Annotated in this window: 208 protein-coding genes, 4 tRNA genes and 2 pseudogenes (2 of these 214 cut by a window edge); 123 read left to right on the top strand and 91 right to left on the bottom strand. The window is 54.6% G+C overall.

Translation table 11 applies throughout. The annotated features are described in order from the left end of the window. The 5 genes from rpsO to J2X14_RS09670 form a co-directional block, all read left to right on the top strand. On the top strand, nt 1-202 hold the 3' portion of the coding sequence (gene rpsO / locus J2X14_RS09685) for a 30S ribosomal protein S15 (RefSeq protein WP_085068276.1). It extends 68 nt beyond the left edge of the window; only the last 202 of its 270 coding nucleotides appear in the window; the start codon falls outside the window, past its left edge; the stop codon is at nt 200-202. Between the two features lie 286 nt (nt 203-488). Continuing rightward, nucleotides 489-2618, top strand: coding sequence for a polyribonucleotide nucleotidyltransferase (pnp, locus tag J2X14_RS09680; protein ID WP_352411001.1), 2130 nt, complete (start codon nt 489-491; stop codon nt 2616-2618). Nucleotides 2619-2744: 126 nt separating this feature from the next. Beyond that, complete coding sequence (gene nlpI, locus J2X14_RS09675; RefSeq protein WP_352411000.1) at nt 2745-3629, top strand: lipoprotein NlpI; 885 nt, start codon at nt 2745-2747, stop codon at nt 3627-3629. Nucleotides 3630-3733: 104 nt separating this feature from the next. Then, complete coding sequence (locus tag J2X14_RS21005) at nt 3734-3790, top strand: hypothetical protein (RefSeq protein WP_498043408.1); 57 nt, start codon at nt 3734-3736, stop codon at nt 3788-3790. 16 nt (nt 3791-3806) lie between these two features. Further along, on the top strand, nt 3807-5714 hold the full coding sequence (locus J2X14_RS09670; protein WP_352410999.1) for a DEAD/DEAH family ATP-dependent RNA helicase: 1908 nt from the start codon (nt 3807-3809) through the stop codon (nt 5712-5714). 66 nt (nt 5715-5780) lie between these two features. On the opposite strand, the gene J2X14_RS09665 is transcribed toward J2X14_RS09670, so the two are convergent. The 3 genes from J2X14_RS09665 to ubiU form a co-directional block, all read right to left on the bottom strand. Next, on the bottom strand, nt 5781-6791 hold the full coding sequence (locus tag J2X14_RS09665; protein WP_352410998.1) for a luciferase-like monooxygenase: 1011 nt from the start codon (nt 6789-6791) through the stop codon (nt 5781-5783). Between the two features lie 156 nt (nt 6792-6947). After that, nucleotides 6948-7826, bottom strand: coding sequence for a U32 family peptidase (locus tag J2X14_RS09660; RefSeq protein ID WP_352410997.1), 879 nt, complete (start codon nt 7824-7826; stop codon nt 6948-6950). 9 nt (nt 7827-7835) lie between these two features. Further along, nucleotides 7836-8831, bottom strand: a complete 996-nt coding sequence (gene ubiU / locus J2X14_RS09655) for a ubiquinone anaerobic biosynthesis protein UbiU (protein ID WP_352410996.1) — start codon at nt 8829-8831, stop codon at nt 7836-7838. 204 nt (nt 8832-9035) lie between these two features. On the opposite strand from ubiU, the gene ubiT reads away from it, so the two are divergent. Both ubiT and J2X14_RS09645 read left to right on the top strand, forming a co-directional pair. Then, the gene (ubiT, locus tag J2X14_RS09650) at nt 9036-9560 is read left to right on the top strand and encodes a ubiquinone anaerobic biosynthesis accessory factor UbiT (RefSeq protein WP_502889987.1); all 525 of its coding nucleotides are present in this window, start codon (nt 9036-9038) and stop codon (nt 9558-9560) included. Then, the gene (locus J2X14_RS09645; protein ID WP_352410995.1) at nt 9554-10063 is read left to right on the top strand and encodes a GNAT family N-acetyltransferase; all 510 of its coding nucleotides are present in this window, start codon (nt 9554-9556) and stop codon (nt 10061-10063) included. The genes ubiT and J2X14_RS09645 overlap by 7 nt, the downstream gene beginning before the upstream one ends. Here J2X14_RS09645 and J2X14_RS09640 read toward each other — a convergent pair. After that, on the bottom strand, nt 10044-10346 hold the full coding sequence (locus J2X14_RS09640) for a GIY-YIG nuclease family protein (protein ID WP_352410994.1): 303 nt from the start codon (nt 10344-10346) through the stop codon (nt 10044-10046). The two genes, J2X14_RS09645 and J2X14_RS09640, sit on opposite strands and share 20 nt — an antisense overlap. Before the next feature lie 87 nt (nt 10347-10433). Here J2X14_RS09640 and J2X14_RS09635 point away from each other — a divergent pair, with 87 nt between their 5' ends. Further along, complete coding sequence (locus J2X14_RS09635) at nt 10434-10871, top strand: YhbP family protein (protein ID WP_352410993.1); 438 nt, start codon at nt 10434-10436, stop codon at nt 10869-10871. A gap of 81 nt (nt 10872-10952) precedes the next feature. Here J2X14_RS09635 and J2X14_RS09630 read toward each other — a convergent pair whose 3' ends face one another. The 8 genes from J2X14_RS09630 to argF form a co-directional block, all read right to left on the bottom strand. Beyond that, nucleotides 10953-11474: a type 1 glutamine amidotransferase domain-containing protein gene (locus J2X14_RS09630; protein ID WP_352410992.1), complete on the bottom strand. Its 522-nt coding sequence runs from the start codon at nt 11472-11474 to the stop codon at nt 10953-10955. Nucleotides 11475-11659: 185 nt separating this feature from the next. Further along, entirely contained in the window at nt 11660-12124 is a 465-nt protein-coding gene (nrdG, locus tag J2X14_RS09625) for an anaerobic ribonucleoside-triphosphate reductase-activating protein (RefSeq protein WP_352410991.1), read from the bottom strand. Beyond that, nucleotides 12121-14241 carry an anaerobic ribonucleoside-triphosphate reductase gene (nrdD, locus tag J2X14_RS09620; RefSeq protein WP_352411090.1) on the bottom strand — a complete coding sequence of 707 codons (2121 nt, stop codon included), beginning with the start codon at nt 14239-14241 and terminating at the stop codon, nt 12121-12123. The genes nrdG and nrdD overlap by 4 nt, the downstream gene beginning before the upstream one ends. Nucleotides 14242-14455: 214 nt before the next feature. After that, complete coding sequence (treC, locus tag J2X14_RS09615) at nt 14456-16123, bottom strand: alpha,alpha-phosphotrehalase (protein ID WP_352410990.1); 1668 nt, start codon at nt 16121-16123, stop codon at nt 14456-14458. 535 nt (nt 16124-16658) lie between these two features. Then, nucleotides 16659-17045 (bottom strand): 2-iminobutanoate/2-iminopropanoate deaminase, encoded by a 387-nt coding sequence (ridA, locus tag J2X14_RS09610; RefSeq protein WP_352410989.1) that lies wholly within the window; start codon nt 17043-17045, stop codon nt 16659-16661. A gap of 78 nt (nt 17046-17123) precedes the next feature. Beyond that, a complete protein-coding gene (pyrI, locus tag J2X14_RS09605) occupies nt 17124-17585 on the bottom strand; it encodes an aspartate carbamoyltransferase regulatory subunit (RefSeq protein ID WP_352410988.1) in 462 nt (153 codons plus the stop codon). 12 nt (nt 17586-17597) lie between these two features. Then, the gene (gene pyrB / locus J2X14_RS09600; protein WP_352410987.1) at nt 17598-18530 is read right to left on the bottom strand and encodes an aspartate carbamoyltransferase; all 933 of its coding nucleotides are present in this window, start codon (nt 18528-18530) and stop codon (nt 17598-17600) included. 237 nt (nt 18531-18767) lie between these two features. Beyond that, a complete protein-coding gene (gene argF, locus J2X14_RS09595; protein ID WP_352410986.1) occupies nt 18768-19787 on the bottom strand; it encodes an ornithine carbamoyltransferase in 1020 nt (339 codons plus the stop codon). Nucleotides 19788-19947: 160 nt separating this feature from the next. On the opposite strand from argF, the gene rraB reads away from it, so the two are divergent. Together rraB and miaE are read left to right on the top strand one after the other, a co-directional pair. After that, nucleotides 19948-20367: a ribonuclease E inhibitor RraB gene (rraB, locus tag J2X14_RS09590; RefSeq protein WP_352410985.1), complete on the top strand. Its 420-nt coding sequence runs from the start codon at nt 19948-19950 to the stop codon at nt 20365-20367. Nucleotides 20368-20433: 66 nt separating this feature from the next. Next, the gene (miaE, locus tag J2X14_RS09585) at nt 20434-21198 is read left to right on the top strand and encodes a tRNA isopentenyl-2-thiomethyl-A-37 hydroxylase MiaE (RefSeq protein ID WP_352410984.1); all 765 of its coding nucleotides are present in this window, start codon (nt 20434-20436) and stop codon (nt 21196-21198) included. A 37-nt stretch (nt 21199-21235) separates the two neighbouring features. On the opposite strand, the gene J2X14_RS09580 is transcribed toward miaE, so the two are convergent. From J2X14_RS09580 to J2X14_RS09565, 4 genes are all read right to left on the bottom strand, one after another. Continuing rightward, nucleotides 21236-21562 carry a DUF1493 family protein gene (locus tag J2X14_RS09580; RefSeq protein WP_352410983.1) on the bottom strand — a complete coding sequence of 109 codons (327 nt, stop codon included), beginning with the start codon at nt 21560-21562 and terminating at the stop codon, nt 21236-21238. A gap of 135 nt (nt 21563-21697) precedes the next feature. Next, nucleotides 21698-22201 (bottom strand): GNAT family N-acetyltransferase, encoded by a 504-nt coding sequence (locus J2X14_RS09575; protein ID WP_352410982.1) that lies wholly within the window; start codon nt 22199-22201, stop codon nt 21698-21700. Nucleotides 22202-22333: 132 nt separating this feature from the next. After that, nucleotides 22334-25189 (bottom strand): valine--tRNA ligase, encoded by a 2856-nt coding sequence (locus J2X14_RS09570; RefSeq protein WP_352410981.1) that lies wholly within the window; start codon nt 25187-25189, stop codon nt 22334-22336. 5 nt (nt 25190-25194) lie between these two features. Continuing rightward, entirely contained in the window at nt 25195-25665 is a 471-nt protein-coding gene (locus tag J2X14_RS09565) for a DNA polymerase III subunit chi (RefSeq protein ID WP_352410980.1), read from the bottom strand. Between the two features lie 392 nt (nt 25666-26057). On the opposite strand from J2X14_RS09565, the gene J2X14_RS09560 reads away from it, so the two are divergent. Then, complete coding sequence (locus J2X14_RS09560) at nt 26058-26720, top strand: hypothetical protein (protein ID WP_352410979.1); 663 nt, start codon at nt 26058-26060, stop codon at nt 26718-26720. 83 nt (nt 26721-26803) lie between these two features. Here J2X14_RS09560 and pepA read toward each other — a convergent pair whose 3' ends face one another. Further along, nucleotides 26804-28315 (bottom strand): leucyl aminopeptidase, encoded by a 1512-nt coding sequence (gene pepA, locus J2X14_RS09555; protein ID WP_352410978.1) that lies wholly within the window; start codon nt 28313-28315, stop codon nt 26804-26806. Nucleotides 28316-28577: 262 nt separating this feature from the next. On the opposite strand from pepA, the gene lptF reads away from it, so the two are divergent. The 4 genes from lptF to J2X14_RS09535 all read left to right on the top strand — a co-directional run bounded on the left by lptF (nt 28578) and on the right by J2X14_RS09535 (nt 32943). Then, nucleotides 28578-29678 (top strand): LPS export ABC transporter permease LptF, encoded by a 1101-nt coding sequence (lptF, locus tag J2X14_RS09550; RefSeq protein WP_352410977.1) that lies wholly within the window; start codon nt 28578-28580, stop codon nt 29676-29678. Beyond that, nucleotides 29678-30754: an LPS export ABC transporter permease LptG gene (gene lptG / locus J2X14_RS09545; RefSeq protein ID WP_502889986.1), complete on the top strand. Its 1077-nt coding sequence runs from the start codon at nt 29678-29680 to the stop codon at nt 30752-30754. Before lptF ends, lptG begins: the two co-directional genes overlap by 1 nt. Nucleotides 30755-31377: 623 nt before the next feature. Continuing rightward, entirely contained in the window at nt 31378-31785 is a 408-nt protein-coding gene (locus tag J2X14_RS09540) for a DUF2382 domain-containing protein (protein WP_352410976.1), read from the top strand. Nucleotides 31786-31815: 30 nt separating this feature from the next. Continuing rightward, nucleotides 31816-32943, top strand: coding sequence for a YsnF/AvaK domain-containing protein (locus J2X14_RS09535; protein WP_352410975.1), 1128 nt, complete (start codon nt 31816-31818; stop codon nt 32941-32943). Here the strand turns inward: J2X14_RS09535 and J2X14_RS09530 are convergent, their stop codons facing one another. The 3 genes from J2X14_RS09530 to J2X14_RS09520 form a co-directional block, all read right to left on the bottom strand. Continuing rightward, a complete protein-coding gene (locus tag J2X14_RS09530) occupies nt 32944-34236 on the bottom strand; it encodes a DUF445 domain-containing protein (RefSeq protein ID WP_352410974.1) in 1293 nt (430 codons plus the stop codon). A 38-nt stretch (nt 34237-34274) separates the two neighbouring features. Further along, on the bottom strand, nt 34275-34760 hold the full coding sequence (locus tag J2X14_RS09525) for a winged helix-turn-helix domain-containing protein (RefSeq protein ID WP_352410973.1): 486 nt from the start codon (nt 34758-34760) through the stop codon (nt 34275-34277). 94 nt (nt 34761-34854) lie between these two features. Next, on the bottom strand, nt 34855-35028 hold the full coding sequence (locus tag J2X14_RS09520; RefSeq protein ID WP_352410972.1) for a hypothetical protein: 174 nt from the start codon (nt 35026-35028) through the stop codon (nt 34855-34857). Nucleotides 35029-35356: 328 nt separating this feature from the next. On the opposite strand from J2X14_RS09520, the gene J2X14_RS09515 reads away from it, so the two are divergent. Genes J2X14_RS09515 through J2X14_RS09500 form a run of 4 tightly spaced genes read left to right on the top strand, consistent with a single transcriptional unit; the run spans nt 35357 to nt 40119 of the window. Continuing rightward, nucleotides 35357-35884, top strand: a complete 528-nt coding sequence (locus tag J2X14_RS09515; RefSeq protein ID WP_352410971.1) for a fimbrial protein — start codon at nt 35357-35359, stop codon at nt 35882-35884. A gap of 55 nt (nt 35885-35939) precedes the next feature. Further along, nucleotides 35940-36623, top strand: coding sequence for a fimbrial biogenesis chaperone (locus J2X14_RS09510; protein WP_352410970.1), 684 nt, complete (start codon nt 35940-35942; stop codon nt 36621-36623). Between the two features lie 27 nt (nt 36624-36650). After that, a complete protein-coding gene (locus J2X14_RS09505) occupies nt 36651-39152 on the top strand; it encodes a fimbria/pilus outer membrane usher protein (protein WP_352410969.1) in 2502 nt (833 codons plus the stop codon). A 22-nt stretch (nt 39153-39174) separates the two neighbouring features. Further along, the gene (locus J2X14_RS09500) at nt 39175-40119 is read left to right on the top strand and encodes a fimbrial protein (RefSeq protein WP_352410968.1); all 945 of its coding nucleotides are present in this window, start codon (nt 39175-39177) and stop codon (nt 40117-40119) included. A 60-nt stretch (nt 40120-40179) separates the two neighbouring features. Here the strand turns inward: J2X14_RS09500 and J2X14_RS09495 are convergent, their stop codons facing one another. Beyond that, nucleotides 40180-40701 (bottom strand): YjjA family protein, encoded by a 522-nt coding sequence (locus J2X14_RS09495; protein ID WP_352410967.1) that lies wholly within the window; start codon nt 40699-40701, stop codon nt 40180-40182. A gap of 238 nt (nt 40702-40939) precedes the next feature. On the opposite strand from J2X14_RS09495, the gene J2X14_RS09490 reads away from it, so the two are divergent. Next, nucleotides 40940-41024, top strand: a tRNA-Leu gene (locus tag J2X14_RS09490). 347 nt (nt 41025-41371) lie between these two features. Here J2X14_RS09490 and J2X14_RS09485 read toward each other — a convergent pair. The 4 genes from J2X14_RS09485 to hsdR form a co-directional block, all read right to left on the bottom strand. Beyond that, complete coding sequence (locus tag J2X14_RS09485; RefSeq protein WP_352410966.1) at nt 41372-42475, bottom strand: DUF8606 domain-containing protein; 1104 nt, start codon at nt 42473-42475, stop codon at nt 41372-41374. A gap of 10 nt (nt 42476-42485) precedes the next feature. Further along, on the bottom strand, nt 42486-44234 hold the full coding sequence (locus tag J2X14_RS09480) for a restriction endonuclease subunit S (protein ID WP_352410965.1): 1749 nt from the start codon (nt 44232-44234) through the stop codon (nt 42486-42488). Next, the gene (locus J2X14_RS09475) at nt 44234-45706 is read right to left on the bottom strand and encodes an N-6 DNA methylase (RefSeq protein ID WP_352410964.1); all 1473 of its coding nucleotides are present in this window, start codon (nt 45704-45706) and stop codon (nt 44234-44236) included. Before J2X14_RS09475 ends, J2X14_RS09480 begins: the two co-directional genes overlap by 1 nt. A 74-nt stretch (nt 45707-45780) precedes the next feature. Beyond that, a complete protein-coding gene (hsdR, locus tag J2X14_RS09470) occupies nt 45781-48216 on the bottom strand; it encodes an EcoAI/FtnUII family type I restriction enzme subunit R (RefSeq protein WP_352410963.1) in 2436 nt (811 codons plus the stop codon). A 172-nt stretch (nt 48217-48388) separates the two neighbouring features. Between hsdR and J2X14_RS09465 the strand changes: the two genes are divergently transcribed. The 8 genes from J2X14_RS09465 to J2X14_RS09430 all read left to right on the top strand — a co-directional run bounded on the left by J2X14_RS09465 (nt 48389) and on the right by J2X14_RS09430 (nt 55072). Continuing rightward, nucleotides 48389-48721 (top strand): DUF1493 family protein, encoded by a 333-nt coding sequence (locus J2X14_RS09465; RefSeq protein ID WP_352410962.1) that lies wholly within the window; start codon nt 48389-48391, stop codon nt 48719-48721. Nucleotides 48722-48739: 18 nt separating this feature from the next. Further along, nucleotides 48740-49225: an Hcp family type VI secretion system effector gene (locus J2X14_RS09460; RefSeq protein ID WP_352410961.1), complete on the top strand. Its 486-nt coding sequence runs from the start codon at nt 48740-48742 to the stop codon at nt 49223-49225. A 262-nt stretch (nt 49226-49487) separates the two neighbouring features. Then, on the top strand, nt 49488-50006 hold the full coding sequence (locus J2X14_RS09455; protein WP_352410960.1) for a hypothetical protein: 519 nt from the start codon (nt 49488-49490) through the stop codon (nt 50004-50006). Nucleotide 50007: 1 nt separating this feature from the next. Next, on the top strand, nt 50008-50295 hold the full coding sequence (locus tag J2X14_RS09450; RefSeq protein ID WP_352410959.1) for a type VI secretion system tube protein Hcp: 288 nt from the start codon (nt 50008-50010) through the stop codon (nt 50293-50295). A gap of 457 nt (nt 50296-50752) precedes the next feature. Further along, nucleotides 50753-51976, top strand: coding sequence for a sensor histidine kinase (locus tag J2X14_RS09445; protein WP_352410958.1), 1224 nt, complete (start codon nt 50753-50755; stop codon nt 51974-51976). Nucleotides 51977-51991: 15 nt separating this feature from the next. Further along, nucleotides 51992-53044 carry a response regulator gene (locus tag J2X14_RS09440; RefSeq protein ID WP_352410957.1) on the top strand — a complete coding sequence of 351 codons (1053 nt, stop codon included), beginning with the start codon at nt 51992-51994 and terminating at the stop codon, nt 53042-53044. Between the two features lie 130 nt (nt 53045-53174). Continuing rightward, the gene (gene metK, locus J2X14_RS09435; protein ID WP_352410956.1) at nt 53175-54353 is read left to right on the top strand and encodes a methionine adenosyltransferase; all 1179 of its coding nucleotides are present in this window, start codon (nt 53175-53177) and stop codon (nt 54351-54353) included. Nucleotides 54354-54376: 23 nt separating this feature from the next. Continuing rightward, on the top strand, nt 54377-55072 hold the full coding sequence (locus J2X14_RS09430; protein WP_352410955.1) for a BMC domain-containing protein: 696 nt from the start codon (nt 54377-54379) through the stop codon (nt 55070-55072). A gap of 190 nt (nt 55073-55262) precedes the next feature. Here the strand turns inward: J2X14_RS09430 and J2X14_RS09425 are convergent, their stop codons facing one another. The 13 genes and pseudogenes from J2X14_RS09425 to J2X14_RS09365 all read right to left on the bottom strand — a co-directional run bounded on the left by J2X14_RS09425 (nt 55263) and on the right by J2X14_RS09365 (nt 67873). After that, nucleotides 55263-56087, bottom strand: a complete 825-nt coding sequence (locus tag J2X14_RS09425) for an MIP/aquaporin family protein (protein WP_352410954.1) — start codon at nt 56085-56087, stop codon at nt 55263-55265. 83 nt (nt 56088-56170) lie between these two features. Next, nucleotides 56171-57088 carry a glycyl-radical enzyme activating protein gene (locus tag J2X14_RS09420; RefSeq protein ID WP_352410953.1) on the bottom strand — a complete coding sequence of 306 codons (918 nt, stop codon included), beginning with the start codon at nt 57086-57088 and terminating at the stop codon, nt 56171-56173. Nucleotides 57089-57193: 105 nt separating this feature from the next. Further along, nucleotides 57194-59737: pseudogene (gene grpM, locus J2X14_RS09415) on the bottom strand (glycyl radical diol dehydratase GrpM). 257 nt (nt 59738-59994) lie between these two features. Continuing rightward, the gene (locus J2X14_RS09410; protein WP_352410952.1) at nt 59995-60294 is read right to left on the bottom strand and encodes a BMC domain-containing protein; all 300 of its coding nucleotides are present in this window, start codon (nt 60292-60294) and stop codon (nt 59995-59997) included. 21 nt (nt 60295-60315) lie between these two features. Then, on the bottom strand, nt 60316-61812 hold the full coding sequence (locus tag J2X14_RS09405) for an aldehyde dehydrogenase family protein (protein WP_352410951.1): 1497 nt from the start codon (nt 61810-61812) through the stop codon (nt 60316-60318). A 29-nt stretch (nt 61813-61841) separates the two neighbouring features. Continuing rightward, nucleotides 61842-62627, bottom strand: coding sequence for a propanediol utilization microcompartment protein PduB (gene pduB, locus J2X14_RS09400; RefSeq protein WP_352410950.1), 786 nt, complete (start codon nt 62625-62627; stop codon nt 61842-61844). A 21-nt stretch (nt 62628-62648) separates the two neighbouring features. Beyond that, on the bottom strand, nt 62649-62930 hold the full coding sequence (gene grpH / locus J2X14_RS09395) for a propanediol utilization system shell hexameric protein GrpH (protein ID WP_352410949.1): 282 nt from the start codon (nt 62928-62930) through the stop codon (nt 62649-62651). 193 nt (nt 62931-63123) lie between these two features. After that, complete coding sequence (gene tdcD / locus J2X14_RS09390) at nt 63124-64335, bottom strand: propionate kinase (RefSeq protein WP_352410948.1); 1212 nt, start codon at nt 64333-64335, stop codon at nt 63124-63126. A 130-nt stretch (nt 64336-64465) separates the two neighbouring features. Beyond that, complete coding sequence (locus J2X14_RS09385; RefSeq protein ID WP_352410947.1) at nt 64466-64960, bottom strand: GlcG/HbpS family heme-binding protein; 495 nt, start codon at nt 64958-64960, stop codon at nt 64466-64468. A gap of 20 nt (nt 64961-64980) precedes the next feature. Beyond that, nucleotides 64981-65253, bottom strand: coding sequence for a EutN/CcmL family microcompartment protein (locus J2X14_RS09380; protein WP_352410946.1), 273 nt, complete (start codon nt 65251-65253; stop codon nt 64981-64983). Beyond that, the gene (locus tag J2X14_RS09375; RefSeq protein ID WP_352410945.1) at nt 65235-65984 is read right to left on the bottom strand and encodes a flavoprotein; all 750 of its coding nucleotides are present in this window, start codon (nt 65982-65984) and stop codon (nt 65235-65237) included. Before J2X14_RS09375 ends, J2X14_RS09380 begins: the two co-directional genes overlap by 19 nt. Before the next feature lie 35 nt (nt 65985-66019). Continuing rightward, on the bottom strand, nt 66020-66703 hold the full coding sequence (gene pduL / locus J2X14_RS09370; protein ID WP_352410944.1) for a phosphate propanoyltransferase: 684 nt from the start codon (nt 66701-66703) through the stop codon (nt 66020-66022). Between the two features lie 36 nt (nt 66704-66739). Beyond that, nucleotides 66740-67873, bottom strand: coding sequence for a 1-propanol dehydrogenase PduQ (locus J2X14_RS09365; RefSeq protein WP_352410943.1), 1134 nt, complete (start codon nt 67871-67873; stop codon nt 66740-66742). A 61-nt stretch (nt 67874-67934) separates the two neighbouring features. On the opposite strand from J2X14_RS09365, the gene J2X14_RS09360 reads away from it, so the two are divergent. After that, nucleotides 67935-68102, top strand: a complete 168-nt coding sequence (locus J2X14_RS09360) for a hypothetical protein (RefSeq protein ID WP_352410942.1) — start codon at nt 67935-67937, stop codon at nt 68100-68102. 393 nt (nt 68103-68495) lie between these two features. Here J2X14_RS09360 and J2X14_RS09355 read toward each other — a convergent pair whose 3' ends face one another. Next, nucleotides 68496-69797, bottom strand: coding sequence for a type II toxin-antitoxin system HipA family toxin (locus tag J2X14_RS09355; protein ID WP_352410941.1), 1302 nt, complete (start codon nt 69795-69797; stop codon nt 68496-68498). A gap of 3 nt (nt 69798-69800) precedes the next feature. Further along, a complete protein-coding gene (locus J2X14_RS09350) occupies nt 69801-70052 on the bottom strand; it encodes a helix-turn-helix domain-containing protein (protein WP_352410940.1) in 252 nt (83 codons plus the stop codon). Between the two features lie 260 nt (nt 70053-70312). Between J2X14_RS09350 and J2X14_RS09345 the strand changes: the two genes are divergently transcribed. Continuing rightward, complete coding sequence (locus J2X14_RS09345; protein WP_352411088.1) at nt 70313-71353, top strand: hypothetical protein; 1041 nt, start codon at nt 70313-70315, stop codon at nt 71351-71353. Between the two features lie 102 nt (nt 71354-71455). Here the strand turns inward: J2X14_RS09345 and J2X14_RS09340 are convergent, their stop codons facing one another. Both J2X14_RS09340 and J2X14_RS09335 read right to left on the bottom strand, forming a co-directional pair. Then, nucleotides 71456-72073 carry a class I SAM-dependent methyltransferase gene (locus J2X14_RS09340; protein WP_502889985.1) on the bottom strand — a complete coding sequence of 206 codons (618 nt, stop codon included), beginning with the start codon at nt 72071-72073 and terminating at the stop codon, nt 71456-71458. Then, on the bottom strand, nt 72037-73050 hold the full coding sequence (locus J2X14_RS09335; protein WP_352410939.1) for an HNH endonuclease: 1014 nt from the start codon (nt 73048-73050) through the stop codon (nt 72037-72039). The genes J2X14_RS09340 and J2X14_RS09335 overlap by 37 nt, the downstream gene beginning before the upstream one ends. 179 nt (nt 73051-73229) lie before the next feature. Here J2X14_RS09335 and J2X14_RS09330 point away from each other — a divergent pair, with 179 nt between their 5' ends. The 7 genes from J2X14_RS09330 to crtB all read left to right on the top strand — a co-directional run bounded on the left by J2X14_RS09330 (nt 73230) and on the right by crtB (nt 80816). Beyond that, nucleotides 73230-73781: a YtfJ family protein gene (locus tag J2X14_RS09330; RefSeq protein WP_352410938.1), complete on the top strand. Its 552-nt coding sequence runs from the start codon at nt 73230-73232 to the stop codon at nt 73779-73781. A 231-nt stretch (nt 73782-74012) separates the two neighbouring features. Further along, nucleotides 74013-74930 carry a polyprenyl synthetase family protein gene (locus J2X14_RS09325; protein ID WP_352410937.1) on the top strand — a complete coding sequence of 306 codons (918 nt, stop codon included), beginning with the start codon at nt 74013-74015 and terminating at the stop codon, nt 74928-74930. Continuing rightward, nucleotides 74930-75958 carry a type 2 isopentenyl-diphosphate Delta-isomerase gene (gene fni, locus J2X14_RS09320; protein ID WP_352410936.1) on the top strand — a complete coding sequence of 343 codons (1029 nt, stop codon included), beginning with the start codon at nt 74930-74932 and terminating at the stop codon, nt 75956-75958. The genes J2X14_RS09325 and fni overlap by 1 nt, the downstream gene beginning before the upstream one ends. Continuing rightward, nucleotides 75955-77220, top strand: coding sequence for a glycosyltransferase (locus J2X14_RS09315; protein ID WP_352410935.1), 1266 nt, complete (start codon nt 75955-75957; stop codon nt 77218-77220). The genes fni and J2X14_RS09315 overlap by 4 nt, the downstream gene beginning before the upstream one ends. Then, nucleotides 77217-78395 (top strand): lycopene beta-cyclase CrtY, encoded by a 1179-nt coding sequence (gene crtY / locus J2X14_RS09310; protein WP_352410934.1) that lies wholly within the window; start codon nt 77217-77219, stop codon nt 78393-78395. The genes J2X14_RS09315 and crtY overlap by 4 nt, the downstream gene beginning before the upstream one ends. Continuing rightward, nucleotides 78388-79866 carry a phytoene desaturase gene (locus J2X14_RS09305; protein WP_352410933.1) on the top strand — a complete coding sequence of 493 codons (1479 nt, stop codon included), beginning with the start codon at nt 78388-78390 and terminating at the stop codon, nt 79864-79866. The genes crtY and J2X14_RS09305 overlap by 8 nt, the downstream gene beginning before the upstream one ends. After that, entirely contained in the window at nt 79866-80816 is a 951-nt protein-coding gene (crtB, locus tag J2X14_RS09300) for a 15-cis-phytoene synthase CrtB (protein ID WP_352410932.1), read from the top strand. Before J2X14_RS09305 ends, crtB begins: the two co-directional genes overlap by 1 nt. Here crtB and J2X14_RS09295 read toward each other — a convergent pair. Together J2X14_RS09295 and J2X14_RS09290 are read right to left on the bottom strand one after the other, a co-directional pair. After that, nucleotides 80731-81303, bottom strand: a complete 573-nt coding sequence (locus J2X14_RS09295) for a sterol desaturase family protein (protein ID WP_352410931.1) — start codon at nt 81301-81303, stop codon at nt 80731-80733. The genes crtB and J2X14_RS09295 overlap by 86 nt on opposite strands. Before the next feature lie 61 nt (nt 81304-81364). After that, a complete protein-coding gene (locus tag J2X14_RS09290) occupies nt 81365-82417 on the bottom strand; it encodes a LacI family DNA-binding transcriptional regulator (RefSeq protein ID WP_352410930.1) in 1053 nt (350 codons plus the stop codon). A 973-nt stretch (nt 82418-83390) separates the two neighbouring features. Here J2X14_RS09290 and ascF point away from each other — a divergent pair. From ascF to J2X14_RS09275, 3 genes are all read left to right on the top strand, one after another. Continuing rightward, a complete protein-coding gene (gene ascF / locus J2X14_RS09285; RefSeq protein ID WP_352410929.1) occupies nt 83391-84851 on the top strand; it encodes a PTS cellobiose/arbutin/salicin transporter subunit IIBC in 1461 nt (486 codons plus the stop codon). 12 nt (nt 84852-84863) lie between these two features. Further along, nucleotides 84864-86291, top strand: coding sequence for a 6-phospho-beta-glucosidase (locus tag J2X14_RS09280; RefSeq protein WP_502889984.1), 1428 nt, complete (start codon nt 84864-84866; stop codon nt 86289-86291). A gap of 1241 nt (nt 86292-87532) precedes the next feature. After that, nucleotides 87533-90658 carry an autotransporter outer membrane beta-barrel domain-containing protein gene (locus J2X14_RS09275; RefSeq protein WP_502889983.1) on the top strand — a complete coding sequence of 1042 codons (3126 nt, stop codon included), beginning with the start codon at nt 87533-87535 and terminating at the stop codon, nt 90656-90658. 122 nt (nt 90659-90780) lie between these two features. On the opposite strand, the gene J2X14_RS09270 is transcribed toward J2X14_RS09275, so the two are convergent. Continuing rightward, the gene (locus J2X14_RS09270) at nt 90781-92808 is read right to left on the bottom strand and encodes a hypothetical protein (RefSeq protein ID WP_352410927.1); all 2028 of its coding nucleotides are present in this window, start codon (nt 92806-92808) and stop codon (nt 90781-90783) included. A gap of 459 nt (nt 92809-93267) precedes the next feature. Between J2X14_RS09270 and J2X14_RS09265 the strand changes: the two genes are divergently transcribed. From J2X14_RS09265 to J2X14_RS09255, 3 genes are read left to right on the top strand one after another with little or no spacing between them, the layout of a single operon-like run. Beyond that, on the top strand, nt 93268-94725 hold the full coding sequence (locus tag J2X14_RS09265; RefSeq protein ID WP_352410926.1) for an OmpA family protein: 1458 nt from the start codon (nt 93268-93270) through the stop codon (nt 94723-94725). A gap of 15 nt (nt 94726-94740) precedes the next feature. Continuing rightward, complete coding sequence (locus J2X14_RS09260) at nt 94741-96360, top strand: hypothetical protein (RefSeq protein ID WP_352410925.1); 1620 nt, start codon at nt 94741-94743, stop codon at nt 96358-96360. Continuing rightward, nucleotides 96357-97187 carry a hypothetical protein gene (locus J2X14_RS09255; protein ID WP_352410924.1) on the top strand — a complete coding sequence of 277 codons (831 nt, stop codon included), beginning with the start codon at nt 96357-96359 and terminating at the stop codon, nt 97185-97187. Before J2X14_RS09260 ends, J2X14_RS09255 begins: the two co-directional genes overlap by 4 nt. A gap of 93 nt (nt 97188-97280) precedes the next feature. Here the strand turns inward: J2X14_RS09255 and J2X14_RS09250 are convergent, their stop codons facing one another. From J2X14_RS09250 to J2X14_RS09240, 3 genes are all read right to left on the bottom strand, one after another. Further along, nucleotides 97281-97922, bottom strand: coding sequence for a response regulator (locus J2X14_RS09250; RefSeq protein ID WP_352410923.1), 642 nt, complete (start codon nt 97920-97922; stop codon nt 97281-97283). 7 nt (nt 97923-97929) lie between these two features. Continuing rightward, nucleotides 97930-99414 carry a PAS domain-containing sensor histidine kinase gene (locus tag J2X14_RS09245; protein ID WP_352410922.1) on the bottom strand — a complete coding sequence of 495 codons (1485 nt, stop codon included), beginning with the start codon at nt 99412-99414 and terminating at the stop codon, nt 97930-97932. A 116-nt stretch (nt 99415-99530) separates the two neighbouring features. After that, nucleotides 99531-100070, bottom strand: coding sequence for an RNA polymerase sigma factor (locus J2X14_RS09240; RefSeq protein ID WP_352410921.1), 540 nt, complete (start codon nt 100068-100070; stop codon nt 99531-99533). 287 nt (nt 100071-100357) lie between these two features. Between J2X14_RS09240 and sctW the strand changes: the two genes are divergently transcribed. The 13 genes and pseudogenes from sctW (at nt 100358) to J2X14_RS09175 (ending at nt 111920) form a co-directional block, all read left to right on the top strand. After that, nucleotides 100358-101479 carry a type III secretion system gatekeeper subunit SctW gene (gene sctW / locus J2X14_RS09235; RefSeq protein WP_352410920.1) on the top strand — a complete coding sequence of 374 codons (1122 nt, stop codon included), beginning with the start codon at nt 100358-100360 and terminating at the stop codon, nt 101477-101479. A 23-nt stretch (nt 101480-101502) separates the two neighbouring features. Continuing rightward, on the top strand, nt 101503-103710 hold the full coding sequence (locus tag J2X14_RS09230; protein ID WP_352410919.1) for an FHIPEP family type III secretion protein: 2208 nt from the start codon (nt 101503-101505) through the stop codon (nt 103708-103710). Then, complete coding sequence (locus J2X14_RS09225) at nt 103710-104570, top strand: FHA domain-containing protein (protein ID WP_352410918.1); 861 nt, start codon at nt 103710-103712, stop codon at nt 104568-104570. Before J2X14_RS09230 ends, J2X14_RS09225 begins: the two co-directional genes overlap by 1 nt. Continuing rightward, the gene (gene sctN / locus J2X14_RS09220) at nt 104564-105922 is read left to right on the top strand and encodes a type III secretion system ATPase SctN (RefSeq protein ID WP_352410917.1); all 1359 of its coding nucleotides are present in this window, start codon (nt 104564-104566) and stop codon (nt 105920-105922) included. Before J2X14_RS09225 ends, sctN begins: the two co-directional genes overlap by 7 nt. After that, nucleotides 105906-106367, top strand: a complete 462-nt coding sequence (locus tag J2X14_RS09215; RefSeq protein WP_352410916.1) for a type III secretion system protein — start codon at nt 105906-105908, stop codon at nt 106365-106367. The genes sctN and J2X14_RS09215 overlap by 17 nt, the downstream gene beginning before the upstream one ends. Next, nucleotides 106364-107029: a type III secretion system HrpP C-terminal domain-containing protein gene (locus J2X14_RS09210; protein ID WP_352410915.1), complete on the top strand. Its 666-nt coding sequence runs from the start codon at nt 106364-106366 to the stop codon at nt 107027-107029. Before J2X14_RS09215 ends, J2X14_RS09210 begins: the two co-directional genes overlap by 4 nt. Continuing rightward, nucleotides 107026-108051, top strand: coding sequence for a FliM/FliN family flagellar motor switch protein (locus tag J2X14_RS09205; protein ID WP_352410914.1), 1026 nt, complete (start codon nt 107026-107028; stop codon nt 108049-108051). The genes J2X14_RS09210 and J2X14_RS09205 overlap by 4 nt, the downstream gene beginning before the upstream one ends. Nucleotides 108052-108058: 7 nt before the next feature. Then, the gene (gene sctR / locus J2X14_RS09200; RefSeq protein ID WP_352411085.1) at nt 108059-108712 is read left to right on the top strand and encodes a type III secretion system export apparatus subunit SctR; all 654 of its coding nucleotides are present in this window, start codon (nt 108059-108061) and stop codon (nt 108710-108712) included. A gap of 7 nt (nt 108713-108719) precedes the next feature. Next, on the top strand, nt 108720-108980 hold the full coding sequence (gene sctS / locus J2X14_RS09195) for a type III secretion system export apparatus subunit SctS (RefSeq protein ID WP_085068171.1): 261 nt from the start codon (nt 108720-108722) through the stop codon (nt 108978-108980). Then, nucleotides 108980-109795: a type III secretion system export apparatus subunit SctT gene (gene sctT / locus J2X14_RS09190; protein WP_352410913.1), complete on the top strand. Its 816-nt coding sequence runs from the start codon at nt 108980-108982 to the stop codon at nt 109793-109795. Before sctS ends, sctT begins: the two co-directional genes overlap by 1 nt. Continuing rightward, the gene (sctU, locus tag J2X14_RS09185) at nt 109788-110873 is read left to right on the top strand and encodes a type III secretion system export apparatus subunit SctU (protein ID WP_352410912.1); all 1086 of its coding nucleotides are present in this window, start codon (nt 109788-109790) and stop codon (nt 110871-110873) included. Before sctT ends, sctU begins: the two co-directional genes overlap by 8 nt. A gap of 239 nt (nt 110874-111112) precedes the next feature. Beyond that, the gene (locus J2X14_RS09180) at nt 111113-111277 is read left to right on the top strand and encodes a hypothetical protein (protein ID WP_352410911.1); all 165 of its coding nucleotides are present in this window, start codon (nt 111113-111115) and stop codon (nt 111275-111277) included. Nucleotides 111278-111692: 415 nt separating this feature from the next. Then, nucleotides 111693-111920, top strand: a pseudogene (locus tag J2X14_RS09175) (ADP-ribosylglycohydrolase family protein). A gap of 31 nt (nt 111921-111951) precedes the next feature. On the opposite strand, the gene J2X14_RS09170 reads toward J2X14_RS09175, so the two are convergent. From J2X14_RS09170 to J2X14_RS09120, 11 genes are all read right to left on the bottom strand, one after another. Next, complete coding sequence (locus J2X14_RS09170; protein ID WP_352410910.1) at nt 111952-112383, bottom strand: type III secretion system chaperone; 432 nt, start codon at nt 112381-112383, stop codon at nt 111952-111954. An 11-nt stretch (nt 112384-112394) separates the two neighbouring features. Next, on the bottom strand, nt 112395-117845 hold the full coding sequence (locus J2X14_RS09165) for an AvrE-family type 3 secretion system effector (protein WP_352410909.1): 5451 nt from the start codon (nt 117843-117845) through the stop codon (nt 112395-112397). A 21-nt stretch (nt 117846-117866) separates the two neighbouring features. Beyond that, nucleotides 117867-118055, bottom strand: a complete 189-nt coding sequence (gene hrpT / locus J2X14_RS09160) for an HrpT family type III secretion system protein (RefSeq protein ID WP_352410908.1) — start codon at nt 118053-118055, stop codon at nt 117867-117869. A gap of 8 nt (nt 118056-118063) precedes the next feature. Then, a complete protein-coding gene (gene sctC, locus J2X14_RS09155) occupies nt 118064-120121 on the bottom strand; it encodes a type III secretion system outer membrane ring subunit SctC (protein ID WP_502889982.1) in 2058 nt (685 codons plus the stop codon). Nucleotides 120122-120202: 81 nt separating this feature from the next. Next, nucleotides 120203-120430 (bottom strand): HrpF protein, encoded by a 228-nt coding sequence (locus J2X14_RS09150; RefSeq protein ID WP_352410907.1) that lies wholly within the window; start codon nt 120428-120430, stop codon nt 120203-120205. A 74-nt stretch (nt 120431-120504) separates the two neighbouring features. Continuing rightward, nucleotides 120505-121104 (bottom strand): type III secretion system stator protein SctL, encoded by a 600-nt coding sequence (gene sctL, locus J2X14_RS09145; protein ID WP_352410906.1) that lies wholly within the window; start codon nt 121102-121104, stop codon nt 120505-120507. After that, the gene (locus J2X14_RS09140; RefSeq protein ID WP_352410905.1) at nt 121091-121639 is read right to left on the bottom strand and encodes a serine kinase; all 549 of its coding nucleotides are present in this window, start codon (nt 121637-121639) and stop codon (nt 121091-121093) included. The genes sctL and J2X14_RS09140 overlap by 14 nt, the downstream gene beginning before the upstream one ends. Further along, a complete protein-coding gene (gene sctJ / locus J2X14_RS09135) occupies nt 121636-122412 on the bottom strand; it encodes a type III secretion system inner membrane ring lipoprotein SctJ (protein ID WP_352410904.1) in 777 nt (258 codons plus the stop codon). The genes J2X14_RS09140 and sctJ overlap by 4 nt, the downstream gene beginning before the upstream one ends. A 5-nt stretch (nt 122413-122417) precedes the next feature. Beyond that, complete coding sequence (locus J2X14_RS09130) at nt 122418-122783, bottom strand: EscF/YscF/HrpA family type III secretion system needle major subunit (RefSeq protein WP_352410903.1); 366 nt, start codon at nt 122781-122783, stop codon at nt 122418-122420. 66 nt (nt 122784-122849) lie between these two features. Continuing rightward, the gene (locus tag J2X14_RS09125) at nt 122850-123089 is read right to left on the bottom strand and encodes a hypothetical protein (RefSeq protein WP_352410902.1); all 240 of its coding nucleotides are present in this window, start codon (nt 123087-123089) and stop codon (nt 122850-122852) included. Between the two features lie 140 nt (nt 123090-123229). Then, nucleotides 123230-124222, bottom strand: a complete 993-nt coding sequence (locus J2X14_RS09120; RefSeq protein ID WP_352410901.1) for a sigma 54-interacting transcriptional regulator — start codon at nt 124220-124222, stop codon at nt 123230-123232. Nucleotides 124223-124687: 465 nt separating this feature from the next. Between J2X14_RS09120 and J2X14_RS09115 the strand changes: the two genes are divergently transcribed. Next, nucleotides 124688-125476, top strand: a complete 789-nt coding sequence (locus J2X14_RS09115; protein ID WP_352410900.1) for a hypothetical protein — start codon at nt 124688-124690, stop codon at nt 125474-125476. Next, nucleotides 125476-126549 carry a hypothetical protein gene (locus tag J2X14_RS09110; RefSeq protein ID WP_352410899.1) on the top strand — a complete coding sequence of 358 codons (1074 nt, stop codon included), beginning with the start codon at nt 125476-125478 and terminating at the stop codon, nt 126547-126549. Before J2X14_RS09115 ends, J2X14_RS09110 begins: the two co-directional genes overlap by 1 nt. Before the next feature lie 53 nt (nt 126550-126602). Here J2X14_RS09110 and J2X14_RS09105 read toward each other — a convergent pair whose 3' ends face one another. Together J2X14_RS09105 and J2X14_RS09100 are read right to left on the bottom strand one after the other, a co-directional pair. Continuing rightward, entirely contained in the window at nt 126603-127625 is a 1023-nt protein-coding gene (locus tag J2X14_RS09105) for a lytic transglycosylase domain-containing protein (protein WP_352410898.1), read from the bottom strand. A 133-nt stretch (nt 127626-127758) separates the two neighbouring features. Further along, a complete protein-coding gene (locus J2X14_RS09100; RefSeq protein WP_352410897.1) occupies nt 127759-128649 on the bottom strand; it encodes a LysR family transcriptional regulator in 891 nt (296 codons plus the stop codon). Between the two features lie 146 nt (nt 128650-128795). Between J2X14_RS09100 and J2X14_RS09095 the strand changes: the two genes are divergently transcribed. The 15 genes from J2X14_RS09095 to J2X14_RS09025 all read left to right on the top strand — a co-directional run bounded on the left by J2X14_RS09095 (nt 128796) and on the right by J2X14_RS09025 (nt 141889). After that, entirely contained in the window at nt 128796-129011 is a 216-nt protein-coding gene (locus tag J2X14_RS09095) for a hypothetical protein (protein WP_352410896.1), read from the top strand. Next, nucleotides 129005-130708 carry a carbamoyltransferase C-terminal domain-containing protein gene (locus J2X14_RS09090; protein ID WP_352410895.1) on the top strand — a complete coding sequence of 568 codons (1704 nt, stop codon included), beginning with the start codon at nt 129005-129007 and terminating at the stop codon, nt 130706-130708. Before J2X14_RS09095 ends, J2X14_RS09090 begins: the two co-directional genes overlap by 7 nt. After that, on the top strand, nt 130686-131378 hold the full coding sequence (locus J2X14_RS09085; protein WP_352410894.1) for an HAD family hydrolase: 693 nt from the start codon (nt 130686-130688) through the stop codon (nt 131376-131378). Before J2X14_RS09090 ends, J2X14_RS09085 begins: the two co-directional genes overlap by 23 nt. A gap of 139 nt (nt 131379-131517) precedes the next feature. Next, nucleotides 131518-134274: a sigma-54-dependent transcriptional regulator gene (locus tag J2X14_RS09080; RefSeq protein WP_352411083.1), complete on the top strand. Its 2757-nt coding sequence runs from the start codon at nt 131518-131520 to the stop codon at nt 134272-134274. Between the two features lie 90 nt (nt 134275-134364). Next, nucleotides 134365-134787 (top strand): PTS sugar transporter subunit IIA, encoded by a 423-nt coding sequence (locus tag J2X14_RS09075; RefSeq protein WP_352410893.1) that lies wholly within the window; start codon nt 134365-134367, stop codon nt 134785-134787. A gap of 15 nt (nt 134788-134802) precedes the next feature. Then, complete coding sequence (locus tag J2X14_RS09070; RefSeq protein ID WP_352410892.1) at nt 134803-135273, top strand: PTS sugar transporter subunit IIB; 471 nt, start codon at nt 134803-134805, stop codon at nt 135271-135273. Nucleotides 135274-135287: 14 nt separating this feature from the next. Further along, nucleotides 135288-136064 carry a PTS mannose/fructose/sorbose/N-acetylgalactosamine transporter subunit IIC gene (locus J2X14_RS09065; protein ID WP_352410891.1) on the top strand — a complete coding sequence of 259 codons (777 nt, stop codon included), beginning with the start codon at nt 135288-135290 and terminating at the stop codon, nt 136062-136064. Then, a complete protein-coding gene (locus J2X14_RS09060) occupies nt 136054-136881 on the top strand; it encodes a PTS system mannose/fructose/sorbose family transporter subunit IID (protein WP_352411082.1) in 828 nt (275 codons plus the stop codon). Before J2X14_RS09065 ends, J2X14_RS09060 begins: the two co-directional genes overlap by 11 nt. A gap of 10 nt (nt 136882-136891) precedes the next feature. Beyond that, complete coding sequence (locus J2X14_RS09055) at nt 136892-137953, top strand: SIS domain-containing protein (protein ID WP_352410890.1); 1062 nt, start codon at nt 136892-136894, stop codon at nt 137951-137953. 18 nt (nt 137954-137971) lie between these two features. Next, nucleotides 137972-138982, top strand: coding sequence for an SIS domain-containing protein (locus J2X14_RS09050; protein ID WP_352410889.1), 1011 nt, complete (start codon nt 137972-137974; stop codon nt 138980-138982). A 101-nt stretch (nt 138983-139083) separates the two neighbouring features. Continuing rightward, on the top strand, nt 139084-139851 hold the full coding sequence (locus J2X14_RS09045) for a class I SAM-dependent methyltransferase (protein WP_352410888.1): 768 nt from the start codon (nt 139084-139086) through the stop codon (nt 139849-139851). 159 nt (nt 139852-140010) lie between these two features. Then, entirely contained in the window at nt 140011-140343 is a 333-nt protein-coding gene (locus J2X14_RS09040; RefSeq protein ID WP_502889989.1) for an STM2901 family protein, read from the top strand. Then, complete coding sequence (locus J2X14_RS09035) at nt 140337-140675, top strand: DUF1493 family protein (protein ID WP_352410887.1); 339 nt, start codon at nt 140337-140339, stop codon at nt 140673-140675. The genes J2X14_RS09040 and J2X14_RS09035 overlap by 7 nt, the downstream gene beginning before the upstream one ends. Before the next feature lie 67 nt (nt 140676-140742). Further along, the gene (locus J2X14_RS09030) at nt 140743-141063 is read left to right on the top strand and encodes a DUF1493 family protein (RefSeq protein ID WP_352410886.1); all 321 of its coding nucleotides are present in this window, start codon (nt 140743-140745) and stop codon (nt 141061-141063) included. A gap of 310 nt (nt 141064-141373) precedes the next feature. Further along, nucleotides 141374-141889, top strand: coding sequence for an RcnB family protein (locus J2X14_RS09025; RefSeq protein ID WP_352410885.1), 516 nt, complete (start codon nt 141374-141376; stop codon nt 141887-141889). Nucleotides 141890-142046: 157 nt separating this feature from the next. On the opposite strand, the gene J2X14_RS09020 is transcribed toward J2X14_RS09025, so the two are convergent. The 5 genes from J2X14_RS09020 to J2X14_RS09000 form a co-directional block, all read right to left on the bottom strand. Continuing rightward, nucleotides 142047-143174 (bottom strand): NAD(P)/FAD-dependent oxidoreductase, encoded by a 1128-nt coding sequence (locus J2X14_RS09020; RefSeq protein ID WP_352410884.1) that lies wholly within the window; start codon nt 143172-143174, stop codon nt 142047-142049. Between the two features lie 41 nt (nt 143175-143215). Beyond that, nucleotides 143216-144286, bottom strand: coding sequence for a Gfo/Idh/MocA family protein (locus tag J2X14_RS09015; protein WP_352410883.1), 1071 nt, complete (start codon nt 144284-144286; stop codon nt 143216-143218). Next, nucleotides 144286-145059, bottom strand: a complete 774-nt coding sequence (locus J2X14_RS09010; protein WP_352410882.1) for an amino acid ABC transporter ATP-binding protein — start codon at nt 145057-145059, stop codon at nt 144286-144288. The genes J2X14_RS09015 and J2X14_RS09010 overlap by 1 nt, the downstream gene beginning before the upstream one ends. Beyond that, complete coding sequence (locus tag J2X14_RS09005) at nt 145049-145879, bottom strand: amino acid ABC transporter permease (protein WP_352410881.1); 831 nt, start codon at nt 145877-145879, stop codon at nt 145049-145051. Before J2X14_RS09005 ends, J2X14_RS09010 begins: the two co-directional genes overlap by 11 nt. A gap of 80 nt (nt 145880-145959) precedes the next feature. Further along, nucleotides 145960-146778 carry an ABC transporter substrate-binding protein gene (locus J2X14_RS09000; protein ID WP_502889981.1) on the bottom strand — a complete coding sequence of 273 codons (819 nt, stop codon included), beginning with the start codon at nt 146776-146778 and terminating at the stop codon, nt 145960-145962. A 200-nt stretch (nt 146779-146978) separates the two neighbouring features. Between J2X14_RS09000 and J2X14_RS08995 the strand changes: the two genes are divergently transcribed. After that, nucleotides 146979-148061 carry a LacI family DNA-binding transcriptional regulator gene (locus J2X14_RS08995; RefSeq protein WP_352410880.1) on the top strand — a complete coding sequence of 361 codons (1083 nt, stop codon included), beginning with the start codon at nt 146979-146981 and terminating at the stop codon, nt 148059-148061. Between the two features lie 120 nt (nt 148062-148181). Here J2X14_RS08995 and opgB read toward each other — a convergent pair whose 3' ends face one another. The 4 genes from opgB to J2X14_RS08975 all read right to left on the bottom strand — a co-directional run bounded on the left by opgB (nt 148182) and on the right by J2X14_RS08975 (nt 153743). Next, complete coding sequence (opgB, locus tag J2X14_RS08990) at nt 148182-150473, bottom strand: phosphatidylglycerol--membrane-oligosaccharide glycerophosphotransferase (RefSeq protein ID WP_352410879.1); 2292 nt, start codon at nt 150471-150473, stop codon at nt 148182-148184. A 389-nt stretch (nt 150474-150862) separates the two neighbouring features. Beyond that, nucleotides 150863-151576, bottom strand: a complete 714-nt coding sequence (locus tag J2X14_RS08985; RefSeq protein WP_352410878.1) for an MgtC/SapB family protein — start codon at nt 151574-151576, stop codon at nt 150863-150865. Nucleotides 151577-151682: 106 nt separating this feature from the next. Then, entirely contained in the window at nt 151683-152912 is a 1230-nt protein-coding gene (locus tag J2X14_RS08980; RefSeq protein WP_352410877.1) for an MFS transporter, read from the bottom strand. A gap of 12 nt (nt 152913-152924) precedes the next feature. Further along, nucleotides 152925-153743 (bottom strand): MBL fold metallo-hydrolase, encoded by an 819-nt coding sequence (locus J2X14_RS08975; protein WP_352410876.1) that lies wholly within the window; start codon nt 153741-153743, stop codon nt 152925-152927. A 159-nt stretch (nt 153744-153902) separates the two neighbouring features. On the opposite strand from J2X14_RS08975, the gene J2X14_RS08970 reads away from it, so the two are divergent. Continuing rightward, nucleotides 153903-156056 carry an extracellular solute-binding protein gene (locus J2X14_RS08970; RefSeq protein ID WP_352410875.1) on the top strand — a complete coding sequence of 718 codons (2154 nt, stop codon included), beginning with the start codon at nt 153903-153905 and terminating at the stop codon, nt 156054-156056. A gap of 134 nt (nt 156057-156190) precedes the next feature. Here the strand turns inward: J2X14_RS08970 and J2X14_RS08965 are convergent, their stop codons facing one another. The 4 genes from J2X14_RS08965 to J2X14_RS08950 all read right to left on the bottom strand — a co-directional run bounded on the left by J2X14_RS08965 (nt 156191) and on the right by J2X14_RS08950 (nt 162961). Then, nucleotides 156191-156565, bottom strand: coding sequence for a hypothetical protein (locus tag J2X14_RS08965; RefSeq protein WP_352410874.1), 375 nt, complete (start codon nt 156563-156565; stop codon nt 156191-156193). Further along, nucleotides 156541-160224 carry a glycerophosphodiester phosphodiesterase family protein gene (locus tag J2X14_RS08960; RefSeq protein WP_352410873.1) on the bottom strand — a complete coding sequence of 1228 codons (3684 nt, stop codon included), beginning with the start codon at nt 160222-160224 and terminating at the stop codon, nt 156541-156543. The genes J2X14_RS08965 and J2X14_RS08960 overlap by 25 nt, the downstream gene beginning before the upstream one ends. A gap of 425 nt (nt 160225-160649) precedes the next feature. Next, nucleotides 160650-162416, bottom strand: a complete 1767-nt coding sequence (locus J2X14_RS08955) for a glycerol-3-phosphate dehydrogenase/oxidase (RefSeq protein ID WP_352410872.1) — start codon at nt 162414-162416, stop codon at nt 160650-160652. Nucleotides 162417-162571: 155 nt separating this feature from the next. After that, on the bottom strand, nt 162572-162961 hold the full coding sequence (locus tag J2X14_RS08950; RefSeq protein ID WP_352410871.1) for a tautomerase family protein: 390 nt from the start codon (nt 162959-162961) through the stop codon (nt 162572-162574). 104 nt (nt 162962-163065) lie between these two features. On the opposite strand from J2X14_RS08950, the gene J2X14_RS08945 reads away from it, so the two are divergent. Beyond that, nucleotides 163066-163995 carry a LysR family transcriptional regulator gene (locus J2X14_RS08945; RefSeq protein WP_352410870.1) on the top strand — a complete coding sequence of 310 codons (930 nt, stop codon included), beginning with the start codon at nt 163066-163068 and terminating at the stop codon, nt 163993-163995. A 127-nt stretch (nt 163996-164122) separates the two neighbouring features. Further along, entirely contained in the window at nt 164123-165667 is a 1545-nt protein-coding gene (locus J2X14_RS08940; RefSeq protein WP_352410869.1) for a methyl-accepting chemotaxis protein, read from the top strand. A gap of 52 nt (nt 165668-165719) precedes the next feature. On the opposite strand, the gene J2X14_RS08935 is transcribed toward J2X14_RS08940, so the two are convergent. The 6 genes from J2X14_RS08935 to J2X14_RS08910 all read right to left on the bottom strand — a co-directional run bounded on the left by J2X14_RS08935 (nt 165720) and on the right by J2X14_RS08910 (nt 171474). Continuing rightward, a complete protein-coding gene (locus J2X14_RS08935) occupies nt 165720-166274 on the bottom strand; it encodes a histidine phosphatase family protein (RefSeq protein WP_352410868.1) in 555 nt (184 codons plus the stop codon). Nucleotides 166275-166564: 290 nt separating this feature from the next. Further along, nucleotides 166565-167968 (bottom strand): PepSY-associated TM helix domain-containing protein, encoded by a 1404-nt coding sequence (locus J2X14_RS08930; protein ID WP_352410867.1) that lies wholly within the window; start codon nt 167966-167968, stop codon nt 166565-166567. A 44-nt stretch (nt 167969-168012) separates the two neighbouring features. Then, on the bottom strand, nt 168013-168549 hold the full coding sequence (locus J2X14_RS08925) for a DUF2946 family protein (protein WP_352410866.1): 537 nt from the start codon (nt 168547-168549) through the stop codon (nt 168013-168015). Between the two features lie 63 nt (nt 168550-168612). Then, nucleotides 168613-169089 carry a YbaK/EbsC family protein gene (locus J2X14_RS08920; RefSeq protein WP_352410865.1) on the bottom strand — a complete coding sequence of 159 codons (477 nt, stop codon included), beginning with the start codon at nt 169087-169089 and terminating at the stop codon, nt 168613-168615. Nucleotides 169090-169220: 131 nt separating this feature from the next. Beyond that, nucleotides 169221-170015 carry a siderophore-iron reductase FhuF gene (fhuF, locus tag J2X14_RS08915; protein ID WP_352410864.1) on the bottom strand — a complete coding sequence of 265 codons (795 nt, stop codon included), beginning with the start codon at nt 170013-170015 and terminating at the stop codon, nt 169221-169223. Nucleotides 170016-170367: 352 nt separating this feature from the next. Continuing rightward, nucleotides 170368-171474, bottom strand: coding sequence for a GGDEF domain-containing protein (locus tag J2X14_RS08910; protein WP_352410863.1), 1107 nt, complete (start codon nt 171472-171474; stop codon nt 170368-170370). A 238-nt stretch (nt 171475-171712) separates the two neighbouring features. Between J2X14_RS08910 and J2X14_RS08905 the strand changes: the two genes are divergently transcribed. After that, nucleotides 171713-171997, top strand: a complete 285-nt coding sequence (locus J2X14_RS08905; protein ID WP_352410862.1) for a DUF1435 family protein — start codon at nt 171713-171715, stop codon at nt 171995-171997. A 198-nt stretch (nt 171998-172195) separates the two neighbouring features. Here the strand turns inward: J2X14_RS08905 and J2X14_RS08900 are convergent. From J2X14_RS08900 to rsmC, 4 genes are all read right to left on the bottom strand, one after another. Then, nucleotides 172196-172282: transfer RNA gene (locus J2X14_RS08900), tRNA-Leu, on the bottom strand. Between the two features lie 27 nt (nt 172283-172309). Next, a tRNA-Leu gene (locus tag J2X14_RS08895) sits at nt 172310-172396 on the bottom strand. Between the two features lie 34 nt (nt 172397-172430). Then, nucleotides 172431-172517: transfer RNA gene (locus J2X14_RS08890), tRNA-Leu, on the bottom strand. A 131-nt stretch (nt 172518-172648) separates the two neighbouring features. Continuing rightward, entirely contained in the window at nt 172649-173701 is a 1053-nt protein-coding gene (rsmC, locus tag J2X14_RS08885) for a 16S rRNA (guanine(1207)-N(2))-methyltransferase RsmC (protein WP_352410861.1), read from the bottom strand. Between the two features lie 107 nt (nt 173702-173808). Here rsmC and J2X14_RS08880 point away from each other — a divergent pair, with 107 nt between their 5' ends. From J2X14_RS08880 to J2X14_RS08710, 35 genes are all read left to right on the top strand, one after another. Further along, nucleotides 173809-174222 carry a DNA polymerase III subunit psi gene (locus tag J2X14_RS08880; protein WP_352410860.1) on the top strand — a complete coding sequence of 138 codons (414 nt, stop codon included), beginning with the start codon at nt 173809-173811 and terminating at the stop codon, nt 174220-174222. After that, a complete protein-coding gene (rimI, locus tag J2X14_RS08875) occupies nt 174191-174631 on the top strand; it encodes a ribosomal protein S18-alanine N-acetyltransferase (RefSeq protein ID WP_352410859.1) in 441 nt (146 codons plus the stop codon). The genes J2X14_RS08880 and rimI overlap by 32 nt, the downstream gene beginning before the upstream one ends. A 41-nt stretch (nt 174632-174672) precedes the next feature. Continuing rightward, on the top strand, nt 174673-175353 hold the full coding sequence (gene yjjG, locus J2X14_RS08870; protein ID WP_352410858.1) for a pyrimidine 5'-nucleotidase: 681 nt from the start codon (nt 174673-174675) through the stop codon (nt 175351-175353). 923 nt (nt 175354-176276) lie between these two features. Then, entirely contained in the window at nt 176277-176780 is a 504-nt protein-coding gene (locus J2X14_RS08865; RefSeq protein ID WP_352410857.1) for an SH3 domain-containing protein, read from the top strand. A 23-nt stretch (nt 176781-176803) separates the two neighbouring features. Beyond that, nucleotides 176804-177328, top strand: coding sequence for a type VI secretion system lipoprotein TssJ (tssJ, locus tag J2X14_RS08860; RefSeq protein ID WP_352410856.1), 525 nt, complete (start codon nt 176804-176806; stop codon nt 177326-177328). Nucleotides 177329-177340: 12 nt separating this feature from the next. After that, nucleotides 177341-178684 (top strand): type VI secretion system baseplate subunit TssK, encoded by a 1344-nt coding sequence (gene tssK, locus J2X14_RS08855; protein ID WP_352410855.1) that lies wholly within the window; start codon nt 177341-177343, stop codon nt 178682-178684. 21 nt (nt 178685-178705) lie between these two features. Next, on the top strand, nt 178706-179944 hold the full coding sequence (locus J2X14_RS08850) for a DotU family type VI secretion system protein (protein WP_352410854.1): 1239 nt from the start codon (nt 178706-178708) through the stop codon (nt 179942-179944). Nucleotides 179945-179947: 3 nt separating this feature from the next. Next, a complete protein-coding gene (gene tssM, locus J2X14_RS08845; protein WP_352410853.1) occupies nt 179948-183571 on the top strand; it encodes a type VI secretion system membrane subunit TssM in 3624 nt (1207 codons plus the stop codon). Between the two features lie 16 nt (nt 183572-183587). Continuing rightward, nucleotides 183588-184298 (top strand): type VI secretion system-associated protein TagF, encoded by a 711-nt coding sequence (gene tagF / locus J2X14_RS08840; protein ID WP_352410852.1) that lies wholly within the window; start codon nt 183588-183590, stop codon nt 184296-184298. Nucleotides 184299-184319: 21 nt separating this feature from the next. After that, a complete protein-coding gene (gene tssA / locus J2X14_RS08835; RefSeq protein ID WP_352410851.1) occupies nt 184320-185327 on the top strand; it encodes a type VI secretion system protein TssA in 1008 nt (335 codons plus the stop codon). 68 nt (nt 185328-185395) lie between these two features. Continuing rightward, on the top strand, nt 185396-185920 hold the full coding sequence (gene tssB, locus J2X14_RS08830; protein ID WP_352410850.1) for a type VI secretion system contractile sheath small subunit: 525 nt from the start codon (nt 185396-185398) through the stop codon (nt 185918-185920). Between the two features lie 2 nt (nt 185921-185922). Next, nucleotides 185923-187422, top strand: a complete 1500-nt coding sequence (gene tssC / locus J2X14_RS08825) for a type VI secretion system contractile sheath large subunit (protein WP_352410849.1) — start codon at nt 185923-185925, stop codon at nt 187420-187422. A 114-nt stretch (nt 187423-187536) separates the two neighbouring features. Beyond that, nucleotides 187537-188202, top strand: coding sequence for an Ssp6 family T6SS pore-forming effector (locus J2X14_RS08820; protein WP_352410848.1), 666 nt, complete (start codon nt 187537-187539; stop codon nt 188200-188202). Nucleotides 188203-188848: 646 nt separating this feature from the next. Next, nucleotides 188849-189247, top strand: coding sequence for a lysozyme inhibitor LprI family protein (locus tag J2X14_RS08815; RefSeq protein ID WP_352410847.1), 399 nt, complete (start codon nt 188849-188851; stop codon nt 189245-189247). Between the two features lie 233 nt (nt 189248-189480). Continuing rightward, nucleotides 189481-189963, top strand: coding sequence for an Hcp family type VI secretion system effector (locus tag J2X14_RS08810; RefSeq protein WP_352410846.1), 483 nt, complete (start codon nt 189481-189483; stop codon nt 189961-189963). 64 nt (nt 189964-190027) lie between these two features. Then, nucleotides 190028-190504: a type VI secretion system amidase effector protein Tae4 gene (locus tag J2X14_RS08805; protein ID WP_352410845.1), complete on the top strand. Its 477-nt coding sequence runs from the start codon at nt 190028-190030 to the stop codon at nt 190502-190504. Next, nucleotides 190489-190854: a T6SS amidase immunity protein Tai4 family protein gene (locus tag J2X14_RS08800; RefSeq protein WP_352410844.1), complete on the top strand. Its 366-nt coding sequence runs from the start codon at nt 190489-190491 to the stop codon at nt 190852-190854. Before J2X14_RS08805 ends, J2X14_RS08800 begins: the two co-directional genes overlap by 16 nt. A gap of 129 nt (nt 190855-190983) precedes the next feature. Beyond that, complete coding sequence (locus tag J2X14_RS08795; protein WP_352410843.1) at nt 190984-191376, top strand: putative T6SS immunity periplasmic lipoprotein; 393 nt, start codon at nt 190984-190986, stop codon at nt 191374-191376. A gap of 253 nt (nt 191377-191629) precedes the next feature. Further along, entirely contained in the window at nt 191630-193630 is a 2001-nt protein-coding gene (gene tagH / locus J2X14_RS08790; RefSeq protein WP_352410842.1) for a type VI secretion system-associated FHA domain protein TagH, read from the top strand. After that, nucleotides 193630-194424, top strand: a complete 795-nt coding sequence (locus J2X14_RS08785) for a PP2C family protein-serine/threonine phosphatase (protein ID WP_352410841.1) — start codon at nt 193630-193632, stop codon at nt 194422-194424. The genes tagH and J2X14_RS08785 overlap by 1 nt, the downstream gene beginning before the upstream one ends. Before the next feature lie 20 nt (nt 194425-194444). Next, on the top strand, nt 194445-195401 hold the full coding sequence (locus J2X14_RS08780) for a hypothetical protein (protein WP_352410840.1): 957 nt from the start codon (nt 194445-194447) through the stop codon (nt 195399-195401). Nucleotides 195402-195419: 18 nt separating this feature from the next. After that, entirely contained in the window at nt 195420-196250 is an 831-nt protein-coding gene (locus J2X14_RS08775) for a type VI secretion system accessory protein TagJ (RefSeq protein WP_352410839.1), read from the top strand. Beyond that, nucleotides 196243-196812, top strand: coding sequence for a type VI secretion system baseplate subunit TssE (tssE, locus tag J2X14_RS08770; RefSeq protein WP_352410838.1), 570 nt, complete (start codon nt 196243-196245; stop codon nt 196810-196812). The genes J2X14_RS08775 and tssE overlap by 8 nt, the downstream gene beginning before the upstream one ends. A 2-nt stretch (nt 196813-196814) precedes the next feature. Then, nucleotides 196815-198686, top strand: a complete 1872-nt coding sequence (gene tssF, locus J2X14_RS08765) for a type VI secretion system baseplate subunit TssF (protein ID WP_352410837.1) — start codon at nt 196815-196817, stop codon at nt 198684-198686. Next, nucleotides 198683-199708: a type VI secretion system baseplate subunit TssG gene (tssG, locus tag J2X14_RS08760; protein WP_352410836.1), complete on the top strand. Its 1026-nt coding sequence runs from the start codon at nt 198683-198685 to the stop codon at nt 199706-199708. Before tssF ends, tssG begins: the two co-directional genes overlap by 4 nt. 576 nt (nt 199709-200284) lie before the next feature. Continuing rightward, a complete protein-coding gene (gene tssH / locus J2X14_RS08755; protein ID WP_352410835.1) occupies nt 200285-202897 on the top strand; it encodes a type VI secretion system ATPase TssH in 2613 nt (870 codons plus the stop codon). A 27-nt stretch (nt 202898-202924) separates the two neighbouring features. After that, complete coding sequence (locus J2X14_RS08750; protein WP_352410834.1) at nt 202925-204349, top strand: serine/threonine protein kinase; 1425 nt, start codon at nt 202925-202927, stop codon at nt 204347-204349. A 69-nt stretch (nt 204350-204418) separates the two neighbouring features. After that, a complete protein-coding gene (locus tag J2X14_RS08745; RefSeq protein WP_352410833.1) occupies nt 204419-205327 on the top strand; it encodes a DUF3829 domain-containing protein in 909 nt (302 codons plus the stop codon). Between the two features lie 104 nt (nt 205328-205431). Continuing rightward, on the top strand, nt 205432-207357 hold the full coding sequence (locus J2X14_RS08740; protein WP_352410832.1) for a type VI secretion system Vgr family protein: 1926 nt from the start codon (nt 205432-205434) through the stop codon (nt 207355-207357). Continuing rightward, a complete protein-coding gene (locus tag J2X14_RS08735; RefSeq protein ID WP_352410831.1) occupies nt 207357-207791 on the top strand; it encodes a DcrB-related protein in 435 nt (144 codons plus the stop codon). The genes J2X14_RS08740 and J2X14_RS08735 overlap by 1 nt, the downstream gene beginning before the upstream one ends. Before the next feature lie 2 nt (nt 207792-207793). Continuing rightward, nucleotides 207794-212365 carry an RHS repeat-associated core domain-containing protein gene (locus tag J2X14_RS08730; RefSeq protein ID WP_352410830.1) on the top strand — a complete coding sequence of 1524 codons (4572 nt, stop codon included), beginning with the start codon at nt 207794-207796 and terminating at the stop codon, nt 212363-212365. Continuing rightward, on the top strand, nt 212362-212988 hold the full coding sequence (locus J2X14_RS08725) for a hypothetical protein (protein ID WP_352410829.1): 627 nt from the start codon (nt 212362-212364) through the stop codon (nt 212986-212988). The genes J2X14_RS08730 and J2X14_RS08725 overlap by 4 nt, the downstream gene beginning before the upstream one ends. Before the next feature lie 306 nt (nt 212989-213294). Continuing rightward, nucleotides 213295-213771 carry an AHH domain-containing protein gene (locus tag J2X14_RS08720; RefSeq protein ID WP_352410828.1) on the top strand — a complete coding sequence of 159 codons (477 nt, stop codon included), beginning with the start codon at nt 213295-213297 and terminating at the stop codon, nt 213769-213771. 8 nt (nt 213772-213779) lie between these two features. Next, the gene (locus J2X14_RS08715; protein ID WP_352410827.1) at nt 213780-214406 is read left to right on the top strand and encodes a hypothetical protein; all 627 of its coding nucleotides are present in this window, start codon (nt 213780-213782) and stop codon (nt 214404-214406) included. A gap of 428 nt (nt 214407-214834) precedes the next feature. Beyond that, nucleotides 214835-215191 (top strand): RHS domain-containing protein, encoded by a 357-nt coding sequence (locus tag J2X14_RS08710; RefSeq protein WP_352410826.1) that lies wholly within the window; start codon nt 214835-214837, stop codon nt 215189-215191. Between the two features lie 83 nt (nt 215192-215274). On the opposite strand, the gene treC (J2X14_RS08705) is transcribed toward J2X14_RS08710, so the two are convergent. The 5 genes from treC (J2X14_RS08705) to J2X14_RS08685 form a co-directional block, all read right to left on the bottom strand. After that, complete coding sequence (gene treC, locus J2X14_RS08705; RefSeq protein WP_352410825.1) at nt 215275-216963, bottom strand: alpha,alpha-phosphotrehalase; 1689 nt, start codon at nt 216961-216963, stop codon at nt 215275-215277. 50 nt (nt 216964-217013) lie between these two features. After that, on the bottom strand, nt 217014-218432 hold the full coding sequence (gene treB, locus J2X14_RS08700) for a PTS trehalose transporter subunit IIBC (RefSeq protein ID WP_352411080.1): 1419 nt from the start codon (nt 218430-218432) through the stop codon (nt 217014-217016). A gap of 123 nt (nt 218433-218555) precedes the next feature. Then, entirely contained in the window at nt 218556-219503 is a 948-nt protein-coding gene (gene treR / locus J2X14_RS08695; RefSeq protein WP_352410824.1) for a trehalose operon repressor TreR, read from the bottom strand. 49 nt (nt 219504-219552) lie between these two features. Further along, entirely contained in the window at nt 219553-219858 is a 306-nt protein-coding gene (locus J2X14_RS08690) for a hypothetical protein (RefSeq protein WP_352410823.1), read from the bottom strand. Between the two features lie 86 nt (nt 219859-219944). Then, on the bottom strand, nt 219945-220085 hold the full coding sequence (locus J2X14_RS08685) for a hypothetical protein (RefSeq protein WP_352410822.1): 141 nt from the start codon (nt 220083-220085) through the stop codon (nt 219945-219947). Nucleotides 220086-220089: 4 nt separating this feature from the next. Between J2X14_RS08685 and J2X14_RS08680 the strand changes: the two genes are divergently transcribed. The 5 genes from J2X14_RS08680 (at nt 220090) to J2X14_RS08660 (ending at nt 224561) form a co-directional block, all read left to right on the top strand. After that, nucleotides 220090-221241 (top strand): hypothetical protein, encoded by a 1152-nt coding sequence (locus tag J2X14_RS08680; RefSeq protein ID WP_352410821.1) that lies wholly within the window; start codon nt 220090-220092, stop codon nt 221239-221241. A 291-nt stretch (nt 221242-221532) separates the two neighbouring features. After that, nucleotides 221533-223122 carry a peptide chain release factor 3 gene (gene prfC, locus J2X14_RS08675; RefSeq protein WP_352410820.1) on the top strand — a complete coding sequence of 530 codons (1590 nt, stop codon included), beginning with the start codon at nt 221533-221535 and terminating at the stop codon, nt 223120-223122. Nucleotides 223123-223418: 296 nt separating this feature from the next. After that, on the top strand, nt 223419-224033 hold the full coding sequence (gene osmY, locus J2X14_RS08670; RefSeq protein ID WP_352410819.1) for a molecular chaperone OsmY: 615 nt from the start codon (nt 223419-223421) through the stop codon (nt 224031-224033). Between the two features lie 133 nt (nt 224034-224166). After that, complete coding sequence (locus J2X14_RS08665; protein WP_003856556.1) at nt 224167-224328, top strand: DUF1328 domain-containing protein; 162 nt, start codon at nt 224167-224169, stop codon at nt 224326-224328. Between the two features lie 47 nt (nt 224329-224375). Beyond that, the gene (locus J2X14_RS08660; protein ID WP_352410818.1) at nt 224376-224561 is read left to right on the top strand and encodes a CsbD family protein; all 186 of its coding nucleotides are present in this window, start codon (nt 224376-224378) and stop codon (nt 224559-224561) included. On the opposite strand, the gene J2X14_RS08655 is transcribed toward J2X14_RS08660, so the two are convergent. Then, entirely contained in the window at nt 224558-224695 is a 138-nt protein-coding gene (locus tag J2X14_RS08655) for a hypothetical protein (RefSeq protein WP_352410817.1), read from the bottom strand. The genes J2X14_RS08660 and J2X14_RS08655 overlap by 4 nt on opposite strands. Before the next feature lie 97 nt (nt 224696-224792). Here J2X14_RS08655 and J2X14_RS08650 point away from each other — a divergent pair, with 97 nt between their 5' ends. From J2X14_RS08650 to deoD, 5 genes are all read left to right on the top strand, one after another. Further along, nucleotides 224793-225566 (top strand): TatD family hydrolase, encoded by a 774-nt coding sequence (locus J2X14_RS08650; RefSeq protein WP_352410816.1) that lies wholly within the window; start codon nt 224793-224795, stop codon nt 225564-225566. A gap of 406 nt (nt 225567-225972) precedes the next feature. Continuing rightward, on the top strand, nt 225973-226752 hold the full coding sequence (gene deoC / locus J2X14_RS08645; RefSeq protein WP_352410815.1) for a deoxyribose-phosphate aldolase: 780 nt from the start codon (nt 225973-225975) through the stop codon (nt 226750-226752). A 109-nt stretch (nt 226753-226861) separates the two neighbouring features. Continuing rightward, on the top strand, nt 226862-228184 hold the full coding sequence (deoA, locus tag J2X14_RS08640; protein ID WP_352410814.1) for a thymidine phosphorylase: 1323 nt from the start codon (nt 226862-226864) through the stop codon (nt 228182-228184). 172 nt (nt 228185-228356) lie between these two features. Continuing rightward, nucleotides 228357-229580 (top strand): phosphopentomutase, encoded by a 1224-nt coding sequence (gene deoB / locus J2X14_RS08635; protein WP_352410813.1) that lies wholly within the window; start codon nt 228357-228359, stop codon nt 229578-229580. A gap of 65 nt (nt 229581-229645) precedes the next feature. Then, nucleotides 229646-230365: a purine-nucleoside phosphorylase gene (deoD, locus tag J2X14_RS08630; protein ID WP_352410812.1), complete on the top strand. Its 720-nt coding sequence runs from the start codon at nt 229646-229648 to the stop codon at nt 230363-230365. Between the two features lie 75 nt (nt 230366-230440). Here the strand turns inward: deoD and J2X14_RS08625 are convergent, their stop codons facing one another. After that, nucleotides 230441-230686 carry the 3' end of a YtjB family periplasmic protein gene (locus J2X14_RS08625; RefSeq protein ID WP_352410811.1) on the bottom strand. Its footprint extends 420 nt past the window's final position, so only the last 246 of its 666 coding nucleotides appear in the window; the start codon falls outside the window, past its right edge — the gene reads right to left on this strand; the stop codon is at nt 230441-230443.

Raw genomic sequence — 230686 nt, 5'->3', positions numbered from 1 at the left:
CTCAACCGAAGTTCAGGTTGCACTGCTGACTGCTCAGATCAACCACCTGCAGGGTCACTTTTCTGAGCACAAGAAAGATCACCACAGCCGTCGCGGTCTGCTGCGTATGGTTTCTCAGCGTCGTAAGCTGCTGGATTACCTGAAGCGTAAAGATGTTGCTCGCTACACCAGCCTGATCGAAAGCCTGGGCCTGCGTCGCTAAGTCTTAACATGCTGTTTTATGGCGGCTACGCTATCAGAACGGTATGGTGCAAGTTTCGTAAAAAAAGGGGCCTCCGGGCCCCTTTTTTCAAGCAATCCGCAGCAATCCAGCGCAATCTATTGTATTGTTGCAGTATGTGATCTTTATTTGCAGAGGTTCGCGCGGCTAATGAGAGACTTTATGCCCGACAGGTATAAGGATTGTCATTAGTCGCGAGGATGCAATAAAGGTTGAAAACCCACAGCAGGCGCGCTGTTCGTGCCTGTTTGACGTAAAGGACGTAATTTTGCTAAATCCGATTATACGTAAATTCCAGTATGGTCAGCATACCGTGACGCTTGAGACCGGTATGATGGCGCGTCAGGCCACCGCTGCCGTTATGGTCAGCATGGATGATACCGCGGTATTTGTTACCGTTGTTGGTCAGAAAAAAGCGAAAGCCGGTCAGGATTTCTTTCCGCTGACCGTAAACTATCAGGAGCGTACCTACGCTGCTGGTCGTATCCCAGGCAGCTTCTTCCGTCGTGAAGGCCGTCCTAGCGAAGGCGAAACCCTGATTGCGCGTCTGATTGACCGCCCGGTTCGTCCGCTGTTCCCGGAAGGCTTCGTTAACGAAGTTCAGGTTATCGCCACCGTGGTATCGGTAAACCCGCAGGTTAACCCTGATATCGTAGCGATGATTGGTGCTTCTGCCGCACTGAGCCTGTCTGGTATTCCGTTCAACGGCCCAATCGGCTCTGCTCGCGTAGGTTACATCAACGATCAGTACGTGCTGAACCCAACCTCCGATGAGATCAAACAGTCTCGTCTGGATCTGGTGGTTGCCGGTACGCAGAACGCGGTACTGATGGTGGAATCCGAAGCGGATATCCTGACCGAAGAGCAAATGCTGGGCGCGGTGGTCTTCGGCCACGAGCAGCAGCAGGTGGTGATTGAAAACATCAACGCGCTGGTTGCTGAAGCGGGCAAACCGCGTTGGGACTGGCAGCCTGAGACCGTTAACGCTGCACTGAACGCACGTATCGCGGCGCTGGCGGAATCCCGTCTGAGCGATGCCTATCGCATCACGGAAAAACAACAGCGTTATGCGCAGGTTGATCTGATCAAATCAGAAACCACCGCCGCGCTGCTGGCGGAAGATGAGAGCCTGGACGAAGGCGAAATCAGCGATCTGCTGCACGCTATCGAGAAGAACGTGGTGCGTAGCCGCGTCCTGAACGGCGAGCCGCGTATCGATGGTCGTGAAAAAGATATGATCCGTGGTCTCGACGTACGCACCGGCGTACTGCCGCGTACGCACGGTTCCGCGCTGTTTACCCGTGGCGAAACGCAGGCGCTGGTTGCCGCAACGCTGGGTACCGCACGTGATGCGCAGAACCTTGACGAGCTGATGGGCGAGCGTACCGACAACTTCCTGTTCCACTACAACTTCCCTCCGTACTCCGTAGGCGAAACCGGAATGGTAGGTTCACCGAAGCGTCGTGAAATCGGCCACGGTCGTCTGGCTAAACGCGGCGTGCTGGCAGTGATGCCGAAACTGGAAGAATTTCCTTACACCGTTCGCGTAGTATCTGAAATCACCGAATCAAACGGTTCCTCTTCTATGGCTTCCGTCTGTGGCGCATCTCTGGCGCTGATGGATGCGGGTGTGCCGATCAAAGCGGCCGTAGCCGGTATCGCGATGGGCCTGGTAAAAGAAGACGACCGTTTTGTCGTGCTGTCCGATATCCTTGGCGATGAAGATCACTTGGGCGATATGGACTTTAAAGTGGCCGGTAGCCGTGAAGGTATCACCGCGCTGCAGATGGATATCAAAATCGAAGGCATTACCCGCGAAATCATGCAGGTTGCGCTGAATCAGGCCAAAGGTGCGCGTCTGCACATTCTGGGCGTGATGGAGCAGGCAATCAGCACGCCGCGTGGTGATATCTCTGAATTCGCACCGCGTATTCACACCATCAAGATCAATCCGGACAAAATCAAGGATGTGATCGGTAAAGGTGGTTCTGTGATTCGTGCGCTGACTGAAGAGACCGGCACCACTATCGAAATCGAAGATGACGGTACGGTGAAAATCGCCGCGACCGACGGTGATAAAGCGCAGCATGCTATCCGTCGTATCGAAGAGATCACCGCTGAAATTGAAGTGGGTCGCATTTACAACGGTAAAGTGACGCGCATCGTTGATTTCGGTGCCTTTGTCGCGATTGGCGGCGGTAAAGAAGGTCTGGTTCATATTTCTCAGATCGCTGACAAGCGCGTTGAGAAAGTGACCGACTACCTGCAGATGGGCCAGGAAGTACCGGTTAAGGTACTGGAAGTGGACCGTCAGGGCCGTGTGCGTCTGAGCATCAAAGAAGCCTCAGAGCAGCAGCCGCAGGCAGAAACGGCAGCCGTTAACCCTGAAGCAGAGTAAAAGCGCGTTCGACATTGAGCTCTCCTCCCCGTGGGGAGAGCTGTTTCGTTGCGAGGGCGGGAATCCTTGTGCATGGCAGGCGGATGACAGGACGTGCATCCCAATGTTGGTATTCGGGAGTGGGAAATGAAGCCTTTTTTGCGCTGGTGTTTCGTTGCGACAGCTATCACGCTGGCAGGATGCAGCAACTCAGATTGGCGTAAGAGCGATGTGCTGGCGGTTCCGCTACAGCCAACTCTGCAACAGGAAGTCATCCTGGCGCGCATGGAACAAATTCTTGCCAGTCGGGCATTGACCGATGATGAGCGTGCACAGCTATTATATGAGCGCGGAGTGTTGTATGATAGCTTAGGTCTGAGGGCATTAGCGCGGAACGATTTTTCGCAAGCGCTGTCTATTAGACCAGATATGCCTGAAGTTTTTAATTATTTAGGTATATACTTAACGCAGGCGGGCAACTTTGATGCCGCCTATGAAGCGTTTGATTCTGTACTTGAGCTTGATCCAACTTACAATTATGCGCATTTAAACCGTGGTATCGCCCTCTATTACGGCGGACGATACAAGTTAGCGCAAGATGATCTGCTGGCGTTTTATCAAGACGATCCTAACGATCCTTTCCGCAGCCTGTGGCTTTATCTCGATGAACAAGGGATAGATGCCGATAAGGCAAAAGTGGCGCTCAAGCAGCGTTACGACAGAGCGGACCGCGATCAATGGGGATGGAATATTGTCGAGTTCTACCTTGGCGACATCAGTGAAAAAACGCTGATGGAACGTCTCAAGGCGGACGCAACGGATAACACCTCGCTCGCTGAACATCTCAGTGAAACCAACTTCTATTTAGGTAAGTACTACCTAAGTCTGGGGGAGAAGGACAGCGCGGAAGCGTTGTTCAAACTGGCGGTCGCCAACAATGTACATAACTTTGTTGAGCACCGATACGCATTGTTGGAACTGGCGCTGTTAGGCCAGACACAAGACGATTTAACAGAATCTGACCAGCAATAGCTGACGAACACCTGAGTCCATTTTTTAACAAATGTCATCACCTTCCGGGGTGACGGCTTTTTTGTTCGTCAAAACATCTAATTTGAGCCGGTTCACATTTTTCAATGAAAATGATTGCATATTTTCAGGACGAGTTATGTAGACTGGCCGCCGTAATCTAAGAGGCACTTGTACTACATGACTGATATCCAAACCACTTTTTCCGACCTGGGTCTTAACGAATTCATCCTTAAAGCACTGAACGGCTTGGGCTATGAGAAGCCGTCACCGATTCAGGCTGAATGTATCCCACATCTGCTGGCAGGCCGCGATGTACTGGGTATGGCACAAACCGGTAGTGGTAAAACCGCAGCGTTCTCTTTGCCGCTGCTGCACAACCTCGACCCTGAACTGAAAGCACCACAGATTCTGGTGCTGGCACCGACGCGTGAGCTGGCGGTGCAGGTTGCAGAAGCCTGCAACGAGTTTTCTAAACATATGCACGGCGTTAACGTACTGGCACTGTACGGTGGCCAGCGTTATGACGTGCAGCTGCGTGCGCTGCGTCAGGGCCCGCAGATCGTCGTCGGTACGCCGGGTCGTCTGCTGGATCACCTGAAGCGCGGTACGCTGGATCTCTCTAACCTGCGTGGCCTGGTGCTGGACGAAGCAGATGAAATGCTGCGCATGGGCTTTATCGAAGACGTAGAAACCATCATGGCGCAGATCCCGGAAGGTCATCAGACCGCTCTGTTCTCTGCCACCATGCCGGAAGCGATTCGCCGTATTACGCGTCGCTTTATGAAGGATCCGCAGGAAGTGCGTATCCAGAGCAGCCTGACTACGCGTCCTGACATCAGCCAGAGCTACTGGACTGTCTGGGGCCGTAAAACTGACGCGCTGGTTCGCTTCCTGGAAGCAGAAGATTTCGATGCGGCGATTATTTTCGTACGTACTAAAAACGCCACGCTGGAAGTTGCTGAAGCGCTGGAGCGTAGCGGCTACAGCAGCGCTGCGTTAAACGGCGACATGAACCAGGCGCTGCGTGAGCAGACGCTGGAACGTCTGAAAGATGGTCGTCTGGATATCCTGATCGCCACCGACGTTGCTGCCCGTGGTCTTGATGTTGAACGCATCAGCCTGGTCGTAAACTATGATATCCCGATGGATTCAGAGTCTTACGTTCACCGTATCGGCCGTACCGGTCGTGCAGGTCGTGCTGGCCGTGCGCTGCTGTTCGTCGAAAACCGCGAACGTCGCCTGCTGCGCAACATCGAGCGCACCATGAAGCTGACTATTCCGGAAGTTGAACTGCCGAACGGTGAGCTGCTGAGCGCGCGTCGTCTGGAAAAATTCGCCGCGAAAGTACAGCAGCAGCTGGAAAGCAGCGATCTGGATCAGTACCGTGCGCTGCTGAGCAAACTGTCGCCGGAAAACGATCTGGAGATGGATACGCTGGCTGCCGCGCTGCTGAAAATGGCGCAGGGCGAACGTCCGCTGATTGTGCCGCCGGAAGCACCGCGTCCGCAGCGTCGTGAATTCCGCGAGCGTGATGAGCGCCGCAGCCCGCGTGATGCACGCGATGGCCGTGGCGAAAGCCGTGATGGCGATCGTCCGCGTCGTGAGCGTCGTGACGTTGGCGATATGGAACTGTATCGTATCGAAGTGGGCCGTGATGATGGCGTTGAAGTACGTCACATCGTTGGTGCTATCGCTAACGAAGGCGATATCAGCAGCCGTTACATCGGTAACATCAAGCTGTTTGGTACTCACTCAACTATCGAGCTGCCGAAAGGCATGCCGGGTGAAATCCTGCAGCACTTCACCCGCACGCGTATTCTGAACAAACCGATGAATATGCAGCTGATGGGTGATGCGCAGCCGCGTGAGCGTTCTGAGCGTGGTGGTGAGCGTCGTCCTGGCGGTCGCGGTGGCTTCGGCGGCGAACGTCGTGAAGGCGGCGCAGGTCGTGAAGGCGGTCGTCGTTTCAGCGAGCGTCGTGAAGGCGGAGCCCGTGGTAACGGTAACCGTGATGGCGCAAGCCGTGGTCCGCGTCGTGAAGACAGCGCCAGTGGTACAGGTGCCGTTCGCCGTCGCGACTACTAATCGCTAAGCGTGAAATAAAAAACCAGCCGTAAGGCTGGTTTTTTTATGCGTGCAATTCAGGCTGGCTTACAGCGACTGTGCGGCCTGCATCGCCAGTTCAAACGAGCGCAAACGCGCCTGACGATCGAAAATCTGACCGTTAACCATGATCTCATCCGCCTGGGTTTCGCGGATCAAGGCCGCCAGCCCATGCTGCACCTTGGTAACATCCCCCACCAGCGACATGCTTAACGCCTGCTGCACGCCATATTGCTCAGACGGCGTCCAAAGGCTATCCATATTCTCTACCGGTGCCGGTAGCGGGCCAGGTTTGCCGCGGCGCAGGTTAATAAACTGCTGCTGCATGGAAGTGAACAGGAAGCGGGCTTCCCGCTCGGTATCCGCCGCGACGATATTGATACATACCATGGCGTAAGGCTTATCGAGACGCGCCGACGGCTGGAAGTTCTCACGATACATATGTAACGCCTGGAATAGCAGGTCGGGCGCGAAATGGGAGGCAAAGGCAAACGGCAACCCAAGCTTCGCCGCCAGCTGCGCGCTGTACAGGCTGGAGCCCAACAGCCAGACCGGGATTTCCGATCCCAGGCCCGGCACCGGCTGCACCGGCAGCTGCGCCTCTTTATCCGCATCAAACCAGCCGATCAGCGTTTCTACATCTTCCGGGAAGCTATCGATCAGGTGAGAGCTTTGATGGCGGCGCAACGCCATCATGGTGCGCTGATCGGAGCCCGGCGCGCGGCCCAGGCCCAGATCGATGCGACCTGGATAGAGCGCTTCCAGCGTGCCGAACTGCTCTGCGATCACCAGCGGAGCATGGTTGGGCAGCATAATACCGCCGGAGCCGAGGCGTAGCGTTTGGGTATTCGCCGCCAGATAGCCAATCAGCACGGAGGTGGCGGCGCTGGCGATACCGGTCATATTATGATGCTCAGCCAGCCAGTAACGATGAAAGCCTAATCCTTCTGCCTGCTGAGCCAGCGCCAGCGAGGCGTGAAACGCATCACGCGCTGAGGCGCCCTGCGGAATCGGCGCCAAATCGAGTACTGACAGAGGAACGTTTTTTTTCTCAGACATATCTGCTCACTTTGTTGGCTACAGGCCGAAAGCGTCAACCTTGTAGGAAAACATGCATTCACTTTACCGTATTGCACTTTTAGCAGAGTAGTCAGAATATGCCCTGAGAGCAAAGCGGCAGCAGGCAGGGCGTTAAAATCAGCGCTGCTCCACGCTTTACGATTCCAGCGCCATACCGGCCAGCTTGCGCCAGTAGCCGTTACAGTCATTTCGCTGCGCCATCATCAGCGGGGCGGCGCCCTCTTCATTTGCGCGGAAGCGATCGATAAGCGCCAGCGTCTGTTTATCTTCTGGCGACAGACGAACCACATCGACCAGACCATGCATGCTGGTAAGATCGTTACCCAGGTTATAACAGTAGCCGCTCATGGTCTGAATGCCGTTGAGCACAAAAACCTGCTGATCTTCCTGCGACAGCACGCGTCGCCCCTGCGGATAGTTAGTGCAGCAGGTTTCGCATTCATCTTTGGGTTTATCTTCTGACCGGGCGGTAAAACAGCGCGCCGACAACGCCAGCGGCAGATGGCCGTAAGCCAGCACCTCGGTCTCAAACTTGCCATGAATGCCCAGTCCATGACACTGCTGCTGAATGTTGAGCAGCCAGTCGCGCGACAGCTCAACCGGCATACACCAGCGCGTCATGCCGAGCCGCAGCAGCATCTGCAATGTCACGGCGTTATAGCAATTAAGCGCATGACCCACGACAAAAGGCAGTTTCTGCTCCGCCGCCATATTCACGGTGCCGAAATCGTTGGCTTCAATCAGAAACTCGCCGTTATCGACGTAACGTTTAATTTCCTGTAATTCCGAGGCGGACTGCACCAGCGCCAGCGTACTGAATACCACCTGCTTGCCGCTTTGCGCCAGCAGACGGGCAAATTCCATCCATTGATTAAAGCGGGTCGCGCGGCGTTTGCTGCATACCGACTCGCCTAAATAAACGATATCCGCGCTGCTGTGTGCGGCGGCCTGATAAAAATCGGCCAGCGTATCCGTTGGCCAGTACCAAAGGACCGGCCCTAAAGAGTATTTCATTATCTTTCCTTACTGCCACTTACGGTGATAGGCGCCAAGGGTGGTTTGCGTGCCTTCCGCCAGCGCGCCTAATTCCGTCATCCAGTTTTCCTGTACGGCGAAAGCGCCCGGCTCGGCTTTACAGCGATCGATCGCCTGACGCCAAATACGGGCGACCTGCGCAACATAGGCCGGGCTGCGCTGGCGGCCTTCGATTTTCACCGAGGCGATATTGGCGGCTAACAAATCGGGCAACAGCTCAAGCGTATTCAGGCTGGTGGGCTCTTCCAGCACGTGATAGCGCTGCCCGTCAACCTGATAGCGCCCCTTACACAAGGTGGGGTAGCCCGCGTTTTCGTTGGCTTCATAACGGTCAATCAGCACTTCATTAAGGCGTGACTCCAGCCCGGCAGGGGTTTGCTGCCAGCGCACAAAGCGCGCGGGCGAACAGGCGCCCACGGTATTCGGTGATTCGCCGGTCATCCACGAAGAGAGGTAGCAGCGGCCTTCCGCCATGATGCACAGGCTGCCGAAAGCGAATACTTCCAGCGGAACCGGCGTATTACGCGCCAGCTGACGCACCTGATGTATCGAGAGCACGCGCGGCAGCACCACGCGGGCCACCGCAAAGTGCTGATGATAAAAGCGAATCGCTTCCAGATTGGTCGCGGATGCCTGAACAGAGACATGACGCTCGACGTGCGGGTAGCGATTGGCGGCATACTCCAGCATCGCCAAATCAGCGATAATCAAGGCGTCAGCACCGTTATCCACCGCCATATCGATCGCATTTTGCCAGCGTTGAAAGCCGTCGGGCTGAGCAAAAGTATTAATGGCGACGTGCAGCTTACGCCGATGCTGATGCACAACGCGTGCTGCTTCTTTCAGGCGTTTATCAGTAAAGTTCAGGCCAGCAAAATGACGCGCATTAGTGTCATCTTTCAGTCCGATGTAAACTGCATCTGCGCCGTTTTCAATCGCTGCCTTTAGCGCGGGCAAGTTTCCTGCCGGACAAAGGAGTTCCATGGCAAATCCTGTAGGCAATAAATAATTGCGCCGAGTGTAGACAAGCTCAGCGTGAGAAATTTTGATTTAAGGCAGCGAATGGCGTATTGATCGGATTAGTGTTGCTAAATTGTTCATCTGACAACGTGATTTATTGATCCAGCTAGCCTGGTAAAACCAGGGCTGTGGCAAAATAGCGCCTGGCTATTTAAAGGAGTAAAAACTGTGTTAAATATGCTTCGCGCTCAGTGCGTTAATCATGGGCCGCGCCTGCTGCGTCTGCCGGTGCAGTTCACGCCCTTTACCCTGAAAAAAGTTTTACTGCAGCAGCTGCTAAATACACAGTTTCGCCATGCTTTGGCGGAAGGTGAGTTAGACTTTCTGCAGGGACGTTGGTTGGGGATTGATATTCACGATATCGCGCTGCGCTGGGCCGTGACGCTGCAAAACGATCGTTTACAGATTAACGATCGTGATGAGGCCGATGTCTGGTTCCGTGGCAGCGCCAACGATCTGCTGTTGATCGCCGCACGTAAAGTGGATCCGGATACGCTTTTTTTCCAGCGCCGCCTGGTGATTGAAGGCGACACCGAGCTGGGGCTGGAAGTCAAAAATCTAATGGATGCGATCGAACTGGAAAATATGCCAGCGCCGCTGCGCATTGGATTAATGCAACTGGCTGACTTTGTCGAGGCTGGCCTGAACGAGGACGCGAAATCTCCGGGAGATCGCGCAGGTGTTTCATGTTGATTCGTACAGAAATAGGGGTGGATGCAGCGGGTATTGACAGCCTGCTGCGCCGCTGTTTCCCCACCGGTGCCGAGGCGGATCTGGTACAACGGCTGCGGGAAGATGGTCAGCTTACGCTGGGCGTGGTTGCGACTGACGACGAAGGGCAGGTGCTTGGCTATGCCGCTTTTAGTCCGGTCACCTTGCAGGGTGAAGATCGCAACTGGGTAGGGCTGGCACCGCTGGCGGTAGAGGAGTCCGTACGTCGCCAGGGCATCGGCAAACAGCTGCTTTTTGAAGGGCTGGATACGTTAAATGAATTCGGCTATGCCGCCGTGGTGGTGCTGGGCGATCCCGCCTGGTATGGCCGCTACGGCTTTGAACCGGCGGCGCGCCATCAGCTGCATTGCCCATGGCCGGGCACGGAAGCCGCTTTTCAGGTATACAAACTGGCGGATGACGCGTTTGTCGACGTCAGCGGCGAGGTGGCGTATTCCACGCACTTTAACCTGAACGATCGCTAAGCCAGCAGGCCAGCGAAACCGGCTGGCCGAGCACCAGCCTGAGTTTTTCCTGCCGTGACAGCTGTTTTACCTGATACTCCAGCCGGGAAGCCATCGCGCGATCGCCCGCTTCGCAGGTAAACAGCAGTTCCAGCGGGCCTTTGCCGCGCAACGCTTTAGCGCCAGTGCCTTTCTGGTGTTGCTGAAAGCGACGCGGCACATTATTGCTGATGCCGGTGTAAAGCGCACCGGCAGCGGTACGCACGATATAAAGCTGCCAGGACGCGGAAGCGATTTCACTCATTTTGCTGACCTCCATTGCGAGAGGGCATTGTAACGGCAACGCTTCCCGCAGGTCATGGCTGGCGATAATTTTTATCACGGAGTAAGCGTGTCTGACGTTAGCGCGATGGTTCGCTATTTGAAAAAGCAGCATGTGCTGTCGGTGTGCTGTCATAACAATGATGATTTTTGGTGCGCCAACTGCTTTTATCTGTTCGATGAGGCGCGTATGGCCTTTTGGATTATGACGGAAAGCCATACGCGTCACGGCGCGCTGATGGCGCAGCAGCCGCGGGTGGCCGGTACGGTAAGCGCACAAACGAAAACCGTGATGTTGATTAAAGGTATTCAGTACCGGGGCGAGGCGCGTTTGCTGAGTGGCGAGCAGGAGCGGCAGGCGCGCGCAGCCTACGGGCGACGTTTCCCTGTAGCGCGGGCATCAACGGCGCCGCTGTGGGAGCTCAGGCTGGATGAGATAAAAATGACCGATAACACCTTAGGCTTCGGTAAGAAAAACCACTGGCGGCGTACTACCGAAGATTGTTGATCGCTGTAGGGATAACGCGTTTCGGGATGTCCGTTACGCTGTCAGAGGAAGCTGTGCAGCACATCGCCGCACAGCGCACGATTACAGGTTGTTGAGAATACGCAGCGATTCCTGATTAAAGGCAGGCAGATCCTCTGGCGTACGGCTGGTAACCAGCTTATCGTTATCTACCACGACCTCTTTATCATAAAAGTCAGCGCCCGCATTCTTCAGATCGATGGCGATGGCTTTTACGCAGGTCATTTTACGTCCGCGTACGCCGTTGGCGCTGATTAACAGCTGCGGGCCGTGGCAGATGGCAAAGATCGGCTTCCCGCTGGCGACAAATTCTTTGGTAAAGCTGACGAAGCGGTCATCGCCACGCAGCGAATCGGGCGAATGCCCGCCGGGCAGCAACAGCGCATCAAACTCCGCCGGGCTGACATTATCAATACTCTTATCTATTTTTACCTGTGCCTTTCCCTGCTTACCCGTAACCGTTTTACCGGCTTCCATCTCGATGGTCACAACATCATGGCCCGCTTTGGTATAGGCTTCTGCAGGGGAGGTAAATTCAGAGTCTTCAAATTCATCGGTAATCAACACCGCTATTTTCTTGCTCATCTTTATCCTCCTGTTTATGTGGTGCTACCGGTTAAGTCTGGTTGAGGATGCTGAAAAATCAAATAATTTGCGCCGCTTGCGCTAATAATCTTTCAGATAACAGCGGGTTAAACGGCAAATCAGATCGTGCCAGTTGGTAAGTATTTTTTACCGAGCAACGGATTCGGGTTCAGGCGTGGCGCGGTTTAGCGCAGATAATGGATAACCTGATTACTGCTGCCGCGCCACACCAGCTTGGGGTCTTTTAATTCCCGGATAAATTTGCCATCCACCAGCACATTTAGCTCAGCCACCACCTGCTGCTGCGCTGCGCTTAATTCTGCCAGCCTATAGCCGGTCCACAACCAGATATCCTTGCCGGGGCAGGCGCGGCGCACGCGGCGCACCAGGCGCAGCACATCGGGCACATTAGCCGGATGCAGCGGATCGCCGCCGGAAAGGGATAAGCCCTGGCGCGGAATCCGCGTATCACTCAGATCCGCAATCAGCTGTTCTTCCATATCAATGGTAAAAGGAACGCCGGAGTTCAGCCGCCAGGTGCGCTGGTTATAGCAGCCGGGACACTCATGCTCACAACCAGCAACAAACAGCGTACAGCGGGTGCCTGGCCCATTTACCACATCAATCGGGTAATACTGATGGATGTTCACAGATGTTTTACTCGCCGCTTCACCTCTTCCTGTTTACCGGCGTTAAACGGTCGGGCATCGGGGCTGCCCAGATAGCCGCATACGCGTCGCGTAACGGAGACGCGAGCCGGATCGTGGTTGCCGCAGGCCGGGCAGGTAAAGCCTTTGCTGGTGCAGTCAAACTCGCCGGTAAAGCCGCACTCGTAACATTCATCAATTGGCGTGTTGGTGCCGTAATAGGGCACATGGTTATAGCTGTAGTCCCAGACATCTTCCAGCGCTTTCAGGTTGTGCTGTAGGTTGGGATATTCGCCGTAACAGATAAAACCGCCGTTGGCGATAGTGGGGTAAACGGCTTCAAAATCGAGCTTATCGTACGGGTTCACTTTCTTTTCCACATCCAGGTGGAAACTGTTGGTGTAGTAGCCTTTATCGGTGACGCCTTTTACCTGACCAAACTCGGCGGCATCAAGGCGGCAGAAGCGATCGCACAGGTTTTCGCTCGGCGTGCTGTAGAGACTAAAGCCGTAGCCGGTTTCCTCTTTCCAGGCATCAACCGCCGCCCGCAGGCGCGTGACAATCGCCAGCGCTTTCGCGCGCAGCAGCTCGCTGTCGTAGAGGTGCGTCTCGCCGCCGCTCAGGGCGTTAATGGTCTCATGCAGGCCGATATAGCCGAGAGAAATAGAGGCGCGGCCATGTTTAAAAATTTCCGCCACGTTATCGTCAGCGTTCAGCCGCACGCCGCAGGCGCCTTCCATATACAGGATCGGCGCCACGCGCGCTTTGGTCTGTTCCAGCCGGGCGATACGCGTCATTAGCGCTTTCTTCGCAATGGCTAACCGCTCATCAAGCAGCTGCCAGAAGCGCGTTTCATCGCCGCGCGCTTCCAGACCAATACGCGGCAGGTTAAGGCTGATCACGCCGAGGTTATTACGCCCATCGTGAACCTGCTCGCCGTTCTCTTCCCAGACGCCAAGAAAGCTACGGCAGCCCATCGGCGTTTTAAACGAGCCGGTGACCTCAACCACACGATCGTAGTTAAGAATATCGGGATACATGCGCTTACTGGCACACTCCAGCGCCAGCTGTTTAATATCGTAATTGGCATCGCCCGGACGGCGATTAAGCCCTTCACGAATCGCAAACACAAGTTTAGGGAACACGGCGGTTTTACGATTTTTACCGAGACCCGCGATACGGTTGCGCAAAATAGATTGCTGAATCAGGCGCGCCGCCCAGCTGGTGCCGAGGCCAAAGCCAAAGGTAACAAACGGCGTCTGGCCGTTGGCGGTATGCAGCGTGTTGACCTCATACTCCAGCGACTGGAAGGCGTCGTAGCACTCTTTTTCGGTACGCTCGCGGGCGTAGCGTTCGCTTTCGTTAATTTGCCAGTCACGCGCGACCGCCAGATGTTTTTCATAGCTCACTTCCACAAAGGGCGCGAGGATCTCATCGATGCGGTTGATGGTGGTGCCGCCATAAATATGGCTGGCGACCTGAGCGATAATCTGCGCCGTCACCGCCGTGGCGGTCGCAATGGATTTGGGCGGTTCGATCTCGGCGTTGCCCATTTTGAAGCCGTTGGTGAGCATGCCTTTTAAATCGATCAGCATGCAGTTAAACATCGGGAAGAAGGGGGCGTAATCGAGGTCGTGGTAGTGGATTTCGCCGCGCTGGTGGGCGCGAACCACATCACGCGGCAGCATATGCTGTTGGGCATAATGTTTGGCGACGATGCCCGCCAGCAAGTCGCGCTGGGTAGGGATAACCTTGCTGTCTTTGTTGGCATTTTCATGCAGCAGCGCGGGATCGCTCTGCTCAACCAGCCCGCGGATCGCCTTGCTCAGCTTGCCGCGCTGCTCACGTGCCTGATCGCGGTCGTGACGATATTCAATATATTGACGCGCCAGCTGTGGATAACGGCCCGCCATCAATAAATCTTCTACCGCCTGCTGAATTTCATGAATATCGACGCGCTCGCAGCTGCTGATTTGTTCACTGACCTGCTGGGCTACCGCTAAACAGTAAGGCTCATCTTCAATCTGCGCGGCGCGAGCCGCGGCACGAATTGCTTCAGCAATACGCTGTTGATCAAAGGCTACCTGGCAGCCGTCTCGTTTTACCACCGTCGTTGTCACCACCCTTCTCCTGTGAAGACATTACTATATGTAGGACTGGTGATGAATAATAGACCCTATATATGGTGCTTTCACTTATTTAAGCGTGCTTTTTTTGATGCAGAACATGGATCGCCAGAGGCGGTCGAAAACTTAAGCAACGGTAATAAAAAGGAGGTATGGCAGGGGAGGCAGGGAGAGAAGGCTGCGCGCCAGGCGCGCGCAGCGGTTTAACTTAATGATTTTTCTTCTGATACCACCAGACCGCTTCCCACGGTCGCAGCATGATTTCACCCGGCTCGTTTTTGGGGTCGGGATAGTTGCTCATCAGCACTTCCCAGCTACTGCCAAACGACGCTTCCGGATGCCAGGTTTGCGCTTCACGACTAAAGTTCGCCATCACCACCAGCGTTTCACCTTCATACTGGCGTTGATAACACCACAGATAAGGGTGATTCGGCAGCAGGTCGAGATAGTCGCCCCAGGTCAGGATCAGATAGTGCTTACGCAGCTGAATAAGCCGCTGATAAGTGTAAAAAATGGAGTTGGGATCGGCGATTGCCGCTTCGGCATTGATGGTTTCATAATTCCGACTCATGCCAATCCACGGCGTGCCGGTGGTGAAACCGGCATTCTCGCTGGCATCCCACTGCATCGGCGTACGGCCATTATCGCGCGATTTACTGGCCAAAATCTCCAACAGGTTCTCGCTGTCGCGGCCCTGGGTACGCAGCTCGGCGTACATGTTATGACTTTCCACATCGCGATAATCGATAATGCGCGTAAAGCCGGGATTGATGATACCGAGTTCTTCGCCCTGGAAAATATAAGGCGTGCCCTGCATGCCGTGCAGCACCATAGCCAGCATCTTCGCCGACTGGACGCGATATTCGCCGTCGTCGCCCCAGCGCGATACCACACGCGGCTGATCGTGGTTACACCAGAACAGGGCGTTCCAGGCGCGATTGTGCATACCTTGCTGCCAGTGGGTGAAAATTTTCTTCTGCGCCACCAGATCCAGCGGCGTCAGAGTCCACTTCTGCCCGTTCCAGAAATCGACTTCGACATGGTCAAAGCTAAACACCATCGACAGCTCATCGCCCTCCAGCGAGCCATACTGCTGGCAGTGCTCCAGCGTGGCGGAAGACATCTCGCCGACCGTCACCAGCTCACGTGGCCGGAACACGTCCTGGCTTATCTCACGCATATACTCGTGGATACGCGGGCCGTCGGTATAGAGACGCAGGCCATCGCCGTCGGGATCGTCAGGGAAATCCTGATGCTTGGATACCAGGTTAATGACGTCGAGACGCAGCCCATCGATACCGCGATCGGCCCAAAAGTTAACAATCTGCTTGAGCTCGGCGCGTACGCTCTCGTTTTCCCAGTTCAGGTCAGCCTGTTCCGGCGCCCACAGGTGCATATAGTATTGATTACTTTCCGGATGCCAGCGCCAGGCGGAGCCGCCAAACTTCGACTTCCAGTTATTGGGCGGTTCGTTTGGCGTACCGTCGCGCCAGATATAGTAGTCGCGATAGGGACTTTCCGGGTTCAGCGATTCATGGAACCAATGGTGCTGTGTGGAAGAGTGGTTAAACACCATATCGAGGATAACGCGCAGCCCGCGTTTGTGCGCCTGCTCGATCAGATGGTCGAAATCGCTCATGGTGCCGTAAGCGGGATCGATGGCGGTGTAGTTCGCCACATCGTAGCCGTTATCAACCTGCGGTGAAATATAAAAAGGCGTCAGCCAGAGCGCATCCACACCCAGCAATTTCAGATAGTCCAGACGCTGAATTACACCGGCCAGGTCGCCTGTGCCACTACCGGTCGTATCCTGAAAGCTCTTGGGATAGATTTCATAAATGACACCGTTCTGCCACCATGGTGGAGTTTTCTTCATTGCTCAATCCTGATTGCTTATCGGGGCGGGAACCTCCGCCCGTTTTATCGAAAAGTCTACTTTTTCACACTCAGTAAGGTTAGCTACTCATTACGATTACGACACGCCGGACGCTGAGGAATCCGCTGAAAAAGCGTTTTTTTGCTCTCTCAGGAGTGGAAAAAGGCTGTGGCTTCATAAACTAGCGGCCGATCCGCGCACGTTATGCAGCCAGGTAAAACTCTTTACAGGGATGTTGCAAAAATTTTCCGCCGTCGCTGATTTGACCGCGCAATGAATGTTGCCATGTTACAGCCAGACGCGTAACAGGCGGCTGCGGCTATTCATAGATAAAAAAGGCTTTGCGCTACGTGAATAAGATAGCTTAGCCGTACTGGCGCAGCGGCGCATACGCGCAAAAGGGAAAGGCCATTGCTATCGGCATGCGCGGATGAGCAAATCAGAAAAGGCCTGTTTTACGCCAGCTAAAAAGGCCAGTCGGGATACTGCGTTAAAAAGCCGCGTTCAGCTGACGCGGCTTTTATTATCACGCCGATTAGCGGCGGACGGCAATTGCTTCAATTTCAATTTTGACATCTTTTGGCAGACGCGCCACTTCCACGCAGGAACGAGCAGGGAAAGGCGCATTATGCTCGCTGAAGAACGCCTCATAGGCGGCATTAACAGTCGCGAAGTCGTTGAGGTCTTTTACAAATACTGTGGTTTTTACAATGTCGCTCACCTTCAGACCAGCGGCTTCGACAATGGCCTGCACGTTTTCCAGCGACTGACGCGCCTGGGCCGTAATATCATCGGCCACGGCGCCGGTTTTAGGATCGACCGGGATCTGGCCGGAGGTGATGATCATGCTGCCCAAATCGACGCCCTGAACATAAGGGCCGATAGCGGCAGGGGCATTTTCCGTGTTGATTTCGCGTGACATACATTCTCCTGATCTGTGGGATGCCAGGCGGACAGCCTGCCCGCCTTGTCGCTTCCATTATAGGGAGGCGCGAAATGATTACCAGTTCGCCAACACCACCTGATGGGCAAATTCTTTTTCGCAATATTTGCATTTCAGCTGCACGTTTTCCGCGCGCTTTCTGACGGCAAAACTGGAGTAAACCGGCTCCGTGCGGCTGATGCAGTTGCCGTTGGGGCAGGTGAGGACGCGCTCGATGCGATCCGGCAGCGCCGGGGCGATTTTAGCCACCACTTCATAATCATCGATGCGGTTAACGGTGGCATGCGGCGCATAGACTGCCAGCTGGTTGATCTGATCGTCAGTCAGGAAGGTGTTTTCGATCTTGATCAGATCTTTGCGGCCCAGCGCGCCGGAAGGCAAATTAAGCCCGATGGTAATGCGTTGATCGGTTTCCGTCAGGCGGAACAGCGTGAGAAGCTTAAAGCCTACCTGCGCCGGAATATGATCGATCACCGTGCCGCGTTTGATCGCTTCAACCTGTAATTTATCTTGCGTCATACTGTTTCCTCCTTACAGAACCGGATCGCTGTTAAGCACTAATGCCAGAAGCGCCTGACGCGCATAGATGCCGTTACCGGCCTGCTGGAAATACCAGGCGTAAGGTGTTTTATCCACGTCGGTGGCGATCTCATCAACGCGCGGCAGCGGGTGCAGCACCTTCATGTTGTCGCGCGCGCCCTGTAAATCGGCGGCGCGCAAAACAAACTGCGCCTTCACGTTGGCATATTCCGACGGATCGAGGCGCTCTTTCTGCACGCGCGTCATATAAAGAATATCAACCTGCGGCACCACCTCTTCGATACTGGCGTGGCGGCTCCAGGCGATGCCTTTTTCATCCAGCGTATCGGTAATATAGGCGGGCATCGCCAGCGCGTCGGGCGCAATAAAGAAGAAGCGGTTACCCTCGAACTTCGCCAGCGCCTGCGTCAGGGAGTGAACGGTGCGGCCATATTTCAGGTCGCCGACCATCGCCACGTTCAGATTGCTCAGGCGGCTTTGCGTTTCCTGGATGGTGAAGAGGTCAAGCAGCGTCTGCGTAGGGTGCTGATTCGCGCCATCGCCCGCGTTCAAGACCGGCGTCGCGCCGGAAAATTCGGTAGCCAGGCGCGCCGCGCCCTCCTGCGGATGCCGCATCACAATCGCATCGACATAGGTGCTGATAACCGAAATGGTATCGGCCAGCGTTTCGCCCTTTTTACCCAGCGAAGTATTGCTGCTGTCGGAGAAACCCACCACCGCCGCGCCCAGACGCTGAATCGCCGTCTCAAAAGAGAGGCGCGTGCGCGTTGAGGCCTCGAAAAAGCAGCTGGCGATCACTTTATGTTTCAACAGCTCCGGCTGCGGATTGGCCTTCAGGCTGGCTGCCGCATGCAGCACCAGCTCCAGCTCCTCGCGGCTGAGATCGTTAATCGAGATAATATGCTTGTGATACAGCGGATTCATGCGTCACTCTCCTTTAGGCGTGCCGGATTAAGGACGAAAAAAAGCCCCTGCAATGAGGGGCTTTCTTACGATCGGTCGCTGACGGAAGGAAACAGGCGCGCCGCCTGCATTCAGGCGTGATTGAGCGATGGCTATTTTATGGCTCAGCAGCATGCGTCCTCCCGACAAATTGTGGCGCATTATACCCATTCAGCGTGCGGCTTCAAGTAAAAAACGCACACCGGGTAACCGTTTGCGTTACGCTAATTTAGCGGGTTTTGCCAGCGTGGCGACCATTACCGCTTTAATGGTATGCAGCCGATTTTCCGCCTGATCAAAGACAATACTGTGCTCTGATTCAAACACTTCATTGGTAACTTCCATGCCGCCATTGAGCTGATATTGTTCGGCCATCTGTTTCCCCAGCGTGGTTTGATCGTCATGCAGCGCGGGCAGGCAGTGGAGAAATTTCACCCTGGCATTGCCGGTCAGCTGCAGCATCGCCATATTCACCTGGTAATCACGCAGCAGCGCGATACGCTCCTGCCAGCGTTCCTTGGCTTCGCCCATCGAGACCCACACATCGGTATAAATAAAGTCCGCCTGCTTAACGCCTTCAGCAATATCTTCCGTCAGGGTAATCTTGCCGCCGTTTTGCTGCGCGACTGCGCGGCATTCGTCAACCAGATGCGCTTCCGGCCAGCAGCTTTTCGGCGCGACTAATCGCAGGTCGATACCCATCAGCGCGGCGGCTTCCATCAGGCTGTTGCCCATGTTATTGCGCGCATCGCCCGCATAGGCCAGCACCATGGAGCGTAACGATTTTTCCGGCAGGTGCTCCTGCATGGTGAGCAGATCGGCCAGCAGCTGGGTGGGATGAAACTCATCGGTCAGGCCGTTCCATACCGGCACGCCAGCATCGTTCGCTAAGGTTTCCACAATCTGCTGGCCGTGACCGCGATACTGGATGCCGTCATACATGCGGCCCAGCACGCGTGCGGTATCCTTAATCGATTCTTTATGACCGATCTGGCTGCCGCTGGGGCCGAGGTAAGTGACGCGCGCGCCCTGATCAAACGCGGCAACTTCGAAAGAGCATCGGGTGCGGGTCGACTCTTTTTCGAAGATGAGCGCGATGTTTTTTCCCTGCAGGTGCGGCACTTCTTCACCATTTTTTTTGGCGATTTTTAATTCAGCGGCGAGGGCCAGCAGAGCATTAATTTCAGCGGGGGTAAAATCGAGCAGCCTGAGGAAATGGCGTTGATAAAACTGACTCATACAGCGCTCCTTGTCTCTTTGAGAATGAATTAAAATTCAATTTAACGGTATGAATATGCATTTTCAACCCTGCGCGCAATAAACTTTTGCTTTTGTGTAGTGGCGCGGAGTGCAGTGTGGGAAAATAATCACATTGTCTGCCAAAACAGAGGAACCCATCATGGCATATGAAGAATTGCTGGAAGAGCAGCGCGAAGAGACGCGAGCGATTATCGAAGAGCTGCTGGAAGATGGCAGCGATCCCGATGCGCTCTACACCATTGAGCACCATTTTTCCTGCGACAGCTTCGAGGCGCTGGAAAAAGCGGCGGTAGATGCCTTTAAGCTGGGCTATGAAGTGACCGAGCCGGAAGAGCTGGAGCTGGAAGATGGTTCAACCGTTATGTGCGTTGATATCCTGAGCGAGCTGGCGCTGAAGCCTGAGCTGATCGATGTGCAGGTTGAGCAGCTGGTGAATTTGGCCGGTAAACATAATGTCGATTATGACGGCTGGGGCACCTACTTCGAAGATCCGGACGCGGAAGATGAAGAAGAAGAGGGTGATTACGTTGATGAAGACGATGACGGTATCCGTCATTAATCGCCTGCCGCTGTAAATATTGATCCGGCGTGCCGCTAAGGCGCGCCTTTTAACCGTAGCGATAGTATGAATTACGCCGATCTTCTTGCTCCCATTCACCACTTTTTGCATTGCCGCACGCCGCAGGCGTGGATCGATGAGGCGCGCAAACCCGAAAACCTTGCCTTGCTGCTGACGGACCATCTGGTTTGTGAACTAAAAGCGGCGCAGACGGCCACCTGGCTGATTCGTAAATATGTTGCTGATAAGCCCAGCGGCGACGCGATTCTCGCCTGGCTAAAGCCTTATGAAGCCTTTGTGCATCGTGAAGATCACGACAGCGAATTTATTAAAGCGCATAAAAATTTATCAAAGCGCATTATTGCCCGTAACGATATTCCCTGGGGCGACGAGCTGCTGGATAAGATGATGCTGCTGATTAAAGAAGAGCTGCACCACTTTTATCAGGTATGGGAGATCATGCAGGCGCGCGGTATCGCCTATCAAAAGATTACCGCCAGCCGGTATGCCAAAGGCTTGCTGCGTGAAGTGATTACGCATGAGCCGGAAACGCTGGTGGATAAGCTGATCTGCGGCGCCTATATTGAGGCGCGCTCCTGCGAGCGATTTGCCAGCCTGGCGCCGTGGCTGGACGAGGAACTGGCCGCATTTTACGTTTCGCTGCTGCGCTCCGAGGCGCGTCACTATCAGGATTATCTGGCGCTGGCGGCACGCATTGCGCCTTTTGATATTACCAGCAGGGTGCGCCAAATCGGCGAGGCGGAAGCGCGCTTGATTCAGGAACCGGATAACGAACTACGCTTTCACAGCGGCGTTCCGGCATGGGCATAGCGTGTAGGCTGCTGTGGCAAAACTTCTGGAGGTATCATTATTCGTATAGCCATCGCCCTGCTTTTGCTGATTCAGAGAACATCCTGACCGTGAGGGGATGGCTGGTTTGTTTTATCGGTTTTTTCGTAAACCATTTGCGGAAAAACCAGCTGACTTTCCAGGGATAGTAGTTGTCAATATTCATTGATGAGATATCCACGCCGAAGACGTGTTCATATTTGCTTATTACCGGTAGTAAATCTTCTGGTTCGGTATATTCCTGAAGGATATCATCGATGCTCAGCAAATTATTTTGCGTGGGCAATAATCCCAGTACAGGAAGCTGTTCTCTAAAGAACGACAAAACCGCTTCATCCGTTACCATATTTATGGTCAATGTGCACTGCTACCATGTTCATATTATTTGTTTAATGTGATGTACTTTCCTTTTATGTGTTTACCTGACAGATCTATAACCGTCAATAACGAAGCTACTAACCCAGCCGCAGTAAAAAGGCGCTTACAGCGCCTTTAACATTCTTACTTCGCAGTCATCGTGGCCGGTGCAGCCGAGCGGGCCGTCAATATGCTGAAAGCCCAGCTTTTCATATAAGCGAATCGCCTGCGTCAGGCTGGCGGTGGTTTCCAGATAGCAGCGCTTAAAACCCTGCTCGCGCGCGAAATCCAGCGCCTGCAACGCCAGACGGTGCGCCATGCCGCGACCACGTAGCTGCGGCAGAAAATACATCTTTTGCAGCTCGCAAATATCCGGCGCGCTGCACTGCAACGGCGCAACACCGCCACCGCCAACGATCTCGCCATCCAGCTCAATCACCCAGTAGGCGCTATTGGCTTCGCTATAAAGCTCAAACAGCCGATCCAGATTCGGGTCGGAAACGGTATAGCCTTTATCGGCGGTCAGGCCGAACTCAGCCGATACGGTACGAATAACCTGGGCGATATGCGGGTTATCGGCCGCACAAATAGGGCGAACGCGTAGCGAAGTCTCTGGGGCGATAGTCATACGTCTGGCTCAGATTAAGAAAAGGAAAAAGAGTGTAATAACACCGCAGGCGGGTTGATGCAATGTCGGTGAGCGATAGCATAAAAAAACCGTGGTCAGGTTGCCCTGCCACGGTTGTGTTACCTCTGCCAATTACAGCGCGGCAATCACGCTCTGCTGCTCGATCAGTTTGGCTTTACCCTGTTCCAGCTCGTCCATACGAGCACGCTCTTTCGCCACTACCGCTTCCGGCGCACGGGCCACGAAAGATTCATTGGAGAGGCGCGCGTTGATTTTCTCCATCTCGGCTTCCAGCTTCGCCAGCTCTTTCGCCAGACGATCCAGCTCCGCTTCCTTATCCACCAGACCGGCCATCGGGATCAGCAGCTCAGCGCCATCCACCAGTTTGGTAACGGAAAGCGGGCCTTTTTCGCCCTGCGCCAGCACGGTGATGTCGCTTAAACGCGCCATCGCCTGCAGGAAGTTGCGGTTTTCGCTGACGCGACGTTGAGCATCCGCGCTCGCGCCACGCAGCAGCAGCTCCAGCGGTTTGCCCGGAGAGATGTTCATCTCAGCGCGAATATTACGCACCGCGACAATCGCCTGCTTCAGCCATTCCGTATCGGCCAGCGCCGCATTGTCCACCTGTTGCGCGTCGTAAACCGGGAAAGGCTGCAACATAATGGTATCGTCGCTGATGCCTTTCAGCACTTTGACGCGCTGCCAGATGGTTTCCGTGATAAACGGAATAATCGGATGCGCCAGACGCAGCAGCGCCTCTAACACGGTAACCAGCGTATGACGCGTACCGCGCAGTTCCGCTTCCGTACCGTTATGCATCACCGGCTTGGTCAGCTCCAGATACCAGTCGCAGAACTGGTTCCAGGTGAACTCATACAGGATATTGGCGGCGATATCGAAGCGATAGCTATCCAGCGCTTCACGATAGGCTTTCACCGTGTTGTTGAACTCTGCCAGAATCCAGCGATCGGCCAGCGACAGCGTCATCTCGCCGCCGTTCTGCCCGCAATCTTTCTCTTCGGTGTTCATCAGCACAAAGCGGCTGGCGTTCCACAGCTTATTACAGAAGTTGCGGTAGCCTTCCAGGCGCTTCATATCCCAGTTGATATCGCGACCGGTAGAGGCCAGCGCCGCCAGCGTAAAGCGCAGCGCATCGGTGCCCGCGGGTTCAATGCCGTTCGGGAACTGTTTCTCGGTGCGCTTACGGATTTTTTCCGCCAGCTGCGGCTGCATCATGTTGCCGGTGCGTTTTTCCAGCAGCGATTCCAGAGAAATACCATCCACCATATCCAACGGATCGATGACGTTACCTTTCGATTTCGACATCTTCTGGCCTTCTTCATCGCGGATCAAACCGGTCATATAGACGGTTTTGAACGGCACCTGCGGCTTACCGTTTTCATCCTTCATGAAATGCATGGTCAGCATGATCATGCGCGCAATCCAGAAGAAAATGATATCGAAGCCGCTGACCAGCACGCTGGTCGGATGGAAAGTACGCAGCGCTTCGGTGTTCTCCGGCCAGCCAAGGGTAGAGAAGGTCCACAGGCCGGAAGAGAACCAGGTATCCAGCACATCGTTGTCCTGATGCAGCTCAACGGCTTCATCAAGCTGGTTTTCCGCACGCACTTCTTCTTCGTTGCGGCCTACGTAAACGTTGCCCTGCGCGTCGTACCAGGCCGGAATACGATGGCCCCACCACAGCTGGCGTGAAATACACCAGTCCTGAATATCGCGCATCCAGGAGAAGTACATGTTTTCATACTGCTTCGGCACGAACTGGATATCGCCGTTCTCAACCGCTTCCACCGCCACTTTTGCCAGCGGCGCGGTACGCACGTACCACTGATCGGTCAGCATCGGTTCGATAACCACGCCGCCGCGATCGCCGTAAGGCACGGTCAGATCGTGGGCTTTCACCTCTTCCAGCAGGCCCAGCGCGTCAACGGCAGCGACGATCGCTTTACGGGCGGCAAAACGCTCCAGCTTCTGGAACGGCTCCGGCAGGGTGGTGGCGTAAAGGTCAGTTTCTTCGCCGTTGGTATCGTAAACCTGCGCGCTTTCGCGGATATCGCCATCAAAGGTCAGGATGTTGATCATCGGCAGCTGGTGACGACGACCCACTTCATAGTCGTTGAAATCGTGCGCCGGGGTGATCTTCACGCAGCCGGTGCCTTTTTCCATATCGGCATGCTCATCGCCGACGATCGGAATGCGACGATCCACCAGCGGCAGCACCACATATTTACCGATCAGATCTTTATAGCGCGGATCTTCTGGGTTAACCGCCACGCCGGTATCGCCCAGCAGGGTTTCCGGACGGGTGGTGGCAACCACCAGGTAATCTTTGCCGTCAGCGGTTTTCGCGCCGTCAGCCAGCGGATAGCGGATATGCCACATGGAACCTTTGGTTTCACGGCTTTCCACTTCCAAATCGGAGATCGCGGTGCGCAGTTTCGGATCCCAGTTCACCAGGCGTTTGCCACGGTAGATCAGGTTCTCTTTATACAGGCGAACGAACACCTCTTTCACCGCATTGGAAAGGCCTTCATCCATGGTGAAGCGTTCGCGCTCCCAGTCCACGGAGTTGCCAAGACGACGCATCTGATTGGTGATGGTGCCGCCGGATTCCGCTTTCCACTGCCACACTTTATCGATAAAGGCGTCGCGGCCGTAATCCTGACGGGTTTTTCCCTCGTCAGCGGCAATTTTACGCTCTACAACCATCTGCGTGGCGATACCCGCGTGGTCGGTGCCGACCTGCCACAGGGTATTTTTCCCCTGCATGCGCTGATAACGCACCATAGTGTCCATGATGGTTTGCTGGAAGGCATGACCCATATGCAAGCTACCGGTGACGTTCGGCGGCGGGATCATGATGCAGAAGCTTTCCTGGCTGGTATCGCCATTCGGTTTAAAGTAGCCCTGCTTTTCCCAATGCTCGTAAAGCGGCTGTTCGATCTCTTGCGGATTATATGTCTTTTCCATTTCTGCTATGTCGTTTGCGGCTGTGGCGGGGTTGCCGTATTCAAGTGGAAGCCGACGCTGCGATAGGCTTTATAGCGTTCACGCGCCTGCTGTTTCAAAGATTCTTCGCTCGGGACAAAGTCTATCACTTCATGGAAAGCGGTGGCAAAATCTGCAAACTGCGGCAGCAGGCTGATCAGCAGATCGCGCGGCGCATTGCCCCGTCGCTGTGGCCAGGCCAGCTCTACCGGCGCGCCATACTTTGGCCCTTCGCCAGCCAGATTATGCGGAACGAAGGCGTTAGCCGGACGTTGCCACAGCGCTTCATCCAGGCGAATCGCCTGCTGCTCATCTTCACAGGCGATCAAAATTCGCTGGCCTTTACGCCAGTGTGCGGCAGCAAGGTCGCAGGTTAGCCGCTCAACGGCACTCAGACCATCCGCTGCGGCGTCTTGGCCCGGAACCTGCTCCAGAAGATAGAACGTTGCGTTTTTCATGGTCTGGATTCTTTATGCGTGACAGAAAATTCCCCTTCCGGGCATCGATGCCGGAAGAAAAGGCACTTTACCATAACTCAGCCAGAATTTGCCTGTTCGGCGCGCGGGGAGATTGTACGCGGAGAGGGATCCCGGCAGGGCGCTAACAAGAAGAGATAACGGGCTGCGGCTCGTTGCCGTGCAGACCCGGCGCTGCGTTATTTCTGGCGATAACAAATAAAAAAATTAATTAGATAATTCTCTGAGGGTGAAATATCTTTACGTCAGCCGAACTGTTTTTTTAATTAACTCAGTTTCGGCGGATTTATTAAGCATCGCGCGTAAATAGTCATATCATTAAAAGGATTTATCATATGTTCTCATTTTGGAGAAAAACCGATTCCAGGCCCGTTATGGCAGCCAATAATGTGCCTCTGTCAGACATATATTGCGGCAAGAAAACCATTAACGCTCAGTTTGGATCGGCCTTTAGTAAAAATCTCGTAAGCGTTGTTAATAATAATATTAAGATGAATACCTCGGAGTCCACGCGTGGGAAAATGCATCCTGCAATGATAAACGACTTACACAGAATGAAGTATTACGTCGACGGTAAAGCGGTTAGCGCGCCCGGCAACATGGATAAAAGCCTGGCTAATTTTAATAATATTACCCATAGTGATGCCTCGCTGGCATGGCTTCCGCAATATATCGATTCGCTTTCCGCTTTTCTGCATCAGGGTATCTTTGTCGACATCTTTGAAAGCGTTCCCACGTGGCAGGACGAGCAGGGCAAAAGCTGGGATATTCAAATGATTTCATTAGATTCACAAAAAACCAGTAATTCATTCTATATCAACCGTCACGGCGTAATAAAAGTTATTGTGCAAAGCGGCGTCAGTAATCTTATATTAAAAAGCGGAGAAATAATTAAGGCCGATAGTAAAGACAGCCATTTACAAATGCAGCTCACTTTATCAACGCTGAAAAATGCAGATGGCAGCTTTATAGTGTCCGATGCGCTAAATAAGGCTGACCACGCGGTTTTAACGGTAAACTGTCAGGACATCATGTAAGGTTATCGCTTTGACGGAAGAAGTAGCCCGTCAGGAAACAAAAACCCTGGCGTTAACGCCAGGGTTTTTATCATGCAGAAGACTTAATCGTCGCCGTTCAGCCCGGCGCGGTTCAACAGGAACTGCGACAGCAGCGCGACCGGACGACCGGTTGCGCCTTTGGCTTTCCCTGAACGCCAGGCGGTGCCCGCGATATCCAGGTGCGCCCAATTATATTTGCGCGCGAAGCGGGCGAGGAAGCAGGCTGCGGTAATCGCGCCGCCCGGACGTCCGCCGATATTCGCCATATCGGCGAAGTTGGATTCCAGCTGCTCCTGATACTCATCCGCCATCGGTAGACGCCAGGCACGGTCGCCCGCCTGCTCGGAAGCGCCGATCAGCTCGTGCGCCAACGGGTTATGGTTCGACAGCAGGCCGCTGATATGGTGACCCAGCGCAATCACGCAGGCACCGGTCAGGGTGGCGACATCAATCACCACTTCCGGCTCGAAACGTTCAACGTAGGTCAGCGCATCGCACAGCACCAAACGGCCTTCGGCATCGGTGTTCAGCACTTCCACCGTCTGGCCTGACATGGTGGTCAGCACATCGCCCGGACGAAACGCCCGGCCGCCCGGCATATTTTCGCAGCCAGCCAACACGCCAACCACGTTCAGCGGCAGGTTCAGTTCCGCCACCATGCGCATCACGCCATACACTGAAGCCGCGCCGCACATATCATATTTCATCTCATCCATGCCTTCGGCAGGCTTGATGGAGATACCGCCGGAATCAAAGGTCAGCCCTTTGCCCACCAGCACGATAGGTTTGCTTTCCGGGTCCGGGCTGCCTTTGTAATCGATGACCGACATCAGCGATTCATTCTGCGAGCCGTGGCCGACCGCCAGATAGGCGTTCATGCCCAGCTCTTTCATCTGCTGCTCGCCAATCACGCGCGTAGTGATGTTTTTGCTGTAGGCATCCGCCAGCTGACGCGCCTGCGAGGCGAGATAAGCGGCGTTACAGATATTTGGCGGCATATTGCCCAGATCTTTCGCTGCTTTAATGCCTGCGGCAATCGCCAGACCATGCTGAATGGCGCGCTCGCCGCTGGTGAGTTCGCGGCGCGTAGGCACGTTGAACACCATTTTACGCAGCGGACGACGCGGTTCCACTTTATTGCTTTTTAGCTGATCGAAGCTGTAGAGGGTCTCTTTCGCTGTTTCCACCGCCTGGCGTACTTTCCAGTAGGTGTTACGCCCTTTAACATGCAGTTCGGTCAGAAAACAGACCGCTTCCATCGAGCCGGTATCATTCAGCGTATTGATGGTTTTCTGGATCACCTGTTTATACTGGCGCTCGTCCAGTTCACGCTCTTTTCCACAGCCAATGAGCAAAATCCGCTCGGAAAGGATATTCGGCACATGATGCAGCAGCAGCGTTTGGCCCACTTTACCTTCCAGCTCGCCACGGCGCAGCAGGGCGCTGATGTAGCCGTCGCTGATTTTATCCAGCTGTTCGGCGATCGGCGACAGACGGCGCGGCTCGAAGACGCCTACAACGATACAGGCACTACGCTGTTTCTCCGGGCTACCGCTTTTTACACTGAACTCCATGCACTCTCCTGAATCTTAAAGACAACGGCGTTGGCTGCGGCTAGAATGTACCGCTTCGTAACGCTTACGCCGTTGCGTACGACGTTCTTAGTAAGCAAAACGTCAGTTGTGTTTCAGTGACATTGTTATTTTTTACGTCACCTGAACGCTTGTGTCATACAATAGATCTATGACAACGGCCATTGATGATGAAAAATGGCGAATAAGCGTTGAAACTATCGATTTTCCAGCAAAAAGACAAGTTTTCACAGGCATACGAAGCGTGATAATCATTAGATATCTGGTTCGGGAAACGCTCAAAAGCCAGCTGGCAATACTCTTTATCCTGCTGTTGATCTTCTTCTGTCAGAAGCTAGTCAGGATCTTGGGCGCTGCCGTGGATGGTGAGATCCCGACAAACTTAGTTCTCACCCTGTTAGGGCTCGGCGTGCCGGAAATGGCACAGCTTATACTGCCGCTCAGTCTGTTCCTGGCCATTTTAATGACGCTGGGGCGGCTGTATACCGAAAGCGAAATTACCGTGATGCACGCCTGCGGCCTAAGCAAGGCGGTGCTGGTCAAAGCGGCGATGGTATTGATGCTGTTTACGGCGGCGGTGGCGGCGGTTAACGTTATCTGGCTTGGCCCCTGGTCATCGCGCTATCAAAGCGAAGTGACGCAGAACGCCAAAGCGAACCCTGGCGCCGCGGCGCTGGCGGCAGGGCAATTCCAGCAATCCAGCGACGGCAACAGCGTACTGTTTATTGAAGATGTGAAGGGCAATCAGTTCGGTCACGTTTTCCTCGCGCAGCTGCGTCCGAAAGGCAACGCGCGCCCGTCGGTGGTGATGGCGGACAGCGGCCATATGGAGCAGCGTCTGGACGGCTCGCAAGTGGTGACGCTGGATAAAGGCACCCGCTTCGAAGGCACCGCGCTACTGCGTGATTTCCGCATCACGGACTTCACCAACTATCAGGCGATTGTCGGCTACAAAACCGCCACGCTCGATCCTAACGATGCCGAACAGGCGGAGTTTAAGGATCTGTTCGGCAATGCCTCGCCGGATTTCCGCTCTGAACTGCACTGGCGTTTGACGTTGATTTTCGCCGTACTGGTGATGGCGCTGATGGTGGTGCCGCTGAGCGTGGTAAACCCGCGTCAGGGTCGCGTGCTCTCTATGCTGCCAGCGATGCTGCTCTATTTAATCTTCTTCCTGTTGCAGAGTTCGCTGAAATCAAATGGCGCTAAAGGGCGGCTCGATCCGGCCATCTGGATGTGGGCGGTTAACCTGGGTTACCTGGCGCTGGCGATTGCGCTGAACGTGTGGGATACGGTGCCGATGCGGCGTCTGCGCGCCCGCTTTACGCGTGGAGGCTCATTGTAATGTTTGGGGTATTAGACCGTTACATCGGTAAAACCATCTTTAGCACCATTATGATGACGCTTTTTATGCTGGTGTCCCTTTCCGGCATTATTAAGTTCGTTGATCAGCTACGTAAAACCGGGCAGGGCGCCTATACCGCGCTGGATGCCGGTTACTACACCTTACTCAGCGTACCGAAAGATATTGAGACTTTCTTCCCGATGGCGGCGCTGCTGGGTGCGCTGCTGGGGCTGGGTACGCTGGCGCAGCGCAGCGAGATGGTGGTAATGCAGGCTTCCGGCTTTACGCGTTTGCAAATCGCGCTGTCGGTGATGAAAACCGCTATCCCGCTGGTGCTGTTAACCATGGCAATTGGTGAGTTTGTTGCGCCGCAGGGTGAGCAGATGGCGCGTAACTTCCGCGCTCAACAGCTGCTCGGCGGCTCGCTGCTTTCTACCCATTCCGGGCTGTGGGCGAAGGACGGCAACAACTTCATCTATATAGAGCGCATCAAGGGCAACAATGAACTTGATGGCATCAGCATCTATAACTTCAGCGATCAGCGACGGCTGCAGAGCGTACGCTATGCCGCTACCGCCACCTGGGATAAAGAGAATCATCGCTGGAATCTGGGGCAGGTTGATGAATCCGATCTGACCAACGGCAAACAGATCACCGGCAAACAGAGCATTAATGGCCAGTGGAAAACGAACCTCACGCCGGACAAACTTGGCGTGGTGGCGCTGGACCCGGATGCGCTATCGATTCGCGGGCTGTATAACTACTCTAAATATTTAACGCAGAGCGGTCAGGAATCGGGACGCTATCTGCTTAATATGTGGGGCAAGATCTTCCAGCCGCTGTCGGTGGCGGTAATGATGTTAATGGCGCTGTCATTTATTTTTGGTCCGCTGCGTAGCGTATCAATGGGCGTGCGCGTGGTAACCGGCATCAGCTTTGGTTTTCTGTTCTACGTGCTGGATGAGATTTTTGGTCCGCTCAGCCTGGTTTATGGTTTACCGCCTATTTTGGGTGCGGTGCTGCCCAGCGCAGCCTTCTTCGCCATCAGCGTCTGGATGCTGATGAAGCGACGCTAAGCGTCAGATGCGGCAGGCTGCTGCCGCATCGCTTTACGCTTTACCTGCTGCCATTCACCGTTACGCTGCTTCCTGCTTCCTGCTTCCTGCTTCCTGCTTCCTGCCTCCTGCTTCCTGCTTCCTGCTTCCTGCTCCCTGCTCCCTGCTCCCTGCTCCCTGCTCCCTCTATTCCCCGTTCTTAAGCAGATCGCTTTTTATAAATTAACGCTAGAGTCATGAATCTCTATTTTTGCAAATCTATTTCTCTGCGAAATATCTGAATTTCATCAGACGTATTTTATTTCGGCCCTGTTAAGAAAAGTCTAATTCCGGGCAAGGTTTTTTTTAATTGCTGCTTCAGGCCTGATAAATTTTTGCAGTTATAACAGGTTAGCGGCTAATGCTAATTGCCTCATACCTAAGCAGAAAAGCAAATAAGTCGCTATCACAGGCGAAACGGTGCTGATTAGGGCCACTCTTCCGGGTTATTGTCAGTGGGATTTATATTTCTTAACAATTTGCCGCCACTGAATATTACATAAACTCCCGTTTGGTCTATGCTTTATAACTATTACGGTAAGTTATCGGAAACGTTCGATAATCAATGCAAATTCTGAACGGCGCTATTTTGTGGAGGAACAGTGATGACGAAGAAAATTGCGCCGCACCAGCAGGTAACGGAACAGTACGAAACCCTGCCGCTGGCAGAAGAGCAGGCGGAGATCGGCACGCAGCGCGTAGTGGATCGCCGCATCCGTATTAGCCGCTCTACGACAACGGCAGAAAAGCTGTTAGAGACAGAGCTTTGGCATGAAGAAGTCGAAATAGAACACATCGAAAAAAATGAACCGGTTGAAGAGGGATATTTTCCACAGGTTCGCCAGGAAGGCGATGTGTTAATTGTGCCGGTGATTGAAGAGCAAGTGGAAATTATTCGGCACTATATACTGAAAGAAGAAGTTCATATTCATAAGCTGAAAAAAAGCGAACAGTTTCAGCAGAAAGTGACATTACGCAGCCAGGAGATAGAGATCAACAAGGAAGATACTTAACCGTTAACCTAAGCACGAGGAGACTATTATATGGCACACGAAAAAATCGTAACTGCTTTTAATCAGGTACAGCAGGCGGAAGTGGCTAAAGAGAAACTAATTGCCGAAGGTATCGCGGAAAAGCATATTGATATTATTTCAGGTGAAAGATTACGCGTAGAAGGTAAAGAGATCCGCCATCCAAGCTTCTGGCAGCGCCTGTTTGGTGATGACGTTGATGATGATTACGCCACCGAATATAACAAAGCGATTCAGGGCGGCGGCGTGCTGCTGACCGTACGCGCACCGAAAGAAGATGCCGACCGTGTAGAAGCGCTGCTGGATCAATATTCCACAGATTACTCTGCATCTTATAATCGTTCAGGTCTGGCAGATACCACCGGCGCTAATCGTGAGCATCTGGGTGAAACCAACGATCTCACCGGCCGCACCACCTCAGCGGGTTTTGCTGCGGGTGCCACTGGCGTAACCGGCAACAACAATCCGACCTCAGGCGTGCCGGGTACGCTGGATGACAAAAACAGCAGCAAAACCGATCTGGCGCACGATGCCAGCACCTCCGGTATTGTGACCGGTACGGGTATCGGCGCAACAGGTAAAGCAGCAACCGGCATTGCAGGCACCACTGGCGCTGCGCTAACCGGCAGCGAAGAGCGTGATGCCCTGAAACTGGCAGAAGAAGAAGTCGCTATTGGTAAACGTCAGGTAAGCGATGGCGTGGTACGCCTGCGTCGTTACACCGTGGAAGATGAAGTAGCGGAAGACGTATCGCTGTTTGAACAGCATGCTGATGTGTTCCGCAACGCAGTTGATGAACCCGCTTACCTGAGCGACGTTGACTGGTCCGATAAAACCATCGAAGTGGAAGAGTCGCACGAAGTGCCAACGGTGAGCAAAACCGCACGTATTAAAGAAGAAGTTGGCGTACGTAACGAAACCTCAGAGCGTGTAGAAACGGTGAAAGATACCGTTCGCCGTCAGGAAGTGGAAGTCGAGCAGACCGGCGCAACCGGCCTCGCGAAAGATCCGCTGACTGGCACCAACACCGGCGTGGGTAAAGATAACCTGACCGGTACCAGCACCGGCCTGGAAAAAGATAACCTGACCGGCACCGGCAGCGATCTTGAGAAAGACCGTCTGACCGGCCTGAAGAAGTAATTACTCTCCCTGGCCCGCGCTGAGCATTTGCCACAGCGCGGGCAGCTGCGTTATTCCCCACAGCAGCAAGCCTATACAGCCACCCACCAGCGTTCCATTGATACGAATAAACTGCAAATCCTTGCCAATGTTCAGCTCAATCTGTTGCGACATCTCACGTGCATCCCAGCTTTTCACCGTGTCGCTGATATGGCGCGTCAGGAAAGCGGCGAACTCAGGCGCAACCGTACGCGCCGCCTGCTCCATATGCTGATTCAGCGAGCTACGCAGCGCGCTGTCACTCACCAGCGTTTCGCCCAGCCATAATCCCGCTTCCGCCACGCGTTGTTGTACACGAGAATCTTTGGCGTTCAGATCCGCTTTTAGCCATTCACGTAAATCGCCCCACAGCTCGCCAATATAGCGATTCAGCGCTTCATCCTCTTTCAGATAGCCTTTAATGGTTTCTGCGCGCTCCGCCATATCGGGATCGTTTTTCAGTCGCTCGATCAGCTTTTCAACGGCACGATTAAAGCCCATCCGCAGCTCGTGGCCCTGATCCTGCGTAACGTCATCAAGCAGGGAGTTCACCGCGCTGGAAACCAGATCGGCGCTGTGTTCGCCCAGCCATTCGGTTGGCAGCACTTTTGCTTTAATCGGATGCTCACGTTTCAGCCAGCGCACAATTTGCATGGCGATAAACTCACGCGTGCTTTCCCGGTTAATCAGGCGCAGCAGCTGTTCGACGGCAGCATCCAGCAGCGCCTGATGGCGGTTATTTTTCGTCAGGCTTTCCAGCAGCAGGGCGCTTGACTGTGTCAGGTCCACTTTATCGATCGCTTTATGCACAGCGCGACGAATAAAATGCTGGATACGCGTATCATCGGTGAGATCAAGGAAGCCGCGCATCAGCTGCAACAGATGCTGGCCCAGCCGCTGCGCGTTATCCGGCGCGCTCAGCCAGTTGCCAATAAGCTGTGCCGGATCGTGACGACGAATCAGCGCCAGCAGCGAATCCGCATCAAGGAATTTCTCCTGTACGAAACGGCCAAGGTTTTCACCGATGCGATCTTTATTACGCGGAATAATCGCCGTATGGCGAGAAATAAAAGGGACGGGAACGCGCCGAAACAGCGCAACCACGGCAAACCAGTCGGCCAGCGCCCCTACCATTGCGGCTTCCGCTACCGCTTTCAGACCGCTCACCCACAGCCGGGGCGGCATAAACAGCGTAGCAATAAAGGTTGCTGCAGCGATCAACAGCAATGAAAGCGCGAGGCGCTTGGCTCGTTTAAGTTCGTTTATTTTTTGCATGCTACCAGCATAGCGTAGCGCGTTAAGAAAATCGTGCTTCACTTGTGGAAGGTTAATGCTAAGGCAACCAGCGCCAACAGCAGCACAATCCACAGCACCAGAAACAGACTAAAGCCGCCTTTTCTTTTCAGCGGTGCCGCCGCCTGTGGCGTTGGGGCTAAATGAGGTGGCGTTGGCGCAAATTTTTTATCCGACCGTTCCTCGACCTGCGCCGTAAGCGTAATGCCTTTTTTCGGCACGGTAATAATAATATTTTCCTCAATGCCGACGCGCTTTAATGTTTTTCGCAGAATAGAGATATTTTGATACAGCGTATTGACCGTGACTTCCATACCATGTTTGCGCCAGACTTCATTCATAAAGTCCTCCTGCGTAATAACGCATCCTTTTTTCTCAATTAATAATGATAAACAGCGGCTGGTTGGCTGATTAAGCTTTGTATCCTTTTCTGGATAGAATTTACTTGAGGTTAAAGTGTGTTTTGATGGATCGAAGATAACGTTATTATTAATGCAGTAGAACATGGTTAATCCCTCAGCTGCCTGGTCCATAAGTAACAATATACAACGGATGAATAGAGAGCCAAGCTAGCATAAGGTTCTTTCCCATTCAAATCTCTTACAGAGAGCCGGGTGAATTAAAAGGAAGTATAATCTTATTTTTCATAAAGTTTAAAATCACCCCAGCCGTGCGGTCATTTACTTTTATTTGTCTTTTTTTGATTTTAATCATTTTTTGATGATAATTCAGCGTATTAGCTTGCGGTTTATTTCTCATGTTATGAAGTTTCATTTCATTCCCCTGAATTATTCATTCTTCACTTTTCATTTTTGAGCTTTCTTGTAGTTTTGCTGTGGTCACGCATTTCAGCGGTTGCCGTTAATACGTTAAGTAATTACGACGGCGCTGGGTGCGGTGCCAGCTAATAAATTAATAACCCGGGTGATGTTTTATAACCCCTTCGTTTTGTGCCTCTGCTACGCCTGCCGGTAAATTTGGCTGGCCGCATCAGAAGCGATTGTTATGGCTGCGCTATTGTTATGACTACGCCAGGGAATCAGAAAACGAATATCCATTGATATTCGGGACAATCACGATCAATCAGCTCATAAGGATATATATGAATCGTTTTAACAAAATCTCATTGGGACTGGCGTTACTGTTTGCCTCGGCCTCTACGCTGGCCTACGATGGGACTGTTAACTTTAATGGTCAAATTATTGATAACGGCTGCAAAGTTGCATTGAGCAGTGATAGTGCTGGCAGCATGATAGTCAGTATGGGAAAAGTGAGTAAAAGTGGTCTTATGGGCGGTAAAGGTATGATCTCGACCCCCGTCGAGTTTAATTTAACCCTGACCGATTGCCCGGCACTGACCGCGCAAGTGAAGTTTGATGGCGCTATTCATAAAAGCGATCCGAATGCTTTGGCTATTAGCACCGGCACCAGCGCAGCGGAAAACATCGGTATCCAAATTTATGATGAAGGTATGGAAAAAGTGCCGATGTTTACCGCATCCCGTTCTTTCGAGTTGCAGGAGAACCAGGAAAATAAACTGAAATTCTATGCCAGTTATATTTCCACGGCGGATACCGTTACTGCTGGTGTGGCTAACGCGTTTGCTAACTTCACCATAAACTATAACTAAACCATTCTGTAATGGGCCAGCCTGTGGCCCATTACTTCTGTCAGGGATTGCCGGAATGTATAAAAGGGTTTTTAGCCTGTTATTTATGCTGACGCTGGTTAATAGCATGGCGACTGCGGGCGTTATGGTAGGCGGCACGCGCATTATTTTCCATGGCGACAAAAAAGAGACCTCAATTAGCGTCACCAATCCAGATAATAACGTCTGGTTAATTCAGTCCTGGGTGGAAAGCCCTGATAAAAATAAAGCGCCTTTTGTTTTCTCGCCGCCGCTTTTTCGTCTCGACAGCCAGCAAAAGAACATTTTACGCCTGATGTATACCGGCACGCCTTTACCGCAGGATCGGGAAAGTCTGTTTTGGGCCAATATAAAATCGATTCCCCACGCGGCAGAAGCTGAAAACGTGTTGCAGATAGCGATAAAAACGCAGATCAAACTTATCTGGCGTCCCGCCGGGCTGGAGAAGATCCTGCCCCGCGCCGCGATGGCTAAACTCAGCTGGCGCTGGCAGCAGGGCAAACTGCAGGTCACTAACCCCACGCCCTATCATATGAATTTTCACTCTATTGCGGTCAACGGCAAAACGCTGACCGATCCAGGGTGGGTCGCGCCTTTTGCCGTTAAGGAATATTCCCTGGCCCAGCCCACCCGCACCGGAAAAGTGAGCTGGCGCCTGATCAATGATTATGGCGCGGCAACGCCACCCTTTGAAGCGAGCTTCTCAACACACGAACAATAAATACAACTTTACCATTAAGGAAAATATATGGCGGAGGGAAAATTACGCCACTTATTATTGCCGTGCATGGTGACGGCAATTATTCAGGCTAACAGCGGTTATGCCGTTACTTTTAATCCCGCGCTGCTGGAACGCCAGGGAGAGGATAATGAAGCGGTGGATCTCTCTGCTTTTGAAAATAGTCCTCTGTTGCCTGGCCGTTATCGGGTGGAGGTGATGGTCAATCATCAACCGCAGGAGACGCGTGACGTTAACTTTATATTGTCAGACGCGCAGACGCTGATCCCCTGCCTGAGCCTGGACGATCTGGCGCGCTACGGTATCAATGTCGCACGCTATCCGGCGCTGCAACAGAGCAACGGCTGCGCCGACGTTACGCGGATTAATGATGCCGCCGTGCAGCTGGATGTGAACACCCAACGGCTGCTGTTAAGCATTCCACAGGCGGCGTTAATTTATCAGGCGCGTGAGAGGGTGCCGCCGGAACGGTGGGATAGCGGCATCAACGCGTTGCTGCTTAACTATCGCTTTAGCGGCGCGCACAGCGAGGCGCTGGAAACGCACCGCCGTAACGATGACAACCAGTTTTTAAGCCTGCGTCCCGGCATCAACGTTGGGCCATGGCGCGTGCGCAACTACAGCACCTGGTCGCGCAGCCGCTACCGTCAGAGCGACTGGAACAGCCTTTATACTTACGCGCAGCGCGAGATTGTACCGCTACAAGCGCAGCTGACGCTGGGCGAGAGCAGTTCACCCAGCGATATGTATGACAGCGTTAACTTTCGGGGCGTGCAGCTGGCCTCTGATGAGGGGATGTTGCCGGACAGCCTGCGCGGCTATGCGCCGGTGGTACGCGGCATCGCGCGCAGCCACGCGCAGGTTAGCATTTATCAGAACGGTCAGATTATCTATCAGACCTACGTGGCGCCCGGCGCGTTCGCGATTAGCGATATCTATCCCACCGGCGGCAGCGGCGATCTTACCGTCACCATTAATGAAGCGGACGGCAGCCAACAGCAACTGGTGGTGCCTTTTGCCTCGGTGCCGGTCCTACAGCGCGAAGGCCATTTCAAATACAGCCTGACCGGCGGCGAATACCGTGGCTATGGCAACCACCACGACGGCGATCTCTTTTTCCAGGCGACCGGCATTATCGGCCTGCCGCAGGCATTTACGCTATATGGCGGCACGCAGCAGGCGGAGAACTATCGTTCGCTGGTGGCGGGCGTCGGTAAAAACTTCGGCTGGCTCGGGGCGCTTTCGCTGGACGCCACGCTGGCGCACAGCCAGCCTGCCCATCAGGAGAGCGCACGGGGCCATGCCTGGCGGCTGCGCTACGGTAAAAACTTTATCGACACCGGCACCAGCGTGGCGCTGGCGGGCTATCGCTATGCCACCGACGGCTTCTACAGCCTGAACGATGTGCTGGAGAGCTACGCGCGCGATCGCCCGTGGCAGTGGGATCAACGGCGGCAGCGGGCCGAGCTCACGCTAACGCAGAGACTGTGGGCGGGGGCAGGGGCGTTAACGCTTGGCGCGCTCCATGAAGATTATTGGGACGATCGTCATCAGACGCGCTCGCTGAGCCTGGGTTACAACAACAGCTGGCATGGCATCAGCTTAAGCCTGAACTACAGCTATAACCGCAACATCATAAAACCCGCCTGGCGTAGTAGAAGCGCACAGGAGGATCAGGTGTTGGCGTTATCGCTAAGCATTCCGCTCAGCCGTGGCCTGAACCGTACCTGGGCCAACTATCAGCTGAACAGCGCCCGCCACGGCAGCAGCAGCCATTCAGTGGGTTTGAGCGGCACCACGCTGACGGATAACAACCTGAGCTGGAGCCTGCGTCAGGGCTATACCAACCACAACGAAGGCAGCGGCGGCAGCGCCGAAGTCGATTTTCGGGGCGGTTATGGCGAAGCGGATGCGGGTTACGCCTGGGATCGCCATAACCGCCGCCTGAGCTACGGCCTGAGCGGCGCGCTGGTAGCGCATCGCGATGGCCTTACGCTCGGCCAGCCGCTGGGCGAGACCGTAGCGCTGGTCAAAGCGCCGGATATCAGCAACGCGTCCGTTATTAACCATGTCGGCGTCAGCACGGACTTTCGCGGCTATACGCTGGTGCCCTATCTGCGCGCTTATCGCATCAGCGAGATCGCACTCGATCCGCTGTCGCTACCGGATACGGTTGAGCTACAGCAGAATGCTCAGCAGGTGGTGCCAACGCGCGGCGCGGTGGTGCGCGCTGATTTCAGCGGCAGAGTCGGCCAGCGTGCTTTAGTCACGCTGCTGCGACGTAACGGCCTGCCGGTTCCCTTTGGTGCAACGGTAACGCTTACTAATGAGCAAGGGGATTACAGCAGCATCGTGGGCGATAACGGCGAAGTCTGGCTCAGCGGCCTGGCGGATCGCGTATCGCTACAGGCGAGCTGGGGCCGCCGTGCCGAGAGCCGTTGCCGCGCCGATTTCACACTGCCGGAGTCCAGGAGCGATACCGTGATGCAGTTAAAGACCATCTGCCAGTAGACCGGCGCGAAGAGGATATGCCATGAAAAAGCTAACAAGCGCGCTGCTGCTTATCGCGGGCGCGGCAACGGCAACCAGCGGCTGGGCCGCAGGCTGCGATATCGGTGCCCCTAAAACGCAGCGGGTCATGCTGTCTGATTTGATTATCGATCCTAACCTGCCGCCTGGCAGCCTGCTCGACAGTAAAATTATCAACGTGGCGGGATGGATGGCGCAGAGCTGTAGCGGCAGCGTGCCGTATCGCTCCACCATGAGCGGCAGCTGGAGCCAGCCGAACGCGCTGATACCGGGCGTATATGACTCAGGCGTGCCGGGCGTGGGCGTGAAGATCACCGATTATCGCTTTTCAGATCGTTATGTCCCGCAGAGCACCACGCTGACATCAACAGGCGATAACCCGATACTCGGTTCTGATATTCAGCTGCTGTTTTACCGCACCGGCGATATCACGCCGGGTAGCTTTCCCGGCGGCGAGATAGCACGTTTTTCCCTGCCGGACAGCGACGGCAACCTTACTGACGTGCTTAGCCTACAGCTGATTTCCGGCGAGGTGCGCATCAAAAGCTGCTATGCCAAAACGCCCCACCAGACGGTAGAGCTGGGCACCATCCACCGTGATGCTATTCTCGGCTACGGCAGCACCATCGCGCCAACGGCGTTTAAGATTGAGCTGCTCTGTCAGGGCGATCTGCCGGTGAACGTCTCTTTTTCCTCAGCCAGCAGTATGCCGTCGCCGGATGCGGGCATTGTGCCCATTGATAACATCCCCGGCGCGGCCACCGGCGTGGCGATAAAAGTTTTATATCGCGACGGCAGCCCGCTCACTTTCGATACGCCGCGCACCTATCACCAGGCGGGTGAGCGTGAGATCGCGATTCCGCTGCTGGCGGCCTACACGCCGATTAGCGACACGATAACGCCCGGCGCGGCGCGTGCGGCGATCACCTTTACTATTACGCAGAACTAAGGAGCGAGAAGAGCAACAGAGAGCTTGCACGCCCTGGCCTGGCAGGGCGTGAAGCGAAGATCAGGAGATAAAGTTTTTGCCCTGTTTCAGCACCACGTCGCAGGCTTTGGTTTTCAGCTTCTCGCCCATCGGCGTATTGCTCAGGCTTTTCAGGTTAAGCTGCTGACCGCTGCCGGTATTCAGCAGCCCCATCAGCCCTTGCTGATAATCGGTTTGCTGCGCCTGTTGCGTAGTGTTTTGCAGACCCAGTTTGCTCAGCACCTGATCCTTGATGCTGTTAGCGTTATTCTGGATCACGTTATGCTTCACGCAGTACTCCATCACCCCGGCGGCATTGGTCATGCTGGTGCTGCTGACCGCTTTGTCGCCGCCGTTCAGCAGCCCGGCGAGGGAAGAGAGCGACAGCCCGTTTTGACCGGTGTTGCCCTGCGTCGTGCTTTGCGTATTGCTGTTGTTCTGCTGACTCAGCTGCGTTGCCGCATTATTCAGCTGATCCTGCCAGCTGGCCGCCAGCGCGGTTCCCGTTGCCATAAAAGAGAGCACGCCCGCCGTCAGCGCCAGGCGCCGTAATGTTGTTTTCATTGCCAACCTCTATTCATTTGGCGCGTCAACCACGGCGCGCCCGCTATCAGTTAGGTGGGACTGTGCCGGGCGGCCAGAGTTCCGGAAGGCGCGCCAATCGCGGCATTAACGGCGGTGAATGAGAATTGTCTGTAGGTTAAGGTGAAATTTTCGTCACTTAGCGCACAGCACAGACAATTGAGGTTGCGCAGGTGACAGGTAAGGGTATAATCCACAACGTTTTCCGCATCCCTTCCGTGCCGGAGTGGCGAAATCGGTAGACGCAGTTGATTCAAAATCAACCGTAGAAATACGTGCCGGTTCGAGTCCGGCCTTCGGCACCAAAAGATGCAATCAAGTCGCCCAGGGGCGGCTTTTTTTGTATCTGAAATCCAGTGCCTGCAAGGATTTTCGCGATTTTCCCTCAGTCTAATCAACCTGGTTTAATCTACGTCAACTTACTGATGTGGGTACAACTGCGGGTATATCCCGGTTCGATAATGTTTGTCCCCGCACAGAACCCTTGAAAGGGTACTCATCATGGCTCTGATGATGTAAAGGTTTGTTCGGCTAAGCCTGAAACAAAAGCCTATAGACTTGTAAGTATCCCGCATAATCGTGCCATCCACTTTTAGATGCCTTCAGAAATAATCATTTCTTGTATATTTGGAAAGCGAAACGCCTTTGAAAATTACAATTCGGCATTCCAGTTTCCGAAATATCGCTTCAATTTCTCGATGGTATGACGCCACCTCGGTGCTGTTGGCCTGCACACCGTGTTTTGATTACCGAAGAAGCCGACCTCACTCACTGCCTCTTGTTCGCTGCGGGTTTCCAGCCATTTAACTGAGACAAAATATTCTGATTTATCGGAATCATCCGCGTTGTCTCGATACCAGGCACCGAATTTGAGTACGTCCATTGCGAGTTTTTCGCCATCGTCAGTGTTAACCATAAAGCTGCTGGCTGGTTCAACGGCACTTTGTACCAGACCCACGCCTACATATCCTGTTTTAGGAATGTTGACCCAGACACGATCACCTGGCTGTAGCTGCTTTAACGTTTGGCTGTACCAACTGCCACCGCCTGCGCTGATAAATCCGTAGCTGCGGGCTTCTTCCCAAACGCGGCTGTGTGGGTCACCAAACGAGACGTAAAATTCACCGTTCCAGGGTTCTTTAGTGCTGCCATTTACGCTTGTAACTGCTTGTACGGCATTGGTTTGCGTTTCACTCGGATCGATAAGCCAGGCACGGCTCAGGAACTGCTCGTCACCGTGCTGAAACACTTTAAAGAACAGCACGTTAATTGAGATACCATTCTTACTCAAGTAGTCAACGATACGTTCGGTGGAAGGATCAAGTTCTGCTGCCACAATGATGATTTGGTGCGACTGATTGAGCGACTCTTCTTCCAGTTCGGCATTAAAGAGTTGCTTAAATGCCTGCCCTAAATTTCCACCACCGGAGAATCTATCGTAAATCTGCGACAGACGCTCGGCACTTAAATCATCCACCCAGGAGGCGTAATCCAGCGCCTGAGCAACCACTTCACGTGGCGTGCGGTCGCGTTTCAGTTCAATCAGGATCAGCGACGCATCCGGCGCAATTGCCAGTAGGTCGATACGCCCTTTATCGAGCGTATTCTCCTGATGGCCGATGATCATCCACTGATCGGATAGGATAGTCGGGTCGTTTAAAATCATCTTCTCCAGCAGTTGCTCACTGGCGAGTTTGCTGATGGTTAGCGACTGAGGATTCTCTCCTACCCGCCAGATAGCATGATGAACCGGCATCGTCTGTTCCTTAGTTTAATGCTGCATCGGTAAGTGCATCCGCCAGGTGGAGTTGGGTTTGTTGGGCGGATTGCAGGCGGGATTTGAGGCGATCGCAGATCATGAAGAGATTAAAAACTTTATCAATAATACTTCTCTGTTCTTTGAGAGATGGCAGTGGAATGTTTAATTGCCTTGCCTTTTTTATACCAAAGACAGCATGCGTACTATTAGTTTTCCCCTCTGATAATATATTTATAAATATCGGACTATCCATATACAAAGCAAGAAACTCAGGATAAATAAATGATTTTTTAGGTTGAATAAGAATCAAGTTAGCTGACAAACAATAATTAAATGGTGGTTTAAGAAAAAAAGGCTTACCAAGTGTTCCTATTTTACCAAACACAAAATCACCTTCTTCCAAAGTATATCTCTCGTTATGTTCTAATAAAACTTCTGGAGATACTTTCCTTGAGTCAGAAAAATCTATACCGTTCTCATGATCAATGTCTGTATAACCAATATATGGTACTCCCCCCTCATATTCAGCAGGGGTACGATGGCTTGGTTGAGGATCTATAAAATCGGCAACATCCTCACTGCATACATTTACCCACCAGTCGGGTTTATCAAAATACTGTTCTTCATGACTCACTGGCGGCAACGGTTTTTGCTTTTTAATTTTACCTTCTTTCACCAGTTGCGCTTTTTCCTGCTCAATACGTTTAAGCAACTCAGAAGCGGGTTCATCGTTAGGATCTTGCGGCACCAGTTTACCCATCACAGCCAGTTGCAGAATGGTTTGCTTAAGCGCCTCGATACTCGCCTCAGTGATAAACAGCGTGTCGAAATGCTGGCTGATTCGCGCCCAGTTTCCGGCGAGTTCTTTGGCATTTTTGCTGTCGGTCAGCGTCGCCAAAAGCGTTTCAACCAGTTGCTGATGTGCTTCCAGATTGGTCAGATATTGTTGTTCCAGTTGGTCGCAGAGGGACATTAGTTCGTCAACTTTATTCACAATCCTTGCTTGTTCTGCAATTGATGTTAATTCGACCATTGCATGGATGGCTTTATCGGTTCCTAATCTTGGTAAGTTCATTCCATGCGCTGATTTATTTGCGTAAGCAATAAATCTTGGAGATTTAAGTAAAAGGCGAAGGTAATCAGGAAGAATATTACCGTAGACTTTTATAGGGATGATTTCGGTTGTACATACACCACTATCATCAGCAACCAAAACTTTATCCAGATACGGTCGTAACTTCCCGTAGAGGACATCATTTTTATAAAATTTATTCTTTGAACTTTTAAATGGACGCTCAGAGAACTTAACTCGATTTAAGAGCTTGGATGTACTCTTTTCAATATCTTCAAGCTCAACAATCCAAGTATCTGCATTCGCATCAGTTGGTTCTGCTTTATCACACTCGCCATAGTTAGTAATAAAACCTAACCGCACCCATTCCCACCCGCCCGGCAATTCAAACGGCTTCTCATCCTCACTAATTTCCGGCAGCGGCTTCTGCTTTTTAATTTTTCCCTGCTTTACCAGTTCCGCTTTCTCTGCAGCAATACGCTTTAACAGCTCTGACGCTGGCTCATCATTCGGGTCCTGCGGCACGAGTTTGCCGCGTACCGCTAGTTCCAGAATCAGCTCGCGCAGTTTCTTAATGCCGTAAAGGTCGATTTTACCGTTGCTTCCGCGGCCGGCCGTGGAGCGAGTTTGCAGCGCGGAAGCCCAGATATCGATATGGTCGGTGATCAGCTTTTCAACGGTCATCAGTTCGCCTCCTTGTTGCCTGCCAGTGCGGCACCGAGGATATCGCGCAGCTTGTTGCGCAGTTCGCTGATTTCCGCCTGCTGCGTCTGATACTGCGCCAGCAGCTCATCCGGATCGTGGCTTATGGTTTCCCCCTGATACGGATTCTTAATATCAAGGTTGAAGTTGCGGACGATGATGTCGTCGATGCTGACTTTCCACGCCTGATTGTTTTCTTCGCGGCTGGCAAAACCGTCAGCTTCGTTGCCCCACCAGTCGATTTCTGCCTGAAATTCTTCAAACTTCATCGGTTTGGTTTTGCTGTAGTTCTTCACGCCGTCCGGGTACGGGTGCTCGTAGAACCACACCTCTTTGGTTGGCTGACCTTTGGTGAAGAACAGGATATTGGTTTTGATACCGGTGTAGGGGTTAAACACCCCGTTCGGTAACCGCACAATGGTGTGCAAGTTGCACTCTTCGGTGAGCAGCTTTTTGATTTTGGTTTTGATGCCTTCACCAAACAGCGTGCCGTCCGGCAGTACCACCGCCGCACGGCCTTTGTCTGCCAGCACTTCGATAATCAATTGCAAGAACAGATCGGCGGTTTCACGGGTTTGCATTTCCGCCGGGAAGTTTTTCTCGATGCCGTCTTCTTCGGTGCCACCAAACGGTGGATTGGTGATGATCACATCCAGTTGCTCATCCCAGGAAGAGAGCGGTTTGTTAAGCGTATTGTCATGGCGGATTTGCACCGGCACTTCAATGCCGTGCAGCAGCATATTGGTGGTACACAGCAGGTGCGGAAGCTGCTTTTTCTCTACGCCGTGGATCTGCTGTTGCAGCGTTTTGTGGTCTTCGGTGGTTTTGACGTAATTGTCTTTCACATGGTCAAACGCGCAGGCAAGGAAGCCGCCGGTGCCGCAAGCCGGGTCCATAATCGACTCGCCCAGCTTCGGGTCTATACGGTTGACCATAAAACGCGTCACAGCACGTGGGGTATAGAACTCACCCGCATTTCCGGCATTTTGCAGGTCGCGCAGGATCTGCTCGTAGATATCGCCAAAAAGATGACGTTCCTGGCTGCTGCTGAAGTCGATTTCATTGAGCTTGTTGATCACCTGGCGCAGCAGCGTACCGTTTTTCATGTAGTTGTAGGCATCACTGAACGCCTGTTTAACCACAAAGCCACGCGGGTTCTTATCGATCGGCGCAGTAAGGTTTTTCAGGGTCGGGAATAGATCATCGTTCACAAATTCCAGCAAGGCATCCCCGGTGATGCCCTCGTTGTTCGCCGCCCAGGTGCGCCATAAATAACGCTGTGGTATGGGCAACTGATAGTTATCCTGCTCCAATTCCAGCTCTTCTTCCTGGGTATCAAAAATCTTCAGGAACAGCAGCCATGAAAGCTGACCGAGACGCTGTGCATCGCCGTCCACACCGGCGTCTTTACGCATAATGTCTTGCAGAGATTTAATGACTGAACTAATCGACATGTTTTCTTTCCAATCTTAAAAAAGGATGCCACCGGGAGCCGTAAGCGCCAGGTGGCAGAATAGGGAGTTGGTTATCAGGCTGAACGTGGGGGTAACTGGTAAATTTCACTTTCCAGTTCGTTCACCGCATCTTCATAAGCCTGTTTGCTACCAAAGCTGCTTTTAATAATTTCCAGCGGGCGACCGAGCGAATCGAACGGTTTCAGCTTCAACACCTGGATGTCCTCGATTTCCTGCACGCCTTCATCGGCGTACTTATCCAGCAGCGTGTTTAACACGTTCTGTGCTGACTCAGAGTATTTAGTGAAATAGTTACGCTTGCGAACGTTGTCTGCGCGCTCTTTCCGCGTGAGTGGCGGCTGGCCGTAAACCACATGGCACAAGAGATCGAACGGGTCGAGATCTTTACCCACTTCTTCTGCCAGCACATCCCAAAGCACACCTAGCTGCTCAAGCTCATCAATGATGATCTGTTTGCGGTCCGCAGAGTGCCACTTACGGATGAAGTCATCAAGCGATGAGTAGTCTTTATCTTTAAGCAGCGTTTTGCGGGTGTAATCCTGGAAAGATTCAGTGACTAGCTTGCCGTCGGCATCGTAATACTGCACACGTTTTGCCAGCACTTTTACGCTGACACCGTTGACGTGGAACTTACGGACTTTGTTTTCATCGTCTTCTTCAAAAGCCCCATTTCCTTTGCCTGATGTTGGGTCGTAGGCTGCAGGTGTCTCCGCGGCCCTATTAACCAAATCAGATGGCTCTTGCTCTGAGATTTCGTCTTCAAGTTGTTCATCGAAATTAGAATCAGGATCGGTAATCTCTTGCGGCGTAGTGTGGATCACTTTTTCTGGCAAACCATCGAAACGCGGATCGGCAAACAGTTCGGTGGCTTTTTTAAAGTCGAGAATGGTGAACCACAGCTTGTCGTATTTTTCGTTGATACGCGTGCCGCGCCCGATGATTTGCTTAAATTTGGTCATCGACTGAATGTTCTGGTCCAGCACCACCAGTTTGCAGGTCTGCGCATCTACACCGGTACTCATCAATTCTGAGGTAGTCGCTATCACCGGATAGCCTTTCTTCGGATTGATGAAGTTATCCAGCTGTCCTTTGCCGATGTCGTCGTCACCGGTGATTTTCATCACGTACTTTTCGTTCTTTCTCACCTGCTCGGGGTTGAGGTTAACCAGTGCCCGGCGCATGCGTTCGGCGTGATCGATGTCGTTACAGAAGACGATGGTTTTATCCATCGGGTTGGTACGTTTGAGATAATCAGTGATAGTTTGTGCTACCAGCCAGGTCCGTTCATCAATGACCATCGTGCGATCAAAATCTTTCTGGTTATAAATACGGTCATCAATCAGTTCTCCGTGTTTATCAACCTGTCCTTTAGTTGGCCGCCAACCCTGTAAGTCAACATCGATATCCACCCGCACAACTTTGTACGGCGCGAGGAAACCATCTTCGATGCCTTCTTTGAGTGAATAAGTGTATACCGGCTCGCCAAAGTAGTCGGTGCTGGAAACTTCATTAGTTTCTTTCGGCGTGGCGGTCAGGCCAATTTGCGTGGCACTGCTAAAGTATTCGAGGATTTCGCGCCAGGCGCTATCTTCTGACGCGCTGCCGCGATGGCATTCGTCGATAACAATCAGGTCGAAGAAATCAGGGGCAACCTGTTTAAACGCTTTTTGATGTTCTTCCGGACCGGTGATGGCCTGGTAGAGTGCAAGTTGAATCTCATAAGCAGGATCAATCGTCCTGCCTGTCACTTTTGCCATCGCGCTGCCAAAGGGCACGAAGTCATTAGTTTTAGTTTGGTCAACAAGAATATTGCGGTCAGCAAGAAAGAGGATGCGTTGCTTATTTTTTGCTTTCCATAGACGCCAGATAATCTGAAACGCGGTATAGGTTTTCCCGGTGCCGGTCGCCATGACTAATAACAGGCGTTTTTGTCCCGCAGAAACAGCTTCTACCGTTTTGTTAATTGCCTGAAGTTGATAGTAACGAGGGGATTTCCCGGTGCTGTCATCGTAATAGTCCTGGCTGATGACAGGTAATTGCTCGGCAGTGAACCCTTTCCAGACACAGTATTTGTTCCACAGCTGTTTCGGAGTTGGGAAATCGTTGAGCGTGATTTCTGATTCAAGCTGTGCGGGATTCGTTTTGTCATGGAAGATAAAACCATCACCATTAGAAGCAAAGACAAAAGGCACGTCGAGTAGGCGAGCGTAATCCAGACCCTGCTGCATACCCTTGCCGATCTCATGCTTATTGGCTTTCGCCTCTATGACTGCAAGCGGTAATCCCGGTTTATGGTAAAGCACAATGTCTGCTGATTTCACTGTCAGGCGTGCCGCCAGCTTACCGCGCACCACCACTTTACCATCGCGGAGTTTCACTTCCTGGCGGATTTGCGACATCACATCCCAGCCCGCGTCTTTAACCGCTGGCAGGATGTATTTGGTGATGATGTCCGTTTCAGTCAGATTAGTTTTGTTTACGCCAGCCATAGCAGAACACTCCACGATATTGGGTTAGCTCTGATTTTACACAAAATAGTGCATCAGGTAATGACCTGAAACGACGTTTTGTAGTGACATTGGCATAATCATTTTCGCTATAAAAATCTGCGGCTTCCGAGTGCCTGTGTTGGACCGCATAAGCACGGGGTAACGATAAATTATGGTAGATGACATTGAGCAACGTATTTTTGCATTGGCAAGGCGCTACAATGGTGTTTATTTATTTAACAACGAGAAAAAGCAAAGGTTGTTAACAAAGGGTACTGATTTTGATACTGACATGCGGTTAGATATTGGTGAGGCTGAAGATTTAATGGACGAATTTTTCAAAGAATTTCAGGTGGACCGGGGCCGCTTTAAGATTGAAACATACTACCCCGACGAGCCTTTTTCATGGAATCCATTCAAGAAATTTCCCCCGATCCCTGTTCCAGATTTTACTATCGGTATGCTGATCGAATCAGCTAAAGCCGGGAAATGGCTGTATGACTAATTGCAAGGAGCTTAATAAATGGCTGTACCTGTTCACCTAATTTTAAAAGATGATGGCGGATCGCAGATTATGGGATCTTGTGACGTTCACGGTAGGGATGGAAGCATAGAGCTACGCAGCTTGCAACATGGCGTGGTTATTCCTACAGATCCCCTCACTGGTAAAGTTACTGGTTCCCGTCAACACTGCTCTTTTAACTTCACCAAAGAGATCGATAGTTCATCACCTTACCTGTTTAAAGCCGTTGCAACAGGCCAGACACTAAAAACTGCTGAATTTAATTTCTATCGCATTAACTACAATGGACAAGAGGAAATTTACTATACGATCACGTTGGAAAACGTAAAAGTGGTTAGCTATAGCCCACTGATGCACGACACCCGCAACGTAACAGGTACAGGACACATGGAAGATGTTTCCTTGAGCTATGAGAAAATTATCCATCTCTATAAAGATGGGAGCATTCTTCACTCTGATGCGTGGAACGAGATGAAACAAGCCTAACAACATAATGAAAAAGGGAGCACTACGCCCCCTTCATATCATTCCTGTAAAGCCCGTAATAATGATGCTCAGCAGGAGATGGTGATGCAGTATCTTTCTAATCCTGAACTGGCGAAAGGGTTTTCCCGCGTGGCAAAAAAATTTTAAATATGAATAGCACGGTTATGCGCGACACTTATAAAACCACTAACAGGTAATAAACAACTCTTGTCCGAAAATGAAATGGTTAATTCAAACCGCTTGCGAATTGAGGTGATCGCCAATGGCAAAACATGCCCTTAATTTATTCATCAAGATAGCGCTGTTCGCTGTAATAATGCTGCTTGTTGCTAAAGTGGTTCCGTATAATAGATTAGTTGATTCTATTACGGGACTTTTCGATTTCCAAAGTGCTAACAGGGTTACTCATTTCATTTTGGGTGAGCCTGATTTAGAAGTCTGGGAATCGTTAGACGGTTATTTTAGCATCCTGATCAATACATTAATCAGCGTACCTGTAATGAGCGCCCTTATCACGGCGTACAGCGCTATGACATACAAAATTAGTTTAACAGGTATTCCCAAAGAGTGGGGCAGTTCTACGTTGCGGCGGTTCGCTAAAATCTTCGGATTTACCTTCCTGTTTTGGGCACTGTTCCGCATATTACCTTACCAGTCCATATTCCCTCAGCAAACGATTTCAAATTTCATTATGGCAGCGATGATGGGCTTTCAGTTGCTCTTAACAATTGCTTGCTACTGGTTTATTACGAAAAGGATCTTAACCAAAAGGAGTTTGTAAAATGCCTATTCCGGCTTACATGTGGCTTAAAGACGATGGCGGCGCAGATATTAAAGGTTCTGTAGATGTTCAGGATCGCGAGGGTAGTATCGAGATTGTTGGTTTTAGTCATGGTTTGAACATTCCGATAGATAGTGCCAACGGTAACCCAGGGATGCCAAACGCTAAGCTGACGGGGAACTCGCAGATCAACCACATGGAATCTCTTTCCCTGATGTATGAAAAAATCACCTGGCGTTATGTTGATGGTAATGTCCAGTATACAGACGATTGGAACGTAAGAGCGTAGCCAATAAAAATGGGGCAAAAAAGCAAAATCGTCTATTGATTGGGATACTTTTTTTATTGGATTTATTGAATTCGAAAAAAAGTTAACTTTTTTTATTTTTACTATTGATTCCATTTATTATCATTATCGCTATTTATAATAAATTATAAACGATACTCGAACTATTAAAACTAAAACTTACGACTTGTATTTTATTTAATTAGCAAAGTTAAAATAACAACTAACATGCATTTACCTTTACCCGCCAGGTTAAGATTTTTCCGTTAGTTGATTCATTAATTCCCATGCGGTATCTCTCTTTCGTCCTTTATCCCGATCACCCTTAAAAAACAAAATAAAAACAACCCCACAAATAAATTAACAACCTCTTCCGGTTGTTTTTTGTGAGCGGTTTCATCATTTTCTAAACAGGAAAAATGTATTATCTGCCAGCGATAAAATCAAGGCGGCGGATATCATGGATAATAAATATAAATTACACGAATTCCTGAATGTTAATCGCCTGCAAACCCTTCAGGATAACTTTAGTAAATCGATGATGATCGCCCTTGTGGTGGTGGATCAGGAAGGGGTGCCGGTTACGCGTCCCAGCGGATTTTCTGATTTCTGCGCGCGCTCCAGAATGAACAAAACCCTTGCCCGTCACTGCTATGACAGCGACCGCGCCGGTGGCGAAGCGGCGATGCGCGCCGGTCGGCCGGTGGTGTATCGCTGTTACTGCGGCTTTGTTGAATTTGCCGTACCTATAATGATTAATCATCAATACCTGGGCGCGTTTATTTCAGGGCAGGTTAAGGTTGAGGAAGAGAAAGAAAACAGCATTCCCTACATCCTCGGTAATCAGCAGCCAGAAAGTTCCAGGCTCAGCGATCTGCATGACAATACGCCGCATATGCCCTATGCGCGCTTTGAATCCACGGCCTATACCTTGTTGCACGTTGCTTCCTATCTGGTTGAGCAGGCGCACGCTAACAACATCCAACGCGAGCTGCGCCAGAAAGATCAGGAGCTGGCCTGCGAGTTACGCAAGCGCGTAGAGATTGAACGCGCTTTACATGAAGCCGAGTTCAAAGCGCTCTCTTATCAGGTGAATCCCCATTTTTTATTTAATGTGCTGAATACCATTGGCCGCCTCGCTTTCCTGGAAGAGGCCAGCCGTACGGAAACGATGGTGTATGACTTTGCGGATATGATGCGCTATTTACTGCGTAAAAATAATAATGGCCTAATCACGCTCGGTCAGGAAGTGAATTACGTAAAATGCTATATGTCTATCCAGAAAGTCAGAATGAATGAACGTTTTGATTACACCAACGATATTGCTGAAAAATATAATGATGTTGCCTGTCCATTTTTAATCTTGCAGCCGCTGGTGGAAAACTTCTTTAATTACGTTGTCGAGCCGCGCGAAACCAAAAGTCATATCCTGCTGCGGGCGACCGATGATGGTAAAGATATCACCATTGAAATTACCGATAACGGCGATGGCATCTCGCCTGAGGAGATCGCCCTGATCCTCTCCGGTAATCAGCGGCGTCAAAAAGGAAGTATCGGCATTAATAATATTAACAATCGTCTGCAACTGCTGTTTGGTGAGAAATATGGATTGCAAATAACCAGCCCCTACAAGCCAATGCTTGGCACCACCATAAAATTAAAATTCCCGATGGTGCCCGCCTGAATATGGAGCGTGAGTATGTATAATATTGTGATTGTGGAAGATGAATATATTGAGTCAGAATCATTAAAACGTATTATCTCCCGCTGCGTAGAGAACGCAGTAATCCATGAAGCGCCAACCGGCAGAAAAGCCATCCAGTTAATAGATCAGCTCAATGACATCGACATGATGCTGGTTGATATCAATATCCCGCTGCCCAATGGCAATCAGGTTATTGAACACCTGAAGCGCAAAAACAGCGCCACCAAAGTGATCGTCACCACCGCCAATGATGATTTTGAAATCGTGCGTCATATGCTGAGCCTGAAGGTGGATGATTATCTGTTAAAGCCGGTTAAGCAGAGCATCCTGAGCGATAGCATCCGTAAGACCTTGTTGGTGGATGAAGAGGAGATCGCCGCTACGCGCAAGCTGCGCCAGCAAATCAACCAGCTGATTAGCCAGTGCGACTACCCCGGCTGGCATAGCTTGTTGTTGAGCACGCTGGATGCGTGCTGCGCAGGTCAGGCGTTGCATGGCGAACATACAAAGGCGCTGGTTGACCTGCTGGAATTACTGCAACAGCATCTCATTGAGTCTGATGATAAGTGTGCGGCCAGCTGCGCCAAAGTGGCGGCTATTATCAAAGACATACAACAGCATGGGCTGCCCGCCAGCCATTACTGGCGGATAATGACGGGCTTATTAAGCGTCAGCGAGGAAATTTTTGATCGTGCCTTTAAAAACGCCAGCGGAGATATGAATTTTATTGCCCGCGCGCAGTTTCATATTGAGAGAAACATTGTTAAAAACCTGACGCTGGATGATATCGCGGCTAAAACGTTTGTCAGCCCATGTTATTTAAGCAGGGCATTTAAAAAGAGTACCGGAACGGGTTTTTCAAACTATATCACCAGCCGTAAAATTAATATGGCCAAGTCGCTTTTGCAGTTCAGCGATCTTAAGGTAAACGCGATTGCGCTGGAGCTTTGCTGGCAGGATGCCAACTATTTTTGCCGGATATTTAAAAAAGAGACTGGCCTTGCGCCCTCAGATTATCGCCATATCTTTGCGCCAAAGCGGCATTAATAGTCGGGGAAATATTTGTGCTGCGCTCAGGGCGAGCGCAAAAAAGTCCGCTATCCTGGCAAAATAGTTCACTCGTCCGGCAACAACTGGCCGCTAAGATAAAACACTGTTTTTATAACGTGGCCCCGCCGTGGACGAATATCTTTTTACCTCTGAATCGGTTGCCGAAGGGCACCCCGACAAAGTGGCGGATCAGATTGCTGACGCCATTGTTGATGCTTACCTGTTAAACGATCCCTGGGCAAAAATAACCTGCCACTGCCTGGTGAAAACGGGCGCGGTAATACTTACCGGTGAGATCGCTTCCCACGCGCGCATTGATATTGAACAGGTGGTGCGCGCCACCGTTAAATCCATCGGCTACGATTGCCCGCTGAGAGGCTTTGATGCTGCCACCTGCGCGGTGATCAGCATGCTGGATCACGCATCCGCTGACAGCGATCGAGCGATCCGTAGCCATCATCCACAGCGGATCGGTGCAGCGAACCAGGGCGTCGCCTGTGGCTACGCGTGTAATGAAACGCCGCAGCTGATGCCTGCGCCGGTGCTGTACGCTCATCGCTTGATAGCGCGGCAGGCGCTGTTGCGTAAAACGCGTCAGCTCAATGGCCTGTTACCGGATGCCAAAAGCCAGGTCACATTGGGTTACCGCAACGGCCAGATACGCTATGCCGACAGCATCGTGATCTCAACCCAGCACCATGCCGATCTCCCGCTTGCCACGTTGCGTGAGGCGGTAACAGAAGAGGTGATCAAACCGGTTATACCGGCGCGCTGGCTGACATCAGCCACCCGTTTATTGATTAATCCGGCGGGCGCGTTCACTAAGGGCGGCCCTGCGGCAGCCAGTGGCCTGAGCGGACGCAGGAGCATTACCGATACCTACGGCGGCGCGGCCTGTCATGGCGGCGCAACGTTGTCAGGCAAAGATCCTTTTACTATCGATCGTTCAGCAGCATACGCCGCACGCTATGTGGCAAAAAATATCGTGGCGGCAGGGCTGGCAACGCGCTGCGAAGTGCAGCTGGCGTGGGCCGCCGGATACGCTCAACCGGTCTCGGTGAGTATCAACAGTTTTGGCACCGCCCGGCTGGCGTCAGCAGCGCTGGCGAAGTTGGTCGCGCAGCATTTTGATCTGAGCCTTTACGGCATTATCAGCCAGCTGGATTTGCTGGCGCCGCGTTATCGTCAAACCGCGTGCTACGGCCATTTTGGCCGGGAAACATTTCCATGGGAGCTTACCGATAAAGCAGCGCAGCTGCGTGACGATGCTGCTGGTCAGGTAGGCGCACCCGTCCGTACCCGATGAATTTAAAATAACAGGAGAAGGTTATGTTCGGGCAGAGTTTAGGCTTAATTGAAACCGTCGGCTTAGCGGTGGCGGTTGAAGCCGCTGATGCGGCGATGAAATCAGCGAATGTCGCACTGAAGGGATATGAACTGACAAAAGGCGGCGGTTTAGTGACGGTGAAGTTTACCGGTGAGGTTGGCGCAATGAACGCCGCCATCGCTGCCGGTGTTGCGGCGGCGGGCAGGGTAGGCAGCGTTTACGCCTGGAAAGTGATTGCGCGCACCGCATCCGGCATTGATAGCCTCATCGCTTCAAAGGAAACGTACAGCGTGCAAGATGCGTCTTCAGTTGCTGAACCGCAGAAAACAGCGATCCCGGTGATGAATATCGAACCTGCCAGCGCCCCGAACGGCGACGATCTAAGCAATATATCGCTTCCAAAGGAGGCTGAACCGATGCCGCGCAGCCCAGACGATGCAAAGCAAGCGCAGGTTGTTAAATCCTTCTCTGAAAGCGATACGCAGGCCGTTGAAGCGCCCGCTGCCAGCAATGTACAAGATAATAAAGCGCCAGCGGCCAGCAATGTGCCAGATAATAAAACGCCAGCGGCCAGCGATATGCAGGCCGATACAGCGCCCGCTGCCAGCGATACGCAGGCCGATAAAGCGCCCGTTGTAAGCAATGTGCAAGGGGATAAAAAGTTGGCGCGTGCAAAAGTAAAAAGCGCGAAAAGATAAACAGCTTAATTAACAAAACCACCTGCGTGAAGTGAAGCCCGTTTATTGGGCACGTTTCCTGACAGGTGGTTTTTTTATGTCGGTAAAATGAAGCAGGCCCTGCCTCATTTTATCGCAGTTACTGGCGGTCTCAGGTGCTGTGGCTGCTGGCTACAGACCGCCAATCAGATCATGGATGTTTCTGGCGGCCTCAGGCAGTGGGAGCGCTTAATGTTTTCTCCGTCTTCGCGCCAGGCAGATAGCGCCCGATGCCATAACGATAAATAGCCGCCCCAAGCACGCCGCCAATCACTGGCGCAATCAACGGCACAAGGAAGTAAGGGATCTCTCTGCCGCCGGTCATAGCCACCGAACCCCAGCCGTTGAAGAAGGTAAACAGCCTCGGGCCGAAGTCGCGCGCCGGGTTCATGGCAAATCCGGTTAACGGCGCGGTCGCCGCACCGATTACCGCAACCAGTAAGCCGATCAGCAGCGGGGCAAGCGGCCCTCTCGGCACGCCGTTACCGTCATCGGTCAGCGCCATAATCAACCCTATCAGCATTGAAGTAATAATGATCTCAACCATTGCCGCCAGCCAGACGCTGATATTCGCCGCCGGATAGGTGGTAAAGATGCCAGCCAGGCTCAGGCTCTGCTGAGAGCCGCGTATTATCTGGTGCGCCTGTTCATAATCGGCGAACATATTGTGGTAGATCAGATAGGCGAGCGCCGCGCCGCAAAAGGCGCCAGCCGTCTGCGCCAGAATATAAGGCACCACTTTTTTGGCCTCAAAACTGGCGAACGCCCACAAGGCGATAGTCACCGCTGGATTAAGATGCGCGCCTGAGATGCCAGCGGTTAAATAGACCGCCAGCGCGATGCCCAGCCCCCACACCAGACAAATCTCCCACAGGCCAAAGCTGGCGCCCGCTAACGTCGACGCACATAACACGCTACTACCGAAAAAGATAAATAGCCCGGTGCCAAGGAATTCTGCAATACAGGGCCCTTTTACTGACTCATTATATTCGCTCATATAGCTTCCTTTATTAAGCGATGCAAAGCCTCACCGCATCATCGGTTTAATCGTTTTATTTATTTCATTATTTCAGGTGCTGATTAACCGCCGATATGGCAGTGAAAGCCCATCGATTCCACCACATTTTTTAACGTATCCATTTTCTCTGGCGAATGGGTTTTTGCCGCAGACAAAGGATAAATCCGTCCCAGTAAATGATATTTATTTTCCCCGAAGGTGTGATAAGGCAATAAATGCAGGGTATCCACGCCAGACATTAAGCGGGCAAACTCAGCAATGCTGCGAATCTCCTGCGCATTATCATTAACCCCGGGAATAACTGGAATGCGCACAATGGTTTTCGTAATAAAAGAGATGCGAATCAGGTTTTCCAGAATCTGTCGGTTATTTACGCCGGTGTTTTGCTCATGAACCCTCGGGTCAATCGCTTTAATATCGGTGAGCGCCAAATCCACCCACGGGAATACATCCTCAATCACGGCCTTGCTGGTGAAACCGGTGGTTTCAATCGCGGTATGCCATCCTTTCTCTTTGCACGCCTTTAACAGCTCGCGGGCGAATTCCGGCTGGGCCAGCGGCTCGCCGCCAGATAAAGTCACGCCACCCCCGGCGCGGCGATATAAATTCTCCTCTTTTTGTAGCTCGCGCATCACTTCGCTCACCGTCATGCGCTTGCCTTTCATTTCCAGCGCTTGGGTTGGGCAGACGCGGGTACAGTCGCCACACTGAATACAGCGTTCACGATCGATAAAAAAGGGATTATCCGCAGAGATAGCCCGCTGCTTGCAGGCATCAATGCATTTACCACAGCGGATACAGTCACTTTTTTTAAACATCAGTTCCGGCTGCGGACGCTGTGATTCCGGGTTGCTGCACCATTTGCAGGCCAGCGGACAGCCTTTAAAAAAAGGGATAGTGCGGATGCCCGGCCCATCGTGCAGGGAGTAGCGTTGAATATTAAATAAAACGCCTTCGGTATCGTATTCGACTCTTTTCATCACATCACTCTTCAAAAAAGGGACCATCGGATAACAGCAGGTCAGCCGCCGAAAGAGCGACAACGGGCCATGCGTAGCGGCATGGCCCTGACAGGAAAAACCACATCAGAAGTGCTGTTCGGTACGGCTGATGATGTCGTCCTGCACCTCTTTCGCCAGCACCACGAACTGCGCGCTGTAGCCCGCCACGCGCACCACCAAATCCTGATGCTGCTGCGGATTTTGCTGGGCTGCCAGCAGGGTGTCGCGGTCGATAACGTTGAACTGAACGTGCATGCCTTTTTTATCGAAATAGCTACGCACCAGACCGCCAAAGTTACGCAAACCCTTTTCGCCAGCCAGCGAGGAGGGCAGGAACTTCTGGTTATAGAGCGTGCCGTTAGAGGCGATAAAGTGATCCAGCTTCGCTACCGAGTTGGCCGCTGCGGTGGGGCCAACGGTATCTTTGCCCTGGCGCGGTGAGACGCCGTCCGCCAGCGGTTCGCGCGCCAGGCGTCCATCCGGCAGCGCGGCTACGTCCTTCCCGAACAGCACGTTAGCCGAAACCGGATAGATGCCCGCCTGAAAACGGCCGCCGCGTGGATTGGTGTACTTCTCTACTTCCTGGCAGTAGATCAGGGCGCATTGTCGGGCCACCAAATCCACTTCATCGATATCGTTACCGAAGCACGGCGTGTTCTCCAGAATGCGGCGGATCTCCTCATAACGGGAGCCGCCCGCAGGCTGCGCTGCGCTGGTGGCGGAGAGCTGGCGATAAACTTCATCTTTAATCGCCGCCGGATCAAGCGAGCCGTGCCGATCGATAATGCGTTTCACCATCTCGTGAATATCCTGCTCGCCCAGAGACGATTTCGCGGGCGCATGATGCGGATTGCCGCCCACCGGATAACCGAAATTGGCATCCAGCGCGCCTTTCAGCTCCTGCAACGTTAATTTGCGATCTTCGAATACCTGTTTCTGAATGGCATAAACCGAGTCGCCGGTATCCGCCACGCCAAAGGCCTGCGGGCCGGTAAAGTTATAGATAGCGCCGCCTTCCTGCAGGGATTTACCACGACCGATACAGTCATCCACCAGTGCGGAAAGGAACGGCAGCGGGCAACGTTCACCGTGGGCAAGGTCAACGCTGTTGCACGCCTCAACCAGCTGATGAACAAAGTGCGCCATCTGGGTTTTAAAGGCGGCGTAAAAGTCATCCATGCTGCTGTATTGCGTCATCTCGCCGGTTACCGGCCCGAGCTGTTTGTTGCCGACGCGCCCGTTATTCAGGGTGATCTCCAGCACTTTCGCCACGTTGAAAAAGGCGGCGTCGTGCCAGCCTTCGGTGCGATGCGGCGCCTGCGGCTCTACGCAGCCGATAATGCAGTAATCGCGCGCGTCGTGCAGCGATACGCCGCGATTTTGCAGCGCCGGAATGATCACTTCGTCGTTGTAAATGGCCGGAACGCCCAGGCCAAGACGAATCAGCTCACAGGCACGATAAAGGAACGCATCCGGCGTGCCCTGCCAGACGCGAATCGAGAACGACGGCTGCGGCAAACGCACGTGTGCGGTCGCTTCCATACACATATAGGTCAGCGGGTTGGTGGCGTCGCGCCCGTCCGCCGTCTGGCCGCCGACGCACAGGTTCTGGAACACGGCATAACCGGCAAATGCCTGCGCGGAAACCTCATCGCGCGTTTTGTTAATATCGTTCAGTTTGATCCAACAGCAATCCACCAGTTCCTAGGCAAATTCATCGCTGATGGTCTGATCCGCCGCCAGATAGGGATACATATATTGATCGAAACGTCCCGGCGAAATGGAATGGCCGCTGGACTCAATTTGCAGCATGCTCTGGATAAACCAGAAGGTCTGGCATGCTTCCCAGAAGGTGGTTGCGCCGTTTTCCGGTACGCGCGTACAGTTCTGCGCAATCTGCTCCAGTTCGCGCTGGCGGGTTGGATCGCGTTCTTCGCGGGCAAGACGCGACGCTTCGGCGGCATAGCGATGGGCAAAATTGATCGCGGCCTGATAGCTAATGATTACCGCATGATAAAACTGCTCTTTTTTGATGTAGTCCGGCGAGCGGCGATCGAGTTTTTCCAGCGCGTGGGTGACTTCATCAATAATGCCGCGAAAACCGATTCTTAATATTTTGCCGTAGTCCACGCTCACATGGCCCACGCCGCCGTAGAAGTAGTTGCCGACGGTAAAAACGCCGCTGCTCATGCTCTCTTTGGTCGCTTCAGACATATAAGACGCCGCCAGCGAGCTGGTGGTTTTGCCCGGCCAGTATTTAAACGCCTGATGCAGTTCTTCGGCGGTTTTTTGCGGGATGATAAACGGGTCGGCAACCCGGTGTTCCATGGTGGCGAACTCTTTTTCCACCCACTCATAAGAGAATTCAGGGCAAATTTCCGTGGAGCGCGGATTAATGGTTACCGCGCCCACAATTAATTCATCAGGGCGAATGGTAACCGGCAGCTCATTAAATATTTTTTCAACCACTTTGGCGCGGCGCATAATAGCGGGAAGATGTTCATTCTGTTTATAGGCTTCGGTCGCCAGCACGGCGCGCTCAGATTCCACATAAGGCTTCGCCTGCAGAATCATATTTTTAAGCCTGACAACACGATCGGTTGGATGAGTAAACCCTTTCTCTAACATACAATAACTCCCGAAGTTAAGCGTGATGCGTTAACCACGCCTGAATGGTTTAACCTGACGGCAGCGCCGACGATATCGGTAAATTAAACGGCTACCTCGCAGGCAAATAGATTGACGTAATAAAGCGTATTATTCAGGTGTGCCGTTTTTGCGGCGCAGCATGTCCGTTAATAATGATGCGGTAATAAATACTGACTGAGGTAATGGCTTAAAAATAGAATGGCGTTAAAAGCCATGATTCATTTATTAACGCGTTCTCAGAATGCATCGCTATCATCTTCAATAATGCGCATCGCCTCATTTACCGCAGCAACCTCACCGAATATTGCCAGCGTAGTAATATGTTGCGGACAACTGCCAAAAATTTCTGATACCGCAACGTGCGCGCTTTTACTGGCCTGGTCGGCATAAAAATAGAGGTCAGGCACCGGCAACATAATCAGCCCAATCGCATCAATACGCACCCTTTCCAGCCGACTGCGTGATTCTGAGGGCATACGTCGTTTCAGCATCGCCACGGTTTCCGGCGTTGGTGCGTTAATGATGCGTTTTTTCATGGCTGGGCCGTCCTGCGTCTGTTAACGAATATTGAGCGCTTCGACCATCACACAGCGGCGATGTCTGGCGAAGGCGCGCGCTGAAGTCAGCCCTTCGCCCGTTGGGCCTGCGATGGTAAAGGTGGCATGCCCTTCGCTGCCCACGCCGATGCCCGCGTAAGAGGGGCCGTTTTTGACAAAAATCGTGGTCTGGATCAGGCGCGCCATTTTGGTCAGCTTCTCCACATTGGTGGAGTGCATAATGGCGGTATGACGATGGCCATGCTCCACCCGCACTGCCAGCTCAATCGCTTCATCAACATTCGCTACCCGCACCACCGGCAGAATCGGCATCATCAGCTCATGCACCACGAAAGGATGGTCGCGTTCGGTTTCGATCAAGATCACTTTGATCTCTTCCGGCGCGCTAATTCCGATCTGCTGGAGCAGGTAACGCGCATCTTTACCAACAAAAGCGGTATTCGGGCCGGTGCCTTTATCATTCAGCGCCAGCGCCTGGAGCTGCTGAATATGCTGCTTATCGCACAGCAGCCAGGCGCCGCTTTTTTTCATGCAGTGGATAAGATAATCGGCGACCTCATTAACAACGATCACCTCCTTTTCCGCCACGCAGGGCAGGTTATTGTCGAAGCTACAGCCGTTAACAATATCGCGCGCGGCCTTCTCAATATTCGCGGTTTCATCCACCACGGCAGGCGGATTGCCCGCGCCCGCGCCAATGGCCTTTTTACCGGATGACATCACGGTTTTCACAATAGCCGGGCCGCCGGTCGCCACCAGCATATTGACGCGCGGATCGTTGATCAGCGTATTGGTGTTATCGATGGACGGATTGGCTACCGTCACCACCAGATGAGCGGGTGCGCCCAGTCGGGCCAGCTGTTGGTTAATCAGCTGGACGCAGTGCAGGGAAACATGGCGCGAGCGCGGATGCGGGCTAAACACCACGGTATTGCCCGCCGCCAGCATGCCGATGGCGTTGTTGATAATGGTCTCAGTGGGGTTGGTGGTGGGCGTGATCGAGCCAATCACGCCATACGCTGAATACTCTGTTAGCGTCAGGCCGCCGTCGCCGCTCAGCGCGTGGGTCGCGAGATCTTCAATGCCCGGCGTTTTCTGCGCGGCAACGCGGTTTTTCACCACTTTGTCGGCATAGTTGCCCATTCCGGTTTCTTCCAGCGTCATGCGGGAGATCGTTTGCAGCAGCGCTTCCTGTAGGAAAAGCTGGCGAATGCCATCAACAAACCTGGCGCGATCCTGCATCGAGCAATGACGATACTGGATCTGTGCCTGTTGTGCGGCGGTAATCGCCTCATCCATGGTGGCGAAAACGCCGTCGCCCGCAGAAATGGGTGCCGCAGGTGCCGCGTTTGTCCGGCTCGCCAGCACGTTGGCGACAATCGATTCGATATCATCGCGCTCGGGGGCGGGCGCCGCCGCAGGCGCAGGCTCCGGCGTGGTGTTACTGTATTTACTCAGCACGCGAGAGACGGCCTGGGTAATTTCAACATCGTTCATGCTTCATACTCCTTACGTCACGCGCGCCATCAAATATAGGGGGTGGTGGTCGATTTGATGGGGGCCGGATCCAGCGTCGCCAGCAGTTGCTTGCCGACATCTCTGGCGGCAATCACCGCCTGACGCACCGCGCCAGAATCACCGGCGAAGGTAAAGATCACTTCATTACTGAAGCTGGTGCCCTGTGCGGGGCTGGCGTAGCCGACTGGCTCAATTACTGCGGCCTTCGCAGCGGTATCCGCCACCACCACGCCGATCGCCGCAGGCGACGCGCAGGTCATGCCAAACGATTTGCCCACCGGCGCGCCAAACGCTTTGTTAAGGGCGTAGCTGGCGCGCGCGGTGTACTGGAACTCCAGATGACCCGCCGGTGAACCGTAAACATCGCCCATGGTACGTTCGATTTCCGCCAGTGCGACCTCCACGGCGCGGCGCACATCAGAAACGTCGGACGCACCGAAAATAATCAAACAGCCATGTCCGCCGCCGCCTTCGGTATCACGCGCCAGCTCAATAGAAAGGATTTCGCTATTGGTGGCTTTAATCGCTTCATCCGCCGCGAAAATATGCGGGCCAGCGCCGGTACGCGCGCCAAGAATACCGATTGAGCGATATTTCTTGTCGATGTTCATGACTTCATGTAGCTGATGATCGACATTCGCAATAACCAGCCCGATAGTATGTCCCAGAGCCGTACCGATAAATTCCGTTAAGCCGCAACCGGCTAAGTTGGCTGCGGTGTTATTATCTGTTTGTACCTCGGTCTGTTTATTCATTACGTCAGATATAATCTGCTCAACAAGATTATCTCTCATGGTCAGTATCCTCCGGCTTTATTAACTGACCGCTTTCGGCAGAATTTTTTCCACTTCGATATGCGGGCGCGGGATTACATGTACTGATACCAGTTCACCGACTTTTCCTGCGGCAGACGATCCCGCATCCGTAGCCGCTTTTACGGCGCCAACGTCGCCGCGCACCATGACGGTCACTAACCCGGAGCCAATTTTTTCGTAACCCACTAGCGTCACGTTTGCCGATTTAACCATGGTGTCCGCGGCTTCAATTGCAGAAACCAGACCTTTTGTTTCCACCATACCTAACGCTTCTTGTTGCATAATAACCTCGATATTTTTCGCTAAGAGTAAAAGCAGGTCGTGAATTAACCCACCGGGGTAAGCGCCATCTATCTGATAAATTCATCTGCTACGATGGTATGGCGCGCAGGACAAAATGTTTTGCCCGTCAGAGAGACTTTCTTGTTTTTTAACCTCGGGCCGGACAATAAATTCCTGCTGTGACGCGCAACCTTCAGGCCATGCTATGACGCTGCGCCGCAATTGCCGCGGCATCCTGCGCAATCATCTTTTCTTCATTGGTCGGGATCACCGCCACGATGGGCGAGCCGGGCAGGGAGATCACCCCTTGCTGACCGGCGACCATATGCGCATTTTTCGCGGCGTCGAGGCGCACGCCGAACACCGCCAGCCTTTGCGCGGTCAGCTCGCGCACCAGCGCAGAGTTTTCCCCGATACCGCCGGTAAAGATCAGCGCATCAAAGCGATGCAGCGCGGCAAGATGCGCGCCAAGGTGGCGGGCAAGGCGGTGAACCATCACATCAATGGCCAGCGTGGCACGCGGATCGCCGTTGTGACGCGCCTCCTGCAATGTTCGACAATCGCTGGAAAGGCCCGACAGGCCAAGCAGGCCAGCGTCATGGTTCAGCATGGCGTACAGCGCGTCGAGGGTTTGCCCGGTACAACGCGCGATATAGGCGGCCGCACCAAAATCGAGATCGCCGCAGCGGGTGCCCATCACCAGCCCCTCCAGCGGCGTCATGCCCATTGAGGTATCGACGCTCGCACCGTTTTTCACCGCGCATACCGATGAGCCGTTGCCGAGGTGGGCGATAAGCAGGCCGTGATCGTTGGGATCAAGCTGTAAGCGCGCAACCGCCTCCGCGGCGATAAAACGATGCGAGGTGCCATGAAAGCCGTAACGTCTGACTTGGTGCTGCTGCTGATACGCCAGTGGAATCGCGTAGGTATAGGCTTCCGGCGGCAGCGTCTGATGAAAGGCGGTATCGAATACCGCAACCTGCGGCACCGTGGGCAGCAGCGCCATCGCCGCGTCTATGCCGAGCAGGTTGGCAGGATTATGCAACGGCGCCAGGGCGGAAAGCGCCTGAATGCGCTGAATCACCTCAGCGGTGAGCAGCACGGACTGTTTGAAATCACTGCCGCCGTGCGCCACGCGATGGCCGATGGCGCACAGGCGCGACAGCAGCCCCTGGCCGTCGAGCCTGGCGAACAGCGCCTGTAGCGCGCTGCTGTGGCTGGGCTCGGCGAGCAACGCGGTGGTTTTGTCGCCCGCCGCCGCTTTAAAGGTAATCGACGCCTCTGGCAGCCCGAGTTTTTCCGCCAGCCCGGAGAGCAACGGGGTATTCGCATCGCGCGGAATCACGGAAAACTTCAGGGAAGATGAGCCGCAGTTAATAACCAAAACCAGTGAAGCTGACGACATAGTGACCTCGGTCTCCAGTATGTTATAGACCCGTCATATTTCAGGTTGCAGGTGCGTGGACTTTCCTCGGGGTAAGCGCCTGGTGTCGCCGCCCGCCTGCAACGCGAATTATTGCGGGTAGAAAGGCAAGTTAGGGGGTAAGTGGGAATCGCGTATGGCTGAAACGCGCCAGAGCGGCAGTAGCGATAGCGATATCGTCTTCCACGCTGCCGCCGCTGATCCCCAGGCCGCCAAGCAGTACGCCGTCTGACCAGCAGGGCAATCCGCCGCCAAAGCAGCAGATACGGGGCGTATTTTGTAGGCCGTAAAGGCTGGCGCCGGGCTGGACTTCGCGTGCCAGCTGGTGGGTCGGCATTTTTAACGCCACCGCCGTCCAGGCTTTTTGCTCCGCCAGCGTGTGGCTGATAAGTAACGCGTTATCCATGCTAAAGAAGTAGCGCTGCTGGCCGCTGGCATTCACCAGACTGAAAACAATCGGTACGTTAAGCTGTTCAGCGGCTTCGCGGGCGTAGTCCGCCAGCAGCGCCGCATCCGTCAGGCTCAGCGCGGCAGGGCGCGGCGCTAGCTGATGGGCAATCGCTTCATTGATACAGCGATCCATGTTGGTATCGAATTGATGGCGCATGGCTTCTCCTCGCGGGTGAATCACTGGCCGTTAACATCAAGTGAATCGATAATGCCGACCACGGCGGCATCGATAACAGAATGCGCTTTGCTGGCACTCATGCGCGCGGAACTGCCGGTAGTGACGATCACCGTTTCACCATTACCGGCACCGACAAAATCCACCGCGACCTGCGCCGTGCCCGTGGGCTGACAGTGTTCATCCAGACGCGCGACAATCAGCAGTTTCGCGCCGTTAAGCGAAGCGTGTTTGCTGGTCGAGACCAGCGCGCCGGTTACCCTGGCCAGATACATGTTTCCTCCTGTCCATCGCGTACGATGGTGATGCCGCGATCGCGTATTTCATCAAGCGCAGCGGGGGTGATCAGCGTGTGATGAGGAACGTGCAGCGCCGCGCCTTTGGCGTAACGCCGCACCTCGCTGCGCGTTATCAGCGGTTTTTTAGCGCTTGTCGGCAGCATTTGTTGCATTGGGCGTTGGCCGATCACGCTGATGCCGTATGCGGCAAGCGTGGCGGCGTAATTCGCCAGGCGCGCACGCAACGCCGCCGGAAGCGAGAACGCTGCATCAGGCTGACATTCGGCATTCAGCGTAGCGACCACCGGTTTATTCAGGCGGAGGGCGTGGAAAGCCCAGCGGCACACCAGGTTATCGCGTATCCCCAGCGCAATTTTGCTCAGGCTGTTGCTGGAAAGCGCGGGCAGATAGAGCCCGTGCCAGGGCGCATCCGTTTCTTGCGGTGGTTGGTTGTCGCATAGCACATCAATACCGCGGCGTGCCAGCGCCTCCAGGCAGGCGGCGCGCAATGGTGACTGCATGGCGCTATGGGAAAAGGCGATAACCAGCTGATAGCCGTTTCGATCCAGCGCCGCCAGGCAATCCAGCGTGGCGGGCAGCGTAGCGAGATCCTCGCCGCTGACGATCGCGCGCATTACCGGGCGCGGTGGCGCCAGACGTTGAGTTCGCTGCGCCACGATTTCAGCAATAATGCTATCAAGCAGAAGCGAGAGACGTGATGCGTCCACGGTTTCCCTCCTCTGACGGCCTGACGTTCTGCGCGTTAGTCATCATGACCTGCCGCCATCACGCGCTTTACGCAGTCGCCGTTGCGTAAGCCGAGGCCGTTTGCCTCTTCCACATCGATATGCATTTCCAGCACGGCATCAGCGCTGACGCGCACTACAACGTGACTGAGAATGCCGCCACGGCGTCCGGCAATACGCACATCGATCTCCATGCCGTCGCGCAGCCCATAGCGTTCCGCTTCAGTCGGGGAAATATGGATATGCCGCCAGGCAACGATCGCGCCGTCCGTTTTGATCACCCGCCCGCAGGGACCGATAATTTCAATGCCCGGCGAGTCCAGCAGATTGCCGGACATTCTGACCGGCGCCTTCACGCCCAGCACAAAGCTGTCGGAAACCGAGATCTCGACCTGAGTACTGTTACGCAGCGGGCCAAGCACGCGTACTTTATGCAGCTCGCCTTTAGGCCCCCGCAAGGTCACCGTCTCTTCGGCAGCGTACTGTCCGGGCTGCTTCACGGCTTTCATACGGGTCAGCGTGGAGCCATAGCCAAACAGGACATCCATATCTTCCCGGCTCAGATGCACATGACGATTGGAGATGCCAACAGGGATTTCCAGCGTCTGCGCTGCGTCGGTCAGCGTCCGGGCGTTGCGTGCCGCCAGTTCCTGCAGGATCTGTTGCGTAATCAATTCGGCTTGCTGCTGGTTATAATTCATAACGTTAACGACCTAAAAGTAATGAACAGAGCATGTTTAGCGATGCCGCTGCGCCTGACCGACGATAAGCGTCAGCAGCCGATCAACCTCAGCGGCAGTGGGCTGACAGGGATTCGAGGCGGTGCAGCCATCTGCCAGCGTGGCGGCGATAAGCGGCTGGCGCAGAGCGGCAAAATCGGTGAGATCCGTGCCCAGCGCCTGTAGCGTGGCGGGGATGCCAAAACGGCGATTCATCGCGTGGATATGGTTTATCAGCGCGCCGAGCGCTTGCTCAGCGGTGGCGGCGTTTATTCCCATTATGGCCGCGCAGCGCTGATAACCCGCCAGGGCATGAGGGGCGCGCTGAGCGTTGAACGCAATTACTAAGGGCAGCAGCATGGCGTTAATTTTGCCGTGTGGAATATGCAGCATGCCGCCGATGGCGTGCGCCATGCCGTGCACCAGCCCCAGCCCGGCAGCGTTAAACGCCATACCGGCCATACAGGAGGCGTTATGCAGATGGCTACGCGCCTGAATATGGCGTTCGTCCTGAAAAACCACCGGCAGATATTGCCCAACCAGAGCAATCGCTTTTTCCGCCAGCGCGTCGCTAAAATCATTAGCATTGATGGAGACCAGCGCTTCTATCGCATGCGTCAGCACATCCATACCGGTATCAACCGTGACCTGACGGGGAACCGATAACACCAGATTGGGATCAAGAATGGCGTAATCGGGCACCAGCGCGTCGGCAATCAGCGGATATTTACGGCCGTTTTGCGGATCGGAGATGATGGCGTAAGCGGTCACTTCTGAACCGGACCCGCTGGTGGTAGGAATAGCGATCAATTCAATGGCATGGTCGGGAAGAGACTCGGTCAGCGTGACCTTAATGCCCTTTGCCGCATCCAGGGCGGAACCGCCGCCCAGCGCGATAATCACTTCCGGCCTGAAGGCGAGAAAATGCGCCGCGCCCGCACAGAGAACATCAACATTTGGATCGGGTTTGACGTCGCTGAAGATGGAGACGGTTGCCTGCGGCATTTCGTTAATCAGGTCGCGCGTTTTCCCTGACTGCACCATAAACGCATCGGTGACAATCCCGACCTTTTTATGATTCAGCCGCTGTAATGCGCTAATGGCTTGTGGGCCAAAACAGATTTTAGGAACAGAAAACAACGCGCTCGCCATCTCTTGACTACCTTATTCCTGAAACGGAGCACCGGGATGCGAATTCCGGTGATGAAAAGAGATGTCATGGTGTCACGGCAAAGAAAGAATGACGCTGGCGATGCTTGTGCAGCGTCAGGATTATGTTGCTGTCATGGTATGTTGCGGACAAAAAAATACAGGGCTTATTTCCGATCTTGTTTTGATGAAATCATCCATGTTAACCAATAAAGCGCCAGGCCAGCGATAAACACGAGAACGGGGGCGATAACGCGCATGATCCCTTCATTGGCAAATATTGCGATAAAAATTCCTGTGACTACGGCGCTAATAACTGCCGCCCCGGATAATTCAGAAATGACCTTTCTGCACAGTCTAAAGATTCTCGATTGCACTCAGAAATTGCTCCGTTTTTGAAGGGTTTTTACGAAGAGTCTCACCAGGCGCGTTATCATGCTGGCCATTATTCCGCTAACGACTTTTGAACCAGGATCACCTGTAATCGCTGGCTGTATTGACGGTTTTTAACCCTGGAAAATAGCTGTTCCGATGAATTTATCTGTGATGTTTCAGCGCTGCATCCAGAAAAGAGGATAAAAGACTTTGATTGTCATCTCCGCGGCTGCCTCAGAACGCTCTGTACTTACCCTCTGATAATGCGGGCGGCCTGGCTGGCTAATCCACTGAAAATCGCGCTGCTGATCTGTTCAGGGAAATCTGCCGGTAGCGTTGCCGCAACTGTAGCAATAACCTTTGCGGTGCGAGCGGCCATCTCTTGCATCAGGCTGAACGCCATCTCCTGAGAGAATCCAACATGCGCGGAGGTGCTAATAAAATGACGGGGCTGAATCCTGGCGAAATGATATTGTCGATTCTTTCCCTGTAATGCCATAGCCATCTTTGCTTTTTGGCGCGGAATACCACCCGTGGCAAAAATGGGGAACGCGGACATAACATCGTACAAGGGCGTCATCCGAAACGAAGATTCCGGCTCAATGAACACGCTAAAATTCTTCCCATGACCATCTATCGCAGCCAGCATCCAGAAAAGAATCTGCGATTTAAAAAACATCTCGCGGTCCTGGGCGGCAAAACGCGAGCCTAACAGCAGTTTCATGGCGTCCGCGATCCCCGGGCCGCCGTGTGCTTCATATTTCAATGCTGGCGCGATGCCAAGCGCCTGGCAGAAGTCCTCCTGAGGCAGACGCATCAGCCAGTCATTACGTGACCATCGCCGGTCAAAACGCTCAACAATCAATACCTTTTTTTGTCCAAATCTACCCAGCTCGGCGTTAGCTACCGGGAAGCCAAATTCTTTAGCAATACGCAGGCAAAGCCACTCGTTTTCGCAGCTTTCACGCAGATCGATGTTGTTCTGCTCTATTCTGCCAATCGGGAGTTTGAAAATATGGCTGGTTGGCGTGCTGCCCTGCGGCCTTTGCCAGCAGTCCTGATACCAGAGCAACGCCGTTTTTTCCTGGGCTCCGGCTAATGAGATACGAAAATCGGCACCTTCTTCCATTCCCAGAGGGGCCATCTGATATCCATCAAGCAGCGCTTCAATTTGCGTGGAATCCAGCGGTTCCGCCTGTGTTTCCATCACCGAAGGGGTGTCACTTCCGGGTGGGTAAAGCTGAATGGCGCCGACACAGTCACGCCCGACACTCGCTAATAAATCGAAAGGGTGTGTCGTTTCCACATGAAAGCGGGCCTGCATCCTGGCAATAATCGCGTCGGAATCGGGCAGCAGATTGCTAAAGAAATTAAAGACCTCTTTTCCTCTAATCCTGTCGTGCTGCAGCGGAAGTGACAGTGAAATTGCGCGTGAACCGGGTTCAGCCAACCATTCGGGCGTGTATTGAAATGACATGGCACCGCTGCCGTCCCGGTACAAACTGCCTACCCTCTCGCCATTCATCGCAACGACCAGCCTCTGTGTGCGCATCTTTTACCACTCCTTCGTCCAGATTTTTTCTTTATCCAGCGTGATGCCTTTTTTCACTACCCGTAGCTCCAAATCCAGCGCTGACAGGATCTTAAACAAGGTTTCCAGTTTGGTGGAATCAGGTCTGTTTTCGAAATCAGAGACGGTTGACTGCTTAATGCCAACAAGCTCAGCGGTTTGTGACTGGGTTAGCTTTTTGATTTTGCGCTGGTCTCTAACCGCGTTCGCCAGTAAAGCGGGAGATGTTACTTTCACTATTATCCCCTCTAACGGATATTTTGGAAAAATCCCCTATAGGGGATAAATACAAATTAACCGCTATAGGGGATAAAAGCAATTTATCCGCCAGAGAGGGTAAAATTGTCTGTAACACCAATGAAGAAGATGATGAATTGGACTCTGAATTCCAGCGTTTTTTTCAGCTATTACTGCATCCATTTATGCCGCTAACCTCGCCATATGCATCCCGCTTGTTCTGTTTTAAACTCCTAACGGCAAATCACAGGGAAGGGCTAATGGCAAAATACTGGTGGAAGGACCTTACTGATCGAAACAATACCTGGCAGGGGCTGGAGCTGATAGTTCAGAACCAACCAACGCCTCATCATGCCATGGAAATGCTGAGCGGCCATCATGGGCGCATGATGCTTCAGTTCCAGAAAGAGACCCTGTTCTGGGCCACAATGCTAAAAGATCATTCCGGTGCCTGGCTGGTGTTTAACAGCGAGCATCCTCATCAGCGTAGTTTATTGCCACCGATCAATTCAGGCGATGTCGAATCGATTAGAAAGAAAGCGGCTCACAGCTGGACGGGAGAGTGGTGTCGTTACTTTGCTCGTCAGCTAATGAATGCGCCAGAGCCTTTGTTGCCCGCCCGTCGTTGGTTGCTCAGGCCCATGGCACCGCTTAAACCCACCGCGCCCTATGTTTGCCAGCAATCGGTTCCTTTAGCGAACTGGCGCTTTCATTCGCCTGCCAGTGACGGAAATATTCACTGTGACTGGACATTGTATGGGGAAGATTTTCCTGACTTAGCCAACCCGGAAAAAATCAGTTTGGTGGACTGGTGGTGGGGCGGAAACCTGCTGCTGGGACGCTACCCGGTTACCGTTGATGCAGGCAGGCTGAAGTGGTGGCGTAAAAAATGCCGTGAGGGCACGCTGCCTCCTGTGCTGGTCTGGTATATCGGCGGCCTGGCGTCATTCGTGATCCTTGATGGGCATTATCGGTTGCAGGCTGCCATTGAAGAGGGCATTCCGCCGATGTTTTTAGTGCTGAGTGAACTGAATGAAAGAGAGTATCAATCCAGTCCTGAGCACCAGACACGTATTCTACGGACGCTAGAGCAACAGCAGCGTAAAAACCCACAGTACAACGTTGAAGGCGTAAACCAGACGCTGATTAACCTTTACGATACGCGCTATTTTTATGCTTCAACCCACAGCCGCGCCGTACTTGGCGAAGGCCAAAACTGGCAGCGAGAGGTTAAAGCTTATCTGCAAAAGCATCAGCTGACAGCGAATCTGGACAATATCCTGAACAGGGTAAGCGAATGATTTAATGGAGGGAGTATAAGAACGTTTTTAAAGAATATTGGGATACCATTTTGGCATCTGCTGGCAGGCCTGGGTATAAATGCGCGACAACGCTGGCAATCGTCACCTTACCTTCACCACCAGCCCGTTTAGCCAAACCTCGTCCCGATCCACGCGCTTGTCCTCTGTCTGCCACACCGCTTTAACGTCCAGCTCAGGCAGTGCCGCCATCAGCGCGCGTAGCCGCGTTTCTTCCAGGTCGGTAAAACGTCTGCCATCTTTCTCGCGTTCGCCGCGCCCCAGCTTAAATGAAAGATACCAAACGCCGTTTGGCTTTAACGCGTTTGCCAGGCGGGCAAATACCGCTGGCAAATCCGCTTCGGCAACATGCAATAGTGAAGCGCAACACCAGATGCCGTCATAGCGCGCAGGCGCGTTGAAATCCTCAAAACGCAGTACGTTTATTGGCAGGCCGGTCAAAGCGCTTGCGCGTTGCGCCATTTCACTGGAAGCATCAAACGCCTCCACCGCATAGCCGCGCGCCAGAAAAGCGCTGGCGTCGCGCCCGGAACCGCAGCCTGCATCCAAAATTTGTGCGCCGGGCGGCAGGTAAGCCAAAAAGCGATCATATAGAGCTGACATATCCACCTGCACCGTTTCATTGAAAAAGCGCTGCGCATGCTGCTGGTAATAGTCAATGCTTATCAAAATATCGCATCTCCCTGCGCGCCCGGCTCCCATTGATGCATTAATATATTCAGGGCGCTCTGCCAGGCACGCTGTAAAAAAGCGTGTCGCTGTTCAGGCTGGCTGCCGGTCTGTTGCACCAGCGTCTCATGCAGCGGCAGGCGGCTATTAATAAAATACTCATTGCGATGATGCAGGCGCTCCAGCAGCCGCAGGGAAGGGATGCGCGCAAACTTGCCGTTCTCGCCGCGGTTGCAGGTCTGGCAGGCCAGCACCAGGTTCCAGACGCCGTTAATATTACCTACCTTATCCTGCAGGCTCCACGGCAGAAAGTGATCCACATCCGCCAGGTTCTCATCGCCAGGCGTCAGGCTGATCGTACGATAGCAATAGAAACAGCGCCCCTTCTGATAACCGTTCAGGCTGTTGCGGCAGCTGGTGATGTTGACGCGGCGGTCGCGCGGGCGGCTAAACAGTATCTGCTGCTCGCTGTCATACTCTACCGCCACCAGATTACGTGAAACGCCCATTGCCCAGGCCTGTTCCACCAGCCGCCAGCGCGCATCGGTTTCATGAATTAAATTAGTAAACTGCTCGCTCTCGGTCAGGCGATAAAAATCATCGGTCAGCCGGATGCCTTTGGCCGTTTTACGCTCATCAATAAAAAAACGCTTCTCAATCTCGGCACGGTTCACGTGGTGAAAGGCATCGATCACGTTGGCAAAGCCGCGCTTCACGGTGATCTCAATCAGCTGTGCCTCGTCGATCTCTCCCTGATTAAACTGCGTGCAGGCGTCAAGAAACTGGCTGCCGCGGGAAGTAATTTGTTTCGGCGCTTCCTGTAAATGCGCGCACAGATGGCGGGCAAACGGGGCGGCCAGCGCCTCCATGGTGATCAGTTCTTTGCTCTGCGGGTGCAGATCATAAAGTGCATGAGCGAGAGCGAACTTATAAGAAGCAACGTTGTTGCCAAAAAGGATCACGCCACGCCAGTAATTCTCCAGCGTAGGGTCAGCCTGATAAAAGCGCATGGTTTATCCTGATTATGCTGCGGTAGCGGGACAGTAAGCGTTAACTCAACCTGTAACAGCATCCCATAATAAACTATGTCATCTCAATAATACGCAAATCACTATTTAGCGACTCATCAGGCGAAACGCGACATCGTTGCTTATAGTCATGAGGCTTCCCTTTAACTCAGGAGATTTTCATGACGCTGCGCCTTCCCGTGTTGTTCCTTAGCGCTCTGCCATTTTTTGCTGCGGCCCATAACTTTATTGACGGGCAGCGCGTTGCGCCGGTTGGCGTGGCGGATCGCGGTGAGCTGGTGCTGCAACAGGGCGAACCCGCCTGGCAGAACTGGAACAGCGCCCGGCTCAGCGGCAAAGTGGGCGTGGTGCTGCATATGGCGGGCCGCCTCTCCGCCAAAGAGCGCAACGCCGCGGTCATCAACGCCATTGAAAGCGCCCATTTCCCCGCCGAAAAGTTCCAGATAACGACTATCGTTAATACAGATGACGCCATCCCCGGCAGCGCGATGTTCGTGCGGCGCAGCCTGGAAAGCAGCAAGCAGGAAACGCCCTCGGCGCAGTTCGTGGTGGATGAGCAGGGCGCGGTGCGACGCGCCTGGCAGCTCACCGCAGGCGATTCGGCGGTGGTGGTATTGGATAAGCAGGGCAAGGTGCGCTTTGCCAAAGATGGCGCGCTCACCGCCAGCGAAGTGCAGCAGGTCATCGCGTTGCTGCAACAGCTGCTGGCATAAAGCTGTTAAGCGGATGTAAAGCGTTGTAACGCCACTGCTGCGTAAAAGGAAATTTCTGGATATTGCGCTACGCTTTGCAAACACAGCGAGGCAGAAATGCGCATATCACCGTCATCATTTTTGCCTGTCGTCCACCGTCATACAGGTCGCTGCGGCTCCTGGCTGCCGTCACCATGCGTATTCCGCATCTTCTGTTGACATAGTTATGATGAGGAACCAGAGACAGCAACGATGAACGCCAACCATGAAGATGAACTGCAGACGCTACGTGAAGCGCTGCAACGCCGCCTCGATCAGCTGTTGCCCGCGGGCGAGCAGCAGGATCTGGTGTATAACGCGATGCGTGAAGGGACGCTGGCATCGGGCAAACGCGTGCGTCCATTACTGCTGGTGCTGACGGCGCGCGATCTGGGATGTGATATCGCCCAGCCTGGCCTGCTTGACCTCGCCTGCGCCGTAGAGATGGTTCATGCCGCTTCGCTGATGCTGGATGATATGCCCTGCATGGATAACGCCGAGCAGCGTCGCGGCCGCCCAACCATCCATCGCCAGTATGGCGAAAACGTTGCGATCCTCGCGGCGGTCGCGCTGCTGAGCCGCGCCTTTGGCGTGGTCGCGGAGGCGCAATCGCTGCCGCCTGCCTGCAAAACCGAGGCGGTAGCGGAACTCTCTACCGCCGTGGGCCTACAGGGGCTGGTGCAGGGTCAGTATCTCGATCTTAATGAGAGCGGCGAAACGCGCAACGCGGAAACCATTCTGCTCACCAATGAACTGAAAACCAGCCGCCTGTTCGACGCCACGCTGCAAATGGCGGCGATCGTTGCCGATGCCTCGCCGCAGGCGCGTCAACGGCTGCGCTGTTTTGCGCGCGACCTTGGGCAGGCGTTCCAGCTAATGGATGACCTGGCCGATGGCCTGAGCGGCACCGGTAAAGATATCAACAAAGACAGCGGCAAAGCGACGCTGGTGGCGATGCTGGGCGCCGATGCGGTACATCAGCGGCTGCACGATCATCTGCGTAGCGCCGACGAACATCTCTCCTGCGCCTGCGATCGCGGCGCCTCCACGCGACGTTTTATGCATGCCTGGTTTGATAAGCAGATGGCGCTATTTAACCAGAACAGGACTTCATCGCTACCGGAGTGTTAATGACGGATCTAACTCAACGCAAAAACGATCATCTGGATATCGTCCTGAAGACAACCCGTAGCGCAAAGAAACAGACCACCGGTTTTGAGCAGTGGCGTTTTGAACACTGTGCGATGCCGGAACTCAACCTTGATGAAATCGATCTGAGCAGCGCGCTGTTCGGCAAAAAGCTGCATGCGCCGCTGCTGATCAGCTCTATGACCGGCGGCGCCAGCCGTGCTAAAACCATTAACCTGCATCTGGCGCAGGCGGCGCAGATGCTGGGGCTGGCGATGGGCGTCGGCTCGCAGCGCGTGGCGCTGGAAAGCCCCGATAACTGGGGATTAACCCGCGAACTGCGTCAGGCTGCGCCCGATATCGCGTTGCTGGCCAACCTGGGCGCGGCGCAGATCGCCAGCCCGAACGGACGGGACTATGCGCGGCGCGCGGTAGAGATGATCGAAGCGGATGCGCTGATCATCCATCTGAATCCGTTGCAGGAGGCGCTGCAAAGCGGCGGCGATCGCGACTGGCGCGGCGTGCTGACGGCGATTGAAAAAACCGTTAAGGCGTTGCCGGTGCCGGTAGTGGTCAAAGAGGTGGGCGCCGGGATCTCCGTGCCGGTTGCGCGTCAGCTGAGTGAGGCGGGCGTAGCGATGCTGGACGTCGCAGGCGCAGGCGGCACCAGCTGGGCGGCGGTAGAAGCCGAACGCGCCGATACGGCCCATGCCCGCGCCGTGGCGATGGCTTTTGCCGACTGGGGCATCCCTGGCGCGCAGGCGCTGAGCGATCTGCATCAGGCGCTGCCGCAGATGCCATTAATCGCCTCGGGCGGTATTCGTGACGGCATTGATGTGGCGAAAGCGCTGCGGCTGGGCGCGATGCTGGTGGGGCAAGCGGCGGGCGTGCTGAGCAGCGCGACCGTCTCCAGCGCGGCAGTAGCGGAACATTTTCAGGTGGTGATCGATCAGCTGCGGGTCGCCTGCTTCTGTACCGGCAGCGCGAACTTAAACGCACTGCGCCAGGCAACGCTGGTACGCACGCCATGAGCCACTATGCCATTATTGCGCCGCCGCTTTACAGTCACGTGCGGGCGCTGGAAGCGCTGGCGCAACAGTTACTGGCGCGTGGGCACCGCATTACATTTATTCAACAGGCGGAAGCGCGTACGCTGCTCAACGATACGCGCATCGGTTTTTACGCGGTTGGCGAACGCAGCCATCCGCCGGGGAGCCTGGCGCGTACGCTACAGCTGACGGCGCGGCCTTCCGGGCTGGGCATCTTTCCATTAATCAACGACCTGACGCATACCACCGATATGCTATGTCGCGAACTGCCCGCCGCGCTGACCAAACTGGGCGTGGAAGGGCTGATTGTCGATCAGATGGAAGCGGCGGGCGGCCTGGTTGCCGAAGCGCTGGGATTGCCGTTCGTGTCGGTGGCCTGCGCGCTGCCGGTTAATCGCGATGAAGCGATTCCGCTGCCGGTTATGCCGTTTCACTACGCGACCGATGCGCGGAGCAAAAAGCTGTATGACTCCAGCACCAAAATCTATGACTGGTTGATGCGCCGACAGGGCGAGGTGATCGCCCGTCATGCGCGGGCGCTGGGCGTGCGTGAGCGACGCGGACTGCATGAGTGCCTGTCGCCGCTGGCGCAGATCAGTCAGACGCTGCCCGCGTTTGATTTTCCGCGTCAGCTACCTGCCTGCTTCCATGCCGTGGGGCCGCTGCGTGACGCGCATCCCGTGCCGTCGCTGGCCGCCGCTGCAACGCATGCGCCGCTGGTGTTTGCCTCGCTAGGGACGCTACAGGGACATCGCTATCGCTTATTCAGGAAAATCGCGCAGGCCTGTCAGCAGCTTAATGTGCGGCTACTGATCGCGCACTGTGGCGGGCTGAACGAGCGTCAAACCGCGAAGCTTGCGGCGTACGGCGCACAGGTTACCGATTTTGCCGATCAGTCTGCGGTATTGGGACAGGCGCAGGCGGTGATTACCCACGGCGGACTCAATACCGTGATGGATGCCATTGCCAGCGCCACGCCGGTGCTGGCGATCCCGCTGGCTTTCGATCAGCCGGGCGTGGCGGCGCGCGTGGATTACTGCGGCATTGGCCGCCAGGCGTCGCGTTTTGCCAGCAGCAGCACCCTGGCGCATCACCTGAGCGCGCTGCTCAGCGATGGCGGCTATCGTCAGCGGCTCATCGCCATGCAGCCGCAGCTACAGCAGGCGGGCGGCGCAGCGCAGGCGGCGGAGATTGCCGAGCAGGCGCTGAGCGGCGGGTCTCCGGTTCTGGCGGGGGCGGCATGAGCAACAGCCGCTGGGATCTGATTTTAGTCGGCGGCGGGCTGGCAAACGGCCTGATCGCCTGGCGACTGCGCCAGCTGCGGCCGGATCTGCGTTTGCTGCTGCTGGAGGCGGGCGCGCAGCCGGGCGGCAATCATACCTGGTCGTTCCATCAGGGCGATGTTACGCCCGAACAGCATCAGTGGCTGGCACCGCTGGTGGCGCACCGCTGGCAGGGCTACGACGTCCTGTTTCCGGCGCTGACCCGCACGCTGGAGGGCGACTATCTCAGCGTAACCTCAGAGCGTTTTGCGGCAGCGATCGCACCGGCGCTGGGCGAAAATCTGTGGACGCACACCGCAGTTAGCGACCTGACGCCGGAATCGGTGACGCTGGCTGACGGGCAGACGCTTTACGCGGCGGCAGTGATCGACGGGCGTGGCTGGCAACCCAGTCCGCATCTGACCGCAGGCTTTCAGGCCTTTTTAGGGCAGCAGTGGCGTCTTAGCGCGCCGCACGGACTGACGCGCCCGCGCCTGATGGATGCCACGGTGGATCAGGCTACGGGCTACCGTTTTGTCTATACGCTGCCGCTCTCCGCGACGGAACTGCTGATCGAGGATACGCACTATATCGATCGCGCCACCTTAAATCTGGAGCGGGCTGCGGCGCATATTCGTGATTACGCCCAGCAGCAGGGCTGGCAGCTGGCGGAGTTGCAGCGCGAAGAGCAAGGCAATCTGCCGATTACGCTGGCAGGAAACTATCGCGCCTTCTGGCAGGCGAAAGCGGGCCAGCCGTGCAGCGGTTTGCGCGCCGGTCTGTTTCACGCCACCACCGGTTATTCCCTGCCGCAGGCGGCGGCGCTGGCGGATTTGATTGCGCAGCAGCGCGACCTGACCGCTGCGGCGCTGTTTCGGCTGACAGAAAATTACGCGGCGCGCCAGTGGCGGAAGCAGCGCTTTTTCCGCCTGCTTAACCGCATGCTGTTCCTCGCCGGGCGGCCCGATCGCCGTTGGCAGGTGATGCAGCGCTTCTATGGACTCAATCAGGGACTTATCGCCCGCTTTTACGCCGGTCAACTCACGCTGACCGACATGGCGCGGATCCTGACGGGTAAGCCACCGGTTCCGGTTGGCGAAGCCGTGCAGGCCGTACTTAAACAAACTCCCCGGCTGCGAGCTTTCAGTGATGAATAAAACAATTGTAATCGGCGCCGGTTTTGGCGGCCTGGCTTTAGCGATTCGCCTGCAGGCGGCAGGCGTTCCCACCTTATTGCTGGAACAGCGCGATAAGCCTGGCGGCCGCGCCTATGTTTATCAGGATCAGGGCTTTACCTTTGACGCCGGGCCGACGGTGATTACCGATCCCAGCGCAATAGAAGAGCTGTTTGAGCTGGCGGGTAAAAAGATGGCGGACTATGTCGATCTGCTGCCGGTAACCCCGTTTTATCGCCTCTGCTGGGAAACGGGCGATCGCTTTGATTACGACAACAATCAGGCGCGGCTGGAGGAGCAGATCCGACGCTTTAACCCACGCGATGTGGAAGGCTACCGGCGCTTTCTGGATTACTCCAAAGCGGTGTTTAAAGAGGGCTACCTGAAGCTGGGCACCGTGCCGTTTTTATCGTTTCGCGACATGCTGCGCGCCGGGCCGCAGCTGGCCCGCCTGCAGGCGTGGCGCAGCGTATACAGCATGGTGGCGAAATTTATTGAAAACGAGCATCTGCGTCAGGCGTTCTCTTTTCATTCGCTGCTGGTGGGCGGTAATCCGTTCGCCACCTCATCCATCTATACGCTGATTCATGCGCTGGAGCGCGAGTGGGGCGTCTGGTTCGCGCGCGGCGGCACCGGCGCGCTGGTGCAGGGCATGGTGCGGTTGTTTCAGGATTTAGGCGGTCAGCTGGAGCTGAATGCGGAAGTAACAAAACTGGAAGCGGAAGGCGCGCGCATCAGCGCGGTAGAGCTGGCGGACGGACGACGCTTCGCCGCCTCGGCGGTCGCCTCCAATGCCGACGTGGTGCATACCTATGAGAAGCTGCTGGGCCACCATCCGGTGGGCGCATCTCGCGCCACTACGCTGAAGCGCAAGCGGATGAGCAACTCGCTGTTCGTGCTCTATTTTGGCCTGAACCACCATCACAGTCAGCTGGCGCATCACACCGTCTGTTTTGGGCCGCGCTATAAAGAGCTGATTGAAGATATTTTTAACCGCGACGCGCTGTCAGAAGATTTTTCCCTTTATCTGCACGCGCCCTGCGTGACCGATCCTTCGCTGGCGCCGCCCGGCTGCGGCAGCTATTACGTGTTGGCGCCGGTGCCGCATTTAGGCACCGCGAATCTCGACTGGGCGGTCGAGGGGCCACGCCTGCGCGATCGTATTTTTGCCTATCTGGAGCAGCACTATATGCCGGGCCTGCGCGATCAGCTGGTCACGCACCGCATGTTTACGCCGTTTGATTTCCGCGACCAGCTGGGTGCGCATCAGGGCTCGGCGTTTTCCATTGAACCGATTTTGCGCCAAAGCGCCTGGTTCCGGCCGCATAACCGCGACAGCCGCATCCCCAATCTCTATCTGGTGGGCGCGGGTACTCATCCGGGCGCCGGGATCCCTGGCGTGATCGGCTCGGCGAAGGCCACCGCAGGCCTGATGCTGGAGGCGCTGAGCTGATGAACAGTACGCTGATGGATCACGCTACCGAGACGATGGCGGTAGGCTCGAAGAGTTTTGCCACCGCGTCGAAGCTGTTCGATGCGCAAACGCGTCGCAGCGCGCTGATGCTGTACGCCTGGTGCCGCTATTGCGATGACGTGATTGATGGGCAGGTGTTAGGGTTTCATCATCCGGCGGCCAGCACCGGCAGCGCAGAGCAGCGGCTGGAAATGCTGAAAACCGAGACGCAGCGCGCTTTTGCCGGTGCAGAGATGCAGGAGCCCGCTTTCGCCGCCTTTCAGGAGGTGGCGACCCGACACAAGATCCCGCCGCAGCTGGCGTTCGATCATCTGGAAGGTTTCGCCATGGATGTGCGCGATACGCACTATGAAACCTTTGCGGATACGCTGCGCTACTGCTATCACGTGGCGGGCGTGGTCGGGCTGATGATGGCGCGGGTGATGGGCGTACACGATGAGTCGGTGCTGGATCGCGCCTGTGATTTGGGCCTGGCCTTTCAGCTGACCAATATCGCGCGCGATATCGTTGAAGACGCGCAGGCGGGACGCTGTTATCTGCCGCAGGAATGGCTGGCGGAAGAGGGGATGCGCGCCGTGGATATTATCGATCCCGCTTACCGTGAGCAGCTGGCGCGGCTGGCGCAGCGGCTGGTGGCGCAGGCGGAGCCTTATTACGCATCGGCACGGGCCGGGCTGACCGGTTTGCCGCTGCGATCCGCGTGGGCGATCGCCTCGGCACATGGCGTTTATCGTGAGATTGGCGTGAAGGTCAGCGCGGCGGGCGCTCGCGCCTGGGATACGCGCCAGGGCACCAGCCGCGCCGAAAAGATCGGTTTACTGATCAAGGGCGCGGCGCTGGCGCTCAGCTCTCGCGTTGAGAATCCGCCGCCGCGTTCTGTTGCGTTGTGGCAGCGTCCGCGGCGGAAGCATGGTCACGCGAAGCCGTAGCCTTTTGTCCACGCGGTTTTTTCACGTTGCGCTCGCGCAGCACCGCCTGTAATTTTTCTACCGGCGGTGCATAGAGGAAGCCGAACGAGACGCAATCTTCTTTACCGCGTACCGCATGATGCAGGCGGTGCGCCATATAGAGGCGTTTCAGGTAGCCGCGACGGGGAATGTAGCGAAACGGCCAGCGCTGATGCACCAGGCCATCGTGTACCATAAAATAGAGCGCGCCATACAGCGTCATGCCCGCGCCTATCCACTGCAACGGCCAGACGCCGGAGGTGCCGATGGCGATCAGCGCAATCGCCAGCAGCGCAAAGACCACGGCGTAGAGGTCGTTGACTTCAAACCAGCCGGTACGCGGTTCATGATGCGAGAGATGCCAGCCCCAGCCCCAGCCGTGCATAATGTACTTGTGCGCCAGCGTGGCGATAATTTCCATCGCGGCGACGGTCGCCAGCACAATCAGGGTGTTCCACAGCACCAGCATCGTGACTCCTTTTCCCGAATTTACCCTACCCATTTAAGTGATGCAGAGTATAGCAACAGAGTCAGCACACTGCCGGACCGGAGCGGTGCGCGTGCTGTTTTTCCGGCGCGGGTGCGTCGCTGACTGATTCGCGCAGGATTAACCCGGAGATGAAGTCGTTGCGCGTTAGCATGTCGCCGCCGTCGAGCATGGAGGTGAGGCGGTTGATGCTTTCATGGATCATGTCGGTCACGGGATCTTTGACGCTGGAGAGCGCAGGCAGCAGGAAGGGCGCGACGGGGATGTCGTCAAAGCCGAGTAGCGAGACCTGTTGCGGCACAATGATCCCAGCGGCGTTGAGCTGTTTTAGCGCGCCTACTGCCATGTCGTCGTTGCTGGCGATGATCGCGCTGAAGGCGATTTGGTTTTCCAGCAGCTGCGTCACGGCTTTTGCGCCGCAGGCGGGCGTCCATTTGCCTTGCACGATGCGTTGCGCATCAGTGGCGATGCCTGCCTGGCGCAGCGCCTCGTTGTAACCGGCAAGGCGTTCGAGGGCGGTCGGGGAGTCGGGCGATCCGGTGATGAAGGCGATTTCCCGGTGGCCGCGCGCGATCAGTGCCTGGGTGGCGTTGAGGGCCGATCCTTTATGGTCGCAGCAGACGGCGTGGCTGTGATGTTTGCGCAGGCGGCGGTTGACGACCACGACGGGCTGGCGGGTTTGTTCGATGATGTCATCCATTTCATCGATGGTGAGGAAGCGCGGATAGAGGACGATGGCATCGCAGCGCAGATCGAGCAGGAATTCAATCGCTTCACGTTCCTGTTGCGCGCTGTGTTTGCCGTCAACAAGGATGAGCTGGCGGCCGCTTTCTTCGACTTTTTTCGCCGCCTGAGACAAGATTTCGCTGAAGTAGCTGCCGCTGTAGAGGGTGTTGGTGACGACCATGCCGATGCATTGGGATTTGCTGGTGGCGAGGTTGCGCGCCAGCAGGTTAGGGCGATAGCCAGCGGCTTCGATGGCCGCAAAAACCTGTTGGCGGGTTTGTTCGCTGACGTAGCCTTTACCTGATAGTACGCGGGAGACGGTGGCTTTGGAGACGCCCGCTTTTTTCGCCACTTGCTGCATTGTTGACATCGATTTTCCCCGCTCTGGCTTGTCGGCTCATTCTAAACATTTTTGCCGTTAAGGTTAGGGTTTATGTTTGGAGGCGGCGGATCGCGGTGTTGCCGGTGGTTAGGGTGATAGCGCGGCGGGGTTGCGTGGGCTGATGGTTAGGCGATAGCGCGGCGGGATTGCGTGGGCTGGAAGTTTGCGGGGGCGTCAGCGGTGGGCGGGTCGTTCCGTAAAGACGCAAAAGACGTCATCCATGACGGCTCGGCCCGCGCCGTCCCTGGCGCGGGACGCTTTACTACACGACCCGCCCGCCGCCTCCCAAACTATCGAGCCGCCTGTTTGCCGCTTCTTACGCTATCGAGTTGTCGGTGCGCCGCTTCCCGTCGTTCTGCGTTGCCTGTGTGCCGCTTTTCAAATTATCGGGTCGCCTGTCTGCCACCGATCGGTCAACGATGGAGGTTTTTAATGGTTAAGTATCGAAGTGCGGAATTGAGGGAGTGGGAGGGCCGGGGCCGTGAGGCGGACCTCCCGCGGCAGGGACGGCGCGGGCGGAGGCCCCAGGGATGGGTGCATGCCGTGCCGCCGATGGCCCCGGCCCTTCCGCGACCAGCACGAACCTGCCGCAGACTGACCTCTGAGCCCGCGACCAGCACAAACCTGCCGCAGACTGGCCTCTGAGCCTCTCAACCAGCACGAACCTGCCACAGACGAACGTCCGAGCCTCGCGGTTAGCACGGATCTGGCATCAGTGCGTTTCCTGCAAACAAAACTGAAAGGAATCAGCACGATCTTAATCACAAATCCTTAACGCCGAAAAAGATAACAGTTGATATTGCTCTGGCAGTTAACCAATCTGATGTGAAACCGGTTACCTATTGTGATTCATACCCAAACATAAGGAACTCAGCGCCCTTATGCTTACCCAACCCTTTGAATAAACACTAAAACCGTCAAGCTGCGGTAAAGGTGCGTCATAACAAGAGGTTTCACACTCATGTCAAAGAATTACGCGGCAATCTCGCACGCGATAGTCGATGCGATTGGTGGTGGTAATAACGTGGCAGCAGTAACGCACTGCATGACGCGCCTGCGCTTTGTACTGAACGACAACCGCAGCGTCGATACGGCGACGCTCAAAAAAATTCCCGGCGTCATGGGCGTGGTGCAAAACGACAATCAATGCCAGGTCATCATCGGCAACACCGTCTCCCAGGCCTATGCCGAAGTGCTGAAACGCTTGCCCGCAGGCGCACAGGCGCAGCGACCGGAACCGCAAAAAGGAAAACTCACCCTACGACGCATCGGCGCCGGGATCCTTGATGCGTTGATCGGCACCATGTCGCCATTGATCCCGGCGATCATCGGTGGATCGATGGTTAAACTGCTGGCGATGATCCTCGACATGACCGGCTTTTTTCCAAAGGGATCCTCCACCATCGCGATCCTGAACGTTATCGGTGACGGCGCGTTCTTCTTCCTGCCGATCATGGTTGCCGCCTCTGCCGCGATAAAATTCAAAACCAACCTCTCGCTGGCGATCGCTATCGCTGGGGTGCTGGTGCATCCCAACTTCGTCGATTTGATGGCGAAAGCGGCGCAGGGGCAAGCGGTGGATTTCGCCGGGCTGCCGGTAACCGCGGTGAAATACACCTACACGGTGATCCCGACGCTCTGCATGACCTGGATCCTCTCCTACATCGAAAAATGGGTGGATAAAATCACCCCGGCGGTAACGAAAAACTTCCTGAAGCCGATGCTAATCGTTCTGATCTCCGCACCGATCGCCATCATGCTGATTGGCCCGCTGGGTATCTGGATCGGGAGCGGCATCTCAGCGGTGGTTTACACCATCCATCATTACCTTGGCTGGCTCTCCGTCGCCATCATGGGCGCACTCTGGCCGCTGCTGGTCATGACCGGTATGCACCGCGTCTTTACGCCAACCATCATTCAAACCATTGCTGAAACCGGCAAGGAAGGCATGGTGATGCCTTCGGAAATCGGCGCGAACCTCTCGCTGGGCGGGTCGTCACTGGCGGTCGCCTGGCGCACCAAAAATCCGGAACTGCGTCAGACGGCGCTGGCCGCTGCCGCCTCGGCGATCGTCGCCGGTATTTCTGAACCCGCGCTTTATGGCGTGGCGGTAAGGCTGAAGCGCCCGCTGATCGCCAGCCTGATCAGCGGCTTTATCTGCGGCGCGGTCGCCGGTCTTGCCGGGTTGGCAAGCCACTCAATGGCGGCGCCGGGGCTGTTTACCAGCGTGCAATTCTTCGATCCGGCTAATCCGATGAGCATCGTTTGGGTCTTTGCCGTGATGGCGCTGGCGGTGGTGCTTTCTTTCTTTATTACTTTGATTTTGGGCTTTGAGGACATTCCGGTAGAGCAAGAAAGCGAGCAGAAGGCCGAACCTTCCGCCGCCTGGCCCGCCGCGTCTCAGGCCGTTAAAACGCATTAACAGAGGATGCATATGGAAACCAAATTTCCCGCAGGATTTTTATGGGGCGGTGCAATCGCAGCGAATCAGGCCGAAGGCGCGTGGCGTGAAGGCGGTAAAGGGCCCGCGACGGTGGATATGATCCCGCACGGCAGCGATCGTCTGGCGGTAAAGCTGGGCCAGCAGCCCCGCTTTACGTGGCGCGATGATGAATTTTACCCCAGCCACGAGGCGATCGATTTCTACCATCGTTATAAAGAAGATATCGCTTTAATGGCTGAGATGGGGTTCACGGTATTTCGCACCTCAATTGCCTGGAGCCGGATTTATCCGCAGGGCGACGAGCTGACGCCTAATGAAGCGGGCATCGCTTTTTATCGCGATCTGTTTAACGAGTGCAAAAAATATAATATTGAGCCGCTGGTAACGCTTTGTCATTTTGATGTGCCGATGCATCTGGTTAAAGAATATGGTTCCTGGCGCAGCCGTAAAATGGTCGACTTTTTTACGCGTTATGCGCGCACCTGTTTCGAGGCGTTTGACGGGCTGGTGAAATATTGGCTGACCTTTAACGAGATCAATATTTTGCTGCACAGCCCGTTTTCCGGTGCGGGATTGGTTTTTGCCGAGGGCGAAAATCCGCAGCAGGTAAAATATCAGGCGGCGCATCATGAGCTGCTTGCCAGTGCGCTGGCGACAAAGATTGCTCATGAGGTGAATCCGCAAAATCAGGTTGGCTGTATGCTGGCGGGCGGTAATTTTTATCCTTATTCCTGTAAGCCGGAAGATGTATGGGCGGCGCTGGAAAAGGATCGGGAGAATCTGTTTTTTATTGATGTGCAGGCGCGCGGCGCCTATCCGGCATGGACAAAGCGCATGTTTCGTGAGCAGGGCATTGAGATTGCCATTCAGCCAGGCGACGAAGAGATTCTGCAAGATACGGTCGATTTCGTTTCTTTCAGCTATTACGCTTCGCGCTGCGCGTCGGCGGATATGAATAACAACAATACCAGCGCGGCGAATATCGTGAAGTCGTTAAAGAACCCGTTTATCGAGGCCAGCGAGTGGGGTTGGGGCATCGATCCGCTGGGGCTGCGCATTACCATGAATATGATGTATGACCGTTATCAGAAACCGCTGTTTTTGGTGGAGAATGGCCTGGGCGCGAAGGATGTAATAAATGCGAAGGGCGAGATTGAAGATGATTATCGCATTAGTTATTTACGCGAGCATATTCGCGCAATGGCAGAGGCGATTGATGATGGTATTCCGATTATCGGTTATACCAGCTGGGGCTGTATTGACTTGGTGTCAGCCTCTACCGGCGAGATGAGTAAGCGCTATGGTTTTGTCTATGTTGACCGCGACGATCGCGGCGAGGGGACGCTGGCGCGCACGCGGAAGAAGTCGTTCTGGTGGTATAAGAAGGTGATCGCCAGTAACGGCGCGGATTTGGATTGATGGCGTTGGTCGCGAGGCTTGGGCGTCAGTCTGTACCAGGTTCGTGCTAGTTGTGTGAGCGTTTGGGTGACGGCCTGTGGCAGGTTCGTGCTGGTTGTGGAATCTGGACGCCAGTTTGTGGCAGGTCTGTGCTGGTCGCAGGACCCAGAGGTCAATCTGCGGCAGGTTCGTGCTGGTCGCGGGACTCGGGAATCAGTCTGTAACAGGTTCGTGCTGGTCGCGGGAGGGCCGGGGCCATCGGCGGCACGGCATGCACCCATCCCTGGGGCCTCCGCCCGCGCCTTCCCTGGCGCGGGAGGTCCGCCTCACGGCCCCGGCCCTCCCACTCCCTCAATCCCGCACTTCGATACTTGACCATTAAAATATACCTCGCTGGCAGATCAGCAGTGGCAACCAACCCAGCAGCCTGGGTAGCGGCGAACCGACAACGTAACAGTTCAGCAAGCGGCAGACCAGCAACGCAGTGGCCTGAAAAGCGGCAAACAGGCGGCTCTATAGTTTGGGAAGCGGCAGGCAGGCAACTCGATAGCGTAAGAAGCGGCAAACAGACGACTCAGAAGTATGGGAAGCGGCGGGCGGGTCGTGTAGTAAAGCGTCCCGCGCCAGGGACGGCGCGGGCCGAGCCGTCATGGATGACGTCTTTTGCGTCTTTACGGAACGACCCGCCCGCCGCTGACGCCCCCGCAAACTCCCAGCCCACGCAATCCCGCCGCTGACGCCCCCGCAAACTTCCAGCCCACGCAATCCGCCGCGCTATCACCCTGACCATCAGCAATGCAACCCGCCGCGCTATCGCCCTAACCATCAGCAATGCAACCCGCCGCGCCATCACCTAACCATCAGCAACCCAACCCCACCGCTTATTACCTATTCTCCTGTTCCTCTATTTATTTCTGCTAATAACAAAATCCACCGCGCAAATAAAATAACGCACGTTAAGTAATTAAACCCGTTCACGCCCGCAAAAATGCGCCTTTAAGAACATTCCCACCGTAGCTAAACAAATAACTTCTTGATTATTAATTTCGAATTTATGCCAAAAAGCAAAGCGTAAAATATATGAAAATAATATGAGGATAATCACCTTTTTACGTCTGTATATTTCCTTTTGTTACTGGCGGAAATAAGACTTTTCTGCCAAACCTGATATTTACACCGCCTCATCAGGGCGGTGCTTCATGCTTTGCAAATAAAAAACTTAAAAATCCTTATCTGAAAACCAATAACGGACGGTATCTGCAATGGCAAATAAAAGCAGAAGGTTGGCTGTGCCTCAGCGTGCAATGCGCTCTGAGAAAAAAGGAAAACGCGTACGGTTAAGTGCGCTGACGGTAGCGGTTTGCCTGGGAACAGCAGGGCAGGCGGCAGCAAACAATTACATTGAACAGGGCGTAGCGGGTAACCCCTCCAGCTGGCGTAGCAGCGAATACAACGCCGAATGGGGCCTGGGCGCCATCAACGCCGACCAGGCCTACGCCGCAGGTTACAGCGGCAAAGGCGTTAAAGTCGGTATCTTCGACCAGTCGGTCTATGCCAAACATCCCGAATTTGTCGGTACCGACAAAGTTAAAAACCTCGTAACCGAAGGCATACGCGCCTACACCGATCCCTACATTCCGGTAAAAGCAGGCGATGCCTTCCGCTATGACGGCACGCCGAGCGTCGACTCCGACGGTACGCTGGGATCGCACGGCACCCACGTTGCCGGTATCGCCGCAGGCAGCCGCGACGGCGGCGTTATGCACGGCGTCGCCTACAACGCGCAAATCATCAGTGCGGAAAATGGCGATCCTGGCCCGGAAGATGGCATCATCCTCGGCAACGATGGCGCGGTCTATAAAGCAGGCTGGGATGCGCTGAAAAAAAGCGGTGTGCGCATCATCAACAACAGCTGGGGCATCGGCATCACCGACAAATTCGCCCAGGGCGGCAGCGATCCGGCTTACCCGCACTTCACCGTCAAAGATGCACAAGCCCAGTTCGACCAAATTAAAAAAATCCTCGGTACCGTGCCCGGCGGCGCTTACCAGGGCGCCATCGACGACGCGCGCAGCGGCATCATCACCATCTTCTCCGCCGGTAACGACGACAACCTTAACAACCCCGACGCCATCGCAGGCCTGGCGTACTTCGTGCCGGATATCACGCCCACCTGGCTCACCGTCGCCAGCGTCGCGCGCGATGCCGAATCCACCAACAGCGTGCCTTACACCTTAAGCGGCTTCTCCTCCCGCTGCGGCTACACCGCCAGCTTCTGCGTCTCCGCGCCCGGCTCGCGCGTTTACAGCTCGGTTATTGAAGGCAACAGCCTCGACACCCTCACCACCGGCTACGCCAACTACAGCGGTACCTCCATGGCTTCGCCGCACGTCTCCGGCAGCGCGGCGGTATTAATGGAACGCTTCCCCTATATGACTGGCGCGCAGATTGCGCAGGTACTGAAAACCACCGCCATTGATATGGGCGAAGCGGGCATTGATGAGCTCTACGGCTGGGGGATGATCGACCTCGGCAAAGCGATTAACGGGCCAGGTATGTTCTACACCGTCGAAGATATTCCCGAAGCGCTGCGCGTACCCGATCCCGACGGCGTTGCCTACGGTCCGACGCAGTTTGTCGCCAACATTCCCGGTATCGGCGCGACGGTGGATGCCAACACCGCTTATCAACGTCTCTGTAACGACGTGCAGTGCGGATTCGACCTCTGGTCTAACGACATCTCCGGCCACGGCGGCCTGACTAAAGAGGGCGCAGGATCGCTCTGGCTTACCGGCACCAACACTTACAGCGGCCCAACGCTGGTTAACGCCGGTCTGCTGGCGATTAACGGATCGGTCACCTCCAACGTCACGGTACAACAGCGCGGCGTGCTGGGCGGATCGGGCAGCATCGGATCGTTAACCGTTGCCAATGGCGGTACCGTCGCGCCAGGCAACTCCATCGGCACGCTGAACGTCAACGGCGACGTTACCTTTGAGCCAGGATCGCGCTATGCGGTTGAAGTCGCGCCTGCGGGACGCAGCGACCGCATCGCCAGCACCGGCGCCATCGCCATCAACGGCGGCGAAGTCACCCTCTCGCTGGAAAACAGCAGCAACCTGCTGAGCCAGAGCGAAATGCAGACCCTCACGGGGCGCTACAGCATCCTGACGGCAGAACAGGGCATTAACGGTGAGTTCGACAGCCTGCTGCCGAGCTACGCCTCTACCTTCCTCGGCACATCACTCAGTTATCAGGCGAACCAGCTCACGCTGGCGGTAGGGCGTAACGATGCCACCTTCGCCAGCGTGGCGGAAACCGCCAACGAGCGCGCGGTCGCGCAGGCGGCAGAAGCGCTGGGCGCGGGCAATCCGGTTTATGAAAGCCTGCTGCTGAGCACCTCGGCGGGCGAGGCACGCCAGGCGTTCCGTCAGCTCGCCGGTCAGGTGCATGCCGATATCGCTTCGGCGCAGGTCAACGACAGCCGCTATCTGCGCGATACGCTCAACGATCGTCTGCGTCAGGCGGAAGGGCTGGCGGGCTCAACCGACATCAAAGCCGATGAAGGCGGTGCCTGGGCGAAACTGCTGGGCGCGTGGGATCACGCTTCCGGCGATGCCAGCGCCACCGGCTATCAGGCTTCCACCTACGGCGTCCTGCTGGGGCTGGATTCCGCCTGGGCAGACGACGCGCGTATGGGCGTGGCGACGGGCTACACCCGCACCTCGCTGGACGGCGGCTACGGCGCGAATGCCGACAGCGATAACTACCATCTGGGCGTTTACGGCGGCAAACAGTATGGCGCGCTGGCGCTGCGTGCCGGTGCCGGTTACACCTGGCATCGTTTCGATACCTCGCGCGCTGTGAGCTACGGCAGCCAGTACGATCGCGCTAACGCACAATACAGTGCGCGTACCGAGCAGTTCTTTGCTGAAGCGGGCTACAGCATCCCGGCAGGGCTGGTGAATATCGAGCCGTTCGCCAATCTCTCTTACGTAAACTTCCAGAACAACCGCATCGCTGAACAGGGCGGGGCGGCGGCGCTGCATGGCGACAAGCAGCACACCGACGCGACCTTCTCAACGCTGGGGCTGCGCTCCGATCTGCAATGGGACGTGAACGGCGGAACCGCAGTCGCGCTGCGTGGGGAACTGGGCTGGCAGCATCAGTACGGCGATCTGGATCGGGGAACCGGACTGAAATTCAACGGCAGCAACGCGCCGTTTGTGGTGAATAGCGTCTCTGCTTCGCGGGATGGCGCGGTGATCAAAGCCAGCGCCGAAGTGGCGTTAAACAGCAACTCTCATCTGTCGCTGGGCTACAGCGGGCTGTTATCGGAAAACCATCAGGATAACAGCGTCAACGCAGGCTTCAGCTGGAATTTCTGAGTCAAAACTCATGGGGGCCGCTTGCGGCCCCCTTTTTCTTTCAATATGCTTTTGCGATGGTCAGGTTCGCAGCCTGATCGGCCCTCATCCAAAAGCTATTGTTGGATCTCGTCCCGGCCAACCTACAACATCCTGACAGCCTCACTGCCATCTTCTTGCACCACGCGTTCAAATGCAGGCCAGATATCGAAAAAGGGATAAGCCAGCGTCATCGCGCCGCAGCGCACCTCATAGCTCCGCTGCTGCACCCGGCTTCTCTTCAACGCAATCGAAGGCAGGCTGGTTAAAAATCCCAGCATCTTATCAATCGTGATCTCGCCGTGATAATATTCACTGCCTGCATGCTGTAACGGCGTCGGCTTGCCGCTTTTAAACTCAGTTATCACGCCGGGAAGACGATCGATAAAACTGTAAAATGCTGTTTTATCGACCACATAACAGCCGTTTTGATGATGAATATCGCCCTGCATTGAAGTGGTCACGATCAGCTTATGCACGCCTTTCGGCTGCCATGTGGCGGGCAGCTGCAGCGCGTCGCGTATCAGCTGTGGGCGCGCGACATAATAGTCGGTATAGCGCGTCACCTGATGCATCCAGCATTTCTCACGCAGGCCTGCGCCGTCGCCGCTGATATTCACCAGCGTCTGATAATAGCGATTAAAATGTACCGGCTGGCCGTTGGATTTCAGCTCGATAAAAAACAGATGATCGTCAATCTCCAGCACACAGTCACAGTCATAATCCTGCCGCACTGAGAGCGGCGCGGCGCGCAAACCGGCGTCTCTGAGGTGTTGAATAAACTGCCGTTCATGGCTTTTGCCTTTATCGTCAAGCTGAAGGTTTTTCGCGCTAAACAGTGAAAGCAAGGAGCGCGTCGCGCTGCTCATCGAAACGATAGAAGGCAACAGGCAAAGGCCGTCGCCGCAGGGAAGCAGCGGGCAGTCACTCATATCCATCGCGCTGTCGTCAAAGGTAAAATAGTCGGTCACTAACGCCGCACTGGTCCAGGAAAGGCCGCCCGCGGCAAACAGCTGGATCCATTCATCGCGTGTCCGGTAGATCACCCACTCTTGCAGCGTAAGGCCTGCGGGCGTTTGCCGCTGAAAGCGCGCGTCCATCTCCCGTTTCGCCAGCGTCACCAGCATTTCATAAGCATGAATCCAGGCATAAATCGTGACGCCGCCATATTCCCCGTAAAGATCTTCCGGCGGCATATTTTCCATTTCGCTAAAATAGGCGACCGAGAAAAAATCGTTTTCACTCATCCAGTCAGGTATCAGCGGCTTGAGCTGTGCCACAAAATCGGGCTGGTTTTTTAACCGGCGCTGGATGTCGTGCCAGAGATTAATGCCGCGCATGGTAAAGCGGGAACGCGCCACTTCCCAGGCTTTATAGGCGCAGCGCTCGTCAACCTGCAATGAAATATGTTGCGCATCGACGCGTGTTATTTCCGCCTGGCAAAAGCGAAACAGATCGCTGATGCGATTAAGCGAATCAAAATCATCCCACTCTTTTATCCATTCCCCGGTGGCGGCGACGCCCTCGCGGGTACATTGATATTCCAGATCCAGCGTATGGTTTTGCCGCAGCTGTTTAAATATATGGCCGGTATAGCTGGAAACCTGATCAAATAGCATATCAATCGCTTTGGTGTTTTCCGGGGTAACCTCTTCTGCCAGCGGCAGGCCAGCCATGCGTACCACCAGCGGGAAAATAGCCTCCAGCCGGGCGCTGGGAATAGGTTTAATCAGCGAGAGCATAATGCTGAGGTTTATTTCCGCGCAGATTAAAAAGGCGTTAAGCTTATTCGCGCCGCCGGTCACTTTCTGATAGCGCTTATCCAGAACCGTTATTCGACGGAAAAAAGCGTTATACGCCTGATGAATCAGCCGACAGTCGCGCTCGGTGTGTAAAATGCGCTCGCGATGCGCCGGGAAGCGCTGCAACAGCGGGTAAATACAGCGGCCAAAATCGCGCTGATACTCCTCTTCTGACTGCACGGCGAAACGCTGATAATAGCGCGCGGAAATCATCAGCACATTCAGCGCCGCATCAATATCCACCTCTTCTATCCAGCGTTGATAGAACGCCACGAACTTTTCCGCATCCTGCGCCTGGGTCTTTATGGCGTACGCATCGTAATAAACCATTTACCGCTCCCTTTATCTCAGGTCGATAGCCGGGCAGGCAACGGATGCGCCTGCGCTTTTTCCTGCCAGGCAATGTCACTTTAACCCGTCGGCATAAATTCTGGACAATGTTTAGGTAGCCGATAATAATAGGCGCGCTTTAAAATCCATAAGGTTTTCTACAGTTAACCGGTTAAATTGGCGGCGCGGTTTTTACGCGACGCTTGCGCTTTTTGCCAGATTTTCTGTTATGTAAACCAAAAAATAATAATTATCGGCTGTTAATTTGTGTTTGGTTAACTAATTGTATCGCGAGATGTTTTTTCTAACCGTCGGGGCAGCGATAAGCGCTGCGCAACCTGACGTAAAAAAGACGCGATATTCGCCAAAAAAATTACGCGTTATATAAAAACGCATTGGCACAGCGCTTGCTCAAATAACCGCTTTATTTTCGGCATGGAAAAGGATTAAGGAGAGAACGTGAAACGCCGTCATCTCAGGAAAGTGGGGTCGCTGACCGCTGTCGTTATGCTGACTTCAAGCTGCGCCAGCCTGCATCAGGCTGGACAAAATTATGGTACGGCCATCGGCTGTATAGGCGGAGCGGCATTAGGTGGAGGGGTAACATACCTTCTCACTAAGGATGCCACCAAAGCGGTAGCCGGGGGACTGGTCGGCGGCATCGCCGGTTGTATGGCTGGCAACGTCTGGCAAAGTCGTGAAAAAGCGCTGGCGCAAATCGCCGCGGAAGAACATATCAAGATCCAAAGCCAGCCGCTTCAGGCGCAGCAGACCGGCGGCACGGAAACCGTTGGGCTGGTGGCTCAGGTGGAAGATCGCGGCATGTTTGCTACTAACAGCGCTCAGCTTTCTGCCAACGGGCTGCGTCAGGTCAAAAAGATCGCGGACGCGATGAAGCAGGGCGATCAAAACGGCGTGGTGCTGGTGGTGGGTCATACCGATGCCACGGGAAGCGCCAGCTGGAACCAAAAGCTATCGGAACAGCGGGCACAGAGCGTTGGCCGCATTTTGCAGCAGGCGGGTCTCAATCCGCAGAAACTCTATTTCCAGGGCGCGGGTTCGTCGCGTCCGCTGGCGGATAACACCACTTACGACGGTAGGGCGGCAAACCGCAGGGTTGAGATCGTTGGTCTGGCAAACGAAGCGCTGCTGCGTCAGCGGGTAGAGCAGGAAGGCAACAACCTCGCCTATTTACGTTACGGCACCCAGCCCGCCAGCACCTCACAGGCTAAAGCGCCCGCAAAACGTCCTGCTGTGGTTTCCCATAGCGCGCCAAAAGCGCCTGCGTCAGCAGCGAGCAAACCGACCACCACCGCGGCAACCGGCACGGAAAACAGCAAAAACTGGATAGATTTCGGCGGTGAGGCGGTAAGCCCCTCCACGTTGTCGTTGGCGGCCAATCTTAAACCGCGCAGCAGCGGGTTTTCGTTGATTTCACAGGCCAACGCCAGCGGCGTAACGGAAAGCTGCCTGACCGACAGCGCGCGCGTCGCGGGCATGGCGAAAAATCTCGCCAGCGGCAAAGCGATCGAGGCGCATCAGACGCGGGAGTATTTCAACGGCATGAATGGTCGGGCCTGGGCCGGGCTGGTCAATAACCATCTGGTCACGCTCTCGCCGGTAAAAGTGCTGAAAGATAATGCTGCGGTGGTGGCGGATCCGAAAGTCTACATTACCCGCAATTATCAAAGCAGCGGCAACCGCAAGGCCGATGCGCCCATCAGCGCCGTGGCAAATGCATGGGAAGGCGAAGAGAGCATTCTGTATCGGGTTTACCTGCCGGCAGAGAAACAGCAGCCGCTCTCCTGTATCGATCTGCTGGTGCCGAAAAACGCCACTAAAGCGCAGCAGGGCCAGCTTTTTTACACCAGTCACAGCAATGCCTGGGTGGCGAATTACAGCCCGACCCGCAGCTAATCAAGGAAACAGAGAATGGAACTTTTCCAAAGCATCGCCGAGGCGATCTCCCTTTATCGCTATATTTTCTGGCCATTACTGGCCCTGGTGATTTTAACCATTGTGTTTATTCGCTGGTGGAATCAGGTCAGCTATTTCTTTCTGAATTTCTTTAGCGGCTTGCCGGTTATCGGCCTGGTGGCTCGCCTGTCGCGCAGCAATGAGCCGCGCCGCGCTGAAGCGGATGGCAAGTCCTGGTATCCTGCAGAGAAAATGCTGTGCGCCAAATACTGGCGCTATTATGAATCGTTTAATCACAGCGCCAATTTCTATCATCAATGCGTCAACTACCTGAACAAGGTGGATGAGCGCGGACGCAAGCCAACCGGGCCGCTGCTGTGGTTCTGTAGCGTGGCGTTAGTATTGCTTGAGGCGTTTATTTTTGCCCTGGTGCTGTCACCCTTTATTGCGAATAACATTTCCGCTAATCAGGCGGAGTTTTCCGCCATTGTGATCTCCATCTTAATCGGTGTGGTGCTGGTGCCAGCCACCCACTTAATGGGCGCGGAGCTGCATAAAAATACCCTGCTGAAAAAGATTCGCTACTGGTATACCGATGCGCGCCATGACGGCAACGCAAAAGGGTTAGCCAAAGCGAACAATGTCTCGCTGGAAAACAGCGACGTTGATGACGATCAGCCTAATTACATCCAGATGCGCAACCGCGTGAACACTAACGTGGAAGCCAGGCCGCAATACTGGGCGACGGTGATTGCGCTGGCGCTGATTATTTTCTTTGCGGTCGGCGCCTATTTTGTGCGCGCGGCCACCATCGATGCCATTGATACGCAGACGGTAAACGGCTCGCCTTTCAGCCAGATGAGCGAAACGCAAAGTTCGCCGTTTGAGCTGCCTGCTGAGGCCGCAGCGGATAATGCCAAAGCCGATAGCCAGGCATCGGACGAGATCAACCATAACCGCGTGTTTGCCTCTAAGCTGACCTTTATCATCCTTTCGGTGATTTTCGTCGGCGTCCAGTTGATCGGTATTCTTATCGGCATCTATCGCTCTTTTGCCGGTATCGAATCGAAAATGGCGGCGAAGTATGTGGGTAACTTCAGCGGCTCGGAAGAGTTCACCGCCTGGCATAGCGCGCGCCGCGAGCGTGTCGAGCGTGATGCGCAGGAGAAGCTCAGCGCTCTGCAAAACCGCATGTTGATGAAGCGCACCAGCAGCCAGAGCCAGCAGCTGAATGAACTGCCGACTTTTGATGATTACGTTAATAAAAAAATTCGTGACAAGGCATCCGCTGCGCATGAGTTAAACCAACGTCACCACGCAGAAAGCGTTCAGGCGCAAACGCGCGCGCACGCTGAGCCGGTTGTTCAGCCGACGCCTGTGGCACCGGCGCCGGCTGCTGAACCGCTGGCAACGCCTGCTGCACCGGCACCGACGGCTGAACCGCTTGTTCAGGCCACGCACGCCGCGTCGCAGGACGAAAAAGCGCGTCTTGACGCGCTGGGCGAACTAACCGGTCTGAGCGAAGAAGAGCTGGCGCTGATTGCCGACGATCAGGGGCTGTCGCTGGAGGCGTTGATCAAGCGCCAGCGCGTTCAGCAACTGCTTAACCGTACCAGGGCGAAGGGGGAGGCATGAAGGCCTGGCTTGCGTTAATTTTGCTGGCGATCGCCTGTGGCACGCAGGCGGCAGAGCGCAACGATATTCCCAGCTGCTATCACTTTCTGAAGCAGGATGCCGTACGTCCGGCTGACAGCGGGCGTGAGCTGGTGATAATCATTGATCAAACCGTGAAAGTCCCTTTGCCGCTGAAAGAGTCGGTCTGGCAGCATGTTCTGCGCTACGTGCAGCCAGGCGATCGCGTGGTGCTGTATCAATTCTCGGCGCTGCTACAGGATAACTATCTGAAGCGGGTCTATGACGGCAAGCTGGAAACGCTGTTTACCGATCAGAAAGCGCGTAACAACATGGGCATGGAGAGCCTGAAAAAGCTGGATGCCTGTTTGTTACAGCAGAAGCACTATTTCAGCCAGAGCATCGGTAAATTAATGGCTGCCAGCTTTGCCGCCGAGGGCGACAGCGTAGCGAAAAGCGAAATCCTCGGCAGCCTGAAGCGCATCGCGGAAGATTTGCAAAGCGATCCGGCCGCTGAAAAATCGGTGCTGCTGGTGTCGGATATGCTGGAAAACAGCGACTTCGTGAGTTTTTACAGCAATAACCGTATCCGCTCCCTTGCGGCAGAAACCGAGATGGCGCAAGTCACTAAGCAAGACCTGATTGCTGATTTTAACGGGGCGAAAGTCTACGTGGCGGGCGCAGGGCTTATTGATACCGGCGCGAAAAATAACTATCGCTCCGGCAAAGTGATGCAGCAGCTTGAAGCGTTCTGGCAGCGCTATTTCGCGGCATCGCACGCCGAGCTGGTGAGCTTTGGCGCGCCGGAGTTAACGGTCGAAATCCAGTAACTACGCAGTTCCCCTTGCCGGTAACGTCTCCCGCTGCGAAGGCGTTACCGGCAGCTTCTCCTTCTGTGCGCCCACCGTTTTATCCCGCCTGCGCTACTGCACCAGATGATGGCTAATCGCATATTTCACGATATCGGCATTGGTGGTGAACTTCATTTTCTTCATCAGGCGTGACTTATAGGTACTGACGGTTTTGTTGCTGATCACCAGCGCATCGGCGATCGCATTAATCGATTCGCCGTGCGCCAGCATGATCATGATCTGACGCTCACGCATGGTTAGGTTTTCGTGCGGCGGACGGTCGCCGCTTTGATATTGAGAAAAAATAATCTCCTGCGCCAGTTCGTGATCGATATAGCGTGAGCCGCGCGCCACCTGGCGAATCGCGCCCAGCAGCGCCTCCGGGTTTTTATCCTTGGTGATATAGCCCAGCGCGCCGCAGTAGAGCACCCGGCGGGCAATCTGCGGTTCGTTGTACATGCTCAGCACCAGAATGCGCAGTTCCGGATATTGCAGCGTGATGCGATTAATTAAATCCTCGCCGCTGATGCCGGGCATGGAAATATCCAGCAGCAGCAAATCGATGCCGCCTTCGCGCAGGCGCTCCAGCACCTGACCGCCATCAGCCGCTTCGCCCACCACGTTAATGCCGCTATCCAGCAGAAAAATTTGCTTCAGTCCCTCACGCATAATGGCGTGATCGTCAGCAATCATCAGGCGTATGGCTTGCGTCATGGGTTGCTCACTTATCAATCTTGTTAAACAGCGCGCGGGAAAGGCTGCGCGCGCGATGCGGAAAGCTCAGCTGGACGCGTGTGCCTTCGCCGGGACGGCTATCGATGCAGACATTGCCGTTCAGCATCGCCGCCCGTTCCACCATGCCCGGCAGCCCCCAGGCATTCGGGCGCACACGCTGCATATCAAAGCCCTTGCCGTTATCCACCACATCAATCCGCAGCTTATCGCCATCCTGTTTCACAAAGATATAAACGCTACTGGCGTTGGCATGGCGCTGCACATTGGTCAGCGACTCTTGTACCACACGAAAAGCAGCGGTCACGCATTCGTCGTTCAGGCGCAGCTCTTTCTCATGGGGTGGGATAAAAATACAGCGCGTGGCGTTGTGCTTGTTAAACTCATCGCGCAGCCACTCCAGCGCGGGCACCAGCCCGAGGTTAAGCATATTCGGGCGCAGACGGGTAGAGACGTCGCGCACCACCTGAATGGTGCTGTCCACCAGCTGCATCAGGTTATCTACCTGATGATGCACCGCCGCGCCTGCCTCTGGCGACTGCATACGAATCAGCGACAGGCCAACGCGCAACGAGGTCAGATGCTGTCCCAGCTCATCATGGATCTCATGCGCAAGATGCTTACGCTCCGCTTCGCGCTGCGTCTCCTGATTACGCGCCAGCAGACGCAGCTGCTGATGCGCCTCACGCAGTTCTTCTTCCGCCAGGCGAATGCCGGTGATATCGCGCCCTACCGTAAGCACGCTCTCCAGCTCGCCGTGCAGATCGAACTCCGGCACGCTGCGTACATGCAGAATGCGACGGCGGCTGCCCTGGGTTAGCGTCAGCTCACCTTCCGCTTCATTGCCGCTCGCCATGCTCTGCGTTACCAGCCGCAGCAGCGCCATGCCGGTCTCGTTATGCGGCACCGCTTCAGTGAGCTGGCGACGATAAATATCCTGCTCGCGCCCTTCAAACCACTTCAGCACCGGCGGATTAACGTAAACGCAGCGCAGCGACAGATCGAAGCGGGCGATCATATCCGGCGAGTTCTCTACCAGCGCGCGAAACTGTTTTTCGCGCAGCAGCTGCACCGCCTCTTTCTGCTTGAGCTCGCGCACGTCGCTCACCACGCACAGCGCATGCGGTTCGCCGCCGTGCAGATAATGGCTGGAGCTAACCTGCACCGAGATCAGTTCGCCCCGGCTGGGCGCATGCTGCGAGGTAAAGGTGATCCCTTCCGGGCGCATCGCCAGTTTCCACCAGAGCGCGGTGACATCGCTATCCTGCAATTCATGATCGATAACGGCGAAACTGAGCTGCATTAAGGCGCGCTGGGAATAGCCCATTAATTTGCACGCCTTCTCGTTGACATATTTTATCCGCAGATTGCGATCCACTAAATAAATCGCATCATGAATGCGATCCAGCGCGATAGATGAAAGACTATCGGGCGGCGTCAATGCGGGATTAAGACAATGAGAATAGTTCTGCAATAATGCAATCTCCCTTTTCTGACATCATTTATCAGCACCGTTAAAATGTCAGTACGGTGTCATCAGAATAAAATTTCCCGCCAAATTTATCCGTCGCGCATAATATCAGAATAATCTCAGGCATAAACGCGGCTTTTTAAGGTTTCTCTGGCGCGGGAAAGTCGCGAGCGTACGGTGCCCACCGGAATATTAAGCTGCTGTGCCACATCCTGATAGCTGCCATCATGTCCAACTAAAATAGAAAGCATGGTTTTCAGATCCTCCGGCAAGGTTTCGATCGAGGCAAGCGTGGCGCCTAAAACGCGTTCGTTTTCCGTGATATCGCTCGGATCGCTGTCATAATGCATATCGGTAAGAATATCATCGCTCAGAGTATCAAATAAAAAGCGCCCTTGCTGGCTTTTATAATAATTACGGATCAGATTAATCGCGATACCAAACATCCAGGTTTCCGGCCGTGAAGCGCCAATAAATTTATGCCCGTTGCGCAGCACCTCAAGGCAGGTCATCTGGGCAATATCCTCTACGTCTTCGTGATTCGCCACGCGTTTGCGAATGAAATTCAGTAATTTCTTATTATTTTTTTTAAAAATTTCCGACCAGTCGATAGCAACGGCAGAAACGGTAATTGGCTGGCCGACAGTGACGTTGATCATATTATTTTCTCCAGAGGAATCAGGTGTGATTACCCATTGGCTATAGCAAGCGCTGTGCCAGGAAAAATAAATCAACTAACAGCTTGTTTTTATTATTTGCCGTACGGCTGACCAGGATATATCTGAGACAAAAACGGCAAAAAGGGATTTATTTGCTGTGCCATTTTTTTCACAAATTTCTCAGGTTTATTATTTCAGCGCGGAGGTAATTTTTTTATTTGCAGTTTCAGGGAACCCGGCCCGCGGCAGCGCCACATAATCAGGGTTAATCTGATGAGGAACGGGCGATGCTGAAGACCCCAACGCTGCCGCTGATGCCGCACCCTTTTAAAGCCCTGATGAAAGCGGCCGACAGCGGCATGGCGAAAAATGCCAACCGGGCCGCGGAGCATTCGGCCGCCGCCAGCGCCAACGATATGAAAGAAGAAGTGGGGCTGATGTTCTCCGAGCGCGCCGAAAGCCAGAAAAAGGCAGAGCAGCGCCGCGTGCAGCAGCAACACCTGCGCCACCGGCAAAATGCGGGCAAGGTTGAGCTGCATAAACTTTACGCCATGCTCGATTCCGGCGATCAGGCGCGGCGGGAAGCGCATCTCAGCCAGCTGCGCGATGCGCTAAAACGCAAGCCGCCAGCGGATACCGATGAGCTGCTGGCGCAGCTGGATAACGATCCGGCCCGCTGCGATCTGCTGTTGCGCGTAATGGAGCGCGAAGCGCGCGAGCAGGGCGATGATGAACTATGTCACACCATCAGCAACCATCTGGAGACGCTGCAAACCCAGCACGGCGAGCGTCTGCGCGCGGGTCTCAATACCGCCGCCGCTTTCGCTGAATTTACCGCGCGTCCGCAGCAGCGCCAGACGCTGCGCAACCTCTATTACGACAGCATCGTGCATCAGCAGTCGGCGATTGCCATGGTCGATCTGCTGCTGGCGCATACCGAGCCGCAGCAGTTTGTTCCCGGTCTGCGCACCTTACAGCGCGCGCTGGCGGACGATATCGCCGCGCTGGCTTCGTCGATCAGCACCGGCGCGCTGCGCCATATCCAGAACGGCCTGACGGAAGCGCGCCACGTAGGGCATACGCTGGAAGAGAGCCAAAGGTTGCTGGATCGCATGGCGGGCAAAATGACGCTGCATAGCGTCAGCGCGGTGGATCTGACGCGCCGCCTGTTGCATCTCAGCCATCACGGTGCCTGGCAGCAGGATTTACAGCAGCTGGGCGACGACGTGGTGGCGCATCCCAACGCCCGCCAGCTGTCGGTGTTTTTTAACGGCATCTTGCCACTGGTGCGCAGCCTGCCGCTGGCGCTGTGGAAAGTGAAGGATGGGCGCAAAACCGCGCTGGCGCTGCTGGCAAATCACAGCGCCATGCTGCTGGATAACGAACGTAAACGGGCGCGCGGCGCCTGAGCGCAGCGCCAGAGAGATGTAAGATGAACGGCTTATTTTTAATTCTCAATAAAATCGCCATCAGCGCCATGCAGCGCTCTGAAATTGTCGGCGCCGCCTTTGCCATGGCGCTGGTGTTTATGCTGATTATTCCGCTGCCGCTGGCGTTGATCGATACGCTGATTGCGCTGAACATCTGCCTCTCTTCACTGCTGATTGTGCTGGCAATGTATCTGCCGAAGCCGCTGGCCTTTTCCACCTTTCCGGCGGTGCTGCTGTTAACCACCATGTTCCGTCTGGCGCTGTCGATTTCCGTCACGCGCCAAATCCTGATCCAGCAGGACGCGGGGCATATCGTTGAGGCGTTCGGCAGCTTTGTGGTCGGCGGCAACCTGGCGGTGGGCATGGTGATGTTTTTGATCCTGACGGTGGTGAACTTTCTGGTGATCACCAAAGGATCGGAGCGCGTGGCGGAAGTGGCGGCGCGCTTTACCCTCGACGCGATGCCCGGTAAGCAGATGTCGATCGACAGCGATCTGCGCGCCGGACTGATCGATGTGCATCAGGCCCGATCGCGCCGCAGCGATCTGGCGAAAGAGAGCCAGCTGTTCGGGGCGATGGATGGCGCGATGAAGTTCGTTAAGGGCGACGCCATCGCCGCGCTGGTGATCCTGTTTATCAACCTGATCGGCGGCATCAGCATCGGCGTGTTGCAGGTTGGGATGACGGCGGGCGAGGCGCTGCATGTTTTCTCGATTTTGACGATTGGCGACGGCCTGATCGCCCAGATCCCGGCGCTGCTGATCTCGCTTACCGCCGGGATGATCATCACGCGCGTCTCTTCCGATAACGACACGGTTGAAACGCCCAATATTGGCCGTGAGATCGCCGAGCAGCTCACCAGTCAGCCAAAGGCGTGGATCCTCGCCTCAATGGGGATGCTGGGGTTTGCGCTGGTGCCGGGCATGCCAGGCATGGTGTTCACCCTGCTGGCGCTGATTACGCTGAGCAGCGGCGGCTTTCAGGTATGGCGCGCGCGGCATACGCTACGGCTGGCGCAGCCGCAGATCGAAAACGAAGTGATCCCGCCGGAACTGAACGGCCGCGAAGATCTGCGCCAGTTCAACCCGACGCGGCCTTACCTGATTCAGTTCCCTGGCGACTGTCGCGGCAAGGCGGAAACCCTTGATCTGGTGCAGGAGATCCGCCGTCTGCGCAACCGCATCGTCTACAACTTCGGTTTTACTCTGCCAGCGTTTGATATCGAATTCAGCGACAAGCTGAGTGCGGATGAATTCCGCTTCTCGGTTTATGAGATCCCTAAAGTGGTGGGCACCTTTAATACCGCCTGCGTGGCCGTGGAGGCGCGCTGGCTGGCGAGCCTGAGCGAGAGTGAGCAGCTTCAGCTGGCGCAACCTGAGGATGCACCCGCACTGCCGGAGCCGGGCGAAGCGTCATTACCGGCTCCGACGCAGCCTGCGCCGCAGCCCGCCCTGGGCCAGAGTACGCGTCAGGAAACGGACTATCTCTGGCTGCCGCCCGATCATCCGCTGCTGGAAAACGAGGAAGTGGCGCGCTGGAGCGCCGCCGAGCTGCTGTTAAAACGCATGGAAAATGCCATTCACGCCAGCAGCCCGCACTTTATCGGCCTGCAAGAAACCCGTGCGCTGATGGGCTGGCTGGAGAGCGAACAGCCAGAGCTGGCGCAGGAGCTACAGCGCGTGATGCCGCTGGCGCGTTTCTCCAGCGTACTGCAAAAGCTGGTGGCGGAGCGGATCCCGCTGCGTTCGGTGCGCGCCATCGCCGAAGCGTTAATTGAGCATGGTCAGCACGAGCGCGATGTGTTTCTGCTAACCGAGCAGGTGCGCATTACGCTGAAAACTCACCTTTGTCATCAATACAGCCAGCCAGACGGCATTCACGCCTGGCTGCTGGCGCCGGAACTGGAAGAGGCGCTGCGCGACAGTCTGCGCCAGACGCAAAACGATATTTTCTTCGCGCTGAATCAGGAACAGATCCAGGCGGTGCATCAGCGAATTCGTCAGGCCTTCACCACCGGCAATGAACAGCGCATGGTGCTGCTGGCGGCGCAGGATCTGCGTGGTCCGCTGCGTGCGCTGATCGCGGAATCTTTCCATCAGGTGCCGGTGCTCTCTTTTGCTGAGCTGGAACCGGCGCTGTCGGTGCATGTGCTGGGACGTCTGGAAGCGGATGCGCCCTTTTATTCACTCACCAACTGGGAGGGAGAATAATGTTTGAACTGCGCGTACTGTCGGGGCTGCACTGCGGAGCCGCGTTACCGCTCAGCGGCGACTGCTGGCAGATTGGCGCGTCGCCGCAGGCGGATCTGCTGCTCAGCGATGAGAGCGTGACGGGCTGCGAGCGCTGGCTGCATCGTCAGGAAGCGCGCTGGTGGCTGGCGCAACAAGAGCATGCCAGCGAGGGCGAGGGCGTCGAACTGGAAGAGCCGTTTGAACTGGCGGGTGTCTGGCTCTGCGTGGCACAGGCGAGTACGCCGTGGCATGAGGCGGCGGCGCTGCCCGCCAGCGCCTTTGCGCCCGCCGCCGCCATAGCGGAAGAGGCGCCTGCGCCAGCCGGAACGCCGCGCTGGATGCGCGGTGTGATGTTTGGCCTGCTGCTGCTGTTCAGCTTCACCGTAGTGAGCTGGATATTGCAGCCGACCATCGCGCAGCCCAACGCCGGTGAAAGTTCGCGTCCCGCCTGGGCATCGGCGGAAGATCTGCGTGCGCCGCTGCAAATCATGCTGCGCGAACGCGACCTGGCCAATAGCGTAAAAATCACCCAGCAGGGGGATCGCCTGGTGCTGAGCGGTACCCTGACCAAGCCGCAAATCACCGTTTTTAACCGCATGATGACCCGCTTTCACGCGCGTTACAGCGCCGCGGCCCCGGTAACCAGCGCCGTACGTCCGTTGGAGAAAACGCTGCCGTTTCGCATCGTACAGATTGCCACCGGATCGCGCGCCAACATTGTCACCAGTGAAGGCGATCGGCTGTTTATTGGCGATCAGGTTGGCGATCTGCGGCTGGTGGCGATCACTGACGATCGGATCGAATTCGGCGGTCGCGATCCCATTACGGTGAAATGGTAATGCGCGCCGATCTCGACAGCTGGTTTAACCAGCAGCAGCAGCGGCTGCGTCAGTGCGATGCGGTAAGCGTTTATGGGCGCATTACCGGCATCAGCGGCATTCTGCTGGAGTGCAGCCTGCCGCGTGCGCGCATCGGCGATCTTTGCCGTATCGAGCGCGACGCGGAAGAGAGCGTAATGGCGGAAGTGGTGGGCTTTAACCCGCAGCATACGCTGCTGTCGGCGTTGGGTCCGCTGGACGGCATTGCGCAGGGCGCACGGGTTACGCCGCTTTATCTGCCGCACAGCATTTGCGTCTCGGAGGCGCTGCTGGGCTGCGTGCTGGACGGCTTTGGCCGCCCGATCGATGGGCAGGGCATCGGCGCGTTTGCGCTGCCGGGCGAGGCGGAACAGACCATTCCGGTGCTGGGCGATGCGCCGCCGCCTACCGCGCGTCCACGCATCTCAGCGCCGCTGCCGACCGGCGTACGCGCTATCGACGGCATGCTGACCATTGGCGTTGGCCAGCGCGTGGGCGTGTTTGCCGGTGCGGGCTGCGGCAAAACCACGCTGCTGGCGGAGCTGGCGCGTAATGCGCCCTGTGATGTGATTGTGTTCGGCCTGATCGGCGAGCGTGGCCGTGAGCTGCGCGAGTTTCTCGATCATGAGCTGGACGACGAGCTGCGCAGCCGCACGGTACTGATCTGCTCTACCTCCGATCGCAGCAGCATGGAGCGCGCCCGCGCCGCCTTTACCGCCACGGCGATTGCCGAAGCCTTTCGCGAGCAGGGCAAAAGCGTGCTGTTGATCCTCGATTCCCTGACCCGCTTCGCCCGCGCCCAGCGTGAAATCGGCCTCGCGCTGGGCGAACCGCCCGGACGCGGCGGCCTACCGCCGTCGGTCTATACCCTGCTGCCGGGGCTGCTGGAGCGCGCCGGACAGACGGAAAACGGCGCGATTACCGCGCTCTATTCGGTGCTGATCGAGGCGGATTCCATGAACGATCCGGTGGCTGACGAGGTGCGCTCGTTGATCGACGGCCATATCGTGCTGTCGCGTCGTCTGGCGGAGCGCGGTCACTATCCGGCGATTGACGTGCTGACCAGCCTGAGCCGCACCATGACCAACGTGGTCACCCGCGAGCAGATGCGCGACGCGACGCAGCTGCGCCGCATGATGGCGGCGTGGCAGCAGGTTGAAATGTTGATTCGCCTGGGCGAATACCAGCCCGGACACGACGCGATGACCGATGCGGCGGTGGAGGCGCAGCCGGTGATCAACGGCTATCTGCGCCAGGCCACGCGTGAGCCCAGCCACTGGGAGACGACGCTGCATCATCTTTCCGAGGTAAGCCAACATGCGCCAGAGAATTAATGCCATTGAAGAACCGGCGGCGGAAGACGCTGCCGCCGGACTGCGCGAAGCCTTTGCGCTGCTGCTGCCGATCCGCCGTCAGCGCCTGCGCCGCAGCGAGCGCCAACAGCGTCAGCACGAGCAGCAGCTGGCGCGTTTGCAGGCGGAAAAGCAGGTGGCCAATCAGCAGCTGGCGCAGCAGCAGAGCGATTACCAAACGCTGCGTGCTGGATTTGACGACGCCTGGCTGGGGCATCAGCCGCTCTCTCAGCTGCAGCGCGGCCTGCAGCAAGAGGATAAGGCCGCCGAGGCGGTGCAGCGCCAGCGCCAGATCATTCGTGAAAACGCCGCGCAGTGCGCCATCCAAAGTGAGCAGCTGGCGGCGGCGCGCAGGGAAACCCAGCAGCGTCAGCGGGAGCTGGAAAAGCTGGAGATGCTGATGCAGGAAAATGAGGTGCCATCATGAATCCTTTTACGGAGCGCGCCGTTACCGCCAAACCCCGCCCGGAACCGCGCGAGCGTGAACCGCGCCAGCCGCAGGAACGCGAGCCAACGCGCAATGCGCCTGCGACGGCGGCACGGGCGAAGCCACAGCCGGAACAAACTCCGCAGGCGAAATCACCCCTTCGCGGCGCTGATAAAACCCGCAGCGAGCGCAGCCAGGGCAACACACAGAGCAGCGCGACGAAACGCCGCGATGAGCCGCCCGCCGCCGCCAGTCCGGATGGGATGCTGTTCAGCACGCTGCTGGATATCGCCCCGATGCCGCCCGCCTTTAGCAGCGGCGGGGTGGAGCTGAATACGCAGCCTCGCCATGCGCCGCCGTCCACGCACAGCGCACCGGCCGCCGCACCGATGGCGCTTTGGCAGCCGCTGGAGGCGGAACTGGGACGCGTTGCCGATCGTCAGCCCGATGGCCCGGTAGCGATGACGCTGCTGCTGCCGCGCCTGGGCGAAGTCGATGCGCGTTTACAGCATTTGCCCGCAGGCGGATGGGATATTGCGCTGCGTTTTTCACCGGCGGCGTTAAACGCGCTGGAGGCGCATCAGGAGCGCTGTCGCCAGGCGCTGCGGCGGCGCATGGCCTGTCGGGTGCGTCTGCGTTTTGAACAGCGGGAGGCGGGATGAAGCTCTCTCTGCCGCGTCGTGAAAAACAAGAGGCAGCGCTGCGTCAGCGAATCGGCGCGGGCGTGCGCTTTCACTACCAGCTTGCGGGTGAAACGGGACAGCTGGCGCTTTTTCTCACCGACGATGCGCCGCCGGAAAACGCTCTGGCGCTTAGCTGCGGCAGCGGCGTGGTGCAGCTAAGCGATGCGGAAGCGGTGCTGGCTTTACTCTCTGATTGTCCGGCGCTGCCGTACACTGAGGCGGAAGTCACGCCCTGGTACTGGCCGCTGTTTAATCAGGCGTTGAGCGCGGAGTTACAGCCGCTGTTTGGTGAGTTTTCCCCGGCGCATGAGATAAATCACACGCCATTTACGCTTCGCCTGGAACTCAGGCTTGGCGAATTCCACTCAGAAAGCATGTTGATGGCATCGATAGCCACGCTGAACCGCCTGTTGGATCGGGCGGGCTGGCTGCCGGAGGCGGCGGCGTTGCCGTCTGATTTGCCGCTGAGCTTTCCGCTGAACCTTGGCGCGTTGACGTTAAGCGCCATGCAGCTGCGTCAGCTGCGGCCGGAAGATGTGCTGTTGCCGACGCGCGCCGCATTTTCGGTGCGCGGAGAAGGCACGCTGCAGCTGGCTGGCGTACGCCTGAGCGGCGAGCTGGTTGGCGAGGCGGATCGTGCCTTTTTTACTCTTTCTGATTTGGAGATCGCGCCTGTGACCTTTCCCTATGATAACGATGATATGGCCTCCGCTACGCCGCCCGATGAGGCGTGGCAGAGCACGCCTGCGCCTGCGCTGGATGGTTTGCCGCTGGCGTTAACGGTGCGTTGCGGCCAGCTGCGTTTGACGCTGGGAGAGCTACAGCACCTGAGTGCCGGAGCGACGGTAATGGTGGATAACGTTCAGCCGGGCGAGGCGCTGCTGTGCCACGGCGATTTTCCACTGGCGAAAGGCGAGCTGGTGGATGTGGAAGGGCGGCTGGGATTACAGATTACTCATATGCTGCCGGGCAGCCTCAATCCTCTGGGCCACGGCGGGTAAAGCAGTGATGGAGATGCAGTCGCTTAACCCGATGATGCTGGCGCTGTTCCTCGGCGCGCTCTCTCTGGTGCCGATGTTAATGATTATCTGTACCTGCTTTTTGAAAATTTCCATGGTGCTGATGCTGACGCGCAACGCCATGGGCGTGCAGCAGGTGCCGCCGAACATGGCGTTGTACGGCATCGCGCTGGCCGCCACGCTGTTTGTTATGGCGCCGGTGTTTAATGAGTCAAGCGAACGCATCAAGGCGATGCCGCTCGATTTCAGCAGCATGGAACGGCTGGAATATACCTTCGGCAACGGCGCCGAGCCGCTACGGAAATTTATGTCGCACAACACCGACCCGGATATTCTGGTGCATTTGCAGGAGAACGGCGCGCGCATGTGGCCCAAAGAGATGGCGCAGAGCATTACGCCGCAAAGCCCGCTGCTGATTATCCCCGCCTTTGTGCTGTCGGAGCTGCAAAACGGCTTCAAAATCGGCTTTCTGATTTTTATCCCTTTTCTGGTGGTGGACCTGATCGTTTCGAACGTGCTGCTGGCGTTGGGGATGCAGATGGTGTCGCCGATGACGGTCTCGCTGCCGTTAAAAATCCTGCTGTTTGTGCTGGTCAGCGGCTGGACGCGCCTGCTGGATGGCCTGTTCTACAGCTATTTGTGAGGCGGCAATGGAGATTCTGACGTTTTTCCGCCAGGCGATGCTGTTGGTGGTGCTGCTTTCCGCGCCGCCGTTGATTGTGGCGGTGCTGGTGGGCATTGTGATTTCGCTGGTGCAGGCGGCGATGCAGTTACAGGACCAGACGCTGCCGTTTTGCCTGAAGCTGGTGGCGGTGGGCATTACGCTGGCGATGACCGGGCGCTGGGTCGGGGTGGAACTTATCCAGCTGACGCAGAACGCTTTCGCCATGATGTCGCGGGTGGGCAGCTAATGCTGTGGAGCGATGCGCTGGACCAGCTGTTTAACGCGCTGTTGGCGCTGCTGCTGGGTATGGCGCGTATTTTCCCTTGCCTGCTGCTGACGCCGATTTTCTCATTTTCCGTAATTAAAGGCACGCTGCGTACCGCGATTGTGGTGGCGCTGGCGCTGTTTATCGCGCCGGTATTATATGGCGATATGCTCAATGCCTCGTTGTCGCTGCCGGGCGTGGCGGCAATCGCGATTAAAGAGCTGATCCTCGGCACGCTGATTGGCCTGATCATCGGCCTGCCGTTCTGGATGTATGAATCGGTCGGCGCGCTGTTTGATAACCAGCGCGGCGCGTTGATGGGCGGACAGATCAACCCACAGCTGGGGCCGGACGCCACGCCGCTCGGCTATCTGATGAAGCAGGTGATTATTCTGTTGCTGATGGTCGGGCCGGGCCTCAGCGCCATTACGCAGCTGCTGTGGGACAGTTACCGTATCTGGCCGCCGCTGGCATGGCTGCCGCCGTTAAGCGAGCAGGGCTGGCACGTTTGGCTGGATCTGTTGAAAGAGACCTTTGTCACTATGGTGCTGTATGCCGGGCCGCTGGTGGGGCTGCTGCTGCTGCTGGATTTCGCGGTGGGGATTATCAGTATCTACAGCCCGCAGATTCAGGCCACGGTGCTGGCGATCCCGCTGAAATGTCTGCTGGGGCTGCTGTTTTTTGTTTTATATCTGCCGCTGCTGAATCATCTGGCCGGTGAGCGCCTGTTTGAGCTGCGCGACTTGAGCGCGATTTTCCCCCATCTGTTTGCGGCGAAGGGAGCGGGGCATGAGTGAAAAAACTGAAGACGCCACCCCGCAAAAACTCCAGGAATCACGCAAAAAGGGGCAGGTCAGCCAGAGTCAGGATATCCCGAAGCTGCTGATTTCCATCGGCATTCTTGAGGCCATTTTTGCGCTGGTGGACAGCGGCATGCAGCGCATGGAATCGATGATTATGCTGCCGCTGACGCGCATCGATCAGCCTTTTGGCCATGCGATGGAAGAGGTGCTGACCAATTCGCTGCTGGTGCTGCTGCTGTTTTCCGTAATCATTGGTGCCATCGCCATCGTGCTGCGTATTGTCGGCGGCTGGCTACAGTTCGGGCCGTTGTTTGCCGTCGAGGCGATGATGCCGAAGCTGGACAGCCTTAATCCGGTCAACCACTTTAAAAATATGTTCTCGGCGCGTCAGTTTACCCAGCTGCTCACCAGCATTCTTAAAGCGGGCGTGATTGGCGTGGTGCTGTGGCTGGCGCTGGCGCCGGAGATCGGCAATCTGGCGCGGCTGGCGCAGACCGATCTCAATACCTTCTGGCACGGTGTGCTGACGTTGTTTATCAAAGCGGCGCGTCAGGTGCTGCTGGCGTTGCTGGCGCTGAGCGCGCTGGATTTTGGCCTGCAAAAGTATTTTTACCTGAAACAGCAGCGCATGAGTCATGAAGATATTCGCAACGAATTTAAGCAGAGCGAAGGCGATCCGCATATGAAAGGGCATCGCCGCCAGGTGGCGCATGAGATCCTTAACGAAGCGCCGCAGGCGCCGCGTCAGGTAGCGGTAGAGGAAGCGGATGTGCTACTGGTTAACCCCACCCACTTCGCCGTCGGGCTTTATTATCGTCCAGGCGAAACGCCGCTGCCGCGCCTGCTGTTTAAGGCCAGCGATGATGATGCGCACTATTTGATTGAGCAGGCGCAGCGCGCCAAGGTTCCGGTGATCCGTTATATCTGGCTGACGCGTACGCTGTATCGCACCACGGCGGAAGGCGAGTGGATCCCGCGCGAAACCCTGAAAGCGGTGGCTCAGGTTTATCGCCTGCTGCGTGAGCTGGAAGACCATTATCTGGATGAGGTGATTGAGCTGGAAGAGGAATAAGTATATCACTTTCCCGACCTTCTGATTCGTTACTCCTTCTTCGTTATTATGAGTAGGTATATTTATTACTTAATTAAGTAACGAATAATAATGACTAACTACTTGCTATTAGTTGATAAAAATTAATCTGCATCAAAAGAAATTTTATTTCATCCCGCTAATTAAATCCTGCGCTTTTTATCTTCTTTATTGCCTGCTGGCGTAAGTCCGCTTTCATTATCATTTCAGGAAGAGAAGATATGAGCGATCGTTGGAAGGTTGTTGACTTGATGCACAGAAATCTGGGACAGCGTCACAGTATCGCTTTAGAGAAGATGATGACCACCGCCGTTAAGTTTGAGAATATGCAGGCTTCGCCGCCGTTTGGCTGGCTTTCCACACATCCAAATCCTGAATTTGAATAATGGATGATAAACTTAAAAATATCGGCTGTGCGGTGGGTTTGCCGCTGCTTTTATTGCCGGTTGTTTTCAGTGTTATAGCGATAAAGCTAATGACGCTGAAGACTGACTATACGGAAAAGGAGTGGTTTAGTATTACTTTTTTACACCCGATGAGCTCAAGCAGGCACCAAGACTTACTAACGACTATATGATTAGCATCCGTGCGCAAGATGGCCTCTCGCCAGGGACAGCTACCATTGAATTTTACGGCACACAGGATACGCAAACGCTATCTTGCTTCGCTCGGCTACTATCCAGTAAGGGATGATTTCTCCAGAGAACTTTGGTACTCCGCAGATGACTCATCTTCCGCCCAAATTTTTACTGACGGGGAAAACAGCGTAAGCCTGACGATATTTGATCAGGGTGCACCTTTATCCATCAGGGAAGCGCGAGAAAACGCGCTGCGGCAACTGGCGGTAGAATGATCTTATGCCAGCATGGCAATGCCGACAGCGTAGCCGCCACGGCAGGTCAGATTGCCGGTGCGTTGTATGGTTACTCAGGTATACCGTAGGCGTGGCGCGACAGGCTGATGCAGGAAAAAAGAATTGCTGCCATGGCGCAAGCGCTGTTCAGGCAGGCACCTGAAGAAACGGCATAAAATGTTATGCCGTTGCCTCCTGCCGCCGAAGTCAGGCCACAGCGTCCGCTGTCTCCGCCAGTCGCGCCAGCAGCACAGGCATAAACTCACGTACCTGGCGGCCCTGGTCGATAAAATTATTCACCAGCTGCGTGAAGCGCGGCGCGTCCAGATGCTCCAGCGCCTGCTGGCTACAGAGCCGCAGCGCCACCTCAGAATCCAGCGCCAGCCAGCAGCCGCGCATTGCATCCAGCTCAAAATTCATCGCCAGCAGCGCGCGCCACAGCGCCGGATCGTCGCGCATCTCCTGCGGCGACATAATCTGACAGTGCAGCAGCAGGTTTTCGCCCGGCGGCGACTCCAGGGTAACCAGCTCCTGCTGTTGCGCATCAAGCAACACGCACACGCCGTTTTCCAGCGTCAGTTCGGTATCCAGGGTACGGCCATACTGTTCCAGCAGGCGCTGCAAATAAAGGCTATCCATTATCGACTCCGTTAACTTTTAACTACCCGACCGTCCTGCTGCGCGGCCTGCAACGGCTGCGCCAGCTGAGCGGTACTGCGTTTAGCCAGCTCGCCTTCCAGCGTATAAGCAAGCGGGCTTTGCTGATCGCGTCCGTAGCTGAAACTGATTTTGCCAAGGTTGCGGCTTTTGGCGATAGAGACGTTGCTACCGCCGCCCAGCAAAAACTGTGGGGTGGAAACGCCATCGCTTTTGCTCTTGCTTTCGGTAAAGGCGACCGATTTGATGCGCATATTACTGTGCGTTCTCAGGCGCGCTTCCAGCTCGCCACGGCTGATGCGCCCGGCCAGCCAGTCCGCGTTAAGCTGCTCTTTCACATCATCTTTCGGCTCCAGCGTGACCACCGCCTGGGTATCGGCGGAAAGCTGCATCTGTTTGATCAGGCCGCTTAAGTGCGCGTCCTGCTGCATCATGCCGCGAATACGGTTGGCGTTGCTAAGCTCATGATTGGACTGCGTTTCATGGCTTAACATATCGCCGATCCAGTGCAGCAGCCCGTTACTGTCTATTTTGGCAAGGTTATTATAGGTGGATTGCGTCTCTGCGCCGCCGGGCAGGGGGACGCGCAGGTTAAGCGCTTCCCGCTGCTGGCGCAGCTTCACCAGCTCACGGATGGCGCTGTACTGAGCGTTATTAGTGACGTTGCCCTGCGCTTCATGCTGAGCAAAATGGTTAAGCAGCGCATCCAGCTTTTCATCGCTGGTTTTTGCGGTTTTGCCGCTGTCGGCGGCGGGATCTTTAAGCGAATCGATTAACTTCGCCGTATCGCGATCGGTAAAGGCTTTGCCCAGGCTCTCGCTTAGCTTATCAAGGTGCGTCGCCGCCAGACGGTGCGGCTGGGTCAGTTCCAGACTTAACGCCTGTTTGGTGCGGTTATCAAAACTAAAACGCATGCCTGCGCCGGTGACGGCCATAATCGGCTGTCGCGCCTGATCAGTACGATTTACCATCCCGCTCGGCGACATAAAACGCGCTTCCGCCGCGCCCTGATTGAAAAAGCGTACGCGATTATTGCTGCTGGTCTGTTTGTTGGTGCTGGCGTTACCGTTATTGTTGCGCTCCCGTGAGGCGGCGGCAATGTTAAGGTTAGCCGCTACGCCGCCGCCAAAACGCGTCTGAGCAACGTGATTCTTTTCATTACTATTGGTCATCGGCAAGCCGACACTGGCCTGCGCGGCGGCGCTGGTATCCAGGCTGGCGGTCCAGGTGGAGCCGTTTTTCACTTTGTGTTCGTTGCCCTTATCCAGCAGCTCCAGTGGATCGATCTGGTCGCTGGCCAGGCGGTTCAGGAACGCGTTCAGCTCGTTGTCAGCCAGGCTAAAGGTGACGCTGTTTTGCGACTGACGCTGCATATTCAGTGAGGCGACCATGCCCAGCCTGACCGCCGGTGACGCGCGATGACTGCCATCCTTACCGAACTTCACATTATCGGGATTAACGTGGCCGGTAAGCATATTGTGGCCGACGCCGGTAAAAGGGGTGAAACCGCCTGCGCCGTTACGCCCAACCGTGACCGTTAACCCATCTTCGCCCCGGGCGAAGGCCAGGCTGTAGCCGCGATCGGCATTGGCGCGTCCACCGGCCAGGCTCAGCGCCTCGGTGCCCGGCAGCACGGCGGCGGCGGCAAAAGCGCCATAGTTGCTGTTAAAGGTCAGGCTCTCGCCGTTATTCAATGACTTCAGCTCTTGCGCCAGGCTTTCCACTAACGCGGTCTGGCTCGGCGCGTTAAACACCGTGCGCGAGGTAACGTTCAGGCCGTGATGCGGTTTGGCGAAGGCGTTGGTCATCTTCTTGATAGCATCATAATTCGCCTCCACCTGATGCAAATTAGCAAAGCCCTGATCGGTGAGTTTTTTCACCGGATCGCCGCTCCATTTTTGATCGCGCAGTTCACGGATACGCGTTTGCAGCGCCGCGCGCGCCGTTGCCGGATCGTCGCCCATTTGCAGGCTGCGCTGGTAAATGTTCAGCGCGCTGTGCAGATCCTGTTGGGTCATGGCATCCAGAAACAGGCGTGACTTCACCAGTCCCAGCTCGTCGCTGCTGTCGCGTACCGGTTTATCGGTGTTGTGCTTGAGATGATCGATAGTTAAATGATTCATTTGCATACCGTTAATCACCTGCAACGCCGGTGCGGTATGGGCCGATGGGTTGTTTTTGATCAGCCGCTGTAGGGTGCTGACCATTCTGGTATCGCGGTTGCGCGCGCTATTCAGATGGCCGTTATGGGTATTCTTTAACTTCTTCGCATCGGTATTGAGCTGATTTTTATCATCCAGCACGCCGTAATGTTGCCCAACCGCCCGACTTTGCAGCATCAGACTATGGCCCAGCTCTTCCGCAAAATCGGTGATCTCCTGATGCAGCGCCGCATCCTGGTTTTTGATATTCAGCCGATCCAGGCGCTGCTCCAGCGCCGTCTGTGGCTGAGGCAACGAAGTATGCTGCGCGGTGATCTTCATGGCGATATCATTTTGCGCCTGATACAGGCTGCTAAGCCCTTCACGTCCCTGCAGGCGATGCTTAACTTCATTGCCGAGATTTTTCATCGGTCGTGGCCAGCCGCCGCCGGAGGTGCGCAGCACAAACGCCTCCATGCGCTTTTTGAACGGGCTATTGACCTTCGAGGTGTCGCTGCCGCTGCTGCCGAACAGATCGATTTCGCGTTTATAAGTGACATTCGTTCCGGGAATGCGGCCCGATTTACCGGCCTCGCCCAGCCGGTCAAAGGTTCTGGCGGAGCGGTTATTTTGCTGCGTCTCCAGCGCCTGCTGTTTATCTATTGGTTGCCAGCTGCCTGCCTCCAGCCGGGCGGCGTTGCCCTCATTATCTGCCACCATCAGGCGGCCCTGCCCATCGGTATGCAGGCTGGCAAGGGTGCCGAGGCTGGCGGGCAGATGCGTAATCGGCTGCCAGCCGCCGCCGTTGTTGCCCTGCCAGTCTTTGTCATCCAGCATAAACAACGCGCCGCCGCCGCTCAGGCCAAACAGTTTGTTATGTTCGTTTACCGCCATATCTTTGAGCTGCGCCTGTTTCGCCGCTTCGCCGGTTAATCCCTGCGTGGCGGGCAGACCCGCTTTGGTAATGCTCTGCGGCGCCTGGCGATCGCGGCGTATTCCCGAGGCGATGTGATGCAGGCGCATCTCGCCGCTCTCGTCCAGCGCCAGCAGCCGACCATTACCCAGCGAGGCGACAGCCTGCGTTTTACTCTCTTTGCCGAGACCGTGCAGCGCCAGATCCGCTTTGATGCTGTTTTTAACCTGCGTCAGCTGGAACAGGTTGTTGTTATGCGAGGTTTTATTGCCCGCCTGATTGATTTTCAGCGGCTTGACTTCACCGCCTTCAATCTTCAAGGGTAAGCCGTCGTTGCCGCGAATAAGGCGGTCGGCCTTTTCGGAGGTGGGCTCCCAGCGCTGCGCGGTCGTATCATAAAAATGGACTTTGCCATCCATCAGCGCCAGCTTGCCAAGCCGCCCGGAATCCACCACCGCGTGCGGCAGCGGCGCTTTGCGCCGCAGCCCTTTTTGATAATCCATCACCATGCTTTCGCTCAGGTTCCAGCCGGGCGTTACGCCCTGGCTGTCGAGGCGGCAGCTGTGTTCATTATCCAGCCGATCTTTGACCACCGCGTGCAGTTCGCCCTGGCCGTTGCTGTGCAGCGCGGTAATCTGCGCGCCTTCGCCAAAGGCGTTAACAATCGCCTGGTTGCGGCTGTCTTGGGTAAAGTTCACCTCGCGGGCATCGTTGCCGGGACGCGCGGCGCTAAACAGTTTGCCATGGGGATCGATGGCGAGGATCTGGTTGTCATGCAGCGCGATGCCGCCGAGATGGAAATCGCCTGACTGGCCGTTAACGCTCTGCTTCATTTTCAGCGTCGGGCTTTGCCAGTCGGGCGCGTTAATGCCGCTCATCAATTGCAGCTGCTGGGCATGAGACTCTTTATCTTTCAGCACCACCGCCAGTTCGCCCTGCGCGCCTGCGCTAAACGCGGCGATCTTGTCGTTAAACATCAGGCTTTTTTGCTGCTGGCTCAGGTTGTGCAGGCGTTTATCACCCTGAATGGCATACAGCTGATTGTTACCCTGACGGCTGAGCTTATCGAAGGTTTTATCATCAACGCCGTGCATCGGCTCCCAGCGCTGGTGGGCAGCATCAAAGCGATGCAGACGGTTTTCATGCAGGCGCAGATGCTCGCTTTGCGCGCCGTTAACGGCCTGATGGCTGTAAATACCGGTAAGCAGCGACTGAACCGCCTGATCCGGCAGCGGGCGATGCGTAAGCGCGCCGTTGTGATGCAGGGCGACGCGTTGACCGGCGCTATCCAGCCGTGGCTGGTGGTCCGATGCCACCGGCTGGCTGTGCGCGACGGCGGTAAAGGCCAGCGGCGAATCCTGAAGATTAAGCAAGCGTCCGCGATGGTCGAGTAACACATGCTGATGCGCGTCGCCGCTGGCGTGCCAGCGATAGCGCTGATCGGCTTTGGCCAGCGTCTGCTCCAGCAGCGGCTGAAGCGCGGGCGAAGCGTTAACATGCAGGCGCCCGGCGTTAAGCGAGAGGCTGTTTAACTGCGTACCCGGCGCGGCCGGTTGAGAGGGGGCGGCGTTAGCAGGTTGGGTTCCCGGCGCGCCCGGCGGAGGCGGCGGCGGGGCGGCACCGTTGGCTGCCTGCGTACCGGCAGCAGCTGGCGGCGTGGAAGCGCTGGCGGGTGGGCGCACTTCAGCGGAATCCTGCTCCAGCCGTTGGCGCTGCGCCTGTTTCGTCTCCAGTTTGCTTTTTTCATCTGCGCTGAGTTTGGTGGCGTGGCGCTCGGCCACCATATCGATAAGTTGCAGCATATTGCTGCTCCAGTCGGTCAGCGATTCTGAAGAGATACCCTCATGGCGCGGCGGCCTGGCGGCGGGCGGCGGCGAGGTATCCAGCGAATGGCGACGCGCCGGGCCCGCCGGTTTTGGCGCGCTGGACGGCGCGCTGTCGAGAGAGTGACGACGCTCAGGCAGCACAGGCTTTTGCGTACCGGCGTCCGCGCCATCAAGCGTATGACGACGCGTGGGCGCGGCGGGTCTCGGCGTTTCCGCAGGCGCGCCATCAACCGAGTGGCGGCGCGCAGGCGGCTTGTTCAGTGGCCAGTTGTCGGTGGGTAATGCCTCTTTTTCGCCGGTGGAGTGACGCCGCCGCTGCGCCGGGCTCGTTTCCGTTTTCAGGCGCGCTTCCGGCTGCGACTGCCGCCGCCGCAAAGAGGTCGCGCCCGCCTGCTGTTTTGCCGAAGCGGGGGCACGCGCGGCGCCCTGTAACAGATTGCCGCTGCTACGTTGGGTGGCGCGGGCGGCACCCTGAGTGACGGCGGGTTTCGCACTACGTACGCCAACATGACTGACCGTACGCGCAACGGTTGCGGCACCGGCGATAACGGAAGGCAGAGCCATGTACTACTCCTTTTCATGTTTTCAGGGATGAACCTGCACCTGGGTGTAATCGTAAGGGCCGTTACGCAGTTCCGGCTGCCACCAGATCGTCAGGTGTTGCAGGTCAGATTGCGGACGACAGCGCATATCCTGACAGCCGGACGGCGCTTTTGGCGCACAAGCGCTCAGCAGCAGGCCGAGCAGGCCGGTAAAAAACAGTTTCTGTAACATAGCGCTCCTTAACGCAGCAGGCGGCTGCCGGTGGTGGTGGAAGAGAGCAGCGAAACGCGGCCCGGTCGCGCCACGGCGCCCGGCTCAAACGCGACGTAAACCTCGGCGGATTCCCCAGGGCGCAGCTGCGAACGCGGCCAGACGGCAACCGCCAGCGTACGATCGCTGCGGCAGGTCGCTTCATCAAAGCGCTGCGTCACGTTGCTGTTATTGGTAATCACGCCCACGGTGAGCTGCACCGAGCTGCTGTGATACCACTGGTGACGGCGATAGTCGTTAAACAGGCCGCCCGGCAAGTTGCACAGCGCGCTCAGCGTCTGGCCGCTGCCGCCGGTAGAAAAGCCGGTGGGCAGCCGGTTTTCAGCCAAATCGCGCAGCGCCGTTTCCACCAGGCTTTTCATATCGGTATATTTGTGGCGGCGATTGACGTCGCCCATCGCATCATTCAGCTGGCTGCGGTTTTCCTCAGCGATATAGCGCGAAGGATCAACCTGATCGCCCACCAGATGCGGCGTGATGATAAACAGCCGCTCGCGCTGCGAGGTTTCATGTTGGGTTGAGGTAAAGAGTTTGCCGATCAACGGAATGCTGCCGAGGATCGGAATACGCCGTTCGCGATCGCCGCTCTGCTTGGTATGGAAACCGCCCATCACCAGCGAACGCCGCTCCTGCACCAGCGCCTGGGTACTGATCACGCCGTTGCTGGTGCCTTCGGCTTCGCCATCATCGTTCTTATCCAGCTTGCCATCCTCGACATCCACAATCAGCTGTACCGACGATTTGACGCTGCCGATCGCGCGCGGCGTCACGCGCAGGCTGGTACCGGCGGTAACCGCCTGAATATCCGCGACCCGCTCGCCAATGGCGCGAATAAACGCGGTATCGCTGAAATCGATCACCGCCGGTTGGTTTTCCAGCGTCATGATTGAAGGATTGGCGATAATCGAGGCGGTGCCTTCGCCTTCCAGCGCCTGAATATCGGCGAAGAAGCGCCGGAAATCGGTGACAAACAGCGTGCTGGGGCCGGAAAACAGCGTAGAACCGCCGGTGACGTTGCCAAACTGACCGGCCCAGCTGGTGGAAAGACGCGCCAGCTCGCTGCGGTCGATATCCACAATCAGCGCATCGATTTCAATCAGCTTCTGCGGCACATCGATGGTGGCAATCAACGACTGATAGGCACTGCGATATTTCGGATCGTCACGTACCAGCAGGGCATTGTTGCGTACATCGGCAGAGACGCGCCCGGCCATCACGTTTGCAGGCGCGCCGCCGTCGGAATGGCTATTACCATGTGAACCGCGGCCCACCAGCTGATTAAGAATGCCCTGCGATTCCATACGCATCTGCTCCATGCCGTCCTCGCCGCCCTGACCGCTGCTCATGCCTTTGGCGCTGTCGCCGCCGCTTTGACCCAGCAGTTCATTGAGCATGGTTGCCACGCCCGGCACCAGCAGCGTTTGATCGCGATAGCGAATATTACGATCGGCGACCGAGGCATATTTCAGCGGAAACGCCATCATCTCTTTGGGTTCTTTATCTTCTTTCGGCGTATCTGACTTTTTGGCGAAATCGGCGATCAGATTGACATACTCCGGCGGGCCGGTGACCAGCACCACGCCTTCGTCAGGCAGTTCGCCCCAGCCAAAGCGCGGCTCCAGCAGGCCGACGCCTTTCAGCGCCTGTTTGATATCGGGCGCGGCATCGGGCGAAATTTCCAGCCGACGCGAGGTCTGCGCCGCCAGCGGACTGACGTAAAGCGTGTTGTTATAAACAAACCACTGAAAGCGATACTCCAGCGCCAGCCGGTTAAGAAAGGCTTCCGGGCTGACGGCGCGCAGGCGGCCGGTGACATTGCTGTCAGGCAGCGTGCCGAGATTAATATCCACGCCGAAGCTGTTGGTGAAATCTTCCAAAATAATGCTGAGCGGCGTGTTATCGGCGGAATAGGCGTAAGCGCCATTTCTCCAGGCTTCCGGGGTGCTGGCGTGTAGCGTGCCAGCGCACAGCAATAGCAGGGCGGCTGTCCAGCGCAGCAGCCGTTTAACAGCGGGCAGGGTGATCACACCTTACTCCTTTCTTCTGACAATCATTGAAACGGGAAAGCCTGTTAGCGGCAGCGAGCGGCTGCCGCCAGTTAACGCGCATCAGTTAATGGCATCGATAATCGCTTTGCGGATACCGAACTTAAACTGGGTATATTGCGAGCTGGCCCAGCTGGCGTTGGACATATCCAACAGCTGGTTTTGGAAGGCGTACATATCGCTGAGACTAAACGGCTGGCCAGACATCTCTTTGGCAAACTGATAGGTCTCGTTATGGACACGGCTGGATTGAGTAGACAAGCGGCGTTGCAGCGCATCTCCGGAAGGCATGATCGAACTCCTCTGGTTTAAGGTTCACTCTTGAGTGGCACCGTTTACCGTTGGGTTCCGTGCGGCGTAAAAAATTATCCGCCGCGTAGCGTCGCGCAGAGCGCCTGCCAGCTGACAGAGAGTTCGCCCTGCGCGGTGACCAGCCGCAGGTGCTCCTGCTCCAGCCGTTCGTCAGGCGTCAGCTGCCAGCGCAGCGCGGGATGGTCGTTGAGCCAGGCGACCAGCGCTGGCTGCTGACAGGGCGCGCAGTAAAGCGTCGCCTGCGTGTCGGCTGGCGAGCGGTTCATCAGCTGGGTCAGCAACGCTGCCAGACGCGCCGCTGGCGGCACCTCCGCCAGACAGTGCGCCAGCGCTTGCGCCAGCAGTTCGCTGGCGAGCGTGACCACCTGCTGCTGCTGCGTTTCGCGTGCGGTTTGCCAGTCGTCAAACAGCATTTGCGCCTGCTGCCAGAAATGCGCCTGCTCTTGCGCAAGCAGTGCGGCAGACTCCGCCTCGGCCTGTTGCTGAATCTGTTGCGCCTGCTGGTGCGCCTCGTCCAGCAGCCTTTGCGCCTGTTGCTCCGCCTCGTTAATGATCTGCTGCGCCTGCTGCTGTTGCGCCAGCGCTTCGCGCGCGATCAGCGGCTGTTGCGGCTCCGGCGGCGTGAAACAGGCGAGTCGCCTAAGCTGCCACATCGTTTTCCTCCCCGGCCTGGCAGCGCCACAGCGCGGCTTCCCAGAGCGGTTGCAGCCGCCGCACAGGCAGATCCGGCGGCATGGCCGGGCAGGCGAGCGCCGCATCGCGCGGAAACGCCATGCGCAGGCGCGTCCAGCAGTTGGGCCAGCGCGCCTGGAGCAGCGTCAGCGCCGAGGGATGCGCGTAAAACGTTTCCGGCAGCCAGCTTTCCGGGCGGATGCCCTTTGCCAGCCGTCGGCACCAGATTTTCTCTTCGCCGGGTAACCCGGTCTCTGCGCCGCAAATCGCCTCGGTGAGCGTCAGCAGCCGCGTTTTTTGTTGTTGATTGAGCGCCAGCAGGTTAAGCAGCAGCGGCTGGGGCGGCGCAAGCGGCGCAGCCTCCACGCCCCACTGGCGGCCAATATCCGCCGCGCGTAGCCGTGTCAGCATCAGCCGATGCGTCTCCGGCAGCGTAAACCAGCGATCCTGACGCCAGCTGTCATGCGCTGTTTGCCAGTAACCGCTGTGCCACCACGTCAGCCATTGCGCATTCATGACGGTTTCCCTGGGTTGGCGACCGCCGTACGCGCGCCTTTTTTACCGGAGCGCAGCACCATCACGCCCACGATCAGCAGCAGCAGGATCCCCGCTACGCTCAGCACGCCTTTTATCAGTGAAAACTGGCCGGGAGAGAGGGTAAATGGCCCCATCTGCACCGTCTCGACCCGATCCTCGTAGACTTTTGCCGGGACAAAAACAATGGCTAAATCGCGATCGTCGCGCCCCACCAGGCCGGGAATGCTGGTAGCCACCAGGCGGCGAATGCGCGGCTCGATGCTGTCAGGATCGAGTGAGTCGTGATATTTGATAAACACCGAGGCGGAAGCGGGCTGCACCGGCTCGCCGGGCGCGATGCGCTCTGGCAACACCACATGAACGCGCGCCACCACCACGCCGTCGATCTGTGCCAGCGTGGATTCCACCTCCTGCGACAGCGCATAGATATAGCGTGCCCGCTCCTCCATCGGGCTGGAGATCACGCCGCTTTTCTGGAAAACCTCGCCCAGATTGGTACGCGCTTTGCGCGGCAGCCCGGCGGCCTCAAGGATATTGACCGAACGCTCAATATTTTCCGGCGTAACCAACACCGAAACGCCCGTCTTATCCACGCGCTTGCTGGCGGGAATATGGTAGCGATTCAGTTCAGCAACAATATCGTTGGCGTCGTTTTCCGCCAGATTGCTGTTCAAAACGGTATCGTCGCCGCAGCCGCTCAGCAACAGGGCAACACAGCCGATCAGCAGGGTTTTTACCAGAAAAGATCGCATAGGGTTTACTGTAGGTTGGTTAATTTATCCAGACTCTGCACGCCTTTGGCGATGATCTTGGCATTCATCAGGCTCTGCACGTAATAGTCCGACAGGGCGGCGTTGGCGGCGCTGAAGTCCTGGGAACTGGTGGAGCGCGAAGCCACCTGCAAATCATGAAAAGCGCTTTGCTGCGTCTGCTGGTTGCGGCTAATGGCACCGGTCAGGGTGCTGATAATATCGGGCGTGCCGCCTGCCGTGGCGGAGGATTCAGGCGCATTCAGCGCCGCGCTGAACCATTGCGCATCGGCTTTATTCGCCTCGGGTGAAGCGTCGTCCGCTTCTAACGTGACCGAGGTGGTCAGGGAAGGCGAGGTATTATTAACTTTCATCGTCCGGCTCTTCTGCTAAAGAAAAGAGAGGGAGGAGCGTGGCGTTCTCCTCCCCGCCCGCGCTGCTTAGTAAGAAATTTTTACCTGAGCGGCGGCTGAACCGGCCTGCGCTGCACTGTCGGCGATGCCGTTGACGCGCTGGTTTTCCGCATCCAGTTTGGCCTTTGCCACCTGGTTCTGCTGCATCTCTCTCTGTACGCCCTGCATTTCCATCATAAAATCAGCCCCGCCCAGCGCGCCTGAAATCTGGCTCAGTGAGCTGCCGCCGCCGGTGATCATGTTCGAGATACCTGATGTCATACCCATGGTTATTTCCTCGTTAAGGTTGAAAGTGTACTGCGATGATTTCGCTTATTAAGTGGCGAGCGCGGCGGGCGGGTTCCATAAAAAAGAGAATTTTTTTCGGCGCAAAGAAAAAACCGCCGACAGGCGACGGCGGTGGTGGATTAGGCGCTGAGTTTCAGCTGTTTTAGCCGATGATAGAGCGTGCGGCGCGGGATGCCCAGCTCATGTACCACATCATCGATGCGGTTGCCGTGGCGATGCAGACATTCATCAATCAGGCTGCGTTCGATACGGCGCAGCCGCTCTTTCAGCATGATTGACTCCGCCTGCGGCAGCCCCTGCTGGCAAAGCACCGGCAGCCCAAGCACAAAGCGCTCGGCGGCGGCTTTTAATTCGCGAATATTGCCCGGCCAGCTGTGCAGCAGCAGCGCCTCATCCAGGCCCGGCTGGCGCGGCGGCAGCGGCTGATTCAGGCGCTGTGCGGCATCCTGAGTGAACTGACGAAACAGCGGAATAATCAGCTCAGGACGCGAACGCATGGTAGGCGTCGAGAGCGTAATGGTGTTCAGCCGAAAATAGAGGTCACGGCGAAAGCGTCCTGCGGCCACCAGCTGTTCCAGCGGCGTCTGGGCGGCGGCGATCACGCGCAGCGTAAGCGGAATGCAGCGCGTGCTGCCAAGGCGCTCGATGGCGCGCGACTCTAACATGCGCAGCAGCTTGGCCTGCACGGTAAGCGGCATGCTGTCGATTTCATCCAAAAACAGAATGCCGTGATTCGCCGCTTCAATATAACCAGGACGTGAATGGCTGGCGCCGGTGTAAGCACCGGAGACCACGCCAAACAGCTCGCTTTCCGCCAGCGTTTCCGGGATGGCGCCGCAGTTAACCGGCACCAGCGGGCCGCGACAGCCGGAACGTTCGTAAATCCGGCGCGCCAGCGTATCTTTACCGGTGCCGGTTTCGCCTTCCAGCAGTACATCCACATGAAGCGGCGCAATGGTATCGACCAGCTTGTGCAGATGCGCATGAATATCCGCCGACGGAAAGCTGCAGGCCGTTAACGTCGCGGGATGCAGAGAGGCGATCTCAGCATGGCCGGTGCGTCGGTTCTCCTGCGTCGGGCAGCGCGTGCTGGCAGTAATTGCTTTAACCATAATGTCTCCAGTGACTCGACATAAAATTTGCAGCGTGTAGTGGTACGTCGATAAACCAACGTAAAATGTGAAGTTTTTTTTATGGCATCCGGTTCATAAAAAATTACAAAACCCTTCGGTTTGCTTACTTTCCGTCATAACGATCGCCAACAGCTATCAGTCTGCGCTGATAAGTTCGTAGGGATTTACAACAGCGCTGTAGGGATTTCCTGACAGCGCATCGCGCATCCCTTTCGCCGTGCCGCTTGTGGCGATGCCTTATGCATCAAGGGCGTCAGATGAAATTTTTGTGTCTGTGGCCTGCGCCACATCTCTCCCGCATTCGATGGAACTCCTTGCTCTGGCTTGCCACTTACAAGGTGAGCAAGAGCCTGCCATGCCGTTACAAATGTCAGCAAGGCGTAAGCACAGGGCGGACTGGGATGCTCAATTCATTCATAAACGTAACGTTTAACCGGAGGATGTATGGGATTCAAATTAGGCGGACCGGGCAACATGGGCAAAACAACCATGCCACCACCCGATTTATCAGGTAAAGGACGTCAGGATATCGGACCCAATGGCCCACGCACCAATACCAACGCCAACAGCACCAACGGCACCAATAACGGCACCAACGGGCCTAATACCAACGGCATTGATGGCAAAAATGGTAAAGGCGGCAAGCTCGGCGGCAATATGCTCGATTTCGGCCTGAATGCCGGTTCGGGCGCGCTGGGCCTGTTAGGGAGTGGTGGCCTGGGCGGCCCTGGCGCTACCGGCGGCGCTGGCGGCAAAACGGGTTTACAAAGCCTGATTGCGCAGCCGCCTGGCGCGCAAAACGGTGGGTTGCTCTCTTCAGCCGGCAAAGGCGGCGGTATTGCGCAGATGCTGCAACAGCTGCTGATGCTGCTTGGCCTGCAGCAGATGCTGAAAGGCGGCGAAAGCAGCCAGGCTCCACAGCAGCAGGCGGGCGCGCAGTCTGGCGGCAGCCCGGCGGCGCAGGGTAATCAGGGCGGCGTCAATGGCATGATCCAGCAGCTACAGCAGATGATGCAGCAGATGATGCAAATGATGCAGCAGCTGACCGGCATGCAGCAGGGCGGCGGTAACCCGACTGCGCAGTCGGGCGGTCAGTCCGCGGGCGGCGAGGGTAAAGCGCAGTCTGGCGGCGGCAATATGCTGAGTAATTTACTGAACTCAGCGATGCAGCTGACCGGCCTGAACGCGTTAATGTCACTGCTGGGCGGCGGGTCCAATAACGGGGTGAAATAATGGCATTGAACGTTAACGGAGGGGGCGCAGTCCCCCTTTTACCCGATCTGCCCACGCCGCCGTCCGGCACCGCGGAAAACCCAGGCGCACAGCCCAGCCCACTGAAAAGCACCGGCGGCGTGCTTAACTACGGCGGCGCGGCGGCCAATGCGCCGCTGCTGGGCGAAGCCTCCGGCAATGCGTTGCAGGCAGGCAGCGGACAGCAGAGCGGCGGCATACTGCAAGGGCTGATGATGTTTATCGGCCTGCAGGCATTGATGCAGGCACTGTTCCAGTCGGCGGGCAGCCAGCAGGCGCAGAGCGCGCAGGATCCTTCCCAGCTGATGGCGCAGGAGGGTGGTCAGGTGCAGCGCAGCGAACAAGACACCAGCATCAGGCCGACGGAAGAGAACCTGACCGGGCGTCCGCCGGGCGATAACCGCAGCGCGGAGCAGATTCTGGAAGATAATCCGGTGTTGAAAAACCTGGGCAATCAGAAAGATATCAAGCAGCCGCAGCTGAAGGAGCGCTTTGGTGACTGGACCGCCAATAACCCGGATCCAAAAAGCCGGGCGGACGCGGCCTATAATATGTCCCGCGTGCTGAACAGCGTCAAAGGGTTGAACGATCGTGACGGCGGCGATCGCGGCGATGTCCATACCAACGGCAAAATCGAAGGGATCACCAAATCCGGCGATGCGCGTCACGGCACGGAAGCGGGCGTGTTGAAGGATATTGCGGAAAAAGGACTGAGCGCGCTGCCCGCCGATGGCAATCTGCCGCAGACCAAAGACACGCACGTGCGTAAAGATGGCACCAATAAGGATAACTTCCAGTGGGGAATGGGCGAGATGGGCCGCATCTTCTCTAACATTCCGATTCTGAAGTCGGTGCTGGCGCCAATGTTTAACAACATTGGCGAGGCGCGGACGCTGGGCGATGTCTTTACCGGCGGGCTGAAAGGCCTGGCGGAAGGCGCGATGAGCGCAGCGCGCGGCCCGGTGGGCTGGGCGGTGACGGCGGCGACCGATACGGTTTCTATCGCGCTGGAGAAAGGCGGTAAGGATAAGAAAGATCCACCGCCTTTTGCATAAGCCGTGGATTGTAGCTGAGAAGTCCCTGTACCGATGTGCAGGGACTTTTTTTATCAGGCAGGCAGCTGGCCCTGGCCGCTGCTGATGATCGAAGAGAAATTCATGACTTTATCCACGTAGGTCGCATCGCCGGTGCCGGTTTTAGAGATATCGTTGAGATTATCCACGTTAACGTTCAGTGGGCCGGAGTTATAGGCGCGCAGCGCCGCGCCCATATTGCCGCCAAAGTCGTTAAGCTGCTCTTTCATATAGAGCGCGCCAGCCATGATGTTATCCGTTGGATTATTGGCGTCTGCATTCGGCCCTAACAGCTCGGGATTTTTGCGTTGCAGATCGGCAAAGGTGTTGCTGTTGACCTGCATCAGGCCGCTATCCTGTAGCCCGTTGCCGCCGTTAACCGTGCTGGCACCGAGGCTACCGCGCGACTCCTGCCAGATCTGCGCCGCCAGCACTTCGCCCGGCACGCCGGTTTTCGCCGCTGCATTCTGAATTGCGCCTTCATAAGGCTTCAGCGCTTCCGGCAGATGTAGCCCGCTGCTGCCCGATGGCGTCACGCTCTGACCGCTGCCGCTGGTGGCCAGTCCGGCGGGCGCACCATTCTGACCGCCTGCGCTGACCTGAGGCTGGCCTGGCGTACCCGCTGTCGCAGGCATGCTTTGACCAGCGCCGTTAGCGCTATTTAGCTGCATTGGGTCGCCGCCTGCCGCAAGGTTCTGCGGCATACCGCCGCCACCACCACCGCTACCGGAGGCGGGTTGTCCGCTCTGTTGCTGATTCTGCTGGCCGGTGAGCTGCTGTAGCAGCGGCATCAAAGAGGTAAGCAGGGCACTGATCAACTGGGTCAGCGTCTGGGCGATTTCATTATTCAGCTGCTCCTGCATGGCGCCGCCGTTCTCGCCAAACAGCGCATTAAGATCGGTGCCGCTATTGCCGTTCTGACCAAAATCGATTGATGTCATGCCGCCGGAAGGCGAGAACGCGCCATTATTCATTAACGGCAGCTTGTCAGAAAGCGTGCTCAGGTCAGGCGGCGTCAGGGGTTGAGAAGGGCTTAGCGGCCCAGGTAATGTGATCATCGGGTCATCCTTATCGCTTAGGGGGTCAGTCTATTGAGTGGCGCAAAGATGACAAGGGTTCCGGGCATAACACTGTAGAGTGCGGGAAGCGGGCAAAAAGCTAATGGACAAGCATGAAACAGACCACAGGCCTTTAGACAAGGCGGTGAGTTTTTACCCCCTCGATAAATCGATCCCTGATGGGATCCTCAACAACAGGATTCCAGACCAGCCCAACCTCCCATGATGAATAAGGGCCAAACAGGGGAATAAATGTGACGCCACGCGGCGCAATATTGGCGGCGCTTTCAGTCACCAGGGCAATCCCGATGCCGGTGGCGACCAAAGCCAGCAACGTTTGTATATCGCGTGAACGTTGGATAATGTTGGCGGCGATATTATTAAACGCCAGGAAACGCGCTATTTGCTGATTCAGCCCTGGGCCGCGCTCAGGCGTCAGCTGGAGCATGGGCAAATCAGCCAACGGGCGATAGTCGTTCTCGTTTCGTAGCTTACTGGCTAACGAGGCATGGTGTTCTGCTGTTATCGCAACAGCCAATTTTTCCGTACTCAGCTTCAGACAGCAGAGAGGCGGTTCAACCGGCAGGCGCATAAAAGCCAACTGTAAGCTGCCGTCATATAGCCCATCGGCCTGCTGCGTCGAAGAAATGTCCTCCAGATTGACATTAACCTGTGGAAAGCGCCGACGAAAATGCGCCACCAGTTCAGGGGCAATGCGAATACTGGAGATACCAAAGCCAATCGCTAAACTCCCGGCGTTGCCGTCTCTTATATCAAGCGCATGCTGACGCAGATCTTCAACCTGTTTCATCACCGCCTGAGCATACGGTATCAGTTGCTTTCCTGCAGGCGTCAGCTGGCTACCATGACGGCCGCGTATAAAAAGGTGAAGATCCAGCTCATGCTCAAGCGCCTGAATCTTTTTCGTCAGGGCGGGTTGGGTAATAAATAATTTTTTCGCCGCTTCATGATAACTACCGGTGTTAGCCAGCATTAAAAAAGCGCGTAATAATTGCGTATCCATTCCGATAAGTTATCACAAGCAGAAAAAATATGATTATATTTTTCCTGCTACATTGCCTTTAATAATAGATAACCGATTTTCAATGATGCCAGGCGACATGCAGAAACCACCTTGCTGCAAACGCAACGTAGACTGACGGAGTAACGATGAATAAAGATTTTATTTTCCTTGTCCATAAAGATGTCGTGGTGCCCCAATCGTTAGAGGATTCAGACGCAGGTGAGATTATTCGCGCGCTTCTGAGGCAGGGGTTTTATATTCCACCTTTTCGCATTTGCGCAGAAGATAGTACCCAGGCATTACGGCAGTTTCAGCAATCATCGCCGGGGAAATCGATCGGTCAGGAGGTGAGGGTATGTTGATATTAGGTATTGCTAATAACGACACAGCCGGTGCTTGTCTGATAGACGGCGGGGACATATTAACCGCTGTACATGAGGAAAGATTTACGCGTATCAAAGCACACAAAATCTGGCCAACGCAATCGATAAATTTTGTTCTTTCCGTTGCAAATAAAAAACTAGAGGATATAGATATAGTTGCCTATGGCTGGAAAGCCGGTTTCAATGAGGATTATTCTTTAAATTTATATGTGGAAAGAGTGATTTATGAATGTATACATAATTTCGATAATATTAATCTTTTGAAAAAAAGAGTTGCCGATGAAATTATTAACGATAAAGAAAAACGAGCGGAGTTTGATCGTTTTATTGTAGATAATCGTTTAAAAAGTAAAGTTTGCTATATAGACCACCATGATACGCATGCCTGGGGAGCCTGGCTCTGCTCTCCTTTTGAACAGACTCTTGTTGTGACCTGTGATGGGCGTGGTGATTTTGTTTCACTTACCATTCGTTATATTGACAAAGGGAAAGAAACGGTTTTACAAAGGGAAACTACGATTGATAGTTTAGGTTATTTTTATGGCAGGATAACGCACCTGCTTGGATTTAAAGCTAACAGACATGAAGGGAAGATAACGGGGTTATCTGCACATGGTAATCCGCAGAAAGCTTTACCTTTAATGAAAAAAATGATTGATGTTAAAAATCATCGATTAGTCGCTAATTGTGGTGAATACTATGTGCCCTCTTATCATGGTTATTCAACGACCCTGACTGATGAAATCAGTAAATATTCTCCACAAGATATCGCTGCTGCTGCTCAAAAACATATAGAAAACATATTAACAGAGCTGGTACGCCCCTATGTGGATAATCATAAGATAAATAATTTATGTCTTGCTGGCGGGCTTTTCGGTAACGTGCGTTTAAACCAGGCTCTGAAGGAAAATCTTGGTATTGAAAAGGTATTTGTCCTTCCTTGTATGGGAGATGAAGGGTTACCACTAGCTGCAGCCGTAACGGCGCAATGGAGAGAAAGTGGTCTGCGTAGTTGTTTCAACAGCATGGCTCTGGGACCGGCGTTTACTGATGCTGAAATTGAATTGTTGTTAACAGAACAAGGTGATTTAACAGTCGAAAAGCCTGCCAATATGCAAGAGTCAGTTATTTATTTGCTTAAAAATAATCATGTAATGGGCTTTTTTCGCGGAAGAATGGAGTTTGGGCCACGGGCATTATGCAAGCGTAGTATTATTTATCATGCAAACAATAAAGAAACCAATCTTTGGCTGAATAAAAGGCTGGAAAGAACCGAGTTTATGCCTTTTGCTCCGGTAATTGCAGAAAATTTAGCTGAGTTATCGTTAGTAAACTGGTCTCCCGCTGACAAAACGGCAGAGTTTATGACAATTACTTATAAATGCAAACCGGTAATGCTATCGATGTGCCCTGCGGTAGTGCATATTGATGGTACAGCGAGGCCACAAATTGTAAAAAATGAGCAAGATCCCTTTATGTATCAACTACTCAACAAATGGTATACCCTCACTGGACAGCCCTGTCTGGTTAATACCTCTTTCAATCGCCATGAAGAACCCATTATAAATACACCACATGAGGCATTGAGCGTACTGCGGGAGGGGATTATTAGCGCTATTAATTTCAATGATCTATTTTTAGTAACAAGGAAAAATGATGCCGCAAAAGATAATTAAAGAAATTAAAGCCGTTCTGTTCGATTTAGATGGCGTAATTATTGATTCTAATCAGGCGATTATTAATGCCTGGGTTACGACTGCGCAAGAATATGGCTATAACCTTACGCAGGATGACATTGATAATTATATTATTGGGGCCTCTCATCACTTTACGCTACAGCATATCTTACCGGGTGAAACAGAAGTGGTACGCAAGACTTTTCACCAAAAAGTAGATCGTCGGGAGGAAGAAGCGAATTATGTTTTAATTAAGGGTGTGCGTGAGTTTATTTTTCAATTAAAGAAAAGTACGGTAAAAATAGGACTGGTGACCAGCAGTTGGCCTGAAAAAGTGGGAAGTGTAATAACCCAGCATCAACTCAATGTATTTGACTGCATTATCACGCGAAATGACGTTAGCAAAGGTAAGCCTGATCCGCAGCCCTATCAAATGGCGATTGAAAAACTCAATATTGACCCTGAATTTGCTCTGGCCTTTGAAGATTCAAACAACGGCATTGCTTCAGCATCGTCCGCAGGCATCAAATCTATTGCAGTAAATAATAAAACCGCTAAAAGTTTTGCATCAATATCCGATTTTACGGAAATCACAGTCGGGCAGGGTAATTTGCTGTGTAAGTTTTATGGCGAGCAAAATGGAATACGTTGGCGCGCTAATAAAGGATAGCCGCCCGCCTGTGATTCATTGCCTGCAGGAAAGCAATCTGTGCGGCATCCCACAAAATAACAATTCCCCGGTGCGCTGACGGTTGTGACGGCGTGGTTCACGGCATCATAGCCCTGAGTTGTAAACCGGGGATGCGATGATGCGTAAAGATAAATTACTGAACTTCCTGATTAATCAGACCGATTTTTTTAACCCGCAACAGGTCAGCGAAGTGTTTACCGCCGCCTGGCTGGCGCAGCGTTTCGCTATGCAGCGTAATACCGCCAGTCACTATCTCAACCAACTGGTGGCGCAGGGCGAGCTGATAAAAATCAATGGCCGCCCGGTCTGCTTTCTGCATAAAGCCAGCTTTGAGCAGCAGTTTTTCCCGCTGTCGCGCAGCGAATATGCCAGCGTCGGCGAGCTGCTGGCGGAAGAGGGCGAGAGCGCGCCGCAGGCTGACCATTTCGCTCTACTGATCGGTCATGAAGGGAGCCTGAAGAAACCGATCGAGCAGCTGAAAACCGCGCTGTTCTATCCCGACGGCGGGCTGCCGCTGCTGATTACCGGCGACAGCGGCACCGGCAAAAGTTATATGGCGCAGCTGCTGCATGAATATGCCATCGCTCAGCAGGTTATCGCGCCCGATGCGCCCTTTATTAACTTTAACTGCGCCCAGTATGCCAGCAACCCGGAGCTGCTGACCGCTAACCTGTTCGGCTATGTTAAAGGGGCGTTTACCGGCGCGCTGCATGACAAACCGGGCGCGTTTGAGGCGGCGCACGGCGGCATTTTATTTCTGGATGAGGTTCACCGCCTGCACCCGGAAGGGCAGGAGAAACTGTTCACCTGGCTCGATCGCGGCGAAATTTACCGGCTGGGCGAAACCGCGCAGGCACAGCGAGTAGCGACGCGACTGATCTTCGCCACCACCGAAGAGGTTCACAGCACTTTCCTGACCACCTTTATTCGTCGTATCCCGATCCAGATTACGCTGCCCGATCTGGCGAGCCGCAGCCCGCAGGAAAAGCAGGCGCTGATGATGCAGTTTTTCTGGCACGAGGCGCAAAAGGTTGGTGGGCGTTTACGCCTCAGCCCGCGCCTGATTAGCGCGCTGGGCGAGCACCTCTGGCGCGGCAACGTTGGCGAGATGAAAAACGCAGTGAAATACAGCGTCGCTTCCGCCTGGGCGCGACAGATGAGTCGTGAAATGCTCGATGTCACGCTGCACGATCTGCCGGAAACGGTTATGGCTCAGCTGCCCGCGATTGATGACACGCAGGCGGAGCCGCTGGTGATCGATCGTTCGGTGTCGCTGCCCTGGCTGCTGCGTCAGCGGGACGGCGCGCAGCTGCTGATTCAGGATGCGCAGCTTACCGTGCTGGCGCTGTTTGAAAACTGGCGCGGCGGGACGCTGGCATGGGAAGAGATGGAAAAGCGCATGGGCAACGAGATTGAAAGCCTGTTCGACCAGCTTATTTTCGCCCATCGTAACCAGCAAGAATCTTCCATGCTGCTGCTGGCAAGCAGTCAGGTACGCGAGGAATTTTATCGGCTGGAAAAGCGTTTTAACCTGCAATTCAACGGCAACTGCATCTATGCCCTGAGCCACTATCTGCTGCATCGCGCCAGCGAAACGCCCGCCCGTCTTAATGCGGAATTTATCCGCCAGCTCTCGCTTCAGCTGGAACAGCGCTATCCGCTGCTCTGCCGCTTTTGTCACGAGGTGCTGGCGGCGGTCACTCATAAGCTTGATTTGCAGCCGCAGCGGATCGATGCGCTGCTGTTGATTCTCTGGCTGCAAAAGACCGGCGTGCTGAGCCAGAAACAGGTAACGCGCGCGGTGATTCTGGCGCACGGCTACGCCACCGCCAGCAGCATCGCTAACGTGGCGAATCGCCTGCTGAAAAGCAACGTGTTTGAATCGTTCGATATGCCGCTGGACGTTACGCCGGAAGCGATCGCCAGCGAGGTGATGCACTATATCGAGCGCAACGCGCTGGCTTCCGGGCTGGTAATTTTGGTGGATATGGGATCGCTGAACGCCATCTATCAACGCTTTGACCGGCCTGTTACCACGCCGGTGGCGATTATCAATAATGTCTCGACGCGCATGGCGCTCTACGTGGGCGAGCGCATTCTGCGCGGCGATCTGCCTGAAGCGATTGTAAATGAGGTGGCGGACGACTTGCCGGTTGAGCATCAGCTGATCTGGCCGCGACAGAATAAACCGCGGGCGATCATCACCACCTGCGCCACCGGCCTGGGCGCGGCGACGAACCTGAGCGCGCTGCTGAAGGCCAGCATTCCTGAAGCGCTGGCGATAGAGATGGTCGCCTGCGACTACGACAGCCTGATTGACCAGGCGAAGCGTGAACCGCTGCTGGCGCGTTATGAGGTGCTGGCGGTGGTCGGCACCCTCGATCCGCATCTGCCGGTGCCGTGGATTTCGCTGGAGTCACTGATTTCCGGCACGGGCAGCGCCACGCTGAGGGCGCTGTTCGGCCCGCTGACCAGCGCCGGGCAGATAGAGGAGATCAATAATCAGCTGGTGAAGAACTTCTCGCTGCGGCGGGTCATTGAGTCGGTGACCATTCTTGATACCGGCAAAGTGATTAACCAGGTCGAGCAGTTTTTGCTGCGCTATGAGCATCTGGCCGGGCTGGCGCTGACCAACGATCGCAAGGTGGCGCTCTATATTCATATCAGCTGTCTGATCGAGCGGTTGATTCGTCAGGCGGCGATTCAACGCTACCGCGGGCCGCAGCGTCCGTCTCAGGCGCTTAACGCGCTGCGCGAGGCGTTTAGTGTCATTGAGGCCAGCTACAGTGTCAAAATCCCCGACGCCGAGCTGCATTACATCCACGATATTCTGCACCGGAAAACGGAATTTATCCCTTCAGATCAAGAGTTTTAACCTTTCCGTTCCGTTCATTACGCGGCGCGCCACTATTTCTGGCACGCCGCTTGCTCTTATTAACGCGTGGAACCGCTTGATGAGGTCAGGATGAAACGTCATTACATTTTTGCCAGCCACGGCTCGTTTGCCGCCGGTATCCGTCAATCCGTGGAGTTAATTCTTGGCGAGCAGCCGCACCTGCACGCGCTGTGTGCTTATGTCGATGAAAACGACGATTTAACCCGCCAGGTCGATAGCCTGATGGCCGCGTTTACGCCGCAGGATGAGCTGATCGTTATCACGGATATTTTCGCCGGTAGCGTGAATAACGAATTTATTCGCTATCTGCACCGGCCCGACTTCCACCTGCTGGCTGGATTAAACCTGCCGCTGGTGATTGAAATGCTGATCGCCTCGCCCGATGAACCGGCGATCCAGCTGATAAACGAAGCATTGCACAACGCCCGCGAGGGGATGCAGTACTGCAACCAGACCATCAGCAGCGCCCGCTGCGCGGACAAAGATTTCTGAGCGAGGAGGATAACAATGATAAAGCTCTTACGGGTCGATCATCGACTGCTGCACGGCCAGGTCGCCTTTTCCTGGACACAGTACATTGGCGCCGACTGCATTCTGATCGCCAATGACAATGTGCCTAACGATGAGTTGCGCAAAACCACCATCAAGCTGGCGAAGCCGCCCGCGGTGAAGCTGGTAATCAAAAATATCGACGACGCCATCGAGGCGATCAAAAGCGGCGTTACCGACAAATATAAGCTGTTTATTGTGGTGGAATCGGTCGCCGATGCCTGGCGGCTGGCGACGGCGGTGCCGGAGATTCAGAGCATTAACCTTGGCGGCATTAAAGCCAAAGAGGGCAGCCGTAATATTTCTAAAGCGATCAACGTCATGCCGGATGAGATCTCGCTGTTGCTGTCGCTGACACAGGCGGGCAAAGAGATTGAAATTCGTCAGGTGCCGGGCGATCGCAAACAGCTGTTTAGCGAAGCGCTGTAGCGCGGGGAGCGATGATGACAGAAGCATTATTGCTGGGGCTGGTGGCGTTTATCGCCCAGTCTGAATATGCCTTAGGCACCTCGCTGCTCTCCAGGCCGATCGTCACCGGCCTGCTGACCGGGCTGGTGCTGGGCGATGTGCAAACCGGTGTGATCATGGGCGCGACGCTGGAGCTGGCTTTTATCGGCTCTTTCTCGGTGGGCGCTTCGATCCCGCCTGATGTGGTGACCGGCGGCATTCTTGGCGTTGCCTTCGCCATTACTTCCGGCGCGGGCACCGAAACGGCGCTGCTGCTCGGCCTGCCGATCGCCACGCTGACGCTGGTGCTGAAAAACGTCTACCTCGGGCTGTTTATTCCCACGCTCAGCCATAAGGCGGATGCGTATGCGGAGCAGGGCAACACCGGCGGCATTGAGCGTATGCACCTGCTGGCGGGCTTTGGCCTGTCGCTGATGCTGGCGACCATCGTTACCGTCTCGTTTATGGTCGGCAGCGGCGCGGTAAAAAGCCTGCTCGACGCGATTCCGGAATTTATTAAGCACGGACTGAGCGTGGCCACCGGTATGATCCCGGCACTGGGCTTTGCCATGCTGGCGCGGCTGCTGATCAACAAAAAGGTCGCGCCTTACTTTTTCTTAGGCTTTGTGCTGATGGCCTATCTCAACATCCCGGTGACCGGCATCGCCATTCTCGGCGCGATTGTCGCGGTGGTGATGGTCAATATGACGCAGCAGCCGGTGCAGCGCGCCTCAACGGCAGAAGGAGTGAAAGATGACGAAGATGATTTCTGATGACCCGCAGCAGGCAGAGCCGCAGATTACCCCGCGCGACCTGCGCCGCGTTTTCTGGCGCTCATTCCAGATGGAGTTCTCATGGAACTATGAGCGGCAGATGAACCTGGCTTTTGTCTACGCGATGATGCCGGTGCTGAAAAAGCTCTACACGCGCCATGACGATCTGGTGAGCGCGCTAAAACGCCACCTGGTTTTCTTTAATACCACGCCGCATATCGTCACGCTGATCCTCGGCATTACCGCCGCGATGGAAGAGAAAAACCGCAACGACGGCGGGATGGATAGCGCCTCGATCGATAACGTAAAAGCATCGCTGATGGGGCCGCTGGCCGGACTGGGCGACTCTTTTTTCTGGGGCACGCTGCGGCTGATCGCGACCGGCATCGGCACCAGCCTGGCGCTGAAGGGCAATATTCTTGGGCCGATTCTGTTTGTGCTGATTTTTAACGTGCCGCATATCCTGGTGCGCTGGCTGTTTACCCGCTGGGGCTATGTGCTGGGCACCGGCGTGCTACAGCGCATTCAGAAAAGCGGAATGATGGAGAGCGTAACCTACGGCGCGTCGATTATCGGACTGATGGTGGTGGGCGCGATGACCGCCTCGATGATCGATATCACCATTCCCGTGACGTTCGGCACGGGCGAAGCGAAAACGCAGGTGCAGGCGATTATTAACGACATCATGCCCTGCCTGCTGCCGTTGTTGAGTTTCGGCATTGTTTACTGGCTGCTGGGCAAGAAGGTGCAGCCGCTGGCGATTATTGGCGGGATGGCGGTGGTCGGCATCCTGGGTTCATGGATTGGTCTGTTCTGAGGAGATAACTATGTCGGTCACGATGATGGACTGTATCGAACGCGAACCGGAGGTGCTGGCGCGTATTCTGCAAGAATATCCGCAGACGCTGGCGCTGGTAGCAGAGAGGCTGGCGCAAAAGCCGGTGCGGCGTCTGCTGATTCTGGCGACCGGATCGTCGCTGAATGCCGCCCAGTGCGCCGTTTTTGCCTTTAGTCAGTGGGCGAATATTCAGGTAGAGATTAAAGAGCCCTATCCCTTTACGCATTATGAACGCGTTGATGACGCCGTTGACTGGACCATCACGCTATCGCAAAGCGGCAAAAGCCACTCAACGCTGGAAGCGCAGCGCAAGGCGCAGGCGGCGGGCCACAAGGTCTGGTGTCTGACCGCCGACAGCAACAGCCCGCTGGCGCGTGAAGCGGACGCGGTGCTGGATATTAACTGCGGTATTGAGCCGGTGGGCTTTGTTACGCTGGGTTTTAGCGCCACGGTGTTGAACCTGCTGCTGATCGCCATGCTGGCCGGGGAGGCGCAGGGAACGCTGGATAGCGATGCCTGCGATAATAGAGTGAGCGCGCTGCACAATCTGGCGCAGCGGCTGCCGGAGGTAATACGCCGCACCGATGCGTTTATTACGCAGCATCAGGCGGTGCTGGCCGCCGCGCCGCGCTATATCGCTATCGGCTATGGCGCGCTGGCGGGCGTGGCAAAAGAGTTCGAAACCAAGTTTACCGAGACGGTGCGCTGCCCATCGAGCGGCTTTGAGCTGGAAGCCTATATGCACGGCCCTTATCTGGAGGCGAACAACACGCATCTGCTGCTGTTTATAGAGGATGCGCCGCATCCGCGCCTTGCCGCCCTGCGTGATTATATGCGCCCGCACGTGAAGGCGGCGTTTACCCTCTGCGCCCAGGGGGAAAGCCATGAAAACCAGCTGGGGCTGAATCTCTCTATCGATCCGTTACTGGCGCCGCTGTTATTAATCGTGCCGGTACAAATAATGGCTTATCGGGTCGCCACGCTGAAAGGCATTAATTTAAGCGTGCGGATATTTGACGATTTCGACCAGGTGCTGCAAAGCAAAATTTAATTCCTCAGGAGAAAAAATATGTTGGGTTTTAATCAGGACGAGTACCTGACCAGTGCTCGTGAGATCATCGCTGCGCGTAAAATCGCTGAACAGGTAGCGGAAAATATTCATCAAACGGGTTACAGCAATCTGTTTTTCGCCTCGGTAGGCGGTTCGCTGGCACCGATGATGGCAATCAATGAGTTTGCCAAAGAGTGTACCTCGCTGCCGGTTTATACCGAGCAGGCGGCGGAATTAATTAATAAGGGCAATAAAAAATTAAATAAAGACTCGGTGGTGATTACGCTCTCTAAATCGGGCGATACCAAAGAGTCGGTTGCCATAGCGCAGTGGTGTAAAGCGCAAGGCATTCGCGTGGTGGCGATTACTAAAAATGAAGATTCACCGTTAGCCAGCAGCGCCAGCTGGCATATTCCGATGCGCCATAAAAACGGCGTGGAATATGAATATATGCTGCTTTACTGGCTGTTTTTCCGTTTGGTCGCGCTGAACGGCGAATTTGACGATTATGAACGCTTCGCCAGTCAGCTGGAGCTGCTGCCGGAGAACCTGCTGCAGGCCAAGCGTGATTTCGACCCGCGAGCCGATGAGATTGCCCGCCAGTATCACGACCGCGACTATATGATGTGGATTGGCGGCGCGGAGATGTGGGGCGAAGTCTATCTTTTCTCCATGTGCATTCTGGAAGAGATGCAGTGGAAGCGCACTAAGTCAGTGAGTTCGGCCGAATTTTTCCACGGCACGCTGGAGCTGCTGGAGAAAGAGGTGCCGTTGTTTCTGGTGAAAGGCGAAGGGAAATGCCGGACGCTGGACGATCGGGTGGAGGCGTTTGCCCGTAAGATCAGCGACCATGTGGTGGTGATCGATCCGCGTGATTATCGCCTGAACGGTATAGATGAGGCTTTCCGCTGGATTGTCGCGCCGTGCGTGGCCTCAACGCTGCTGGTGGATCGTCTGGCGGCGCACTTTGAAAAAAATACCGGACACGACCTTAATATTCGCCGCTATTACCGCCAATTTGATTATTAATGCCTGATGCCCTCTCTGCTGCCGGAGAGGGCGCCTTCCGGTTTAACTTCGCCCAATGAAAGGTGCATAATATATGCATCTTTTTTTATGGGTGAATGATCATGTCTGACAGTAATAAAGCAGGGCATACTTTTCTCGCCAGCCTGGGCAAAACCCGGCTGCGTCCCGGCGGCGCAGAGGCGACTGAATGGCTGATGGCGCAGGCGGGGCTGAATGAGCAGAGCCGGGTGCTGGAAATCGCCTGTAATATGGGCACCACCTCGATTGAACTGGTCTCGCGCTTCGGCTGCCAGGTTCATGCTGTCGACATGGATAAGCAGGCGCTGAGCAAGGCGCGTGAAAACGTTGCCGCCGCCGGGCTGAGCGATCGCATTCAGATTAGCGAAGCCAATGCGCATCATCTCCCTTTCCCTGATAACAGTTTTGACGCGGTAATCAATGAAGCCATGCTCACCATGTATGCGGATAAGGCAAAACTGCGTTTAGTGCAGGAGTATTATCGCGTGTTAAAGCCCGGCGGCTGTTTGTTAACGCACGATATTATGTTAACCAACGGTCAGCTGCCCGCGAGTGCGGATACCCAGCTACAGCAGGTAGTGAAATCTAACGTCAGTCCGATGAGCAAAGAAAGCTGGCAACAGATGTTTTATCAAAGCGGTTTTAGCCAGGTCGATAGCCATAACGATAAAATGACGCTGATGTCGCCGCGCGGCATGATTAAAGATGAAGGCCTGCTGCGCACCGTGAAAATTATTTTTAACGGTTTAAAGAACCGCGAAAACCGCCAGCGCTTTCTCGGTATGCTGCGCTATTTCCACGCTCAGCGGAAACATATGAATTATATTGTCTGCTGCTCTCGAAAAAGTTGAGAAACGGCGGGTGAGGCGCCCACCCGCTGTAATTAAAGGAAGGGTTAATGCGGCAAGGTTATTAAAGGTGCCTGCCAGAGGGATGTGCTTGATATAGATAAATGTTGGCATATATCACAACTATAAAAATGCAATTCATGATTAGCGACCGGGAACGTTATATTAAGCGTCTGGATTGTTGCGGGCCTTAATATTCTGTCAACCAGAGGGAAATTTGCTAACGCCACTCCAGGCACCTCTTTAGCATCACGCGGCGCAAGGAAAGCTTTTGGTAACGCTCAGTTCCCGTGGGGACTGGAGCTTCCTTCTGTCATCGGTGGATATCCACCTCATCGTCTGAAAATACTGATGACGCATAAAATCGGTACGTTTGTAGGGCGGGCGATTCCGGTTGTCGGATGGGTTATACTGGCAAGCGATATTTATTCAATTACGTTTAAAACGATATCAAAATATAACGCTATTGCCAGAGGGGACGATAAAATATGGTAAGTGATGCAGAAATTTTGGCCTTTTTTCGTAAGGAGCTATCCCGACCGGTGAACCAAAAATGCCAGGCTGTTCCGCTTGAACTTGAAACGCTGTTACAAGATTATGCAGCAGCCGATGAGTTGCCCTACGTAATTAATGATTATTGTAATAAGTATGGCATTGATATTTCCGCTATGGATATGCGTAACTATTTTCCCTGGGAGAATTTGACTTTTTCTCAGCGTTTTTTTAAAGGACGTCATTTTAAGGATATGGTTACGGCAAAGAGAAAACCATTGACGGTAAAAATGTTTTCAGAATCAGCCAAAGCGGGCCGCTGGTTGTATGATTAACAGCGTACGCTACGTTTAATTATGCGCTTATTTCGGAAGGGATGTTAGCAAGGCCAGAGGATAAAGTATGGTGAACAACACTTTGGAAAAGGATGTCCGCCAGTTTATTGAAAAAAAGCTGCCGGTGGTAACAACGTTGCTTTTGAAAAAGGTTGTTATCGATGAAGATGAGCCATTACAGAGCCTGCATGAATGGGACGATGTCGGCGATATGGCAGAGGCTTACTTTCAACATTTTAATGTAAGCGCAGATAAATTTTCGCTGCGAAACTACTATCCCTGGGAAGCCTCATTTTTTAAGCGCAAAAATCAAAATTTGGATAAATCAGCCCTCACCATACGTATGTTTATTGAATCAGCCAAAGCGGGCCGCTGGTTGTATGATTAGCACAGCAAAGCGGAGCCTGGGCGTCACGTTTTCTGATTTGATGCCTGACGATAGTCCGCCGCTGAGTAAACCGCCATCCGATATGATATCTCGCTTGTCTCTGCCGCTGAGTGCCAGCCGTACAGCCTCAGCTCTTTCCTCTGGGTGAAAATGCTGCTCCGAACAGGCAATGCCGCCTGAAGCCGGAGCCTGGTCGCCCTTTGACAACAAAGTTCACAATAAAAGTTGTGCCTGCTGACGTAACCAGGGTTAATTTGTTGTCACTAAAATAAGCGCCCGCAACAACAGGGCAGGGAAATCAGGAGAAACTATGCGTAATACCACTAAGATTTTATTTTCGGGCGCATTGATCGGCGCGCTGGCATTCACTTCTGTTGCCCAGGCGGAAGGAGAGCAGCAGGCCGCCCCGGCGGAAACCGCGCCACAGACCCAGCAGAATCCGGCGCAGGGCGTACCGCAAACGCCAGCGCAGCAGGATCCCACTCAGGTGCAAACGCAGGGCGCGCCGGAATCAGCGGTGCCGCAGGATCCCACGCAAACCCGTCCGCAGAATGAGGCAGCGACGCCGGGCGCGGCGCAGCAGCAGCCAAAAGAGCCGTATGAAGTCACTGAATTCTTTAGCGATGCGCAGCGCTATACGGTTGGCTCACAGGTGCCGGAGAAATACCGTACCAAGACCTATGAAATTACCGAATGGCAAAAGCGCCACCTCCCTGCGCCGGATACCGGCAGCCACTGGACCTATATGGGCGGTAACTACGTGCTGATTTCTGATGCCGACGGCAAAATCATCAAAGCCAAGTCGGGCGATATTTTCTTCCATTAATGAGTAAACGGCCAGCGAGGCGGCTGGCCGTTTGTTGAACCTGTTAAATCCAAGACCTCGCCCTGAAGCACTCTTTTTCGCAGCCTGTTTAGGGCTTTTTTATGAGCGCAACCGACTGAATAGCCGACTGTTTTATCAGGGCGGCCCGTTATCGCGTTTACGTCTGGCTAAAGCGCTCGGCGCGGAAGGTAGCGAACATCGGGTGCGGCTCGCCGCTGACGATCTCTTCCGCCAGCAGCTCTCCGGCAATCAGCGCCAGCGTCGCGCCGGAGTGGGTAAAGGCGACAAAGCAGCCCGGCACCTTTTGCAGCTCGCCAAATACCGGATTGCCATCGCCAGGAATCGGCTTCAGCCCTATTTTCCAGCCGCTGGCCCGCAGCGCAGGCTGCCCGACGATCAATTTGCTGGCCTCATCCAGCAACTCCTGCACCACCGACTCTGCGATACGGTATTCCCCGTCGCCAACGGCAGAAATATGCGCTTCGTACCAGTCATGATCCACCGCCAGCGTATTGCCCGGATTCGGGCGTACCGCCGCGCGCGGCGTGTTCATCACCACATCAATCATTGTATCGACGGGATCGGTGGTCACCAGCATTGAGACCGGTGAGCCGTTAGGGATGGTGACGCCAAGCGGTGCAACCACATCCGGCGTTTGCGGCCCGCAGGCGACCAGTACCTTGTCCGCCGCCAGCTCACCGGCGCGCGCGGTGCTGACGCCACAGGCGCGTCCGCTGACATCGGTTTTCACCGTGACCTTACCGACATGCTCAATCAGCTTACCGCCCCGCTGATGAAACTCTTCCATCAGCCAGCCGATCAGATGCGGCAGGCTAACCCAGCCCTCTCCGGCATTGTAAATGGCGCTGTCGGCCATCGCCCGTGGCGCGATATTCTGCGTAAAATCCGCGACGTTTTTCGAGCTGACCAGCGCCGAATCATAGCCGTGCGCTTTTTCGTAAGCGTGACGCGCCTGGGTGCCGCGATCGTCATCCGCTGCCCAGTAAAGGCCGCCGTCAAAGCGCAGCCAGGACAGATCGGGATGGCGGGCAAACAGCGTACGGTAGCGATCGATACCCGTCATCCGCAATGCATGATATTCATGCGCACGTTCTCCGGCAGAATTGAGCCAGGAGAGCGAGCGTCCTGATGCGCCGGAACCCAGCGCCGCTTCGGTAACCAGCGTGACCTGCGCGCCCTGGCGCAGCAGATGTACCGCGCTGGAAACGCCAATCGCGCCGCCGCCGATCACGACAACAGATTTCTGATTACTTTCCAGTGACATAGCTTTAATCCTTATGCAAATAAGAAAACAGGCTGTCCGTTTCAGGCATTGCGGACGGCGTAACGGGTATGAAGATCTTCAATCAGGCGCAGCGTCGCCAGTGAGTCTGCGGCCTCTACCGGCAGCGGCGCGCCTTCCAACAGCGCATTCGCTAACAGACGATAAAAAGCGGGATAGTCGCCGCGCTCGGTTTCGATAAGGCGATCCTGGTGGTTCTCAGTCAGCGTGCCCCAGCTGCCGGGCTTTTCCTGGCCCCAGTCGGCGTCGAGCGGCGTCACGCCCGCAGCCAGCGCTGGCTCCTGGTTATCCAGTCCCCATTTGCTAAAGCCCGCCTGGCTGCCCAGCAGATGAAAACGTGGCCCCTGACGCGCAGCAAGTCCGTTCATCCACAGGCGCGTGCGTACGCCGTTAACGTGCAGCAGCGAAACAAAGCTATCTTCGTCGGCGTCGGAAATCACAGGCTGCGTATGACGCGCCAGCTCGGCATAGCTGTCGGCGACAGGGCCAAAAAGCTGCAACGCCTGATCGATCAGATGGCTGCCCAGATCCAGCAGCAGGCCGCCGCCTTGCGCAATCGTCGCGCAGTCACGCCAGTTGCCGAAGCCCTGCGGCCGCCACCATTCAAAACGCGATTCAAAGCTGCGGATATCGCCCAGCGCGTTATGATTCAGCAATTTTTTCACCGTCAGAAAATCGCCGTCCCAGCGGCGGTTTTGAAACACCGTCAGCAGCGTACCGGCAGCCTGGGCGGCGGCGATTAACGCCTCGCCGTCACGGCTGTGCGGAACAAAGGGTTTATCAATCACCAGATGCAGCCCGCGTGCGATGGCGGCTTCCGCCTGCGCACGGTGTCCCTGCGGTGGCGTGCCCAGCACCAGCAGATCCAGCGTAATGTCGCCAGCATCAATCAGCTGTAACAGCTGTTGCCAACTTTCTACCAGCCGCGCCTGTGGGTAGCGTTGTTGGGCCAGCGCCCGACGCTCAGCATTGCCGGTAACGATAACGTTCAGCTCAAAGTGCGCATCGGCGGCGATCAGCGGCGCGTGAAAGACTTGGCCGGAAATGCCGAAGCCCACCACCGCCGTGCGGATTTTTCCCTGCAGCAGCGCCATTACAGCACCTCCGATAAAAAGCGACGCAGGCGCGCCGACTGTGGACGTTCGAAAATCGCTTCCGGCGTACCGGTTTCCACGATTTCGCCTTCATCCATAAATACCACCTGATCGGCGACTTTGCGGGCGAAGCCCATTTCATGCGTGACCACTACCATGGTCATGCCGCGCTGACAAAGATCCGCCATCAGGTTGAGCACGCCTTTGACCAGCTCTGGATCGAGTGCCGACGTCGCCTCGTCGAACAGCATGACTTCCGGGTCCATCGCCAGCGCACGGGCAATGGCGACGCGCTGCTGCTGTCCGCCGGAAAGATCGCGCGGACGGTGATCGGCGCGTTGCGTTAATCCCACCTCATCCAGCCGCAGGCGGGCGATCGCCATCGCCTGCTGTTTCGGCAGCTTTTTGATCTTCCAGGGAGCCAGCGCCACGTTTTGCAGCGCGGAGTGATCGGGGAACAGATTAAAGTGCTGGAACACCATGCCGATGCGCAGGCGCAGCGCGTCTGGTTTATCCTTCAATACCGAGCGGCCAGAGAGCAGCACATCGCCCGCTTTCGGCTCATGTAGTCGATTAATGCCGCGCAGTAACGTCGATTTCCCTGAGCCGGAGGGGCCGATAATGCAGGTGGTGGTGCCTGCCGGGATCTGTAGCGAGACGTTACGCAGCACCTCGATATCGCCATAGGCCAGCGTCAGATTACGCAATTCAAGGCTGGCGCCGTGAAAGGCCGCTTCCTGCTGGAGGGTGTCGGCTAAGGCATTATTCAGCATATTGTTGCTCCCGATGGCGGGTGAGAGGGGCGGGTTGTTCAGATGCCAGCGTTTTCACGCTGTACTGCTGCACTTCATCAACTTCTTTCAGGCCGCTTTGCGGGGCGCTGGCGCGGCGGCGGCCGTTGCGATAACGCTCATCGATCACATTGACCAGATGCGTCATCGGCACGGTGATGACCAGATAGAACAGACCCGCCAGCATCAGCGGCGACAGGTTGCCGGTAAGTACAGCGGCATCCTGGCCCACGCGGAACAGCTCGCGCTGACCCACCATCAGACCCAGCAGATAGACCAGCGAAGAGTCTTTAATAATGGAAATAAACTGGTTCACCACCGCAGGCAGCACGCGGCGGATGCCTTGCGGAATAATGATCAGCGCCATCGCGCGCGCATAGCTCATGCCCAGCGCACGGCACGCTTCCAGCTGGCCTTTTTCCACGCTCTGAATACCAGAGCGGAAAATCTCACCCATATAGGCGCTGGCGATCAGGCTGAGGGCGAAAATACCGAGCGGATAGGGCGTGGGGCCAAACAGCTGATAGCTGAAGCGAGCCAGGCCCTGGCCGATCAGCAGGATGGTTAAAATCGACGGCAGACCGCGAAACAGGTCGGTATAAATACGCGACGGCAAACGCAACCAACGGGAGGGGGAAATTGCCATCAGCGCCAGAATCAGACCAAAGGTGGTGCCCAGCACCGTGGCGGCAAGGGAAATAATCAACGTATTGATTAAACCCGTTCCCAGGAGCTGAGGGAAAACAGTCAGCATTGAGGGGAAATCGAAGAAAGTACGCGACAGAATCTCGAACAGGTCCATAGTAAGCACTCGCTTTTTTCAGGGGCCGGGACGCAAAAATCCCTGCCCGGTGGATCGGACTATTCTCTGAGCAGGGGGTATTACTGCGTGACAGGCAGGTACTGTTTCGGCATCGGCGACCCTGGGAACCACTTTTCATAGAGGCGTTTCCAGGTGCCGTCCTGCATGGCATCTTTGATCGCTTTATCCAGCGCGGCTTTTAGCTGCGGCTTCTGTTTCGCGATCGCCACGCCAGCGGGCGCATCGAAGGAGGGGATATTTGCCGCGTGAACCAGTTTAAAGCGGTCGGCATAGCTTTTGGCTGCCTCATAATCAAGGAACACTGCATCCAGCGTGCCGTTATTAAGCGAGGAGATTGCGGCATTGTTGTCGGGGAAACGCACCAGATCGGTCTGCGGGAAATTTTTAACCGCATAGCTCTCTTGCAGCGTGCCCTGAACCACGCCCATCCGCCGTTTTGTCAGCGTATCGACACCTTTGATTCCGGTATCGCTGCGCGTCAGCACTGACAGATAACCCGCAAGGTAGCCGGTGGAAAAATCCACGGTTTTAGCGCGCTCCGGCGTAATACCGATCGCCGCCACGCCCGCATCATACTGGCCATTAGCCACCGCAGGCAGGATGCCGGAGAAATCCTGACCAATAAAATCGACCTGTTTTATGCCCAGCCGATGGGCAACATCAGTAAAAAATTCAATATCAAAGCCGGTAAAATTGCCTGTTGCGTCGGTAAACGTGTAGGGTTTTGCATCTCCCAGGCTGGCAACGCGCATATGACCTGGTTCGATTAGGCCATAGGGGTTGTTGTCCGCCGCGCTGGCCGAGGTAGAGAGAGTAATGATTGAAGCCGAGGCGATGAGCGCAACGGCCATTCTGAACAGGATGTTGTGCGATTTCATAAGTAGTCCGTTTTTGTTGTCTAAACATCAACGACTATTGAAACCGGGGACGTTTAATTAGTATGAGTCCGGTCTCAATGCAGGTGCTGATCGGGATAAGTCCACTTGTGAGACCGGTCTCAAATCAGTTACAGTGATATTAAGCACAGCCTTTCGGAGCCGTCAATGATCGATCCTTCAACCTGTGATTCGAATTAATTATGACCAGCACAAATATGCGATTGAAAGCGCCTACCGCAGCCGATGTAGCGCGTGAAGCGAAGGTATCAAAAGCGCAAGCGGCCAGGGCGCTGGGCGGTTATGGCTCCGTTAGCGACGAGGTAATTACGCGGGTGCTGGCAGCGGCGGAACGACTGGGTTATCGCCCCAATGAGCTGGCGCGCAGCATGAATACCGGCCGCTCCAATACGTTGGGGGTGATTGTCGGTGATATTGAGAACCCGCATTTCGGCCTGGCGCTGCGCGGGATTTCGGATGTGGCGCGTCAGGCGGGCTATCACGTTATTCTCAGCAACAGTGATGAACAGCTGAGCATTGAGCAGGAGGCGGTACGCGTGATGCTGGAGAAGCGGGTGGATGGGATTATCGTGGCGCCCAGCAGTTCTGCCGCTGACGATAATGCGCATTTAACCCAGGTGCTGACGGAAGGGCGGGCGCTGACGCTGTTTGACCGGGCGGTTTACCATCTGGACGTCGAGGTAATCGGCGTCGATTTTACCCGCTCGGCGCAGCAGGCGACACAGGAGCTGCTGGCAGCGGGACATCGACGCATCGCCTACGTCACCAGCATGAATGCCAGCGAACCTTATCGCCGCCCGGCGGATATGGGCCTGACGCCGGTCGCCCAGCGTATCGCCGGTATGGAGCGCGCCTTTAGCGCGGCGGACGTACCATTTGAACCGGCGCTGATTAAACCCAACGCGCTGGATGATGCGGCGGTCGCGCGTATCGTTGGCGAGCTTTTTAATGACACCGCGCCGCCGACAGCGGTTATCGCCTCCGATAGCCTGATTGCGCAGGCTCTGCTGCGTGAGTTTCATCTGCGCGGCCTGCGCATTCCGCAAGATCTTTCGTTTGTGATGTACGATAACTTTCCCTGGACGGAGATCGTATCGCCGCCGCTGTCGGTGATCGCGCAGCCCGTTTATGAGATGGGCTGCGAGGCGGCTCGCCGCATCATCGCTCAGATCCGTGGCGAAGATCCCGGCCCGATGCCGGAGTTTGCCACGCGCTATATTCGCCGCGGCTCGACCGGTTCGGCCATGCCGGGAATAAAAGACTGAATCCGCTTGCCGTCCCTTTATCTCTCCGCGACGCGCCAGCCAGGCCGCGCTGCGTCAATGGTTAGCAGCGGGCAATTTCGATGAGCAAGGCTTGCAGCGTCGGCCGCTGCAAGCGTTTCGCTAATTCGCCACCGGCACCACTTTAATCTCGATCAGTCCGATGCCGAGCTTGCGCGGATCCTGGCCGATAATATTGCCTTCATTGGACAGCTGTGGTTCCGGCGGCGTAATCACCAGCTGATGGCTGTTTTCCGGATTGGTAAAACGCAGCGTTACCGTACTCACCTCATGGCTTAGCGTTAGCATCTGCTGCTGATCGCCCACGCGCACCGGAATCGGACGCTGAGCATTGGGGCCAAACGCTTTCGCTTGGATCACCAGTTCAAAACGCGGCGGCAGCGGCTGGGCATAATCAATCGTCACTTCCGGCGCAAGGTTGGCGTTAGACCAGCGGCCCCACCTCTCCGGACGGGAAATGCCGCTAAACGCTTTAACCGCCTGCGGCGCGCCCGCAACCTCAAACTTAAAGCTGTCGGCCTGATAACGAATGTCGTTGTCGGCGATTTTCAACGCGGCGACATTTTGCCGCCAGCGCTGCTGATCCAGCGGCTGCTGCGGAATAGTCACCGCGCTTTCCCAGTTCGTTTTATCGATATGCTGAACCTGCGGCTGTGCGCCCAGCTGCCCCTGCGCCACGCAAAGATCGGTCGACATCGCCCGCGCAGGCTGCCATAAACGCGCCATCTTAAAGCAGCGATCCACCCAAACAAACTTATCGGCGGCGGTGAAATCAGCCAGCTGATAGCGCAGCGGTGCGGCGTATTCACCCTCCGGCAACGGTTCAACTTTGTCCTTACCGATTTTCAGCAGTAGCGGCAGGCTAAAATGCGCGCCGGAAAAGCTGATGCTGTTTTTTGCCTGGTCGATGCTAAAGCGCTCAATATGCTTTGGAAACCCCCATAGCTGGATCACGTCCGGCTTCCATTCCAGCACTTTTTTCTTCATATCAAACTGCTCCGACAGCGAGCGATCCGACAGTGAGCTGCGCCCCAGGCCAATGGCCTTATCGCCGCCCAACAGATCAAGCACCGTTGCGCCGTTATCCAGCGCGCTGCGCTTCATGGTCAACAGCTGCGGCTGCGCACGGTCGCCGCGAATAACCATAAACAGGTTATCGCGCTGATGTGCATTAAGGTATTTCCACGCGGTATTGTTCATCGCCAGGTGATCGGAAGAGACCACAATCAGCGTATTTTTGGCCCAGGGCGAAGCCAGAATACGATCAATCAGCCGTGCGACGTGTTCCTGGCTACAGGCCACAGCGCTGAAAGATTGATTGGGTTTGCCCTCGTAGCTGTAGCTTTTATGCTGACAGCTGCGCGAGATAAAGCCGTCAGGATGATGGGTATCCACCGTTAGGGTAAAAAGCGCAAATGGCTGTTTCTGTTGCGACAGCTGTTCGAATTTTTGCCACACCTCATCCATCACCGTGTCGTCATAAAAGCCCCAGTTATTGCGATAAGCGGGATCCGTTACCTGGTCTTTTAGTTCCTGCAGGCCGTAAAGATGATCGATACCGTGCGATTTCAGAAAGGTATCTTTTCCGGCGAAGCGTAGATCCGCGCCTTGCATAAACCAGGTTTGATAGCCGGAGTTTTTCAGAATATCGCCGAGGCAAACATTCTGCGGGAAAAAGCTGGCAAGCGAGGCCGAAGCGTTGCCTTCAAAAGGGGCGAACAGCGGAATGCCGCACTGCGAAGCAACCATACCGGCAATGGTATATTCGGTGCCGGGCAGCTGCTCAGTTTGCGCAAAATCAAGCGCCTGCTGCTGCTTCAGGCGGCTTAGCTCTGGTGCTAACTGAGGAAACGCCTGCTCATTAAAATAGGTGCGCTCCAGGCTTTCGCCGTAGATATAGACCAGGTTGAGCGTGGGGTTAGCGATCTGCTTTTGCGGCTCGTGATACCACTGCGCAAAATCAGATTCGCCGCTGCGCGTCTGGGAAACGATTAAATCGCTGACCTGCTGAAAAGCCGGAGTAGTTTTAATGGAGGCGAGCGCCAGCAGCAGCGCCAGCAAGCTGTAGCCGAAGTGGTGCGGACGGTGGCCGCGCCGCCGCAAGAGCCAGGAGAGCAGGCAAAATACCAGAAATAACGCCAGCACCAGTCCGATGCCAGGCAGCACATATTTACTGACGCCCGCGCCGGTGAGGCTGTTGGTGAGCGTATAGATCACCGCATCGTTGATGCCGTCGCCGGTAAAATAGTTGCTGGCGTAAAGCGTGGCGTTGAGGATGATAAACAGGCCCAAAACCAACAGCAGAGACAGGTACCAAAAAGTGTTGCGCCCGGCTTTATACGCATAAATAACAATCGAGGCCACGAATAACATGACTGAAAACAGTTCAGACAACGCAGTTTCCTTACGTGGAAACGGGCGACACAAAGGACGCCATAACCACATTAATTAATCAGGGACGTAACAGAATTTTTTCAATCTATCCTGCCTGTCATATCCCTGCAACATGCGTTGTCACAACTGTTGTACGAGGCGCGCAAATTCAGATAATAAGCGCGTGTAACCTCCTTTCTGTCGCGTGATGCTGCCTTCAGCTTTTGCATACCTGCCGAACGAAGAAACCCACCCCAGCAGATTCAAGCTTTTAGTCAGCGCAGCCAGCCCCTATGACGCATAGCGCTAAGGCATTGCGTCGCCTGCGCATGCTGGCCCAGCGGAAAGCGCACCTGATAAGTCATCGAAGACCATCAGGAAGATCGGTAACATGGCGCGGTGAAAAAACGCTAACGGCCAAGTGAGACAGAATCGACGCTTTCAATATTTTTTAGCATTGAATAAAGGCTGTATACGGTAATCCTTTTCCGAACTGATATTTTCATGCACATAATGATTTTGCCTTTTTTTGTGTCGTGAATATCAAGCGTTTCAAGGAGGAACTTTTTCTCGTGCATACGGTGAAATACCTCAGGGATAACGCTGCTGTCGGCAAGTGTCAATTGAACGGCTATCTTATGAATATAACCATCACTTTGTCTGAAGCGCCCGAGAGTATGACTGAAACGAATTGCCAGGAAAAAGAGAAGGGTGGAAAAAGTAGCATAAAAATAGAATCCGGACCCGCATGCGATGCCAACGCCCGCTGATGCCCAAATAATTGCTGCTGTTGTCAAACCAGAAATACTGTCTCTTTGCCGGTGCAAAATGACGCCAGCGCCAAGGAAACCTATACCGCTAATGACTTGTGCCGCCAGCCTCATTGGATCAGTGCGAATATTTACCGACATACCCGCATAATGTTCGGCAGATTGAATAGAGACTTGAGTAAGTAAGCAGCTGGTAATGGCTATGATAATACATGTTTTAATACCCACAGGTTTGTTTTTTGACTCCCTCTCCCAGCCGATAATCGAACCCAGGAGAAAGGAGACGCTAAATTTAATCAATACCTCCCATTGATTAAAAATTGTCGAGAAATAGTCGTAAAGTTGTAAGTACATAAGGTATCTCACCAGAAATAATAAAGCACTAATGAACAGAATAGTAACTACCATAAAAGCATAAAAATAAAGATACTTTCCTGTTCATTAATTTTATTTTAGGGGGTTAAGCAACGCTATCTTTTTTTAAATGTGTTTCTGTTTTTATTTGACTGGGTTCTTTAAAAGATATAAGAAATACAACTGAAACAATGGCCGCAATAACCATCGGGTACAACCAGAAATCTTGCCATTGCGCAAGCAGCTCGGGTGCCTTAATCGTGCTGTTGAAAATATGCCCACTGACTAGCGAAGCAAACATAACGCCGATACCATTTGATACAATAAAACGTAATCCTTGCGCCTGTGACTTTATTTTCTCATCAGCTTTGCTATCAACATAAATATCACCAGCGGTAAAGAAAAAATCCCAACATATGCCGTGTAGTAATAAAGCAGCTACAATAAATATTGTATTGTTATACATCGATTCCTGTGACAAAAGGAAACATCTGATGATCCAGCACATGGCACCTAACAGTATGATTTTTTTGAAGCCAAACTTCACTAAAAATAACGAGAGGAAAAGCATAAATACAATTTCAGAAACTGTGCCTATTTGCAGCATACTTGCCGAGTTATCATAACCCAGGGTTTTAAGAAATACCGGAATGTAAGCAACATAGGTTGTCTTTGGGATCATCAGGAAAAAAGTGCAGAGCATGAAAATGGCGAAATTTTTATCTTTAAACAGCGATAAGGCATCCAGACAAAATAAATCACGCAGCATAAATTTTTCCCCCCTGGCTTTGGGCGGAGTGGGCGGTAAGGTAAAGCAGTAAAGCCCTAATGTTACCGCTGCCAAAGAGGCGATATGCCATGTCGTTGTGCTGCCTGAAAAACCATATTCGCCTAATATAAATCCAATGACCATAAAGCCAAACGTGCCAAAAACCCGAATCACTGGAAATAATTTTACGCCATTGATGTGGCGGAAGCTAATACTGTTAGCCAGGGCCGCTGTAGGGTAAAAAAGTATGCCAACAATAAAAATCATCAAAAGATACATGCTCTCGTTATGACTTTTTATAATTTGTGGCATCAGCAGGAAAACCATAGCATTAATTAAATGCAATGATCCCATTACTTTTTGTGCAGCAAAGAACCTGTCGGCAATCATGCCAATAAATAGAGGTGAAAGGATAGTGGCCAGGCCCAGAGCCGCATATGATGAACCAATAATTTTTGACATACCAAAGGTGCTTAACACCAGGCCCATTGTCATGCTCCATGCACCTTGTAAAAAGTACTGCATGAACATCATAATAAAAAGACGCGGGGTTTTTGACATAAACATAATAAAGATCCTTTATATATTAATCTTTAATCCATCACAGGCAACCAGTATTCCTTCGGCTGCCATTTTATTTTGCAGTTCTTTATGGTTCATTTCTGTGTTGTGAGAAATATGAGATATTATTATTTCACTGCCATTATTGTAACAGCCAATAGCACGCAGCTTGTCCCTGGTGGCTATAATGGTTTCTGGATTCATATGATTGTCGGTGCGATTATTACCGCTAGTGCCTAATGTACATTCAAGTACACTGAGATCAATGTTTTTCCCCTCAAGCCATTGCCAGGTGATCTCGGGGAACCAACCTGAGTCATGACCATAAAATAATGTGACACCCTCTTTTTCGATAAAGTAAATATAGCTAAATTCCCATTCCATATGGTTAGATAATAATGGCGTGATGCTGTAACCATCAATCTCCAGGGTTTCAAAGGGTATCGCCCGATGAAAATTTAAACGCTGTTTGCTATATCCTTTAAACAGAGATGTGCATGCGCTTATCGCGATATCGTTACCAAAGACCTTAAGAGGGTGATCAATAAAATGCCCAAACTCTTCCATGCGACCGTAGAGCTCGCCAATATTAAAATGATCGGGGTGGGTATGAGTAAAAAGGATGTTTTTAATCTTTCTTGCATCAACCTCATCGCGCATTATCTGGTAGCTGAATTCGGGAGAAAGATCAATCTGCATGATCTCATCAATAATGACGGATGAGCGAGTACGTACATCCTTTCCCTTTTTAACGCGGGTGTGTTCACACAGACGACATGAGCAATACGGATTAGGAATGCCTTCAGACGCTGCGGTTCCCAAAAAATGAATTTCCATTACTGTTTCCTTACGTTGCACCGTAATGAATAAATATTGCAATTTATTGGTACGTGTCAATTTTATTTTTTGGGTTTGTTGTTCTGTTCACATTCTTGGTGCGCTTGCAGGGAAATGGTAGAGTAGCGAATTAATCAATACAGAGCAGAGAGGTAGCTGATGACAACGATTAAGGACATAGCGAGATTAGCGGGTGTCTCTCATGGAACGGTCTCTAACGTCCTTAACCTTCGTGGCAACGTAAGCGCTGCTAAAATCAGTGCGGTGAAAGCAGCGGCTAAACAGCTCGGTTATCAGGCAAATGCCCAGGCAAAATCATTACGCCAGGGTGGGGCAAAAACGATTGCTCTTATCGTGCCTGATATGATCTCAGAGCGTTACCAGCTGCTTTACAGCGGGCTTAACCAGCAGTTACTAAAACAGGGATATGTGCTGGAGCTTTTCCTTACGGAAGACCTTGAAGAAAATGAAAAGAAACAGTTGGAGGTTCTGGCAACACGTCAGTGCCAGGGCGTTGTCATCGTAAGTTGCTTTGATGATGTTATGCCTTATTACAATAATTTAAGTCTTGCGCCTGAAAAAATAATATTTATTTATCGTAAACCGCGACACGCAAAAACATTTTACGATATCGATATGTCTGAAGGTGCTAAACACTTTTCTGACATTATAAAAACAAAAAAATATACTAACGTCGGTGTTTTTACCGATCTTTTAAGTTTTTATAGTGTGAAAAAATTTAAGGATAACCTTGAGTTAACGTTAAATAATAATGAAAATATTAACGTTTACTGGAACGCAACGCGAACGCGCGAAAGCCATAAAGATGCCTTTGATTTTCTTCAGTATCCTGCAATTGATGCTATTATTTGCACAGATTTTGAAAAAGTAAAACATGTCAGAAATGCCTGGTATCTTGGACGTACAGATAATTGTCCGCCGATATATACATTTTCAAGCGAAGAATTAAGATTTGAACCAGGATTGTATTGTTATCCAATAGGTTATAAAAAGTCAGGGACAGATATAGCAGAGATTTTAATCAGTGGCCGACAACCCATTGCACATCACGAACCGGTTATCCTTGATCATCTGAGAAACTATCAGGAAAGCAGCGCCGGGACGGATAAAGAAATAAATCTACTAACTATTGATAGTCCCTCGTCAACGGCACTAAAAAAGCTTTTACCTCATTTTTATCGCATGACAGGGATTCGTGCCAAAGTGACCTGTGCTCCGTTTGATGAATTAATTAAAATAACTGAAAATGAGAAGCAGGTGGCGGGGTATGATCTTTTCCGTGTTGATATGGCTACTTTCCCACGGCTGGCTAAAGATTTGTTTGAACCATTAAATAATTTAGATGAAACGTTATCAACCTGCCTGAATAATATTCCTGCCAATATTGTTAATCGGTATAGTCGAGTAGATGACGTTTTTTATGCTATCCCTTTTGACCCTAGCGTACAGATGCTCTTTTACCGTCGCGATTTGTTCGAAGATCAAAAAATAAAAAGGCTATACTTTGAACGCTTCAAACGTGACATGCAGCTCCCTGAGAGTTATGAAGAATTTGATCGGCTTGCGGCTTTTTTTTCCCGGTTACGCCAGTCTGGCGAAATAAATATGACCGGAACCTGTGCCACCATTGGCGGCGCAGAAATGATCGCCACTGAGTTTCTACAACGTTATTATGCCCGTGGCGGAAGATTGCTACATGAAAAGTCTCCGCCTTGTCTGAACAAAGAAATAGCCTTGCCTGCTTTAAAAAACTATATTGAAAGTCTGGGTTATGCCAGGTGTCTTAATAGCACCTGGTGGCAAGATTCTGTTGCTCAGTTTGAACAACGGGAATTGGCTATGTTAATTGTCTATATGAATTTATTTACTGACGTAGCGCATAGTGAAATATCTCCTTTAATAGGCTATGCTCCTGTACCCGGAGGCGCTCCGTTATTAGGCGGCGGGTCAGTAGGTATTTCCAAATATTCAAAAAACAAAGAACAAGCGATGTTATTTTTACAATGGTTATTTTCACCGACAATTGTTGAACAGACCGGACTGCTTGGAGGGGGATCTGCTTATATAAATAACAGCTGTTCTACGGGCATTACCGACTTTTACCCATGGAGTACATTGTGTAAACAATGCTTTGACGCAGGTATCCGTGAGAATCACGCGCAGAATGGATATTATTTTGATCTTCACCAGGTTGAATATATTATAGGTAAAAACATACTTGACGTAATTCACCATGATTCAGAGCTAATAGCGTGCGTGGCGGAAATAAATCGTAAGCTGGCTTTGCTGTGAAATAATGTCATATGTGGTTTATATAAAGTCACAAGCTAGAGGAAGTTTTTATTTTGTTTGTACAGTAATAATATTAGTTGTAATGATTTTAAAAAGGAAAATGGTGTCCGCATTAGCGGACACCATTTTAATGATTATAGCTCATCCTTCAAGATTAATAAATCTTCATTGTCGTAATCGAATTTCCATTTCGCCCATTCACTATTCTGCGGGTATTCTGTTGTAGTTAAAAGACTATAAGGTACGCCCCAGTATGTATTGCTCTGACGGCCGTTAATATAAACCTCACTGGTTTCATAATAAAGCGCGCGCAAGTAATTGTTTTCATCATGATGAAAGTGCGTTTCTTTATTTTTTTCATCACATTCTTTTATCCAGTATAAATAATCTGAATTTCTTTTTTTAGCACTAAGGCAGTAATCTCCATTTTCGGTTAATATTTGCGTCGCATCGCCGTGCTGTTCTGTGCTAACCGTTTTCAGTGTTAATAATTTATTATAGTCTGGCAAGGAGTTGGCAGGCACATCACATTTAAATACCCAGGCATAAGAATCTTTGTATGGATTGTCATAAAGGCATTGTTGTCCCCCCAGGAAGAATATTCATTGCCGCCCAGGGCTTTCATATTATATCCTGCTAATGAAGGCCCTATTGCATATCCCAAATCCCAGGATAGTACCGATCTCATTTCTCCAGGAGGGTAGGAAATATAGGGTACTAATAATTTATTAAGTTTGCGTTGTTTATCAGCATATAATTCGGTGCTGTAGGTATCATCCGTTGTGATAACATTTGCGCCTATATCCAGGTTCCAGGCTATATTCATTCTAATATCCGCGCTTTCTGAGCTATGCTGTATATCTGTTAAAGAATAACAACAAACAGATCGGTTTGTATAGTACGCTTTAGTAATATCAATGCGCTTGTTTTTATTGTGCCATAGTGGAACGGTCTTTCCAGATATATGGTCTTTCCTCCACATGGGCCGGTCAGGTACTGGGATATAGGTACCGAGCGCTTTTTTATTTTGTTTAACAATCGCAGCCATATAGGCAGCTGAACCTGGAATAGTGTTGGATATATCCAGACTGGTGGGCGCATAATAGTCCCCTTGTGGCGATTTTTTTAAAATTTTATTTTTGAAATCGTCGCTATTTTTTATTACCACTTCTACATTAGGAACTATATCTCCTGGCACTTTAGACCAGGAATAAACGGCTCGGCTGGCATTATCTGGTAGATTTAATCCTTTGGGGTTTTCTAATTCATACCGTTGTAAATTCAGTCGGCTGCTAGCATTTGGGTTCATAACTGGATTCGCCATTACTTTTGTATTAGCACCCACTTTTCTTAAACCATCAACCCAGTCCTTATAGGTAGGAAATTCCGCCATGTTAAACTTAACAACAAGACGTTTAAGCAAAGAGGGATCCTTGAGAGCCTCATCTGAGATTATTTTTGCTACACGTAATATCGCCTTGGGGGCTTTGACTTCAAGATATAAAAGAGATTGTGCTTTTTGCTCTCGGTAATCCTGGATGAGTTCTTTTACGGTAAGTATTTTGTCCTGAGTAGGGCGTCGGTTAGGATCAAGCAGATTTTTAGTTTTAAGGTATGCAAGTGTACACTTTTCTAACTCCTTGTTCGGCCCCAGGTCTTTGTCTGGATCGTAATCAGGCTCCATCATTTTTCCAATAAACATATCATGAAATATAACAAGCTCATCATCCGCCGTGGTTAATACATCTGTTTCAATCGCTGGACGGCATTGCTGATAGGCTAGTCGGAAGGCTGAAAGACTATTCTCAGCAACATGGCTACGGACGTCGGCACGATGTTTTACTGTAACTATAGTGTTAGTTTCGCTGAGTTTATCGTACTGTTTAATCTGTTCATCCCCTGTGGGACAGGTATTTAAATTTACAGAACGGGGGGGTCTATTATTTCCATCTTTAGTTATGTTTTGAACTTCGTCATTATTGTGCCTGGAATGAAGTTTACCCTTTTCGGTTTCAAGGGAAATTATTGTTCCATCTGGTTTGGTGACAAATAACTCTTTCTGTTTTTTTTCAATCCTCAGGTAACCGTCTTTAACTTTTACATATTGCTTTCCATCCGTATTCGTTCTTAAGCCCATCGAGTCTGGCGCTGAAAGCGTGCTGGTATCAATATTTTTTTCCAGCATATCGGTTGTTATCTGGTCTTCAAATTCAGGGCTGACATAAACTGAGGTGCTGCCTTCAAGCACCCATTGAGTACCATTCCACTCAATCGAGTAGCCTTTTTGATCTGGATTTTTACTATCATAAACTTCGTATTGTGCTTTAAAACCTTCTTGCAGTATGTTTCTGACGGGCACAACCTTACCATTCATTTCGATATATTTTCCCCAAACATACTTTTCTGGGTCGCCTTTTTTATGCGTTTCATATATCTCTTTCACACCATACCAGGTAGTAATGTCGTCCTGGCTTTTAACGTAATTAAATTCGCTTACTATATCAACGGCAAGCTTATCAATTATCTTTTCGTCTTTATCGCTGTAAGCGAAATGGCCATTATGAATTTTTGATTGCCACGTGCCCGATAAAGGGTTCCTGTATACTGGTAAATATTCTTTAACGCCTGATTGTTTTTCGAAAGCAATCAGATAGCCGCCTTTTTTGTCCGTTTTTATCTGATAATAATCGCCATAGAAATTTATCTGGCTATGCCCTTCTATAACATTAACATTTAATTCTTTAGATGCATCATCAGCATAGTTCCAGGTGTTATTGCTGTCATTGAAAATGATTTTTTTCGCTGTCTGCTCTGAATTTTCTGCATCGGATGTCTGGGTAACGAATTCATTATCTTTCTCGGTAGGTAGCAAAATAACCGGTGTACCATTGGTCATCCCTTCGTTACTTGGGTTTAGTACCAATAAGACTTCTTTCCGTATACCGGTGTGCGGGTTTTCAATATAAAATATAGCTCTGCTTTTTACCGGAATAATTCCATTAAGCGCTTCCGGCTTTTCTCCGGGTGACGTTTGATTTATTTGTGATGTTATTAAAGATGCGCTTGTAGTGGATTTGTCATTTCCGGCGTTAACACTGTTATGAGCATAATCCTGTTTAATGACGCTTTCCAGCATTTTTCCATGAGGTAAATTCAGGCCAAACATTAATAAATGTGCGGCAGGGTCACGTTTTTTAGATTGCTGTTTGGTCTCAGAAAGAGGGGAGCTTGCCGTGTCTAAGTGAAGTTCCTGTAATAGTTCCTGACTAAAGGTTTTAGATAAAACGATTATCTGACCCTGTACTTCACCTTTTTCATTACATATATTTTTGGCATAAATATCTTTGGCCTCTGTATCTGCCGTTTTTTTTATTTTTTCCTTAGCTGGTCCATTCCTGTCTGAGAAAGAATTCTCAGTAGCGTAAAGCGGGATAAGGAGTACAGCGCTATCTGCCGCAATGGTTCGCAAGCTGAATTCAATGTCTGCGCCTTCATCTTCATTGACGGGTCCGTTTGCTACCAAATGTCTTTGTAAAGACGTGATTAAATCCTTTTTATCTTGCTCTGTAGCGATGACATAATAGCCACTCTCTGTATCATGAACGATTTGTCTTTCGTTATTTTTTAATGGTGTAGCTTCAGTGCCGGGTAGAAAAAAAGCATTATTTGTTATTGCATTACCTGACTGTGGGTCAGCTGGCGGCACGGACTCAGCTGGGTTTTGTTTACCGGGACTTTCTATTGATGGTTTTTTTTTGCGGGAGTGCGGTTTGGATGGAATCCTGCATTGTTCATCTGAATAAGACAATGGATGTCTGGTGAGACCGGTATTTTCTGGGATTTTTTGCTTTTCCGAATGCTGAAATTCGATGCCTGCTATATCGGTATACCACATCAAATTAACAAAAAATTTTTTTAACCAGCTCCCTTTTAAAGCGAGTGGCGGGCAATTTGAATCCAGAGGTTCTGTAGCGGGGTGAGCTAAATTATAGAGTTCACGTGCCAGAGAATGAAAATTATGCGGGTGTCCTACGCTATTATCACCATACGTAGGTTTATTTGAACAGCCGTTAAGTTTTAGTATATGTGCATTATTTATTGGATTTTTTGGTTTGTTACAATTTGAATAATAACTATTAGCATGCAACCCATTAACGTTGGGCATCATATTACTCCTTTGCAATAATTTATACAGGCTGATATTTTCGAGGCCATATTAAAACTTTTGTAACCTGTAAAATTGCAAAAAACGCTCATCCATTAATTCTTCTTTTCATATCACCTGACCATTTTAATAGCATCCTAATATAACGAGGTTGATTTTAAGGCGTTAAACAGGCGGTGTTTTGTAAGGTGTTACCAAAAAGATGAGGTATCAAGCCATTGCTGTAAGGATGTGATTGATGAAGCTATAGGTTGATGATGTTAGGTGAGATAACATTTATATTGCAGGGTGATAAGTCAAATTAATATAATCACTGCGCAATATTTGCATTTATTTTGGTGTTAGGGACTAAAACAAATATACATGCGTCAGGTGCCACTCTGTCAGGACTTCCGTGTCCTCAATGCTATAGCGACATTGCCTTATCGCTAACCGACATGCTTTTCTCCTGCGGGTTGGGCGTGACAGGCTAACCGTAATCCTGAAACGCCGTGCAAACGCGCCAGACGCGAAAGCGTCATTTCCAGCTGCTGCTGGCGATGGGCGTCGCTCCACTGCATTTCCTGCGCCATCAGATGAGCGATTTCCGCCATCAGCGGCGGCGTAAGCTGACCGGCGATCCCCAGCGCGCTACGGCGCAGCAGCAGATCCTCCAGCATCACGACCTGCTCTTCATGCATCAGCCAGCGCAGCTCGGTATCGCTGTAGTCAGCATGATGCTGCAACGGCTGCTCATCGTCAGCAGCAATCAGGCGCAGCAGCAGCTCAGCGCGTGTGCCGTAACGATCCACCAGCTGCGCCACACGCCGCTCCGCCAGCTGATATTTCTCGCTAAGTTCCTGGATCCAAACCGGCAGACGCTCGCGGCAGGGGAAGTTACGACCACCGCCGATCGCCATATCAACGGTGCTGCGGCGGCGTTTTTCGCCCAACAGCTTCAGGACGCGATCCGCTGCCTGTTCGCCAAAACGGCGGAAGGTGGTCCATTTGCCGCCCACCAGGTTCAGAACAGAGAAATCACGGCTGTCGTCCGGCGGGAAATAAGTCAGTGAGTGATTACGCGTGATGCGGCCGCTGACTTCCGTATCGCTGGCGGGCAGTGGTCGCACACCGGCAAAGGTATAAAGCACATCCTCCGCGCTGACGTTGATATGAGGGAAAATAAAATGCAGCGATTCAAGGATATAGCGCTGCTCTTCCGGCGTACAGGCAATATTTTCCGGATCGTCGACGCGAATGTCAGTGGATCCCACCAGCACTTTGCCATACCAGGGAAACATAATGCAGACGCGTCCGTCCTGATTTTCGTAGTAGACCATTTCATCGCGTAGCTCCGCCAGCAGCGCCGGACTGTCGATGATCAGATGCGATCCTTTGGTGCCGCCGATCAGTTTGCGCGGATCGGCGGGCGCCAGCTTCTGGTTAAGCTGATCGATCCAGGCACCGGTCGCGTTGACGACGACGTGCGGTTCGAGCGTTAACAGGGTATTGGTCAGATTATCGCGCAGCGTAACCCGCTCGCCATCGCTCTCCACCAGGCTGACATAATTCAGCGCCAGCGCTTCGGCGTTGCTCTGCTCCGCATCCAGCACCAGTTCGACGCCCAGCCGCTCCGGCGCTTTAATCCACGCATCATAATAGGTGGCGCTGTATTTTACCCAGACGGCAAAACCAGGCCAGCGCGCGCGCGTTTCAGCGGTGTTGTTCAAACGATGACGCGGCATATTGCCCTGCTGACGCGTATAGAGATCGTAAAGCGCGAGACCGGTTTTTATCAGCAGCGCGCCGCGTCGGGTCGGCTTTTCACCCAGGCGCAAAAAGCGCTTGCTGGCATTAATCAAACCGCCGCCCCAGCTGTCGATCGGCACCGTGGTGCGCAGCGGAGAGACATAGTGCGGCGCATTTTTCAGCAGCCGGTCGCGCTCCTGTACCGACTCTTTTACCAGGTCAAATTCGCCGGTTTCCAGATAACGCAGGCCGCCATGAATCATGCGCGACAGCGCGCCGCTGGCCGCCTGACACCAGTCATCCTTTTCAATCAGCACCACCGGAACGCCCTGCAAAGCCAGTTCCCGAAAGGTGCTGATACCGTTAATACCGCCGCCGACAACCAGCACCGGAGCACGATTGCGCTGGCGCAACGCAGCGATCTTTTCCTGTCGGCTGCGCTTCACCACTACTTCCTGTTTCCGCATGCTTTTCTCCTCCGCCCGCCGCGATATGAGCAGGCTCCGCGTTAACTGCTTGCCTTGCAATTATTTTCGCGGCAGGGGAAGAGGGCAAAAAAACAGCGGCTTAAAGTACGTAACTGTGAACCGGATCGTGAATATGCTGTAAACGTACGCTGTCGTTACAATTCGCCGGTCAGGTATTGCGCTACGCCGTTAGCAAAGCTCCAGTCGCCTTTATCATTAGTGATAAAAGTGATCATCAGATCGCTGCCGCGTACGCCGCTGCTGCTCTCCAGTTCACGCGCCAGCTCTGCCATAAAGCGCTGCTTTTGTTCGCTACTGCGCGGGCTGGTATAGACGCGTACCATCACCAGATTGTCACTGCGCGTCAGGCCAAGGCCGGTGTCTTCAAATACCATCTGATATTTTTTGTTTTCATGAACAATCTGGTAGCGATCGCGCGGCGGTACGCCAAAGGCAGTTAATACCGCGCGGTGCGCCGCATCCAGCAAGGTTTTCAGTTCCGATTCCGAACGTCCTTCAATCAAATCAAATTGCAGTAATGGCATGGTTGCCTCCGGGGTAGCGTGGGTTGATCGCTATCCTGAACTTCTTTTCTTCCCGGAAAAAGCGTTATAGTTGAACGCATTGTTTACTATTTTGAACAATCACTATGACGATAAAAACAGATGCGCTTTGGCTGCATTTGCACTGGCTGACGGTGCTGGCAGAGCAGGGCAGCTTTACGCGCGCGGCAGAGCGGCTGGAAGTAAGCAAAGCGGCGATGAGCCAGAAAATTAAGCAGCTGGAGATGCTGGCAGGTGTCCCGCTGGTGCAACGCACCACGCGCAGCGTGCGGCTGACTGAGGCAGGTGAAAAACTGGTGCAGGAGTTGCGGGCACCCTTTGCGGAAATCGAACAGAGTTTTTACGCCATACGCGACAGCAGCGGTCCGTTACGCGGGCTGATACGTATCACCGCGCCGGTGGCTTTTGCTCGTCAGCAGCTACAGCCGCATATTCAGGCGTTTTTGCGTCTGCATCCGCAGCTGCGTATTCAGCTTGAGGTGACCGATCGGCTGGTGTCGCTGGCCAGCGAAGGCTTTGACCTGGCAATCCGTCACAGCAATGCGCTACCGGAAACCCATGTCGCCCAGCTGTTATGCGAAACGCAAACGCTGTTGGTGGCTTCTCCCGGCTGGCTGGCGCAGCACGGCGAACCGCAGCATCCACAGGAATTGAGCCAGCACGACTGTCTTTACTATCCACGCGGCACCGAACTGCCGCGCTGGCGCTTTAGCGATGCCACGCAGCCGCAGCAGGAAACGGTGGTCAATGTGAGCGGCCCGTTCGCCACCAATAACAGCGAATCGATTCGTGATGCGGCGCTTGATGGTTTGGGAATCGCCATGCTGCCGGACTTCAGCGCGCGTCAGGCGCTGGGGGAAGGCCGCCTGCGTCAGATATTGCCGCAGTGGCGTATTCAGGGCGCATTTGCCCGCCACGTCTGGATTGTGCGTCCGTGGGCGGCACGCGTACCGCGCGCAGTGACCGAACTGAGCCAGTGGTTGCGCCAACGTTTTCAGGCGCGTGCGGCGGACTAGATCCACTGTTTTGCCGGTGCTGAATGTGCATTTTTTCTAAAGTTTGCGTAGTGATTTGCCGATGAGTGCTGGTGAATTCCCTGCGAAAAATTATTAGATCTTAACCATACAGGACAAGGCTTGTCATATGACTATCCAATCGCACGTTACGCAACAGGCCTGGCAGCTTGATGACGACACCACGCTGATGACCACCACCGATGCGCAAAGTTACATTACCTACGCTAACCAGGATTTTGTCGATGTCAGCGGCTATGAGCGCGATGAAATTCACGGGCAGCCGCATAAGCTGGTGCGTCATCCCGATATGCCGAAAGCGGCCTTTGCCGATATGTGGGGGACGCTAAAACAGGGACTCCCCTGGACGGGACTGGTGAAAAACCGCCGTAAAAATGGCGATCATTATTGGGTGCGGGCGAATGTGGTGCCGGTGATCCGTAACGGTATCATTACTGGTCATATGTCGGTGCGTATCAAGCCGAGCGAGCAGGAAGTCGCGGCGGCAGAACAGCTTTATCAGCAGATGCGCAGTGGTAAATTGCACGGCTGGCGTCTGCATCAGGGGCTGCTGGTACGTAGCGGGCTGCTAAGCCCATTCTCATGGCTGAAAACGCTGCCGCTGCGTTGGCGGATCCGCTGCGGTGTGGCGTTTTGCGCGCTGAGCATGGCGCTGAGCGCGGTGGCCGTCGGGCTACAGGGCGGTGCGCTGGCCGCTTTCGGCGGGCTGGCACTGCTGATGGCTCTGATCACCAGCGGTTGGCTGGAATGGCAGATCTCCAGGCCGCTGGAAAAAGTGTGTCGGCAGGCGTTGGATGTGGCGACGGGGGCTTCTCATCAGGTTGCTCATCTCGATCGGGTTGATGAAGTGGGCATGACGTTGCGGGCGGTAGGGCAGCTTGGCCTGATGTTTCGCTGGCTGGTTAAAGACGTACGCGATCAGGTTATGAATGTGCATCAGGCCAGCGATGAACTGGCGCAGGGCAATGAAAAAATCGCCAGCCATACCGAACAGACGGCGGCCAGCGTGCAGCAGACCGCGGCCACCATGAACCAAATGACCACCACGGTGAATAGCAATGCGGAAAGCACCGGTCAGGCGAATAATTACTCCATGACCGCCAGCAAAGCAGCGGTTCAGGGCGGCGAGGTGATGAAGCAGGTGGTGGGCACGATGGATGAAATTGCCCAAAGTTCGCAGCAGATTGCCTCCATTACCGGCCTGATTGACAGCATCGCTTTTCAAACCAATATCCTGGCGCTGAATGCAGCGGTTGAGGCGGCGCGCGCCGGGGAGCAGGGCAAAGGCTTTGCGGTGGTAGCAGGCGAAGTGCGTAATCTGGCGAAGCGTAGCGCCAGCGCCGCCAGCGAGATCCGTGATTTGATCGCCGCCAGCGCGCTTAAGGTTCAGTCCGGTGCCGGACAGGTACATCAGGCCGGTGAAACCATTGCCGATATCGTGGAGAAAGTGAAAAACGTGACGGAGCTGTTGCAACAGATCAGCACCGCCACGCGTGAGCAGGGCACGGGCCTGAGCGAAGTTGGCAAGGCGGTTGAAGAGCTGGATCGCATCACACATCACAACGCTTCGCTGGTTGAAGAAGGCGCACAGGCGTCGGCACGGATGAAAAATCAGGCGCACCGGCTGGTGGAAGCGGTGGATGTGTTTCGTTAAGCCACAGGCTGAGGCCGTTCAGGCAAACGCCTTATCAGGGCGTTCGCCTGGGTTATAAAAAGGTGCGGTGATACACCGACGTGCTCCAATAGCGGCTGCTGGCGTGTTTTTCCGCCAGCCAGCCCTGACGACGTAGCTCGCGCGCAATCAACTTATTCATCATCCCATGACCGGCCAGCAGTACGGTGCCTTGTTCACTCAGGCGAATCAGCTGGCTGGCGGCCTGTACGGCACGTTGCCGGGCATCGCGGAAGGATTCCACCGAGCCGGAATAGCCTCCCAGCCACAACAGACGTAGCAGCGTAAGCCACAGCGCAGGCGGCAAGGCGGGCGTCGCCAGCGGCAGCGCGGGCAGCGCCACTTCACGGAATAAAGCATCAGTAAATGTGGCGCTCAGCTCCAGCTTTTCCAGCGAGGCGAGCGCGCGCGGCAGCGGGCTGGCAACGATAATATCTGCCTGCGCGGCGAGATCGATACAGCGCTGCGGCGGCATATCTTCAATCAGCGCGCGATCGTAACTGGCAACCCACTGCACCATCGCCTGGGCAGAAAGCCGCTGCGAAGAAAGGCCACCGGGTTTACCGTGACGCATTAAAATAATCGGCATAGTTTCCTTTAATATTTTCTTCCTGTACGCCTGCAAGATAAGCGCGACCCGCGATGCCAGGCGAATACGTTTTACCCACCTTTCCCGTCATCTGTTTGTCATCGCGCCTTGTCAGGCCAAAAACGGTAAGCTTATCTTATTACAGCAAAAATGATGTGTCTTGAACTTACATTGTTCGGTGCAGCATGCGTTTCCGGCAGCGTCGCCAGTTTCCATGGTATGAATGCCGCGCATTAAGCGCAGGGTTGAGCAGAAAATGCAGGCTGACGCGCGTCAGCCTGCTACAGAGGTTACGCCTGAGCGCGATACCAGCGCCAGGCGTCCAGCGCTAAAAACAGCAGTAGGCTTATGCCCATCACCGGCAGGCTAAAAGCCAGCAGCACCAGCACCACCGACAGCAGAAAGCGCAGGCTGAGGCCCATGCGCTGCCATGCCTGAATCAGCGTATCCGCCGGATGATGCTGCGGCTGAGCGGGACGCCGCCGCCACCATAAACGATAGCCGAGCACAATCAACACGCACAGCGCTACGCCAAACAGCGCCAGCACCAGCTGGTTGGCGAGGCCGAACAGAATGCCCATATGCGCATCCACGCCCCAGCGCGTCAGCTTCGCCAGCAGGCCGAAATTGGCGAATTCAATTTTGTCCGTTACGCGCCAGCTATGAGGATCTACCGCAACGGCATCCACCTGGGTCGGCCAGCGGCGATCGATCTCGCCCACGATCCAGGCTTTGTCCGCCTGATAAGAGGGGCGAATTTCCACTTTCGCTGCGTCAATACCGCTGGCGCGCGCGGCGGCCAGAACGCCATCAAACTGCGCGGCGCTTAACGGCGCATCCGGCGCGTGGTGCATCATATGCCCATGATGTTCCGCATGTTCATCCATCATCATCGGCGGCGCGTTGCTGGCAAGCTGCGTGTTCACCGCCGGCGTCAGCCAGCCATAATGGGCGCGCAGCAGGTTGATATTCTCCCCGGCCCAGCGCGACCAGGTGAGACCGGTGGCGGAGAAAAACAGCAGCCCGGCCAGTAATGTAACGCCCAGTAAGCTGTGCCAGCGTCGCAGCCGTAACCGCTTCCGGGCAGGGGAGGTGCCTGCGGCGTTAGGGCGTTGCGGCGTGCGCTGCACCGCCCAAAGCAACAGGCCGCCCAGCGCGGCGATCCACATCCAGCTGGCGGCCAGCTCGCTGTAGTTACGCCCGAAATCGCCCAGCAGCAAGCTGCGGTGGAGGTAATCCAGGGTGGTGCGCAGCGGCAAAATGCCGCTGGTGCCGTACACGATTAAATCGCCGCGTACCGCCAGCGTTTTCGGATCGACAAAAATGGCGCGCGTTTCTGATGGCGCGCTGTCAGCGAAGCGGAGCATAACGCGCGTGGTCTCCGTATCGCTCGACGCGGGCCGCACGGCGGCAATTTTTGCGTCGAGGCCCGCGTAGCTTAGCGCGGCGTCGATCTGTTTCGATAGCGGCTGGGGCGGGCCGGGCGCATCGGTCGTTAGCTGTTGCGCATACAGGACATTTTCAAGCTGCGGCGTCAGTACATAGAGCGTACCAGTGAGCGCCGCAGCAAAGATAAACGGGCCGATAAACAGACCGATCATAAAGTGTAAACGACGCATAAGTTGCAGGAAGGCCTGCGCATTCTGCGTTTTTGCGATGTGTGCCGAGGCCGTCGGCACGATTTTTTCCGACATAATGGTTCCTTGACCCGCGTACGGGCGATAGAGAAAGCGTTGGGTTAAACGGGAGAAAATCCGTTAACCGGCGGCCCGCGAGGTCGGAACCAAATGGGGATCCAGCTGGCGACAAACGGCTGGAGTCGAAGGGGGGTGGCGGGAATAGCGGCCTGCAGCAGCGTCCAGAGCTGCGGCAGACGCACGGAATCCAGCGGCAAATGAATCAACAGTACGCAATAGCCGCAGGCGCTGTCGTCCATCATCGACATATGATAATGCCGGGGATGAGGGGCAGCGCAGGATGACGCGGCGTTATCCGGCACCGCCGTATGATGCCGCGGGTGCTCAGCATGCTGAGCGTGGCCCACAGCGGGTGGGCTATGTTGCCGGATAACGCCCGCCGCGCAGCCTGAACGCGCGGCATTTAGCGGCTGATCGACCATCGCTGACATATGCGCCATCATCATCGGCGAAGCATAGCCGTGCTGAGCCATCAGTGATTTTGAAATCACCGGGGCGATAAACAGCAGCAGCATAGCCAGCAGCGCCAGCCATGCCAAAAAACGGCTGCGGGCGATGGCGAACCAGATCAGCGACACGAAATATCCTGCAAAAAATAGAGGCGTAATTGTATGCGAATTGCCAGTCTGGAAATAACCTTTTTACCTTAAATCAACTGGATTTTGACAAACGTCCACCCATTCGGCCTCGGTAAGCTCCGCCATTCTGTCTGGTGAGATGCGCACCGCGCTATGAATTGCGCCTGCCGCTGGCAAGACTTCGGCGAAGCGGCGCAGAGAGATGTCGCAATAAACCGGCAGCGGTTGCTCAAGGCCAAAAGGGCAGACGCCGCCGGGCGGATGGCCGGTCCAGTTCAACACCTCATCGGTGGTTAACATGCGCGCTTTGGTGCCCAGGGTTTCTTTTAACTTGCGGTTGTCCAGCCGGAGATCGCCGCCGGTTACGATCAGGATGACCCGGTTCTTTACCTTTAACGACAGCGTTTTCGCTATCTGTCCTGGCGCGACGCCGTGCGCTTTAGCGGCAAGCGCCACGGTGGCTGTGCTCTGATTGAGTTCGATAATGGAGATTTCAGGGGCACGCTCGGCAAAATAGTGCCGTACAGACTCCAGGCTCATGTTGCGGTGCTCTTCACAATAAAACGGGGTGATAAAGCTGCCATAACCAGCGGAATCTGTAAACGTTATGCGACGCTAAAACAGCGCCGCCACAGAAGGTACGGCTATTTTTGGCCTGGCGGGAAAGGCGATCAGACCGGTTTCAGGGTACAGTCGCCGCAGCGCGCCACCGCTGGCAGGCGGTAGCGTTGACAGCAGCTGCGACGCTGCATCGCGCCGTCACGCGGGATCACGGTGCGATAAAGCGGGTTATCACTGCCGTCCAGCAAGTGACGTGAGAAAAACAGCGCATGTTCCAGCGACAACAGCGTGGCTTCATCAACCCAGCTTTTCATCTCGCCCAGAAACCAGTGCATCAGATAGCCGGTATTGTTCCAGATAAGTTTGGCGTTGATATCGCCATGCTGCTCAATGCCCGCAACCGCAGGGATTAAATGCTGCTGGATAAGGCGGTCGATACGCTGTTGCGCATTCAGATAGCGCGCGTCTTCGTCTTCATGCACATCGATCCAAAATTTAGCCGGGCGGCCGCTTTCATGAAATTGCAGATGAAAATGTTCCAGCGAGCAGTCGAGCGCGCGTTTTTCCATGACCAGCGCCAGCATCATTGGCGGCACAATCAGGCCGAAATACCACTGTGCCCAGAGCGATTGCAGCGGCTTTGCCTCACGCGGCATATCCGCATGTTCGCGATAGATTTCATCACTGTAGCGCGCCAGCAGCTGATTAAAATGGGCGCTCTGCGACCATTCAGCTTGCGTCAGGGTATCGTCGGGAGCGGTATCGCCAAGGGTGAGAAATTCAAGAAACCAGGCGCGGTGTTCGCTGAACAGGCTGTGCAGCGCCGCGCTGAGCGAACTCTCGCTCTGCATAAAGATGACTGGAGACGAACCGTACTCATAAGCCTGACGCGTGACAATGGCCATAGGGCTACCTGTGTAATCGACTGCCGGAATGAAGATAAGAAAACAAATGATAATCGTTCTTGATTGTATCTAGGAAGGAATAAGGTGGCAAGTAGCAGGTTGCGCGGAAAAGTGTTTCAAAGCTGTACGGCGACAGGGGAATATAACCTGATAAAATGTCGGGTTTTTGTTAGCGGCAGAAAAAGCTCCTGCGTTATCGGCAACCGGCGCGTAAAAATAAGCGAATCCATTCCGCCGGTTACGGTTTATTTTATTAGTGAGTTAATTCATGCGGAAAAAAGCTTTTTATTTTTAATTTGTATTAAGGCGAATAATTTACCTTGGCTAATAATCCGGTTAAATAAACGGGCGGTCAGGATTGAATTATATCCCCCGCAGCCGAGCGCAGGTTGGTTTCACAAAGTTCTTCCCAGGAAAGAATGGTATTTCTTCCACGATTCTTCGCGACATATAACGCCCGATCGGCATTTGCCATCGCTTGCTCAAAATTTTCTTCGATTATCGGAGCGATACCCGCGCTTATGGTGACGTGCGTAGAGACACGATGATTAAAACGATGGGGAATTTCCAGGTCCAACACATATTGACGAATCCGTTCAGCCAGCTTCATGGCAATAGAGGCATTAACATTAGTGATTAGCACCAGAAACTCCTCACCGCCGTAACGGGTGACGATATCCCGCGAGCGTACCGCATCACGAATCGCCGCCGAAACGCGCGTCAGCGCCTGATCGCCCATGGCATGACCGTAGTTGTCGTTATAAGATTTAAAATTATCGATATCGAGCAGCATCACGAAATGGCCGCCAGTATGGCTCTCCAGCAGGTTCTCCAGCCGGTTCTTCAGGCCGCGCCGGTTATAGAGGCCGGTAAGCGGGTCCAGCATGCTCAGGTCGCTCCACGTCTGCTTCTCTTCATACAGCTGAAACAGCAGGCGGCGCGTAAAATGGTCGCTGCGGCGTTGCATCAGGCTTTGAAGCGTAAAGCCGAGCAGCGGTAGCGCGATAGTAAACAGCAGCGTTAGCGGGTGCTTGCCGCCATCCAGCAGCAATACGGTCAGCGAGGGCGGCGCGATATGCAGGCAGAACGCCAGAAGATGCTCGTTCAGCGAGACGGCGCTGATGAAAAAAACCGCCATCAGGCTGACCAACAGAAAGCTGCCGTCAAAATAAAAAACCAGCTGGCTTTTATGCATAATCAGCCAGGACCAAAGCACGCCCATAATAAAAGCCGTAGCAGATAATATCGGCCATTTTGTTTCAGGCTTTATGATCCAGAAGGACAATTGCAATAAACTTATGATAACTATCAATGTTCCCGGTAAAGAGAAGGAAAGGTTTTCTCCTTTATTTATCGGTAACATAAAAAAAAGTGATGTTGCCATGTTTAAAAAAAGAAAAAGCATCAACGACAAGCGATATTTGCTGTGCAGCAATTCTTCATAAGTTTGTAATTTCATTTTATATACTCGGGACAGCCCTGAAATATCAAAGCGCCATTGCCATAGTAAAAGGATTTACTCTGGAAAGGGGGTTGAGTCGTTATTATAAATTTCTGGCATCAGATTAATCCCGGCAATCTAACACTTTCTAACTGGTCTGTCATCTTCGTGTATAAAAATTCTCCACAGGAAAGGTGCAAAATGATAAAAGCTATCATATGATACTGGTAATCATTATCATTTAGTGGTGGCGAGTATGCTGATGGCGATTATGGCGGCCTGCGGATTATGGGGCGTGAGCTGGATCATGGGGGAGCGGCTGCAAAGCGCATGGAGCGTGCTGTTGCCCGGCGCGCTCATGCCGTTAGTGGCATCGATGCACCTTTCATTCGGTCAGTGGCGTTGGTTGTTAGTGGCGGCGCTGCTGCTGACCGTGGTGATGCTGGTGCATCATCGGCTACGGCGCTATATCTTGCTGCCTTCTTGTGTCGCGCTGGCGGGCGCGCTGGCTGCGGTATCGGTTAATGCGGGCGGGCTGTAACGCAGGCAAGGCGGCTGTTGGGCGCTAAGGATGGCTGCCCTAATGGTTCATCAGGCGATAGCCTTTTCAGCATGGGTTTAAGCAGGGATTAACGGCACGGTTACAGCAAGTGAAAACAGAGAGATAGCGTGCGCCGGACGGCGACTAACGGGAAAAGCAGGGGGAGTGACAGAGGATCTAACTGAAGCGTGACAATATTGGTGCGAAGAGAGGGACTTGAACCCTCACGTCCGTTAAGACACTAACACCTGAAGCTAGCGCGTCTACCAATTCCGCCACCTTCGCATAACATTGTCTTCATATCACCGCATTTGGTGCGAAGAGAGGGACTTGAACCCTCACGTCCGTTAAGACACTAACACCTGAAGCTAGCGCGTCTACCAATTCCGCCACCTTCGCGCAGATGCTGTGCGATATGAATTTTCGTGGTCTTTGGTGCGAAGAGAGGGACTTGAACCCTCACGTCCGTTAAGACACTAACACCTGAAGCTAGCGCGTCTACCAATTCCGCCACCTTCGCATTCCAGCATTGCTTTGCAGCACTGCAACCACGGAGGCGAATTCTGGAGATTTTTCCCGGGGACGTCAACAGATATTTATCAGCTCTGTTGCGATCGCTGTAAAAAGCAGCATTCCCCGGGAGATAATGCCTTATTTGTCGCGGTTAGCGGCCTTGATGGCGCGGGCATCGCGTCCCCATACGGCACGGTAAACCTTAAAGCGGCCGGTTTGCGCCAGCACTTCATGATGACCGAAGGTTTCATCCAGCACCTGCGGATAGGGCAGGAAGGCGTTAGCCACCAGACGCAGCTCGCCGCCGCTGCTAAGGTGCTGCGCCGAGCCGCGAATCAGCGTGCGCGCTGCATCCAGGCTGGTTTGCATCCCTTCATGAAACGGCGGGTTGGAGATAATCATGTCGTAGCGGCCGGTTACGTCGGAATAGACGTTGCTGGCGAACACGTCGCCTTCGATCTGGTTTGCCGCCAGCGTCGCCTTGCTGGCGGCCAGCGCGGCGGCATCAACATCGGTCAGCCACAGGCGCACTTTCGGAGAGTGACGCGCCAGCAGCGTTGCCAGCACGCCTGCGCCGCAGCCGATATCCAATACTTTGCCTTTGGTATGCGGCGTAAAGGTTGAAAGCAGCAGCGCGCTACCGCTATCCAGCCCGTCGCGGCTAAACACGCCCGGTAGCGTTTTGATCACGCAATCATCCAGCGTATATTCATCCCAGAAACTGTCCGCATCAAACGTGGGTTGCTGCGTCAGGCGACCGTGATAGAGGCCGCAACGGCGCGCGCTGTCGATCTTGTCCAGCGGCGCCCAGGAAGCCAACATGCTTTCGGCGCTGCGAACGCCGCTGCGGTTTTCGCCGATAACAAAAATATCACTGCCCACCGGCAGCAGCGACAGCAGGTTTTGCAGCTGGAACTGGGCTTCCGGCTTGTTTTTCGGCCAGTAATAGATCAGGGTATCGCACTCTGCTATCGCTTCCGCCGTGGCGACCAGGCCATATTGCGCACGATCGCCCATGCTGCGGCTTAATGATTGCCAGTGATGATAATATTGCGTATGAACGCGGCTCAGCTGGGTTTCCAGTTGGGCGGGCAGGTCATCCTGCAAATCACCGGCAAACAGCACGCGGCGCTCTTGCCATTCATCACTGTGGCGCAGGATCACTTCACTCGCCGGGGTAAAAGCAGACATCAGATAGCTCCTCAGAAATCAGAGCGCAGAGTATAGTGGTTTGTTGGCGCATGTTCGATGGGTTTGCTAGCATAGCGGCGCATTATAAGGGCGTAACGGGAATTTCTATGTCATCCAGACGTGACTGGCTACTACAGCAAATGGGCATTACGCAGTATAAGCTGCGGCGTCCACGCGCGTTACAGGGTGAAATCGCGATAACGCTGCCGGCGGATATACGCCTGCTGATCGTGGCGGATATTCCTCCCACTACCGAGGATCCTTTGGTTGGCGATGTACTGCGTGCGCTGGCGATTATGCCGCAGCAGGTGGTCAGCGTAACGCCGGATCAGCTTGCGATGCTGCCTGCCGAGCGTGCCTGCGCCAGCTGGCGGCTGGGAACCGACACGCCGGTTGCGCAGCAGGGTCCACAACTTTCCACACCGCCGCTTGAGGCGCTCTATTTTGACGCCGAGGCGAAGCGCGCGCTCTGGCGGCAGATTTGTGAATATGACGTCGATTTCTTTACTCACTCCGCATGACCTTCCGCAGGCGCTTGCCATTGAGCAACGCAGCCACGCTTTTCCCTGGACGGAAGCAACATTTGCCAGCAATCAGGGCGAACGTTATCTGAACTACCGGCTTGACGTGAATAGCCAGATGGCTGCGTTCGCCATTACGCAATGGGTGCTGGACGAAGCGACCTTGTTTAATATCGCCGTCGATCCCGCTTATCAACGGCAGGGATTAGGCAAAGCGCTGCTGCATCATCTGATTGAACAGTTACAGCAGCGCGATATTTTTACGCTGTGGCTGGAGGTACGCGCCTCCAACCATGCGGCGATCGCGCTTTATGAACAGACCGGCTTTAATGAGGTTTCGGTGCGCCGAAACTATTATCCGGCAACGCATGGTCGGGAAGATGCCTTAATTATGGCGCTCAGCCTGTAAAGGCGACCGCTCCCTCTGACGTGCCGTAACAGGAGAACGCTATGTTACAAGACTGGGACTGGATCCTTTTTGACGCGGACGACACGCTGTTTCACTTTGATGCTTTTACTGGCCTGCAACGGCTGTTTAAAGATTACAACGTTGATTTCACCACCGCTGATTATCATGAATATCAGTCGGTTAATAAACCGTTATGGGTTGAGTATCAAAACGGCGCGATCTCGGCGCTACAGTTGCAGCATCAGCGCTTTAACGGCTGGGCGGAAAAGCTGAATGTCACGCCGGACGCCTTAAACAGCGGCTTTCTTAGCGCGATGGCGGAAGTCTGCGTGCCGCTGGAAGGCGCGGTAAACCTGATTAATGCGTTAAAAGGCAAGGTGAAGATGGGCATCATCACCAACGGCTTTACCGCCCTGCAGCAGGTGCGCCTGCAGCGTACGGGTTTTCGTGATCACTTCGATCTGCTGGTCATTTCTGAGCAGGTAGGTCATGCCAAACCGCATCCGGCAATTTTTAACTATGCGCTGGAAAAGATGGGGCAGCCTGCGCCCGAGCGGGTATTAATGGTGGGCGATAATCCTGATTCAGATATTTTAGGCGGCATCAACGCCGGTTTAAAAACCTGTTGGCTGAATGCAGACGGCAGGGAAAAACCGGCCGCGATCACGCCGGACTGGCAGGTCAGTTCATTACACGAACTGCAATCTATTTTATTTGCTTAAGTTTTTATTCCAGCGATTTTTAGTTTGAAACACTGCGAAGGCGGCCTCAGGGTCGCCTTTTTCATTGCTAATTTGTGTTATTGCGAAATTAACATCTGTAAATCCCTTTTGGAACCGGTTTTCTGATGCTTAACAGCATAAAATCAGGGCCAGAAAAGAAAAAAATTATCACGATTAAAGTGCAGTTTTTTTAAGCGCGAGGCCTTTTTCATGCCCATTGCGTAAAGATTTTCTGATGTTTTGTAGGAATATTCCTATAGAATTAGGTAAGAATAATCAGAATTTGTATTTATGTTTTTAATTAAGCTTTACTAATGTAAAGTCCTTTACTACGTGCTCGTTGAATTATCACAAAGACTATGTAAACTTGCGCGAAACAGGACAGCCTGAACATAAAAAAAGACCAGCTACGGGGTTTGCTTTGCAACCTCGTGCGGTAGCAATGGCTGAACTCTGATTCATCTTTCGACTGAATTTTAATCACTTTTCTTTTTGTCTGATGTGGTACGAAAGTGCCGGGCGGCATTATCAGCTGTATGCAGCCCTACAATTTTTTGGTACGACTATTCAGACCTTTTCACCAGAGAACGCCAGAAATACTTACAGGGAGCAGTGATAATGGTTGAGGAAGGTTTATCAAACCCTCATCCGCAGGATAGCGTAAACCTTATTTCCGGTAGCTCATCTTAAGATACATTGCACAAATCGAACATTTGCTGCGATGTCACAGGCTCCTTACGGCCAAAAAACCTATAAACTATTGTACTGACTTCCATTAGCGCTGCTGCGCGCATTACTTTGCTTTGCGTTGGCACAGCCAGCAACGGCTATGCTTTTTTGCTGCGCCAGTATTGGTCATGCTATTGCTCATTGGCGGCTTACCCCCGTTTTTGTTCATTACTTAAGATAACTTCATGAGGATCATGGTGAAAATTCGAATCGCATTGGGTCTGCTTTTTGTATTAAGCGTTGCGGGTTGTAAGTCGCCACCGCCGGTCAGTGACGACACGCTGGTTTCCAGCACCGTCGACGGCGTGACGTTGACCTATCGGTACGCTATTACCCCGCCTAAAACCTTTACGCCGATTAATGAAGAGTACCGCGCGCTGTATAACGCCTCGGTGATGAGCCGTCCCGATTTCGGCGGCAAGCTGGTGCGTCAGCTGGAAAATGCCCAGCCCTATACCGTGCTGGGCAGCGTGGAAAACAACTGGTTTGCTATCGCGGAAAAAGATCAGGATCAGCTAATCGGCTATGTGCCGCTGCGCGCCGTCGTGAAAAGCGAGCTGTATGAGGGCACCCTCAAGGCTGACCAGCGCCGTAAACGCATTCGCAACGCGCCCGCGAAGAAAAAAACCTGCGTGGCGGTTGATGGCGACAGCAAAGCCTGCCAGAACAGCAACAGCGGTACCTGGATTATCGATTAATAATTTCTAATGGGTAACCCATTATGAAACCATGCTCTTTTTTGCGCCTGAGTCTTCAGGCGCTTTTCCTGGCGGCGCTTACCTTGCTGGCAGGCTGTATCTCCTCTACACACAACGATCCCTCCCGTTACAGTCTGTTATTTCAGGCGCACCCACCGGTCAATGACGCGGCACCACTGAAAATCAGGGTGCTGTTATTGAAATCGGATGCCGACTTTATGTCTGCGGATTTTTATTCGCTGCAGAACAGCGCGCAAACCGTGTTGGGTAGCAATCTGCTTAATAGCGAGCAGTTTTTCCTGTTGCCAGGTCAGCTAAATAAAACCCTTAGCGGTCAACGCACGCCCGATGCCCGCTATATCGGCGTGATGGCCGAGTATCAGTCGCTTAATGGTAAGAAATGGCGTCTCTCTCTGCCGCTGCCCAATGCGGACGAGAGCGAGCCGACCAATGGCTGGTACAGGGAAGCGGATCGGCTGCAGGCCCGGATCGTTGCTGACAATAGCGGCGTACATCTTGCGAGCAAAGCAGCGTCAACGCCTGAATAACGGAAAGCCATTATGAACAAAGCAGAAAAGGTGGTCTGGAGCGAAGGCATGTTCCTGCGCCCGCATCACTTTCAGCAGTCGGAAAGCTACCTGCAAAGTACCCTGCGCGACTGGGGAGCCACACAGCGACCTTATCTGTGGGGCTTTACCGATCTGGAGTTTGACGAAGCGATGCTGCGTCAGGGGAAAATCGCCCTGAGCGCCGCCAGCGGTCTGCTGCCGGACGGTACCCATTTTTCCTTTCTGGATTCACGCCAGGCCCCCGCGCCGCTGGAAATTGCCGATAACCAAAGCCATGTCAACGTGGTGCTGGCTTTACCGGCGCGGCGCGGCGGACGTGACGAAGTGATCTTTAGCGAGGCGGCGGATTCGCTGGCGCGCTATCTCAGCTTCGAACGTGAAGTGGACGACTTTAACGCCATTTCCGTTGGCCCGGCGGCGGTCCAGTTCGGCAAGCTGCGTTTGCGGCTGATGCTGGAAAGCGAGCTCACCGCCGAATGGACCGCCATTGGCGTGGCGCGCGTGATCGAAAAGCGCAGCGACAGGCAGCTACGGCTGGATACCGGCTTTATACCGCCGATGCTTAATGCCATTAACCATCCCCAGCTGTTTGATTATTTAAATGATATTCATGGGCTGTTGGCGCAGCGCAGCCAGCAAATCGGCCAGCGTTTACAGCAGCCGGGGCGGTTTAATACCGCAGAAATGGTGGATTTCATGCTGCTGGCGTTAGTGAATCGCCACCTTGGCCTGGTCACCCATTTGAAAAATCTCCCGCTGCTGCATCCGGAGCAGCTGTTTGGTCACTGGCTGGCGCTGGCCTGCGAGCTGGCGAGCTGGTCGCCGCAGCGATCGCCTGATGTCTCATTGCCGGTCTACGATCACGACGATATCGCCCGCAGCTTTAATAAACTGATGCTGATGCTGCGTCAGGGGCTGTCGCTGGTGATGGAAGAGAGTGCGATCCAGCTGCCGCTGACCGAGCGTTCCCACGGCCTAAATGTGGCAACGGTGCCGGAAGCCTCTATGGTACGCGAGTTCGGCTTTGTGCTGGCGGTACGCGCCAACGTGCCGGGCGAGGCGCTGCAAACCCACTTCCCGGCGCAGATGAAAGTCGCGCCGGTCACGAAAATTCGCGACCTGGTGCAGCTGCAGCTGCCGGGCATGATGCTGCGCGCCATGCCCACCGCGCCGCCGCAGATCCCCTGGCACGCTGGCTACAGCTATTTTGAGCTGGAGAAGGGCGGCGAGCTGTGGAAAGAGATGGAAAGATCGGGCGCGTTTGCGCTTCATCTGGCCGGGGAATTTCCCGGTCTGGATATGGAGTTCTGGGCTATTCGCAGCCAGTCCGTCTGAAACGAATAATGAGCGCTCACCATGCAGGAACGACATTTCACCGGCGGCGAAGCCGCTTTTTCCGGTGCGAGCAGCAATAATCCGCTGCTGGCCGCCGCGAACCCTTTGCTTAATGCGATTCCCCAGATCCGCCACTCGGTATCCCATGACAACCCGGCCGCGCTGCGTCAACGGCTGATCGATCAGGTACGACACTTTGAAAAAGAGAGCCAGCGCGCAGGGCTGCCTTATGAGGTGATTGTCGGCGCGCGCTATTGCCTGTGTACCGCGCTGGATGAGGCAGCGGCGCTGACGCCATGGGGAAGCCGCGGCGTCTGGCCCGGCAACGGGCTGCTGGTTACTTTTCATAACGAAACCTGGGGCGGCGAGAAATTTTTCCAGCTGCTGGCGAAGCTGTCGCAAAATCCGCGTGAGCATATCTTCCTGCTGGAGCTGATCAACTATTGCCTGCTGCTGGGGTTTGAAGGGCGCTATCGCGTACTGGACAACGGCCGTTCGCAGCTGGAAACCATTAAACAGCGTCTGCTGCAGATGATTCGGGGCGTACGCGGCGGCTATCCGGCACCTTTATCGCCGCACCCGGAAGACCGGCCGGTGATGCGTAAAATGTGGCGTCCGGTGGTGCCGCTCTGGGCCTGCGCGGCGCTTGCCGGTTTTCTCGCCTGTCTGCTCTATATCATTCTTAACTGGCGCCTGGGCGACTATACCAGCCCGGTGCTGGCCTCGGTGTATCAGACTCCGCTGCCGGAAGTCACGATTCCTCATCCTGCGCCGCGCGCGCCTGCGGTGCTGAATCTGCGCACTTTCCTGCGCCCCGAAATCGAACAGGGGCTGGTGGCGGTACGCGACGAAGCGGATCAAAGCGTTGTGACGCTGAAGGGCGATGGCCTGTTTGCCTCCGGCTCTACCGCCGTGCGCGGTCGCTATGAAGAGGTGATCAATCGCGTGGCGCAGGCGATGGATAACGTGAACGGAAAAATTCTGGTTATCGGCTACAGCGATAACGTGCCGATCCGCAGCGCGCGCTTCGCCTCTAACTATGAGCTATCGCTGGCGCGTGCGCAGTCGGTACAGGAGATGCTGCAAAAACATCTGTCGCAACCGGCGCGCGCGAAGGCGGAAGGGCGCGGCGAGACCAATCCGCTGGTGCCGAACACCACCGCTGAGAACCGCGCCCGTAATCGCCGGGTGGAAATCATCCTGTTAGTTTCGCCAGACAATACGCGGGCGGAGCTGAATGGACTGCAGCAAAGGAACTAACAGATGCTGAAAATTTTGTTTTCCATTATAACCAGCCGGTTGATGTGGGGCTTTGTCGGCATTACCGCGCTCGCTTTTATTATCTGGGTGATTGGCCCGGTTTTCTCCATTGTCGATTCGCGTCCGCTGGAATCAGAGCAAAATCGTCTGATCAGTATTGGCCTGCTCTATCTGGTGTGGGGCATAAGTAACCTCGCACCGCGCCTGTACAACGGCTGGATCAACCGCAAACTGATGAGCGATCTCGGCAGCAGCGAAGCGGCTGACGGCAGCGATCGTAAACGGCTGACCAATGAAGAGCAGGTGCTGGCCGAGCGCTTTGATGAAGCCTCTCAGCTGTTAAAGAAGGCGCATTTCAATCGCGCAGGCCGCCGCAATCCGTTCTGGGCGCAGCGCTTTAGCCGCCAGTATCTTTATCAGCTTCCCTGGTATGTGATTATCGGCGCGCCGGGCGCAGGTAAAACCACGGCGCTGGTGAATTCGGGGCTGCAGTTTCCGCTGGCGGATCGCTTTGGCAAAACCGCGCTGCGCGGTATCGGCGGCACCCGCAACTGCGACTGGTGGTTTACGAATGAGGCAGTGCTGCTGGATACCGCAGGCCGCTATACCACGCAGGAAAGCCAGCAGGCGCAGGACGCCAGCGAATGGCAAAAGTTTGTCAATCTGCTGCGCAAATATCGTGGCCGTCAGCCGATTAACGGCGTGATTGTCACCATCAGCATTGCCGATCTGTTAACCCAGTCGGCGGAGGCTTCACAGCAGCAGGCGATCAATCTGCGTCAGCGCTTGATGGAGTTGCATGAGCAGCTCGGCATTCGTTTTCCGGTTTATGTGCTGGTGACCAAAGCGGACCTGTTAAAAGGGTTCCGCGCCTGGTTCTCTCAGCTGGATAAAGCACAACGCGAGCAAATCTGGGGATTCACGTTTCCCTGGGAGCGTGCGAAGCAGGCCGATTTTGACCTGGCCAGCGCCTTTACGCAGGAGTATGCGCTGCTGCAACAGCGCCTCGACGCCGCGCTGGCGGATACGCTGATTGCGGAACATGATGCGCAGGCACGGGCGGAAAGCTATCTCTTCCCGCAGGAGTTTGCTGCGCTGCGTCCGCTGTTGGCGGAATATCTCAACACCATTTTTGCCCGTTCCAATTTTGAAACCCAGTTTTCGCCGCGCGGCATCTATTTTGCCAGCGGCACGCAGGAAGGCCTGCCGTTCGATCGCGTGATGGGCGAGCTAAGCCGCGCGCTGCATCTGCCGCAGGTGGATGGGCAGGGCGGTAACAGCGGCGCCTGGAATAGCGTCCAGAAAGAAGCGCCGATCCCCGCCGCCAAAGGGCAGAGTTTTTTCCTGAAAGATTTGCTGACCAATGTGATATTTCAGGAGGCCGGGCTGGCGGGCAGTAATCGCTGGTGGGAGTTACGCAACCGTGCGGTGCTGTGGTCAGGCTATGCTGGCCTGCTGGCGCTGTTGCTAGTGGTTTCGCTGCTGTGGTTCACCAGCTACGGCAACAATAAAAGCTACCTGCAGGAAGTGCAGGCGAAAGTGCCCGCCGTTGAGACGCAAAGTAAAAACCTGCAGGCCAACGGTGAAAGCGATCTCTTTGCGCTGCTGCCATTCCTGAACAGCATCCTGACGCTGCCGGAAAGTCAGGCGTTCGATCTTAACGATCCGCCTATCACGCGCCGTATGGGGCTTTATCGCGGCGTCGAGGTAAATGACGCCAGCCAGACGCTTTACCAGAAATCGTTAAAGCAGCTGCTGTTACCGCAGGTGGCCCAGCTGATTACCGGCTGGCTGCGTAACGATAACGGCAGCGATGCGGACTACAGCTACGAAGCGCTGAAAGCGTATCAGATGCTCTATCAGCCGCAGCACTACGACGGCAAATTCCTGCATGCATGGGTGATGCTGAACGTACGGCGCAATTTGCCGCAAAACGTTACGCAGGCGCAGGTCAGCCAACTGGAGCGTCACCTGGCGCAGCTGCTGGAAACGCAGATTCAGGCGTCGCCTTATGCCAGGGATGAGGCGCTGGTAAAGCGCGAGCAGGCGCTGATTAATCAGATGCCGTTGTCTGGTCGGGTTTACGGTCGTCTCAGACGCCTGCTGGAGCAGGATGAAAACCTGTCACCGGTTTCCCTCGCCGACCTGGGCGGGCCGCAAAGTGAGTTAGTGTTTACTCGCAAAAGCGGCAAAGCGATTGGCGAAGGCATTCCTGGCCTTTATACGCCGGAAGGTTACTGGAACCACTTTGACAAAAATATCACCGCCGTGACCACGGCGTTGCATCAGGACGATCTCTGGGTGTTAGGCGGCGCGGTGGCGGATGAGAATCAGGCGCAAACCGATAACGCCGTACGCCAGCTCTATATGCGCGACTTTATCCGTCAGTGGGATGGGCTGCTGACCGATATTCAGCTTAACAACAGCGCCGATCTGTCGCAGCGCATTAACAGCGCGCGGCTGCTTTCCAGCAACAGTTCGCCTCTGCGCAAGCTGGTCATCAACCTCAGCCAGATGCTGATGCTGGAACGGTTGCCAGCGGAAAAAGATACGCCGCAGGCGGATGACAAAGGCAACAGCGCCACCCGTACGCTGGAAGCGCTGTTTCGTTCACGCCAGCCCGCGCAGGGCGCGGCGGCTGGGCAGCAGACGCCAGAGCAGCGCGTAACTGAACACTACGCGCCGGTGATTGAGCTGGCTCAGCCGCTGGAACAGGGCGGTAAGAGCATCGTGTTTGATGATTTCCTTAAGCAGATCGATGAGCTTTATCGCTATTTAACTGCGGTACAGGATGCGGCCAACAGCGGAATGCCGCCGCCGCCGGGCGAGGCGATCAGCCGTTTGCAGGCAAGCGCGGGCAGGTTACCCGGTTCGTTGCAGAATATGTTTACCAACCTGGCGGTGGGTGCCAGCAGCGATGCGCAGCGGCGCGATATGGAAAATGTGCGTAAGCGCATTAACGTTGAGGTCGGCAGCTTCTGTCGTCAGGCCATTGCCGGTCGTTACCCTTTAGTGCGTTCGGCACGCAGTGAAGTGACGCCGGACGATCTGGCGCGCATGTTTGCGCCAGGCACCGGACTCATGGACAGCTTCTTCCGCGATAATCTGGCAACCAAAGTGGATACCACGCGCGCAAGCTGGCGCTTTATGCCGGGCATTGATGGTAAAAGCCTGCCGGGCGGCGAAGCGTTGCTGCGTCCTTTCCAGCAGGCGCAGAGCATTCGGGACGCGTTCTTTGCCAATGGCGCGATGACGCCGTCGTTTCGCGTCACCATCCGTACGGTACGCATGGATAACGACATTCTTAACCTGACGCTGGATGTGGATGGGCAGCAGTTACGCTACAGCCATGGTCCGCAGGCGGTTCAGCTGATGAACTGGCCCGGCAGCGGCGGCACGCGTCAGGTGCGGATGCAGCTGGGGCTGGTGGATGGCACCACCTCTACGCTGGTGACCAACGGCGCCTGGGCGTTGAACCGCTTTTTCGACCGCGCGCAGCTGACGGCGGGCAGCAACAGTCTGAGCCGCCAGGCAACGTTCAATGTCGATGGCCACCGCGTTACCCTGGAATTTACGCCGAACAGCATTCGTAACCCGTTCCAGCTTCCAGGCTTCGCCTGTCCATAACCGCAAGGAAATGATAATGAACCACTCTCCTGCGATCGGCTGGTACGGAAAATTGCCCAGCGCCGGTGACTTTTTACAACGTCGTTTTCCCGATGCGCTAACCCGTCAGTGGACGCACTGGTTTCAGGTGGGGCTGCTGAACTGGCAGAAAAATGAAGAGCTGCGTGCGGGTGAACCGCACCGCTTCGCCAAAGCGCCGGTATGGAACTTTGTGGTGCCGCCGATGCTGGGCAGTCAGCTGGTGCAGATGGGATGCCTGCTGCCCGCGCGCGACAGCGTAGGGCGTCAGTATCCGGTTTGCGCCCTGTTCAGTTTTACCCCGGCCGAATGGTCAACGGGACGGCTGGCGATGGCGGGGGAATGGTATCAGCAGCTGGGACGTACCCTGATGCAGGCGGTACACCAGGGGTACACCGCGGAACAGCTCGATCGGGCGTTGCTGTCGATCCCCGCGCCGCAGGAGCCTGCCGCACAACCGCACTCCGATATTTTAGATGTCATTGGTTACGGCGACAGCGTGACCAATCTCAGCTGGAAGCAGGTGGCCGACTGTTTCGATCCGCAGCGCTACACCAGCTTTTGGTGGACCAATCAGGCCGATAACTATCCGCTCTATACCCATCTGCACAGCGGCAACTTTACCGGCCAGCTGTTTTCGCTGCTGTTTGATCCGGCAGGCGGAGCCAGACCAGGCCGACACGGGCTTTATCCGCCCATGTTTGAATAATCTTGCGACGTGAGAATAGCAATGAATATTGATGCGTTACTCGCTCCGGTAAGCAGTGAAAAACCGTGCGGCGAAAATCTGGAATATGACGCTGATTATATGGCGATGAGCCAGGCCAGCGAAGGGAAGGCGGAGCAGCAGTTTGGCGACACCATTATTCCTGCTGAACCGGCGGACTGGAACAAAGTCGAGCGGCTGGCGACCGGGTTGCTGGCGCGCACCAAAGATCTGCGCGTGATGTTAGCACTTACTCACGCCTGGACGCATATGAAAGGACTAACCGGCTACGCCAGCGGGCTGAAGCTGGTTCAGCAGGCGCTGCTGCTCTACTGGGAACCGCTTTATCCGTTACTGGAAGAGTATGGCGAGCGCGATCCCTTTTATCGCATCAATGCGCTGGCGGCGCTGGGCGATAAATCGGCGCTGACCGCGGCGCTGCGCCAGGCGCCGCTCCTGCGTACCTCCGCTGATCAGATCTCCTTGCGCGATGCCTGCTCGCTGCTGGACGGTAGCAAAACCGAAATCGCGGATTATCCTGGCGGGCGACCACGGCTGAATGACGAGCTGGCGCGAGGCGAACAACCCGGTATTGAAGCGATTCTACAAATAAGTGAGCGTTTACAAACTATTCGGGAAACGCTGGCGGAACACCTGGGTGAAAGCGGCGTACCGGAGATGGAACAGCTACAAAAAATGGTCAATCTGGTCGCGCAATCTTGCCAGGTCACCGATCTCACCACGCTACTGCCGGGCAGCAGCGATAACGCAGATCAGCCCGCCGTGGATAACGCCGCGCCAGTCCCTAAACACACTGACTGGCGCAACAGCGAAATCACCTCACGCGCTGAAGCACAGCTGATGCTGGAAAAGGTGAAGCACTACTTTTCACGTTATGAACCCAGCCATCCCGCGCCGCTGATGATCGATCGCGTTCAGCGCGTGATTGAACTCGATTTTATGGCCATCATCCGCGACCTGGCGCCGGATGGCGTGCATCAACTGGAAAACATTTTTGGCCGCCACGATTAAGCAGCAAACCTCTTTTATGGCAGCGTGCCCGCTGCTGACTTTACCGCGCATATCCGATGGAGAACTTCATGGCATCTAAATCCAGTGGGCAGAAATTTATCGCCCGTAACCGCGCGCCGCGCGTACAAATTGAATATGACGTAGAAATCTATGGCGCAGAGCGCAAAATCCAGCTGCCGTTTATCATGGGCGTGATGGCGGATCTGGTCGGCAAACCGGCGGAACCGTTGCCGGGCGTCGATGAGCGTAAATTCCTGGAAATCGACATCGATAACTTTGACGAGCGCATGAAAGCGCTGAAGCCGCGCGTCGCTTTCCAGGTGGACAACACCCTGACCGATGAAGGTCGCCTGAATGTCGAACTGACATTTGAAAGCATGGAAGATTTCTCGCCGGATGCGGTGGCGCGTAAGGTCGAGCCGCTGAATAAGCTGCTGGAAGCGCGCACGCAGCTTGCCAACCTGCTGACCTATATGGATGGCAAAAACGGCGCGGAAGAGCTGATCGCTAAAATTCTGCAGGACCCTACGCTGATGAGCTCACTGGGCCATTTGCCGAAAGCTGAAGAAACCGTTAAAGGTGATGAGGAATAACCATGAGCAATCCATCACAACAATCGCTACAGCCGGGACAACAATCCTGGGATCAGGATGCGTTCAGCGCGCTGCTGAACAAAGAGTTTCGTCCGAAAAGCGATCAGGCGCGCGCGGCGGTAGAAAGCGCGGTAAAAACCCTGGCGCAGCAGGCGCTGGAAAACAGCGTGACCGTTTCTGACGACGCTTATCGCACTATCCAGGCGCTGATTGCGGAGATTGATGAAAAGCTGTCGCGTCAGGTTAACCAGATTATTCACCACGAAGAGTTTCAGAAGCTGGAAGGCGCATGGCGCGGCCTGAGCTATCTGGTGAATAACACTGAAACCGATGAGATGCTGAAAATCCGCTTTATGAGCATTTCAAAACAGGAGCTGGGCCGCACGCTGAAGCGATATAAAGGCGTGGGCTGGGATCAAAGCCCTGTCTTCAAGAAAATCTATGAAGAAGAGTATGGCCAGTTCGGCGGCGAGCCGTTTGGCTGCCTGGTGGGCGATTACTATTTCGATCACTCTCCGCAGGATGTGGAGCTGCTGAGCGAAATGGCGCGTATCGGTGCGGCGGCGCACTGTCCGTTTATCGCTGGCACCGCGCCGAGCGTCATGCAAATGGAATCCTGGCAGGAGCTGGCTAACCCGCGCGATTTAACCAAGATCTTCCAGAACAGCGAATATGCAGCCTGGCGCAGCCTGCGTGAATCGGAAGATGCGCGCTATCTGGGACTGGTGATGCCGCGTTTCCTGGCGCGCCTGCCGTACGGCATTCGTACCAACCCGGTTGATAGCTTTGATTTCGAAGAAGAGACCGACGGCGCCAGCCACGGCAACTACACCTGGACCAACGCCGCTTACGCCATGGCCGCTAACATCAACCGCTCCTTTAAAGAGTTTGGCTGGTGCACCTCCATTCGCGGCGTAGAGTCGGGCGGCGCGGTGGAAAACCTGCCGTGTCATACCTTCCCCAGCGATGACGGCGGCGTGGATATGAAATGTCCAACTGAAATCGCTATCAGCGATCGTCGCGAAGCCGAGCTGGCGAAAAACGGCTTTATGCCGCTGGTACACCGCAAAAACTCAGATTTCGCCGCCTTTATTGGTGCGCAATCTTTGCAGAAGCCAACGGAATATCATGACGCGGACGCGACGGCCAACGCCCGCCTTGCTGCTCGTCTGCCTTATCTGTTTGCCTGCTGCCGCTTCGCGCACTATCTGAAGTGCATCGTACGTGACAAAATTGGCTCTTTCCGCGAGCGTGAAGAGATGGAACGCTGGCTGAACGACTGGGTCATGAACTATGTGGATGGCGATCCGGTTAACTCTTCGCAGGAAACCAAATCCCGCAAGCCGCTGGCTTCAGCAGAAGTGATGGTGGAAGAGATTGAAGATAATCCAGGTTACTACGCCGCCAAGTTCTTCCTGCGCCCGCATTATCAGCTGGAAGGCCTGACCGTATCACTGCGTTTGGTCTCCAAGCTGCCGTCGCTGAAAACCAACGATGCGTAAATAAATACGTCGGCTCTGCGGAGCCGACGTATTAATGATTTGTTAGTTGAAAAAGAATTTTATAACTTATAATTTTCTATCGGTCAGGATAAACCAATAATAAAAGGATAAATAATGGTAGCCAGTTCACCAAAACAGATTGCCAATGGCATGCTAAAAATTTTTCACAAACATCATCTGAGCGGAGCTGAAGTTTTCGCTCGTAGTGCGGTGAGCGGTTTTATGGAAATTCCTGAAGATCTGTGGATGCTGACAAAAGATTATCTTGATTCGGATAACCGATGGCGCAATCAAACTGATAAAATAAGGCTGATAACACTGATTAAAAAAGGCCTAACTTCTGAAGATATACGTAGGTTAATTAATATAGTTATTAAAAAATATCTATCCGGTCTTTCAGAAGAACAGTCTAAAAAATTGCTCTTAAAAATGGCGGGTTCTACAGCAGGTGGTATGACTTTTAAAATGTTATTTGTCAATGAACTTATTAGTTTATTTTTTTCAAAAATTATCCCTCGTTTTCTTGCTTCTGCAGGTATGACTGGCGTGTTAAGCGTTGGGGCTGCAATCTCCCGTTCAGTTTATACATCTTACGAACTACTTAATCTAAATAGAGATGTATATAATGAACTACGCGGGGCTGGAGACTTGGATTTACTTTATTTTTTAGTTGAGGATAATCTAAAGCCTTTTATTGAGGCGATAAATTATCAGGCAAGCCACGGCTCTACAGATAAAGAAATATTTGACAGTTTTTTAGCTGGGGCTAAATGTGATTAAAATCGCTATTAAATATATTTCAATCTATACTTTGATGATTGTTTCATTTATGTTGTTTTTTTGCGTTATGGGGTATTATATCTTCGTGTTCGACTGGGGTGATAATGTCATTTTTTCAGCGATAAATGCAGTGATATTGATTTCACTAGTGGGTGCATCTATCGCTATATATTATCTGGCAGAAAAAATTAGGTTAGTTTTTTGATTTTCTATAAACCTTTAGCGAAAACAAAAAAAGTGTGGAAATTACCACGAAGAATAAAAACTTACCAAATATCATTCCAGATGAACTAGCGTTAACAGACTCATAAGCAAGTACATACCAAAGAGAACGGATCACATCGATTAAAGTATAAATGCCGATAATTAGAGAAATGATTGTAAAAATCAACGCAGTAGTTTTTTTCATTGATTTGTCCTTGTGTTGCCATTACGTCAAAAGAGAAACTGATTTTAAAGGAATAAGTTGTTCAGTGTCTAGTGCCTTGTAGGCTATGTATAAATAATAAAATCAGGGGGTAATCGAGATGTTCATAACAAATAATATTGATGTGCTTGATGACTATCCAGGAAAAAAAATCGATAACTAACGGTAACTACTTCAGGCGAAGGCTTGTAGCTATTATAAAATAACTGGTAAGCCCGAATGAAAAAACATATTTTATCAATGGCTGGTCTATTGCTCCTGACCTGTAGCTATGCGTATGCCGAAGATAACTGTAGCGCTGCACAAACGGATGCGGAAATAAATAGTTGCTGGGCCAAAGAGAAAAATAGCGCAGAACGTGAGCTGAATAGCGAATATGCCAGCGCGAAGCAAAGAATCGCGCAAGCCTATACCACGCATAAAGCGTTGTTAGCACAATACAATGCCGTGCTGTTGGATTCACAGCGTGGATGGTTAAAGTACCGCGATAACCAATGCAAGCTGGAAGCTTTTATGGCCGATGAGCAATCTGCGGCTTATGCTTCGCTGGTTGATCAGTGCACTGCCCGTATCGATCGTGAAAGAATTGCGCAGCTGAAAAGCATGCCTTACGAATAATTCTTCTGAATATATTCAGAGAATGACTTTACGTCAAAAGTATTACTTTCCTTGTTTGTGACTATTTTTCTGTTTAATAAATACACCTGATTAATATTTGTCTGTTTTCACTGAGAGCAGGCAGAAACGAGGCAGAGGTAAAATATGGACTGTTTTATTCAGCCCCATGCTTTCCTGTTTGCCATATCACTGCTTTATCGAAAGCAATTTTAACCAATAAAGAGTAGATAATTATGGCTATTGATATGTTCCTGAAGGTTGACAGCGTAACCGGTGAATCTCAGGATTCTAACCACAAAGGCTGGACCGACATTACTTCTTTCTCCTGGGGCGCAACCCAGCCGGGCAATATGTCCGTTGGCGGCGGAGGCGGCGCAGGGAAAGTAAACTTCAGCGATCTGCATGTTAACGCGCTGGTCGACAAATCCACCACCGCGATTCTGAAGCATTGCGCCAGCGGTAAGCATCTGGCCAAAATTGAACTGTCCGTATGCAAAGCGGGCGGCCAACAGGTTGAATACACCAGAATCACTCTGGAAGATGTCCTGGTAACCTCCGTTCAATACAACGGCAGCGATAACGGCGATACCGTCGGCGTGACTTATGCCTTCCAGGCAGCGAAAGTTAAACAGCAGTACTGGGAGCAAACCGCTTCCGGTGGCAAAGGCGCAGAAAGCAGCGCAGGCTGGAATATCAAAGAAAACAAAGAAGCTTAATAGCGTTTGCCCGCTCGGCTACGAGCGGGCTTATTAATGGACAGTTGTGGCTAAAAGGATATTTATGAACAGACCACTTTTCTTACAGGCATGGAATCGTTATAGCGAAATTAATGTTAGTGTTTCAAAAGTAGGTGAGAAAATAGGAGGTAACGTTGGTTTAAATATTGCGCTTGGGGAAAAGGATCCTAACCAGGGTTTTACTAACGCCTGCGCGATAAGAATGAGCTATGTTCTCAACTATACAGGAAGCAAGATAAATAGAGGAGCATGGAAAACCGTTTCAGGGAAAGATAAAAATTGGTACATTTTCCGCGTTCGGGATTTTTTAAAGTATATGTATGAAGTTTATGGCCAACCTGATAAAACGGTCGTAAACCCAACAGTTCATGATTTTAAAGGACTAAATGGGATATTGGTTTTTAATGTCAATGGATGGAATGATGCCAGCGGACATGTAACCCTCTGGAATGGTAGTGCTTGTTCCGATCATTGTTATTTCCCTTTAGCTAATGAGGCTTCAATATGGATCTTAAAATAGTTACAGTTCTTTTTTTTACAACAATATTCTCGCTTCAAGTAAATGCAAAAGCAGAATACACTTCTGAGCAATATATAAAAAATTATGCCTTAAGTGTCTGTGTAGCTAAAGGTTATAACAATAAACAAGTCAAAGATGATGCCGCTGCTGCCGCTCGTGGTTATCTGGAGTTTGGCGATTACTCTTTAACAGCTCATAGTGCAGTAAGAAAATTGGCAGATGAATTTCTCGCAAAAAAATATAAGAGTCAATCTGGTGAAGCCATGGTATTAGCTAAATGCATTGATTTTTATCATAGTGCGGAGCTGGATAAGCTTGTTAAATCCTGGGGCGGGAAACAGGATGGTTAATTTAATGGCGTTGGTGATGCATAATAATGTGCTTTAATTATTAACATTAGTGTATATTCGTGCGCTGCGTATATCTTTTTTGTTTTTTTATGCTGTCACTTATTAAATGAATAATAATTTTACATAAACATGAAGCTATTTTACCTGGGGCTCGTAATCGTGCTTACCGCTTGCCATCTGGAACGACCGTTTTATCATCCATTGTCGTTAAAAATTGAGCAAGAGAAATTGTGTTTTTCGGTGCCTGAAAAAGATAGTTATAATACTCTTCTTAAGGTCGGTATCCCCTATATTTCATGGCTAAACGGTAATTCATGGGAGACAGTGCATTTGCCCGCTAATACCAACAGTGACCTGGAAATAAAACCGGGGGAATGTATTTTCTGGAATGAGGGGGGATGGCAACCTGGTGAATATGATGTGGCAGTCAAAGTCAAAAATGCTTATTCTCATGAGGAACGTTATGCAGCGCATTTTATTTTGCAAAAAAATAAACAAGGGCGCCTGTTTTTAAAGCAATAGTTCATTATATTGGCTGGCTGCAATAGCGTTATTGCTCGATAGTTTAATGCTGGCATTCGAGCGGTTTTTTTTGCCATACATAAACTTTTGCGTTCGGCCAAAATGGTTTTCCTTATACTAACAGCCACGCCCGGTCAGAAATGGTTTGCCTTATATCAACGAACTGAATTTTCCTTTTTACATACAAACCCCGCCGGTTTCACTGAGAGCTGCGCGGTTTGTATGCCGAATATCACAAACGCAGGAAACTGTTATGCGCTTTACGATTATAACGAACAAACCGGGACATCAGCCGCCGCAAAGCAGCTGTGACTTTTCACCGCCCGGCGGCACCATCGGCCGCGGCGTCGATAACAATCTGGTGCTGCCTGATAATGACCGCACCATCTCCCGTCTGCAGGCGATTGTTCATATTACCGCCGACGGCGAATGCCGCATCACCAACCGCGGCAACGTGACGCGCGTTGAGCTGAACGATATTCCGCTGGAGCGCGGCCGTCAGGTGGAGCTACAGGATGGCGATATCCTGGGCATTGACGAGTATCGGCTGCTGGTTAACGATCTGAACGCCACGACGCAGCCTGCGCCGCATGCGGCCGCGCCGGTGCCCCGTCAGGCACCGCAGGCACCGGCACCGCAGGCACCGGCTCCGCAGGCGCAGGTTGCGCCAGCAGAAAACGCAACGGAAGGCACAGCGGCGATCCCCAGCGAAATCTGGGATAGCCTGGCGAAAGAGTTTTCGATCGCTGACAGCATCTCCACCAGCCGTACCAAGCCCGCTGCGCCTGCCGCCGCCGTACATCCCTTAACGGCTGCGCCAACGGAAAACCGCAACCCCGAGGATCCGCTGGCGCAGTTTGCAACCAGTGAGCCGCTGGCGTTTGATCGCCGTAACCAGACGCCTGATGCGCTATTTAATCAGGATGAGCTGTTTAAAACGGAGAGTATTTTCAACGACAGCACGCCGACCACGTTAGTACAGCCCGCTACGGATAAAGCCGCGCCGCCGCAAGCCAAAGCCGATGAGCTTGATCCGCTGGCGCTGTTTGGCGGCGGCAAGCCCACGCCTGCACAGATCAACAGTGACGATCCGCTGGGTCTGATGATGGGCAGCGCCGCGCCGTTAGCGCATCCTGATGATGAAACGCCAGGCGCACAACCCGCCGCGCCTGCGCCGGTGGATGCGCATCCAGCAGCCGCTGGCGAGCAGGATCTGTTTGGCAATAACGACGATATTGCGCGTTCGCCGCTATTTGCCGCAGAGCCGCCAGCCAGCGATATTGATCCTGAAGTCAAACCAGTAGAGGACGCATTCAGCGCTTCGCCCTTGTTTAACGATGAGCCGGCCGTCGCGCAGGACGATGCTGATTTTAACGACGCAGCCAAAGCGGACAGTGACGCGCTCAGCGCCTCGCCGCTGTTTGCCGATCTGCCAGCGGATAAGCCCGCCAGCCATGGCGCTGCGTCGCCATTGAATCCGCCGCAACCGGGCGTAGCCGATTACGGCGGTATCACCTTACCTACGCCGCAGGCGGTTCAGCGTAGCGTAACGCCGCCGCCGAAAGGCCGCTTGCGTATCGATCCGGTGGCCAGCAACAGCAGCAATCCGCATGCGCACGCCTCTTCCGGCGGGGAAGCGTTGCAGGGCGACCTGTTACAGGCGTTGCTGGACGGTATGGGCCTGAATGATATGCAGCCGACGCCGCATTTCGATCGGGACAATATGCAGCAGCTGGGGCAGATGCTGGGCATGTTCTCGCAGGGAACCGTGGCGCTGCTGTCGTCGCGTTCGATTTTAAAGCGCGGCGTAAAAGCAGATATGACCGTTATTCTCGACGACGCCAATAACCCGTTCAAACTGCTGCCATCCGGTAAAACCGTGCTGATGCAGATGTTTGGCAGCCGCATGCCGGGCTTTATGCCGCCGAAACAGGCGGTGCGCGATGCGCTGGTTGATTTGCAGGCGCACCAGCTGGGAATGATTGCCGGTATCCGCGCGATTATCGCTGCGATGCTGCAATCCTTTAACCCGCAGCAGCTGGAAGAGGAAGCGCGGCAGGAGGGCGTAACCTCACGTCTTTCGCTGCCCGGCAGCCGTAAAGCGGCATTGTGGGAGCATTTTAACCGGCGCTATAACGAAACGGCCGGGGAAATCGAAGATGACTTCCATACGCTGTTCGGCGAAGCCTTTCTGCATGCTTACGATATGGAAGTTAACCAGTACAAAGATTCACAGACCGCCTCGGACGAATAATGAATATCACCTTTGCCTCAATGTCGAATCAGGGCGCCCGCGAGAGCAATCAGGATCAGACCGGCGATAGCGTAGGCGCGCGCTCCGCCTGTTTTGTGGTGTGTGATGGCGTCGCGGGTTTTCCTGGCGGCGATCTTGCCGCCCGGCTGGCGCGCAACACCCTTATTGACCAGTTCGACGGCACCGCGCATCTGGATGCGCAGCAAATTCGCCTGTACGTCAATAACGCCAACCGGGCGATCCGCCAGCAGCAAAAAAGCGAGCCCGAGTACAGCCGTATGGGCACCACGCTGGTCAGTTTGTTTATCGATCGCGATTATCAGCTGGCCTACTGGGCGCATGCGGGCGATAGCCGCCTTTATCTGTTCCGGCGCGGCTACCTTTATCACGTCACCACCGATCACAGCCTGATTCAACAGATGAAGGATGCCGGACACCAGACAGAAGGCATCAACAGCAATCTGCTCTATTTTGCGTTGGGAATGGGCGATGAGGGCCGTGACGCCAGCTACAGCGACGTGGTGCCGATTGAAGATGGCGATGCGTTTTTGCTTTGTACCGATGGTTTCTGGCACGGCGTGTCGCAGCAGCAGATGCAGCAGGCGTTGCATATGGTCAACACGCCGGAAGAGTGGCTGACGCTGATGCATCAGGCGCTAAAAAATAATGATGAACAATCCGATGATGAGCAGGATAACTACAGCGCGATGGCGGTCTGGGTCGGCTCGCCGCAGGATACCACGCTGTTGCACTCTCTCTCTGAAGCGGCGCAGTTTATTCCGCTTCGCGATTAAACCATTCTCAAGGGAACGACATGAAATATTGGTTAACCGGCGCGTTAACGTTGCTGCTCGCCTCCAGCGCCTGGGCAGATAATTACAACGTGATCTCTTCGCGCTCCAAAAAACTGGATGTGTGGATCGATAACGTAAAAAGCCAGGACGCCGCAGACTGGTGCGCACGCCAGCTGTCGCTGCGTATTGTTGCCAAAGGCGATAAAACGCCAGCGGTGCTGGAAGAGTTTATGCCGCAGGTCGGTGCGCTGATTCAAACCAAGCAGTGCAGCAAACTCACCACGCTCAGCTGGCAGATGGAAGATATCAACGGAAACGCGCTGGCAAAAGGCAACGCGGAAAAGGCCAGCGGCTGGAAGGCTAACGTCACGCCGTCGGAACCGGAACCTGCGCCAACGGCAAGCCCGGAAGATCTCTCGCCTCCGGCTGATACCACGCCGTGGTTGCAGTTTAGTCTGCTTGATGGGTGTCATTTCCGCACCTGGTGGAACGATAACGATCGCACCAGCGCGCTGTTTGTTCCCACGGCAGAAGGCGTGAAGTGCGCGGATGATGGCTGGCTGAGCGGGCAGGCGATGTTAACGCGCGTGGGGCATGGCGCAGCGAAAAACATCACGGTGACCTTCCTGCAGGGTTTTCCGGTTATTGGTCTGGCGGCGAAAAGCGACAAGCATGGCCTGCAAATCACCACCGTTAATAACGAGCGCATGGTGCTGACGGATGAACGCTCGCCGCAAAGCTGGCTGATTTTACCGTGGTCAAACGATTTTAACGGCTGGCAGGCGGGCGGCACCGTGGCAGTACAGATGAGCCAGGCACAAGCCGGTGACGAAGACGCGTTAAAGGCGCGGCTGAATGAGGTGCGTAAAGTGTGGTCGCCTTATCTCAGCGATGCGCCGTTAACCATTCTGCTGGTGGATAGTTTCAATCCGCAGCTGAAAGATCCGGCGGCAGGCGCCTGGCGCACCATCAAATAACGGCAAAAAGGAAGCGCGATGCACTCTTTACAACAACTGCTGGCGGGCAGCTCGCTGGATGATGCGCTGGCACGCATTGAAGCACAAATCAAAGCGGCTCCGGCTGATGCCGATTTACGCGCGGCGTTTGTGCAGCTGCTTTGCCTGGCGGGCAACTGGACGCGGGCGCAAACCCAGCTGAAATCCTGGGCGGCGCTAAAACCGCAGGCGCAGCCGACGGTAACGCTGCTGGAGCTGGCGATTAAAGGCGAGCAGCAGCGTGCGGCGGTGTTTGCCGGCGAGGCTCAGCCGCGTTTGCCGGGCGAAGCCTGGCGCTGGGCGGAGCAGCTGTTTGCCGCGTTGCAGGCGGACAATAAGGGCGAGCGCGCTCAGGCGGAGGACTTACGTAACGCCGCGCTTGAGGCCGCCGCGCTCAATCCCGGCAGCGCGCTGCTACAGGGCAACGAGCAGGCGCAGCCCTTTGCCTGGCTGATTGATGGTGATGCCCGGCTTGGGCCGATCTGTGAGCTGCTGGTTAACGGCGGCTATTTCTGGGTGCCGTTTAGCGCCATTGCTGAAATGCGCTTTCAGGCGCCCGCCAGCGTCACCGATCTGGTTTGGCGTCATACGCTGGTGCGGCTGGTGGATGGCTCTGAGCAAGTTTGTCAGGTGCCGGTGCGTTATCCTTTTGCCGCCGGGGCGCAGGATAGCTGGCGTCTGGCGCGCCTGACCGAATGGCAGCCGCTGGATGCGGCGGCGCAGCACTATATCGGTCAGGGGCAGAAAGTCTGGCTGAACGATAGCGCCGAGTTTTCGCTGTTAAACCTGGAGACGCTGACCTTTGTTGCCAGCGATCTGGCCGATGAGTAACGCGCGTTCTGCCGACGGCGCTGACCTGTTGCACAGCGGTTATCGCTTGCGTAAAGATCAAACGGCGCTGAACGTGCGCGATAAACTGCAGCCCTCGCTGCTGGATCGCCTGATGGATGATGAGCCAGGCAAAAGCCAGGAAACGGTGAATCAGCGGCTTATCTCACACAGCACGTTAAGGCGGCATGTGCTGCGCGACCTGCAATGGCTGTTTAACACCATCAATAACGAAGCCCAGCACGACCTGGCGCCCTTTAACCAGGTGCGCCGCTCGGTGCTTAACTTTGGCGTCGCACCGCTGGCCGGACAGCGGATGTCCGATATTGAATGGCACGATATCCAGCGCAAGCTAACCGAAGCGATTATTAACTTTGAGCCGCGCATTTTGCCGCAGGGTTTGCAGGTGCGCTGTATCTCCGATACGCGTGCGCTCAATCTGCATAACGTGCTGTCGATTGAAATTAAAGGACGCCTGTGGTGCGTGCCTTACCCGCTGGAATTCCTGTTCCGCACCGATGTGGATCTGGAAAACGGCTATTTTGAGCTAAAAGATGTAGGTTAAGCATGGACAGTAAACTGCTCGAATACTACAACCGTGAGCTGGCGTATCTGCGCGAAATGGGCGCGGAGTTCGCGGAGCGTTATCCGAAAGTGGCCGGACGTTTGGGCATGCGCGGCATCGATATCGCCGATCCTTACGTAGAGCGCATGATGGAGGGCTTCGCCTTTCTGACATCGCGCGTCCAGCTAAAAATGGATGCGGAGTTTCCACGTTTTTCGCAGCGTTTACTGGAGATGATTGCCCCAGGCTACCTGGCGCCCACGCCGTCAATGGCGATTGCCGAGCTGCAGCCGGACAGCAAAAAAGGCGATATTAATCGCGGTTTTCTGGTGCCGCGCGGCACCATGATGGACAGCCAGCTGCTGAAAAAGAACGGCATCACCTGTAGCTACACCACCGCGCATGAAGTGACGCTGCTGCCGCTGATGATCAAGCAGGTCGAGCTGGGCGGCGTTCCGGCCGATATTCCGCTGGGCCAGATGGGACTGAGCCAGCGCGGCGCGGTCAGTGCGTTGCGCATTCGGCTGAGCTGTGAAAGCACCACCACGCTCGATCATCTGGATTTTGACCGGCTGGAGTTTTTCCTCAGCGGCCCGGATATTGAGGCGTTAAAGCTGCTGGAGCTGTTGATGGCGCATACGGTCGGCATCTTCTGCCAGACCGCAGGCAGTGCGCCGCGCCGTCATGTATTAAACGATGATGCCTTAATGCAGGAGGGCTTCGCGTCAGATCAGGCGCTGCTGCCGGACGACCTGCGCAATTTTAGCGGCTATCGCCTGTTGCAGGAATATTTTGCCTTCCCGGCGCGCTTTCAGTTTATCAGCATCAGTCAGCTGCGCCCGCTGCTGGCGCAGGCAAGCGGCGAGCGCGAGTTTGATATTGTGCTGCTGCTGGATAAGGCGGACGCCGCGCTGGAACGTGTGGTAGACCGCAGTCACCTGGCGCTGCACTGCACGCCGGTAATCAACCTGTTTCCGCGCGTAGCCGAGCGGCAGAAGCTAAGCGAAAGCCGCTACGAATACCATCTGGTGGTGGATAATATTCGCCCGCTCGATTATGAAGTTTACTCGGTGCAGAAGCTCTACGGCACGCTGGAAGGCCAGCGTGAAGAGCAAATTTTCCGTCCTTTCTGGAGCACCTACAGCCACGACAGCGGCGATTACGGCGCCTATTTTTCGCTGCGACGCGAGCAGCGAACTTTATCCGAACATGCGCAGCGTTACGGCGCACGTACCGGCTACGTTGGCTCAGAGGTTTTCCTGTCGCTGGTGGATGAGCAGCATACGCCGTGGCGTGACGATTTGCGTTACATCACTGCGGACGTGCTGTGTACCAGCCGTGATTTACCGCTGCTGCTGCAACAGGATCAGCAAGGTTTTAAGCTGCCGGATTCGGTGCCAGCCGCAGGCGTCACCCTGCGCAGAGGGCCGACGCCGCCGCGTGAACCGCTGGCGGAAGGGCTGGCGGCCTGGCGCTTGATCAGCCATTTGCAGATGAACTATCTCAGCCTGATGGACAGCGACGATGGCGAAGGCGCGGCCGCGCTGCGGCAAATGCTAGCGCTGTATGCCAACCTGGCGGAAGCGCCCGTGGCGCGTCAGCTTGAAGGCATTCGCCACTGTCAGCTGCGCCCGGTGAATCGTCGGGTGCCGGAGCCTGGCCCGATTGTGTTCGCGCGCGGCATCGGCATTGAGCTGACGGTGGATGAGCAGGCGTTTTCCGGCAGCAGTCCGTGGCTGTTTGGCAGCGTGCTGGAACGTCTTTTTTCGCGGCTGGTGGCCAGCAACAGCTTTACTGAAATGACCCTTAACAGCCAGCAGCGCGGCGAGGTAGGCTACTGGCCGCCGCGCATGGGCAAAAGGGCATTGATATGAAAACGCCGGTGCGTATTTTACAACGCCTGCCGGACGGTTTCTGGCCTGGGCTGATGCAGGCGCCGTGGCGCTACGATCTGTTTCAGATGCTGCGCCGTATCGATGCGCAGGGCGGCGCGAAATATCCGCTGGGGCGCGCGCCTCTGCCGCGTTATGAACCGCTGCGGATTGGTCAGGCTCCTTCGCTGGCGTTTGCGCCCTCCACGCTGGCCGCGGTCAGCGCACGTCAGGATAGCGAACTGCACGATGTTTCGATCCTGAGTTTTGGTCTGTTTGGCCCCGGCGGGCCGCTGCCGCTTCATATGACGGAACATGCGCGCGAGCGGCTGCATCATCATCAGGATCCCAGCCTGACCGCCTTTGCCGATCTGTTTCATCATCGGCTGACGCTGCTGTTTTATCGCGCCTGGGCCGATGCGCAGCCCACGGTATCGCTCGATCGTCCCGACGGACAGCGGTTTGACCGCTATCTTGCCAGCCTGATCGGTATGGGACAGCCCGCGCAGCGCCAGCAAGGCCGCCTGAGTGAACATGCCCGCCTGATGCTGGCAGGGCATCTCAGCCGCCACGGACGCGATGCGGAAGGGCTGGAAAAGGTGTTGCGGCACTACTTTAACGTGCCGGTGCGCATCGAACAGAACCTGCCACAGTGGCTGGCGCTGGATAAGCGTGAGCGCGCCCGCCTGGGCGCTGGGCGTCAGATGTCGCGGCTGGGCGAATCCTCTTTTTTGGGCACGGCGGTGCGGGATGTGCAGCATAAGCTGCGTATCGAAATCGGCCCGCTCACGCTGGTGCGTTACCAGCAGTTTCTGCCCGGCGAACGCCACGCGGAAGAGCTACGCGATTGGGTTCGGCAATATTTGGGTATCGAATATGTCTGGGAGGTGCGTCTGCTGCTGGATGCGCAGGAAGTGCCAGGCACCACGCTCGGCAGCGCAGGGCGGCTCGGTTACAGCGCCTGGCTTGGGCAGCAGCCGCATCCCCAGCCCAGGGGCGATTTAATCTTTAGCCCGGAGGGTTAAACAATTAATTTATAAGTAATCAAGGAGACGATATGAACCACTATAAAAAAATGGATGTTTTAGACAAAAAAGAAACAGGCTTATTAGGGATAGGTATTATCAAAGGAAGATGATATGGGCTATAGCAATGTAACAATAGAACAACCCCGAGACTGGGTGTTAATTTTCTACATGGCGTTTTCTTTTGTTTTAATGTTAATTTTATTAATAGTAAAAAGAAAGGATATGTATCCTAATGCCATTTGTAAGGTGTTGGGCTTTGTAATTATTTTTGTTTTGGGTGGGGTTCAGTATCTTTTTTTAGATTTGGTATGTCTCCGTTATATGATCTTATAGATTCAATTCCAAATGATAGTTTACCTATGCGAATGAGCGCATTCTTTTTTATGTTGTCTTATTTCTATTGCCTTCCATTTAAAAATATAAAATAGTTTATTTATATGCCTGAATTACCATCCTCAATTCACGCAAATACATCTGGTGTATCAGTAGGTAAATAGATTTTTTAATAATCGATTATTAAACATCAGATCTTATTCGCGTTTTGAACCTTTAACTTATCCGTCAGAGATCATCATGTCAGAAATCAGCCGCGCCGTACTGTTCGGCAAACTGGACACGCTATTATTTACTTCGCTGGAGAGCGCGACGGCCTTTTGTAAGCTGCGCGGCAACCCATATGTTGAACTGGTTCACTGGCTGCATCAGCTGATGCAGCATCAGGATGGCGACCTGCAGCAGCTGATGCGCCATTTTTCGCTGGATGAACAGGCGCTAACGCGCGATATCGTTGCGGCGCTGGATCGCCTGCCGCGTGGCGCCAGCGCGGTTTCTGACCTGTCGGAGCATATCGACAGCGCCGTTGAGCGTGCCTGGGTTTACGGCTCGCTGAAATTTGGCGTGGCGCGCATTCGCGGCGGCCATTTGCTGATCGGCATGCTAAAAACCTTTAACCTTGCCAACGCGCTGAAAAGCATTTCACCGCAGTTTAGTCGTCTCAGTGCCGATCTGTTAATTGAACAGTTCGACGTTATTTTTGCCAACAGTAAAGAGGCGCAGCAGGCAGCCGCGCAGCCGGAAGCGGCGCTGGCCACGCCGCAGCAGCCGGGCACGCTGGCGCAGTATGCGCAGGATCTTACGGCGCGCGCGCGCGACGGTAAAATCGATCCGGTCGCCGGTCGCGATGAAGAAATCCGCCAGATGGTGGATATTCTGATGCGCCGTCGGCAAAACAATCCGCTGCTGACCGGTGAAGCGGGGGTCGGTAAAACGGCAGTAGTGGAAGGGCTGGCGCTGCGTATTGCCGCAGGCGACGTGCCGCCGCCGCTGCGTGACGTTCAGCTGTGGCTGCTGGATATGGGCATGCTGCAGGCGGGCGCAGGCATGAAAGGCGAATTTGAAGCGCGGCTGCAGGCGCTGATCAATGAAGTGCAATCCAGCCCGACGCCGATTGTGCTGTTTATTGATGAGATCCATACGCTGGTGGGTGCGGGCGGTCAGCAGGGCACCAATGATGCCGCCAACCTGTTAAAACCGGCGCTGGCGCGTGGTCAGCTGCGAACCATCGGCGCGACCACCTGGGCGGAATACAAAAAATATATTGAGAAAGATCCGGCGCTGACCCGCCGTTTTCAGACGGTGCAGGTGCATGAGCCGGATGAAGAAAAAGCGCTGCTAATGCTGCGCAGCACCGTCAACACGCTGGAACAACATCATCACGTATTGCTGCTGGATGAAGCGGTTAGTGCGGCGGTGAAACTTTCTCATCGCTACATCCCGGCGCGTCAGCTGCCGGATAAAGCGGTGGCGCTGTTGGATACCGCCTGCGCGCGCGTGGCTGTCAGCCAGGGCGCGCAGCCGCCGCAGCTGGAAGATTGCCTGCATCGGATCGCCGCGCTGGAGATCGAGCGTGACATCGCCGCGCGTGAAGCAAGGCTGTCCTCCGACGTAAGCGAGCGTATCGTTCAGCTGGAGACGCAACTGGCAACCCTGACGCAGGAACGCGATGCGCTGATGGCCCGCTGGCAGCAAGAGCGCGAGCTGGTCGAAGCCATTATTGCTTTGCGCGCGCAGCTTTACGCCGAACAGACGGACGATATCGCAGCGTTGCAGCAGCAGCTGGCGGAAAAACAGCAGGCGCTCAGCGCGCTACAGGGCGAGGCGCCCCTGCTTTTCGCTGCGGTTGATGCCAACGTCGTCGCCGCGGTGGTTTCCGACTGGACCGGCATCCCGCTGGGACGCATGGTTAAAAATGAGATCGACGCGGTGTTAAACCTCGCCGATACGCTCGGCGAGCGTGTGATTGGCCAGCATCACGGCCTGGAGCTGATCGCTAAACGGGTGCGCACCTCACGCGCGCGGCTGGACGATCCCAATAAGCCGGTCGGCGTATTTATGCTGTGCGGCCCTTCCGGCGTGGGGAAAACCGAAACCGCGCTGGCGCTGGCGGAGTCGCTGTATGGCGGCGAACAGAACATCATCACCATTAATATGAGCGAGTTTCAGGAAGCGCACACCGTATCCACGCTGAAAGGTGCGCCTCCGGGCTATGTGGGCTACGGCGAGGGCGGCGTCCTGACGGAAGCGGTAAGGCGTCGTCCCTACAGCGTGGTGCTGCTGGATGAAATTGAAAAAGCGCATCCCGATGTGCATGAAATCTTTTTCCAGGTGTTTGATAAAGGCTGGATGGAGGATGGCGAAGGTCGCCATATCGATTTCCGCAATACCATTATTATTCTGACTTCGAACGTCGGCACGCAGCTTATCAGCGCCATGTGCGCCGATCCTGAGCTAATGCCGGAGCCGGAGGCGCTCTCCACCGCGCTGCGCGGCCCGCTGCTGGAAGTCTTTCCTCCGGCTCTGCTTGGTCGTTTGCTGGTGGTGCCTTACTATCCGTTAAGCGATACAATGCTGGCCGAGATTGTTCGCCTGCAGCTAACACGTATCCAGCGTCGTCTTGAAGAAAATCACGGTATCATCTCGCAAATCGAGGAGAGCGTGATTAGCCAGATTGTCCAGCGTTGCACCGAAGTGGAGTCGGGTGGACGCATGGTCGATGCCATCCTGACCAATACGCTGCTGCCGCAAATGAGCCAGATCCTGCTCACGGCCAGCGCGCATGATCAGCGCTACCGTCACCTGCGCGTCAGCTTTGACCAGGGTGAGTTTCAGTGTCAGTTTGAGGCGTAAGCTTTAGCTATCAGAGAGTTGTCCATCATGGCAGAACACGATAACAACCGGACGGTGCCAAACGCATTGCCGATTGGGTACCGTTTTAATGAGTTTGAAATAAGGGAAGTAATTGGCGGCGGCGGTTTCGGCATCGTTTATCGCGCCTGGGATCATCAGCTTGAGCGTACCATCGCCATCAAAGAGTTTATGCCTTCGTCGCTGGCGGTGCGCAGCGATGACCTCAACCTGGTGCTGCGCAGCGAACGCTTTAGTAAAACGTTTCATGCCGGACTGAACAGCTTTATTCAGGAAGCCCGGCTGCTGGCGCGGTTTAACCATCCGAACCTGCTGCATGTTTTGCGCTTCTGGGTGCAGAACGATACCGCCTATATGGGCACGGTATTTTACAGCGGCACCACGCTGTCGCGTCTGGCCTCTGAGCGCCCTGAGCTGGTAAATGAAGCCTGGATCCGTCGCCTGCTGCCGCCGCTGTTTGGCGCCATCAACACCATTCATCAGGAAGGCTACCTGCATCGCGACATTTCGCTGGATAATATTCAAATCCAGGAAAATATGATGCCGGTGCTGCTGGACTTCGGTTCGGCACGGCAGACGATCGGCAATCTCTCCGACGAAACGGAAACCATGCTGCGTCCCGGCTTCGCGCCGATTGAGCAGTACAGCGACAACAACGAAAGCGAGCAAGGCCCGTGGACCGATATCTATGCGCTGGGCGCGGTACTGCATACGCTGATCACCGGCGCGCCGCCGTCGGTGAGCGTGGTGCGCAGCATTGAGGATAATTACCAGCCGCTGGCTGAACAGCGCCCGGCTGGATTCTCACTGCCGCTGCTGCACGCGATTGATAAAGCGCTGGCGTTGAAGCCAGAAGATCGTCCACAGTCGATCGACGACTTTGCTGCGCTAATGGAGCTGTCGGTTTCCGATCTCAACGCTATTCTGAACGTGAATATCGAAGGGCCGGGCACCATGCTGGTGCCGGTTGAGCCGGAAGCGGAGGCGCCTGCGGCCGTATCGCCGCTGAAGCGCTATATGTGGCCGGGGCTGGCGGCAGCAGGCGTGCTGGTGGGGATTGCCGTCGGCGCGATGATGGCGGGGAGCGGTGATGATACGCCAGCCACCGCAGCCGTTCAGCCGCAGAGCGAGGAAGCGCCAGCGGCCGTTAGCGCGCCTGAGCAGACGGCAGCCGTCAGCGAACCGCAGCCTGCGGCACCGCAGGAAGCGCCGCCGCCAGCGCCGATTGCGCAGATCTACATTAAACTGCGACTGGGCGATGACGTGACGCTAAACGGCAATCAGCAGGCGCTGGTGCCGTCGCCAAACGGCTTTGCCTCGCTTCAGCTGCCGCCGGGTGACTATACGTTTACCGTGACTAACCAGGGCACATCGCGCGCGCAGAAAATTACCATCGATCGCGCTGGCGTCTGGTTGATTAATCCGCAAAGCTAAAAGCATAAAGGATGGCCTGTTTAATCAGCTGGCCATCTCTTCCCAGGAATAATAATTACAGGAAAGGAAATGGCTACTCATTCATGGCGCCTGTTAATCACGTTGATGCTGGCGTTTTTTATTAGCGCATGCGATCAATCTGCTGATAACGCGAAAGGCGCAGAGAAATCCGCTGTCCAAAGGCAAATTGATGATAAGTTTGCCGCATTTGTTAAAGCCGCTAACAGCGAATCCAACGTTAATTTTCATTCGCTACCTGAAGCCTTTTTTCACTATCAACGCGAGACGCGACCGGAGCTGGCAGGAAATAAGCCACTCACCTCTTATGTGATCATGCCGCCGACCCTATTTCGCACCATTAACGAGCGGCTGGATAAAGGCTTAAAGCTGCCGGGCGCGCTGCCGCAGCTCGACAGCGCAGCGCAGGCTTACCAGGCCAGTATCAATAAGCTGCTGCCTCTTAGCGAAAAATTGTACGCCTACCAGCAGGAGAAAGGCTGGTTAACGGACGGAGGCAAGCTGGCGCGGCGCAGCGATGCTGACTATGTTGCCGCTTTTAGCGCGCTGCTGATCAAACGGGATAACTTCTTAAAAGCGATTTCTGCCGCTAATAGCGAGCGGATAAAAATAGCCTATGAGAACGCGCCAAAGAATAGCGCGGAGCATTACCGTAACGGCATGGTTTATCTTTCACGTCAGACGCTACAGCAATTAAGCGAAGATCGAACGCCTGCGGAAGATAAACAACTTAACGATGAAGCCGCGACGTTAAAACAGCTTTCCGCTGGCTGGGGCAAATTAATGCAACAGCAGGGGAATCAGCGCTGCCAAAATATTATTGATACGGCGAACGACTATATTGCTGTACTGGATGCCGCCATTACTCAACAGGCACAGGGCAAAGAGGTAATGGAAGACGATATTATTCTGCCCTTTAACGCGCTGGTGCATGCGTTAAATAGCCACCGTAGCTGTTAATCACCGGACTTTTCACCGCCTTTCTTTGAGGCGGCTCCCTGAACTAAACCCTTTCTTACTATCACCGCCCGCGTCCGCGGGCGCCGCTGAGCACGGAACTCACCATGACTGAACGCATCACCGCACGGCTCCCGCAGGAGGGGCTGCTTTTCTGGAAGCTGGACGGCACCGAGACGCTGTCGCAGCCCTTCGCCCTCACCGTTACGCTGCTGGGCACCGACGCCCGCACCGACCGGCACGCGCTGCTGGGTCAGCCGCTGACGCTGGACATCCCCACCGGGCACCTGTTGTCCGGCACGCGCCACATCAACGGCAAAATCACCCGGGTGGCGGTGCACAGCGAGGAGCTGGGCGGCACGCGCTATGCGGTGCACACCGTGACGCTGGAGCCGGACGTCTGGCCGATGCTGCGCGACCGCAACGCGCGCATCTTCCAGGGCGAGACGGCGGTGCAGATAATCCTGCGGCTGCTGTCGGAGCACGGGGTGCAGGTAGAGAGCCGCCTGACGGGGGCGTACCGGACGTGGGAGTACTGCGTGCAGTACGCGGAGAGCAGCTTCGCCTTCATCAGCCGCCTGATGGAGCTGGAGGGCATATATTACTGGTTCCGTCACGAGGCGGACCGGCACGTGATGGTGCTGGCGGACGGCCCGGAGGCGCATGAGACGTGGCCGGGGTACGAGGTGATTCCCTACCACGCCACGGGCAGCGGCGGGGTGACGTCGGAAGAAGGGGTGAGCCACTGGGCGCTGGAGGAGAGCGTGACGCCGGGGCTGTACAGCATCGACGACTACGACTTCCGCCAGCCGAACGCGTGGCTGCTGCAGGCGCGGCAGAACCCGGCGTCGCCGCAGCCGGGCCAGACGGAGGTGTTTGAGTGGCCGGGCCGCTACGTGGCGCACGGCGAGGGGGAGAAGTACGCGCGGGTGCGCCAGGAGGCGTGGCAGGCGGCGCATCGTCAGGTCAGCGGCAGGGGCACGGCGACGGGCATCGTGCCGGGCTGCCGCTTCGCGCTGCTGAACGCGCCGCACGGCAGCGACAACGGAGAGTACGTGACGCTGGAGGCGAAATATCGTCTGGAGGAGAACCGCTACGCCAGCGGAGAGGGCGAAACGGTGCATGAGATAACGTTCCGGGTGCTGCCGGCGGGGGTGACGTACCGGGCGGAGGCGACGACGCCGTGGCCGAAGACGCACGGCCCGCAGACGGCGCGGGTGACGGGCCCGGCGGGGGAATCGATACACACCGACCGGTACGGTCGGGTGCGGGTGAAGTTCCACTGGGACCGTCTGGGTAAGAGTGATGAGACGAGCTCGTGCTGGGTGCGGGTGTCGAGCGCGTGGGCGGGCCAGGGATACGGCGGGGTGCAGATACCGCGGGTGAACGACGAGGTGGTGGTGGACTTCATCAACGGTGACCCGGACCGTCCGATAGTGACGGGTCGGGTGTACAACGCGGCGAGCATGCCGCCGTGGTCGCTGCCGGGTGCGGCGACGCAGATGGGGTTCATGAGCCGGTCAAAGGACGGGACGCCGGACAACGCCAACGTGCTGCGCTTCGAGGACCGGGCGGGCGAGGAGCAGGTGTGGATCCAGGCCGAGCGCAATATGGATACCAACATCAAAAATGATGAAACCCATGTCGTCGGCGGCAACCAGACGGTCAATATCAGCAAAGATCACACCAGTAAAGTGGAAGGCAGCTACAAACAGATGACGCAGGCGCAGCGCAGCGAGCTGGTCGGCGGTGATTTTGAGCTGAGTGCCGAAGGCACGCTGACGCTGGCATCGGCCAGCAGCATCCAGCTGATCTGCGGCGAAAGCATGCTGATCATGAACGAAACGGGTGATGTGGTATTGCAGTGCAACACCTTCTCGGTCAATGCCTCTGCGCAGGGAGAGATCAATACCGGTGGGACGCTCGATTTAAATATTAAAAAACCCGGGGTCTCGCTCTCCTTCTCGCCGATGCCGGATCAAATTAAAGAACTGGTAAGCGCAGTATTTAATAAAAATAAAGGAAACAGCTAATGAGTCAGCCAGTGCAATATATTCTGACCGAAGGCACCCTGGCGCTGCCGGAAGCGGCGCAGGATGAAAGCGTCACGATCCTTAAGCTGCCGCAGGCACGCGCCTCGCTGGTGATTACTCGTGCTTTTAACGTTAAGCCGGGCGAAGAAGCACAGTATCTGCAACAGCAGCTGGCGAAGGTAAAGCGCGACATGAAAAAGTTTGTGGCGCAAGAGCCGCAGGCGACCACCCTTGGCAATCTGCCCGCACAGGAGGTGGCCTTTCATTTCCAGAACCAGCAGATCACCATTCATCAGCGGTTACTGACCACCATGCTCAGCGATCACTTACTGGCATTAACCCTGAGCCGCACATTGCCTTTTGATGAGGCGGCGCTGGAAATGTGGCAGGGGATTAAGGCTGGTTTTATTCCTGCTGAGGCCGGGGAGGCCTGAGCATGGCGGATGAATTTATTGCCGCAAGGATGGATGATCCGCTGGTACACAGTTCGGCGCTGGCGGATTTCGCCAGCGGCCTGGTTGAAGGGGCCATCTATTTAGGGATTTACGCGGCGGCGACCGCCGTCAGCGCCACCGGCATTGGCGCGGCGGTTGGTATTGCCCTGACCGTGGGCGCGATGGTTAGCGGCATTCCTGAGCAGATCGGTAATAAAGCGGGCGAATGGGTGGATTCTGCGCTCGACTTTTTCGGGCTGAAAGGCCCGCCGGACGCCAAAATTACCAGTGGCTCCGATAATGTGCATATCATGGGTAAGCCTGCGGCGCGCGCGGCCGGAACCGTCGATCACGACTTTCTCAACTCGCCTGCCGCAGAGCAGGACGACAGCCTGACGGCAAAAGATGTGGTGATGATGGTGGCGGCAGGCATCTCAGCCACCGCGTCGGCTGTGCTGCATCCCGGTAAAACTGCGCAGGCGCTGGCGGAAGGCATCAGCCATATCGATGGCGACGATGTTAAAAACCACTTTATTAATATCTGGAAGAACCTGACGCAGCCGATGGTGGCAAGCGCCAGCCCTTACGCCACGCCTGCGCCGAAAGATACTGTGCTCTGCTCTAAAAACCATCTGGCTGAGAACGTTAACTTCCTGGCGGAAGGATCGCGCAAGGTATTAATCAACGGGCAGCCCGCGGCACGTAACGGCGATCGCAGCACCTGTGAGGCCAAAATCGAGGTGGCGGAAAACCCGCGTGTACGCATCGGCGGCGGCAGTATTGTGGTGCGCGATATCCGCAGCGGGAAAAACGCGCCGATGTATATGCTGGGTGGGCTGATGGGTTCCGGCCTGCGTGAAGGCATGCGCCTGCTGCAAAGTATCTATAAAGAGATCAAGTTTGTGCGCATGTTGCGTAACGCCGCCTGTCCGCTGGCTGCGGCAGGCGCGCAGGCGGCGGCAACGGAAGGCGCGGTAGAGGCGGCGGGCCTGATTGCCAGCAAGGCGGTACAGACCGCACACCCGGTGAATATTGCCACCGGCGCCAAGATCCTCGCTGGTCAGGAGGATCTTGATTTCTCACTGGCGGATCGCATTCCGCTGCTCTGGCAACGCGTTTATCACAGCCGCAACACCACCACCGGGCTACTGGGCACCGGCTGGATGCTGCCGTTTGAAACCCGGCTGCTGCAACGGGTAAACGGTGCTAACAGCCTGTTTTTCTGGCGCGATGTTACCGGCCGTGAGCTGGTTATCGGCGCAATGAACCCTGGCGATGTGGTTCACTGTCAGGAAGACGGCATGACCCTGTGGTACAGCGCGCAGGGATCCATTGTGCTGCAAAGCGATCTCGGTGAATTCCAGCTGTATGAGCCGGATCCGCAGCGTGCCGGCGAATGGCGTATCACGCGCATCTGCGATCGTCATGAAAACTGCCAGCACTATGCGTACAACGACGCGGGCCAGCTTGTCAGCATCTCCGGCGACAATGAAGCGCTGACGGTTGCGCTGAGCTATGAGTCGCAGCATGGTCGCCTGGCCGCCGTGCATCAGGTATGCGGCGGGGAACATTATTTACTGGTGGGCTATCGCTATAACGATCGTGGACAGCTGATCGCCGTGGAAGATGCTGACGGCATCGTCACGCGCCGGTTTGGCTGGGATGCCGCCAGCGATCGCATGGGCTCGCACAGCTATGCCACCGGCCTGTGCGTGGACTATGAATGGCGTCCCGAAGCGGGCGGCGCGGAGTGGCGCGTGGCGGAATACCGCGTGCGCGACGAACAGCAGAACGTGCTGGAACACTGGCTGATCGATGCCGACGAGCAGGCCAGAACCGCCACAGTGACCTGCCTGTCGGGCGGCTCGACGCAGCACCACTGGGATCATCTTTACCGCATCACCCGCTACACCGACAGCTACGGCAACGAATGGCATTATCGCTGGACGCCGGACGGCGAGCTGCTGAAGGCGACGGTCGATCCCGACGGCCATCGCTGGGAATATAACCATGACGCGCGCGGCAACCTGACGATGGTGCGCGATCCGCTGGGCCAGGCCACCTTAACCACCTGGCACGAGGTGTATGCGTTTCCGCTGAAAGAGGTGCTGCCGGACGGCGCGGTATGGCAGTACGGCTACAACAACCATGGCGACGTCACGGAACTCACCGATCCGCTGGGCGGCGTCACCCGCTTTGTCTGGAATGATCAGGGTGATCTGATCGAGCGGATCGACGCGCTGCAGAACACCAGCCGTTACTGGTGGGACGAGCGCGGTCAGCTGCTGCGCGAGGAGGACTGCTCCGGTCACCAGAGCCACCGTATTTACGACGACTGCGGGCGGCTTATCCGGCTGAGCCAGCCCGGCGCGGGCAGCGAGCAGTGGCAGTGGACGGCGGCGGGCAGGCTGGCGGCGCACATGCGTGCCGACGGGCGCGAGACCCGCTACGACTACGACCGCGCGGGCCTGCTGACCGGCAGCAATACCGACGGTTTTTCCGAACGCCGGGTGACGCGCAACGCGCGCGGGCAGGTTGTGACGGAGACCGATCCGGCCGGGCATCAGGTGGGCTACCGCTACGATCGTTTTGGTCGTCTGCAGACGCTGATTAACCCGAACGGCGACCGCTGGCGCTTTGAGTATGACAACGGCGAGCGGCTGCTGGCGCAGTACGACTGGGCGGGACGGCGCACCGCTTACCGCTATACGCAGCAGGGCCAAGTGGCGGAAGTGACCCGCGCGTCGCTGACCGAAGGTGAGGCGGCGCAGCGCCAGCGCTACGGTTACGATGCGCTGGGCCGTGTGGTGACGAAGCAGACGGCGGACAGCCATACGGAATATTTTTACGGCGCGCGTGAGGTGAAAATCCGCCGGACAACCCTGCGCGCCTGGCAGCAGGCCACGGCAGGCGGCGAAGAGCCGCAGTGGGAAGAGACGCTGAGCTTCAGCCGCGACGCGGCGGGCAACCTGACGGCGGAAGAGAACCACGGCGGCCGCTGGCAGCACGCGTATGACGCGCTCGGCAACCTGCGGGTGACCACCGCGCCGGACGGCAGTGCGCTGCACCACCTGCGCTACGGCAGCGGACACCTGTTGCAGATGAACCTGCGGCACGGCGACGGCAACACGGAGCTGGCAGGCTACGAACGCGACAGCCTGCACCGTGAAATCCGCCGCAGCCAGGGGGCGCTGACGCTGGAGACGCGCTATGACGCGGCGGGGCGCATCACGCTGCGCGGCAGCCGTCGCGGGCAGGCGCTGATATTTGAGCGTCGTTACCGCTGGGACCGTCTCGACCAGATTATTCAGGAGAGCGTGACCGACAGCGACGCGGGCAAAGAGAAGTACCGTCAGCAGCTTTGGGGCTACGATGCCGCCGGTCGGGTGACGCGCAGCGTGGGCCCGGCGCAGGAGGCGCGGTTCAGCTGGGACGCGGCGGGCAACCGCACGGAAGCGCCGGGGCAGAGGGTGTGGCATAACCTGTTACAGCGGCTGAACGGCATCCGGCTGGCGTATGACGGCTTCGGCCGGCTGGCGGAGCGACACGACACGCGGCACGGCGTGACGCAGCGCTTCCGCTGGGACGAAGAAAACCGCCTGACCGTGGCGGAGCTGGAAGGACACCGCGAATACCGGCGGGCAGAATACCGTTACGACCTGCTGGGCCGCCGCACGCACAAGCTGCTGTACCGTCACGACCGCGCGGAGCCGGAAGTCACTACGTTTCAGTGGAACGGGCTGCGGCTGGCGGGCGAGGAGAGCAGCGGCGCGCCGGGCAGAAAGACGCAGTACGTTTACAGCGAAGGTACGTGGGAGCCGCTGGCGCGGGTGGACAGCAGCGCGGCGGGCAGCGAAGTTTACTGGTATCAGACGGCGCTGAACGGGCTGCCGGAGCGGATGACGGACTCGCAGGGCGACACGGTGTGGCAGGGCACCTTCAGCACCTGGGGCGAAACGCAGCGGGAGCAGAGTCACGCGCCGCTGGCGGTGGCGCAGAACCTGCGTTTTCAGGGGCAGTACCTGGATAGAGAGACGGGCCTGCACTACAATCTGTTCCGTTACTACGACCCGGCGACGGGCCGCTACACGCAGCCGGATCCGATAGGGCTGGCGGGCGGGCTGAACACCTATGCGTATGTCGGCGACCCGCTGGTGTGGGTGGATCCGTTGGGGTGGTGCTCCACTAAATTAGGCCGCAACATGGGGGCTCGCCCCAGAGATGGTATGGCTAATCATCATCTCATTCCTGAAGAGTTAATTAAAGATCCCAGATATAGATCTGTATTTGGACGGTTAAAAAATATTGGTTGGGATGGAGATGGCGCATCTAATGGGATATTTTTGCCTGGGGGGCAGGAGCTGTCTAAGATTTTATCTTTGCCTGGACATTGGTCTAGTCATGCAGAATATACAGGAGATATTAGGGTTAAGTTAGATGTATTAGCAAGACAGGCTGGACGCATGAGTGATACGCAGCTTGCTTTGAAAGTGAAAAATATACAAGATTGGGCTCGAGAAGGTCTGGAAAAAGGATTATTTAAAGTTGATGCTAACAATGGGCGTTTGATATGAAAGAAAATAATAACAAGTTTTATATATTACAATATAATCCGGAAGATGCAGGGCTGCCGCCTTATATCGATAAGAAATATACGCCGGATTTACCATGTTTTGATATCTTTACATCGCCGCCAAAAGAAGAATATTTTATAGATCGCTATAAATTAAGGACTAGCGTTAAAGATATGAGTGGTGATTATTTTTTAGATGACGATATAGTGTCTTCTGATCTAATGAAAATGTGTCAGGGTTTGAATGTTGCTTTCCTAAGCTTTCCTCTTGATATCGTATTAAATGGAAGGAAAAAACCTTCAAAAAATTATAATTTGTTTTATTTGAAAAAATACATTTCAATCCTTGATATAGAGGAGTCTTCCTATGAAATATCTAGGGATTTGGATTCAGGGAAATTAAACACTCCTCAGGAAATGGGATTGGATAAGGTATATTATGAAAAAATAACAAACTTTGTTATTAAAAAAGATATCAATGAGGATTTGTTTTTCTGTACTGATATTATAAAACCTGTATGCTCTGAAAAATTTAAGTATTTATTTCAGGAGAAATGTTTTTCAGGGATAAATTTTATACCTATTGATAATCGTTATTCTTATGATGCTTGGGATGAAGATTAGTATATCTATGGTAAGTATAGCTAGCGATATGGATTTTTCGTAATAAGAAAGGCGGCTTAGCAAGTTTTACAGGCGGTGACTAAAATATAGTGCCGCTCTTGCGCGCATCGTTAACGCTTGAAAACTTAAACTGAAGCTTCTTTCAGATATGATTTTTTTTACCGCATTTTATGAAGTTTGCAACTTTTTTACATATCTCATCTGATTTAATATTTTACTTTCAACTTTTAAATAAAAAAATTATTTTTTACTCACAGCAAATTTTTCATGAGTCAGTAACAAAAATACTAATGCACGGCGGGCATCATGGTTTACTGGTATCACTCGGAGCTGAACGGGCTGGCGGGCGGGCTGAACACTTATGCGTACGTCGGCGACCCGCTGGTATGGGTGGATCCGCTGGGGTGGATAAGTTGTTCGACTGATGCAGCTATGTTAAGACGTAATATGGTGGAAGCTGGCATGCCTACACCAACTTATAAAAATGCTGCTCATCATATCGTGATGTCTAATTCATCTGCTCCGCGAATGATGGAGCTAAGGTTAAAAATGAGCGAATTTGAGTTGGATCCGAATGAGTTTTATAACGGGATCTTTTTACCAACCAGTTCAAAAGTTAAAATTTTGAATGAAACTCATCTTCCTGCTCACAGCAGAATACATACTAATAAATATAAGCAGCATGTTTATGATAGATTGATTGATAAGAAAGATGCCGACAGTTTCATAGATGAGCTTTTTAGTATTGCCCAAGAAATTAATCATGGAAAATTTCCATTTTAGAGGTGCTTATGAATGAAGAGAATGATTTCAGGAACGTCAATTCTATTTTTAATGAACTATTGTCTGATGCTAAAAATAAATGTGAGGCTCTTTCTAAGGATGTCTTAGAAAGAACAAAGAAAGTTCTTTTTTCTAGTGGTAGCGCTTACGTTTTCTTTCCCTATGAAAATGAAGTTTATGGGTTGAAACCAGGTTTTTTCATTGAGGATGAATCAAAAAAAAATGAAGTAAACAAAAAGAATTACGTGGGGGCTTCAGGTGAAGTCTTCATGGTGGAAGATTTAAATAATAACGGCAGCGTAACTTCAAAAACAATATTTAATTTTTTCAAAGAGTATAAGGAAAGAGTTATTTTTTATAAGGCTGGAAGCTTTAGATTAAAGTCTTATGCAAGGGCGGAGTTAGACAATGGAGAAGTTAAAAGAATTTTCAATAAGGGGGTTTTGGGCGAGAGCTTATGGGATTTCACATATCAAAAAGGAAAGCTGGAAAAAATAAAAATAAGAGAAAGGGGTAATGAAGGGGACAGGTTTTCAGAGAGGGTTCTCTTGTTTTTTTACAATGAAGAAAACTACTTAAAAAAAATAGTGGAAAGATATGAGAATGGGGAGGATGTGCAAATATATAATACTTAAGATGTTTCTTCTGAAGGGTATATACGTATATTCTTGTGGTTTTATTTTCTGGGGGGAATTAATGCTGAATGTTCATTGGCTCAACTTAAACAATTAGTGTAATCTCATAGATTTATTTTTCAGTAAAAAATTGAGCTGTGCTGTTATATAAAGAACTGGTAGTTTCTTGTCGCTGGGTTTCTAAAGCTTCTGTTAAGAGTAAATTCGCATAATTAATTATTTTCGCAAAATACCGGCGGGCGGAATACCGCTACGATCTGCTGGGCCGCCGCACGTACAAGCTGCTGTACCGTCACGACCGCGCGGCCCCGGAAATCATCACGTTTCGGTGGTACGAGCTGCGGCTGGCGGGCGAAGAGAGCAGCAGCACGCCGGGCAGATAGACGCAGTACGTTTACAGCGAAGGCACGTGGGAGCCGCTGACGCGGGTGGACAGCAGCGCGGCGGGCAGCGAAGTTTACTGGTATCAGCAGACGGAGCTGAACGGGCTGCCGGAGCGGATGACAGACGCGCAGGGCGACACGGTGTGGCAGGGCACGTTTAGCACCTGGGGTGAAACGCAGCGCGAGCAGAGCCATACGCCGCTGGCGGTGGCGCAGAACCTGCGTTTTCAGGGGCAGTACCTGGACAGAGACAAATCTGCCGGGAGCAGATTTGAACAGCGCTTCAGCGCTGGCCCCGAAGGGGCGAGCCTCATGGATGAGGCGAGTATTCGGGCCTGCACTACAATCTGTTCCGGTACTACGACCCGGCGACGGGCCGCTACACGCAGCCGAATCCGATAGGGCAGGCGAGGCGAGCAGCGCCTGCCTTAAATCGCCAAACCCAGCCTCCCTGCCGTTATTCTTATCCCGCTATCCCCCAGCTGCTACGCAATCCACTGCTGGGTAACCGCATCCGCGCCACGGCTATGCCACCAGATCGCCTCGAACGGACGCAGCGTCATGGCGTCAGGACGGGCAGTGGCTTCAGCATAATTACTCATCAGCATCTGCCATTCCCCTTCAGTATGGTGCGGCTGCCACGACTGGCACTCACGGCTTAAATTCGCGATGACCAGCAGCGTTTCACCTTGCCACCGGCGACGATAGCACCATAAAGCGGGATGGACGGGTAACAGATCTTCGTAATCGCCCCAGGTTAATATCGGCATTTTTTTACGTAATGCGATCAGCTGCTGATAGGTATAAAAAACCGAATTCGGATCTTTCAGCGCGGCGTCGACATTGATCTCTGCGGCATTATCACCCAAGCCAATCCAAGGCTCGCCGTGGGTAAAGCCAGCGTTGGGCGAGGCGTCCCACTGCATCGGCGTACGGGCGTTATCACGCGACTTGCTTGCCAGAATCGTCAGCAGCTCAGCGGCGTCACGGCCTTGCGCACGCAGCGCGGCAAACATATTGTGGCTTTCCACATCGCGATAATCGGTAATGCGGCTGAAGTGCGGGTTGGTCATGCCGATCTCTTCGCCCTGATAGATATACGGCGTGCCCTGCATACCGTGCAGCACCATCGCCAGCATCTTGGCCGCCGCAATCCGATACTCTCCTTCATCACCGAAACGCGATACGATGCGCGGCTGATCGTGGTTACACCAGAACAGCGCGTTCCAGGCCACGTTGTGCATGCCGTTTTGCCAGTGACGGAACAGCGCCTTCAGCGCAACATAATCAGGTTTAGCCAGCGTCCACTTCTCGCCGCCAGGGTAGTCGACTTTCAAATGATGAAAGTTAAAGGTCATCGACAGCTCGCGCCCATCCAGCGCGGCGTATTGTTGGCAGTTCGCCAGCGACGTTGATGACATCTCACCCACGGTCATCAGGCTGCGCGGGGTAAACACATCGCGGCTCATCTCCTGCAAATACTCATGAATACGCGGCCCGTCGGTATAAAAACGGCGGCCATCGCCATGCGCGTCGCTGGGAAAATCCTGATCTTTTGAGATAAGGTTAATCACGTCAAGCCGCAAACCATCCACGCCGCGATCGGCCCAGAACTCACAGACTCTTTTCAGCTCGCTGCGCACCTCCGGGTTCTCCCAGTTAAGATCCGCCTGCTCAGGCGCAAACAGGTGCAAATAATATTGTCCGCTCTCAGCGTGCCAGCGCCAGGCGTTGCCGCCGAATTTCGATTGCCAGTTGTTCGGCAGCGTCTGCGGCGTGCCGTCGCGCCAGATGTAGAAATCACGATACGGGCTCTCTTTACTCAGCGCCTCACGGAACCAGGCGTGCTGCGTGGAAGTATGGTTAAACACCATATCCAGCACGATGCGAATGCCGCGCGCATGCGCCTGCACCACCAGCTCATCGAAGTCATTTAACGTGCCGTAAGTGGGATCGATGGCGGTATAGTTCGCCACATCGTAGCCGTTATCCACCTGTGGAGAGATATAAAACGGCGTCACCCAGATCGCGTCGATCCCTAACGTTTGCAGGTAATCAAGACGTGAAATAATGCCGCGCAGATCGCCGGTGCCGCGTCCGGTCGTGTCCTGAAAGCTTTTGGGATAAATTTGATAGATAACGCCGTTTTGCCACCAGTGGGGAAGTGTACTCATTGTGTATTCCTGCAAATGCAAAAAAGGGCGCAGCCGCGCCCTGAAAAAAGTCAGACAATCTGCAATGTGCCCTGACGATGTTTACGCTGGTAAATCACCGTGGTCAGCACCATCGGTACGATAATCGCGACCGCCATTGCCATGGAAAAGACCTGCCAGAACGATGGCTGGATAGAGAGGATGCCTGGTAACCCGCCGACGCCAATGCCGTTCGCTACCACGCCGTTCAGCCCGCACAGCAGCGCCGCCAGACTGGAACCGATCATGCCGCTCAGCATAGGGAAGCGGTATTTCAGGTTGATGCCGTACATCGCCGGTTCTGTCACGCCCAGGTAAGCTGAAATCGCCGCCGGAACCGAAATCTCACGTTCGTTATGCTTACGGCTGACAATAATAATGCCGGTAACCGCAGAGGCCTGGGCGATATTTGACAGCGCAATCAGCGGCCAGACCGGCGTAGCGCCGAGGCTCTGAATCATCTGCATATCAATCGCCAGCGTGGTCTGATGTACACCGGTGATCACCAGCGGGGCATAGAGGAAGCCGAACAGCGCCGCGCCAATCGGCGCAAACGTGCCGGTTAACAGGTGGCGTACCGCAAAGGCAACGCCGTCGCCAATCATGCGGCCAAACGGGCCGATAAAGGCGTGGGCGAGAAATACCGCCAGCAGCAGCGAACAGACCGGCACCACCACCAGATAAAGGTAATCAGGCACCAGACGTTTCAGACGCATCTCAATAAAGCCCAGCGCCACGCCCGCCAGCAAGGCGGGTATCACCTGCGCCTGGTAGCCCACTTTAGCAATGGTAAACAGCCCGAAGTTCCACACTTCCGGCACCTGCTGGCCCAGCAGGTACGCGTTCATTAATTGCGGAGAGACCAGCGTGATGCCAAGCACGATCCCCAGCACCGGGGTGCCGCCCATCTTACGCACCGCCGACCAGCAAATACCCACTGGCAGATAGAAGAAGATCGCTTCACCAATCAGCCACAGGAAATCATAGATGCTTTGCAGCGTCGGATAGAGCTGCGCCAGCGTTTTGCCGTCGCTTACCGGCACATCGCCAATCACATTGCGAAAGCCGAGAATCAAGCCGCCGCTAATCAACGCGGGCAGTAACGGAAAGAAAATCTCAGCGAAATGGGAAATCAGCTGCTCGTGCCATTTCATGTTCTGGCGCGCCGCTCTTTTCGCCTGCTCTTTATCCGCCCTGGAGTGGCCGGTGGTAGCCAGTAATGCCTGGTAGTAATCGCCGACCTCGGTGCCAATCACCACCTGAAACTGTCCGGCATTGGTGAAGCAGCCTTTTACCATCGAGAGTTTTTCAATCTCTTTTGGGCTGGCTTTCGCGGGATCGTTTAACACAAAACGTAAACGGGTAATACAGTGGCTGACGGTAGCGATATTGTCGCGTCCGCCAACCAGCACGATCAGCTGGTCGATATCAGATTGTTTTACTTTGCTCATCATGAAGCCTCATGACCGGTGGAGGAAGATTAACTGGACGCAAGCCTACTCTTGAAGCGCATCGGACAAAACGGGAACGTTCCCGAAACTGGTCGAGGATCACAATAATTCGTCTTAAGGCGATTAGGAAAGGGTGGCGGGAATCGTGATGCGGCGTGGTTCGCTGCGGCCATTGATCTGCGCTATCAGCTGTTTAGCGGCCTGGCGGCCTGATTCAGCATAGCCAGGATCAACACTGATAATTTCCGGATGCAGAAACTTGATCAGCGGCGTATTGCCAACGCTCGCCAGCTGTAAGCCCTCGATGCGCTGCTCCTGTAAGTACTTACTTGCACCCAGCGCCAGCGTATCGGACGCGCAGACCAGCGCCGTAGTGTGCGGCGTCAGCGCGCTGGCGACCTGCTCATACCCCTTTTTCATGCTCAGTCCAGGCAGCGTTGCCACCGCAGCGAGCTGATGCTGCTGGCAAAAGGCCAGATACGCCGCGTGGCGGCGCTGGCCGGAGGTCACATCGCTATGGGGAACGCCAAGATAGCTGATATGACGATGTCCGCGATCGAACAGGCGCTGCATCAGGGTAATAATAGCGCCTTCATCGTCGTAGCAGACAGAGGCGAAACCTGCGGCGTCGCGCGCCAGCAGCACCAGCGAAGATTGCCACGGCGCAAGCACCTCTTCTTTAATGCCGGTAAAACCAAACAGCACCACGCCATCAATATGACGGCGCTGCAACATACCCAAATGTTCTGCCACCAGCTGCGGGGAAAACTGACTCTCCATCATGATCGGGTCATAACCCTGCTCATAAAAGGTGGGCAGCATGGTCTGCACGGCAAGGTTCTCTGACAGGGAGTCGAGACGAGTGACGATGATGGCTACCACCTTATCGCTCTGCCCACGCATGGCGCGTGCAGAGCGGGAAGGAGCAAAACTGTGCTGGTTCATTACCGCCTCAACGCGCGCACGCGTGCGTTCGCTAACGCCGCTTTCGTTGTTCAGTACCCGCGATACGGTCGATTTTCCTACGCCGCTTAAACGCGCAATATCTTTAATAGTGAGGCGGTTCTGCATACTCTTTTCTTTTCCCGGTACTACAACAATAAATAATTAATACAAATACTTAACGTTTGCCGCGTTTTATCGTTGCTGACCAGTTAAAATCAGCCACTTCGCTTGCGGTCAGCGAGGACGGTTTCTTTTTACGTACCGGCTTTTTCGCCGCCAGCGCTTTTTCCTTTTCGTTGTTTTGCTTGATCGTCATTACAATTTGCCGGGCTTCGGCGGTAAACTCTTTCTCTTTTTTCGCGTCAGGCTCCTTGCCGGTACGCAGCTTATATTTTTGCACCAGCCCTCGGAACGTCTCATCAATAACCGTTCGCTCATTGGCATTAAACTGGTCGATGGAAATCATTTTCTTGTCGTTCATGGCATGCCTTCCTGGTAGTGAACTCACGCATCAAGATAGAGGATGCATCACTTGAGAACAATGAATCTATGCGAAAGGCAGGCAACTTAGGGAAAAAGCAGCTGAATGCGCCAATCTTCTTTGACTCTTTCCCGCTGGGCGGTGTTAAATTCCAGCTGGCTCCAGGCGGGCCGATAATAAAGATAACGATCTTCCTGCGCGGGTTGCGCCTTGATTCTGACGAGCACAGCTATGTTTCCTTCTTTTTTACTACGACTGCTGATGATTACAGCGGTGACCGGCAGCTACGCGGTCGCCGCCGAGCTGCCTGATATTAATGGCGCGACGCTGACGCCGCCCGTGGAGCAGTTCTCAACGATGCCTGACGCCCTGGTAACAGAGCACGCGCTGGCTGAACCACAGGCGTCGACGGCGCCTTCATCCGTTGCCAATGTTGCGGCGGCGGATGCTGAACCACAGGCATCGACGGCACCTGCATCAGATGCCAATGCGGCGGCGGCGGATGCTGAACCACAGGCACCGACGGCACCTGCGTCAGATGCCGATGCCGCGGCGGCGCAAGCTGCGCCCGCAGAGAGCGAAGAGGTCAGGCAGAACAAGGTCATCAGCGCGGCACTGCAGGCGATCCGTCAGCATCAGCTCACGCCGCTTTCCACCGATTGCCTGAGCATGAGTTTTGTTGATAACAGTGACGACCCGGAAATCGACCTGATTGAGGTGCGTGAAAACCGTAATAATCCTGCCTGCGGCGGCGACCCGGAAACCGCGCCGCACCTCTTTTTTCTGAAGGCAAATAAAGCGGACGGGACGTTACAAACCGATGCGGGCGTCGAACCCGATGATTTTTACCCGCTGGAAAACCCCGAGCAGCCTGCGGTTGCTGCGCTGACCGCAGAGGATTTTTCCGTGCAGGTCAATGGCGTCACCCTGACGCTGGGGCAGGTATGGAATGAGGATATTATGATGAGCCTGCCGCCGGAGCAGCTGCCGTCGCAGGCAGCGTCGCCAGACGCGGTGGCCTCAGATGCGGAAACGCCAGACGCGCAGGCCGCGTACCGTTATTTTCAGCATCGCTATGAGGCGTTAACGCTGGTGGCCAGCAATGAAAACTGGCAGCAAAAACAGCGCAGCCCGGACGACAACTACCTGAGTGAAATCACGCTGGTGAACCCGACGCTGGCGACGCAGCGCGGCGTACATGTCGGCATGACGATAGATGAGCTGGAGCGCAAATATGGTCCCGGCGAGGCGGATGAACGCAACGGTGAAAGCTGGCTTAACTGGCAGCTGGATGACAACCTGCTGACGGCGCGCATCAGCAATGGGCTGGTGACGCTGATTCAGCTCTCTAATTTGCAGGCCGACCGCGATGCGCTGCAATAAACCCAACGCTTTGCGTGCCGCTGCGGAAAACGCGCGATTTCGGCCTGCTTTTTTTATGTACTTAAGGTAAGCTATGCGGCCTCATTGCCTGACTTTTCAACATTGTTACACGGGGCTGGATCCAATGTAGACCACGATGTCTTTTTGCCGCGTTTCCGCAGCTTATATCGCATAAGTTTCCGGCGCGCTGCATGGTTCCGGTGCCGGGCCTGGCAATGTCGCAGGCCCCATGAATTAACGGCTGTGACGCCTGCCATAACGCCGCGTCACGGCATCAACAGAAGAACTCCGATGTCTAATACCACATTTTTGCAAGAAGTGTCGCGTCGTCGTACCTTCGCTATCATTTCGCACCCCGATGCCGGTAAGACCACCATTACCGAAAAAGTCCTGCTGTTCGGACAGGCGATCCAGACTGCCGGTACGGTAAAAGGCCGCGGCTCTAACCAGCACGCCAAGTCGGACTGGATGGAAATGGAGAAGCAGCGCGGGATCTCTATCACCACCTCGGTGATGCAGTTCCCTTATCGCGATAGCCTGGTCAACCTGCTGGATACCCCAGGGCACGAAGACTTCTCGGAAGATACCTATCGTACGCTGACCGCCGTTGACTGCTGTCTGATGGTGATCGACGCGGCGAAAGGTGTTGAGGATCGTACCCGTAAGCTGATGGAAGTGACGCGTCTGCGCGATACGCCGATCCTGACCTTTATGAACAAGCTGGACCGTGATATCCGCGATCCGATGGAGCTGCTGGATGAAGTCGAAAGCGAGCTGAAAATCGCCTGTGCGCCGATTACCTGGCCTATCGGCTGCGGTAAGCTGTTCAAGGGCGTTTATCATCTCTATAACGATGAAACCTACCTCTATCAGACCGGTAAAGGCCACACCATTCAGGACGTGCGCGTCATTAAAGGGCTGAACAACCCGGAGCTGGACAGCGCGGTCGGTGACGATCTCGCCGCACAGCTGCGTGATGAGCTGGAGCTGGTGCAGGGCGCCTCGCACGAGTTTGAACAGGAAGCCTTCCTGCAGGGCGAAATGACGCCGGTCTTCTTTGGAACCGCACTGGGTAACTTCGGCGTGGATCATATGCTGGATGGCCTGGTTTCCTGGGCACCCGCGCCGATGCCGCGTCAGAGCGATACGCGCCGCGTTGAAGCCAGCGAAGAGAAGTTCGCCGGTTTTGTGTTTAAGATTCAGGCCAACATGGACCCAAAACACCGCGACCGCGTGGCCTTTATGCGCGTTGTTTCCGGTAAGTATGAAAAGGGCATGAAGCTGCGTCAGGTGCGTACCGGTAAAGATGTGGTGATCTCCGATGCGCTGACCTTTATGGCGGGCGACCGTGCGCACGTTGAAGAAGCCTTCCCCGGCGACATCATCGGTCTGCATAACCACGGCACCATCCAGATTGGCGATACCTTTACCCAGGGCGAAAACATGAAGTTCACCGGTATCCCGAACTTCGCGCCGGAACTGTTCCGTCGTATTCGTCTGCGCGATCCGCTGAAGCAGAAGCAGCTGTTAAAAGGGCTGGTGCAGCTGTCAGAAGAGGGCGCGGTGCAGGTGTTCCGTCCGGTCTCCAATAACGATCTGATTGTCGGTGCCGTCGGCGTGCTGCAGTTTGATGTGGTGGTGGCGCGCCTGAAAAGCGAGTACAACGTAGAAGCGATTTACGAATCGGTTAACGTTTCCACCGCGCGCTGGGTTGAATGCGACGATGTGAAGAAGTTCGACGAGTTCCAGCGTAAGAATGAAATTAACCTGGCGTTAGACGGCGGCGATAACCTGACTTATATCGCACCGACCATGGTTAACCTGAACCTGACGCAGGAACGCTATCCTGACGTGGTGTTCCGCAAAACACGCGAGCACTAATCGCGCGTGTTTAACCATCGCGAAGGCCGCATGCGCCTTCGCGATGCGTTTTTGTAGTACCAGTACAAATTGTCATCTCCCCGCTACAGACTCCTCTTAAAAAAACCATAGAATCCGCCTTTTACCTGTTTTTTAACCAGAAAAACGAGACGAATGCCGATCCTTGTCTATGCTTAGTTTGTCGGATGCAAAAAGCGGCGGCGAAAGCCTCCTGACATCCATTTAAGCGGCACAGCGGTACGTTGTCGCTACGCTTACGGTGGTAAGTGGAATAACGCATAAGAAGGAAGATATCGATGAACAAGACTAAGATTACTAAGACTCTGATGGCTGTGATGGTGGGTTCTGCGCTGCTGAGCGGTTCTGCGTTGGCAGATGAATCCATGTCGCAAAAAACGCAGAATACAGCGGATAGCACAGAGTCCAAAATCGATAGCTCTATGAAAAAAGTCGATGGTTTTATGGATGACAGCGCCATCACCGCCAAAGCAAAAGCGGCTCTGGTGGATGACGAAGCAATTAAAAGTACGGATATCTCAGTAGAGACGCAGAAGGGCGTAGTAACCCTGAGCGGTTTCGTTTCTTCGCAGGATCAGGCTGAAAAAGCAGTGGCTCTGGTGAAGAAAGTTGAGGGCGTGAAATCCGTCAGCGATAAACTACACGTTAAAGACAGCGAAAACCAATCAGTTAGCGGTTATGCCGGCGATGCCGCTACCACCAGCGAAATCAAGGCTAAGCTATTAGCAGATGACATTGTACCGTCCCGTAATGTGAAAGTTGAAACCACCAACGGCGTGGTTCAGCTCTCTGGTACGGTAGAAAAAGAAGCACAGTCAGAACGTGCGGAAAGTATCGCTAAAGCTATTGAAGGTGTGAAAAGCGTTAAGAATGACCTGACGGTTAAACCTTAATGTTTTAGCGGCATGGTCAGCGCTGCTGGCTGTGCCGCAGTAAGTCCGTTAAAAAAAGAAAATTCATGGGGTTACTGTTCATGAATTCACTGAGATAAGCAGTTCGATTTTCACTATGGTAAAGGAGAGGCTTATGTTTCGTTGGGGTATTATCTTTCTGGTAATCGCACTGATTGCGGCGGCATTGGGTTTCGGTGGTCTGGCGGGTACAGCCGCATGGGCAGCTAAAATCGTCTTCGTAGTAGGTATCATTCTGTTCCTGGTCAGCCTGTTTACCGGTCGTCGCCGACCCTAGGTAACCAGCCAGAAAAACAGATTCAGTGAATTTAGCGGAGAGCAGTCATGAATAGCGACATCGTTGCAGGCAAATGGAAACAATGGAAAGGCCAGATGGCGCTAATGTGGGCGGAGTGGTTTGATAACGACGACGCCTGGATGTCAGGAAGCAATGACTGGCTCTCCGGTATTTTGCAGGAAGACTATGGCCGTGAGCAGCACGACGGCACCTGTAAAAAACGTGTACCTTAATCTGTTATAAGCTGGCCCGCTTTTGCTCCACAGCAACGTGCCAGCTTAGTGCTTTTTCTCTCTTTTTTCTGCACTGCTACATTTCTCTTTACTGCTTTTGCCATCTTTGCGGCAAAGGCGATGTCTACATTCATCTCTCATTCCCCTATGCAAGACAACCTCAATTAACTCCCGTGCAGCGACAAATAAAATAGCGCAAAATAGCGTTGAGTTTAATTAAGGAGCGCGGGCGTGAGATTTATTGATACCCACTGTCATTTTGATTTTCCTCCCTTTACCGGCGATGAGGCGCAGAGCGTGTCGCGCGCCGCGCAGGCCGGCGTAGAAAAAATTATCGTTCCGGCAGTGGATGCCACGCGCTTTGCCGCCGTGTTACAGCTGGCGCAACGCCATATGCCGCTGTATGCCGCGCTGGGGCTACATCCCATCGTTATTCATCAGCACAGCGAGGCGGCGCTGGAGCAGCTGGCGCAACGGCTGCATCAACGACCGGCAAAGCTGGTGGCGATCGGCGAGATCGGGCTGGATCTTTATATGGAGGATCCGCAATTCGATCGACAGCAATATTTTCTCGATGCGCAGCTGCGTCTGGCGCGGGAGTACGATCTGCCGGTGATCCTGCATTCACGACGCACCCATGACAAATTAGCGATGCATCTACGGCGTATCGAGGTGCCGCGGCGTGGCGTGGTGCATGGGTTTGCCGGCAGCCTGCAGCAGGCGCAGGCGTTTATCGCTGCCGGTTATGCTATCGGTGTGGGCGGCACCATTACCTATCCGCGCGCCAGCAAAACGCGTAACACCATTGCGCAGCTGCCGTTGGAGGCGCTGCTGCTGGAGACCGATGCGCCTGATATGCCGCTGAATGGCTTTCAGGGCCAGCCTAACCGGCCTGAACAGGTGGTAAAAGTGTGGCAGGCGCTGTGCGAGCTGCGTGCGGAAGCGCCAGAAGAGATTGCCGCAACGCTGGCCGCTAACAGCGAGCGGCTGTTCCGGCTGCAATAAAATCGCTGGCGCAAGCGACAGCTGGCGCTTGCATCAGGTCCTGCCCGTTAAGGTGAATAAAATCGCTGGCGCAAGCAACAATTTCAAGAACAGGTAACGCGTGAATGTGATAATTCTAACATTCGCTGTTCTGCGTTATGATAGCGTCTGAAAAGCGGATCCGGCTGCGGCTGAAGCGCTTTTAATGCGATAAGCGTCACATTAAATGTAAACCTGATGATGACGTTTCTTAATTAAATGTGAGCTTACGCACAACACAGAGCCTGCCGGTAGTGTTAAAATCGTAACATCAAAGCGAATCAGCATCGCTGGCAAGGTGAGATGGATCTCAACCCTCTTCAAGGAACCAAGACCTCGTGTTGAGCCTTCCCTGGCGGAAGCTCACTGAATCTTTCTGGAGAGCATTATGACTGATGTAACCGCTGCCGCGCTGCGTGCGCTCAAACTCATGGATTTAACCACGCTGAATGATGATGACACCGATGCAAAAGTGATTGCGCTGTGTCAGCAGGCGAAATCCCCGGCAGGCAACACCGCCGCCATCTGCATCTATCCCCGTTTTATTCCCATTGCCCGTAAAACGCTGCGCGAGCAGGGCACGCCCGATATTCGTATCGCTACCGTGACCAACTTCCCGCACGGCAATGACGATATTGATATCGCGCTGGCGGAAACCCGTGCGGCGATTGCCTACGGCGCAGACGAAGTGGATGTGGTGTTCCCTTACCGCACGCTGATGGCGGGCGACAGCGAAACCGGCTTTAAGCTGGTGAAAGCGTGCAAAGAAGCCTGTGCGGCGGCCAATGTTCTGCTGAAAGTAATCATTGAAACCGGCGAGCTGAAAGAGGAAGCGCTGATCCGTCAGGCTTCTGAAATCGCTATCGATGCCGGTGCCGATTTTATTAAAACCTCCACCGGTAAAGTGCCGGTCAACGCCACGCCGGAGGTTGCGAAGATCATGATGGAAGTGATCCGCGATAAAGGCGTGAAAGATCGCGTTGGCTTCAAGCCTGCGGGCGGCGTACGTACCGCGGAAGACGCGGCGCTCTATCTGCAGCTGACCGATGACATTCTGGGCAGCGACTGGGCGGATGCGCGTCATTTCCGTTTCGGCGCCTCCAGCCTGCTGGCAAGCCTGCTGAACGCGGCGGGCTATGACAGCGCGCGCAGCACCAGCAGCTACTGATTTTCCTTTCATCCTGGCGGACGCGTGTCGTCCGCTAAACATAATGCTTCCGCACCGTTGGATCGGGACACCAGGCCTGATTTATTGATCCGTTAAACAGGGGGTTGCCTTGTTTCTACCACAAGAAATAATTCGAAAAAAACGTGACGGCCACGCGCTGAGTGAAGAAGAGATCCGCTTCTTTATTAATGGCGTACGTGATAACAGCGTATCAGAAGGGCAGATCGCCGCGCTGGCGATGACCATTTTTTTCCATGATATGACGTTGCCGGAACGTGTGGCATTAACCATGGCAATGCGTGATTCCGGCGCGGTGCTGTCGTGGAAATCATTAAACTTAAACGGTCCGGTGGTGGATAAGCACTCTACCGGCGGCGTGGGCGATGTGACCTCGCTGATGCTGGGACCGATGGTTGCCGCCTGCGGCGGCTACGTGCCGATGATCTCCGGGCGTGGGCTGGGTCATACCGGCGGCACGCTGGATAAGCTGGAAGCGATCCCGGGTTTTGATATTTTCCCCAGCGATGCCCGTTTCCGCGAAATCATTAAACAAACCGGCGTCGCCATTATCGGCCAAACCAATTCGCTGGCCCCGGCGGATAAACGGTTTTACGCCACGCGCGACATTACCGCCACGGTTGACTCTATACCGCTGATTACCGCCTCGATCCTGGCGAAAAAGCTGGCCGAAGGGCTGGATGCGCTGGTAATGGATGTGAAAGTGGGATCCGGCGCGTTTATGCCGACGTTTGAACTGTCGGCGCAGCTGGCGCAGGCGATTGTTGGCGTGGCCAACGGCGCAGGCTGCAAAACTACTGCGCTGCTCACCGATATGAATCAGGTGCTGGCTTCCAGCGCCGGTAACGCGTTGGAAGTGCGTGAAGCGGTTCAGTTCCTGACCGGCAGCTATCGCAATCCGCGTCTGCTGGAAGTTACGCTGGCGCTGTGCAGCGAAATGTTAATTTCCGGCGGCCTGGCAGCAGATGACGCCTCGGCGCGTACACAATTGCAAAACGTGCTGGATAACGGCAGCGCTGCCGATGTCTTTGCACGCATGGTGGCGGCGCAGAAAGGCCCGACCGATTTTATTGAAAGAATGGACAGCTATCTGCCTGCGCCGATGCTGAGCAAGGCGGTGTATGCCGATGCGCCCGGCATCGTTAACGAGATGGATACGCGCGCCCTTGGCATGGCGGTAGTGACGTTAGGCGGCGGGCGTCGTCGCGCCAGCGACAGCATCGATTACAGCGTAGGCCTGAACGAAATGGTGCAGCTGGGCGACAATGTGGATGCGGAACGTCCGCTGGCGGTGATTCATGCCGCCAGCGAAGCGAGCTGGCAGGAAGCGGCGCAGGCGGTAAAAGCGGCGATCACGCTTGGCGACAGCAAACCGGCCGCCACACCGGTGATCTACCGCAGAATCAGCGCCTGATCGTCGCTGCGTTTGCCGTGTTGCAGAGCGACCAGCGCGCCCGAATCAATGCGCCGCTGGGATAAGCGAGCCTCGCCAACGCACCCGCGGCTTGAAGTATGCCAGGGATAGGCCCCATACTGTTCTGATCGCTTTTTTATTTTCTCATCGCGCGTAAGCGCAGGAGAGTGACATGAAACGTGCATTTATTATGGTGTTGGATTCCTTCGGAATCGGTGCCAGTAAAGACGCTGAAAAATATGGTGATAAAGGCTCAGACACACTGGGTCATATCGCGCAGGCCTGCTTCAACGGCGAAGCGGATAAAGGGCGTCAGGGGCCGCTGAACCTGCCAAACCTGACGGCATTGGGACTGGGCAAAGCGGCGGAAGCCTCTACCGGCACCTTCCCGCCGGGCCTGGATCCGCAGGCGGAAATTATCGGCGCTTATGCCTATGCGCAGGAGCTTTCTTCCGGTAAAGATACGCCGTCAGGCCACTGGGAGATCGCTGGCGTGCCGGTGCTGTTTGACTGGGGCTATTTCAGCGACACTGAAAACAGCTTCCCGCAGGAGCTGCTGGATACGCTGGTCGAGCGCGCCGGGCTGCCGGGCTATCTCGGCAACTGCCACTCGTCCGGGACGGTGATCCTCGATAAGCTGGGCGAAGAGCATATGAAAACCGGCAAGCCGATTTTCTATACCTCCGCCGACTCAGTGTTCCAGATCGCCTGTCACGAAGAGACTTTCGGCCTGCAGCGCCTGTATGACCTGTGTGAAATCGCCCGTGAAGAGCTGGATAAAGGCGATTACAACATTGGCCGCGTGATTGCGCGTCCGTTTGTTGGCGATAAAGCGGGGAATTTCGAACGTACCGGCAACCGTCACGATTTAGCTGTCGAGCCGCCGTCGCCAACCATCCTGAAAAAGCTGGTGGATGAAAAACAGGGCGAAGTGATTTCAGTGGGTAAAATCGCTGATATTTACGCGCACGTCGGCATCACCAAAAAGGTGAAAGCGACCGGCCTTGATGCGCTGTTCGATGCCACGGTTAAAGAGATGGCGCAGGCACCGGATAATTCGATTGTCTTCACCAACTTTGTCGATTTTGACTCCGCCTGGGGGCATCGTCGTGACGTGGCGGGCTACGCCGGTGGCCTCGAGCTGTTTGACCGCCGCCTGCCGGAGCTGATGGCGCTGGTGAAAGAGGGCGATATTCTGATCCTCACCGCCGATCATGGCTGCGATCCCAGCTGGCACGGCACCGATCATACCCGCGAACATATCCCGGTGATGATCTACGGGCCGGGCGTGAAACCGGGCTTCCTCGGCGCGCGCGAGACCTTTGCCGATATCGGGCAGACGGTAGCGGAATACTTTGGCCTTTCCGATATGGAATATGGCAAAAGCATGCTGTAATACGCGGCTTTCATTAACGCCAGCCGTTGGGCTGGCGTGTTCTATTTTTTCAAGGAATAACGACAATGGCTACGCCTCATATTAATGCTGAGATGGGTGATTTCGCGGACGTGGTGTTGATGCCGGGCGATCCGCTGCGTGCGAAACATATCGCGGAAACCTTTCTGGAAGATGCGGTAGAAGTGAACAACGTGCGCGGCATGCTGGGCTATACCGGCACCTATAAAGGCCGTCGCATTTCCGTGATGGGCCACGGCATGGGTATTCCCTCCTGCTCCATCTACGCGAAAGAGCTGATCACCGAATTTGGCGTGAAAAAAATCATTCGTGTGGGTTCCTGCGGCGCGGTACGTGCCGATGTGAAACTGCGTGACGTGGTCATCGGCATGGGCGCCTGTACCGATTCTAAAGTGAACCGTATGCGCTTTAAGGATCACGACTTTGCCGCCATCGCCGATTATGACATGGTGCGTAATGCGGCTGACGCGGCGAAAGCGCTGGGTATCGACGCGCGCGTCGGCAATATTTTCTCTGCTGACCTGTTCTATACGCCGGACCCGCAAATGTTCGACGTGATGGAAAAATATGGCATTCTTGGCGTGGAAATGGAAGCGGCGGGCATCTATGGCGTGGCGGCAGAATTTGGCGCGAAAGCGCTGGCTATCTGTACCGTTTCTGACCATATCCGTACCCATGAGCAGACCACGGCGGCAGAACGTCAAACCACGTTCAGCGACATGGTGAAAATCGCGCTGGAGTCGGTGCTGCTGGGCGACAACGCCTAACCGCCTTTACCGGGCGAGGCCGCCTCGTCCGGTTATTCTGTTCTGCCCGCTTTCCTGCTCCGTTCCCTTAAGGTCTCAGCTTTTTTTCGCTTCAGCTGATGCGTCGTCAGGCTCGTCGTCATCTTCTTTAACTGGCGTATTGGCGGTCAGCAGGAAAGGGGACTGTTGCCAGCGGGTGCGGCGATCGCGTAGCAGCGTTCGGGTAAGGATAATCCCGATAGCCAGCGCCAGCAGCATCATTAAACGCAGAATATTCGTGGTGTTATCCACCTGCTTGGCTTCGGTCACCAGCACATGGGTATCCAGCGTAACGCGTAAAAA

Source organism: Mixta sp. BE291, from assembly GCF_031457955.1.
Classification (GTDB): domain Bacteria; phylum Pseudomonadota; class Gammaproteobacteria; order Enterobacterales; family Enterobacteriaceae; genus Mixta.
This window is presented reverse-complemented; position numbering and strand designations above follow the sequence as displayed.

Excerpts from the sequence above, each read along its gene's own strand:
- nlpI (WP_352411000.1), top strand. The coding sequence starts at position 2,745 with ATGAAGCCTTTTTTGCGCTGGTGTTTCGTTGCGACAGCTATCACGCTG.
- J2X14_RS09670 (WP_352410999.1), top strand. The coding sequence starts at position 3,807 with ATGACTGATATCCAAACCACTTTTTCCGACCTGGGTCTTAACGAATTC.
- J2X14_RS09665 (WP_352410998.1), bottom strand. The coding sequence starts at position 6,791 with ATGTCTGAGAAAAAAAACGTTCCTCTGTCAGTACTCGATTTGGCGCCG.
- J2X14_RS09660 (WP_352410997.1), bottom strand. The coding sequence starts at position 7,826 with ATGAAATACTCTTTAGGGCCGGTCCTTTGGTACTGGCCAACGGATACG.
- ubiU (WP_352410996.1), bottom strand. The coding sequence starts at position 8,831 with ATGGAACTCCTTTGTCCGGCAGGAAACTTGCCCGCGCTAAAGGCAGCG.
- J2X14_RS09645 (WP_352410995.1), top strand. The coding sequence starts at position 9,554 with ATGTTGATTCGTACAGAAATAGGGGTGGATGCAGCGGGTATTGACAGC.
- J2X14_RS09640 (WP_352410994.1), bottom strand. The coding sequence starts at position 10,346 with ATGAGTGAAATCGCTTCCGCGTCCTGGCAGCTTTATATCGTGCGTACC.
- J2X14_RS09630 (WP_352410992.1), bottom strand. The coding sequence starts at position 11,474 with ATGAGCAAGAAAATAGCGGTGTTGATTACCGATGAATTTGAAGACTCT.
- treC (WP_352410990.1), bottom strand. The coding sequence starts at position 16,123 with ATGAAGAAAACTCCACCATGGTGGCAGAACGGTGTCATTTATGAAATC.
- ridA (WP_352410989.1), bottom strand. The coding sequence starts at position 17,045 with ATGTCACGCGAAATCAACACGGAAAATGCCCCTGCCGCTATCGGCCCT.
- pyrI (WP_352410988.1), bottom strand. The coding sequence starts at position 17,585 with ATGACGCAAGATAAATTACAGGTTGAAGCGATCAAACGCGGCACGGTG.
- pyrB (WP_352410987.1), bottom strand. The coding sequence starts at position 18,530 with ATGAATCCGCTGTATCACAAGCATATTATCTCGATTAACGATCTCAGC.
- argF (WP_352410986.1), bottom strand. The coding sequence starts at position 19,787 with ATGAGTCAGTTTTATCAACGCCATTTCCTCAGGCTGCTCGATTTTACC.
- rraB (WP_352410985.1), top strand. The coding sequence starts at position 19,948 with ATGGCATATGAAGAATTGCTGGAAGAGCAGCGCGAAGAGACGCGAGCG.
- miaE (WP_352410984.1), top strand. The coding sequence starts at position 20,434 with ATGAATTACGCCGATCTTCTTGCTCCCATTCACCACTTTTTGCATTGC.
- J2X14_RS09580 (WP_352410983.1), bottom strand. The coding sequence starts at position 21,562 with ATGGTAACGGATGAAGCGGTTTTGTCGTTCTTTAGAGAACAGCTTCCT.
- J2X14_RS09575 (WP_352410982.1), bottom strand. The coding sequence starts at position 22,201 with ATGACTATCGCCCCAGAGACTTCGCTACGCGTTCGCCCTATTTGTGCG.
- J2X14_RS09570 (WP_352410981.1), bottom strand. The coding sequence starts at position 25,189 with ATGGAAAAGACATATAATCCGCAAGAGATCGAACAGCCGCTTTACGAG.
- J2X14_RS09565 (WP_352410980.1), bottom strand. The coding sequence starts at position 25,665 with ATGAAAAACGCAACGTTCTATCTTCTGGAGCAGGTTCCGGGCCAAGAC.
- J2X14_RS09560 (WP_352410979.1), top strand. The coding sequence starts at position 26,058 with ATGGCAGCCAATAATGTGCCTCTGTCAGACATATATTGCGGCAAGAAA.
- pepA (WP_352410978.1), bottom strand. The coding sequence starts at position 28,315 with ATGGAGTTCAGTGTAAAAAGCGGTAGCCCGGAGAAACAGCGTAGTGCC.
- lptG (WP_502889986.1), top strand. The coding sequence starts at position 29,678 with ATGTTTGGGGTATTAGACCGTTACATCGGTAAAACCATCTTTAGCACC.
- J2X14_RS09540 (WP_352410976.1), top strand. The coding sequence starts at position 31,378 with ATGACGAAGAAAATTGCGCCGCACCAGCAGGTAACGGAACAGTACGAA.
- J2X14_RS09535 (WP_352410975.1), top strand. The coding sequence starts at position 31,816 with ATGGCACACGAAAAAATCGTAACTGCTTTTAATCAGGTACAGCAGGCG.
- J2X14_RS09530 (WP_352410974.1), bottom strand. The coding sequence starts at position 34,236 with ATGCAAAAAATAAACGAACTTAAACGAGCCAAGCGCCTCGCGCTTTCA.
- J2X14_RS09525 (WP_352410973.1), bottom strand. The coding sequence starts at position 34,760 with ATGTTCTACTGCATTAATAATAACGTTATCTTCGATCCATCAAAACAC.
- J2X14_RS09520 (WP_352410972.1), bottom strand. The coding sequence starts at position 35,028 with ATGAAACTTCATAACATGAGAAATAAACCGCAAGCTAATACGCTGAAT.
- J2X14_RS09515 (WP_352410971.1), top strand. The coding sequence starts at position 35,357 with ATGAATCGTTTTAACAAAATCTCATTGGGACTGGCGTTACTGTTTGCC.
- J2X14_RS09510 (WP_352410970.1), top strand. The coding sequence starts at position 35,940 with ATGTATAAAAGGGTTTTTAGCCTGTTATTTATGCTGACGCTGGTTAAT.
- J2X14_RS09505 (WP_352410969.1), top strand. The coding sequence starts at position 36,651 with ATGGCGGAGGGAAAATTACGCCACTTATTATTGCCGTGCATGGTGACG.
- J2X14_RS09500 (WP_352410968.1), top strand. The coding sequence starts at position 39,175 with ATGAAAAAGCTAACAAGCGCGCTGCTGCTTATCGCGGGCGCGGCAACG.
- J2X14_RS09495 (WP_352410967.1), bottom strand. The coding sequence starts at position 40,701 with ATGAAAACAACATTACGGCGCCTGGCGCTGACGGCGGGCGTGCTCTCT.
- J2X14_RS09485 (WP_352410966.1), bottom strand. The coding sequence starts at position 42,475 with ATGCCGGTTCATCATGCTATCTGGCGGGTAGGAGAGAATCCTCAGTCG.
- J2X14_RS09480 (WP_352410965.1), bottom strand. The coding sequence starts at position 44,234 with ATGACCGTTGAAAAGCTGATCACCGACCATATCGATATCTGGGCTTCC.
- J2X14_RS09475 (WP_352410964.1), bottom strand. The coding sequence starts at position 45,706 with ATGTCGATTAGTTCAGTCATTAAATCTCTGCAAGACATTATGCGTAAA.
- hsdR (WP_352410963.1), bottom strand. The coding sequence starts at position 48,216 with ATGGCTGGCGTAAACAAAACTAATCTGACTGAAACGGACATCATCACC.
- J2X14_RS09465 (WP_352410962.1), top strand. The coding sequence starts at position 48,389 with ATGGTAGATGACATTGAGCAACGTATTTTTGCATTGGCAAGGCGCTAC.
- J2X14_RS09460 (WP_352410961.1), top strand. The coding sequence starts at position 48,740 with ATGGCTGTACCTGTTCACCTAATTTTAAAAGATGATGGCGGATCGCAG.
- J2X14_RS09455 (WP_352410960.1), top strand. The coding sequence starts at position 49,488 with ATGGCAAAACATGCCCTTAATTTATTCATCAAGATAGCGCTGTTCGCT.
- J2X14_RS09450 (WP_352410959.1), top strand. The coding sequence starts at position 50,008 with ATGCCTATTCCGGCTTACATGTGGCTTAAAGACGATGGCGGCGCAGAT.
- J2X14_RS09445 (WP_352410958.1), top strand. The coding sequence starts at position 50,753 with ATGGATAATAAATATAAATTACACGAATTCCTGAATGTTAATCGCCTG.
- J2X14_RS09440 (WP_352410957.1), top strand. The coding sequence starts at position 51,992 with ATGTATAATATTGTGATTGTGGAAGATGAATATATTGAGTCAGAATCA.
- J2X14_RS09430 (WP_352410955.1), top strand. The coding sequence starts at position 54,377 with ATGTTCGGGCAGAGTTTAGGCTTAATTGAAACCGTCGGCTTAGCGGTG.
- J2X14_RS09425 (WP_352410954.1), bottom strand. The coding sequence starts at position 56,087 with ATGAGCGAATATAATGAGTCAGTAAAAGGGCCCTGTATTGCAGAATTC.
- J2X14_RS09420 (WP_352410953.1), bottom strand. The coding sequence starts at position 57,088 with ATGAAAAGAGTCGAATACGATACCGAAGGCGTTTTATTTAATATTCAA.
- J2X14_RS09410 (WP_352410952.1), bottom strand. The coding sequence starts at position 60,294 with ATGAAAAAACGCATCATTAACGCACCAACGCCGGAAACCGTGGCGATG.
- J2X14_RS09405 (WP_352410951.1), bottom strand. The coding sequence starts at position 61,812 with ATGAACGATGTTGAAATTACCCAGGCCGTCTCTCGCGTGCTGAGTAAA.
- pduB (WP_352410950.1), bottom strand. The coding sequence starts at position 62,627 with ATGAGAGATAATCTTGTTGAGCAGATTATATCTGACGTAATGAATAAA.
- grpH (WP_352410949.1), bottom strand. The coding sequence starts at position 62,930 with ATGCAACAAGAAGCGTTAGGTATGGTGGAAACAAAAGGTCTGGTTTCT.
- tdcD (WP_352410948.1), bottom strand. The coding sequence starts at position 64,335 with ATGTCGTCAGCTTCACTGGTTTTGGTTATTAACTGCGGCTCATCTTCC.
- J2X14_RS09385 (WP_352410947.1), bottom strand. The coding sequence starts at position 64,960 with ATGCGCCATCAATTCGATACCAACATGGATCGCTGTATCAATGAAGCG.
- J2X14_RS09380 (WP_352410946.1), bottom strand. The coding sequence starts at position 65,253 with ATGTATCTGGCCAGGGTAACCGGCGCGCTGGTCTCGACCAGCAAACAC.
- pduL (WP_352410944.1), bottom strand. The coding sequence starts at position 66,703 with ATGAATTATAACCAGCAGCAAGCCGAATTGATTACGCAACAGATCCTG.
- J2X14_RS09365 (WP_352410943.1), bottom strand. The coding sequence starts at position 67,873 with ATGGCGAGCGCGTTGTTTTCTGTTCCTAAAATCTGTTTTGGCCCACAA.
- J2X14_RS09360 (WP_352410942.1), top strand. The coding sequence starts at position 67,935 with ATGTCATGGTGTCACGGCAAAGAAAGAATGACGCTGGCGATGCTTGTG.
- J2X14_RS09355 (WP_352410941.1), bottom strand. The coding sequence starts at position 69,797 with ATGCGCACACAGAGGCTGGTCGTTGCGATGAATGGCGAGAGGGTAGGC.
- J2X14_RS09345 (WP_352411088.1), top strand. The coding sequence starts at position 70,313 with ATGGCAAAATACTGGTGGAAGGACCTTACTGATCGAAACAATACCTGG.
- J2X14_RS09340 (WP_502889985.1), bottom strand. The coding sequence starts at position 72,073 with ATGGGAGCCGGGCGCGCAGGGAGATGCGATATTTTGATAAGCATTGAC.
- J2X14_RS09335 (WP_352410939.1), bottom strand. The coding sequence starts at position 73,050 with ATGCGCTTTTATCAGGCTGACCCTACGCTGGAGAATTACTGGCGTGGC.
- J2X14_RS09330 (WP_352410938.1), top strand. The coding sequence starts at position 73,230 with ATGACGCTGCGCCTTCCCGTGTTGTTCCTTAGCGCTCTGCCATTTTTT.
- J2X14_RS09325 (WP_352410937.1), top strand. The coding sequence starts at position 74,013 with ATGAACGCCAACCATGAAGATGAACTGCAGACGCTACGTGAAGCGCTG.
- fni (WP_352410936.1), top strand. The coding sequence starts at position 74,930 with ATGACGGATCTAACTCAACGCAAAAACGATCATCTGGATATCGTCCTG.
- J2X14_RS09315 (WP_352410935.1), top strand. The coding sequence starts at position 75,955 with ATGAGCCACTATGCCATTATTGCGCCGCCGCTTTACAGTCACGTGCGG.
- crtY (WP_352410934.1), top strand. The coding sequence starts at position 77,217 with ATGAGCAACAGCCGCTGGGATCTGATTTTAGTCGGCGGCGGGCTGGCA.
- J2X14_RS09305 (WP_352410933.1), top strand. The coding sequence starts at position 78,388 with ATGAATAAAACAATTGTAATCGGCGCCGGTTTTGGCGGCCTGGCTTTA.
- crtB (WP_352410932.1), top strand. The coding sequence starts at position 79,866 with ATGAACAGTACGCTGATGGATCACGCTACCGAGACGATGGCGGTAGGC.
- J2X14_RS09295 (WP_352410931.1), bottom strand. The coding sequence starts at position 81,303 with ATGCTGGTGCTGTGGAACACCCTGATTGTGCTGGCGACCGTCGCCGCG.
- J2X14_RS09290 (WP_352410930.1), bottom strand. The coding sequence starts at position 82,417 with ATGTCAACAATGCAGCAAGTGGCGAAAAAAGCGGGCGTCTCCAAAGCC.
- ascF (WP_352410929.1), top strand. The coding sequence starts at position 83,391 with ATGTCAAAGAATTACGCGGCAATCTCGCACGCGATAGTCGATGCGATT.
- J2X14_RS09280 (WP_502889984.1), top strand. The coding sequence starts at position 84,864 with ATGGAAACCAAATTTCCCGCAGGATTTTTATGGGGCGGTGCAATCGCA.
- J2X14_RS09275 (WP_502889983.1), top strand. The coding sequence starts at position 87,533 with ATGGCAAATAAAAGCAGAAGGTTGGCTGTGCCTCAGCGTGCAATGCGC.
- J2X14_RS09270 (WP_352410927.1), bottom strand. The coding sequence starts at position 92,808 with ATGGTTTATTACGATGCGTACGCCATAAAGACCCAGGCGCAGGATGCG.
- J2X14_RS09260 (WP_352410925.1), top strand. The coding sequence starts at position 94,741 with ATGGAACTTTTCCAAAGCATCGCCGAGGCGATCTCCCTTTATCGCTAT.
- J2X14_RS09255 (WP_352410924.1), top strand. The coding sequence starts at position 96,357 with ATGAAGGCCTGGCTTGCGTTAATTTTGCTGGCGATCGCCTGTGGCACG.
- J2X14_RS09250 (WP_352410923.1), bottom strand. The coding sequence starts at position 97,922 with ATGACGCAAGCCATACGCCTGATGATTGCTGACGATCACGCCATTATG.
- J2X14_RS09240 (WP_352410921.1), bottom strand. The coding sequence starts at position 100,070 with ATGATCAACGTCACTGTCGGCCAGCCAATTACCGTTTCTGCCGTTGCT.
- sctW (WP_352410920.1), top strand. The coding sequence starts at position 100,358 with ATGCTGAAGACCCCAACGCTGCCGCTGATGCCGCACCCTTTTAAAGCC.
- J2X14_RS09230 (WP_352410919.1), top strand. The coding sequence starts at position 101,503 with ATGAACGGCTTATTTTTAATTCTCAATAAAATCGCCATCAGCGCCATG.
- J2X14_RS09225 (WP_352410918.1), top strand. The coding sequence starts at position 103,710 with ATGTTTGAACTGCGCGTACTGTCGGGGCTGCACTGCGGAGCCGCGTTA.
- sctN (WP_352410917.1), top strand. The coding sequence starts at position 104,564 with ATGGTAATGCGCGCCGATCTCGACAGCTGGTTTAACCAGCAGCAGCAG.
- J2X14_RS09215 (WP_352410916.1), top strand. The coding sequence starts at position 105,906 with ATGCGCCAGAGAATTAATGCCATTGAAGAACCGGCGGCGGAAGACGCT.
- J2X14_RS09210 (WP_352410915.1), top strand. The coding sequence starts at position 106,364 with ATGAATCCTTTTACGGAGCGCGCCGTTACCGCCAAACCCCGCCCGGAA.
- J2X14_RS09205 (WP_352410914.1), top strand. The coding sequence starts at position 107,026 with ATGAAGCTCTCTCTGCCGCGTCGTGAAAAACAAGAGGCAGCGCTGCGT.
- sctR (WP_352411085.1), top strand. The coding sequence starts at position 108,059 with ATGGAGATGCAGTCGCTTAACCCGATGATGCTGGCGCTGTTCCTCGGC.
- sctS (WP_085068171.1), top strand. The coding sequence starts at position 108,720 with ATGGAGATTCTGACGTTTTTCCGCCAGGCGATGCTGTTGGTGGTGCTG.
- sctT (WP_352410913.1), top strand. The coding sequence starts at position 108,980 with ATGCTGTGGAGCGATGCGCTGGACCAGCTGTTTAACGCGCTGTTGGCG.
- sctU (WP_352410912.1), top strand. The coding sequence starts at position 109,788 with ATGAGTGAAAAAACTGAAGACGCCACCCCGCAAAAACTCCAGGAATCA.
- J2X14_RS09180 (WP_352410911.1), top strand. The coding sequence starts at position 111,113 with ATGAGCGATCGTTGGAAGGTTGTTGACTTGATGCACAGAAATCTGGGA.
- J2X14_RS09170 (WP_352410910.1), bottom strand. The coding sequence starts at position 112,383 with ATGGATAGCCTTTATTTGCAGCGCCTGCTGGAACAGTATGGCCGTACC.
- J2X14_RS09165 (WP_352410909.1), bottom strand. The coding sequence starts at position 117,845 with ATGGCTCTGCCTTCCGTTATCGCCGGTGCCGCAACCGTTGCGCGTACG.
- hrpT (WP_352410908.1), bottom strand. The coding sequence starts at position 118,055 with ATGTTACAGAAACTGTTTTTTACCGGCCTGCTCGGCCTGCTGCTGAGC.
- J2X14_RS09150 (WP_352410907.1), bottom strand. The coding sequence starts at position 120,430 with ATGCCTTCCGGAGATGCGCTGCAACGCCGCTTGTCTACTCAATCCAGC.
- sctL (WP_352410906.1), bottom strand. The coding sequence starts at position 121,104 with ATGTGGCAGCTTAGGCGACTCGCCTGTTTCACGCCGCCGGAGCCGCAA.
- J2X14_RS09140 (WP_352410905.1), bottom strand. The coding sequence starts at position 121,639 with ATGAATGCGCAATGGCTGACGTGGTGGCACAGCGGTTACTGGCAAACA.
- sctJ (WP_352410904.1), bottom strand. The coding sequence starts at position 122,412 with ATGCGATCTTTTCTGGTAAAAACCCTGCTGATCGGCTGTGTTGCCCTG.
- J2X14_RS09130 (WP_352410903.1), bottom strand. The coding sequence starts at position 122,783 with ATGAAAGTTAATAATACCTCGCCTTCCCTGACCACCTCGGTCACGTTA.
- J2X14_RS09125 (WP_352410902.1), bottom strand. The coding sequence starts at position 123,089 with ATGGGTATGACATCAGGTATCTCGAACATGATCACCGGCGGCGGCAGC.
- J2X14_RS09120 (WP_352410901.1), bottom strand. The coding sequence starts at position 124,222 with ATGGTTAAAGCAATTACTGCCAGCACGCGCTGCCCGACGCAGGAGAAC.
- J2X14_RS09115 (WP_352410900.1), top strand. The coding sequence starts at position 124,688 with ATGGGATTCAAATTAGGCGGACCGGGCAACATGGGCAAAACAACCATG.
- J2X14_RS09110 (WP_352410899.1), top strand. The coding sequence starts at position 125,476 with ATGGCATTGAACGTTAACGGAGGGGGCGCAGTCCCCCTTTTACCCGAT.
- J2X14_RS09105 (WP_352410898.1), bottom strand. The coding sequence starts at position 127,625 with ATGATCACATTACCTGGGCCGCTAAGCCCTTCTCAACCCCTGACGCCG.
- J2X14_RS09100 (WP_352410897.1), bottom strand. The coding sequence starts at position 128,649 with ATGGATACGCAATTATTACGCGCTTTTTTAATGCTGGCTAACACCGGT.
- J2X14_RS09095 (WP_352410896.1), top strand. The coding sequence starts at position 128,796 with ATGAATAAAGATTTTATTTTCCTTGTCCATAAAGATGTCGTGGTGCCC.
- J2X14_RS09090 (WP_352410895.1), top strand. The coding sequence starts at position 129,005 with ATGTTGATATTAGGTATTGCTAATAACGACACAGCCGGTGCTTGTCTG.
- J2X14_RS09085 (WP_352410894.1), top strand. The coding sequence starts at position 130,686 with ATGATGCCGCAAAAGATAATTAAAGAAATTAAAGCCGTTCTGTTCGAT.
- J2X14_RS09080 (WP_352411083.1), top strand. The coding sequence starts at position 131,518 with ATGCGTAAAGATAAATTACTGAACTTCCTGATTAATCAGACCGATTTT.
- J2X14_RS09075 (WP_352410893.1), top strand. The coding sequence starts at position 134,365 with ATGAAACGTCATTACATTTTTGCCAGCCACGGCTCGTTTGCCGCCGGT.
- J2X14_RS09070 (WP_352410892.1), top strand. The coding sequence starts at position 134,803 with ATGATAAAGCTCTTACGGGTCGATCATCGACTGCTGCACGGCCAGGTC.
- J2X14_RS09065 (WP_352410891.1), top strand. The coding sequence starts at position 135,288 with ATGACAGAAGCATTATTGCTGGGGCTGGTGGCGTTTATCGCCCAGTCT.
- J2X14_RS09060 (WP_352411082.1), top strand. The coding sequence starts at position 136,054 with ATGATTTCTGATGACCCGCAGCAGGCAGAGCCGCAGATTACCCCGCGC.
- J2X14_RS09055 (WP_352410890.1), top strand. The coding sequence starts at position 136,892 with ATGTCGGTCACGATGATGGACTGTATCGAACGCGAACCGGAGGTGCTG.
- J2X14_RS09050 (WP_352410889.1), top strand. The coding sequence starts at position 137,972 with ATGTTGGGTTTTAATCAGGACGAGTACCTGACCAGTGCTCGTGAGATC.
- J2X14_RS09045 (WP_352410888.1), top strand. The coding sequence starts at position 139,084 with ATGTCTGACAGTAATAAAGCAGGGCATACTTTTCTCGCCAGCCTGGGC.
- J2X14_RS09035 (WP_352410887.1), top strand. The coding sequence starts at position 140,337 with ATGGTAAGTGATGCAGAAATTTTGGCCTTTTTTCGTAAGGAGCTATCC.
- J2X14_RS09030 (WP_352410886.1), top strand. The coding sequence starts at position 140,743 with ATGGTGAACAACACTTTGGAAAAGGATGTCCGCCAGTTTATTGAAAAA.
- J2X14_RS09025 (WP_352410885.1), top strand. The coding sequence starts at position 141,374 with ATGCGTAATACCACTAAGATTTTATTTTCGGGCGCATTGATCGGCGCG.
- J2X14_RS09020 (WP_352410884.1), bottom strand. The coding sequence starts at position 143,174 with ATGTCACTGGAAAGTAATCAGAAATCTGTTGTCGTGATCGGCGGCGGC.
- J2X14_RS09015 (WP_352410883.1), bottom strand. The coding sequence starts at position 144,286 with ATGGCGCTGCTGCAGGGAAAAATCCGCACGGCGGTGGTGGGCTTCGGC.
- J2X14_RS09010 (WP_352410882.1), bottom strand. The coding sequence starts at position 145,059 with ATGCTGAATAATGCCTTAGCCGACACCCTCCAGCAGGAAGCGGCCTTT.
- J2X14_RS09005 (WP_352410881.1), bottom strand. The coding sequence starts at position 145,879 with ATGGACCTGTTCGAGATTCTGTCGCGTACTTTCTTCGATTTCCCCTCA.
- J2X14_RS09000 (WP_502889981.1), bottom strand. The coding sequence starts at position 146,778 with ATGAAATCGCACAACATCCTGTTCAGAATGGCCGTTGCGCTCATCGCC.
- J2X14_RS08995 (WP_352410880.1), top strand. The coding sequence starts at position 146,979 with ATGACCAGCACAAATATGCGATTGAAAGCGCCTACCGCAGCCGATGTA.
- J2X14_RS08985 (WP_352410878.1), bottom strand. The coding sequence starts at position 151,576 with ATGTACTTACAACTTTACGACTATTTCTCGACAATTTTTAATCAATGG.
- J2X14_RS08980 (WP_352410877.1), bottom strand. The coding sequence starts at position 152,912 with ATGTTTATGTCAAAAACCCCGCGTCTTTTTATTATGATGTTCATGCAG.
- J2X14_RS08975 (WP_352410876.1), bottom strand. The coding sequence starts at position 153,743 with ATGGAAATTCATTTTTTGGGAACCGCAGCGTCTGAAGGCATTCCTAAT.
- J2X14_RS08970 (WP_352410875.1), top strand. The coding sequence starts at position 153,903 with ATGACAACGATTAAGGACATAGCGAGATTAGCGGGTGTCTCTCATGGA.
- J2X14_RS08960 (WP_352410873.1), bottom strand. The coding sequence starts at position 160,224 with ATGATGCCCAACGTTAATGGGTTGCATGCTAATAGTTATTATTCAAAT.
- J2X14_RS08955 (WP_352410872.1), bottom strand. The coding sequence starts at position 162,416 with ATGCGGAAACAGGAAGTAGTGGTGAAGCGCAGCCGACAGGAAAAGATC.
- J2X14_RS08950 (WP_352410871.1), bottom strand. The coding sequence starts at position 162,961 with ATGCCATTACTGCAATTTGATTTGATTGAAGGACGTTCGGAATCGGAA.
- J2X14_RS08945 (WP_352410870.1), top strand. The coding sequence starts at position 163,066 with ATGACGATAAAAACAGATGCGCTTTGGCTGCATTTGCACTGGCTGACG.
- J2X14_RS08940 (WP_352410869.1), top strand. The coding sequence starts at position 164,123 with ATGACTATCCAATCGCACGTTACGCAACAGGCCTGGCAGCTTGATGAC.
- J2X14_RS08935 (WP_352410868.1), bottom strand. The coding sequence starts at position 166,274 with ATGCCGATTATTTTAATGCGTCACGGTAAACCCGGTGGCCTTTCTTCG.
- J2X14_RS08930 (WP_352410867.1), bottom strand. The coding sequence starts at position 167,968 with ATGTCGGAAAAAATCGTGCCGACGGCCTCGGCACACATCGCAAAAACG.
- J2X14_RS08920 (WP_352410865.1), bottom strand. The coding sequence starts at position 169,089 with ATGAGCCTGGAGTCTGTACGGCACTATTTTGCCGAGCGTGCCCCTGAA.
- fhuF (WP_352410864.1), bottom strand. The coding sequence starts at position 170,015 with ATGGCCATTGTCACGCGTCAGGCTTATGAGTACGGTTCGTCTCCAGTC.
- J2X14_RS08910 (WP_352410863.1), bottom strand. The coding sequence starts at position 171,474 with ATGAAATTACAAACTTATGAAGAATTGCTGCACAGCAAATATCGCTTG.
- J2X14_RS08905 (WP_352410862.1), top strand. The coding sequence starts at position 171,713 with ATGCTGATGGCGATTATGGCGGCCTGCGGATTATGGGGCGTGAGCTGG.
- rsmC (WP_352410861.1), bottom strand. The coding sequence starts at position 173,701 with ATGTCTGCTTTTACCCCGGCGAGTGAAGTGATCCTGCGCCACAGTGAT.
- J2X14_RS08880 (WP_352410860.1), top strand. The coding sequence starts at position 173,809 with ATGTCATCCAGACGTGACTGGCTACTACAGCAAATGGGCATTACGCAG.
- rimI (WP_352410859.1), top strand. The coding sequence starts at position 174,191 with ATGACGTCGATTTCTTTACTCACTCCGCATGACCTTCCGCAGGCGCTT.
- yjjG (WP_352410858.1), top strand. The coding sequence starts at position 174,673 with ATGTTACAAGACTGGGACTGGATCCTTTTTGACGCGGACGACACGCTG.
- J2X14_RS08865 (WP_352410857.1), top strand. The coding sequence starts at position 176,277 with ATGGTGAAAATTCGAATCGCATTGGGTCTGCTTTTTGTATTAAGCGTT.
- tssJ (WP_352410856.1), top strand. The coding sequence starts at position 176,804 with ATGAAACCATGCTCTTTTTTGCGCCTGAGTCTTCAGGCGCTTTTCCTG.
- tssK (WP_352410855.1), top strand. The coding sequence starts at position 177,341 with ATGAACAAAGCAGAAAAGGTGGTCTGGAGCGAAGGCATGTTCCTGCGC.
- J2X14_RS08850 (WP_352410854.1), top strand. The coding sequence starts at position 178,706 with ATGCAGGAACGACATTTCACCGGCGGCGAAGCCGCTTTTTCCGGTGCG.
- tssM (WP_352410853.1), top strand. The coding sequence starts at position 179,948 with ATGCTGAAAATTTTGTTTTCCATTATAACCAGCCGGTTGATGTGGGGC.
- tagF (WP_352410852.1), top strand. The coding sequence starts at position 183,588 with ATGAACCACTCTCCTGCGATCGGCTGGTACGGAAAATTGCCCAGCGCC.
- tssA (WP_352410851.1), top strand. The coding sequence starts at position 184,320 with ATGAATATTGATGCGTTACTCGCTCCGGTAAGCAGTGAAAAACCGTGC.
- tssB (WP_352410850.1), top strand. The coding sequence starts at position 185,396 with ATGGCATCTAAATCCAGTGGGCAGAAATTTATCGCCCGTAACCGCGCG.
- tssC (WP_352410849.1), top strand. The coding sequence starts at position 185,923 with ATGAGCAATCCATCACAACAATCGCTACAGCCGGGACAACAATCCTGG.
- J2X14_RS08820 (WP_352410848.1), top strand. The coding sequence starts at position 187,537 with ATGGTAGCCAGTTCACCAAAACAGATTGCCAATGGCATGCTAAAAATT.
- J2X14_RS08815 (WP_352410847.1), top strand. The coding sequence starts at position 188,849 with ATGAAAAAACATATTTTATCAATGGCTGGTCTATTGCTCCTGACCTGT.
- J2X14_RS08810 (WP_352410846.1), top strand. The coding sequence starts at position 189,481 with ATGGCTATTGATATGTTCCTGAAGGTTGACAGCGTAACCGGTGAATCT.
- J2X14_RS08805 (WP_352410845.1), top strand. The coding sequence starts at position 190,028 with ATGAACAGACCACTTTTCTTACAGGCATGGAATCGTTATAGCGAAATT.
- J2X14_RS08800 (WP_352410844.1), top strand. The coding sequence starts at position 190,489 with ATGGATCTTAAAATAGTTACAGTTCTTTTTTTTACAACAATATTCTCG.
- J2X14_RS08795 (WP_352410843.1), top strand. The coding sequence starts at position 190,984 with ATGAAGCTATTTTACCTGGGGCTCGTAATCGTGCTTACCGCTTGCCAT.
- tagH (WP_352410842.1), top strand. The coding sequence starts at position 191,630 with ATGCGCTTTACGATTATAACGAACAAACCGGGACATCAGCCGCCGCAA.
- J2X14_RS08785 (WP_352410841.1), top strand. The coding sequence starts at position 193,630 with ATGAATATCACCTTTGCCTCAATGTCGAATCAGGGCGCCCGCGAGAGC.
- J2X14_RS08780 (WP_352410840.1), top strand. The coding sequence starts at position 194,445 with ATGAAATATTGGTTAACCGGCGCGTTAACGTTGCTGCTCGCCTCCAGC.
- J2X14_RS08775 (WP_352410839.1), top strand. The coding sequence starts at position 195,420 with ATGCACTCTTTACAACAACTGCTGGCGGGCAGCTCGCTGGATGATGCG.
- tssE (WP_352410838.1), top strand. The coding sequence starts at position 196,243 with ATGAGTAACGCGCGTTCTGCCGACGGCGCTGACCTGTTGCACAGCGGT.
- tssF (WP_352410837.1), top strand. The coding sequence starts at position 196,815 with ATGGACAGTAAACTGCTCGAATACTACAACCGTGAGCTGGCGTATCTG.
- tssG (WP_352410836.1), top strand. The coding sequence starts at position 198,683 with ATGAAAACGCCGGTGCGTATTTTACAACGCCTGCCGGACGGTTTCTGG.
- tssH (WP_352410835.1), top strand. The coding sequence starts at position 200,285 with ATGTCAGAAATCAGCCGCGCCGTACTGTTCGGCAAACTGGACACGCTA.
- J2X14_RS08750 (WP_352410834.1), top strand. The coding sequence starts at position 202,925 with ATGGCAGAACACGATAACAACCGGACGGTGCCAAACGCATTGCCGATT.
- J2X14_RS08745 (WP_352410833.1), top strand. The coding sequence starts at position 204,419 with ATGGCTACTCATTCATGGCGCCTGTTAATCACGTTGATGCTGGCGTTT.
- J2X14_RS08740 (WP_352410832.1), top strand. The coding sequence starts at position 205,432 with ATGACTGAACGCATCACCGCACGGCTCCCGCAGGAGGGGCTGCTTTTC.
- J2X14_RS08735 (WP_352410831.1), top strand. The coding sequence starts at position 207,357 with ATGAGTCAGCCAGTGCAATATATTCTGACCGAAGGCACCCTGGCGCTG.
- J2X14_RS08730 (WP_352410830.1), top strand. The coding sequence starts at position 207,794 with ATGGCGGATGAATTTATTGCCGCAAGGATGGATGATCCGCTGGTACAC.
- J2X14_RS08725 (WP_352410829.1), top strand. The coding sequence starts at position 212,362 with ATGAAAGAAAATAATAACAAGTTTTATATATTACAATATAATCCGGAA.
- J2X14_RS08720 (WP_352410828.1), top strand. The coding sequence starts at position 213,295 with ATGGTTTACTGGTATCACTCGGAGCTGAACGGGCTGGCGGGCGGGCTG.
- J2X14_RS08715 (WP_352410827.1), top strand. The coding sequence starts at position 213,780 with ATGAATGAAGAGAATGATTTCAGGAACGTCAATTCTATTTTTAATGAA.
- treC (WP_352410825.1), bottom strand. The coding sequence starts at position 216,963 with ATGAGTACACTTCCCCACTGGTGGCAAAACGGCGTTATCTATCAAATT.
- treB (WP_352411080.1), bottom strand. The coding sequence starts at position 218,432 with ATGAGCAAAGTAAAACAATCTGATATCGACCAGCTGATCGTGCTGGTT.
- treR (WP_352410824.1), bottom strand. The coding sequence starts at position 219,503 with ATGCAGAACCGCCTCACTATTAAAGATATTGCGCGTTTAAGCGGCGTA.
- J2X14_RS08690 (WP_352410823.1), bottom strand. The coding sequence starts at position 219,858 with ATGAACGACAAGAAAATGATTTCCATCGACCAGTTTAATGCCAATGAG.
- J2X14_RS08680 (WP_352410821.1), top strand. The coding sequence starts at position 220,090 with ATGTTTCCTTCTTTTTTACTACGACTGCTGATGATTACAGCGGTGACC.
- prfC (WP_352410820.1), top strand. The coding sequence starts at position 221,533 with ATGTCTAATACCACATTTTTGCAAGAAGTGTCGCGTCGTCGTACCTTC.
- osmY (WP_352410819.1), top strand. The coding sequence starts at position 223,419 with ATGAACAAGACTAAGATTACTAAGACTCTGATGGCTGTGATGGTGGGT.
- J2X14_RS08665 (WP_003856556.1), top strand. The coding sequence starts at position 224,167 with ATGTTTCGTTGGGGTATTATCTTTCTGGTAATCGCACTGATTGCGGCG.
- J2X14_RS08660 (WP_352410818.1), top strand. The coding sequence starts at position 224,376 with ATGAATAGCGACATCGTTGCAGGCAAATGGAAACAATGGAAAGGCCAG.
- J2X14_RS08655 (WP_352410817.1), bottom strand. The coding sequence starts at position 224,695 with ATGAATGTAGACATCGCCTTTGCCGCAAAGATGGCAAAAGCAGTAAAG.
- deoC (WP_352410815.1), top strand. The coding sequence starts at position 225,973 with ATGACTGATGTAACCGCTGCCGCGCTGCGTGCGCTCAAACTCATGGAT.
- deoB (WP_352410813.1), top strand. The coding sequence starts at position 228,357 with ATGAAACGTGCATTTATTATGGTGTTGGATTCCTTCGGAATCGGTGCC.
- deoD (WP_352410812.1), top strand. The coding sequence starts at position 229,646 with ATGGCTACGCCTCATATTAATGCTGAGATGGGTGATTTCGCGGACGTG.